This is a genomic window from Micromonospora rhizosphaerae (genome assembly GCF_900091465.1).
Lineage (GTDB): Bacteria > Actinomycetota > Actinomycetes > Mycobacteriales > Micromonosporaceae > Micromonospora > Micromonospora rhizosphaerae.
The window spans coordinates 728,483-954,686 of the sequence record NZ_FMHV01000002.1 but is presented as its reverse complement, the minus strand read 5'-3'; the positions used below and the strand labels follow the sequence as shown (position 1 = coordinate 954,686).

General features: G+C 72.1%; 220 protein-coding genes, 2 tRNA genes and 3 pseudogenes (2 of these 225 cut by a window edge). 105 read left to right on the top strand and 120 right to left on the bottom strand.

Annotation, left to right across the window (positions count from 1 at the left end; genetic code table 11):
- From GA0070624_RS04645 to GA0070624_RS04630, 4 genes are all read right to left on the bottom strand, one after another.
- Positions 1–619, bottom strand: the 5' portion of a protein-coding gene (locus GA0070624_RS04645; RefSeq protein WP_091336945.1) for an ATP-binding protein. Its footprint begins 2,153 nt before the window's first position; 619 of the gene's 2,772 nt are visible here — the first part of the coding sequence; the start codon lies at positions 617–619; its stop codon lies beyond the left edge, outside the window.
- A gap of 130 nt (positions 620–749) precedes the next feature.
- Positions 750–1,898 (bottom strand): acyl-CoA dehydrogenase family protein, encoded by a 1,149-nt coding sequence (locus GA0070624_RS04640; RefSeq protein ID WP_091336943.1) that lies wholly within the window; start codon positions 1,896–1,898, stop codon positions 750–752.
- 97 nt (positions 1,899–1,995) lie between these two features.
- Entirely contained in the window at positions 1,996–3,528 is a 1,533-nt protein-coding gene (locus tag GA0070624_RS04635) for an acyl-CoA carboxylase subunit beta (RefSeq protein WP_091336941.1), read from the bottom strand.
- Between the two features lie 122 nt (positions 3,529–3,650).
- Positions 3,651–4,292, bottom strand: a complete 642-nt coding sequence (locus tag GA0070624_RS04630; RefSeq protein WP_176731593.1) for a TetR/AcrR family transcriptional regulator — start codon at positions 4,290–4,292, stop codon at positions 3,651–3,653.
- Positions 4,293–4,327: 35 nt separating this feature from the next.
- Here GA0070624_RS04630 and GA0070624_RS04625 point away from each other — a divergent pair, with 35 nt between their 5' ends.
- Positions 4,328–4,666 (top strand): rhodanese-like domain-containing protein, encoded by a 339-nt coding sequence (locus GA0070624_RS04625; RefSeq protein ID WP_091336940.1) that lies wholly within the window; start codon positions 4,328–4,330, stop codon positions 4,664–4,666.
- Positions 4,667–4,757: 91 nt separating this feature from the next.
- On the opposite strand, the gene GA0070624_RS04620 is transcribed toward GA0070624_RS04625, so the two are convergent.
- Positions 4,758–5,678, bottom strand: a complete 921-nt coding sequence (locus GA0070624_RS04620) for a hydroxymethylglutaryl-CoA lyase (RefSeq protein ID WP_091336939.1) — start codon at positions 5,676–5,678, stop codon at positions 4,758–4,760.
- 183 nt (positions 5,679–5,861) lie between these two features.
- Here GA0070624_RS04620 and GA0070624_RS04615 point away from each other — a divergent pair, with 183 nt between their 5' ends.
- The 6 genes from GA0070624_RS04615 (at position 5,862) to GA0070624_RS04590 (ending at position 11,331) form a co-directional block, all read left to right on the top strand.
- Positions 5,862–6,401 (top strand): SigE family RNA polymerase sigma factor, encoded by a 540-nt coding sequence (locus GA0070624_RS04615; RefSeq protein ID WP_091336938.1) that lies wholly within the window; start codon positions 5,862–5,864, stop codon positions 6,399–6,401.
- Entirely contained in the window at positions 6,398–7,645 is a 1,248-nt protein-coding gene (locus GA0070624_RS04610) for a beta propeller repeat protein (protein WP_091336937.1), read from the top strand. Before GA0070624_RS04615 ends, GA0070624_RS04610 begins: the two co-directional genes overlap by 4 nt.
- Positions 7,646–7,722: 77 nt before the next feature.
- Positions 7,723–8,325 carry a hypothetical protein gene (locus tag GA0070624_RS04605; RefSeq protein ID WP_091336936.1) on the top strand — a complete coding sequence of 201 codons (603 nt, stop codon included), beginning with the start codon at positions 7,723–7,725 and terminating at the stop codon, positions 8,323–8,325.
- Between the two features lie 8 nt (positions 8,326–8,333).
- Complete coding sequence (locus GA0070624_RS04600) at positions 8,334–9,449, top strand: peptidoglycan-binding protein (protein WP_091336935.1); 1,116 nt, start codon at positions 8,334–8,336, stop codon at positions 9,447–9,449.
- Complete coding sequence (locus GA0070624_RS04595; RefSeq protein WP_091336925.1) at positions 9,446–10,141, top strand: ABC transporter ATP-binding protein; 696 nt, start codon at positions 9,446–9,448, stop codon at positions 10,139–10,141. The genes GA0070624_RS04600 and GA0070624_RS04595 overlap by 4 nt, the downstream gene beginning before the upstream one ends.
- Positions 10,142–10,179: 38 nt before the next feature.
- Positions 10,180–11,331, top strand: a complete 1,152-nt coding sequence (locus tag GA0070624_RS04590; RefSeq protein WP_091336924.1) for an ABC transporter permease — start codon at positions 10,180–10,182, stop codon at positions 11,329–11,331.
- A gap of 83 nt (positions 11,332–11,414) precedes the next feature.
- Here the strand turns inward: GA0070624_RS04590 and GA0070624_RS04585 are convergent, their stop codons facing one another.
- Entirely contained in the window at positions 11,415–12,782 is a 1,368-nt protein-coding gene (locus GA0070624_RS04585; protein ID WP_091336923.1) for an acetyl-CoA carboxylase biotin carboxylase subunit, read from the bottom strand.
- Positions 12,783–12,865: 83 nt separating this feature from the next.
- Complete coding sequence (locus GA0070624_RS04580; RefSeq protein ID WP_091336921.1) at positions 12,866–13,492, bottom strand: TetR/AcrR family transcriptional regulator; 627 nt, start codon at positions 13,490–13,492, stop codon at positions 12,866–12,868.
- Between the two features lie 123 nt (positions 13,493–13,615).
- On the opposite strand from GA0070624_RS04580, the gene GA0070624_RS04575 reads away from it, so the two are divergent.
- Positions 13,616–14,941 (top strand): MFS transporter, encoded by a 1,326-nt coding sequence (locus tag GA0070624_RS04575; RefSeq protein ID WP_091336919.1) that lies wholly within the window; start codon positions 13,616–13,618, stop codon positions 14,939–14,941.
- Here the strand turns inward: GA0070624_RS04575 and GA0070624_RS04570 are convergent.
- Positions 14,832–15,401, bottom strand: a complete 570-nt coding sequence (locus tag GA0070624_RS04570; RefSeq protein ID WP_091336917.1) for a VanZ family protein — start codon at positions 15,399–15,401, stop codon at positions 14,832–14,834. The genes GA0070624_RS04575 and GA0070624_RS04570 overlap by 110 nt on opposite strands.
- Before the next feature lie 9 nt (positions 15,402–15,410).
- The gene (locus GA0070624_RS04565) at positions 15,411–16,565 is read right to left on the bottom strand and encodes an FAD-dependent oxidoreductase (protein WP_091336916.1); all 1,155 of its coding nucleotides are present in this window, start codon (positions 16,563–16,565) and stop codon (positions 15,411–15,413) included.
- Between the two features lie 107 nt (positions 16,566–16,672).
- Between GA0070624_RS04565 and GA0070624_RS04560 the strand changes: the two genes are divergently transcribed.
- Entirely contained in the window at positions 16,673–17,257 is a 585-nt protein-coding gene (locus tag GA0070624_RS04560) for a TetR/AcrR family transcriptional regulator (RefSeq protein ID WP_091336915.1), read from the top strand.
- Between the two features lie 52 nt (positions 17,258–17,309).
- Here the strand turns inward: GA0070624_RS04560 and GA0070624_RS04555 are convergent, their stop codons facing one another.
- The 7 genes from GA0070624_RS04555 to GA0070624_RS04525 all read right to left on the bottom strand — a co-directional run bounded on the left by GA0070624_RS04555 (position 17,310) and on the right by GA0070624_RS04525 (position 22,921).
- Positions 17,310–18,212 carry a sulfurtransferase gene (locus GA0070624_RS04555; RefSeq protein WP_091348145.1) on the bottom strand — a complete coding sequence of 301 codons (903 nt, stop codon included), beginning with the start codon at positions 18,210–18,212 and terminating at the stop codon, positions 17,310–17,312.
- Between the two features lie 24 nt (positions 18,213–18,236).
- Positions 18,237–19,475 (bottom strand): aminotransferase class V-fold PLP-dependent enzyme, encoded by a 1,239-nt coding sequence (locus tag GA0070624_RS04550; RefSeq protein ID WP_245718660.1) that lies wholly within the window; start codon positions 19,473–19,475, stop codon positions 18,237–18,239.
- Positions 19,476–19,613: 138 nt separating this feature from the next.
- Complete coding sequence (locus GA0070624_RS04545) at positions 19,614–20,381, bottom strand: SGNH/GDSL hydrolase family protein (RefSeq protein ID WP_091336911.1); 768 nt, start codon at positions 20,379–20,381, stop codon at positions 19,614–19,616.
- 191 nt (positions 20,382–20,572) lie between these two features.
- Entirely contained in the window at positions 20,573–21,709 is a 1,137-nt protein-coding gene (locus GA0070624_RS04540; RefSeq protein ID WP_091336909.1) for a hypothetical protein, read from the bottom strand.
- Positions 21,706–22,236, bottom strand: a complete 531-nt coding sequence (locus GA0070624_RS04535; protein WP_091336908.1) for a SigE family RNA polymerase sigma factor — start codon at positions 22,234–22,236, stop codon at positions 21,706–21,708. Before GA0070624_RS04535 ends, GA0070624_RS04540 begins: the two co-directional genes overlap by 4 nt.
- Positions 22,237–22,385: 149 nt before the next feature.
- Positions 22,386–22,736 carry a hypothetical protein gene (locus GA0070624_RS04530; RefSeq protein ID WP_425413489.1) on the bottom strand — a complete coding sequence of 117 codons (351 nt, stop codon included), beginning with the start codon at positions 22,734–22,736 and terminating at the stop codon, positions 22,386–22,388.
- Positions 22,730–22,921: a hypothetical protein gene (locus GA0070624_RS04525; protein ID WP_091336906.1), complete on the bottom strand. Its 192-nt coding sequence runs from the start codon at positions 22,919–22,921 to the stop codon at positions 22,730–22,732. The genes GA0070624_RS04530 and GA0070624_RS04525 overlap by 7 nt, the downstream gene beginning before the upstream one ends.
- 217 nt (positions 22,922–23,138) lie before the next feature.
- Here GA0070624_RS04525 and GA0070624_RS04520 point away from each other — a divergent pair, with 217 nt between their 5' ends.
- The 9 genes from GA0070624_RS04520 (at position 23,139) to GA0070624_RS04485 (ending at position 29,038) form a co-directional block, all read left to right on the top strand.
- Positions 23,139–23,936, top strand: coding sequence for a helix-turn-helix domain-containing protein (locus GA0070624_RS04520; RefSeq protein WP_091336904.1), 798 nt, complete (start codon positions 23,139–23,141; stop codon positions 23,934–23,936).
- The gene (locus GA0070624_RS04515) at positions 23,933–24,118 is read left to right on the top strand and encodes a DUF397 domain-containing protein (RefSeq protein ID WP_091336900.1); all 186 of its coding nucleotides are present in this window, start codon (positions 23,933–23,935) and stop codon (positions 24,116–24,118) included. Before GA0070624_RS04520 ends, GA0070624_RS04515 begins: the two co-directional genes overlap by 4 nt.
- A 106-nt stretch (positions 24,119–24,224) precedes the next feature.
- Positions 24,225–24,509 carry a hypothetical protein gene (locus GA0070624_RS04510; RefSeq protein WP_141714930.1) on the top strand — a complete coding sequence of 95 codons (285 nt, stop codon included), beginning with the start codon at positions 24,225–24,227 and terminating at the stop codon, positions 24,507–24,509.
- Between the two features lie 6 nt (positions 24,510–24,515).
- The gene (locus GA0070624_RS34580) at positions 24,516–24,659 is read left to right on the top strand and encodes a hypothetical protein (protein ID WP_176731592.1); all 144 of its coding nucleotides are present in this window, start codon (positions 24,516–24,518) and stop codon (positions 24,657–24,659) included.
- A gap of 38 nt (positions 24,660–24,697) precedes the next feature.
- Entirely contained in the window at positions 24,698–25,441 is a 744-nt protein-coding gene (locus tag GA0070624_RS04505; protein ID WP_091336898.1) for an MBL fold metallo-hydrolase, read from the top strand.
- A gap of 210 nt (positions 25,442–25,651) precedes the next feature.
- Positions 25,652–27,421 (top strand): proline--tRNA ligase, encoded by a 1,770-nt coding sequence (locus tag GA0070624_RS04500; protein ID WP_091336897.1) that lies wholly within the window; start codon positions 25,652–25,654, stop codon positions 27,419–27,421.
- 54 nt (positions 27,422–27,475) lie between these two features.
- Positions 27,476–27,895 (top strand): CBS domain-containing protein, encoded by a 420-nt coding sequence (locus GA0070624_RS04495; protein WP_091336896.1) that lies wholly within the window; start codon positions 27,476–27,478, stop codon positions 27,893–27,895.
- A gap of 64 nt (positions 27,896–27,959) precedes the next feature.
- Positions 27,960–28,385, top strand: coding sequence for a SufE family protein (locus GA0070624_RS04490; protein WP_091336894.1), 426 nt, complete (start codon positions 27,960–27,962; stop codon positions 28,383–28,385).
- 20 nt (positions 28,386–28,405) lie between these two features.
- Complete coding sequence (locus tag GA0070624_RS04485) at positions 28,406–29,038, top strand: DsbA family oxidoreductase (protein ID WP_091336892.1); 633 nt, start codon at positions 28,406–28,408, stop codon at positions 29,036–29,038.
- Between the two features lie 55 nt (positions 29,039–29,093).
- Here GA0070624_RS04485 and GA0070624_RS04480 read toward each other — a convergent pair whose 3' ends face one another.
- The 4 genes from GA0070624_RS04480 to GA0070624_RS04460 form a co-directional block, all read right to left on the bottom strand.
- Positions 29,094–29,642, bottom strand: a complete 549-nt coding sequence (locus GA0070624_RS04480) for a YbaK/EbsC family protein (RefSeq protein ID WP_091336890.1) — start codon at positions 29,640–29,642, stop codon at positions 29,094–29,096.
- A 79-nt stretch (positions 29,643–29,721) separates the two neighbouring features.
- Positions 29,722–29,916, bottom strand: coding sequence for a hypothetical protein (locus GA0070624_RS04475; RefSeq protein WP_091336888.1), 195 nt, complete (start codon positions 29,914–29,916; stop codon positions 29,722–29,724).
- A gap of 249 nt (positions 29,917–30,165) precedes the next feature.
- A complete protein-coding gene (locus tag GA0070624_RS04465; protein ID WP_245718658.1) occupies positions 30,166–31,569 on the bottom strand; it encodes an MFS transporter in 1,404 nt (467 codons plus the stop codon).
- A gap of 156 nt (positions 31,570–31,725) precedes the next feature.
- Positions 31,726–31,986, bottom strand: coding sequence for a hypothetical protein (locus GA0070624_RS04460; protein ID WP_091336885.1), 261 nt, complete (start codon positions 31,984–31,986; stop codon positions 31,726–31,728).
- Between the two features lie 223 nt (positions 31,987–32,209).
- On the opposite strand from GA0070624_RS04460, the gene GA0070624_RS04455 reads away from it, so the two are divergent.
- Entirely contained in the window at positions 32,210–36,787 is a 4,578-nt protein-coding gene (locus tag GA0070624_RS04455) for a cation-translocating P-type ATPase (protein WP_091336884.1), read from the top strand.
- Positions 36,788–36,863: 76 nt separating this feature from the next.
- Here the strand turns inward: GA0070624_RS04455 and GA0070624_RS04450 are convergent, their stop codons facing one another.
- Complete coding sequence (locus GA0070624_RS04450; protein ID WP_091336882.1) at positions 36,864–37,283, bottom strand: CBS domain-containing protein; 420 nt, start codon at positions 37,281–37,283, stop codon at positions 36,864–36,866.
- A gap of 33 nt (positions 37,284–37,316) precedes the next feature.
- Between GA0070624_RS04450 and GA0070624_RS04445 the strand changes: the two genes are divergently transcribed.
- From GA0070624_RS04445 to GA0070624_RS35530, 4 genes are read left to right on the top strand one after another with little or no spacing between them, the layout of a single operon-like run.
- A complete protein-coding gene (locus tag GA0070624_RS04445) occupies positions 37,317–37,694 on the top strand; it encodes a hypothetical protein (protein WP_176731591.1) in 378 nt (125 codons plus the stop codon).
- A 59-nt stretch (positions 37,695–37,753) separates the two neighbouring features.
- Positions 37,754–39,334 (top strand): serine/threonine-protein kinase, encoded by a 1,581-nt coding sequence (locus tag GA0070624_RS34575; RefSeq protein ID WP_176731590.1) that lies wholly within the window; start codon positions 37,754–37,756, stop codon positions 39,332–39,334.
- 58 nt (positions 39,335–39,392) lie between these two features.
- On the top strand, positions 39,393–39,650 hold the full coding sequence (locus GA0070624_RS35535; RefSeq protein WP_245718657.1) for a hypothetical protein: 258 nt from the start codon (positions 39,393–39,395) through the stop codon (positions 39,648–39,650).
- On the top strand, positions 39,599–39,856 hold the full coding sequence (locus tag GA0070624_RS35530; RefSeq protein ID WP_245718656.1) for a GNAT family N-acetyltransferase: 258 nt from the start codon (positions 39,599–39,601) through the stop codon (positions 39,854–39,856). Before GA0070624_RS35535 ends, GA0070624_RS35530 begins: the two co-directional genes overlap by 52 nt.
- A gap of 3 nt (positions 39,857–39,859) precedes the next feature.
- On the opposite strand, the gene GA0070624_RS04425 is transcribed toward GA0070624_RS35530, so the two are convergent.
- Positions 39,860–40,816: an L-threonylcarbamoyladenylate synthase gene (locus GA0070624_RS04425; RefSeq protein WP_091348135.1), complete on the bottom strand. Its 957-nt coding sequence runs from the start codon at positions 40,814–40,816 to the stop codon at positions 39,860–39,862.
- 123 nt (positions 40,817–40,939) lie between these two features.
- Here GA0070624_RS04425 and GA0070624_RS04420 point away from each other — a divergent pair, with 123 nt between their 5' ends.
- The 4 genes from GA0070624_RS04420 (at position 40,940) to GA0070624_RS04405 (ending at position 44,442) form a co-directional block, all read left to right on the top strand.
- On the top strand, positions 40,940–41,983 hold the full coding sequence (locus tag GA0070624_RS04420; RefSeq protein ID WP_218105109.1) for an aminoglycoside phosphotransferase family protein: 1,044 nt from the start codon (positions 40,940–40,942) through the stop codon (positions 41,981–41,983).
- Positions 41,953–42,825 carry a trypsin-like serine protease gene (locus GA0070624_RS04415; RefSeq protein WP_218105108.1) on the top strand — a complete coding sequence of 291 codons (873 nt, stop codon included), beginning with the start codon at positions 41,953–41,955 and terminating at the stop codon, positions 42,823–42,825. Before GA0070624_RS04420 ends, GA0070624_RS04415 begins: the two co-directional genes overlap by 31 nt.
- A gap of 26 nt (positions 42,826–42,851) precedes the next feature.
- Complete coding sequence (locus tag GA0070624_RS04410; protein WP_091336873.1) at positions 42,852–43,088, top strand: hypothetical protein; 237 nt, start codon at positions 42,852–42,854, stop codon at positions 43,086–43,088.
- 178 nt (positions 43,089–43,266) lie between these two features.
- Positions 43,267–44,442 (top strand): low temperature requirement protein A, encoded by a 1,176-nt coding sequence (locus GA0070624_RS04405; RefSeq protein ID WP_091336871.1) that lies wholly within the window; start codon positions 43,267–43,269, stop codon positions 44,440–44,442.
- Between the two features lie 226 nt (positions 44,443–44,668).
- Here GA0070624_RS04405 and GA0070624_RS04400 read toward each other — a convergent pair whose 3' ends face one another.
- The gene (locus GA0070624_RS04400) at positions 44,669–45,868 is read right to left on the bottom strand and encodes a low temperature requirement protein A (protein WP_091336870.1); all 1,200 of its coding nucleotides are present in this window, start codon (positions 45,866–45,868) and stop codon (positions 44,669–44,671) included.
- Between the two features lie 165 nt (positions 45,869–46,033).
- Between GA0070624_RS04400 and GA0070624_RS04395 the strand changes: the two genes are divergently transcribed.
- The 8 genes from GA0070624_RS04395 to GA0070624_RS04360 all read left to right on the top strand — a co-directional run bounded on the left by GA0070624_RS04395 (position 46,034) and on the right by GA0070624_RS04360 (position 51,615).
- On the top strand, positions 46,034–46,246 hold the full coding sequence (locus GA0070624_RS04395) for a hypothetical protein (protein WP_141714928.1): 213 nt from the start codon (positions 46,034–46,036) through the stop codon (positions 46,244–46,246).
- A gap of 273 nt (positions 46,247–46,519) precedes the next feature.
- A complete protein-coding gene (locus tag GA0070624_RS35525) occupies positions 46,520–46,828 on the top strand; it encodes a tyrosine-type recombinase/integrase (RefSeq protein ID WP_245718655.1) in 309 nt (102 codons plus the stop codon).
- A gap of 500 nt (positions 46,829–47,328) precedes the next feature.
- Positions 47,329–47,799, top strand: a complete 471-nt coding sequence (locus GA0070624_RS04385; RefSeq protein ID WP_091336867.1) for a hypothetical protein — start codon at positions 47,329–47,331, stop codon at positions 47,797–47,799.
- 315 nt (positions 47,800–48,114) lie between these two features.
- Entirely contained in the window at positions 48,115–48,672 is a 558-nt protein-coding gene (locus GA0070624_RS04380) for a hypothetical protein (RefSeq protein ID WP_091336864.1), read from the top strand.
- A gap of 96 nt (positions 48,673–48,768) precedes the next feature.
- Positions 48,769–49,449 (top strand): SUKH-4 family immunity protein, encoded by a 681-nt coding sequence (locus GA0070624_RS04375; protein WP_091336861.1) that lies wholly within the window; start codon positions 48,769–48,771, stop codon positions 49,447–49,449.
- A 454-nt stretch (positions 49,450–49,903) separates the two neighbouring features.
- Positions 49,904–50,374, top strand: a complete 471-nt coding sequence (locus tag GA0070624_RS04370) for a hypothetical protein (protein WP_141714927.1) — start codon at positions 49,904–49,906, stop codon at positions 50,372–50,374.
- 371 nt (positions 50,375–50,745) lie between these two features.
- The gene (locus GA0070624_RS04365; protein ID WP_176731589.1) at positions 50,746–51,003 is read left to right on the top strand and encodes a hypothetical protein; all 258 of its coding nucleotides are present in this window, start codon (positions 50,746–50,748) and stop codon (positions 51,001–51,003) included.
- A 69-nt stretch (positions 51,004–51,072) separates the two neighbouring features.
- Entirely contained in the window at positions 51,073–51,615 is a 543-nt protein-coding gene (locus GA0070624_RS04360) for an SMI1/KNR4 family protein (RefSeq protein ID WP_091336856.1), read from the top strand.
- A 63-nt stretch (positions 51,616–51,678) separates the two neighbouring features.
- Here the strand turns inward: GA0070624_RS04360 and GA0070624_RS04355 are convergent, their stop codons facing one another.
- The gene (locus GA0070624_RS04355; protein WP_091336855.1) at positions 51,679–52,218 is read right to left on the bottom strand and encodes a P-loop NTPase family protein; all 540 of its coding nucleotides are present in this window, start codon (positions 52,216–52,218) and stop codon (positions 51,679–51,681) included.
- On the bottom strand, positions 52,218–53,021 hold the full coding sequence (locus GA0070624_RS04350; RefSeq protein WP_245718654.1) for a GntR family transcriptional regulator: 804 nt from the start codon (positions 53,019–53,021) through the stop codon (positions 52,218–52,220). Before GA0070624_RS04350 ends, GA0070624_RS04355 begins: the two co-directional genes overlap by 1 nt.
- A 247-nt stretch (positions 53,022–53,268) precedes the next feature.
- Here GA0070624_RS04350 and GA0070624_RS04345 point away from each other — a divergent pair, with 247 nt between their 5' ends.
- The 7 genes from GA0070624_RS04345 (at position 53,269) to GA0070624_RS04315 (ending at position 59,354) form a co-directional block, all read left to right on the top strand.
- Positions 53,269–53,694, top strand: a complete 426-nt coding sequence (locus tag GA0070624_RS04345; protein ID WP_091336854.1) for a hypothetical protein — start codon at positions 53,269–53,271, stop codon at positions 53,692–53,694.
- A gap of 90 nt (positions 53,695–53,784) precedes the next feature.
- Positions 53,785–54,243 carry a hypothetical protein gene (locus GA0070624_RS04340; protein ID WP_091336853.1) on the top strand — a complete coding sequence of 153 codons (459 nt, stop codon included), beginning with the start codon at positions 53,785–53,787 and terminating at the stop codon, positions 54,241–54,243.
- A gap of 3 nt (positions 54,244–54,246) precedes the next feature.
- Positions 54,247–55,677 carry an FtsK/SpoIIIE domain-containing protein gene (locus GA0070624_RS04335; RefSeq protein WP_091336852.1) on the top strand — a complete coding sequence of 477 codons (1,431 nt, stop codon included), beginning with the start codon at positions 54,247–54,249 and terminating at the stop codon, positions 55,675–55,677.
- Complete coding sequence (locus tag GA0070624_RS04330) at positions 55,674–56,297, top strand: DUF2637 domain-containing protein (RefSeq protein WP_091336851.1); 624 nt, start codon at positions 55,674–55,676, stop codon at positions 56,295–56,297. Before GA0070624_RS04335 ends, GA0070624_RS04330 begins: the two co-directional genes overlap by 4 nt.
- A complete protein-coding gene (locus tag GA0070624_RS04325) occupies positions 56,294–58,027 on the top strand; it encodes a replication initiator (protein WP_091336850.1) in 1,734 nt (577 codons plus the stop codon). Before GA0070624_RS04330 ends, GA0070624_RS04325 begins: the two co-directional genes overlap by 4 nt.
- Positions 58,024–58,206, top strand: a complete 183-nt coding sequence (locus GA0070624_RS04320) for a helix-turn-helix domain-containing protein (RefSeq protein ID WP_091336849.1) — start codon at positions 58,024–58,026, stop codon at positions 58,204–58,206. The genes GA0070624_RS04325 and GA0070624_RS04320 overlap by 4 nt, the downstream gene beginning before the upstream one ends.
- 35 nt (positions 58,207–58,241) lie before the next feature.
- Entirely contained in the window at positions 58,242–59,354 is a 1,113-nt protein-coding gene (locus GA0070624_RS04315) for a tyrosine-type recombinase/integrase (protein ID WP_245718653.1), read from the top strand.
- A 55-nt stretch (positions 59,355–59,409) separates the two neighbouring features.
- Here GA0070624_RS04315 and GA0070624_RS04310 read toward each other — a convergent pair.
- From GA0070624_RS04310 to gyrB, 6 genes are all read right to left on the bottom strand, one after another.
- Positions 59,410–59,485, bottom strand: a tRNA-Ala gene (locus GA0070624_RS04310).
- Between the two features lie 43 nt (positions 59,486–59,528).
- The gene (locus tag GA0070624_RS35185) at positions 59,529–59,657 is read right to left on the bottom strand and encodes a DLW-39 family protein (RefSeq protein ID WP_218105107.1); all 129 of its coding nucleotides are present in this window, start codon (positions 59,655–59,657) and stop codon (positions 59,529–59,531) included.
- 42 nt (positions 59,658–59,699) lie between these two features.
- Positions 59,700–59,773, bottom strand: a tRNA-Ile gene (locus GA0070624_RS04305).
- A 151-nt stretch (positions 59,774–59,924) separates the two neighbouring features.
- On the bottom strand, positions 59,925–60,833 hold the full coding sequence (locus GA0070624_RS04300; RefSeq protein WP_091336846.1) for a DUF3566 domain-containing protein: 909 nt from the start codon (positions 60,831–60,833) through the stop codon (positions 59,925–59,927).
- A 3-nt stretch (positions 60,834–60,836) separates the two neighbouring features.
- Entirely contained in the window at positions 60,837–64,616 is a 3,780-nt protein-coding gene (gene gyrA / locus GA0070624_RS04295) for an intein-containing DNA gyrase subunit A (protein ID WP_091336844.1), read from the bottom strand.
- Between the two features lie 104 nt (positions 64,617–64,720).
- Positions 64,721–66,667, bottom strand: a complete 1,947-nt coding sequence (gene gyrB, locus GA0070624_RS04290) for a DNA topoisomerase (ATP-hydrolyzing) subunit B (RefSeq protein ID WP_091336842.1) — start codon at positions 66,665–66,667, stop codon at positions 64,721–64,723.
- Positions 66,668–67,188: 521 nt separating this feature from the next.
- On the opposite strand from gyrB, the gene GA0070624_RS04285 reads away from it, so the two are divergent.
- Positions 67,189–67,743, top strand: a complete 555-nt coding sequence (locus GA0070624_RS04285) for a hypothetical protein (protein WP_091336840.1) — start codon at positions 67,189–67,191, stop codon at positions 67,741–67,743.
- Between the two features lie 40 nt (positions 67,744–67,783).
- On the opposite strand, the gene GA0070624_RS04280 is transcribed toward GA0070624_RS04285, so the two are convergent.
- Complete coding sequence (locus GA0070624_RS04280) at positions 67,784–68,272, bottom strand: MarR family winged helix-turn-helix transcriptional regulator (RefSeq protein ID WP_091336839.1); 489 nt, start codon at positions 68,270–68,272, stop codon at positions 67,784–67,786.
- A gap of 118 nt (positions 68,273–68,390) precedes the next feature.
- Between GA0070624_RS04280 and GA0070624_RS04275 the strand changes: the two genes are divergently transcribed.
- On the top strand, positions 68,391–68,615 hold the full coding sequence (locus tag GA0070624_RS04275) for a hypothetical protein (RefSeq protein ID WP_091348130.1): 225 nt from the start codon (positions 68,391–68,393) through the stop codon (positions 68,613–68,615).
- Positions 68,616–68,654: 39 nt separating this feature from the next.
- Here the strand turns inward: GA0070624_RS04275 and GA0070624_RS04270 are convergent, their stop codons facing one another.
- The 5 genes from GA0070624_RS04270 to dnaA form a co-directional block, all read right to left on the bottom strand.
- Positions 68,655–69,281, bottom strand: a complete 627-nt coding sequence (locus GA0070624_RS04270) for a DciA family protein (RefSeq protein WP_091336838.1) — start codon at positions 69,279–69,281, stop codon at positions 68,655–68,657.
- Positions 69,271–70,404, bottom strand: a complete 1,134-nt coding sequence (gene recF, locus GA0070624_RS04265) for a DNA replication/repair protein RecF (RefSeq protein WP_091336837.1) — start codon at positions 70,402–70,404, stop codon at positions 69,271–69,273. The genes GA0070624_RS04270 and recF overlap by 11 nt, the downstream gene beginning before the upstream one ends.
- A 16-nt stretch (positions 70,405–70,420) precedes the next feature.
- Entirely contained in the window at positions 70,421–71,293 is an 873-nt protein-coding gene (gnd, locus tag GA0070624_RS04260; RefSeq protein ID WP_091336836.1) for a phosphogluconate dehydrogenase (NAD(+)-dependent, decarboxylating), read from the bottom strand.
- Positions 71,294–71,330: 37 nt separating this feature from the next.
- Positions 71,331–72,464: a DNA polymerase III subunit beta gene (dnaN, locus tag GA0070624_RS04255; protein ID WP_091336834.1), complete on the bottom strand. Its 1,134-nt coding sequence runs from the start codon at positions 72,462–72,464 to the stop codon at positions 71,331–71,333.
- Between the two features lie 783 nt (positions 72,465–73,247).
- Positions 73,248–75,077 carry a chromosomal replication initiator protein DnaA gene (dnaA, locus tag GA0070624_RS04250; protein WP_091336832.1) on the bottom strand — a complete coding sequence of 610 codons (1,830 nt, stop codon included), beginning with the start codon at positions 75,075–75,077 and terminating at the stop codon, positions 73,248–73,250.
- A gap of 636 nt (positions 75,078–75,713) precedes the next feature.
- On the opposite strand from dnaA, the gene rpmH reads away from it, so the two are divergent.
- From rpmH to GA0070624_RS04205, 9 genes and pseudogenes are all read left to right on the top strand, one after another.
- Positions 75,714–75,851, top strand: coding sequence for a 50S ribosomal protein L34 (gene rpmH / locus GA0070624_RS04245; RefSeq protein WP_013736606.1), 138 nt, complete (start codon positions 75,714–75,716; stop codon positions 75,849–75,851).
- 34 nt (positions 75,852–75,885) lie between these two features.
- The gene (rnpA, locus tag GA0070624_RS04240; protein ID WP_091336831.1) at positions 75,886–76,299 is read left to right on the top strand and encodes a ribonuclease P protein component; all 414 of its coding nucleotides are present in this window, start codon (positions 75,886–75,888) and stop codon (positions 76,297–76,299) included.
- A gap of 44 nt (positions 76,300–76,343) precedes the next feature.
- A complete protein-coding gene (gene yidD / locus GA0070624_RS04235) occupies positions 76,344–76,583 on the top strand; it encodes a membrane protein insertion efficiency factor YidD (protein ID WP_218105106.1) in 240 nt (79 codons plus the stop codon).
- Positions 76,584–76,586: 3 nt separating this feature from the next.
- Positions 76,587–77,567, top strand: coding sequence for a membrane protein insertase YidC (gene yidC, locus GA0070624_RS04230; protein WP_091336829.1), 981 nt, complete (start codon positions 76,587–76,589; stop codon positions 77,565–77,567).
- A gap of 211 nt (positions 77,568–77,778) precedes the next feature.
- A complete protein-coding gene (locus GA0070624_RS04225; protein ID WP_091336828.1) occupies positions 77,779–78,360 on the top strand; it encodes a Jag family protein in 582 nt (193 codons plus the stop codon).
- A gap of 4 nt (positions 78,361–78,364) precedes the next feature.
- A complete protein-coding gene (rsmG, locus tag GA0070624_RS04220; RefSeq protein ID WP_091336827.1) occupies positions 78,365–79,258 on the top strand; it encodes a 16S rRNA (guanine(527)-N(7))-methyltransferase RsmG in 894 nt (297 codons plus the stop codon).
- 604 nt (positions 79,259–79,862) lie between these two features.
- On the top strand, positions 79,863–80,876 hold the full coding sequence (locus GA0070624_RS36315; RefSeq protein WP_425413536.1) for a ParA family protein: 1,014 nt from the start codon (positions 79,863–79,865) through the stop codon (positions 80,874–80,876).
- A gap of 27 nt (positions 80,877–80,903) precedes the next feature.
- Positions 80,904–81,917, top strand: a complete 1,014-nt coding sequence (locus GA0070624_RS04210) for a ParB/RepB/Spo0J family partition protein (protein ID WP_091336825.1) — start codon at positions 80,904–80,906, stop codon at positions 81,915–81,917.
- Between the two features lie 2,814 nt (positions 81,918–84,731).
- Positions 84,732–85,341: pseudogene (locus GA0070624_RS04205) on the top strand (hypothetical protein); the annotation flags it as partial.
- A gap of 205 nt (positions 85,342–85,546) precedes the next feature.
- Here GA0070624_RS04205 and GA0070624_RS04200 read toward each other — a convergent pair.
- Entirely contained in the window at positions 85,547–86,545 is a 999-nt protein-coding gene (locus GA0070624_RS04200) for a D-alanine--D-alanine ligase family protein (RefSeq protein WP_091336824.1), read from the bottom strand.
- 7 nt (positions 86,546–86,552) lie between these two features.
- Positions 86,553–87,863 carry an aminotransferase-like domain-containing protein gene (locus tag GA0070624_RS04195; RefSeq protein WP_091336823.1) on the bottom strand — a complete coding sequence of 437 codons (1,311 nt, stop codon included), beginning with the start codon at positions 87,861–87,863 and terminating at the stop codon, positions 86,553–86,555.
- Between the two features lie 299 nt (positions 87,864–88,162).
- On the opposite strand from GA0070624_RS04195, the gene GA0070624_RS04190 reads away from it, so the two are divergent.
- Complete coding sequence (locus tag GA0070624_RS04190) at positions 88,163–88,828, top strand: GNAT family N-acetyltransferase (protein WP_091336822.1); 666 nt, start codon at positions 88,163–88,165, stop codon at positions 88,826–88,828.
- Between the two features lie 5 nt (positions 88,829–88,833).
- On the opposite strand, the gene GA0070624_RS04185 is transcribed toward GA0070624_RS04190, so the two are convergent.
- The 7 genes from GA0070624_RS04185 to murJ all read right to left on the bottom strand — a co-directional run bounded on the left by GA0070624_RS04185 (position 88,834) and on the right by murJ (position 97,481).
- Positions 88,834–89,991, bottom strand: coding sequence for an N-acetylmuramoyl-L-alanine amidase (locus GA0070624_RS04185; protein WP_091336821.1), 1,158 nt, complete (start codon positions 89,989–89,991; stop codon positions 88,834–88,836).
- Between the two features lie 229 nt (positions 89,992–90,220).
- A complete protein-coding gene (gene trxA / locus GA0070624_RS04180) occupies positions 90,221–90,544 on the bottom strand; it encodes a thioredoxin (protein WP_073836974.1) in 324 nt (107 codons plus the stop codon).
- Positions 90,545–90,585: 41 nt separating this feature from the next.
- Positions 90,586–91,539, bottom strand: coding sequence for a thioredoxin-disulfide reductase (trxB, locus tag GA0070624_RS04175; RefSeq protein WP_091336820.1), 954 nt, complete (start codon positions 91,537–91,539; stop codon positions 90,586–90,588).
- Between the two features lie 193 nt (positions 91,540–91,732).
- Entirely contained in the window at positions 91,733–92,845 is a 1,113-nt protein-coding gene (locus tag GA0070624_RS04170; RefSeq protein ID WP_091336819.1) for a serine/threonine-protein kinase, read from the bottom strand.
- A complete protein-coding gene (gene sigM / locus GA0070624_RS04165; protein WP_425413488.1) occupies positions 92,842–93,636 on the bottom strand; it encodes an RNA polymerase sigma factor SigM in 795 nt (264 codons plus the stop codon). The genes GA0070624_RS04170 and sigM overlap by 4 nt, the downstream gene beginning before the upstream one ends.
- Positions 93,637–93,673: 37 nt before the next feature.
- Positions 93,674–95,287, bottom strand: a complete 1,614-nt coding sequence (locus GA0070624_RS04160) for a protein kinase family protein (RefSeq protein ID WP_091336814.1) — start codon at positions 95,285–95,287, stop codon at positions 93,674–93,676.
- 451 nt (positions 95,288–95,738) lie between these two features.
- The gene (gene murJ, locus GA0070624_RS04155; protein ID WP_091336813.1) at positions 95,739–97,481 is read right to left on the bottom strand and encodes a murein biosynthesis integral membrane protein MurJ; all 1,743 of its coding nucleotides are present in this window, start codon (positions 97,479–97,481) and stop codon (positions 95,739–95,741) included.
- A 129-nt stretch (positions 97,482–97,610) separates the two neighbouring features.
- Between murJ and GA0070624_RS04150 the strand changes: the two genes are divergently transcribed.
- Together GA0070624_RS04150 and GA0070624_RS04145 are read left to right on the top strand one after the other, a co-directional pair.
- Positions 97,611–99,068 carry a CCA tRNA nucleotidyltransferase gene (locus GA0070624_RS04150; RefSeq protein WP_091336811.1) on the top strand — a complete coding sequence of 486 codons (1,458 nt, stop codon included), beginning with the start codon at positions 97,611–97,613 and terminating at the stop codon, positions 99,066–99,068.
- 195 nt (positions 99,069–99,263) lie between these two features.
- Positions 99,264–101,303, top strand: coding sequence for a S8 family serine peptidase (locus GA0070624_RS04145; protein WP_091336809.1), 2,040 nt, complete (start codon positions 99,264–99,266; stop codon positions 101,301–101,303).
- Positions 101,304–101,370: 67 nt separating this feature from the next.
- Here GA0070624_RS04145 and GA0070624_RS04140 read toward each other — a convergent pair whose 3' ends face one another.
- The 4 genes from GA0070624_RS04140 to GA0070624_RS04125 form a co-directional block, all read right to left on the bottom strand.
- Positions 101,371–102,876 (bottom strand): flotillin family protein, encoded by a 1,506-nt coding sequence (locus GA0070624_RS04140; protein WP_091336804.1) that lies wholly within the window; start codon positions 102,874–102,876, stop codon positions 101,371–101,373.
- A gap of 26 nt (positions 102,877–102,902) precedes the next feature.
- Positions 102,903–103,415 carry an NfeD family protein gene (locus GA0070624_RS04135; protein ID WP_091348127.1) on the bottom strand — a complete coding sequence of 171 codons (513 nt, stop codon included), beginning with the start codon at positions 103,413–103,415 and terminating at the stop codon, positions 102,903–102,905.
- Between the two features lie 73 nt (positions 103,416–103,488).
- Complete coding sequence (locus tag GA0070624_RS04130; protein ID WP_091336802.1) at positions 103,489–104,631, bottom strand: TolB family protein; 1,143 nt, start codon at positions 104,629–104,631, stop codon at positions 103,489–103,491.
- Positions 104,628–105,149 carry a SigE family RNA polymerase sigma factor gene (locus GA0070624_RS04125; protein ID WP_091336800.1) on the bottom strand — a complete coding sequence of 174 codons (522 nt, stop codon included), beginning with the start codon at positions 105,147–105,149 and terminating at the stop codon, positions 104,628–104,630. Before GA0070624_RS04125 ends, GA0070624_RS04130 begins: the two co-directional genes overlap by 4 nt.
- Before the next feature lie 96 nt (positions 105,150–105,245).
- On the opposite strand from GA0070624_RS04125, the gene GA0070624_RS34565 reads away from it, so the two are divergent.
- Positions 105,246–105,404 carry a hypothetical protein gene (locus GA0070624_RS34565; protein ID WP_176731525.1) on the top strand — a complete coding sequence of 53 codons (159 nt, stop codon included), beginning with the start codon at positions 105,246–105,248 and terminating at the stop codon, positions 105,402–105,404.
- A gap of 30 nt (positions 105,405–105,434) precedes the next feature.
- The gene (locus GA0070624_RS04120) at positions 105,435–105,914 is read left to right on the top strand and encodes a methylated-DNA--[protein]-cysteine S-methyltransferase (protein WP_091336798.1); all 480 of its coding nucleotides are present in this window, start codon (positions 105,435–105,437) and stop codon (positions 105,912–105,914) included.
- Between the two features lie 80 nt (positions 105,915–105,994).
- On the opposite strand, the gene GA0070624_RS04115 is transcribed toward GA0070624_RS04120, so the two are convergent.
- Together GA0070624_RS04115 and GA0070624_RS04110 are read right to left on the bottom strand one after the other, a co-directional pair.
- Positions 105,995–107,074 (bottom strand): inositol-3-phosphate synthase, encoded by a 1,080-nt coding sequence (locus GA0070624_RS04115; protein WP_091336796.1) that lies wholly within the window; start codon positions 107,072–107,074, stop codon positions 105,995–105,997.
- Between the two features lie 23 nt (positions 107,075–107,097).
- On the bottom strand, positions 107,098–107,736 hold the full coding sequence (locus GA0070624_RS04110) for a PadR family transcriptional regulator (protein WP_091336795.1): 639 nt from the start codon (positions 107,734–107,736) through the stop codon (positions 107,098–107,100).
- 175 nt (positions 107,737–107,911) lie between these two features.
- Between GA0070624_RS04110 and GA0070624_RS04105 the strand changes: the two genes are divergently transcribed.
- The gene (locus tag GA0070624_RS04105) at positions 107,912–108,376 is read left to right on the top strand and encodes a DUF5318 domain-containing protein (protein ID WP_091336794.1); all 465 of its coding nucleotides are present in this window, start codon (positions 107,912–107,914) and stop codon (positions 108,374–108,376) included.
- A gap of 202 nt (positions 108,377–108,578) precedes the next feature.
- On the opposite strand, the gene GA0070624_RS35520 is transcribed toward GA0070624_RS04105, so the two are convergent.
- Positions 108,579–109,112, bottom strand: a complete 534-nt coding sequence (locus GA0070624_RS35520; protein ID WP_245718652.1) for a hypothetical protein — start codon at positions 109,110–109,112, stop codon at positions 108,579–108,581.
- Here GA0070624_RS35520 and GA0070624_RS04100 point away from each other — a divergent pair.
- Together GA0070624_RS04100 and GA0070624_RS04095 are read left to right on the top strand one after the other, a co-directional pair.
- Positions 109,078–111,342 (top strand): transglycosylase domain-containing protein, encoded by a 2,265-nt coding sequence (locus GA0070624_RS04100; RefSeq protein WP_245718651.1) that lies wholly within the window; start codon positions 109,078–109,080, stop codon positions 111,340–111,342. The genes GA0070624_RS35520 and GA0070624_RS04100 overlap by 35 nt on opposite strands.
- Positions 111,343–111,460: 118 nt before the next feature.
- A complete protein-coding gene (locus tag GA0070624_RS04095) occupies positions 111,461–112,993 on the top strand; it encodes a glycosyltransferase family 87 protein (protein ID WP_091336792.1) in 1,533 nt (510 codons plus the stop codon).
- A gap of 21 nt (positions 112,994–113,014) precedes the next feature.
- On the opposite strand, the gene GA0070624_RS04090 is transcribed toward GA0070624_RS04095, so the two are convergent.
- Both GA0070624_RS04090 and GA0070624_RS04085 read right to left on the bottom strand, forming a co-directional pair.
- On the bottom strand, positions 113,015–115,159 hold the full coding sequence (locus GA0070624_RS04090) for a hypothetical protein (protein ID WP_091336791.1): 2,145 nt from the start codon (positions 115,157–115,159) through the stop codon (positions 113,015–113,017).
- The gene (locus GA0070624_RS04085; RefSeq protein WP_091336790.1) at positions 115,156–115,947 is read right to left on the bottom strand and encodes a deoxyribonuclease IV; all 792 of its coding nucleotides are present in this window, start codon (positions 115,945–115,947) and stop codon (positions 115,156–115,158) included. The genes GA0070624_RS04090 and GA0070624_RS04085 overlap by 4 nt, the downstream gene beginning before the upstream one ends.
- Positions 115,948–116,624: 677 nt before the next feature.
- Here GA0070624_RS04085 and rpsF point away from each other — a divergent pair.
- The 4 genes from rpsF to rplI all read left to right on the top strand — a co-directional run bounded on the left by rpsF (position 116,625) and on the right by rplI (position 118,264).
- Entirely contained in the window at positions 116,625–116,915 is a 291-nt protein-coding gene (rpsF, locus tag GA0070624_RS04080) for a 30S ribosomal protein S6 (RefSeq protein WP_089011932.1), read from the top strand.
- A gap of 79 nt (positions 116,916–116,994) precedes the next feature.
- Entirely contained in the window at positions 116,995–117,522 is a 528-nt protein-coding gene (locus GA0070624_RS04075) for a single-stranded DNA-binding protein (protein ID WP_176731587.1), read from the top strand.
- A gap of 41 nt (positions 117,523–117,563) precedes the next feature.
- Positions 117,564–117,803 carry a 30S ribosomal protein S18 gene (gene rpsR, locus GA0070624_RS04070; RefSeq protein WP_013289355.1) on the top strand — a complete coding sequence of 80 codons (240 nt, stop codon included), beginning with the start codon at positions 117,564–117,566 and terminating at the stop codon, positions 117,801–117,803.
- 14 nt (positions 117,804–117,817) lie between these two features.
- Positions 117,818–118,264, top strand: coding sequence for a 50S ribosomal protein L9 (rplI, locus tag GA0070624_RS04065; RefSeq protein WP_091336789.1), 447 nt, complete (start codon positions 117,818–117,820; stop codon positions 118,262–118,264).
- 203 nt (positions 118,265–118,467) lie between these two features.
- On the opposite strand, the gene GA0070624_RS04060 is transcribed toward rplI, so the two are convergent.
- Positions 118,468–120,018 (bottom strand): hypothetical protein, encoded by a 1,551-nt coding sequence (locus tag GA0070624_RS04060; RefSeq protein ID WP_091336788.1) that lies wholly within the window; start codon positions 120,016–120,018, stop codon positions 118,468–118,470.
- 414 nt (positions 120,019–120,432) lie between these two features.
- On the opposite strand from GA0070624_RS04060, the gene GA0070624_RS04055 reads away from it, so the two are divergent.
- Complete coding sequence (locus GA0070624_RS04055) at positions 120,433–123,096, top strand: replicative DNA helicase (RefSeq protein ID WP_091348120.1); 2,664 nt, start codon at positions 120,433–120,435, stop codon at positions 123,094–123,096.
- Between the two features lie 34 nt (positions 123,097–123,130).
- Here GA0070624_RS04055 and GA0070624_RS04050 read toward each other — a convergent pair whose 3' ends face one another.
- The 5 genes from GA0070624_RS04050 to GA0070624_RS04030 form a co-directional block, all read right to left on the bottom strand.
- The gene (locus GA0070624_RS04050; protein WP_091336787.1) at positions 123,131–123,808 is read right to left on the bottom strand and encodes a maleylpyruvate isomerase N-terminal domain-containing protein; all 678 of its coding nucleotides are present in this window, start codon (positions 123,806–123,808) and stop codon (positions 123,131–123,133) included.
- Between the two features lie 88 nt (positions 123,809–123,896).
- Positions 123,897–124,274, bottom strand: a complete 378-nt coding sequence (locus GA0070624_RS04045) for a TFIIB-type zinc ribbon-containing protein (RefSeq protein ID WP_091336786.1) — start codon at positions 124,272–124,274, stop codon at positions 123,897–123,899.
- Positions 124,275–124,297: 23 nt separating this feature from the next.
- The gene (locus tag GA0070624_RS04040) at positions 124,298–124,930 is read right to left on the bottom strand and encodes a phosphoribosyltransferase (protein ID WP_091336785.1); all 633 of its coding nucleotides are present in this window, start codon (positions 124,928–124,930) and stop codon (positions 124,298–124,300) included.
- A 57-nt stretch (positions 124,931–124,987) separates the two neighbouring features.
- The gene (locus GA0070624_RS04035) at positions 124,988–126,322 is read right to left on the bottom strand and encodes a glycosyltransferase 87 family protein (RefSeq protein ID WP_091336784.1); all 1,335 of its coding nucleotides are present in this window, start codon (positions 126,320–126,322) and stop codon (positions 124,988–124,990) included.
- 66 nt (positions 126,323–126,388) lie between these two features.
- Positions 126,389–128,851 carry a putative bifunctional diguanylate cyclase/phosphodiesterase gene (locus GA0070624_RS04030; RefSeq protein ID WP_091348117.1) on the bottom strand — a complete coding sequence of 821 codons (2,463 nt, stop codon included), beginning with the start codon at positions 128,849–128,851 and terminating at the stop codon, positions 126,389–126,391.
- Between the two features lie 624 nt (positions 128,852–129,475).
- Here GA0070624_RS04030 and moaC point away from each other — a divergent pair.
- The 4 genes from moaC to GA0070624_RS04010 all read left to right on the top strand — a co-directional run bounded on the left by moaC (position 129,476) and on the right by GA0070624_RS04010 (position 132,234).
- Positions 129,476–129,967 (top strand): cyclic pyranopterin monophosphate synthase MoaC, encoded by a 492-nt coding sequence (gene moaC, locus GA0070624_RS04025; RefSeq protein ID WP_091336780.1) that lies wholly within the window; start codon positions 129,476–129,478, stop codon positions 129,965–129,967.
- Positions 129,964–130,434 carry a MogA/MoaB family molybdenum cofactor biosynthesis protein gene (locus GA0070624_RS04020; RefSeq protein ID WP_091348114.1) on the top strand — a complete coding sequence of 157 codons (471 nt, stop codon included), beginning with the start codon at positions 129,964–129,966 and terminating at the stop codon, positions 130,432–130,434. Before moaC ends, GA0070624_RS04020 begins: the two co-directional genes overlap by 4 nt.
- A 37-nt stretch (positions 130,435–130,471) precedes the next feature.
- Positions 130,472–131,731, top strand: a complete 1,260-nt coding sequence (locus GA0070624_RS04015) for a molybdopterin molybdotransferase MoeA (protein WP_091336778.1) — start codon at positions 130,472–130,474, stop codon at positions 131,729–131,731.
- A 65-nt stretch (positions 131,732–131,796) separates the two neighbouring features.
- On the top strand, positions 131,797–132,234 hold the full coding sequence (locus GA0070624_RS04010; RefSeq protein ID WP_091348111.1) for a molybdenum cofactor biosynthesis protein MoaE: 438 nt from the start codon (positions 131,797–131,799) through the stop codon (positions 132,232–132,234).
- A 40-nt stretch (positions 132,235–132,274) separates the two neighbouring features.
- On the opposite strand, the gene GA0070624_RS04005 is transcribed toward GA0070624_RS04010, so the two are convergent.
- Together GA0070624_RS04005 and GA0070624_RS04000 are read right to left on the bottom strand one after the other, a co-directional pair.
- Positions 132,275–133,723 (bottom strand): glycosyltransferase 87 family protein, encoded by a 1,449-nt coding sequence (locus tag GA0070624_RS04005; RefSeq protein WP_091336777.1) that lies wholly within the window; start codon positions 133,721–133,723, stop codon positions 132,275–132,277.
- Between the two features lie 204 nt (positions 133,724–133,927).
- Positions 133,928–134,473 (bottom strand): DoxX family protein, encoded by a 546-nt coding sequence (locus tag GA0070624_RS04000; protein ID WP_091336776.1) that lies wholly within the window; start codon positions 134,471–134,473, stop codon positions 133,928–133,930.
- Between the two features lie 156 nt (positions 134,474–134,629).
- Between GA0070624_RS04000 and GA0070624_RS03995 the strand changes: the two genes are divergently transcribed.
- Positions 134,630–135,181 carry a GNAT family N-acetyltransferase gene (locus GA0070624_RS03995; protein WP_091336775.1) on the top strand — a complete coding sequence of 184 codons (552 nt, stop codon included), beginning with the start codon at positions 134,630–134,632 and terminating at the stop codon, positions 135,179–135,181.
- Between the two features lie 27 nt (positions 135,182–135,208).
- Here GA0070624_RS03995 and GA0070624_RS03990 read toward each other — a convergent pair whose 3' ends face one another.
- Both GA0070624_RS03990 and GA0070624_RS35515 read right to left on the bottom strand, forming a co-directional pair.
- A complete protein-coding gene (locus tag GA0070624_RS03990) occupies positions 135,209–136,438 on the bottom strand; it encodes an ATP-binding protein (protein ID WP_091348108.1) in 1,230 nt (409 codons plus the stop codon).
- Positions 136,439–136,575: 137 nt separating this feature from the next.
- Positions 136,576–137,073, bottom strand: a pseudogene (locus GA0070624_RS35515) (LppU/SCO3897 family protein); the annotation flags it as partial.
- A gap of 412 nt (positions 137,074–137,485) precedes the next feature.
- Here GA0070624_RS35515 and GA0070624_RS03980 point away from each other — a divergent pair.
- Positions 137,486–138,487: an EamA family transporter gene (locus GA0070624_RS03980; protein WP_176731586.1), complete on the top strand. Its 1,002-nt coding sequence runs from the start codon at positions 137,486–137,488 to the stop codon at positions 138,485–138,487.
- A 42-nt stretch (positions 138,488–138,529) separates the two neighbouring features.
- Here GA0070624_RS03980 and GA0070624_RS03975 read toward each other — a convergent pair whose 3' ends face one another.
- The 5 genes from GA0070624_RS03975 to GA0070624_RS03955 form a co-directional block, all read right to left on the bottom strand.
- On the bottom strand, positions 138,530–141,724 hold the full coding sequence (locus GA0070624_RS03975; protein WP_091336773.1) for a UvrD-helicase domain-containing protein: 3,195 nt from the start codon (positions 141,722–141,724) through the stop codon (positions 138,530–138,532).
- 94 nt (positions 141,725–141,818) lie between these two features.
- Complete coding sequence (locus GA0070624_RS03970) at positions 141,819–143,114, bottom strand: metallophosphoesterase (RefSeq protein WP_091336772.1); 1,296 nt, start codon at positions 143,112–143,114, stop codon at positions 141,819–141,821.
- 12 nt (positions 143,115–143,126) lie between these two features.
- Complete coding sequence (locus GA0070624_RS03965; RefSeq protein WP_091336771.1) at positions 143,127–143,372, bottom strand: MoaD/ThiS family protein; 246 nt, start codon at positions 143,370–143,372, stop codon at positions 143,127–143,129.
- A gap of 3 nt (positions 143,373–143,375) precedes the next feature.
- Complete coding sequence (moaA, locus tag GA0070624_RS03960; protein ID WP_091336769.1) at positions 143,376–144,389, bottom strand: GTP 3',8-cyclase MoaA; 1,014 nt, start codon at positions 144,387–144,389, stop codon at positions 143,376–143,378.
- Entirely contained in the window at positions 144,386–145,300 is a 915-nt protein-coding gene (locus GA0070624_RS03955) for a fructosamine kinase family protein (RefSeq protein ID WP_091336767.1), read from the bottom strand. Before GA0070624_RS03955 ends, moaA begins: the two co-directional genes overlap by 4 nt.
- Positions 145,301–145,453: 153 nt before the next feature.
- Between GA0070624_RS03955 and GA0070624_RS03950 the strand changes: the two genes are divergently transcribed.
- Positions 145,454–146,506, top strand: a complete 1,053-nt coding sequence (locus GA0070624_RS03950) for a DUF4192 domain-containing protein (protein ID WP_091336765.1) — start codon at positions 145,454–145,456, stop codon at positions 146,504–146,506.
- 49 nt (positions 146,507–146,555) lie between these two features.
- Here the strand turns inward: GA0070624_RS03950 and GA0070624_RS03945 are convergent, their stop codons facing one another.
- Positions 146,556–146,804: a flavin reductase gene (locus GA0070624_RS03945; protein ID WP_091336763.1), complete on the bottom strand. Its 249-nt coding sequence runs from the start codon at positions 146,802–146,804 to the stop codon at positions 146,556–146,558.
- Between the two features lie 373 nt (positions 146,805–147,177).
- Between GA0070624_RS03945 and GA0070624_RS36740 the strand changes: the two genes are divergently transcribed.
- From GA0070624_RS36740 to GA0070624_RS03930, 4 genes are read left to right on the top strand one after another with little or no spacing between them, the layout of a single operon-like run.
- Positions 147,178–147,351: a helix-turn-helix domain-containing protein gene (locus GA0070624_RS36740; protein WP_425413487.1), complete on the top strand. Its 174-nt coding sequence runs from the start codon at positions 147,178–147,180 to the stop codon at positions 147,349–147,351.
- A gap of 1 nt (position 147,352) precedes the next feature.
- Positions 147,353–148,243: an XRE family transcriptional regulator gene (locus GA0070624_RS03940; protein ID WP_425413486.1), complete on the top strand. Its 891-nt coding sequence runs from the start codon at positions 147,353–147,355 to the stop codon at positions 148,241–148,243.
- 45 nt (positions 148,244–148,288) lie between these two features.
- Positions 148,289–148,498: an RNA polymerase sigma factor sigma-70 region 4 domain-containing protein gene (locus tag GA0070624_RS03935; protein WP_091348102.1), complete on the top strand. Its 210-nt coding sequence runs from the start codon at positions 148,289–148,291 to the stop codon at positions 148,496–148,498.
- A gap of 33 nt (positions 148,499–148,531) precedes the next feature.
- Positions 148,532–148,714, top strand: a complete 183-nt coding sequence (locus GA0070624_RS03930) for a hypothetical protein (RefSeq protein WP_091348098.1) — start codon at positions 148,532–148,534, stop codon at positions 148,712–148,714.
- 15 nt (positions 148,715–148,729) lie between these two features.
- Here the strand turns inward: GA0070624_RS03930 and fdhD are convergent, their stop codons facing one another.
- On the bottom strand, positions 148,730–149,584 hold the full coding sequence (fdhD, locus tag GA0070624_RS03925; RefSeq protein ID WP_091336761.1) for a formate dehydrogenase accessory sulfurtransferase FdhD: 855 nt from the start codon (positions 149,582–149,584) through the stop codon (positions 148,730–148,732).
- Between the two features lie 385 nt (positions 149,585–149,969).
- On the opposite strand from fdhD, the gene mobA reads away from it, so the two are divergent.
- The 3 genes from mobA to GA0070624_RS03910 all read left to right on the top strand — a co-directional run bounded on the left by mobA (position 149,970) and on the right by GA0070624_RS03910 (position 151,992).
- On the top strand, positions 149,970–150,569 hold the full coding sequence (mobA, locus tag GA0070624_RS03920; RefSeq protein ID WP_091336759.1) for a molybdenum cofactor guanylyltransferase: 600 nt from the start codon (positions 149,970–149,972) through the stop codon (positions 150,567–150,569).
- The gene (locus GA0070624_RS03915; RefSeq protein ID WP_091336757.1) at positions 150,566–150,823 is read left to right on the top strand and encodes a DUF6457 domain-containing protein; all 258 of its coding nucleotides are present in this window, start codon (positions 150,566–150,568) and stop codon (positions 150,821–150,823) included. Before mobA ends, GA0070624_RS03915 begins: the two co-directional genes overlap by 4 nt.
- A 65-nt stretch (positions 150,824–150,888) precedes the next feature.
- On the top strand, positions 150,889–151,992 hold the full coding sequence (locus GA0070624_RS03910; protein WP_091336754.1) for a T3SS (YopN, CesT) and YbjN peptide-binding chaperone 1: 1,104 nt from the start codon (positions 150,889–150,891) through the stop codon (positions 151,990–151,992).
- 4 nt (positions 151,993–151,996) lie between these two features.
- Here the strand turns inward: GA0070624_RS03910 and GA0070624_RS03905 are convergent, their stop codons facing one another.
- On the bottom strand, positions 151,997–152,950 hold the full coding sequence (locus tag GA0070624_RS03905; protein WP_091336752.1) for a zinc-binding dehydrogenase: 954 nt from the start codon (positions 152,948–152,950) through the stop codon (positions 151,997–151,999).
- A gap of 225 nt (positions 152,951–153,175) precedes the next feature.
- Positions 153,176–153,634, bottom strand: coding sequence for an Lrp/AsnC family transcriptional regulator (locus tag GA0070624_RS03900; RefSeq protein ID WP_091336750.1), 459 nt, complete (start codon positions 153,632–153,634; stop codon positions 153,176–153,178).
- A 59-nt stretch (positions 153,635–153,693) separates the two neighbouring features.
- On the opposite strand from GA0070624_RS03900, the gene ddaH reads away from it, so the two are divergent.
- The gene (ddaH, locus tag GA0070624_RS03895) at positions 153,694–154,527 is read left to right on the top strand and encodes a dimethylargininase (protein WP_176731585.1); all 834 of its coding nucleotides are present in this window, start codon (positions 153,694–153,696) and stop codon (positions 154,525–154,527) included.
- A gap of 95 nt (positions 154,528–154,622) precedes the next feature.
- Here ddaH and GA0070624_RS03890 read toward each other — a convergent pair whose 3' ends face one another.
- Positions 154,623–155,828 carry an ABC transporter substrate-binding protein gene (locus GA0070624_RS03890; RefSeq protein ID WP_091336746.1) on the bottom strand — a complete coding sequence of 402 codons (1,206 nt, stop codon included), beginning with the start codon at positions 155,826–155,828 and terminating at the stop codon, positions 154,623–154,625.
- Between the two features lie 47 nt (positions 155,829–155,875).
- On the bottom strand, positions 155,876–156,703 hold the full coding sequence (locus GA0070624_RS03885) for an alpha/beta hydrolase family protein (protein ID WP_091336744.1): 828 nt from the start codon (positions 156,701–156,703) through the stop codon (positions 155,876–155,878).
- Between the two features lie 85 nt (positions 156,704–156,788).
- Here GA0070624_RS03885 and GA0070624_RS03880 point away from each other — a divergent pair, with 85 nt between their 5' ends.
- Positions 156,789–157,379, top strand: a complete 591-nt coding sequence (locus tag GA0070624_RS03880) for a bacterial proteasome activator family protein (RefSeq protein ID WP_091336742.1) — start codon at positions 156,789–156,791, stop codon at positions 157,377–157,379.
- Positions 157,380–157,381: 2 nt separating this feature from the next.
- Here the strand turns inward: GA0070624_RS03880 and GA0070624_RS03875 are convergent, their stop codons facing one another.
- The 3 genes from GA0070624_RS03875 to GA0070624_RS03865 all read right to left on the bottom strand — a co-directional run bounded on the left by GA0070624_RS03875 (position 157,382) and on the right by GA0070624_RS03865 (position 159,969).
- The gene (locus GA0070624_RS03875; RefSeq protein ID WP_091336740.1) at positions 157,382–158,194 is read right to left on the bottom strand and encodes an HAD family hydrolase; all 813 of its coding nucleotides are present in this window, start codon (positions 158,192–158,194) and stop codon (positions 157,382–157,384) included.
- Positions 158,194–159,015, bottom strand: coding sequence for an HAD family hydrolase (locus tag GA0070624_RS03870; RefSeq protein ID WP_091336738.1), 822 nt, complete (start codon positions 159,013–159,015; stop codon positions 158,194–158,196). Before GA0070624_RS03870 ends, GA0070624_RS03875 begins: the two co-directional genes overlap by 1 nt.
- Positions 159,016–159,198: 183 nt before the next feature.
- On the bottom strand, positions 159,199–159,969 hold the full coding sequence (locus GA0070624_RS03865; RefSeq protein WP_091336736.1) for a hypothetical protein: 771 nt from the start codon (positions 159,967–159,969) through the stop codon (positions 159,199–159,201).
- 162 nt (positions 159,970–160,131) lie between these two features.
- Between GA0070624_RS03865 and GA0070624_RS03860 the strand changes: the two genes are divergently transcribed.
- The 3 genes from GA0070624_RS03860 (at position 160,132) to GA0070624_RS03850 (ending at position 161,880) form a co-directional block, all read left to right on the top strand.
- On the top strand, positions 160,132–160,563 hold the full coding sequence (locus GA0070624_RS03860) for an OsmC family protein (protein ID WP_091336734.1): 432 nt from the start codon (positions 160,132–160,134) through the stop codon (positions 160,561–160,563).
- Positions 160,564–160,718: 155 nt separating this feature from the next.
- Complete coding sequence (locus GA0070624_RS03855) at positions 160,719–161,063, top strand: metallopeptidase family protein (protein ID WP_176731976.1); 345 nt, start codon at positions 160,719–160,721, stop codon at positions 161,061–161,063.
- Between the two features lie 94 nt (positions 161,064–161,157).
- Complete coding sequence (locus GA0070624_RS03850) at positions 161,158–161,880, top strand: AIM24 family protein (protein WP_091336732.1); 723 nt, start codon at positions 161,158–161,160, stop codon at positions 161,878–161,880.
- 87 nt (positions 161,881–161,967) lie between these two features.
- On the opposite strand, the gene pheA is transcribed toward GA0070624_RS03850, so the two are convergent.
- The 4 genes from pheA to GA0070624_RS03830 form a co-directional block, all read right to left on the bottom strand.
- Positions 161,968–162,924, bottom strand: a complete 957-nt coding sequence (gene pheA / locus GA0070624_RS03845; protein WP_091336729.1) for a prephenate dehydratase — start codon at positions 162,922–162,924, stop codon at positions 161,968–161,970.
- Between the two features lie 10 nt (positions 162,925–162,934).
- Complete coding sequence (locus tag GA0070624_RS03840; protein ID WP_091348092.1) at positions 162,935–163,489, bottom strand: hypothetical protein; 555 nt, start codon at positions 163,487–163,489, stop codon at positions 162,935–162,937.
- Between the two features lie 173 nt (positions 163,490–163,662).
- Entirely contained in the window at positions 163,663–164,121 is a 459-nt protein-coding gene (locus tag GA0070624_RS03835) for a PAS domain-containing protein (RefSeq protein WP_091336727.1), read from the bottom strand.
- 218 nt (positions 164,122–164,339) lie between these two features.
- A complete protein-coding gene (locus GA0070624_RS03830) occupies positions 164,340–165,077 on the bottom strand; it encodes a hypothetical protein (protein WP_091336723.1) in 738 nt (245 codons plus the stop codon).
- A 163-nt stretch (positions 165,078–165,240) separates the two neighbouring features.
- Here GA0070624_RS03830 and GA0070624_RS03825 point away from each other — a divergent pair, with 163 nt between their 5' ends.
- Entirely contained in the window at positions 165,241–166,461 is a 1,221-nt protein-coding gene (locus GA0070624_RS03825) for an arginine deiminase (protein ID WP_091336721.1), read from the top strand.
- A gap of 23 nt (positions 166,462–166,484) precedes the next feature.
- Here GA0070624_RS03825 and GA0070624_RS03820 read toward each other — a convergent pair whose 3' ends face one another.
- The 14 genes and pseudogenes from GA0070624_RS03820 to GA0070624_RS03755 all read right to left on the bottom strand — a co-directional run bounded on the left by GA0070624_RS03820 (position 166,485) and on the right by GA0070624_RS03755 (position 181,049).
- Positions 166,485–167,369, bottom strand: coding sequence for a DUF5926 family protein (locus GA0070624_RS03820; RefSeq protein ID WP_091336719.1), 885 nt, complete (start codon positions 167,367–167,369; stop codon positions 166,485–166,487).
- Positions 167,370–167,430: 61 nt separating this feature from the next.
- Positions 167,431–167,847 (bottom strand): ATP-binding protein, encoded by a 417-nt coding sequence (locus GA0070624_RS03815; protein WP_245719120.1) that lies wholly within the window; start codon positions 167,845–167,847, stop codon positions 167,431–167,433.
- Positions 167,848–167,921: 74 nt separating this feature from the next.
- The gene (locus GA0070624_RS03810; RefSeq protein WP_091348088.1) at positions 167,922–169,376 is read right to left on the bottom strand and encodes an ATP-binding protein; all 1,455 of its coding nucleotides are present in this window, start codon (positions 169,374–169,376) and stop codon (positions 167,922–167,924) included.
- A 131-nt stretch (positions 169,377–169,507) separates the two neighbouring features.
- The gene (locus tag GA0070624_RS03805) at positions 169,508–170,299 is read right to left on the bottom strand and encodes a glycerophosphodiester phosphodiesterase (protein ID WP_091336714.1); all 792 of its coding nucleotides are present in this window, start codon (positions 170,297–170,299) and stop codon (positions 169,508–169,510) included.
- Positions 170,300–170,311: 12 nt separating this feature from the next.
- Positions 170,312–170,647, bottom strand: a complete 336-nt coding sequence (locus GA0070624_RS03800) for a rhodanese-like domain-containing protein (protein ID WP_091336713.1) — start codon at positions 170,645–170,647, stop codon at positions 170,312–170,314.
- 28 nt (positions 170,648–170,675) lie between these two features.
- The gene (locus GA0070624_RS03795; protein ID WP_091348085.1) at positions 170,676–171,551 is read right to left on the bottom strand and encodes an LCP family protein; all 876 of its coding nucleotides are present in this window, start codon (positions 171,549–171,551) and stop codon (positions 170,676–170,678) included.
- 253 nt (positions 171,552–171,804) lie between these two features.
- Entirely contained in the window at positions 171,805–172,833 is a 1,029-nt protein-coding gene (locus GA0070624_RS03790) for an LCP family protein (RefSeq protein WP_483819065.1), read from the bottom strand.
- 370 nt (positions 172,834–173,203) lie between these two features.
- Entirely contained in the window at positions 173,204–174,445 is a 1,242-nt protein-coding gene (locus GA0070624_RS03785) for an LCP family protein (RefSeq protein WP_091336709.1), read from the bottom strand.
- A gap of 74 nt (positions 174,446–174,519) precedes the next feature.
- Complete coding sequence (locus tag GA0070624_RS03780; protein ID WP_091336707.1) at positions 174,520–175,500, bottom strand: NAD-dependent epimerase/dehydratase family protein; 981 nt, start codon at positions 175,498–175,500, stop codon at positions 174,520–174,522.
- 91 nt (positions 175,501–175,591) lie between these two features.
- Positions 175,592–177,265, bottom strand: coding sequence for a solute symporter family protein (locus tag GA0070624_RS03775; protein ID WP_091336705.1), 1,674 nt, complete (start codon positions 177,263–177,265; stop codon positions 175,592–175,594).
- Positions 177,243–177,611 (bottom strand): DUF485 domain-containing protein, encoded by a 369-nt coding sequence (locus GA0070624_RS03770; RefSeq protein WP_091336703.1) that lies wholly within the window; start codon positions 177,609–177,611, stop codon positions 177,243–177,245. The genes GA0070624_RS03775 and GA0070624_RS03770 overlap by 23 nt, the downstream gene beginning before the upstream one ends.
- A gap of 206 nt (positions 177,612–177,817) precedes the next feature.
- A pseudogene (locus tag GA0070624_RS03765) lies at positions 177,818–178,449 on the bottom strand (flavin reductase family protein); the annotation flags it as partial.
- Positions 178,450–178,605: 156 nt separating this feature from the next.
- A complete protein-coding gene (locus GA0070624_RS03760; RefSeq protein WP_091336701.1) occupies positions 178,606–180,300 on the bottom strand; it encodes an ABC transporter permease in 1,695 nt (564 codons plus the stop codon).
- Positions 180,285–181,049, bottom strand: a complete 765-nt coding sequence (locus tag GA0070624_RS03755; protein ID WP_091336699.1) for an ABC transporter ATP-binding protein — start codon at positions 181,047–181,049, stop codon at positions 180,285–180,287. Before GA0070624_RS03755 ends, GA0070624_RS03760 begins: the two co-directional genes overlap by 16 nt.
- Positions 181,050–181,297: 248 nt before the next feature.
- Here GA0070624_RS03755 and GA0070624_RS03750 point away from each other — a divergent pair, with 248 nt between their 5' ends.
- Positions 181,298–182,251 carry a catalase gene (locus GA0070624_RS03750; RefSeq protein WP_091336697.1) on the top strand — a complete coding sequence of 318 codons (954 nt, stop codon included), beginning with the start codon at positions 181,298–181,300 and terminating at the stop codon, positions 182,249–182,251.
- 6 nt (positions 182,252–182,257) lie between these two features.
- Here GA0070624_RS03750 and GA0070624_RS03745 read toward each other — a convergent pair whose 3' ends face one another.
- Together GA0070624_RS03745 and GA0070624_RS03740 are read right to left on the bottom strand one after the other, a co-directional pair.
- Positions 182,258–183,898 (bottom strand): sodium/solute symporter, encoded by a 1,641-nt coding sequence (locus GA0070624_RS03745; protein ID WP_091336696.1) that lies wholly within the window; start codon positions 183,896–183,898, stop codon positions 182,258–182,260.
- Position 183,899: 1 nt separating this feature from the next.
- Positions 183,900–184,346 carry a DUF485 domain-containing protein gene (locus GA0070624_RS03740; RefSeq protein ID WP_245718650.1) on the bottom strand — a complete coding sequence of 149 codons (447 nt, stop codon included), beginning with the start codon at positions 184,344–184,346 and terminating at the stop codon, positions 183,900–183,902.
- A gap of 170 nt (positions 184,347–184,516) precedes the next feature.
- On the opposite strand from GA0070624_RS03740, the gene GA0070624_RS03735 reads away from it, so the two are divergent.
- Complete coding sequence (locus GA0070624_RS03735) at positions 184,517–185,068, top strand: Uma2 family endonuclease (RefSeq protein WP_176731583.1); 552 nt, start codon at positions 184,517–184,519, stop codon at positions 185,066–185,068.
- 12 nt (positions 185,069–185,080) lie between these two features.
- On the opposite strand, the gene GA0070624_RS03730 is transcribed toward GA0070624_RS03735, so the two are convergent.
- Entirely contained in the window at positions 185,081–185,743 is a 663-nt protein-coding gene (locus GA0070624_RS03730) for a DUF5701 family protein (protein ID WP_091336692.1), read from the bottom strand.
- A gap of 48 nt (positions 185,744–185,791) precedes the next feature.
- Between GA0070624_RS03730 and GA0070624_RS03725 the strand changes: the two genes are divergently transcribed.
- The 9 genes from GA0070624_RS03725 (at position 185,792) to GA0070624_RS03685 (ending at position 194,707) form a co-directional block, all read left to right on the top strand.
- Entirely contained in the window at positions 185,792–186,583 is a 792-nt protein-coding gene (locus tag GA0070624_RS03725; RefSeq protein WP_245719118.1) for a prepilin peptidase, read from the top strand.
- Between the two features lie 194 nt (positions 186,584–186,777).
- The gene (locus GA0070624_RS35180) at positions 186,778–186,996 is read left to right on the top strand and encodes a Flp family type IVb pilin (RefSeq protein ID WP_091336690.1); all 219 of its coding nucleotides are present in this window, start codon (positions 186,778–186,780) and stop codon (positions 186,994–186,996) included.
- A complete protein-coding gene (locus GA0070624_RS03715; protein WP_281180946.1) occupies positions 186,993–187,451 on the top strand; it encodes a TadE/TadG family type IV pilus assembly protein in 459 nt (152 codons plus the stop codon). The genes GA0070624_RS35180 and GA0070624_RS03715 overlap by 4 nt, the downstream gene beginning before the upstream one ends.
- On the top strand, positions 187,451–188,536 hold the full coding sequence (locus GA0070624_RS03710; RefSeq protein WP_176731582.1) for a pilus assembly protein TadG-related protein: 1,086 nt from the start codon (positions 187,451–187,453) through the stop codon (positions 188,534–188,536). Before GA0070624_RS03715 ends, GA0070624_RS03710 begins: the two co-directional genes overlap by 1 nt.
- A 34-nt stretch (positions 188,537–188,570) precedes the next feature.
- Positions 188,571–189,353, top strand: coding sequence for a Flp pilus assembly protein CpaB (cpaB, locus tag GA0070624_RS03705; RefSeq protein WP_091336684.1), 783 nt, complete (start codon positions 188,571–188,573; stop codon positions 189,351–189,353).
- A 6-nt stretch (positions 189,354–189,359) separates the two neighbouring features.
- Positions 189,360–190,532, top strand: coding sequence for a CpaE/TadZ family protein (locus tag GA0070624_RS03700; protein WP_091336682.1), 1,173 nt, complete (start codon positions 189,360–189,362; stop codon positions 190,530–190,532).
- A complete protein-coding gene (locus tag GA0070624_RS03695; RefSeq protein ID WP_091336680.1) occupies positions 190,529–191,896 on the top strand; it encodes a TadA family conjugal transfer-associated ATPase in 1,368 nt (455 codons plus the stop codon). Before GA0070624_RS03700 ends, GA0070624_RS03695 begins: the two co-directional genes overlap by 4 nt.
- On the top strand, positions 191,890–193,791 hold the full coding sequence (locus GA0070624_RS03690; protein WP_091336678.1) for a type II secretion system F family protein: 1,902 nt from the start codon (positions 191,890–191,892) through the stop codon (positions 193,789–193,791). Before GA0070624_RS03695 ends, GA0070624_RS03690 begins: the two co-directional genes overlap by 7 nt.
- A gap of 4 nt (positions 193,792–193,795) precedes the next feature.
- Positions 193,796–194,707, top strand: a complete 912-nt coding sequence (locus GA0070624_RS03685) for a type II secretion system F family protein (protein ID WP_091336676.1) — start codon at positions 193,796–193,798, stop codon at positions 194,705–194,707.
- 8 nt (positions 194,708–194,715) lie between these two features.
- On the opposite strand, the gene GA0070624_RS03680 is transcribed toward GA0070624_RS03685, so the two are convergent.
- Positions 194,716–195,330 carry a LuxR C-terminal-related transcriptional regulator gene (locus GA0070624_RS03680; RefSeq protein ID WP_091336674.1) on the bottom strand — a complete coding sequence of 205 codons (615 nt, stop codon included), beginning with the start codon at positions 195,328–195,330 and terminating at the stop codon, positions 194,716–194,718.
- Positions 195,331–195,518: 188 nt separating this feature from the next.
- Here GA0070624_RS03680 and GA0070624_RS35175 point away from each other — a divergent pair, with 188 nt between their 5' ends.
- The gene (locus GA0070624_RS35175; protein ID WP_245718649.1) at positions 195,519–197,699 is read left to right on the top strand and encodes a protein kinase domain-containing protein; all 2,181 of its coding nucleotides are present in this window, start codon (positions 195,519–195,521) and stop codon (positions 197,697–197,699) included.
- A 22-nt stretch (positions 197,700–197,721) separates the two neighbouring features.
- On the opposite strand, the gene GA0070624_RS03670 is transcribed toward GA0070624_RS35175, so the two are convergent.
- The 4 genes from GA0070624_RS03670 to GA0070624_RS03655 all read right to left on the bottom strand — a co-directional run bounded on the left by GA0070624_RS03670 (position 197,722) and on the right by GA0070624_RS03655 (position 202,482).
- Positions 197,722–198,522, bottom strand: coding sequence for a LytR/AlgR family response regulator transcription factor (locus tag GA0070624_RS03670; protein ID WP_091336672.1), 801 nt, complete (start codon positions 198,520–198,522; stop codon positions 197,722–197,724).
- Positions 198,519–199,742, bottom strand: a complete 1,224-nt coding sequence (locus tag GA0070624_RS03665; protein WP_091336670.1) for a sensor histidine kinase — start codon at positions 199,740–199,742, stop codon at positions 198,519–198,521. Before GA0070624_RS03665 ends, GA0070624_RS03670 begins: the two co-directional genes overlap by 4 nt.
- A gap of 40 nt (positions 199,743–199,782) precedes the next feature.
- The gene (locus tag GA0070624_RS03660; RefSeq protein WP_091336667.1) at positions 199,783–201,294 is read right to left on the bottom strand and encodes a sugar transferase; all 1,512 of its coding nucleotides are present in this window, start codon (positions 201,292–201,294) and stop codon (positions 199,783–199,785) included.
- Between the two features lie 327 nt (positions 201,295–201,621).
- Positions 201,622–202,482: an Fpg/Nei family DNA glycosylase gene (locus GA0070624_RS03655; protein ID WP_091336665.1), complete on the bottom strand. Its 861-nt coding sequence runs from the start codon at positions 202,480–202,482 to the stop codon at positions 201,622–201,624.
- 136 nt (positions 202,483–202,618) lie between these two features.
- On the opposite strand from GA0070624_RS03655, the gene GA0070624_RS03650 reads away from it, so the two are divergent.
- Positions 202,619–203,887 carry a glycosyltransferase family 4 protein gene (locus tag GA0070624_RS03650; protein ID WP_091336663.1) on the top strand — a complete coding sequence of 423 codons (1,269 nt, stop codon included), beginning with the start codon at positions 202,619–202,621 and terminating at the stop codon, positions 203,885–203,887.
- 149 nt (positions 203,888–204,036) lie between these two features.
- Here the strand turns inward: GA0070624_RS03650 and GA0070624_RS03645 are convergent, their stop codons facing one another.
- The 5 genes from GA0070624_RS03645 to GA0070624_RS03625 form a co-directional block, all read right to left on the bottom strand.
- Positions 204,037–204,762, bottom strand: coding sequence for a CDP-alcohol phosphatidyltransferase family protein (locus GA0070624_RS03645; protein WP_091336661.1), 726 nt, complete (start codon positions 204,760–204,762; stop codon positions 204,037–204,039).
- Positions 204,737–205,804, bottom strand: coding sequence for an iron-containing alcohol dehydrogenase family protein (locus GA0070624_RS03640; RefSeq protein ID WP_091336659.1), 1,068 nt, complete (start codon positions 205,802–205,804; stop codon positions 204,737–204,739). Before GA0070624_RS03640 ends, GA0070624_RS03645 begins: the two co-directional genes overlap by 26 nt.
- Complete coding sequence (locus GA0070624_RS03635) at positions 205,792–206,523, bottom strand: phosphocholine cytidylyltransferase family protein (protein WP_091336655.1); 732 nt, start codon at positions 206,521–206,523, stop codon at positions 205,792–205,794. The genes GA0070624_RS03640 and GA0070624_RS03635 overlap by 13 nt, the downstream gene beginning before the upstream one ends.
- 81 nt (positions 206,524–206,604) lie before the next feature.
- On the bottom strand, positions 206,605–207,369 hold the full coding sequence (locus GA0070624_RS03630) for a hypothetical protein (protein WP_091336653.1): 765 nt from the start codon (positions 207,367–207,369) through the stop codon (positions 206,605–206,607).
- Positions 207,366–207,815, bottom strand: a complete 450-nt coding sequence (locus tag GA0070624_RS03625; RefSeq protein ID WP_176731581.1) for an NUDIX hydrolase — start codon at positions 207,813–207,815, stop codon at positions 207,366–207,368. Before GA0070624_RS03625 ends, GA0070624_RS03630 begins: the two co-directional genes overlap by 4 nt.
- Before the next feature lie 112 nt (positions 207,816–207,927).
- Between GA0070624_RS03625 and GA0070624_RS03620 the strand changes: the two genes are divergently transcribed.
- A complete protein-coding gene (locus GA0070624_RS03620; RefSeq protein WP_091336651.1) occupies positions 207,928–208,320 on the top strand; it encodes a CBS domain-containing protein in 393 nt (130 codons plus the stop codon).
- A gap of 134 nt (positions 208,321–208,454) precedes the next feature.
- Here the strand turns inward: GA0070624_RS03620 and GA0070624_RS03615 are convergent, their stop codons facing one another.
- From GA0070624_RS03615 to GA0070624_RS03580, 8 genes are all read right to left on the bottom strand, one after another.
- Positions 208,455–211,526 carry a malectin domain-containing carbohydrate-binding protein gene (locus GA0070624_RS03615; protein ID WP_245718648.1) on the bottom strand — a complete coding sequence of 1,024 codons (3,072 nt, stop codon included), beginning with the start codon at positions 211,524–211,526 and terminating at the stop codon, positions 208,455–208,457.
- A 216-nt stretch (positions 211,527–211,742) separates the two neighbouring features.
- Positions 211,743–212,789, bottom strand: coding sequence for a glycoside hydrolase family 26 protein (locus tag GA0070624_RS03610; RefSeq protein ID WP_091336646.1), 1,047 nt, complete (start codon positions 212,787–212,789; stop codon positions 211,743–211,745).
- A gap of 46 nt (positions 212,790–212,835) precedes the next feature.
- A complete protein-coding gene (locus GA0070624_RS03605) occupies positions 212,836–214,401 on the bottom strand; it encodes a lipopolysaccharide biosynthesis protein (RefSeq protein ID WP_245718647.1) in 1,566 nt (521 codons plus the stop codon).
- On the bottom strand, positions 214,389–215,249 hold the full coding sequence (locus GA0070624_RS03600) for a sulfotransferase family protein (protein ID WP_091336645.1): 861 nt from the start codon (positions 215,247–215,249) through the stop codon (positions 214,389–214,391). The genes GA0070624_RS03605 and GA0070624_RS03600 overlap by 13 nt, the downstream gene beginning before the upstream one ends.
- The gene (locus tag GA0070624_RS03595) at positions 215,246–216,472 is read right to left on the bottom strand and encodes a phosphotransferase (protein WP_091336643.1); all 1,227 of its coding nucleotides are present in this window, start codon (positions 216,470–216,472) and stop codon (positions 215,246–215,248) included. The genes GA0070624_RS03600 and GA0070624_RS03595 overlap by 4 nt, the downstream gene beginning before the upstream one ends.
- Positions 216,472–217,929: an O-antigen ligase family protein gene (locus tag GA0070624_RS03590; protein ID WP_091336641.1), complete on the bottom strand. Its 1,458-nt coding sequence runs from the start codon at positions 217,927–217,929 to the stop codon at positions 216,472–216,474. The genes GA0070624_RS03595 and GA0070624_RS03590 overlap by 1 nt, the downstream gene beginning before the upstream one ends.
- Positions 217,926–218,921 carry a DUF3048 domain-containing protein gene (locus GA0070624_RS03585; RefSeq protein WP_091336639.1) on the bottom strand — a complete coding sequence of 332 codons (996 nt, stop codon included), beginning with the start codon at positions 218,919–218,921 and terminating at the stop codon, positions 217,926–217,928. The genes GA0070624_RS03590 and GA0070624_RS03585 overlap by 4 nt, the downstream gene beginning before the upstream one ends.
- The gene (locus GA0070624_RS03580; RefSeq protein ID WP_091336636.1) at positions 218,918–220,747 is read right to left on the bottom strand and encodes a Wzz/FepE/Etk N-terminal domain-containing protein; all 1,830 of its coding nucleotides are present in this window, start codon (positions 220,745–220,747) and stop codon (positions 218,918–218,920) included. The genes GA0070624_RS03585 and GA0070624_RS03580 overlap by 4 nt, the downstream gene beginning before the upstream one ends.
- A gap of 317 nt (positions 220,748–221,064) precedes the next feature.
- Between GA0070624_RS03580 and GA0070624_RS03575 the strand changes: the two genes are divergently transcribed.
- Positions 221,065–221,853: a core-2/I-branching beta-1,6-N-acetylglucosaminyltransferase family protein gene (locus GA0070624_RS03575; RefSeq protein ID WP_091336634.1), complete on the top strand. Its 789-nt coding sequence runs from the start codon at positions 221,065–221,067 to the stop codon at positions 221,851–221,853.
- Positions 221,854–221,891: 38 nt separating this feature from the next.
- On the opposite strand, the gene GA0070624_RS03570 is transcribed toward GA0070624_RS03575, so the two are convergent.
- Positions 221,892–222,881 carry a sulfotransferase family protein gene (locus GA0070624_RS03570; RefSeq protein WP_091336632.1) on the bottom strand — a complete coding sequence of 330 codons (990 nt, stop codon included), beginning with the start codon at positions 222,879–222,881 and terminating at the stop codon, positions 221,892–221,894.
- 250 nt (positions 222,882–223,131) lie between these two features.
- Between GA0070624_RS03570 and GA0070624_RS03565 the strand changes: the two genes are divergently transcribed.
- Genes GA0070624_RS03565 through GA0070624_RS03550 form a run of 4 tightly spaced genes read left to right on the top strand, consistent with a single transcriptional unit; the run spans position 223,132 to position 226,020 of the window.
- Complete coding sequence (locus GA0070624_RS03565) at positions 223,132–223,572, top strand: glycosyltransferase family 28 protein (RefSeq protein WP_245719117.1); 441 nt, start codon at positions 223,132–223,134, stop codon at positions 223,570–223,572.
- A gap of 59 nt (positions 223,573–223,631) precedes the next feature.
- Positions 223,632–224,150, top strand: coding sequence for a glycosyltransferase (locus tag GA0070624_RS03560; RefSeq protein WP_091348067.1), 519 nt, complete (start codon positions 223,632–223,634; stop codon positions 224,148–224,150).
- Positions 224,138–225,109 (top strand): sulfotransferase family protein, encoded by a 972-nt coding sequence (locus tag GA0070624_RS03555; RefSeq protein WP_091336628.1) that lies wholly within the window; start codon positions 224,138–224,140, stop codon positions 225,107–225,109. The genes GA0070624_RS03560 and GA0070624_RS03555 overlap by 13 nt, the downstream gene beginning before the upstream one ends.
- Complete coding sequence (locus tag GA0070624_RS03550) at positions 225,106–226,020, top strand: glycosyltransferase family 2 protein (protein ID WP_091336625.1); 915 nt, start codon at positions 225,106–225,108, stop codon at positions 226,018–226,020. The genes GA0070624_RS03555 and GA0070624_RS03550 overlap by 4 nt, the downstream gene beginning before the upstream one ends.
- Positions 226,021–226,030: 10 nt before the next feature.
- Here GA0070624_RS03550 and GA0070624_RS03545 read toward each other — a convergent pair whose 3' ends face one another.
- Positions 226,031–226,204, bottom strand: partial view of a glycoside hydrolase family 26 protein gene (locus GA0070624_RS03545; protein ID WP_091336623.1) — the 3' portion only. The gene runs 987 nt beyond the window's last position; the window shows 174 of its 1,161 coding nt (coding positions 988–1,161); its start codon lies beyond the right edge, outside the window; its stop codon occupies positions 226,031–226,033.

Here is a 226,204-nt window from a genome sequence, read left to right as displayed (position 1 = left end):
CCGGCCGTCCGCCGAGCCGACCGGCGAGGTCGGGCAGCCGGTTGACCCCGAAGACCGCCACCGCCGCGGCGAGCACGTCCGCCGCGTCGGACGCCTCGCCGATCAGGACCCCGGCCACCCCGGCGGGGTGGTGGACGGCGACGGCGTGGGCCGCCGCCAGGGCCAGCGCGGTCTTGCCGACCCCGGCCAGCCCGACCAGGCTCACCACGAGGTGGTCGGCGGTCAGCAGGGCGGCGAGCTCGGCGACGTCCCGGTCCCGGCCGATCAGCGGCACCGGTGGGGGGAGGGTGATGGGCGTACCGGAGGGGGCGCCGGGGCCGGTGACCGGCAGCTGCCGCGCGGCCGGCCGCGGGGCGGCGACCGGCGACCGGGCCGTGGCGAGAAATCCCGCCCGGCTCTCGCCGGTCAGCCCCAGCGCATCGGCGAGCAACTCCACCGTGGTGCGCTGCGGTCGCGTGGACCGGCCCCGCTCCAGGTCACGGACCGTCCGCACCCCGACGCCCGCCCGCGACGCCAGCTCGGCCTGGGTGAGGCCGGCGGCGAGCCGGTGCCCCCGCAGCAGCTCGGCCAGGCCGGTACGACCGCCCGACCGCCGCGAACGATCATGCTCCGGAGTCATGGGCACGAAGATTAGAGATCGGCTGCGGCCGTGGGCAGTCGAGCGTCGCGCAGCCGACGTTCCGGTGCGGATATCCGACAGGAGAGGGACCCGTCCGGGGCTCAGCGCACCTGCACGGGTCTGCCCTCCATCACATGCCGAGGCCGCGGGCGATGACCATGCGCTGCACCTCGCTGGTGCCCTCGCCGATCTCCAGGATCTTGGCGTCCCGCCAGAACCGGGCCACCGGGTATTCGTTCATGAAGCCGTAGCCGCCGTGGATCTGGGTGGCCTCGCGGGCGTTGTCGACGGCGATCGTGCTGGCGTGCAGCTTGGCGATCGCGGCCTGCCGCTTGAACGGCTCGCCGGCGAGCATCCGCGCGGCGGCGTCGTAGTAGGCGAGCCGGGCGGTGTGCGCCTTCAGCTCCATGTCCGCGATCTTGAACTGGATCGCCTGGTAGTTGCCGATCGCCTGGCCGAAGGCGTGCCGCTCCTTCGCGTACTTGATCGACTCGTCGACGCAGCCTTGGGCGAGGCCGACCGCCAGGGCGGCGATGGCGATCCGCCCCTCGTCGAGGATGCGCAGGAACTGGGCGAAGCCCCGGCCGCGCTGGCCGAGCAGGTTCGCCGCCGGTACCCGGCAGTCGTCGAAGGTCAGCTCATGGGTGTCCGAGGCGGTCCAGCCGACCTTGGAGTAGCCGGGCGCGACGGTGAAGCCGGGGGTCCCGGACGGCACGATGATGGTGGAGAGCTCCTTGGAGCCATCCGGCTTCGTGCCGGTGACCGCGGTAACGGTGACCAGCGCGGTGATGTCGGTTCCCGAGTTGGTGATGAACGCCTTCGAGCCGTTGATCACCCACTCGTCGCCGTCCAGGACGGCGCGGGTCTGGGTGCCGCCGGCGTCCGAGCCGAAGCCCGGCTCGGTCAGCCCGAAACCGGCCAGCGCCTCGCCGCTGAGCAGCTTCGGCAGCCACTGCGCCTTCTGCTCGTCCGTGCCGAACCGGTAGATCGGCATCGCGCCGAGGGAGACGGCCGCCTCCAGCGTGATCGCCACGCTGGAGTCCACCCGGGCCAACTCCTCGAGGGCCAGGCAGAGGGCGAAGTAGTCGCCGCCCATGCCCCCGTACTCCTCGGAGAAGGGCAGGCCGAAGAGGCCCATCTTGCCCATCTGCCGGATGACCTCGTACGGGAAGGTGTGCTTCTCGTAATGCTCGGCGATGACCGGCGCGACCACCTCGCGGGCGAAGTCCCGCACGCTCTCCCGCAGCGCCTCTTGCTCCTCGGTGAGCCGGAAGTCCATCTGTTCCTCCTGTGTGGACGGGTCGCCGGGCGCTCGTGACGCCGGGACTGGTCGCTCGTGCCGTTCCGGCCGGCGCGGGTCGGGCCGGCCGCCGGGGTCAGACCGGGCTGACGCCGTGCCGGCGCCGGGAGAAGTGCCGTTCCTTGCCGCGGGCGGCGGCGAACCGGCGGACCAGCTCGGCACGCAGCTCGTGCGGCTCGACGATCGCGTCGACCACCAGCTCGCTGGCGAGCCGGACGATGTCGATGTCCCGCTCGTACTCCTCGCGCTTCGCGGCGACGAAGGCGGCGCGCTCGGTCTCGTCGGCGATGGCGGCGATCTTGTTGGCGTACACCGCGTTGACCGCGGCCTCGGCGCCCATCACCGCGATCTTCGCGGTGGGCAGCGCGATGGTGGCGTCCGGCTCGAAGCCAGGCCCGGCCATCGCGTAGAGGCCCGCGCCGTACGCCTTGCGGACCACCACGCAGATCTTCGGTACGGTCGCCTCGGAGATCGCGGTGATCATCTTGGCGCCGTGCCGGATGATGCCCTGCTTCTCCACCGCGCTGCCGACCATGAAGCCGGGCACGTCGCTGAGGAAGAGCAGCGGCACGTTGAACGCGTCGCAGAGCTGCACGAACCGGGTCGCCTTGTCGGCCGAGTCGACGAAGAGCACCCCGCCCTTGAACATCGAGTTGTTGCCGACCACGCCGACGACCTCGCCGTTCAGCCGGCCGAAACCGATGGTCAGCTCCTTCGCCCAGAGCGCCTGGATCTCGAAGAACGAGCCGGCGTCGAGCAGACCCTTGACGTACCGGCGCATGTCGAAGGCCTGCCGCTCGCTGGTCGGGACCAGCGCGGCCAGGTCGGCGTTCTCGGGCGCGGGGACGGCCTCGGCGGCCGGGGGCGCCTGGGTCCAGTTCGCCGGCAGGTAGGACAGGTAGCGCTTCACCACGTCGAGCGCGTCGGCCTCGGTCTTGCAGAGGAAGTGCCCGACGCCGGACTCGGCGCAGTGCACCTTGGCCCCGCCCATCGCCTCGAGGGTGGTCTTCTCGCCGGTGACCATCTCGACCATCCGGTCGGAGCCGAGGTACATGCTGGCGTTGCCGTCCACCATGGCCACCACGTCGCAGAACGCCGGGATGTACGCCCCGCCGGCCGCGCTGGGCCCGAAGAGCGCGCAGACCTGCGGGATCGAGCCGGAGGCGCGGACCTGGTTCCAGAAGATCTTTCCGGCACCGCGCCGGCCCGGAAAGAGCTCAACCTGGTCGGTGATCCGGGCGCCGGCCGAGTCGACCAGGTACACCATCGGCACGCCGGTCGAGTACGCCCGCTCGATGATCCGGATGATCTTCTCGACGGTCCGCGCACCCCAGCTGCCGGCCTTGACCGTGGAGTCGTTGGCCATCAGGCAGACCGGGCGGCCGTCGATGGTGGCGGTGCCGGTGACCACGCCGTCGGCCGGCAGTCCCTCGGCCATCGCGTTGGCGTAGAGGCCGTCCTCGACGAAGGAGCCCTCGTCGACCAGGAGGGCGACCCGCTCGCGGGCGAAGAGCTTGCCCTTCGCGGCGTTCGCCGCGTGGTACTTGTCCGCACCGCCGGCCTTGGCGCGCTTGCGCAGCTGCTCCAGTGCCTCACCGTCGAGCGTCACGCCGACTCCCTCGCCACCCGCGCCTCATGAGCGCGCCGACCGACCTGAACGATCGTTAGGTTAGCGCATCCGTGCCCCCTCCGGCGACCCGACGTACGCCGGGCTGAGCGGTGCCGGCGGGGTCAGCCGGTGAGCGCGTCGGCGAGCGCCAGCACGGCGGCCCGCAGCCGCTCGTCGCCCAGCTCCTCGCGTACCCCGCGCACGTGCTCGGCGGCGACGGGCGCGAGCAGCGTGTGCGCGTCGGCCGCCGGGTCCTCGCGCCCGGCCAGCAGCAGCGTGACGTGCCGGTGCCAGAACCGGTAGGCGCCGATCCGGTAGCGCGCGCCCGGCGATGCGGTCTCCGACATCCGGACCAGGTCGAGGTGGGCGAGCAGGTAGTCGAGGTAGGCGGAGATGAAGGCCCGCAGCCGGTCGCGCGCGGGCGGCTCCGCTCCGGCCGGGCCGGGCCCGAGCGGGGGCGGACCGAAGAGGATCGCCTCCTGGAGCGCTCGCTCCTGCTGGTCGAGGAGCGCCACGGCGAGACCCGCCTTGTCCCCGAACCGGCGGAACAGCGTTCCCTTGCCGACCCCTGCGGCGGCGGCCACGGCGTCCATCGAGACCGCCTCCACTCCCCGCTCCCGGAAAAGGACCGCTGCGGCGTCCAGGACGGCCGCTCGGTTGCGCGCGGCGTCGGCCCGCTCCCGGGGCGGTGAGCTACGCAACTTGAGCAGTTCGGGTGGAGGGGTGGCAGAAGCGGACTGTGGTCCGCTAACGTTCCAGGACATAACCGGACTGTAGTCCAATTCCTCAGGAGGATGCCATGACCACCCTCATCACCCGGGACGAGCTGCGCGCCGCGATCGACGCCGGCACGGTGACCGTCGTCGACGCGCTCGGCGGCGAGTACTACGCCCGGCAGCACCTGCCCGGCGCGATCCCGCTGGTCGAGGCCGAGGTGGCCGAGCGGGCCGGCGAGCTGCTGCCGGACCGGGACGCCGCCATCGTCACGTACTGCTCCAACCTCGCCTGCCCGAACAGCGGGCGGGTCGCCGACCGGCTCACCGCCCTCGGCTACACCGACGTGCGCAAGTACGCCGCCGGCATCGAGGACTGGGTCGCCGCCGGCCTCCCCACCGAGTCCGGCGCCCTCACCCGCTGACCCGCGCCCGTTCCTTCGACCAGGAGGTTCGCATCCTGAACCGGGCGCGAACCTCCTGGTCGACCCGGCTCAGCAGGTCTGGGGCGGGCCGTCAGGCGGGGAGAGGGGTGAGGCGGGTGCGGGGGCCGGCGCGGAGGACGCCGGAGGGAAGCTTCTTGCCGACGAGTTCTTCGGCCAGCTCGGCCGCCTCGATCAGGGCGTCCAGGTCGATGCCCGTGTCGATGCCCATGTCGTGCAGCATGTGCACCGCCTCCTCGGTGGCCAGGTTGCCGCTGGCCCCCGGGGCATACGGGCAGCCGCCGAGGCCGCCGACGCTGGCGTCGAACTCGGTGATCCCCAGCTCCAGCGCGGTCAACAGGTTCGCCAGCGCGGTGCCCCGGGTGTTGTGGAAGTGCAGCAGGACGGGGATGTGGGCGTTGCGGTCGCACACCGCGGTGATCAGCTCGCGGACCCGGCGCGGGGTGGCCATGCCGGTGGTGTCGCCGAAGGCCACCCGGTCCGCGCCGTCCCGGACCACCCGGTCGACGATGCCCGCGACGCGCTGCGGGTCGATGTCCCCCTCGTACGGGCAGCCGAAGCTGGTCGCCACGATCACCTCCGCCTGGGCGCCCGCGCCGTGCAGCAGGTGGATCAGCTCGGCGATGTCGTCGAGGGACTCCTCGGTCGAGCGGTTGACGTTGCGCCGGTTGTGCGTGTCGCTGGCCGAGACCACCACCTCGATCTCGGTGAAGCCGGCGGCCAGCGCCCGCTGCGCGCCCCGGGTGTTCGGCACCAGCGCCGAGTAGCGCACGTCCTCCGCCTTCGTGGCCCGCCGCCACACCTCGTCGGCGTCGGCCATCTGCGGGATCGCCTTCGGGTGCACGAAGGAGACCGCCTCGATCCGCTTGACGCCGGTGCGCGAGAGGGCGTCGAGCAGCCGCACCTTGGCGTCGGTCGGGATCGGGTCCTCGTTCTGCAACCCGTCACGCGGGCCGACCTCGCGGATCGACACAAACTCCGGTAGCTGGCTCATCTGGTCACCTCACTGTGACATCTGTCCTGCATGCTCCGCCCTGTGCTCTCCAGATAAGCAGAGCAGCGGCAGCGGACGCCAATCCGCTCGCCGGCCGCACCGAGCGACATCCGGCACAACGTTCCCGCCCACCCGTGCAACCGATCGGGCTTCGCTCGTGCACCTATCCGTGAAGGGAGCGGGATGCGAAGCGATGACGACGAGGGCCGCCGCCAGTTCAGCGATTACTTCGCTGCCCGGCGCGAGGTGGTCCGGCGTACCGCCTACCTGATGTGCGGGGACTGGCACTGGGCGGACGACCTCACCCAGGCCGCGTTCATCCGGGTCGCCGCAAGCTGGCACCGGATCCGCGACCCGGAGGCGCTGGACGCGTTCGTCCGGACCTGCCTGGTCCGGACCTACCTGTCCGAAACCCGGCGGGTGTGGCGGCGCCGCGAGCGCAGTGTCGCCGAAACACCGGACCGGGCCGGCCCGGACGACGACGCGGAGACGACGACCCGCCGGATGGTGTTCGTCCAGGCGCTGCGCCACGTGCCGCCCCGCCAACGGGTGACCCTGGTCTGTCGGTTCTACCAGGGGCTGGACGTGGCCGAGACAGCCGCCGCGCTGGGCTGCTCAGAGGGCACGGTCAAGAGCCAGACGGCGCGGGGTCTCGCCGCGCTGCGCCAGATTCTGGGCGATGCCGTGCCCGCCCTCGCCGGCGCTACGGAGGGAAGGGCATGACCGGGCTGCGTGAGTTGTTCGAGGAGGCGGCGGAATCGTCGCCGCCGAGCCGCCTGCTGGCGGACGAGGTGTACACGGCAGGTCGCCGTCAATGGCGCCGCCGGCGACTGGCGGTGGCGGGGATCTCGGCGGTCGCGGCGATCGCCGTACTGGCCGCGTCGTTGCTGGCCACGGCCCGGCCTTCGGTCGACGAACTGCCGATCGCGGACGGGAGCACCCCGCCGACGAGCGCCAGCCCGCTTCCCGGACAGCGGTTGCAGTGGGTCGACGCCGCCGACGCGAAGCACCTCTACCTGCTGTTGACCTGCACCACGCCGAGCACGTGCGACAAGTCTGTCGCCCAACTGAAGGGCTCCGACGACGGCGGCCGCACCTGGACCGACCGGGGCACGCTGATGCGGCTCGGCGCGATGGCGGTGCTCGGTCCCGATGTCCTGATCAGGGCCGCGCAGCCGGATCAGCCGGGCGCCGCCACGGCCAGCCTGATGATCAGCACGGACGGCGGTCGCCACTGGAGCAAGGCGCAGGAGGCGCCGGCGGTGGACGCGGTGCCGGACGGTGGCACGGCCATCTGCTGGCCGGAGACGGCGGGGCCGTCCTGCACGATGCAGGCGGTGGACGCGGCGTCGCACCGGGTCGCGCCCCTGTCCCGTCAACCGGCCCTGACGTTGCAGCCGGATGGCCTGCGGATCGACGAGTTGTCCGGCCGGCTCTGGATACCGGGCCGCGAACCGGCAACCGGCCGACCCGCGGTCGCGGTGAGCGCGGATGCCGGTCGCACCTGGGCCACCCATGTCTTCCGGGACGCGCCGTCCTGCCCGAGCGCGGGCTGCGAGCCGCTGTCGCTGGCGGTGGACGGTGGCGGGAAGACGGTGTACGCCGTGGTCAGCGGCGAGCGCGTCCTGGCGGTCTATCGCCTCAACGGCGGTACCACCAAGGACGGCTGGCAGCGGCTCACGGATACCGGTGAGATCCCGCACGGGACGAACGGATACGGGTCATTCGTCGCCGCCGACGGCACCCACGTGCTCTTCCAGCCGGAGGACCGCCAGAACTTCGCCTACCGCTACTGGGCGGCCCGCGACGGCGGCGCGTACCGGATGGTCGAGCTGGCTGGCCTGCCGGCCACGGCCGGCCCGATCCGCCGTACGCGAGACGGTTGGTTCTACGCGATCGGTTACCCCGACAACGTGCTGTACGGCTCCACCGACGGCTGGCACTGGTCGCCGGTCACCAACCGCTGACGATCTCCAACCCCGGGCGTTGACGCGCTGCCATGACGCGTGTCGCCCCCTCGCACCCCGAAATGAGAGGAAAAGGAATGATCTATCCACGCTGGCAGCGGCCACTCGCCGGCGGCCTGGGGACGGCCGCACTGATCCTGGCACTCGCCGGGTGCGGCGGAGAGGACAAAGCGCCGGGCGTGGCCACGGCCGGCAGCCCGGGGACCAGAGCCTTGCAGTCGGCCGGCACCGGCGGGGCCGTCGCCCAGTACGTCGAAGCGCAACGCCGGTGGGTCAAGTGTCTGCGGGAACAGGGCTTCGACCTGCCGGATCCGGACGCCAAGGGCTTCGTCGACCTACGTGCGCCCGGTGCGCCGAAGAAGGCCGACCCGAAATGGACGGCCGCTCAGATGACGTGCATGAAGTACAACATGCCGGTTCCGGAGGAACTGGAGGAGAAGGCGGTGTGGACGGCGGAGGAGATCGTGCACCGCCGCGCCTACGCCCAGTGCATGCGGGACAACGGTCTACCGGACTTCCCCGACCCGGGCCCGGACGGCAACTGGCCGCGGGAGACCGGCAGCGGCCAGATAAGTGAGCAACAGGCGGCAGCCGAGTTCCGGGCCGGCCAGATCTGCAATCCGGTCCTCGACGGCAAGCCACCGACCACCCCCGATCCGAACTCGACCGCAAAAGGATGAGCGGGCGGATGGACTCGACCGAGCGGCCCCGCAGCCGGCCGGCACGACGGCGACTGCGGGCCGTGGCGGGGGCCGGACTGGTGCTCACGACCCTGGCGGTGGCCGGCGCCGCGACCCTCGGCCTCGGCGGTCGCGGCGCGGACCAGGCCGTCCCGCGCCGCACCGGACCTGCCGCGACCGCCACGGTGACTCGGCAGACGCTGGTCAAGACCGTGACGCTGGCCGGCGAACTGGGGTACGGGCCGGCCGCACCGCTGACCTCGACCGCCACCGGTACGGTGACCTGGCTGCCCGATGTCGGGACCACCGTCCGGCGCGGCGAGGCCCTGCTGCGCGCCGACGAGCTGCCGGTGGTGCTGCTGTACGGCTTCCTGCCCATGTACCGGCCGCTGACCACAGGCGTGCAGGGCTCGGACGTGCGGCAGTTCGAACGAAATCTGGCGGCCCTCGGCTATCGCGGATTCACCGTGGACGAGGAGTTCTCCGCCAGCACCTCGGACGCGGTGAAGCGCTGGCAGAAGGACCTGGAGGTTCCGGAGACCGGCACGGTCGACCGGGACCGGGTGATCTACACCCCGGGTCCGGTCCGCATCGCGCAGCGGCTCGCTCGCGTGGGCGCGAGCGCGACCGGCGACGTGCTGTCGTACACCGGCAACACCCGGATGGTGACGGTGTCCGCGGCGGCCGGTGAGGCCGCCTGGGCGGCGAAGGGCGCCAAGGTCACGGTGACCCTGCCCACCGGCACCTCGGTGGCCGGGCAGGTCACCGCCATCGGCCCGCCCACACCCGCTGCGTCGGGCGGCCAGACACCACCCGATCCCGAGCACCCCGGCACCGGCGCGGCAGCCGTTCAGGTCACCATCGCCATCCCCGATCAGAAGGCGCTGGGTGGGCTGGCCGGCGCCTCGGTCGACGTCCGGTACGTCGCGCAGGAGCGCAAGAAGGTGCTCACCGTTCCCGTCACCGCGCTGCTGGCCCTCACCGAAGGCGGCTACGGCCTGGAAGTGACCGATCCGGGCGGCACCCGGATCGTGGCGGTGGAGGTGGGACTCTTCGCCGAAGGGCGGGTCGAGGTGCAGGGCGACGGCCTGACCGAGGGGCTGTCGGTGGGGGTGCCCGGATGAGCGGACACGTCGTCGAGCTGTCCGGTGTGTCACGCACCTATCCGGGCGGGGTGACCGCCCTGCGTGAGGTCGACCTGCGCATCGGCTACGGCGAACTCGTCGCCGTCGTCGGCCCCTCCGGGTCCGGCAAGTCCACGATGCTGCACCTGATCGGCACGCTCGACCGCCCGTCGTCGGGGGCGGTCCGCATCGACGGGCACGACGTCTCGTCCCTCACCGACCGGGAGCTGTCCGCCCTGCGCAGCCGCCGGATCGGCTTCGTGTTCCAGCAGTTCCACCTAGCCGCCGGCCTGCCGGTGCTGGACAACGTCGCCGACGGGTTGCTCTATGCCGGCGTACCCCTCCGGCACCGGCGGCGGCGCGCCGAGTCCGCACTGGTCCGGGTCGGTCTCGGCCACCGGCTCGATCACCGGCCGCACGAGCTGTCCGGGGGCGAGCGGCAGCGGGTGGCGATCGCCCGGGCGGTCGTCGGCGAGCCCGCTCTACTGCTCGCCGACGAGCCCACCGGCAACCTCGACTCCGCCTCCGGCGCGTCGGTGCTGGCGCTGCTGCGCGACCTGCACGCCCTCGGCACCACGGTCGTGGTCATCACCCACGACCGGCAGCTCGCGGCCGACCTGCCGCGGCGGATCATGCTGCGCGACGGCCGCGTGGTGCACGATTCGGGCTCGCTGCCGGCGGTCCGGTCGTGACGGGGAGGCTGAGACCCGGTCGGCTGACCCCCGCCGACATGGCCCGGCTGGGCGCGACCGGGCTGCGAACCCATCCGCTGCGGGTGTTCCTCTCCGCGTTGGGCATCGCCATCGGCATCGCGGCGATGCTGTCGGTGGTGGGCATCTCCACCTCCAGCCGCGCCGAACTGGACCGGACGCTGGACCGGCTCGGCACCAACCTGCTCACCGCGGCTCCGGGCGAGACCCGGACTGGGCAGAAGGCCGTCCTGCCCGAGGAGTCGGTAGTCATGGTCGACCGGATCGGGCCGGTGGATTCGGTCAGCGCGACCGCCGCGATCGAGCGGTCCGTCTACCGGAATGATCACGTGCCGGCCGGCCAGACGAGCAGCATCGCGGTGCTCGCCGCCCGGTCGGACCTGCTCGCCACCGTCGGCGGGACGGTCCACGCCGGTTCCTGGTTCACGGCCGCGACCGCGGCCTTCCCCACGGTAGTGCTGGGCACCACCGCGGCCCAGCGGCTGGACGTGCCGGGGGTGGGATACCGGGTGTGGCTCGGCGGTGAATGGTTCGTCGTGGTCGGGATCCTGGCGCCCGTACCGCTGGCCGAGGAACTGGACTCGGCGGCGTTGGTGGGCTGGCAGGCGGCCCGGCAGTACCTGGACTTCGACGGCCGTCCGACCCGGATCTACGTCCGTGCCGCGGAGAGTCAGGTCGCGGCGGTGCGATCGGTGCTGGGCCGCACCGCCAACCCACCGGCACCGAACGAGGTGGCCGTGTCCCGCCCCTCCGACGCGCTGGCCGCCCGGCAGGCCACCGACACCGCACTCAACGGGTTGCTGCTCGGGCTCGGCGCCGTCGCGCTCCTGGTCGGTGGGGTCGGCATCGCCAACACCATGGTGATCTCCGTTCTGCAGCGTCGCGCCGAGATCGGATTGCGTCGGGCACTCGGCGCCACCCGGCACCAGATCCGGGTCCAGTTCCTCGCCGAGTCGTTGCTGCTCTCCGCGCTCGGCGGGACCGGCGGCACGCTGGTCGGCATCGGGATCACCGGGCTCTACGCGTACAGCCAGGGCTGGCCCACGGTGGTGCCCGCCTGGGGGATGGCCGGCGGCGTCGCGGCAACCCTGCTGATCGGCGCGGTCGCCGGGCTCTACCCGGCGATCCGGGCGAGCCGGCTGGCGCCCACCACGGCTCTCGCCGGGCTGTGACGGACGCACCTGGTCCCAGCTCGGCGAGCAGCCGGCGACCACGCGGCGTCCCCGGGCGGCAACCCCGGGGACGCCGCCTCCGGTCAGCGCATGCGGGAGACGATGCCGGTGTCGTAGTCGCCGGAGAGGAACTCCGCGTTCTCCAGCAGCTCGGCGAAGAAGGGGAGGTTGTTCTTCGGGCCGGCGATCTCGAACTGGGCCACCGCGGCCTTCGCCCGCTCCACCGCCTCCTCGCGGGTCGCCCCGCTAACGATCAGCTTTGCCATCAGGCTGTCGTAGAAGGGGGTGACCATGTTGCCGACGACGTAGCCGGAGTCGACCCGCACCCCCGAACCGGTGGGCTCGTTCCAGGTCGTGATCGCGCCCGGGCCGGGGAGGAAGCGCTTCGGGTCCTCCGCGTTGATCCGCAGCTCGATGGCGTGCCCGCGCGGGGCGAGCGCGGCCGGGTCGAAGGTCGGGGCCAGACCGGCGGCCACCCGCAGCTGCTCCTCGACCAGGTCCACCCCGTAGACCAGCTCGGTCACCGGGTGCTCCACCTGGAGCCGGGTGTTCATCTCCAGGAAGAAAAATTCTTCGGTGCCGGGGCCACCGCCCTCGAAGTCCCGCTGACGCGGGACCAACAGACACTCGACCGTGCCAGCGTTGCGGTAGCCGACCGCCTCACCCGCCCGGACCGCGGCCGCCAGGAACCGCGAGCGCAGCTCCGGGGAGACCGCGGGGGACGGGGACTCCTCGACCAGCTTCTGGTTGCGCCGCTGCACCGAGCACTCCCGCTCGCCGAGGGCCACGACCCGGCCGTCGGCCAGGCCGAGGATCTGCACCTCGACGTGGCGCACCCGGGGGAAGTACCGCTCGATCAGCACCGAGCCGTCGCCGAACATCCGCTCGGCGAACCCGCGGACCTTGTCGTACTCGGTGCGCAGCGCGGCCTCGTCGTTGGCCACGCCCATGCCCATGCCGCCGCCACCGGCCGCGGCCTTGACCATCACCGGGTAGCCGATCTCCGCGGCGGCCGCGACGGCCGCGTCCAGGTCGGCCGCCGGGTCGGTGGTGCCGGGCGCGACCGGGACGCCGGCCGCCGCCATCAGGTTCCGAGCGTTGATCTTGTCGCCCATCGCGGTGATCGCGTCCGCGCCGGGCCCGACCCAGATCAGGCCGCTGGCCTCGACGGTACGGGCGAAGTCCGCGTTCTCGGAGAGGAAGCCGTAGCCCGGGTGGATCGCCTGCGCGCCGGTGGACTTGGCGGCGGCGAGGATCGCCTCGACGTTCCGGTAGCTCTGCGCCGGGTTGGCCGGGCCGACATTTACCGCCTCGTCGGCCTCGGTCACGAACGGCAGGCCGGCGTCGGCCTCCGAGTGCACCGCGATCGCACGGATGCCAAGCCGCTTGGCGGTACGGATGATCCGGCGGGCGATCTCGCCCCGGTTGGCGATCAGCAGCGACTCGATCATGTTCTGCAAGGAAGGGCCCCCTCTTAACGCCTGGTGTATAGCCGGGGCCCCTTCTTAACACGCGTTAAGCCCGACGCGGCGTGTCAGGCCGGATCGGTGGGCGCCAGCAGGGCGGCGAGCGTCGCGCCGCGCAGCAGCTCGGCCCGGCGGCGTCGGTCCACCTCGCCACCGAGAAACGGGGTCGAGTTCATCAGACCGAAGGCGGCGTGGGCGAGCACTCGCGCCTCGCCGTCGGGCAGGCCCGGGTGCAGCGCGGTCAGCACGGTCACCCACTCCTCGACGTAGAGCCGCTGAAGCCGGCGGATCCGCCGGCGCGGCTCGTCGGGGAGACGGTCCAGCTCGTGCAGGTGCAGGGCGATCACCGCTGGGTTGGCCAGCGCGAAGTCGACGTGGAAGTCGATCAGCGACTCGAGCGTCCCGCGCGGGTCGTTCGGGTGGTTGGCGGCCCGCTCCCGGCCGCCGGCGAGCAGCCCCTCGCTGACCGGGATCAGCGCGGCGGCGAGCATGGCCTCCTTGCCGGCGAAGTGGTGGTAGAGGGCCGGACCGGTGACCCCCGCGGCGGCGCCGATGTCGTCCATCGACACGCCGTGGTAGCCGCGGGCGGCGAAGAGGCCGACCGCGATCTCCAGGATCTCGTCCCGCCGGGACCGCCGTCGGCCCGCACCGTTCGTGCCGTTCGCCGCGCCGCGCGCCTGCTGTTCCACCGCCACGCGGGCAAGCCTAGACCGCGGCGGAAGGCGGTGGCGGTTCGGTTACCCGTCGGTCGCCCCCCACCCCGCCCGTCTACGGCCCGCTTGACCCTCGACCCGGTTCAGGCCGCAGGGTCCGTCGGCATGACCGCTCCCGTACTCGGCCGCGACTTCCGGCTGCTGTGGTCCGCCGCCGTTTCCTCCCGGTTCGGCGACTCCCTGCGTACGCCGGCACTGGCCCTGCTGGCCGCCACGCTGACCCGCGACCCCCGGGCGATCGCCGCGGTGACAGTCGCCGGGCAGCTCCCGCCGCTGCTGCTCGGTCTGCTCGGCGGCGCTTACGCCGACCGCTGGGACCGCCGCCGCACGATGGCGGCCGTGGACGGGCTGCGGGCCGGCGTGGTGGCCGCCCTGGCCGTGCTGGTCGCCACCGGCCGGGCCGGCGTGGCGGCGCTGGCGGCGGCCGCCCTCCTGCTCGCCACTCTCGGCACCGTCTTCGACGCGGCCTCCTTCGCCGTGCTCCCGTCCCTGGTCGCCCCGGCCGCCCTGCCCACCGCGAACGGCCGCCTCCAGGCCGGCACCGCGGTGGCCGGCGGCTTCCTCGGCGCCCCCCTCGCCGGCGTGCTCTTCGCCCTCTCGGCAGCCCTCCCCTTCACCCTCGACGCCCTCACCTTCGCCGCCGCCGCCCTCCTCACCCTCTCCCTCCCCCCCGCCCGAGTCCCCCGATCTTGCAGTTGCGGTGGGGACAAACCGGCTGGTGACCGGCAAAAGGTCAACCACAACTGCAAGATCGGCGGGAGAAGCGGGGGCGTGTGGCGGGAGGCGTGGGAGGGGGTGCGGTGGGTGCGCAGGGACCGGGTGTTGTGGGGGATCACGCTGCTCACGGCGGGGTCGAACCTGGCGATCAGCGGGTTGATGGCGGTGCTGGTGCTGTACGCGCTGGAGGTGCTGCGGGTGCCGGCGGCCGGGTACGGGCTCTTCGCGGCCGGGGCGGTGGTCGGCGGCCTGGTCGGCGCGCTCGCCGCGGGACGCCTCGCCGGCCGGTTCGGCACCGTGCCCGCGCTGCGCGGCGTGCTGGCCGTGCAGACCCTGGCGTTGACCGGGTTCGCGCTGGCCCGGCACCCGCTGCCCGGCGGCCTCGCGCTGGCCTGCTTCGCCGCCGGCACCACCATCTGGAACAGCCTCTGGGCCTCGTACGGCCAGCGGCAGGTACCGGCGGAGCTGCTCGGCCGGGTCGGCGCGGCGCAGCGGGTGGTCGGGCGGGCCAGCGCGCCGATCGGGGCGGCGGTCGTCGGGTTCGCCGGGCAGGCGTACGGGGTGGCGCCGGTGGGCTGGGCCGCGGCCGCGATCTTCGCCGTGGTCACGGTCGGGGCGTGGCGGACGCTGCGGGCAGCCGCGCCGGAGCCGACCGCCGCCCCGCCCACCCCGGTCGGGACAGCAGGCCGGCCAGCGCTGCGCCCGCGGCGTTGAGCAGCACGTCGTCGACCGAGGAGACCCGCCCGAGGTCGAGCAGGTACTGCAACGACTCGACCAGCACCGAGCCCGCCGCGCCGAGCAGGAAGAGCCGGCCGACACCGGCCAGGGCGGCGAAGCGTACCGGGGCGAAGAAGCCCAGCGCGGCGAAGACCAGCAGGTTGCCGACCACCTGCACCACGACGGTGGCCGGCGGCCCGACCAGCAGGTCGGCCAGGTCGCGCAGGGGCACGAGGTCGACCTGCCGCGGCGCCGGGCGGGGCGTGAGGATCATCCACACCCAGGGGACGGTCCCCGCCACCGCGCCCACCTCGGCGACGCTGCGCCGCCACCGTTCCCCGATCGGCCGGGCGTCCCGCCGACCGGCGGCCAGTACGCCGGTGAGCAGGGCCGCGACCGGCAGCCCGGCCAGCACCGCGACCAGCACCGGCCCCCAGTCGCGCCACACCTGCGCCATCCGCGCAGCCTAACCGGCGGCCCGCTGCTCCAGCCCGGACAGTCGCATGGCCAGCCGGTGCCGGGCCGCCGGCACGGCGGAGAGCAGCCGGAGCAGCAGGTTGCGGGCCGGCCGTCGGGTCTGCGGGACGGTGGCCAGCCGGGTGAGGCGGCCGGCGAAGCGGACCACCTCCTCGGCGGCTGGACGGCGCTGCGCGGCGTAGGCGTCGAGCAGGGCGTCGGAGCCGCCGGCGACCACGTCGCCGAGGGCGGTGCCGAGGGCGACCGCATCGCGCAGGCCGAGATTCATGCCCTGCCCGCCGGCCGGGCTGTGCACGTGCCCGGCGTCGCCCGCGAGCAGCACCGGCCCGACCCGGAAGGTGTCGGCGACGCGGTGGTGCACCCGGAACCGGGAGCCCCACAGCACCTCGGTGATCCGCCCCGGTCGGCGCGGTCCGCGCCGGTCGAGCAGGGCTTGGACGAACGGCACGTCGGGGTGCTCGGGGGCGTCGTCCACCGCCGCCACCACCCGCACCACGCCGTCCGGCAGCGGCGCCCAGACCAGCATTCCCCGCCGGTCGAAGAAGAGCACCACCTCGTCACGGGGCAGCGGGCTGTCGATCCGGATGTCGGCCAGGGTGAACGACTCGCCGCCGTCCGCCGGGCCCCTGAAGCCGATGCCGGCCAGCCCCCGGACCGTACTGTGCATGCCGTCGGCACCGACCACGTACCGGGCGCGGACGGTGCTGCCGTCGGCGAAGCGGGCCAGCGCGCCGGTGTCGTCCCGGCTCAGCTCGGTCAACCGGTGCGGCCGCAGCACCCGGCCGCCAAGCGCGGTCAGCCGCTCGGTGAGCACCGCCTCGGTGACCGACTGCGGCACCATGAGCGCGTACGGGTAGCGGGTCGGCAGTGTGTCGAACCGGGCGACGAGCAGCGTCCGGTCGCCGTCGCGGACGGTGAACCGCGGCGCCCGTACCCCGCGCTCGACCAGCGATGCGGCGACCCCGATCCGGTCCAGCACCTCCAGGGTGTACGCGTGCACGACGGCGGCGCGGGAGGTCAGCGGGGACTGTTCCGCCTGGTCGACCAGCGTCACCTCGACACCTCGCAGGGCGAGGGTCACCGCGGTCGCAAGGCCGACCGGTCCGGCCCCGACCACCAGGACGTCCGTGCTTTCGGGCAGCATGGCCCACCTCCGGAAGCGAGTGCCAACAGTTGTTTGCCAACGCTTGTTGACAACAGTAGGTCGACCGGCATGGCGATGTCAACGCGTGTTGGCCTACAGTTGTTGGCATGACTTCGGAACCGGCACCGACCCGCGCCCGCCGCTCGGACGCCACCCGCGCCGCGATCCTGCGCGCCGCCCGCGAGCGGTTCGCCGCCGACGGATACGACCGCTCCACCATCCGCGCCATCGCCGCCGAGGCCCGGATCGACCCGTCCATGGTGATGCGCTACTACGGCAGCAAGGAGGGACTCTTCGCCGCGGCGGCCGAGTTCGACCTGCGCCTGCCGGCGCTGGCTGAGCTACCCCGCGAGCAGCTCGGCGAACTGCTGGTGCGGCACTTCCTCGACCGCTGGGAGGGGGACGAGACGCTGGCGGCGCTGGTCCGCACGGCCACCACCAGCCCCGGGGCGGCCGAACGGATGCGCGCGATCTTCGCCGAGCAGTTGACCGCCGCGATGGCCGGGCTCGCCGACCCGACCGAGGCCCCCCGCCGGGCCGGGCTGGTGGCCAGCCAGATCCTCGGGCTCGCGCTGACCCGGTACATCATCCGGCTGCCGCCCGTGGTCGACCTGGACCCGGCCGAGCTGGTCGCCTGGGTCGCCCCGACCGTCCAGCGCTACCTGACCGGCCCGACCCCGGCCTCGGCATGACGAACGGCCGCGGTCAGCGTGACCACGGCCGTTCACTGGACCGGGACGGCGGTCAGCCGGCGATGCCGCCCGGCTGGTCGCCCCTCGCGACGGGGGCCCGGACCAGGTTGCCCCACTCGGTCCACGAGCCGTCGTAGTTGCGCACCTGCGGATAGCCCAGCAGGTGCCGCAGCACGAACCAGGTGTGGCTGGACCGCTCCCCGATCCGGCAGTACGCGATCACGTCGTCGCTCGGGCTCAACCCGAGCTGATCGGCGTAGATGGCGCGTAGCTCGTCCGGGGACTTGAAGGTGCCGTCGTCGTTCGCGGCGGACTTCCACGGCTTGTTGACCGCGCCCGGGATGTGCCCGCCGCGCAACGCGCCCTCCTGCGGATAGTCCGGCATGTGCAGCATCTCGCCGGTGTACTCGCCCGGCGAGCGGACGTCGACCAGCGGTCGACCGGCGGCGATGTGCGCCATCACCTCCTCGCGGAAGGCCCGGAGCGGCGCGTCGTTCCGCTGCGGCACCGGGTACTCGGCGGGCGGGCGGGTCACCTTCTCCTTGGTCAGCTCGCGCCCCTCGGCCATCCACTTCTGCCGGCCACCGTCGAGCAGCCGCACGTCGGGGTGGCCGAAGAGCGAGAAGACCCAGAGGGCGTACGCGGCCCACCAGTTGAAGTTGTCGCCGTAGAAGACCACCGTGTCGTCCCGACCGATGCCCTTGGCGGCGCAGAGCTCGGCGAAGCTCTTCGCGTCCAGGTAGTCCCGGGTCACCTGGTCGTTCAGCTCGGTGTGCCAGTCGACCTTGACGGCGCCCGGGATGTGACCGGTGTCGTAGAGCAGCACGTCCTCGTCGGACTCCACCACGACGAGGCCCTCGTCGCCGAGGTGCTCGGCCAGCCACTCCGTGGTGACCAGGCGCTGCGGGTCGGCGTACGACTTGAGGCGGGGATTCGGATCGCTGGGCACTGGCATGAAGCCCAAGGTACGCGGCAAAGCTCAGACCAGCCCACGAACCGCCCGTATCGCCGCGTCGACATCCTCGGGGCTGTTCGCGATGGTCGCCCCGAACCGCAGGTGGGAGGGGTTGTACGGGGTGCTGCTGGCGGTCACTCCGGCGGCGTGGAGTCGGCCCACCGCCTCACCGATCGGCAGGTCGGTCACGTCGCAGCAGACGATGCCGGCGGAGAGCTCGGCCGAGCGCGGCGTCACCAGTCGCAGCCCGCTGATACCGGAGAGGCCCTCCTTGAGCCGGTCGGCCAGTTCGCGGGTCCGCGAGGCGATCCGCTCCGGCCCGATCCGCCGGTGGAACTCGAACGCCTCGGCCAGAGCCCACCGGTGCTCGAAGGTGTGGTAGCCCCCGGGCGTGTGCGCGGGCCCCGCGGGCGTTGGCGGCGCGCCACCATCCCCGAACAGCCAGTGGCCGATGCTGCGCCGATCGAAGGTGGCGATGACCGGCGTCATCCGGTTCCACGCCCGCTCACTCCCCCACCCGAGTCCGGTGCCGCGCGGTCCGAGCAGCCACTTGTGGCAGCCCGAAATTAGTACGTCACAGCCGAGCTGGGCCGGGGTCACCGCCTCGGCACCGAAGCCGTGCACCCCGTCCACGCAGACCAGTGCCTCCGGACTGCGTGCCCGAACCGCCTCGGCGAGCTGCCGGATCGGCAGCTTCACTCCGGTGCTGGAGTGCACCCAGGTGAGCGCGACGACGCGGGTGCGGGTGGTGACGGCCGCCGCGAGGTTGGCGACGATCTCGTCGACGGTGGTCACCGCCGGGTCGCGGTAGAGGCGTACCCGGCGCACGGTCACCCCGTCCCGCTCGGCCCGCAGCCGCAACGACTCGTGCGTGGCGTAGAAGTCGTGCTCGGTGGTGAGCACCTCGTCGCCGGGCCGCAGCCGCAGCCCCGTATAGAGCAGCCCGAGGCCCATCGTGGTCGAGTCGGTGAGGGCGATCTGGTCCGGGCTGGTGTCGAGGTGGTCGGCAGCCCCCCGGAGGACAGCCTCGTCCAGCCGTTCCTCGTTGGCGGCCAGGTAGCCGACCGCGTCCCGGTCGAGCCCGTCCCGGTGCGCGGTGACGGCCGCGCGGACCGGCGCGGGGTGGGCCGCGAAGACGAAGGTGGCCAGGTGCGCCCGGCCAGGGTCGAGCGCGAACTGCGCCCGTACGCTGTCCCAGCTGGCCGGGTCGAAGGCGGGCGTGCCGCCGGACTCCCGTCGGTCCGGCTCGCAGCTCGTGGTCACGCCGGTTATCCCGGCAGCCGCTGTCGCGCCCAGCAGGCTTCGTCGGCTGAACTGCATGCCCTCGATCGTCCGCCGGCTACGTCACGAACGGGTCACCGGGCGCTCAGGTCCGACGGACTCGCGTGGATCGTCCGCCCGCTAGTCGGTGACCGGGCCGAGCATCGGGCGCTTCGCGGTGATCGTGTCCCCGGAGGAGCGGCCGGTCAGCCGGCGCTTGATCCAGGGTGCCAGGTGCTGGCCGGCCCAGCGCAGGTCGGCGGCGCGCCCGGCGAGCCACGGGGCCGGCGCCGGGTGCGGCGGCACCATCAGCCACTCCTCGTCGCAGCCGACCCCGAGCGCGGTGAGCACCTGCCCGGCGACCCGCCGGTGCCCGGCGGGCGACAGGTGCAGCCGGTCGGTGCTCCAGAGCATCGGGTTGAGGTAGGTGTCGTCGGCGTACAGGTCGACCAGGATGGCGCCGTGCCGCTCCGCGACCTCCCCCACGACCCGGTTGAGCAACGTCACCCGAGGTGCCACGAGCCGCTGGCCGGGCAACCGGGCCATCACGTCGGCGAACCGGAAGAGGATGACGTCCGCGCCGCCGGAACGCAGCTCGCCCACCACGTCGTCGAAGCGGGCGACGAAGGAGGCGGGGTCGAAGGTCCGCCGCAGCACGTCGTTGCCGCCGGCGGCGAAGCTGATCAGATCCGGCTTCATGGCCAGGGCGGCCGGCACCTGCTCGGCGACGATGTTGGGGAAGAGGCGACCGCGGATCGCCAGGTTCGCGTACCCGAAGTCCGGGCCGGCCTCGGCGGCCAGCCGGGTCGCCACCAGGTCGGCCCAGCCGCGGTAGGTGCCGTCCGGGTACGCGTCGTCCATGCCCTCGGTGAAGCTGTCGCCCACCGCCACGAAACTGCGCCAGCGCACCTGTTGTCCCTCCGGTTCCCGGGTTCCCATCGGTGTCGGCCATTCTGGCACCACAGGTGGTCGACGGGCGCCCGCCGCGTCCGGACGTGGCGCGGCCCACGCCGCAGATGGGAGTCGGGGCAGCGCGGCAGGCGCGGCGCGGGGGCCGGACGGGCGACAAGTGCCCGTCCGGCCCCAAGCTTTGCGATCGGTCAGGGCACGTAGGCCAGCAGGGTCAGCTTCTGCACGTCCCGCGGCTCCGCCACCTCGCCGAGCTTGCGGAAGCCGGAGTCCAGCACCACGATCCGGGCCGCCTGCCGCACCAGCACCCGAAAGTCCGCGGTGAACTGGATGCTCTCGACCTTGCCGGAGACCGGGAGATCAATGACCTTGCTGGTGACGGTGTCCACGACCGTGAAGCTGCCGTCCCGGCGGGACGGGTCGGTGCCGACCCAGCCGATGGAGACGTATCGGCCGTCCAGCGAGACGCTGCGGGCGCGCCAGCCGCCCCACTTCGCCGCCTCCTCCGCTGGTGGCGTGTAGCGGAAGGTGCGGGTGGTCTGCCCGTCGGTCACGTACGGCTTGCCGTCGCTCTTCGCCGCGAGCCACCGCCCGTCCACCGACCAGCACCGGTCGGTCTCCTGGCCCGGGTCGCCGCCGACCGGCTTGCCGGCCGCCACGTCGATGAGCACCGGGCGGAGGCGCTGGCGGACCATCAGGTGGTCGTTGCCCTTCCAGACCAGCGCGTTGCTGTCCACGCAGGTCACCCCGCTCAGCAGCGTGCGCGAGGACGGTTGCCCCGGCGCACCGAGCAGGAGCACGCCGGTGATGCCGCCGTCTGTGCTGTCCTGCACCCAGGCCACCCGCTTTCCGTCCGGCGAGATGGTGACGGTGTTGAGCTCGCAGCCCCAGGTGGGGGCCGCGATCCGGTAGACCACCTGGTCCGAGCGGCCCCGGATCGCGTGAATCCGGGCCTCGGGGGACGTCTTCTCCAGGTAGTACCGGGTGCCGGTGAGCACGGACGGCGGCGTGGCCGTCGACGTGCTGGGGCTGCCGCTCGGCTCGGTGGACGCCCGCGAGGGCGCCGGCGTCGGGGTGACCTCGACCGGGGGCCAGGTGCTGGTGACCGACGGGCCGGCCGGCTGGGGCGCGGGGGGCTGCCCGTTCGGCCGGATGGCGAGCGCGGTCCCGGTCGCGGCGGCCAGCACCACCAGGGCGGCGGCGGAGGTGGCGACGGCCCGCTGGATGCCGAGCCGCCTCGAGGTACGCAGGGCCCGGTCCCGCAGGTCGACCGGGGTGACCTCGTCGGCCAGGGCGGCCAGGTCGAGCCGGAGGCGGTCGTGGTTCATCGGGTGGTTCCTTCCAGGACGTACAGCTCGGCAAGTTCCGGGGCGACGGTGCGCAGCTTCGCGAGCGCCCTGGCGGTCTGGCTCTTCACGGTGCCGACGGTGACGCCGAGCAGCTCGGCGGCCTCGGCCTCGGTGCGGTCCTCGAAGAACCGCAGGATCAGCACGGCCCGCTGCTTGGCGGAGAGCTTCTGCAGAGCGGCCCGCAAGGTGAGCCTCAGCGTGGTCTGGTGGGCGTGGTCGGCGGCCGGGTCGCCTCCGCGCGGCTCGGGTAGGTCCCCCGGCATCGACTCGGCCACCCGGCGCCGGCGCCACCAGGAAACCTGCAGGTGGTACATGGTCCTGCGGGTGTACGCCTCGGCGTTCCCGCTGTCGTGCAGCCGGTTCCACGACCGGTGGGTCCTGGCCAGCGCGGACTGGACGAGATCCTCGGCCAGGTGCTGATCGCCGGTGAGCAGGTACGCCGAGCGCAGCAGTGCGGGCGTACGGGTACGCACGAACGAGTCGAACTCACTCAGGAGAGGGTCCATCACGAGCCGATCCTTGAGGTCAGGTGGTGCATCAGCGTGATGCCTCCCCAGACGCCACCCTGCCGCACCGTGGTTGCCGGTATCTCTGCAGAAAATCCGACACCGGCGAATCGGCTCGCGCGGGTCCGCAATCGTCGGGCCCGGTCGGCTCAACGGTCGGCGTTCGGTGGCTCGACCACCGCCCTCCGGTACGGACCCCAGGCGACGAACCGCTCGAACAGCTCGCGTGGGGTCGGGCCATCGTGCGGGTTCAGCCGGAGCAGGTCGTGGGTCGCCTCGTGGTAGAGCCCGGAAAGGTAGACGGCCAGGTCTACGGGGTTGTCGTCGTACTCGACCCTGAGGAGCAGCCGGGCCTCGGCGCACGGCCACGGCAGCCCGCAGGCCCGGCACACCCACAGCGGGCGGATCGGCAGGTGCGGCGGATGACCCGGCGGGTACGCCCGCGGCCGATCGGGGTACGGCCCGAGGCGGGGCACGGGGAGCTCGGGGTAGGTCACCACCGACCCCCGTTGGCGCGCCACTCCTGAGCCGGGGTGAGCCGGCCGACCCGACCCGGCTCCATCGCCGGAAAGGCACGGGTCGGCTCGCGCATCCAGTCCGGCAGGTTGGTGCCACGGCCCGGCCGGGGCAGCGCTGGCGGTGGGACGGCGATCCGACACGAGAGCCAGCGGATCGGGTTGCGCATCTCGACCTCCTCTAAGACGTACGGGCCGGGACCGCCCGTGCACGGGGATTCACGGGCGGCCCGGAGCGGGCCGGACGGGAGGCGGCCCGCTGCGTGACAGTCTGGTTAGGACGGAACTACTCTCGGAAGGCATCGATGCTGCTCGTGGCGAGGCCTGGTCGGCTGATCCGTCCGCCCGGTGGGGCGGTGGAGACTCCGGGAAAACTGTGGAGGAAGAGTGGAAGGTGAGCCGACCGCGGAGCTGATCCGGGCACAACTCCGGCGCCTGCGGCTGAACGCCGACCTGAGCCAGGAGGAGTTCGGGAAACTCGTCCACTTCTCGGGTTCCCAGGTATCCGCCATCGAGCTGGGGCAGCGGCCGCTCGACCGGTTCTTCCTCAAGCGGGCGGACGAGGTGCTGGGGACGGGTGCCCTGTTGACGTCTCTGCTCAAGCTGGCTGAGCGGGACGGGCAGCCGAGCTGGTTCCGGCCATGGCTGGAGGCGGAGCGGCAGGCACAGCAGATGCGGTGCTATCAGCCCACACTCGTCCCCGGGCTGCTACAGACCGAGAACTACGCCCGCGCGGTGATCCGGACGGACGACATGATCTGCGACGACGAGTTGGAGAGGCGGCTATCGGTCCGGATGGACAGGCAGTCCATCCTCTCCAGCCCCGATCGCCCGAAGTACGTTGCAGTGATCGAGGAGACCGTCCTCCGCCGGGCCGACGAGGGCTTCCGAGGGCTCATGACGGATCAGCTCGCGCATCTGATCGAGTGCGCCGAGCGTCCACACATCCACGTCCACATCGTTCCGACTGAGGTCACCATGCACGTCGGACTGGTCGGCCCATTCGCGTTGGCTCGTGGCAGCGACGGCGGATGGGTCGGTCACCTGGAGAACCAGCTCGGCGGCGTAGTGGTCGACAACGATGAGGATGTGGCTATCCTGCTGTCGCGGTGGGAGAGCGTTCGCAGCGAGGCCCTGTCTCGCCGGCAGTCGATCGAGCTGATGAAGGAAGTGATGACGTCATGAAGCTGATCGGGGCTACCTGGCGCAAGTCCACCCGCAGCGGCACCCAGGGCGATTGCGTCGAGGTGGCCGACAACCTGGCCGGCGTCGTCGGCGTCCGCGACAGCAAGGACCCGACCGGCCCGGTGCTCACCTTCGACCCACAGACCTGGCAAGCCTTTCTGAACTTTGCCAAGCAGCACTGACTCGACGGCACCACGATGGCCCCGGCGCTGACCGCCGGGGCCATCGTCGTACCAGGCCAACTGAACCTGCGCGCCAGCCGGATGCAAGCCGCCTACGCTGTCGCCCGTGTCAACCGACATCTACGGCTTCATCGAGGTCGTTCATCCTCCTGCTAGTCATCCTTCGTACGAGGGAGAGCCGTGGTCGCCGTGCATGGAGCTCTGCCCGCTCTACGCCGATAGCGACTACCTGGCATTCGGCTGCCTGTTCGGTGTTCGCAACTGGATCGGTTGGGAGCCGGTCGCTGCTGACCGCGGGCTGCCGGCCGGCGTGTCGACGGCCGTGCGCGCCGACTACGACGACATCGCCCGCGCGGACAGCGCGGTTCACGGAAGTACCTGGGTCTCCTAAGCTGAGTTGCGTGACCTGGACATGTCGGTCCGGCGCGCCGCTCGTGGCCTGCTCAAGGTGCACGAGACGCCGTACTCGAGATGGCTGTACCGAGTGGACGACGCGTGGCCGGAGAAGGTCATGCTCCGCCACCTGTACGTCACGAATTAGCTGGCACGGTTGGCGGACCGGACGCTACGGTCCGTCAGATGCGGCTCACGGTTCTCGGCGGGTGCGGTGCGTGGCCAGCAGCGGGTCAGGCCTGCAGCGGCTACCTGGTGGAGCACGACGGGTTCCGGCTGCTCGTCGACCTCGGTTATGCGACCGTCCCACGGCTGCTGCAACACGTCACGGCGGACCAGGTCGACGCCGTGTTCATCAGCCACGGACATCCCGATCACTGCGCCGACCTGAACCCGCTGCTGCGGGCGCGAGCACTGCGCGATGATCCACCGGCACCCCTACCGGTGTACGCGCTGCCGGGCGCGCTCGATGCGGTGTTGGCGCTGGACCGCCCCGGGATGCTGACTTCCGCCTACGTCCTGCACGAGATCACCGTCGGCGGCCGCCTCGACATCGGCCCGTTCCGCGCCCAGACCCGGCTGCTGCCGCACTGGGTGCCGAATGCCGGCCTACGACTGGCCGCGGGCGACCGGGTTGTCGCGTACACCGGTGACACCGGCCCGAGCCCCGAGGTGGTGGAACTGGCGCGCGGCGCTGACCTGCTGCTGGCCGAGGCTACCTACGTGGATCAGGTGCCGGAAGACTCGCAACGCTACCTGTCGAGCGCGCGCCAGGTAGGTCGGCAGGCTGCGGATGCCGGCGCCGGACACCTCCTACTGACCCACCTGTGGCCCGGCACGGATCCGGCGGCTGCGCGAGCCGCAGCCGGTGACAGTTACGAGGGTGAGATCGGCGTCGCCACTGCTGACCTGTGCCGGGAGCTTCCCTAGTTCCCGGCTTTCCTCGGCTTCGGACGCGTCCAGGCAGGGGACAACACCAAGCAGCGGATGTGCCCTCCGGCGTGCTCGACGACGTGTTCGAGGAACGGTGAGCCTGTCGTCGGGTTGCCAACTGCGATCCGGGTCCGCTCCGAGATCCGCCTGATCGCCGCGCCCCGAATTGGATCGCAGTCCGGGCCTCACCCGCCGTACGCTGCGGCGATGCTGCTGCGTATGTCGACCCTGCTGCTCCGGACCCTGCGCGAGGACCCGGCGGACGCGGAGGTGCCGAGCCACCGGCTCCTGCTCCGTGCCGGCTACGTCCGCCGCGCCGCACCGGGCGGCTACACCTGGCTGCCGCTGGGCAAGCTGGTGCTGGACCGGGTCGCCGAGGTGGTCCGGGCGGAGATGGCGGCGATCGGCGACCAGGAGGTGCACTTCCCGGCGCTGCTGCCGGCGGAGCCCTATCAGACCAGCGGCCGGTGGACCGAGTACGGCGACGACATCTTCACCCTGGCGGACCGGAAGGGCGCCGAGCACCTGCTCGCCCCGACCCACGAGGAGATGGCCGCGCTGCTGGTGAAGGACCTCTTCGCCTCGTACCGGGACTTCCCGCTGACCCTCTTCCAGATCCAGACCAAGTTCCGGGACGAGGCCCGGCCCCGGGCCGGCCTGCTGCGCGGACGCGAGTTCCTGATGAAGGACGCGTACTCGTTCGACCTGGACGAGGCGGGGCTGCAAGCGGCCTACGACCGACACCGCGATGCATACCAGAAGATCTTCGACCGGCTGGGACTGGACTACACGGTGGTGCACGCAATGTCCGGGGCGATGGGCGGCTCGGCATCGGAGGAGTTCCTCGCCGCCACCCCGGTCGGCGAGGACACCTTCGTCGGCTGCACCGCCTGCGAATACGCGGCGAACACCGAGGCGGTGACCACCCGCGCGCCGGCCGCCGGCGACCCGGACGCCCACCCGGCGACGGAGGTGCACGACACCCCGGAGACGCCGAGCATCGCGTCCCTGGTCGAGCTGGCCAACGCCCGCCGCCTCGCCGGCCGGGACGACTGGACCGCCGCGGACACCCTGAAGAACGTGGTGCTGACCGTCCGCCGGCCGAGCGCCGAGGAGGCGGAACTGCTGGTGATCGGGCTGCCGGGCGACCGGGAGGTGGACCTCAAGCGGGTCGAGGCGGCACTGCACCCGGCCTCCGTCGCGGTCTTCGACGACTGGGACGCGCACCCGGAACTGGTCCGCGGCTACATCGGGCCGCAGATCCTGGGCAAGCACGACATCCGCTACCTGGTCGATCCGCGGGTGGTCACCGGCACGGCCTGGCTGACCGGGGCGAACGAGCCGGGCCGGCACGCCACCAATGTGGTCTGCGGGCGGGACTTCACCCCGGACGGCACGATCGAGGCGGCCGAGGTGCGCCCGGGCGACCCCTGCCCCGCCTGCGGCACGGGCGAGCTGACCATGCGCCGGGGCATCGAGATCGGGCACATCTTCCAGCTCGGCCGCCGGTTCACCGACGCCTTCGCGGTCGACGTGCTCGGGCCGGAGGGCAAGCCGGTCCGGCCGACCATGGGCTGCTATGGCATCGGGGTGTCCCGGGCGGTGGCGGCGGTCGCCGAGCAGCACCACGACGAGCGGGGACTGGTCTGGCCGGCGGCGGTCGCGCCGTGCGACGTACACCTGGTGGCGGCGGGGAAGGGGCCGCAGCTCGACGCGGCGCTCAACCTCGGCGGACGGCTGGCCAACGCCGGCCTGCGGGTGCTGGTCGACGACCGCACGCACGTCTCGGCGGGGGTGAAGTTCACCGACGCCGAGCTGATCGGCATCCCGCGCGCCGTCGTGGTCGGCCGCCGTCTCTCGGACGGGTACGTCGAACTGCGCGACCGAGCCACCGGCGAGCGGACCGAGCTGCCGCTCGACGGCTTGGTGGAGCGGCTGACCGACGAGGTACGTGGGGCGCGCAACGACCGGGTGTAGCGGACGAGCCACCGGGTACCGCTCTCGGATCGACCGAGGTGTTCGGAGGCTCTCATGTACCGGGTCAGTGACGTGATGACCAAGCAGGTGGTCTACCTGCCCGCGGAGACCAGCCTGGACGAGGCGGCCAGGGTGATGAAGGAGTCGGACATCGGCGACGTGGTGGTCACCGAGGGGGCCACCCTCGCGGGCATGCTCACCGACCGGGACATCGTGGTGCGGGCGGTGGCCGAACGGGCCGATCCGGCCACCACCACCATCGGCTCGATCATCACCCGAGAGGTGGTGATGATCGAGCAGCACTCGACCGCCAGCGAGGCGGCCACGCTGATGCGCGAGCGCAACATCCGGCGGGTACTGGTCTGCGACAACGAGCGCAAGCTGGTTGGCATCGTCTCCCTCGGCGACCTGGCCATGCAGCTCGACCCGAACTCCGCCCTCAGCGACATCAGCGAGGCCGCCCCGAACATGTGACCGCCGACCCGGCGCCCTTCGCCGAGCCGGGAGGGCGCCGGGTCGACGGCGGTAGCCTCAGGGGATGCCCGAGATGCCGACCAAGCTGGCCGAGATCGTCGACGAATTTGCCGCCGCGCCGCGCGAGGTGGTACTGGAGATGCTGCTCGAGTACGCCGACGTCATCCCGCCCCTGCCCGCTGAGATGGATCGGGAGGGCATGGAGCAGGTGCCGGAGTGCCAGACCCCGTTCTTCCTGCGCGCCCAGGTCAAGCCGGACGGGACGCTGCTGACCTGGTTCGACTGCCCGCCGGAGGCGCCCACCACCCGGGCGTTCGCGGGCATCCTCGCCGAGGGGCTGGCCGGGGCGAGCGCCGAGGAGGTGCTGGCCGTCCCGGACGACCTCTACCAGCGGATGGGGCTGGCCCAGGCGATCAGCCCGCTGCGCGTGCGTGGCGGCACCGCGATCCTGGCCCGGCTCAAGCGCCAGGTCCGGGAACAAGCAGGCTGAGCTGGGAGTTGTTTCTGATCATGGAGATCGAGATCTACGCCGACGTCGTCTGCCCCTGGTGCTGGATCGGCAAGCGCCGGCTGGAGCGGGCCCTCGAGTCGTACGACGGTGACGTCACCATCCGGTACCGGCCGTTCCAGCTCGACCCGACGCCGGTCACCGAGCCGAAGCCGCTGCTTGAGGCGCTGGCCGCGAAGTTCGGTGGCCGGGAGCGGGCCGAGGCGATGTCCGCCCAGGTGTCGCAGGTGGCCGCCGGGGTGGGGCTGGAGATGCGCATCGACCGTGCCGTACACGCCAACACCTTCGAGGCGCACCGGCTGATCCGGTTCGCCACCGAGCGCGGTCGGGCCGGCGAAATGATCGAGGCCCTCTACCGGGCGCACTTCGCCGACGGGGTCGATGTCGGCTCGAAGGACGAGCTGGTCAAGCTCGCCGCCGCGGTGGGCCTGGACGAGGCCGCGGCGCGCGACTACCTGGACTCGCCGGCCGGCCGGCGTGAGGTGGCCGCCGATCTGGCCGCCGCCCACCAGCTCGGGGTGACCAGCGTGCCGACCTTCGTGCTCGCCGGCAAGTACGCGGTCACCGGCGCGCAGGAGCCGGAGACGCTGCTCGCCGCCCTCACCGAAGTCGAACGCCGGGAGTCGGCCGCCTGACGGCCATCGACGCCGGCAATGTTTCACGTGCAACAACATCGACGGCGGTGACGAGCTAGGCGGGCTTGGCCAGCCCTTCCACCACCGTCGCCCGGGGCAGCACGCCGAGCGCCGGGCCGGGCAGCGCGATCTTGCTGTGCCGTACGCCGGATCCGATGATCACGTGCGGGGTGGCGATCACCCGCGAGTCGACCAGGATCGGCCACTGCTCCGGCAGGCCGATCGGGGTGATGCCGCCGTACTCCATGCCGGTCAGCTCCACCGCTTCAGCCATCGGCGCGAAGCTCGCCTTGCGCACGTTCAGCATCCGGCGGACCACGCCGTTGACGTCGGCGCGGGTGGTGGCCAGCACGACGCAGGCGGCGTACCGGATCTCGCCCTCCCGCTTGCCGGCGACCACCACGCAGTTGGCCGACACGTCCAGCCCCACCTCGTACGCGGCGCAGAAGGCGGCCGTGTCGGCCAGCTCCGCATCGATCGGCGCGACCAGCACGTTGTCGACGTCCACCGGCGCGTCGGTCGGCCACCGCTCGATCGCGGCGGCCACCGGCGGCGCCAGCAGGTCCGGCCGGGTGCAAGCGGGTTCTGTCTTCAGCGTCCCCATCACGGCTGCGATCCTCGCACCCGCGCCGGGGGATCCGCTCGGCGACGTGCCGACCAGCCCGCCTGCTGGACGGGGAGCGTCAGCGGCCGGTGAGGAACGCGTTGTCGCGGGCGAACCTGCGGTCCTGCTCCGCCGCGAACTGCTCGGCCTGGAGCACCTCGGCCCGGTGCGCTTCCACGTCCTGCATACCGTGCCGGACGCCGAGCCGGACCACGCCGTAGAGGAAGACGAACCCGAACACGTAGAGGATCATCGTGGTGACGAAAACGAACATGGGGTCACGGTAGGGCGAAGGTGAACGGGAAAAGCCTTCATCTTCGGTCGGTTCCCCCATACGTGTCTGCCCGCTGGTCCCGCCCACGTCCGGGTGCCGGTCGGGGTCGCCGTGGCGGTGAGCCCTCCGGACCGCAGTGCCCTGCCCAGCCGCCCCCGGGATCCGTACCGGCAGCAGCGGTCGGCGGGAGTTGCGGGCGGCGCGCCAGGCGCGTACCGCCTCGTCGAAGCGGAGCGCCTGCGACGCAGGTCAGGCGGTCGCGGCCGGCACCACCACCCGGCCGGCGAGCAGCACGCCGAGCAGCCCGCAGCCGGCGGCCAGCGCCAGCGTCGCCGCGTAGGCGGTCGGCCCGGGGGCGGAACCGGCGGCGAGCACGGCACCGGTCACCGCCAGTACGGTGGCGGCGAACAACGAGTCGCCCAGTTGCAGCGAGGAGCTGTTCCGGCCCTGCTCACCGGGAGCGGACAGGGCCAGGGTGAGCACCGACAGGGACGGGTAGAGCAGCCCCATGCCGAGCCCGGCCGTGGCCCAGCCGAGCACCGCGAGCGGCACCGGCACGGCCGGCAGGACCGTCAGCGCCACCGCGGCCGTACCGGCGGCGACGCAGGTCAGCCCGGCCCGGGGCAGGGTCGCCGACGACCTCGGGGCGGGAATCCGCCCCTGCAACCAGGAGCCCGCCGACCAGGAGACCGCGCCAACGGTGAGCACCAGTCCGGCCGCGGTCGGGGAGAACCCGCGCTCCCGGGAGAGCATCAGCGGGATGACCACCTCCGCTCCGGCGAACGCCGCCGAGGCCAGACCGCGCAGCCCGATGACGGTGGACAGCCCCCGCCGGGCCCGCAGGAAACCGGCCGGCAGCAGGCGCGGTGCGCAGCAGAGCAGCCCGAGCAGCGCCACGGCCACCAGTCCGGCGGCGAGCGCGCCGCGCTGCTGCCCCCCGTAGTGCAGCAGTGCGGCGCTCGCCCCCGCCCCGCAGGCCCAGCCGATCCGGCGCAGCGCGCCGGCCGGCGGGCGGACCGGCGCCGACGCGCCGAGCGCCCGCAGACCGGGCTGGATCAGCAGCACCGCCGGCACCGCGACCGCCGGGACCGCCAGGAAGACCCACCGCCAGCCGACGTGCTCGACGATCAGCCCGGCCAGCGCCGGCCCGACCAGCGACGGTACGACCCAGGCGGCCGCGAAGGCGGCGAACACCCGCCGCCGCAACTCCTCCGGGTACGCCTGACCGACGATCACGTAGAGCGCGACCGAGAGCAGACCGGAACCGAAGCCCTGCACCACCCGGCCGACCACCAGCACCCCCATCGCCGGGGCGCCCCCGGCGACGAGCAGCCCCACCACGAACCAGGCCACCCCGTGCCACATCGCCGCCCGGGGTCCCCGGGCGTCGCACCAGATGCCGGAGACCACCATCGCGACCACGCCCGAGGCGAACGGGCCGCCGAAGGCGAGCGCGTACAGCGCCAACCCGTCCAGACTCCGGGCGACCGTGGGCATGGCGGTGCCGACCGCCAGCGCCTCGAACGCCAGCAGGGAGACCAGGGCGACGCTGCCCACCGTCATCGCCCGCAGGCGCGGGGCGTACAGGTGCTCGGGCGAGGCGGCCGGAGCGGCGGTGGCGGTCACCGCCGGCCCGGCGTGCGGAGCACCCACACCGGTCGGGACGCGGGTGCCGGTCGACGGTGGCCGGACGGGCGCCGGGGCGGATCGAGGTCCCGGCCCACTTCGAATCTGAGCAGTTCGATGAGCATGGGCCCAGCTTCCGACCTCAACCCGGATTGAGGTCAACGGCGCGTGAGCCGGGTCTCGTCACGCCGACTCCAGCGCCTCCCCGAGCCCCTTCACCAGCCCGGACATGTGCTGGTCGGCAAGCACGTGTCCGGTGGTGATGACCAGGGCGATCGGCCACTCGATCACCTGGAGCGCGGCGAGCACCCCGAGCCCGGTGTAATAAGCCAGCTTGTCCGGCGGCGGCACCGCCACCTCGCCGAGCATCGGGATCTCCACCCGCCGCCCATACGTCCGGACCGACTCGTGCGCCCCGCTGAGCTGTCGCGTCAGTGCGCTCATCCCGGCCTCCCCTGGTTCCGGCAGCTACGTCAGCGGCATTCCACCCTCGACCCGGTCCATGCACCCGGCCAGCACGGGAAACTTCCCCCGCTCAGCGGGCATAACGGACTCGCCGGCGGGAAGCCAAGCCGTCGGGACGAGGCGCGGGAGGCGAGATGGCGTACGGGCGGCGCGGCGGCGACGGCACCGGGGAGCGTGGCCGGCGGTTCGGCCGTACCCCTCGATGACCTCGCTGGGTCGGGTCGCCGGCCGCCTCCGGCCGCCGGTCGGCGTGCCGGACACGGTCGCGCACGCGGCCCGGTCCGTCGCCGCGCTGCTGCCGGACGCCGCCCGGACCGCCGGCGCCGCCGTGCCGCGCACCGTCGGGCAGGCGGCCCGGACCGCCGGCGCCGCCGTACCGGCACCGGTCGCGGACACGGCCCGCGGCCTCGGCTCCGCCGCGACCCGGGTGGCCCGGGCCGCCGGGCTGACCAGCCGCCGGGTCTGGTCGCGGGACGGGCGGCACCACATCGAGGTGCACGGCGTCTGCCAGGACGGCGGGGACCGGTTGGCCCGGCAGGTCGAGCAGGCGCTGGAGCGGGTGCCCGGGGTGGCCTGGGCCCGGGTGAACGCCCCCTCCGGCCGGGTCGTGGTCGCGGTCGAGGAGCCGAAGCCCAGGCTGCGGAACCTGATCGCCACGGTGGCCCGGACCGAGCGGGTCTGCCCGTACGAACCGGACCCGGAGATCCCCCCGCCGCACCCGCCCGAGGAGGGGCCGCGCACGCCGCGCACCCTCGGCGCGCTGGCCTCCGACGCCCTCGGCCTGACCATCTCCGCCGCCACCCGGATCCTGCCGTTCACCCCGGTGCCCGCCGAGGTCGCCGGGTTTCTCGCCGCGATCGACCTGCACCCGAAGCTGCACGCCCTGGCCGACCGGGGCGTGCGCGCCGACCCGCGCGCCGACCTGCTCTTCCCGCTCGCCCAGGCGGTCGTGCAGGGCCTGACCGGGGGCTGGACCGGGATCGTGCTCGACGGCACGCAGCGGCTGGTGCAGTGGGGTGAGGCCCGCGCCCAACTCTCCGCCTGGACGAAGGCCGAGCCGAGGCTGACCGGCGACCCGGAGCGCGCCGTCGCCCGGGTGCCCACCGCCGAACGCCCGTGCCCGCCGCCGGACGGCCCGGCCGAGCGGTACGTGCAGCGGGCGCTCCCGGTCGGCGCGGCGGCGGGTGCCGCCGCGGCGCCGGTGGTCGGCCCGAAGCGGGCGGCCGCGCTGGCCCTCTCCTCGCTGCCGAAGGCGCCGGGGGGCGGCCGCGAGGGGTACGCCGCGCAGCTCGGCCGGATGCTGGCCCAGCGCGGGGTGGTCGCGATGGACCGTAGCGTGCTGCGGCGACTCGACTGGATCGACACGGTGGTGCTGGACGGGGCGGTCCTCGGCTCGGACCGGGGCGTGCTCGCGGACCTGGCGCCGCTGCCGGGCGCGGACACCAGCCAGGTCGCCGCCCGGGCGTTCGCGCTCTTCGACCCGGACGCCCCCGACCGGTTCCACCAGGCCGACGGCTGGCGACTCGGGCCGCTGGACCGGATCGACGCCGACGATCCCGGGGACACCCCGGACAGCCGCCGGCTCCGGGACGCCGGCGGCATGCTGCTCGGCTTGGCGCACGGCGACACCCTCGCCGCGGTACTGCGGGTGGAGCCGGAGCCCGCGCCCGGCGTCGACGCCCTACCGACCGCGGCCCGGCAGGCGGGACTGCGGCTGGTCGTGGCCGGCGACGACGACGGCCGGTACGGCTACGCCGACGCCGTCGTCCCCGGCGGCCCGCAGCTCACCGAGTCGGTACGCGGCCTGCAGCGCAACGGCGCGGTGGTGATGCTGGTCTCCGGCGAGCGCTCGGCGCTCAGCATCGCCGACTGCGGCCTGGGCGTGGCCGGTCCGGAGGACCTCCCCCCATGGGGCGCCCACCTGCTGGTCGGCACCGACCTGCGGATCCCGGCGCTGCTGATCGAGGCGACCGGCGTGGCCCGCCGGATGACCCAGCAGAACATCCGCATCGCCATGGCCGGCACCGGTCTCGGCGCGCTGGCCGCCCTCACCGCCGACCCGCGGCAGCTTCCGGGCCGGACCCTGAGCGCGGTGAACGGCGCCGCCGCGCTGGCCTTCGGGCACGGCGTGTGGCGCGCCCGCCGGCTGCCGGACCGGACCCGGTCGCCGGTGCCGACGCTCAGCGCCTGGCACCTGATGCCGGTGGAGACCGTCCTTCGCCAGCTCAACACCGGCCCGGCAGGACTCACCGACAGCGAGGCGGCCCGCCGGCGCGGCGCGGCCACCGGGGCGGCGCCCGGCCCGCACGGGCTGCTCCGCGCCTTCGTCGACGAGCTGTCCAACCCGCTCACCCCGGTGCTCACCGCCGGGGCGGTGCTCTCCGCCGCGTTCGGCTCGCTGGTCGACGCCGCCCTCGTCGGCGGCGTGGTGGGCGGGTCGGCGCTGATCGGCGCGGTGCACCAGCGCAACACCGAGCGCTCGCTGGCGGAGCTGTTGTCCCGCGCGGCGGTGACCGCGCGGGTGCTCCGGGACGGCGCCGAGCGGGCGGTCGCGGCGGAGGAACTGGTGCCGGGGGACGTGGTCGCCCTCGGGCCCGGCGACGCCGTCCCGGCCGACTGCCGGGTGCTGACCTCGGACGGGCTGGAGGCCGACGAGTCGTCGCTGACCGGGGAGTCCCTGCCGGTGGGCAAGACGAACGAGCCGGTGGTGGCCACCGCCGTCGCGGACCGCCACTCCATGCTGTACGACGGGACGACCGTGGCCGCCGGACGCGGCACCGCCGTGGTGGTGGCGACCGGCGAGGAGACCGAGGCCGGCCGGAGCCTCGCCATGGCCCGCCAGGCGCCCCCGCCCAGCGGGGTGGAGGCCCGGCTGAGCCGGCTGACCAACGCGGCCGTACCGCTGGCGGCCGGATCGGCGGTCGCGGTGGCCGGGGCCGGGCTGCTCCGGGGCGTACCCCTGGCGGCGACGGCCGCGACCGCCGCGAACCTGGCCGTCGCGTCGGTGCCGGAGGGGTTGCCGTTCCTGGTCAGCGCGGCGCAACTGGCCGCCGCCCGCCGGCTGGCCGAGCACGGCGCCCTGGTCCGCAACCCACGGACGATCGAGGCGCTCGGTCGGGTGGACGTGCTCTGCTTCGACAAGACCGGCACCCTGACCGTGGGGCAGCTGCGGCTGGCCGGGGTGGGCGACGCCGCCGGCGCCCGGTACGCCGCGCCGGACCGGCTCGACGACAGGTTGCGGCTGACCCTGGCCACCGCACTGCGGGCCACCCCGGCGGCGGCCGACCCGGACGAGCTGCCCCAGCACACCGACCGGGCGGTCCGGCGGGGCGCGGAAGCGGCGGGGGAGGTGGAGCAGACCGGCGCGCCGGGCTGGGAGCCGGTGGGTGGGCTACCGTTCGAGCCCTCCCGCGGCTACCACGCCACCGTCGGGCGGACCCGGGACGGGCTGCTGCTCAGCGTGAAGGGAGCGCCGGAGACGGTGCTGCCCCGGTGCGCGGCCTGGCGCACCGGCGAGGGCGACGAGCCGCTGGACGAGGCGGGTCGGGCCGCGCTGCACGGGATGCTCGCCGAGCGGGCTCGGGCCGGGCACCGGATCCTCGCCGTCGCGGAGTGCACAGTGGGCACGCCGACGGTGACCGACGAGGAGGTCCGGGGGCTGATCTTCGTCGGCTTCCTGGCGCTCGCCGACGGGGTACGGGAGAGCGCCGCGCCGGCCGTCCGGCGGATCCGACAGGCCGGCGTGCACACCATCATGATCACCGGTGACCACCCGGCCACCGCCGAGGCGATCGCGGCGGTCATCAGCCCGGACGACGGTGGCCAACGGGTGGTCACCGCGACCGACCTCGACCGGCTCGACGACGACGCCCTGGGCGAGCGGCTGGCCCGGACCGACGTGGTCGCCCGCTGCACCCCGGCCCACAAGGTGCGCCTCATCCAGGCGTTGCAGAAGCGCGGCCGGACGGTGGCGATGACCGGGGACGGCTCCAACGACGCGCCGGCGATCCGGCTGGCCGACGTGGGCATCGCCCTCGGCCAGCGCGGCACCCCGGCCGCCCGCGCCGCCGCCGACCTGGTGGTCACCGACGACCGGCTGGAGACCATCATCGCCACCCTGGTCGAGGGGCGCGCGATGTGGTCGTCGGTACGCCACGCGCTGAGCATCCTGGTCGGCGGCAACCTGGGCGAGATCGCGTTCAGCGTGCTTACCGCCGGGGCCACCGGCCGCTCCGCGCTGACCGGGCGGCAGTTGCTCCTGGTCAACCTGCTCACCGACCTGGCGCCGGCGCTGGCCATCGCGGTCCGGCCGCCCGCTGCGGACGGGGCCGACCACTTGCTCCGAGAGGGGCCGGACAGGTCACTCGGCGAGACCATGACCCGCGAGATCGGGTTGCGGGCCGCCTCCACCACGCTGGGCGCGACCGCCGGTTGGACGCTGGCCCGGTGGACCGGGCGACGTCAACGGGCCGGCACGGTCGCGCTCGCCTCCCTGGTCGGCACGCAGCTGGGACAGACCGTGCTGGCCGGTGGGACCAGCCCCACCGTGCTCGCCTCCACCGCCGCCTCGATCGGCGTGCTGGTCGCCGTGGTCCAGACGCCGGGCGTCAGCCAGTTCTTCGGCTGCACCCCGCTCGGCCCGGTGGGCTGGAGCATCGCCGCCGGCTCGGCACTCGGCGCCACCTTCGCCAACGGCGCGCTGACCCGCCTGGTCGACCGCCTTCCGCAGCGCGGGGTCCGGCCCATGACCGCCGACGGCGAGGGGCCGTCGGACCGCTGATCGCCGGCACCCTGACGCCCGCGTACGGCGATCGCCGCCTCCCGGCGCGGGGGCCGGCGATCGGTCGAGGCGGGCTTCAGCCCCGCTCGGAGATGGCCTCGATGAGGTCGCCGACCGGGCGCTCGGGCAGCGAGCGGGCCACGTCGGCGACGGCGACGATCCCGACGAGCTGATGCCCGTCGATCACCGGCAGCCGGCGTACCTTGTGCTTACCCATGGTCCGGAGGATCTCGGCCGCGTCGTCGTCCGCGCCGATGGTCACCGCCTCACCCTGGGCCAGCTCACCCGCGGTCACGCTGCCCGGGTCGCGGCCCACGGCGAGCACCTTCACCACGATGTCGCGGTCGGTCAGCATGCCCTTGAGCCGGTTGTCGTCGCCGCAGATCGGCAGCGAGCCGACGCCGAGCTCGGCCATCCGCCGGGCCGCCACCTTGAGGTCATCCTGCTCCCGGACACAGGTCACGTCACTGGTCATGATTTCGCGTGCGGTCGGCATTGGCATGACACCTCACTTTCGGGGGGTTGTTGCGTGTTCTCCTACCCCGCCGGGGACCAGGCATGCCGACACATGACCGGCCACCTGGCGGGAACGCAGCCGGCGGAGGTGATCGACGTGGCCTTCGTCCAGGTCATCGAGTACGAGACGGACCGCCCGGCCGAGGTGCGGGCACTCAGCGAGGAGTGGGGACAGCAGCAGTTCGCCAACGCCCCGGCACGGATGACCGTCGCCGAGGACCGGGAGCGGCCCGGACACTTCGTCATGGTCGCCGAGTTCGACAGCTACGAGCAGGCGATGGCGCACAGCGCCCAGCCCGAGACCGGCTCGTACGCCGATCGGATGCGCCGGTTGGCCAAGGGCGAGCCGCGCTTCGTCAACCTGGAGGTCGCCCTCCGGCAGATGAGGTGACCGCTCGACGCGCCGTGCGCTTCCCGCTACCGTCCGGGAAGTCGCACTAGCTTGGGGGGATGGTCGACAGGGAGCCTGGGGTAGCGGCGACCACGGCTGGAAAAACCGAGGTCGCGCTGAATGGCCGCTACCAGTTCGAGGAACTGCTCGGCAGGGGCGGCATGGGCGATGTGTGGCGCGGCCGCGACCTGCGACTGGACCGGCCGGTGGCGATCAAGGTGCTCTCCGCGGCCGGCCTCGAGGAGCCGATGGCCGCCGAACGGTTCGACCGCGAGGCCCGTGCCGCGGCGCGACTGACCCACCCCCACATCGTCGCGGTGTACGACTTCGGCACCGAGGAGGACAGCTCCTATCTGGTGATGGAACTCGTGGCGGGACGGACCGTGTCGGCGCTGCTCGCCGACGGTCCGCTCCCCGTCGAGCAGGCCATGTCGATCGCCATGCAGGTGTGCGAGGGGATCGCCGCGGCGCACGCGGCCGGGGTGGTCCACCGGGACGTGAAGCCGGGGAATCTGATCGTCACCCCGTCCGGCACGGTGAAGATCTGCGACTTCGGCATCGCCCGCCTGTCGCAGACCGCTGGGCACAACACCCTCACCGGTCCGGCGACCAAGCTGGGCACCAGCTCCTACATGGCGCCGGAGCAGGCGCTCGGCAAGCCGGTCGACTCGCGCACCGACCTGTACGGCCTGGGCTGCACCCTCTACGCCATGCTGGCCGGCGCTCCGCCGTTCACCGGTGATCCGCTGAGCGTCCTGCACCAGCACGTCAACGACCCGCCCACCCCGCTGCGCGACCGCCGGCCGGACGTACCGGGCGCACTGGACGCCCTGGTGTCGGAGCTGCTGGCCAAGGACCCGGCGGCCCGTCCGACCGACGCCCGGGAGGTCCGCGATCGTCTCGCGGCGCTGATGGCCTCCCCCGAGTCGGCGGCCGACACGCCGGTCGGACCCGGCGTGCCGCCAGCCAGCGCGCCGCCTCCAGCCGACCCGGAGCCCGCCGGTGCCGGCTCGGCCGGCGCGCCTCGGAGCGCTCCAGGCGCCATCGTTCCGGTGGGCGGAGATCCCGACGCCGGAGGCCGGCCGGTGCGGCGACGTCGACGCGGCCTCCTGCTGGTGGCGGCCGGCGTCCTCGGCGTCGCGCTGGTCACGCTCGGCACCACCGCGCTCGCCCCGGACAGCCACCCCTCGATCGCGCAGCCCACCGTCGCACCCGCCCCCGCCGGCACGGCCGCACAGCCGAGCCCGGTGACCGTGCCGATCACGGTCGCGGCGGCCACCCCGACACTACCGACGGTCTCGGTCTCGCCCACCACCTCGACCAGCCGGGCGCCGAGCCCGCGAGCCACCTCGCGTACGCCCTCGCCAACCCCGCCGGCCGATCCCATCGTCGCGATGCGCCTGTCGATCCAGTTGCAGGTGGGGACCGGCCAGTTGAACCCGGATGCGGCCAAGGACCTGCACGCCAAGGTGGACGCGATCGCCAAGGAGATCGCCGAGGACGACCCGCAGGCGGCCGAGGAGCAGATCAAGAAGCTGCGCGAGAAGCTGACCGAACTGCTCCGGGACGGCAAGCTCAGCGCCGTCGGCTACCTGGACCTGACCGCCGGCGTCGACCGGATCGCGGCCGAGCTGCCGTGAGGACGGGCTGGTTGTAAAGCGGTCGAGTTCACCGGTCGAGGGTCGCTAGGGTGCCGCCATGTCGTCGCCCCGGCTCGAGAAGATCACTCCGGACAATGTCCGGGCCGCGTGCGGGATCGCGGTCCGACCCGACCAGGAGGGGCTGGTCGCGCCGGTCGCCCGGTCGCTCGCCGAGGCGTACGCCCAGCCCGAGGTCGCCTGGCCGCGGCTGATCGTCGACGGCGACCACCCGGTCGGCTTCCTGATGGGCTTCCTCGACGTGCCGTGTGGCGCGCGGACGACCCCGGCGACGTCCGCTCCGGACTCTGGCGCCTGAACATCGCCGCCGACCAGCAGGGCCACGGCTACGGCCGCTTCGCCGTAGCCTCACTGGCCGAGGAGATCCGGCGCCGCGGCGGGACGCGGCTCACGACCACCTGGGTGCCGGGCGAGCACGGCCCCGAACGCTTCTACCGGCGACTCGGCTTCCGACTGACCGGCGAACGCAGCGGCGACCAGGTCGTCGGCGAACTGGACCTCTGACGGTCAGTGCCAGGTGGCGGCGGCCCGCCGCAACCGATCGTTGATCGCCCGCCCCACCCCGACGTCGGGGACCGGCTCGGCGACGATCTCGGTCACCCCGGCCGCGTCGAGCCGGTGCAGGGCGTCGAAGAGCCGCGCGGCCGCCACGGTCAGGTCACCCTCGGGCGAGAGCACCTCCACCGCCGCCCACTCACCCGCCGTGGGCCGCTCCCGGAACGCCAGCCGCCCCCGCCGGACCCCGTCGCCCGGCGCCGACTCCACATCGGCCGCCACCCGCAACGGGGTACGCGGGGCGTAGTGCGCGGCCAACGTCCCCGGCGCCACCGGCTGCCCGGAGCTGCCCGGCCGTACGATGACCGGCCCGACCGCCTCGACCAGCGCCTCCACCGGCAGCGCGCCCAGCCGGAGCACCACCGGCCGGTCGCCCCGGGCGTCCACGATGGTCGACTCGATGCCGCACCGGGTCGGTCCGCCGTCGAGCACCACGTCGACCGCGTAGCCCAGCCCGGCCACCACGTGCTCGGCGCGGGTGGGGCTGAGCTGCCCGAACCGGTTGGCGCTGGGAGCGGCCACCGGCACCCCGGCGGCGGCGATCAGCGCCCGGGCGGACGGCTCATCCGGCACCCGGACCGCCATGGTGTCCAGCCCCGAGGTGACGATCGGCGGGATCGCCGCGGGCCGGTCCACGATCAGGGTGAGCGGACCGGGCCAGAAGCGCTCGGCCAGCGCGGCCACCGCCGGTGGCACCGGCCCGACCAGTTCCGTCAGGTCGGCCGCGTCGGCCAGGTGGGTGATCAGGGGGTCGAAGGTCGGCCGGGCCTTGGCCTCGAAGATCCGCGCCGCCGCCTCCGCGTCGAGCGCGTTCGCGCCCAATCCGTAGACCGTCTCGGTGGGGAAGGCGACCAGCCCTCCGGCACGCAGGACGGCAGCGGCTTCGGCGATGCCGCTCTCGGCCGGCAGGACGGGCGGGGATCCGTTGGTCACCCAACGACGCTAACCTGCCGCCGTCACGCCGGTGCCACGGGTCGGCGGACAGCAGAACTGGGTTGCCCGCGCCGGCCCGGCCGACTGAGGATGGCCGCAATGGGCGCAATCAAGATGCATGCCGACGAGATCCAGACCGACGTCGACCTCGTGCGTCGTCTCACCGCCGGGCAGTTCCCGCGCTGGGCCGATCTGCCGATCTGCCCGGTCGCGTCGTACGGGACCGATCACGACATCTACCGGCTAGGTGAGCACCTGGCCGTCCGGCTGCCGCGGATCGAATGGGCCACCAAGCAGGCAGCGCGGGAGGCGGAGTGGTTGCCGAGGCTCGCGCCGCACCTCCCGCTCGCGCTCCCGGTCCCCCTGGCGATGGGACGTCCCGCCGAGGGCTACCCCTTCGACTGGTCGGTGTACGAGTGGTTGCCCGGCGAGAACGCCAACGGCACGATCCGCGACCTGGACCACGCCGCCGTCGATCTCGCCCGGTTCGTGTCCGCGCTGCGGCGGATCCCCCCCACCACCGACGCCTTCCCGCGCCTCCCTCGTCAGCGAGGGGGGCCGCTGGCGGAGTTCGACGAGGGCGTCCGCCGGTCGGTGCGGCAGCTCGGCGACCGGATCGACGGGGAGGCCACCCTCCGCTCATGGCGTGAGTCTCTGGAGGCCCCGGCGTGGGACGGGCCGGAGGTCTGGGTGCACGGGGACCTGTTGCCGGGCAACCTGCTGGTGGTCGACGGGCGCCTGTCCGCGGTCATCGACTTCGGTGGCCTCAACGTCGGCGATCCGGCGTGCGACCTGCAGCCGGCGTGGAACGTGTTCACCGGCGACAGCCGGCAGCGGTTCCGTGCCGAACTCGACATCGACGACGCGTCCTGGCTGCGCGGCCGCGGCTGGGCGTTGCTGCAGGCGGTGATCGCCATGCCCTACTACTGGGACCAACCCAGGCATGATCCGCCAGGCCTCGCACGCCCTGGCCCAGGTCCTGGCCGAGCCTTCCCGCTGACCGCTCGATATCCAGGCACGACCAGTGGCATGAGCGAATATCTGACGTCTTCCATTCGCGGAGCCAATGTGGTCGGCTACTGGAACAACCCGACTCACTCACTGGAGGAAACTTGCGTCGTCCAGCTGTACTGGCCTCGCTGACCGGCGCCGCAGCAGCGGCGATGCTCAGCGTCGCCACCCCCGCCTCGGCGATCAATTCATACAATGCGCAGCCCGCGCCTGAGCGCACCGAGGTCGGGGCGCTCGTGGTGCAGTACGACCGCGACAGCAACCCCGCCACACCCGACGTCGTCCGGTGGAGCTGCTCCGGCACGATGATCTCGGCGGACGTCTTCCTCACAGCCGCCCACTGCACTGCCAATCGGCCGGCCGGCGCCAAGTTCTACGTCTCGCTCGCCCAGGACGTACAGGGCGCGATCGACGCGTCGAACGCGGCCGGCGGGACGCCGGAGGACATTGCCGGACGGGTGGGTGTCCAGGGCGTCGCCCACTGGGACCCGGCATACCCGGGCAACTCGGCCGACTCCCACGACATCGCCGTCATAAAGCTGGACGGCGCGGAGCTCGCGAAGCGCTGGACCTTCACGCCGGCCGCCCTGCCGAGCGCCGACCAGCTCGCCGGGCTCGGTTCCCGCGCGCTCGACGCCGCAGCCTGGCAGGTCATGGGGTACGGCACGCAGGAGGCCCTGAACCAGCCCGGTGGGCAGACCCACCCGGGTGGTGGCGTACGGATGAAGGCGTCGGTCGACTTCGACGCGCTCAACAAGACGTGGGTGCGCCTGGCGATGAACGAGAGCCGCGACCTCGGCGGCGCCTGCTACGGCGACTCCGGCGGCCCGAACTTCGTCACCGTCGACGGCAAGCTCGTACTCGCCGGCACCACGATCACCGGGGACAGCCCCTGCTACGCGACCAACGTGGCGTACCGGATGGACAGCGCCAGCGCCCAGGCCTTCCTCGGGCAGTACGTCACCCTCCCGTAAGCAGCGATGACGGCGGCCGGTCGGGGATGTCCCCGACCGGCCGCCGTGCGATCGTCGACGCGGACGGCTGCACCCTCGCGTGGGACGGCTACCTCACGCTTGACGGGCAGCGCCGCGACGCCGTCTTCGTCAGGGCGCATGAAGGCGGCCAACCAAGCGCTGCGCTCTTCGCCCAGCGGTACGCACCTGCGGCGCCTTTCGACGAGTTGGGCAACAGCGTCTTTCTCGGCGCCGACCAGCCGCTGTTCGTCTGCATTCCTTAGGATTCCCGCTCTCCGCGCCAGCCGCCGGGCGTCCGGCGCGATCGGTGTCAGGACCTGGGTGACACGCCGCCACCTGTGGCACCGGTCCGACGCCCGCGGCACATCCACATCCACCGGCGCTGCCGGGTGGTACGACTGTTTCAGAGGCTGACAGAAGCGGCAGGAACGGGGCGAACCGATGGCGGGTGGCGCAGCCCGGCTGGTGCGGGGACGGGAGGGGCGGCGGGCGACGTTCCTGGACCTGTTCCTCGACCTGGTGTTCGTCCTCGCGCTCTTCCGGCTCTCACAGGGGCTGCTGGAGCATCTGGACTGGAGCGGCGCCTTCCAGACGCTGGTGTTGCTGCTCGCCGTGTGGTGGGTGTGGAGCCAGACGGCGGGGACAAGCGACAGATTCGACCCGCGACGACCAGCGATACAGGCGCTGGTCATCGGATGCATGTTCGGCAGCTTCGTGCTGGCGGCCGCGGCGCCTGAGGCGTTCGGCGTACATGGCCTGCTCTTCGCCGGCGCGTACGTCGCCGTCCAGGTCGGCCGCAGCCTGTTTCTCGTGATCGTTACGCGGGGTGGCGAGCGGCAGCGTCCCGAGCTGCGGGTGCTGTTCTGGTACGGCGTGTCGGCGGTGCCGTGGCTCGCGGGCGCCGTCGTGCAGGGGTGGGCACGCGGGGTGCTGTGGGCGCTGGCGGTGGCCGTGGACTATGCGGCGCCCAGACTCGGCTGGCCCACGCCGGGGCTGGGCCGCGCCAGTGCGGCAGACTTTGCGATCTCGGGCGAGTTCCTGGCCGAGCGGCAGCGGCAGTCCTTCATCATCGCTCTCGGGGAGCTGATCCTGGCGTCGGGGCTGGCGTTCACCAGCAACGGCTTCGAGGCGGACCGCAGCGCGGCGGTCGTGGTGGCGTTCGCGACCACGGTGCTGCTGTGGCGGATCTACATCCACCGTGCCGGGGAGGTATTGGGCGCCGCCGTCGCCGCAGCCATTGATCCGCTCCGCATTGCCGTGGCGGCGGTATACGCCCACCTGGTCATGGTCGCCGGCATCGTCGCGATCTCCGTCGGCGACGAGCTCGTCATCCACCACCCGCTTGGACACACCCAACCGGTGTGGATCGTCGTCATCCTCGGCGGACCCGCACTGTTCCTCGCCGGACGGGCCATCTTCGAGTACGCGGTGTTCGCCCGGGTGTCCCGAAACCGCGTGGCCGGGATCCTCGCGCTCGCCGCCATCTCGCCGGCGACGATCTTCCTGCCGCCGCTGCTGGTCGCCGCCGCCGCTGCACTCGTCCTGGCCGGGATCGCCGTAGCCGACGCAGCCCGTGCCCGAGGACGCCCACCCGAGCCGCCCTCACCACCTGGATAGCCGGAAAGTGTCACCCACGTCCCGAGACTGATCTGTCACGCAGGTCCTGAGACCCGACAAGCCGGCAAGCCGCAAGGGGCTTCTTCGCCGGCAGCCGCCGGCAGAGGGCCGTGTCCTGTCCCGGGACATGCTTGACAGCGTCCCACCAGGTGCTTGACAAGATCAATATGCGGCTGATTGATCGCGTGGTGTTTGCAGGCGTCTCGGCTGGGGCCGTTCGGATTGTCTAGCGGGGTGGTGACGGCGGCTCGGGTGGACGTCCCTTGGCGCGGAGCCCGTCGGAGGTGACGATGCCGGCGAGGACGACAGCAGCGGTGATGGCGACGGCCAGTAGCGGCAGGAGGATCATCGCTGGTGAGATGCCGGCGAGCACGAGTGCACCGATCAGCCGGGAGCGGGACACCCGGGCGAATACCGCGTACTCGAAGAGGGCGCGTCCGGCTAGGAACAGGACGGGTCCGCCGAGGATGACCCCGATCCAGGCCGAGTCGGTATGTCCGAACGGATGGTCGATGACCAGCTCATAGCCGACGGCGATGGCGACGATGCCGGCCACCATGAGCACGTGAGCGGCCAGTGCCCGTCGGACGAGTCGGCCTGGCTGGGGAGCCGCCGCGATGGCATCGGGCAGCAGCTCGCCGGCTCGGTGGATGTAGATCCGCCAGAGCAGGGCGGTGGTGACGAACGCCACTCCGAACGCGGCGGCGTGGCCTCCTGCAACGTATTTGCCGCTGTAGGTGATACCGGTGACCAGGATCAACTCGCCGAGGGCGATGATGAAGAACTGCCGGTAGCGCTCGGACAGGTACTCGGCCGCGACGGGCCACTCGGATGTCATGCGGCCAACCCACGGTGCGGGCCAGAGCAGCATGGCGCCCGCGAGGTCGATGGCTATCGCCAGCGTCCACAACACCCCACGTGTTGGACTCTCGGGAAAGGTCGTCCCGATGATCCACGGCACGGCGGATACCGCGAACCATAGGAGAACCGCCGCCGATCGGCGCTGCGCCTTGTGGCCGCGTAGGGCCGGCACGAGGACGAGGTGACGGCCGATATGGATCGCGACGTACGCGCCGGCGAAGCCCAGGTTCCGATTGCCGAACGCCTGGGGCACCGCGACCGCCATCACCAGGGCGCCGAACATGGTCCCGACGACCACCAGCTGGATCTCCGGCCGCGTCGGGTCGTACAGATCCGTTACCCACGCTGTGACGAACCAGACGATCAACAGGGCCAGCAGCACCAGCACCGTCTGGCCGACTTCGGTGAGGATAACTCGCCGCTGGAAAGTTATGTCCGTGAGTAGCCGCTGTGAGACCCGGGTGAGCGCGAAGACGAACACCAGGTCGAAGAAGAGTTCCAGGAAGGTCGGTCGCTGCGGTTGCCCTGGTTTCCGCAGCAGCGCGGCCGCCCTGCTTGTCGTCATCGGCCCGCCCTTTCCGCCAGCTTTGTTTATCTTTGAGGCAGTGGTACCATGTCGGGGCGTTTGTCGGTGCCGATACCGGACCGGAAGGCGAGCGAGTCCCGCAGGCCCTTCTAGGCAGTGCGTCAGGCATTGGTGTGCCGCTGGTGGAACGGGAAGTCGGGTCGGATGGCCCGACGGGACATCTGGCTGCTGTCCGACGGTCGGCTCTGGCGGGTGCGTGGCCGCCTCGGCGGTGACAGAGGGCAGGAAGTCTCCTACGACTTCACCCACGAGCGATCCGCGCAACAAATGGTCGACCGGATGATCAAGACCTCAGCCGGCAGCTGGCGTGATCTCACTGAGACGGTCCGGCAGGAGTCCAGCCGCCGCAGTGAGTAGCTTGACCAGGCGCAGCCGACGCCTGGCGGCCGCAGCTCAACGGCAGGCATTTACCCGGACGCCGATACGGCAGACCTACACGTCGTCCAGCAGCTCCGGTATGCGCCTCAGCAGTACGGCGGGTTTTACCTCAGCGAGCCGAAGGCAGGATCATCCGGCACCATCGACCTGGACCCCGTCGTCACACGGGTCCTCGCCGAGCACATTCGAGCCTTCCCACCCGTCCCGGTCGAGCTAGTCGACATCACCTCGGGCGACCCGGTCCGTCGGTCGGTGCCGCTGCTGTTCACCACCACGCGCGGCAACCCGTTCACTGATCGGACCTGGTCCCGGGAGTGGGCGGACTGGCGGGATGCAGCCGGCTGGCCGAAGGAGCATGGAACCTTTCACGCGCTGCGACACTTCTTCGCAACCACGCTGATCACAAACCATGCCGAACCACAGGAAGTGCAGCGACTGCTCCGGCACAAGACGCTGCGAATCACGCTGGAGACGTACGTGCACTGGTGGCCAAAGCGGGAGCGTCAACGCGGCCTAGTGGGGTCAATCCTGCAAGCTGCCGCGAGCGCGCAGCGACGCTAAGAGCACGCAAGATCAATGCTGGATTGTGCCGGATCTGTGCCGCTTGATCTTGTCTCGGCAAAACGCCTGCGTAGAGGCGGTATGAGTGGAGCCCAGGGGACTTGAACCCCAAAAACGCGATCATGGGACATCGGGGGTGTAGGCGGCCTTTGACCTGCTGTCACCTCGGATCGACTTCCGTTGCCTGACACCAGTTTGCGGCCTCAAGTGGTCCCGATGTGGTCCCGATGATCTTGCCGATCGAGGCGGCCCGAGCCGGCGCCATCCGCCTGGTCCTGGTCCTCGACGGCTCGGTCAAGTCCGCCCCGGTGGCTCCACGCGTGGCTCCCAAACGGTCAGCTTGGGAATTGTCGATCTCCGGCAGGTCAACGAGTTGGCGGCCTGGTCTCGGCAGTCTCTCGTGGCCTCGGCTAACCCCTGCTGTCCTGGCCGAATGGCACGCTAATGGCACGCCGGGGCGCACTAGCGCCAGCACTAGATGACCTTCTAGGGAGTTCACCATGAGTGGCAGTGATCTTGCGGCGCTAGTCCGCTCGTACCTTGATGACGAAGAGGTGGCATTGCTGCCAGACGAGCCCGACCGGGAGCCTCGGCTAAATACGTGGTGCTACGGGGTACCCGAGGGGCCGATCGACGTGACAGCAGTGGTAGCGGCCCTTCACCTCGTCCACCTCGAACTCATGAAGCGGTGGTCCGGGCAACACATCTCCGGCACCTTCTATGCCTGGTACGACGAGCAAGCGGGTCAGCTCCGTTGCTCGCTGACCTCAGCATCTCCGGACCGGCTTCCGTTCGGTGCGCCGTACCGCTCGACGTTCGACGCGGCCGAGGTCGTCGCCCTGGCCGCCGCCGACCCCAATCCCGGTCTCGTTCCATGGAAAGAGCTGGAAACCGTCGAGCCCGTCGCGACTTCTTCCGTTGACCAGGATCTACCGTCGCCCTTCCCTGTCTGGGTCGCGCCCGTCGGTTGAGTGAGCCTCAACCTCTGCCTTGCAAAGATCAAGACTGCTGTCGGCCGGCGTCGACCAGTGCCGCTGACCTGCTCGCCGTGTCGCCCACCGTCGACCCGGGACCGTGTCCGTCGGTTGTCTTGGCTGTACGGATGGCTGTACAGCCACCTTCTGATCCGTAGCCTCGGCGGAGCTATCCAGATCCGTACGAACATCCGCTTGGGGCCTCGTCCTATGCCAGCTGCCGTCCTCTTCGGTGCTGTCGAGTCCGAGCCTGTTGCTGTCACTCGTTGCTGTCACGATGTCCCCGCGGACGGTGGACGAAGGGACTCAGGGGTGGGCGACTGTTTCGAAACGATCGCTGACGTCGAGGCGACACCGGAGGAGGCTGACCGCCTGGGGGCCGAGGTGTTGTGGTGGTTGGTTGAGCAAGGCATCGTCATGGCCGAGCAGACGGACTGCACCCTGGGCGGCAAAGGGCACCGCCCCGGACCGAACTACGCCGCCGCGACGGTCGAACCATGGGCGGGTCTGCACCAACTCGGCACCAACGGGCTTCGCGTGGTCACAGGGCGAACGGTCTTCTACTCGATGGGCAACGTCCAAGTCGTGTGCCCACGCTGCGGAGCAGTTGTGGTGGACGACCAAGACGAAGACTCATGGAGCGAGTTCTCGCAGGTCATCAAGGAGTGGTATGCGGGCGGAGCTGGCGTGCGGGCATGCAAGCACTGCGGGGAACCTCTCGGCCTCAACGATTGGGCATGGAGCCCACCCTTCGGCTTCGGCTACCTAGGGTTCGAGTTCTGGAACTGGCCGAGGCTCGACGCTGACTTCGTCGCGGCGGTGTCCGACCGGCTCGGCCATCGGCTCGTTCGGCCCTACGGCAAGATCTAGCCGCCGCCTAGCGGGGTCGGCGTGTGGGGGGCGGTCTTGGCTGTATGGATTGCTGGACAGCAGAGTGCAGAGCCTGGCGAAATGAAGGAGTGAACCATGTCTTCCCTCAAGGAACGCCTAGAGGCGGTGATGGCGGCACCTCTTGCCACGCTCGTTGCGCCTGATCACCAGGAACGGCCGCCACTGTCGGCGGTTCAGCTCTGGAACTTGCCTGAATCGGATCTTGACGCGCTGACACTATGGGGTTTACCGACCGACATGCTGATGTCGCCAAAGGTCCAACTGGAGGTCGAACCCCTGCTGATGCCGAAGGTGGCCAGCGAGCGGGAGGGTCGTCTGATATCGCCAGAGCAGCGCCTGTATGACCTCGGCCGGTGGGGTAGCGACGATCTGACACCCAAGCTTGGGGCAATCGCAGGCGATGGGCGAGTCATGGCTATCAGCGATGCCCCCACCACCGATGCGAAGCTACGTGGCTTCCTGAAGGAGTACTACCGAGGCATCTATATCCCCTCGGTGCAGTTCATCAGCTCATCGGTCGCCCAGTTCATTGAGGTAGCGTGGCGGTGGCGGGCTGCAAGCGCCATCCTGCGGGAGCTTTCACTTCAGGAGCCGGACTGCACGCGGCGACCGATCGAAGAGTTCGATGCCTACGTCGCTCGACGCACGGCCTGCGAACGGTTGATCATCAGCGGGATTGAGGCCATTGACCCTGCCGTCAACGCAGACGCTCCTGACTCCCTGTGGGGCAAGGTCATCCACCTCCGCGGCTACTAGCGTCGCGAGCGCCTAAGCAGAAGCAACGGCCTGGCGACCTGAAAGCGGATCTCCTCGTCGGGCAGTCTCCGACCGTCCAGCCTCCCGGGACGGGGACCAGGTGGAGCGCCCTACCGGACGAACGACCTGGGCCCCGTCCCGGGAGGCTGGTAGCCCTTGTGGTGCCCGGCGAGGTGATCCGCGGCGGCATCTCTGAGGAGGGTCGGGGTTCGGGGCGGAGCCCCGAGGTCTTCAGAGTCTTGTCCTCCGTCAGCGTGGCCGGCCGGCCCGGCCGATGCCGGCCGGAGGTCGCCAGCAGGCCGGGGCCGGGCCGGCGCGGCCCGCTCTGCGGGCCGCCTTGATCCCTGAAGAGGTCAATTCGGCAATGCAACTCGCGTGAGGCTGTCCGGTCTCAAGACGTCCGCGATAGATCGGTATCAGAACCTCAGCGAGACCTCGGGCTAGGGTGTGCGCCGTGACTGCTGACGAAGGCCCCCGGGAGTATCTCGATGACGCCAGCCCTGCGACCGTGGCTCGCTGGCGGTCTTTGCGAGATGCTGTCGTCAGCGAGCTTCGCGCTGTTGGCCTACCTGTCGGAACGGCGTGGAACGGTCTGGCGGAGGGCGAAGAGTTGTGCGTCGGGGTCCTCGTGGATGTCACGACCGCAGCAGACGGGGGTGGTGTCCAGATCAGCTGGCATCAACCGACCAAAAGGTTGACGCCGATCGCTGAGGCCCTCGAAGCACATGAGGCACGCGAGCTGATTGAGCCGATGATGCAGCGGTATGGCCAAGTCGACCAGGTGTTGACTATGGCGGCGGTGCTGGTGCTGGGCATAGCTGGATTCGCCCTGGAGCCATCGCGACGGCCCTACGGCGAGGGGGAATACGAAGTGCTGCACGGACCTGACGCGTCGAGCCGGGCGACTGCTACCCCTAGCCTTTGAGCGGCACCCATTAGCAGCTAGCACCTGAGCCATGGCTCGCACGGCTCAACCGCGGCGGCGACCGGTGGGCCAACTGCGCGCTCACACCATCGCCATATCCCGTCTGCGCTGGCACCAATCGACCCGCGCCTACGCCGCCCGACGAACCTCACCGGGCCGTGGTCAGCCAGGATGTGAAAGATGTACCGTCGCCCGCCTAATGGAAGGACTCAAAGAGCGTTGGTGGCCTACCTATGACTGACCGAACCCCGCCGGTGAGTGGCCGGGCCCCTATGACTGGTGAGCGATACCAGTCGGAGCGGCATTTCAAGGTCTGGGCCTACTCCGCCAGCCATAACCGGCTTCTCCTGCGGAGCGCGATGGAAGGCAGAGTGCCCTCCCGGATCGACATCTACTTCCCTGGCGTTGAGCGGATGTTGCTCAGTCCCTCCTATCCCGGCCTCAACGCGGCAGTGGCAAGCTCCGAGGAGGCGGCGCTGTACCGGGAAAGGTACGGCGAGATCGGCCCGCACCATACGCTGTTCACGCTCGAGCCCGACCTGGGCAGCTTCGTCATCGCCGGTGTGATGCAGTGGTACCAGGACCAGGGCGGATACGATGACGTGTCCGTCTTCGGCCGGTTTGACTGACGTCTAGCGGTAGACCAGAGATTGTTGGCGGCGTGGCCGCTTGGTCCATGAAAGGACGTCCGGCGAGGCGTGAGGGCTGACACTGGCTGGCTGGAGACCTGGCGCGAGGATCTGCGGGAGGCGGTCGCCTCCGCCGTGCTCGACTTCGAAGACCGCTATGGGTACCCGCCAGGCGGGAACGCCGTCAGCAGGCCAGACATGACGGCTGCCGCGCGGCTCGCGGCTGTTCATCCCGCGATCCCCGCTGACCTCGTAGACCTGTACGCGAAAGTCGGTGCTGTCGACCTACCAGACATCGGTAACGGGTTCTTCCTGCATACGGCCTCCGACGTGGCTGACGCTCACGAGTCACGGGACCTCTGGCACATACGTGGCCGCCACGACGCCGACGTTGTCGTGTTCGCCAGCGACGGCGGTGGCACCCAGTACGGGCTAGCTACTCCGGAAGGATCACCGGTCTACCGCCTCCCACCGGATCTCGTCCTCGGCGGCATCTACACCTCAGAAAACCCGCGCTTCGACGTGGCCGCCCCAGACCTGTCCACCTTCCTCGACCGCATACTCCAAGCCGTGAAGACGTTCGCTGCATCGAGCACACCGCCCAGCTTGTGATCGATCATCTAGACCAATCGGCAAGCAGGTGTTAAGACGGATCTTGTCAAGCATGTGGCGGGACTAGGCACATCCGGCGAACTGCGTCAGGCGTTCGTGCACCTGGCGGGCAGCTTCGTCGGGAGCGACGGTCGCTGTATCGATCGCAAGGTCCGCGCCGGAAAGTGGTTGGGTCTGGTCCCAAGCCTGCAGCCGGTCCGCCGTGTCCCCTGTTGCCCGAGCAAGGATGCGATCCTCAGCCACCTCGCGTGGGCACCACAGGTAGACGACCAGCCAACGTGCCTCGGGTACGGCGGACTTGACCGCCTGGACGGCCTCGACCTGGCCGAGATGCAGCACGGGTACGTGGTCGAGGAGGCCCGCCTGGAGCGTGGGCCTGTCGACGGCGTACACAGCCCCGTATCGGTGGTTCTCCCACACGACATCGCCCGCGGCGCGCAGCTGGTCGACGTGCTCAGGCGTGGTCATGCGGTAGCCGACGGCCCGCCCCGGTCCCGCCTTCAATCGCCGGAACAGCCGGTAGGCCGGATCAAGGTCACTGAGTGCCTGGGTGATGGTGTCTTTGCCAGCGGCGGGAGGGCCGTAGAGGATCACGCCGCGCATCAGGCGGAACTGCGCTTCAACACCGAGTCGAGCAGTTCCTTGGCCTGGGTCTGCAAGGGAGCACTCGTCGCGCAGTTGTCTACGACGATGTGCGGCACCGACGGGCGGAAGTCGATGTCGATGCTCGCGAGGTAGCCAGGCCAGTCCCAAAGCTTGAACGCGTCCCGCGCTGCCCCCCGGCGCCTGATGTAGGTGTGCATCGTGTCGGGATCGCAGTACAGCCAAACGAAGGTCGCGGCCGCTTCGAGGTTGGCAAACATGGCTTCTGTTCGGCTGACCCACGCCGGGTCAGCAAACTCGCGGATGAACGGCGCGGTCACGATGACGCTGTTCCCGCACCCCGCGTTCTCCAACGCGGCCGCGCTGAGCGCTTCGTACTCGCGTGGCCGGATCACGCTCAAGTACTGCTCGGACTCGCGGTCGTGCGGAGACAGGCCGAGAACCTCCAAGGCGGCCTCAACAACGGGGCGCGTCAGCGTGTCCTTGTCCAGCATCGGCCAGCCGGTCTGGCGAGCGAGCACCCTGCCAAGCTCGGTCTTCCCACTGCCGGCGTAGCCGCCGATCAAGATGACGTGAGGCTTCGAAAGGCGGACCTCGCCGCCCCTGCCCTGGTTGGGATTCCGAACCACCCGCTTTGACCGGGACTTGCTCTCAACAAAGCCTTCATCAGCCAGCAGCCTCATCGCTTCGCTGATCGTGAAGACGCTGGTGCCCCACTCTGCGGCCAGTTCGCGCGTTGAGGGCAGGACCTGGCCGTCACGCAGCACGCCGGCCTCAATGTCGTTTCGGATGTGGCGCGCCACCTGTTGGTGCTTGCTCTCGGACCTAGAGAGACGCGGGCGGGGGGATGTCATGGCTGCCCCTGTCAACATGAGTTTTACAGCGAGCCTATCAGCGACCTATCAGTTGTTCGTGCGTAGCCGCAGCTCAACCTGGGTGTCAGGAAGATCTTGGAACCGGACAGTTGATAGGTTTCCCTATCAGTTGTTATGGTGACGCTCATCAAAGCCCAGCCGGCAATGGCCGACGGCGACGAGAGGAAGTGCCGAGATGGCTGTCCCGAACATGATCAAGGTTCCGGTTCCGTTCGACTTCGTCTTCCCGCACGGTGCGCTGTGCTTGGGTGTGGAGCCGGTGACGGACTTCGACAAGCGGGGTCAGGGTGATGACCAGGCCCGCGACAAGGACACGGGCGAGCGCCTCTGGGTGGTCAAGGTCCTGGACCTGGACCCGGAGGCCGGCAAGTTCGGCGGGTCGAAGGAGATGAAGGTGAAGATCGCCGCGCCGGTGCAGCCGGTGCCGCCGGCGTCGAAGATCCCGGGTTACCCGGCGGCTGTGGAGTTCACCGACGTGACCCTCACCCCGTACGTGGACTCGCAGCGGTGCAAGGGCTCGGGGAAGTGCCGGGCTCGTCAGGCGTGGTCGATCCGCGCCGGAGCGATGACCGAAGCCGCCGTCGTGAAGCAGGCGGCCTGACCAGATCTGGACGCGCGGGGCGGGCCTTCACCCCGCCAAGGACGACGCCCGCCCCGCGCCTCACCCGTTCTCCCTGGAAGGAGTTGGGCTGTGCCCACGCTAGCTGACGCTGCCCGCATCGCCGGGAACCCGCGCCCCGCCCCGCACCGTCGCACCCACCGCCGCACCGTGATGCGCCTCGCCGGCCCCGGTATCCGGGCCGCCCGCGAGGTCTACACCACCGTTCCCTCTGACGCCGTGCGGGTGGCCGCCCTGGTGGAGATCTCCGCCGCTGCTGCGGCGCTCGCCCGGACGGTCGTGAAGCTGCGCCACCTGGACCCGGACCTGATCGCCCCGCACGTCTCCGACCGGGTCGACCTGCGCGCCGTGCTGGGTCGGGGTCGGTGGCTGCCGACCATGGCCCGCCACGTCCCCGCCCCACTGTCCGGGCCGGTCGACCTGGCCGGGCTCGTCCCGGCGCGGCCGGTGGTCCGTCGCCGGATGGTGCGCCGTCGTCCCGGCTCGCCGGGGCAGGGCTCGCTGTTCGCCGCCGCTGTCGGGGAGGGCTGAGCCGTGCCGCTAGTCAACGTGATCCGGGGTGACCGGATCGATGCTGCCCCGATCAACGTCCGCACCCCGTTCATCCGCATCCCGCTGTGGCTGGCCCTGACCTGGTGGGCGGTCAAGGCACTCGGCCGCCTGACCGTGGTCCTCCTGCAATTCTGGTACGTCACCGGCCCGGCGGTGTTCTTCGGCTGGCTCTACCTTCGCTGGGGCTGGGCAGGCCCGGCCGGCTTCCTCGCCGCCGTCGGCGCCCTCTCTGCGGGCTGGGGCTTCGGGCACCGACCGTCGTGGCTGCGGTTCGCCTGGTGGCCGGCACTGGCTCGCTACCGCCGCTGGCTGTACCGGCGCAACTGGCAAGCCGCGATGGTCACCGCCCGCCTCGCTGTCTCCTTCGACCACCACACCGTCCTGCCCGTGCTTCGCAAGGTCCGCTGCGCTTCGGGCGTCGACGTCGTGGCGGTGCGGATGGTCACCGGCCAGATCCCCGACGACTTCGCCAAGGTCGCCGAGAGGTTGGCGCACACCTTCGGTGTCCGCCAGGTCAAGGCGGTGCCGGGTCCGCGGCCGGATGTGGTGCTGCTGCACCTGTTCCGCGGTGACCCCCTCGCCAAGCTCGTCCACCCCCTGCCGGTGCCAGCAGTGCCCGAGTTCACCGCCCTGCCCGTAGGCCGGCAGGAAGACGGCGACGGCTACGGGCTGCGGCTGTTCGGGACCCAGGTCCTCGTCGTGGGCGCCACCGGGTCAGGCAAGGGCTCCGTCATCTGGTCCGTGGTCCGCTCCCTCGCCGCCGGGACCACCACCGGCCTCGTGCAACTCTGGGGCCTCGACCCGAAGGGCGGCATGGAACTCGGGATCGGAGCGCCGATGTTCGCCCGGTTCGCCTGCCGCGACTACGGCGCCATGTGCGAGCTCATCGAGGACGCCGCCGCCCTGGCAAAGAACCGCGCCCGGAACCTGCACGGCCGGACCCGTCAGCACACGCCGACCCCGGACGAACCGCTGATCGTCCTCGTCATTGACGAGCTGGCGAACCTGACCGCCTACCTCACCGACCGGCAGTTGAAAGACCGGATCAAGGCCGCCCTGTCCATCCTGCTCAGCCAAGGGCGGGCGGTCGGCGTGCACGTCGTCGCCGCCATCCAGGACCCACGCAAAGAGGTCCTGCCGTTCCGCGACCTGTTCCCCACCCGGATCGGGCTGCGGCTGGCCGAGGCCGCCCAGGTGGATCTGGTGCTCGGGGAGGGGATGCGGGACCGGGGCGCGCTGTGCGACCGCATCCCGCAGTCTCTGCCGGGTGTCGGGTTCGTGGTCATCGACGGTGACCCGACCCCGATGCGGGTCCGCTTCTCGTACCTGAGCGATGACGAGATTCGCGAATTGGCCCAGACGTACGGGCGGTTGCGCGTGATCGACGGCGAGGTTTTGGACGGTGTCGCATGAACCCCAACCCGAACCGTGGCGAGCGTGTGGAGGGCCTGGTCCTGGTCGTGATCCTGCTTCTGGTTGCCGGCTTCGCCGGGGCTGCCTCGTTCACCCACGTCAAGGAGTGGACCCTCGACAACTCACCGGCGGGCACCGGGGCGTGGTTCGGCTGGGCCAACGCCGTCATCTCCGAACTCGTCCCCGTCGCCGCCCTGCTGACCATCCGCCGCCGACGCCGCACGGGCGGCCCGATCGGCTACCCGATGTTCCTGCTCGTCGCCGCCGTCGTTCTCTCCCTCGCGGCGCAGCTCGCCGTCGCCAAGCCCAGCCTGTCCGGCTGGCTCCTCTCGGCCGTACCCGCACTGGCGTTCATGGGCCTGTCCAAGCTCATCCTCGGCACCACCCCGGCCCCCGCCGACGAACCCGGTACCGGCCCGGCTACGCCGGTCGTCACCCCGACGGCCCCACCGTCTGAGCCGCCCGCGCCTTCGGTCGAACCGACGCCAGCCGCTGGCGCGCCGGAACCGGTCGCCCTCGTCCCGGTCGAGCCCACCCGCCCGGCCCCGGTCGCCCCGGTGCCGACGACCGCGTTCATTCGCCGTAACGGCACCCCGCTCACCCGGGAGGTGAGCCGATGACTGTTACTCCCGCGCTGCCCGGCCTTGCCCCCGCTCTGGTGGAGCCGAGGCCGGGCTCCCGGGCCGCCCGCATGTTGATGCCCCGCTCCGTCGACGTGGTCAAAGATCTGGCCGCCGACTACGGCGTCTGCACCCGCCCCGCGTCCCTGCGCCGCACCGACCTCGACTCCGGGCAGACGGAGATGATCGACCTGCCGTGCGGGGCCACCCAGGAGGCCAAGTGTCCGGCCTGCGCCAAGCGGGCGCGGCGGCTGCGGCAGCAGCAGATCCGCGAGGGCTGGCACCGCGACGACGAACCCGACCCCGGCCCGCAACCGGCTACCGAGGCGCAGCGGGCGCTGATCGTGGCTCGGGCGCATCTCGAGTTCGCCCGCGACGAGGCCGCCCGGGCCTCGCAGTGGGATCAGGTCGCGGACCTGGACGAGGCGATCGGAGAGCTGGAAGCCGAGATCACCACCGAAGGGCTCCGGGGCCGACCCGCCCCACCGCACGCCACCGACGACCAGGAGGACGGCGACGGCAAGCGGCGGGTCCGCTCGACCAAGCGCCGGCAGGACGCCCCGGACCTGCCCCGCCTTTCCGTCGAGAACCGCACCATCGGGCGGACCTACGAAGGGCACGCCGGGCAGGTGTTCCGGCCGTCGATGTTCCTCACCCTCACCCTCGACTCCTACGGCCGCGTCCACTCCGACGGCACCCCCATCGACCCGGACGCCTACGACTACCGGCGGGCCGCCTGGGATGCGGTGCACTTCCCCCGACTGCTCGATCGGTTCTGGCAAAACCTCAGGCGGGCGGTCGGCTGGAACGTCCAGTACGCCGGGGCGGTCGAGCCGCAGCGCCGGCTGGCCCCGCACGCGCACTTCGCCATCCGGGGCACCATCCCCCGGGCGCTGGTCCGGCAGGTCGCGGCCGCGACCTATCACCAGGTGTGGTGGCCGCCCGTCGACGAGCTGGTCTACGAACCGGGAAGGGCGCCGCAATGGAACCCTGCCGCCGGCGGCTACGCCGACCCCGAGACTGACCGGCTCCTCCCGACCTGGGATGACGCCCTGGACCTGGTCGACGCCGACCCCGACGCCGAGCCGGTGCACGTGGTCCGCTTCGGCAGCCAGGTCGACGCCAAGGGTGTGCTCGCCGGCACCAAGGACGCTGATCGCTGCGTCGGCTACATCACGAAGTATCTGACCAAGCAGGCCGCCGACTGCCACCAGGTGACCACCGGCCGGCAGCGGGCGCACCTCGAACGGCTCTGGCAAGAGCTGCGGCACACGCCGTGTTCGGAGCGGTGCGCCAACTGGTTGCTCTACGGCGTGCAGCCCAAGAAGGCCCGCCCGGGGTTGAAGCCGGGCAGATGCAAGAACAAGGTCCACAAGCGGGAAACCCTCGGCATCGGCGGCCGACGCGTCCTCATCTCCCGCCAGTGGTCCGGCAAGACCCTCGCCGACCACCGCGCCGACCGCCGCGAGTGGGTCAAGGCCCTGCTTGGCGTCACCACCGACAACGCCACCGCCCCCACCGGCCCCGACACCGTCCGGCACGCCTGGGAACTCGCCAAACCCACCGACCCCGACGTCCCACCCATCGGCCACCGCGTCCTCCGCGCCATCTCCGAACGCATCCAATGGCGTACCCAGCTCGACGTCGCGAGACGGGCTGCCGACCCCCCGCCCGATGTTTCGGCAACTACGGCCAGTCCGTCCGACAGCGAGGAGGGAGCAGGTACGTGAGGGAGAGGAAGAGCGTCCGACCGGCTGAGGCTGCGGCGCTTCTCGGCGTCTGCCGGGACACCATCTACGTCCTGATGCGCTCGGGGCGACTTCGTTCGATCAAGGCTGGTCGAGCTCGCCTGATCCCGCTGACGGCGATTGATGAGTTCCTGTCGGCTGATGAAGAGTTCGCGGCATGACCGGCCGGCGGCGTCGTGCTCATGGTGAGGGCTCGGTGTACGAGCAACGCCCGGGCGTGTGGGCGGCGGCGGTCGACCTGGGCTGGATCGACGGGAAGCGGAAGCGTAAATACGTCTACGCCAAGAGCGAGGCCGAGGCGGTCCGGAAGCGGGACGAGCTGCGGAAACAGCTTCAGCTCGGCGTCGACCTCGCGGCGCAACCTCGAACGGTGGAAGCCTGGTTGACCGAGTGGCTGCGGGACGTCAAGGCGCACGACGGGACACGGCCGTCCACGCTGGTGCGCTACCGCCTGGCGGTGACCAAGCACCTGGTGCCGGGCCTAGGCCGAGTGAAGCTCGACCGGCTGACACCTCGGGATGTGCAGCGGTTTCTTACCGGGCTTCGGGGCAGGCTCGCGCCGGCCAGCATCATCAAGGTGCACGCCGTGCTGCGCGTCGCCCTGGCCGACGCTGAGCGGATGGACCTGGTCCCGCGCAACGTCGCCAAGGCGGCCAAGCCGCCGGCCCTCGGTCGGTCTGAGCGGCGTGCGCTGAGTCCCGAGGAAGCCAAGGCGCTGCTGTCCGCGCTGACGGGTGACCGGCTGGAATCGCTGTTCGTAATGGCACTGGCGACCGGGCTCCGGCGGGCCGAACTGCTGGGCCTTCGCTGGTCGGATGTCGACCTGCCGGGAAGGGCTCTGTTCGTTCGGCAAACGCTCCAGCGAACGGATCGGGGCCTGGAGTTCGTGCCACCGAAGACGCACCGGTCTAGTCGTCCGCTGCCGTTGTCGACCCTCGCCGTGCGGGCGTTGGAGTCGCAGCGGGTGCGGCAGGCCAGGGAACGGCTTGCGGCTGGTGAGGTGTGGTCGGATCTCGGCCTGGTCTTCGCCAGCACGATCGGTACGCCGATGGAGCCGCGGAACGTCAACCGGCGCTTTGAGCAGCTCCGGGTAACGGCCGGCTTGGACTGGCTGCACCTGCACGATCTGCGGCACGCCTTCGCCACATTCCTGCTCGATCAGGGCGAGGAGCTGCGCACGGTGATGGAGCTGCTCGGGCACTCCACGATCCGGATGACGGCCGACACCTACGGACACGTTCTGCCGGCGCGCGCGCGCCAGGCTGCCTCGGCGATCGATCGCGTGTTGGGCGAGGAGGGGACAGCGTGACCGCTTGGCTGTACGAATGGCTGTACTCGGGACCGAGATCAACCAAGAAAAGCGCTGGTGGAGCCCAGGGGACTTGAACCCCTAACCCCTGCCTTGCAAAGGCAGTGCTCTGCCAGTTGAGCTAGGGCCCCGAGGGCGGGCGGAGCCGCCTGGTGCTGGCAGTCGAGCGGAAGGTCAACGCAGGTCGGGCGCGGTGGTCGCCTCGTGCCAGAGGGCGCGCTCGTCGTTGGACGCCTTGACCTTCTTGGCTACTACCGCAGCCACGCCGACGACGCCGACCAGGAACAGAAGCTTCTTGAACATGGGGCGACCCCTCGCGCTCGACTGCCGTCGGAGGACGTGCGGTGGGGCTAGCTGGAATCGAACCAGCGACCTCAGAGTTATCAGCTCTGCGCTCTAACCGACTGAGCTATAGCCCCGCGTAGCGACGAGCAAGGTTAACTCATTGTCGCGCCCGTCCCCAAATCGGGGTGCCCGTGGCGCGGCTCTCACCCGTACCGCATCGAACCTACCCGGATGCGCGCCGCCGGGGCCACCGCTTTACCGCGGCGCCCCGGCGTCGTCGGTGGTTCAGTCCCGCTCGGCCAGCGTCAACTCGATCCCGCCGACCAGGTCGGCGCAGACGTTGTAGACGAACGCGCCGAGCGTGGCGAGCGCGGTGAAGAGCACGACGTTGACCAGGCCCATCAGCGCGGAGCTGAGGATCACGCCCTTGGCGGTGATCCGGAAGCCGTCGGCGCTCTGCCCGCCGCCGGCGCTGACCAGGTCGGTCAGGCTGTCGTTGACGCTCTTGAACACGCCCATCGCGTCGAGGGCCAGGTAGAGCACCGAGGTGGCGACGACCACCACGATGAAGAGGACCACCGAGACCGCGAAGGCGAACTTCATCACGGACCACGGGTCGATCCGCTTGAGGTTCAGCCGGGCCCGGCGGGGCCCGCGGGACGCGGCCGAGCTGACCGAGGTACGCGCCGCGCGTACCGCCTCACCCACGCGCGCGGCGCCGACTGCGGCGGCGCTGCTGATGCCCGGCGGCAGGCCGCCACCGTTCGGCGGGCGGCGAGCCGTGGTGCCGGGACGGGCACCGTCCGGCGCGGGCTTGGGGGCGGTGCCGAGGCCGGCCCCGATCCGCGACTGGGTCCCGGTGGTGCCGGTCGACGGCCGGGCCGCAGCGGCCTTGACCGGCTGCGGCGTGGCGGGCTTCGCAGCCCCCGGGGCGGCCGGGCTGTCGGCGGAGGTCGAGGGGCCGGCCTTGGCCTGCTCGGTCTTCTCGCTCGCCCCCGAGTCCTCGGCCGGCTTGTCCGGCGGGGGCGCCATGCCAGGGGCCCGGGTGAACTTCGGGGCAGGCGCGTCGGCGGGGACCGTGGCCCGGCCCACGGCCGCGCGGCCGGTCGCTGGTGTGCCGCCCTTTGCGGCCTCCTCGTCGACCGGGTTGGCCGAGGTCCCCGTGTTCCCCGACTTCGCCTGTGTCTCCGTCATCAACTAGTCCTGTTCGTCAGGCTCGTCGGCATTGCGAGCAATCGCCACGATAGTCACGCCGTCCGGGAGGTCCATCAGCTTGACCCCCATTGTGTTCCGGTCACGGGTACGGCGTACAGGCTTCACCGGAGTCCGAATGACGCCGCCGTTGCTGGTGATAGCGAACAGCTCGTCATCCGGGTTGATCACCACCGCGCCGACCAGACCACCCCGGCGCTCGGTGATCTTCGCAGTCAGCACACCCTTACCTCCCCGACCCTGGACGGGGTATTCCTCGATCGGCGTACGTTTCGCGTAGCCGCCGTTCGTCGCCACCAGCACGTCCATACCCTCGCGGACCACCTCCATGGCCAGCAGGACGTCGTCCTCGCTGAACCGCATGCCGATCACGCCCGAGGTGGCCCGGCCCATCGGCCGCAACGCCTCGTCCGTGGCGCTGAACCGGATGGCCTGTGCGTTCTTCGAGACCAGGAGCAGGTCGTCCTCCGGCGCCACCAGGGCGGCACCGACCAGCTCGTCCTCATCGCGGAGGTTGATCGCGATGATGCCGCCGGACCGGGGGGAGTCGAACTCCTCGAGCCGCGTCTTCTTCACCAGGCCATTCTTCGTGGCGAGTACCAGGTAGGGGGCCACCTGGTAGTTGGGGATTTCGATGATCTGCGCGATCTGCTCGTCCGCTTGGAAGGCGAGCAGATTGGCCACGTGCTGACCCTTGGCTACCCTACTGGCCTCCGGAAGTTCGTACGCCTTGGCCCGATAGACCCGGCCCTTGTTCGTGAAAAACAAGATCCAGTCGTGGGTAGAGCATACGAAGAAATGGCTGACGATGTCGTCCTGCCGGAGGGTGGCACCGCTGACGCCCTTGCCGCCGCGCCGCTGCGAGCGGTACAGGTCGACCTTGGTGCGCTTGGCGTACCCGGTCCGGGTGATGGTGACGACCACGTCCTCGCGGGCGATCAGGTCCTCCATCGAGACCTCACCCTCGAATGGGATGATCTTCGTCCGCCGGTCGTCGCCCCACTTCGCGACGATCTCGCCCAGCTCCTCCGAGACGATCCTCCGCTGCCGCTCCGGCTTGGCCAGGATGTCCTTGAGGTCGGCGATCTCGAGTTCGAGCTTGGCCAGGTCGTCCAGGATCCGCTGCCGCTCCAGGGCGGCCAGCCGGCGCAGCTGCATGTCCAGGATCGCGGTCGCCTGGACCTCGTCGATCTCCAGCAGCCGGATCAGGCCCTGGCGGGCGTCCTCGACCGTGGGCGAGCGCCGGATCAGGGCGATCACCTCGTCGAGCGCGTCCAGCGCCTTGGCCAGGCCGCGCAGGATGTGCGCACGCTCCTCGGCCTTGCGCAGCCGGAACGCGGTCCGCCGGCGGATGACCTCGATCTGGTGCTCGACGTAGTAGCGGATGAACTGGGCCAGGTTGAGCGTGCGCGGCACGCCGTCGACCAGCGCCAGCATGTTGGCCCCGAAGGTCTCCTGGAGCTGGGTGTGCTTGTAGAGGTTGTTCAGCACCACCTTGGCGACCGCGTCGCGCTTGAGCACGAGCACGATCCGCATGCCGGTACGCCCGGAGGACTCGTCGCGGATGTCCGCGATCCCGCCGAGCTTGCCCTCCTTGATCAGCTCGGCGATCCGCTCGGCCAGGTTGTCCGGGTTGACCTGGTAGGGCAGCTCGCTGACCACCAGCGCGGGACGGCCGCGCTTGTCCTCCTCGACCTCGACCACGGCGCGCATCCGGATCGAGCCGCGCCCGGTCCGGTACGCGTCCTGGATGCCGGCCTGGCCGACGATCAGGCCGTGGGTCGGAAAGTCGGGGCCCTTGACGATCTCCAGCAGCGCCTCGAGCGTGGTGGCCTCGTCGGCCTCCGGGTGCTCCAGGCACCACTGGACGGCGGCGCCGATCTCGCGCAGGTTGTGCGGCGGGATCTTGGTGGCCATGCCGACCGCGATGCCCTCCGACCCGTTGATCAGCAGGTTGGGGATCCGGGACGGCAGGATGGTGGGCTCCTTGGCCCGGCCGTCGTAGTTGTCCTGCAGGTCGACGGTGTCCTCGTCGATGTCCCGCAGCATCTCCATCGCCAGCGGGTCGAGCTTGCACTCCGTGTTGTGGCTGACGAAGCCGTCGGAAATGAAGGAGTGGTCGTCGGTGTCCACCCGGATGCTGTAGACCGGCTGGACGCCGGTGTCGGCAACGCTGGCGACCTCGGCGTAGTAGAAGCGGCCGTCGACCAGCGGCTCGACCACGTCGAGCACATCGCGGTTGGTGATCCGGGCCGCGATCTCCTCGCGGTCCCGCTCCCAACGCTCGATCCGGTCGACATTGTGCCGGCGCAGCCAGTCCCGCTCGGTCCAGCGCTGAGCGCCGTGCTCCCGGATGAAGTTGCCGACCAGCGGCACGTGGTCGTTGGAGAGTGCCGTGCTGGTTGCGGGCACGGCGGCAAGCTCCGACTCCAGCTTGGCCTGCTTGCGGCCGAGGAAGCCGACGTGCGCAGCGAAGATCCGGGCATCACGGCGGTTGGTCACCACCACCTTGATCTCGCCGTTGTCATACCGGCACTGCTTGCTGATCACGCCGAACTCGAGCAGCAGCTGCTGCACCTCGCGCGCGAGCCGGTCGCTGCGGGTCGAGTACGTGATCTGGATGGTGTTGCGCGGCAGCAGCGACGACGACCCGTCGCCCTCGAAGAGCGCTTGGAGGAAGGCCCGCTTCACCGCGGCCGGCCCCTGCCAGACGAACTCCGGCACAAACTTCGCAGCGCTCCGCACCCCGACCATCTCGCCGAGAAGGCTCTTCCGCAGCGCGGAAAGGTCCTGGACGTCGAGCTCGTGCAGGATGCTGCCCGAGGCGATGGTGCGCTGGTTGACGTAGCGCGGGCCACCGACAGCGAGGTCGTAGGCGGCAAGAACGCGGACGAAGAAGTCCCGGTCCACGTTGTTGAAGCCGGCCCGTCCCTCGGATACCCAACCCTCGCTGACGAAGGCGCCGGCGAGGACGGCGGCCTCGACGTGCTCCAGCATCGGGTAGCCGATCTCGTCCGGCGCGGTGCGCTGGAGGACCACCCGGTCGCCGGGGGAGATCTCGGCGAGCAGCTTCCACAGCAGGGTGGGCACGCCGGCCACGTCCACCAGACAGAGCACCGGGTGGTTGTGGGTACCGGTGAGCTCGTACCCCTCTCGGGTGCGCAGCCGCAACGTGGGGTGCTCGCCGGAGTGGAAGAACTTGGAGGCGTGGACCAGATCGCCGTTGCGGTCGCGGACCTTGAGCTCGACGTCGGTCTCGCTGCTCGGCGCCGCGCCCGGCACGATCTGATCGATCCGGAACGACCCGTCAGCAGTACGAATCCGGACATCTCCGGTGATGCAGTACCGCATGGCGGCAGCCGGGTCGTTACCCGGCGAGCCGAAGTTGCCGTTGCCGTCGACCAGCGGGTAGCGCAGCGACCAGGGCTGCGCCATCCGGACCAGCGCGTCGTAGATCGCCGAGTCGCCGTGCGGGTGGAACTGACCCATCACGTCGCCGACGACGCGGGAGCACTTCACGTAGCCGCGGTCCGGCCGGTAGCCGGAGTCGAACATGGCGTAGAGGATCTTGCGGTGGACCGGCTTGAGCCCGTCCCGGACGTCCGGCAGCGCCCGCCCTACGATGACGCTCATCGCGTAGTCGAGGTAGGAGCGCTGCATCTCGACCTCGAGCCCCACCGGCTCGATCCGGTCGTGCGCCACGACCGCGGCGAGGTTTTCCGGGGTCTCGGGCTCGTTCGGGGTGGACTCGGGAGTATCGGTCACTGTTAACCCTTATCAGACTCAGAGTCGTGTTCGTGCTGTGGATAACGGCTGTGGAAACCGGCCAAGCTGTGGATAAACCTGTGGACCACCCGGCCGGTCACCCGTCAGATGTCGAGGAACCGCACGTCCTTGGCGTTGCGCTGGATGAACGAACGGCGCGCCTCGACGTCCTCACCCATCAGCACGCTGAACAGCTCGTCGGCGGTTGCGGCGTCGTCGAGCGTCACCTGGCGCAGCGTACGGGTGGCCGGGTTCATCGTGGTCTCCCACAGCTCGGGGTAGTTCATCTCGCCGAGACCCTTGAACCGCTGGATGTCGTCCGGCTTGGCGTTGGGCTTCTTCTGCTGGCGCAGCGCGATCAGCCCGTCCCGCTCCCGGTCCGAGTACGCGTACTGGGCGTCGTCGCCCTTCTTGTTCCACTTGATCTTGTACAGCGGCGGTGCGGCGAGGTAGACGTGGCCCAGCTCCACCAGCGGCCGCATGAAGCGGAACAGCAGGGTGAGCAGCAGCGTCTGGATGTGCTGACCGTCGACGTCGGCGTCGGCCATCAGCACGATCTTGTGGTACCGCAGCTTCTCGATGTCGAAGTCGTCGTGGATGCCGGTGCCGAGCGCCGTGATCAGCGCCTGGACCTCGTTGTTCTTCAGCACCCGGTCGATCCGGGCCTTCTCCACGTTGAGGATCTTGCCGCGGATCGGCAGGATCGCCTGGGTACGCGGGTCGCGCCCCTGCTTGGCCGAGCCGCCGGCCGAGTCACCCTCGACGATGAAGACCTCGGACTCGCGCGGGTCGGTGGACTGGCAGTCGGCCAGCTTGCCCGGCATCGAGCCGGACTCCAGCAGCGACTTGCGCCGGGCCAGCTTCCGCGCCTGCTGTGCGGCGATCCGGGCCCGGGCGGCCTGGGACGCCTTCTGGATGATGGTCTTGGCCTCGCCCGGGTTCCGGTCGAACCAGTCGACCAGCCACTCGTTGCAGACCCGCTGCACGAAGCTCTTCACCGGGGTGTTGCCCAGCTTCGTCTTGGTCTGGCCCTCGAACTGCGGGTTGGCCAGCTTGACCGAGATGATCGCGGCCAGGCCCTCGCGGATGTCCTCGCCGGAGAGCTTCTCGTCGGACTTGAGCAGCTTCCGGTCGGTGCCGTACCGGTTGACCACGCTGGTCAGCGCGGCCCGGAAGCCCTCCTCGTGGGTACCGCCCTCGTGGGTGTTGATCGTGTTGGCGAAGGTGTAGACCGACTCGCCGTACGACTCGTTCCACTGCATGGCGATCTCGACCGACATGCCCTCCTCCTCGGCGCCGAACTCGACCACCGTCTTGTGGATCGGGTTCTTCGAGGCGTTGAGGTGTCGCACGAAGTCGGCGATGCCGCCCTTGTAGAGGAAGGTCACCTCGCGGGGCTTGCCCTCCTCGCCCTCCGGGACCCGCTCGTCGAGCAGGTGAATGGTGAGGCCACGGTTGAGGAAGGCCATCTCCTGCAGGCGCCGGTAGATGGTCTGGAAGTCGAAGTCGACGGTCTCGAAGACGTTCGGATCCGGCCAGAAGGCGACCGCGGATCCGGTGCGGTTGGTGGTCTCGCCCTTCTCCAGCGGCGTCGGCTTGGAGTTGGTGTACTGCTGCCGCCACACGAAACCGGACTTGTGGATCTCCACCTCCATCCGGGTGGAGAGGGCGTTCACGACCGAGACGCCGACGCCGTGCAGACCGCCGGAGACGGCGTACGCCTTGCCGTCGAACTTGCCACCCGCGTGCAGCACGGTCAGCGCCACCTCGACACCCGGCTTCTTCAGCTTCGGGTGCAGGTCGACCGGGAAGCCCCGGCCGTTGTCGGTGACCCGGACCCCGCCGTCGGCCAGCAGCACCACGTCGATGGTGTCGCAGTAACCGGCCAGCGCCTCGTCGACCGCGTTGTCGACGACCTCCCACACGAGGTGGTGCAGACCCCGTTCACCGGTGGACCCGATGTACATACCGGGCCGCTTCCGGACCGCCTCCAGCCCCTCGAGAACGGTGATCGACTCGGCGCCGTACTCCTGTTTGTCCTGCGCTGCCACCCTCGGCCACTTTCTCGCACCGACGCGCCAGGGCGCGGGCGCGGGTTCGGCGGACAGGACGCGACGTCGGCGCGCACGGACCGGCCCGGGAACTCCGGGCCACGGGTCGCGCACGCCGGTCGCCGCGGTTGCCCGCGGATCGCGATCGGCTCGACCCGATGCGGGACAATGATCAAGGGCCCTGCGGGCCCGTGTCCGTCGCTCCGTATCGGGTCTTCGTCTCGCCTCCAATCTTACTCTGCGCACACGGCTAAACCGCCACTCGGCACCCCTGCGCGACGGCTGAGAACTCCGTAGCGGGCCGAACCGTGCCGTCCGCGACTCCCCCCACGCACCAGGCCTCCATCGAGGGCGCGACCGGCCATCGGATAGGTACCCGGGCGTAACCGTCCGGGGGTCGCGGCGGGGGTGGCCGTGCCGTACCTTTGCGTCGCCCACCGCCGCCGGTCTTGATCTTTCCCGGACGGAACCGGGACGATCGACCTGATCGGTCCACAACGTGTTGTAAGAGGTGACGCCAGATGGGGCTGGACAACGTCGCGGTGCACTGGCCGCGGACCGGCCGCTTCTACGACCCGGTCGCGCCGGCCGAGTTCGTCGACTTCGGCGAAATCGTCGACATGCCACGGATCTCCGCCCCCACCGCCGCGCTCGCCGAGCTGATCGCCAAGACCGGAACGGTGCGGGCGACCGCGTACACCGAGCTGGTCGACCTGATCCTCGGGCTGGAAAATGTGCTCTACGCCACTGACGCCGCCGCCGAGGACGAGGATCCGGTGATCGACCCCGACGGGTGCTCCTGGATCGCCGGCGGCGTGGAGAAGTTCGTCGCTCAGCACCGGCCGTTCGGCGAGGCGGTGACCTTCGAATCGGTCAGCGAGGTGCTGCGCTCGCTGCTGGCCGACGGCCGGCTGGCCGAGCAGCAGCTGCGCTGGCTGGACAGCCGGCTCGACGGGCTGCGCGACGAGAACGGCGACCCGCCGCAGTGGAACTTCACCTGCGCCGAGCTGAGCGTGCTCGCCGCCTTCTACCGGCGCTGCGCCGACCGGGGCTTCGCTGTTTACGCCGACGCCTGATCTCCGAGGCCGGCCGGCGGCCGGACGGACCGCGTGCGGATCAGGAGGCAACCGTCGTCGGGGTGCCGGGGCCGGTCGTGCCGGCGCGGTTGGCCGCGGCGATCACCCGGGTGAGTGCGGTGTGCAGGTGCCGCAGCTCCTCGACCGGTAGTCCGAGCCGCTCCACGATCGCGGGCGGGATCTCTGCGGCGCGGGCGCGGAGCGCGGCGCCGCTCGCGGTGAGCGTGACGGCCAGGCTGCGTTCGTCCGCGGCGTCGCGCTCCCGACGGACGTAGCCGTTGGCTTCCAGCCGCTTGAGCAGTGGCGACAGCGTGCCGGGGTCGAGCTGCAGCAGGCGGCTCAGGTCCCGCACGGACAGCGGGGCGTGCTGCCACAGGGCGAGCATGACCAGGTACTGCGGGTGGGTCAGCCCCATGGGCTCCAGCAGCGGGCGGTAGACGGCGACGACGCCCCGCGCGGCGACGGAGAGCGCGAAGCACACCTGCTGTTCCAGCGCCAGGGGGTCCGCGTCGTCGAGCTGGTCACGCACCGATCGGCCTCCTCATGATCGATGCTATGGTACCCGCGATTGGTGCCCCAATGATTGGTGCCCCAACCATCAGAGCGGGGGGCGCGTGCGGCGCTCGGAGAGCGGAGAGGTCAGCGGCATGAGTGAGGACGAGAAGCCGACCCGGGACCCGGGAGAAGGTGGGCGGTTCTGGCGATGGGCCTACAAGTACCTGGCCGGCCCCGCCGAGGTGCAGGGCGCGGTGTACGGGGGCTCGACTGAGGCTCGCGAGCTGTGGAAACGTGACCTGGAGAACCGCAAGCGCTACAGCCGTGAACAGCGGGAACGGAAGCGGGCCGCCCGGGAGGCGGAGCGGGGACGCTGACCCCGCCCCGGTCCGGCCGATCCGAACGCGCCGGCCCGGTCAGCCGTAGGTGTCCCGCGGGCCGCGGCCCCGGACCCGGCGCGGGCCCTTGGACCAGGACGGCGCCGCCGGGCCGTGGATGTGCAGCTTGCGCACCACGTTGTGGCCGACCTCGCGGGCGATCTGCTGCAACAGCGAACCGGCGAGCAGCCGCAGCTGGGTCGCCCAGGCGGTCGACCGTGCCTCCACGGTCAACTCGCCGTCCTCCAGCTTGACCGGGCGGCTGTGCTGGGCCACCTCCGGGCCGACCACCCGCTCCCAGGCGCCGAAGACCGTCGCCTCCGCGGCCGGCTGCTGCCAACCGCGCGCCTTGACCAGCCGCTCCAGCACCGCGCCGAGCGGCTGCGGGTCGCGCGGATCCGGCCCGGGCCCCGAGTAGCCGCGCAGCCGCCGCTCACCACCGCCCTCTCCGCCGATCGCGCTCCGCCGCCGCGTGGTGGCCGCCGCCTTCCGACGGGCCTTGGCCGCGTCCAGCACGGCCCGGGCCAGCTCCGGCCCGGACGCCCCCGCGGGCAGTTCGCCGGTCGCATCGGTCGCGCCGGCCCCGCCGGCCGTTCCGGCTTCGGGGGTACGGCCACCGTCCGCCGGCCCCAGGCGGGCCGGCGGAAGCTCCACCTCATCCGACACGGCGTACCGTCCCTTCGCCCACCTCGTACCGGGCGCCGCGCAGGGCCGCCGGCACGTCGTCCTCGACCGCGCAGGTCACCAGCAGCTGGCTCGCCCCGCCGACCAGCTCCGCCAGCCGTTCCCGGCGGCCCGCGTCCAGCTCCGCGAACACATCGTCGAGCACCAGCACCGGCTCGATGCCGTCCGCCCGCAGCAGGTCGTACCCGGCCAGCCGGAGGGCCAGAGCATACGACCAGGATTCGCCGTGGCTGGCGTACCCCTTGGCGGGCAGCGGGCCGAGCGTGAGGGCGAGATCGTCGCGGTGCGGCCCGACCAGGGTGGTGCCGCGCTCGATCTCGGCGGACCGGGACTCGGCGAGCGCGGCGGTCAGCGCCTCGACCAGCGCGGCCCGGTCCCCGGTCGGATCGGGCAGCTCCACCGAGGGGCGGTACGCGGTCGCGGCCGCGCCCCGCCCGGCCGCGACCGCGTCGTACGCCTTGGTCACGTGCGGCGCCAGGGCGGCGACCAGCTCCAGCCGACCGGCCAGCAGCTCGGCGCCGTGGTGCGCCAGGTGGGTGTCCCAGACGGCGAGGGTGGAGAGGTCGCCGCTCCGCGAACCGCCGGCCTTGCGGGCCAGGTACGCCGTGCGCAGCAGGGCGTTGCGCTGCTTGAGCACCCGGTCGTAGTCGGCGCGCACTCCGGCGTACCGGGGCTGCCGGGTGACCAGCAGGTCGTCGAGGTAGCGACGGCGCTCGGCCGGATCGCCGCGGACGAGTTCCAGATCCTCCGGGGCGAAGAGCACCAGCCGCAGCGCGCCGAGCACGTCCCGGGCGCGGCGGGCCGGGGAGCGGCCCAGCCGGGCCCGATTGGCCTTGCCGGGGACGATCTCCAGCTCGACCAGCAGCTCGCGCCCCTCGTGCACCACCGCACAGCGGATGACCGCCGAGGTGGCGCCCATCCGGACGAGGGGGGCGTCCGTGGCGACCCGGTGCGAATCCAGGGTCGCCACATAGCCCAGCGCCTCGACCAGATTGGTCTTGCCGACCCCGTTGGGGCCGATCAGCACGTTCGGGCCCGGCTCCAGGTCGACGCCGACCCGCTCGTACGAGCGGAAGTCGACCAGTTCGAGCCGGCGGACGTACACAGGTTGTGGATGCCGGTCAGCGCTTGCGGACGGCGTGGCCGCCGAACTGCTGGCGCAGCGCGGCCACGGCCTTCATCGCGGGCGAGTCCTCCTGCCGCGAGGCGAACCGGGCGAAGAGCGAGGCGGTGATGACGTTCAGCGGCACGGCCAGCCGGACCGCCTCGTCGACCGTCCAGCGGCCCTCGCCGGTGTCCTCGGTGTAGCCGCTCAGCTCGGCCAGCTCCGGGTCCTCGTCCAGCGCGCGATCGAGCAGGTCGAGCAGCCAGGACCGGACGACGGTGCCCTCGCGCCACGACTTGAAGACGCCGGGGACGTTGGTCACCAGCTCGGACTTGGCGAGCAGCTCGTAGCCCTCGGCGTAGGCGTGCATCAGGCCGTACTCGATTCCGTTGTGCACCATCTTTGCGTAGTGCCCGGCGCCCACCGGCCCGGCGTGCACGAAGCCGTACTCGCCCGCCGGCTTGAGCGCCTCGAAGATCGGCATCAGCCGCTGGACGTGCTCCTGGGCGCCGCCGACCATCAGGGCGTACCCGTTCTGCCGGCCCCAGACACCGCCCGAGACGCCGACGTCCACGTAGCCGATGCCGCGCTCGTTCAGCCGCTCGGCCCGCGGAGCGTCGTCGCTGAATCGCGAGTTGCCGCCGTCGATGATGATGTCGCCCTCGCCGAGCACCCCGGCGAGCTCGTCGATCGTGGCGTCGGTGACGCCGGCCGGGACCATCACCCAGACCGCGCGGGGCGCCTCCAGCTTCCCGGCCAGGTCCGCCAGGCTCGCGACGTCGCTCAGCTCCGCGTTGCGGTCGTAGCCGACCACCTCGTGACCGGCGGAGCGCAACCGCTCGCGCATGTTGCCGCCCATCCGGCCGAGTCCTACCAGACCGAGCTGCATCTGCTCCTACCTCCGTGCGTCTCGTCTTCAGGTGCGATCAGCGGGACACGCGGATCGGCATGATGAGGTACCGGTACCCCGGGATGACCTCGCCATCCTCGCCGGCGGGGGAAATCACCGCGGGCTTGAAGGCGTCGACGAACGAGAGCAGGGCGTACTGGGCGCCCAGGTTGGCCAGGCCGTCGATCAGGTACTGCGGGTTGAAGCCGATGGTCAGCGGATCGCCGGTGAAGGTTGCCTCCATCGCCTCGCTGGCCCGGGCCTCCTCGGTGCCGCCGGCCTCAACGACCAACCCGTCCGAGCTGAAGCTCAGCAGCACCGGCGTGGTGCGCTCGGCGACCAGCGCCACCCGCTTGACCACCTCGATCAGGGTGCTGACCGGGACCCGGGCCTCCGCGTTGTGGGTGGACGGGAAGAGCGACCGCACCGGTGGGTAGTTGGCCCCGTCGAGCAGCCGGCTCGTGGTCCGGCGGGTGCCGCCGGAGAACCCGATCATGCCCTCCCCGGCGCCGCCCTGGGAGAGCGCCAGGGTCACCTGGCCGCCGAGCGGGCCGAGGGCCTTGGCGGTGTCGTGCAGGGTGCGGGCCGGCACCAGGGCGTTGATGCTCACCTCGGCGTCGTCCGGGTTCCACTCCATCTCGCGCAGCGCGAGGCGGTAGCGGTCGGTGGCGAGCATGGCGAGGGTGCGGCCGGAGAGCTCGATGCGTACGCCGGTCATCATCGGCAGCGTCTCGTCGCGGCCGGCGGCGACGGCGACCTGGGCCACCGCGGCGGCGAAGGCGGCGGCGTCCACGGTGCCGGCGCTCTCCGGCATCTCCGGCAGGGCCGGGTAGTCCTCGACCGGCATGGTTGGCAGGGTGAACCGGGCGCTGCCGCAGACCAGCTCGAGGTGGGCGCCGACCGCGGCGATGTCAACCGGCTTGGCGGGGAGCGCCTTGGTGATCTCGGCAAGCAGGCGGCCGGAGACGAGGGCAGCGCCGTCGGCGTCACCCTGCACCTCGACGGTGACCTGGCTGGAGACCTCGTAGTCAAAGCCGGAGACCTGGAGGTTGCCGTCGGTGACCCGGAGCATCACCCCGGCCAGCACCGGTACGGAAGGTCGGTTGGGCAGGCTCTTGGCGGTCCACGCGACCGCCTCGGCGAGCGCGTCGCGCTCCACTCGGAACTTCATCAATGCCTCCGCGTCGACGTCAGCGACAACTCTCTCATGCCGACCGCTGCCCACCGTCCCGCCCGACCGTGCGGGTACCCATCGCACCTTAGGGCGCGCGGGCATCGGCTGTGCGCCCGACCCCGTGGATCTGCCGGTACTGACGGACTGCCCCGGCGGTTGCCGGCCCGATCCACAGGAAGTCCAACGGTGATGATTGGTTTTTGTTGTTTAGAAGAGATAACTCATCGTCTTCATCGCACCTGTGCAAACTGTGGAGAACCGGCGTCCGCGCAGGTCATCCAGGTTATCCACCGGTGGTCTCGCTGTGGAGAACCAGGGGTACAACCCGTGTCGGTTTCCACAGCCGCCGTCCATCCCCAGGTTGTCCACGGTTGTCCACCGGTTGTCCACCGGTAATCCACGGGGTTTCTCCCCAGTGTTGTGGACGGCCCGAACGAGCCTGATCGACGTTGTCCCCAGAACCTTCAACAGCCCGCCCACAGGCCGACTGTCGTCGGTGGACAAATCCGCGGTCGTCCCCAGGCGTCCACAGCGCCGTCCCCAGGGGTTGTCCACAGTCTGTGGGTAACCGGCTCCGGACGGAGCGTGGTTGTCCACCGGTTGTGGAACAGGGGCTGTGGACAACCGGGCGGTCCTGTGGAGGAACATGACACCGATCCTGTGCCCTCGACCCGGTGGAGGGTCAACCGCCGGGCTTCCACAGGTACGAAGAACGCCCGGCCGAGTTCGGCCGGGCGCTCCCTGGTCCCACGTCCGGCGGCGGCCGGCGTGGCGCACGCCTCAGGTGTTCTGCTTGATCCGGTTGGTCAGCTCGGCGATCTGGTTGTAGAGCGAGCGCCGCTCCGCCATCTGCTGGCGGATCTTCCGGTCTGCGTGCATCACGGTGGTGTGGTCCCGGCCGCCGAAGGCCTGACCGATCCGGGGCAGCGAGAGGTCGGTCAGCTCCCGGCAGAGGTACATGGCCACCTGGCGGGCATTGACCAGCACCCGGGAGCGGGAGTGCCCGCGCAGGTCCTCCAGGCTCACCCCGAAGTAGTCCGCCGTCGACACCATGATCTGGTCGGCGGTGATCTCCGGCCCGGCGCCGTCCGGGATGAAGTCCCGCAGGACCTCCTCGGCCAGCGACAGCTCCACCGACGAGCGGGTGAGGCTGGCGAACGCGGTGACCCGGATCAGCGCCCCCTCGAGTTCCCGGATCGAGTTCGACACCCGGGAGGCGATGAACTCCAGCACGTCCGGCGGGGCGAAGAGCCGCTCCTGCGCGGCCTTCTTCTGCAGGATCGCGATCCGGGTCTCCAGGTCCGGCGGCTGGATGTCGGCCAGCAGGCCCCACTCGAACCTGGTCCGCAGCCGGTCCTCCAGCGTCGCCAACTGCTTCGGCGAGCGGTCGGAGGTGATGACGATCTGCTTGTTGGCGTTGTGCAGGGTGTTGAAGGTGTGGAAGAACTCCTCCTGGGTCCGCTCCCGGTTCTCCAGGAACTGGATGTCGTCGATCAGCAGGATGTCGACGTCCCGGTAGCGGCGCTGGAACGCGCTGGTCTTGTCGTCCCGCAGCGAGTTGATGAAGTCGTTGGTGAACTCCTCGGTCGAGACGTACCGGACCGAGCGGGCGTTGCCCAGCGTTGTGGCGTAGTGCCCGATGGCGTGCAGCAGGTGGGTCTTGCCCAGCCCGGAGCTGCCGTAGATGAAGAGCGGGTTGTACGCCTTCGCCGGTGACTCGGCCACGGCCACCGCGGCCGCGTGCGCAAAGCGGTTCGAGGAGCCGATGACGAACGTCTCGAACATGTACTTGGGGTTGAGCCGGTTACCGCCGGTCTCCGCGCCGCCGGGCAACCGGCGGTCGTCCCGTCCGCCCGGACGGTGGTCCACGCGGCCCGGTCCGCTGTCCGTGCCGCCGTCGCCGGGCAGGCCGCGCAGCGGCTGCGGATCCCGGAGACCCGGGTCCTCCCGGTAGCGGGGCTCGTAGCCCCGGGCGTCGGTGACCGGCGGTTCGACCCGGCGCCGTTCGTCGAAGCCCCGGCGCTCAGGCGCCGGGTGGGCGGTCCGCAGCTGCTCGGCGAAGGCGGTGCTGAAGAGGGTGTCCTGACCGTCCCGGCTGGCCGGGATGAGCTGCGGGCGGCCGCCGTCGGCGGCCGGGCGGGGGCCGGGGGCCCGCTCCTCGGCCGCTGCCTCGGGGCGTTCCTCCGGATAGCCCGGCTCGGCGCCCGGGTAACCGAGCTCGGGGAAGGTGGGCGCGTTCGCCGGCGGACCGGGCGCGTCCAAGCCGGCGAGCAGGTCCTGGGGGCCGTCGGTCGGGTCGGCGTCGGACCCGCCGTGGTAGACCGTTCCGGCCGGCCGGCGGCCGGGGTCCTCGGCGACCCGGACGGTGACCGCCACCTGGATCGGTCGGCCCAGCCGGCGGCTGAGCGCCTCGGTGATGGCCGGGCGGAGCCGCGACTCGATCACGTCCCGGGTGAAGGCGTCCGGGACGGAGAGCAGCGCGGTGTCCTCCACGATCGCGCGCAGCCGGGTGAGGCGGAGGTACGCCCGCTGCTGCGCGGAGATGATCTCGTCGGCGAGCTCGTCGGTCGTCGCCGTCCACACCGCGGCAAGGTCGGTCGCTCCGGTCACCGTCGTGCCACCCCCTCGCCTCTGCTCCCGGCTGCCGCTGACATCCAGTGGGCCGTCCAGGCCCGCCCCCGCGTTCGGGTTACAGCACCCACCCGGACGGCTGACCGGTCGTCATCCACAAGTTATCCACAGCCTGTGTGTACCGACCGATTGTGGCCGCCCGCCGGACGCGGGTCGGACCTGCCCCCCTGGATTACGAGAGGCGTTGAAGCGGGTTCACCGTGCCGAACGATTCACTACCTTGTCCGGTCTTGCCTGTCGGCGACAACCCCGGACCCCCCCGACGCTGACCGCAATCGGGCACGCTAACAGCGCGGGCCGGGCGCCATCAACCGTCGAGGCGGTGGCAGCCTTGTCAACATCAGTGAAAACCGCCCCTTCGGTCGCGCTCCCGGCGCCGCCGATGCCCTAGGTGTGATGTTTGACGGTCATTGCTCCCCTGCGTAGGCTGGAGCGGCTGCTCTCTCGCCCTCTGCTAGGGTGATGGGTGCTTGCTGTCCGCGGTCGCTTCCCCGCATCGCCGAGGTCCCGCGTCGCCGGGCAGCACCGATCGGGGGCCACCGCCGAGGTGGCCTGGACCACCACACGACCCCGGGCGATGCCGCGCGCGGGGCGTACGAAAACGGAGAGCCTGACGTGAGCAAGCGCACCTACCAGCCGAACAACCGCCGGCGCGCGAAGACCCACGGCTTCCGGCTGCGCATGCGCACCCGGGCCGGCCGCGCCATCATCTCGACCCGTCGCGCCAAGGGTCGCGCCCGCCTGTCGGCCTGAGGCCGACCGGTCCGGTTCGGGGACGTGGGGAGTCGTGCTGGCGGCCGCACAGCGACTGCGGCGCAGTAGCGACTTCGCCGCAGCGGTCCGGGGTGGCCGCCGCGTCGGCCGGGGCGCCGTCGTGGTGCACCTGACCCTCCCCTCGACGGCCGGACCCACCGCGACAATCTCGCCGGAGCCGGCGCGGGGTGCCGGTGCGGAGACATCCGCACCGACCCGCGCCGGCTTCGTCGTGTCCAAGGCCGTCGGGAAGGCCGTGGTCCGCAACAAGGTCCGCCGCCGGCTGCGCCACCTGGTCCGGGAGCGCCTCGCCGAGCTCCCCGCCGGCAGCACCCTGGTGGTCCGGGCGCTGCCGGGCGCCGCCGAGGCGTCGTACGCCCGGCTCGGAGCCGACCTGGACGCCGCCCTCGCCGCAGCCCGGGCGCCCCGGGGCCGGCGGTCGCGGTGAGCAGCGAAAACGCCGCCCCGCGGCCCACGACAACCGGTGCCCGAGTGCTGATTGCGCCCATCGTCGCGTACCGTCGTTGGATAAGCCCGGCGCTGCCGGCCCGCTGTCGGTTCTACCCGTCATGCAGTGCGTACGCCGTCGAGGCGGTGGCTCGACACGGCGCACTCCGGGGAACCGCGCTGACGGTCCGACGGCTGTCGCGCTGCCACCCCTTTCATCCAGGTGGACACGACCCGGTGCCGGAGCCGGGCGGTAACCGCCGCGCCGATGTGACTGGAGCCTGAGAATTGAGTCTCGACTGGATCTACTACGCGATCTCGTGGATCCTGCTGACCTGGCACTCGGCCTGGGACGCCATCGTGCCGACCGGCGCGGTGATCGGGACGAACTGGTCCTGGATCCTCGCCATCATCTTCCTGGTGGTGACGATCCGGGTCATCCTGTTCCCGATCTTCGTCAAGCAGATCAAGTCGCAGCGGGCGATGCAGGCGCTCCAGCCGAAGGTGAAGGAGCTCCAGGAGAAGCACAAGGGTGACCGGGAGACGCTCCAGAAGGAGATGATGGAGCTCTACCGGAAGGAGAAGGCCAACCCGCTGATGGGCTGCCTTCCGATCTTCCTTCAGGCTCCGGTCTTCCTCGGCCTCTTCCACGTGCTGCGCCGGCTGGACCCGGCCAAGGAGAACAAGACCCTCTACGGCTGGACCGTCGAGCAGTTCAACAGCGCCTCGCACGCCAATCTCTTCACCGCGCCGATCGCCGGCAAGTTCGGCTCGACCGCCGACGAGCTGGCCCGCCTCGGCGCCAACGGCGGTACGGTCAAGCTGATCGCCGGGATCCTGGTCCTGATCATGATCACCACCACCTTCCTGACCAGCCGTCAGATGATTCTCAAGACCGGCTGGGCGGACGACCCGCAGCAGCGGATGGTCCAGCGGCTGATGCTCTACGGCATCCCCCTGTCGCTGCTGGTCTCCGGCGCGATCTTCCCGATCGGCGTGATCATCTACTGGGTCACCAACAACCTCTTCACCCTCGGTCAGCAGCAGTGGGTGCTCCGCAAGTTCCCGCCGCTGGTGCCCACCGGCGCCAAGCCGGGCGCCGGTGCCCGCGGCCCGGCTCAGCCGACGAAGGCCGGTGGGCTGCTCGGTCGGGGCAAGCCCGCCCAGGCGCCCGCAAAGCCGCAGGTGACCACCCCCAAGGTGGCCGGCCCCAAGCCGGGCGCCAAGCCGGTCAACCCGAAGAAGGGCCGCCCGGCCAAGCGGCGTTGAGCCACGGGGGCCGCCACCGCCTTGGTGGCGGCCCCGATCCGGCACCGCGCAGCCACCGTACGGTCGGCGCCGGTCCGGAACCGCCGCGCGAAGCGCGGTCACGGGCGAAACTGGCCCTTACAGACGTGCCCGCGGGCACCGGCGACCTCCCGCCGGCCCCGGGAGACCAGCGGACCCGACGGTCCGGCCGAGCGAGTACGGAGATGACACCGTGACCGACACCAGCATCCCCAGCGCCGATCAGTCCCTGGACGAGGAGACCGCGCCGGCTGCCGTTGCCGAGGAGGTCGACGAGACCGAAGCCGAGGCTCGGGAGAAGAAGGCGCCGGCCGAGAGCGACCTGTTCCGGCAGAGCGAGATCGCCGCCGACTACGTCGAGGGGCTGCTCGACATCCTCGACTACGACGGCGACATCGACGAGCTGGTCTCCGGTGGCCGGCCGGTCGTCGAGGTGGTCGGCGCCCACCTGCAGAACCTGGTCGGCCAGCGCGGCGCCACCCTGGAGGCGCTCCAGGAGCTGACCCGGCTGGCGGTCTTCCGGCAGACCGGCTCGCCGAGCCGGCTGCTGCTCGACGTCGGGGGTTACCGGGCCAACCGCCGCAAGGAGCTCGCCGCCGTCGCCAAGAACGCCGTGGAGAAGGTCAAGGAGTACGGCGAGCCGGTGCGGCTGGAGCCGATGTCCGCGTTCGAGCGCAAGTGCGTCCACGACGTGGTGAACGCGATGAGCGGCGTGGTGAGCGAGTCCGAGGGCGTCGAGCCGAACCGGCGCATCGTCGTCCGGGCGGCGGACTGACCTGGTGACTCGCGACGACGCCACGGCGGATGCCGTGTCCGGCCCGGGTGGTACGCCGCCCGGGCCGTCGCCTGTCCGGCCCGGCTTCTCGGCGGGCTCGGCCGAAGCGGGTGCGCCCGCGGCGGATCCGCGCGACGGTGCGGTCGATCGCCTGTCGCCGGGCGACGTGACGCTCCCGCCCGAGTTGGCGAAGGCGGCCCGCACCCTCTTCGGCGACCGGCTCGACCTGGCCGCCGCGTACGCGGAACTCCTGGCGACGGACGGCGTGGTCCGCGGCCTGATCGGCCCCCGGGAGGCGCCCCGGATCTGGGAGCGGCACGTGCTGAACTGCGCGGCGATGGCGGAGCGGATCCCCGAGGGCGCGAGCGTGCTGGACGTCGGCTCCGGCGCCGGGCTGCCCGGTCTGGTGCTGGCGATCGCGCGGCCCGATCTCACGGTCACGCTGATCGAGCCGCTCGCCCGGCGTACCGCCTTCCTCATCGAAGCGGTGCAGCACCTTGGGCTCACCAAGATGGTGCGGGTGTTCCGGGGACGCGCGGAGGAGGCCGCGACGGGTTCGGCCGACCGGCCGCCGCTCAGCGGCGAGATCGTCACCTCCCGCGCTGTGGCACCACTGGACCGGCTCGCCGGCTGGTGTCTCCCGCTGGTCGTGGCGGGGGGCCGACTGGTCGCGCTGAAGGGTGCGTCCGCGGCCGAGGAGATCGCCGAGCACGGGGAGGCGGTGGCCCGGCTCGGCGGTGGCGAACCGGAACTGCACCGGTGTGGCGTCGGCGTGATCGAGCCGCCCGCGACGGTGATCGAGGTCGTGCGGGAACGGGTGGTCGGTCCGGCCCGCAAGAAGGCGCCGGCGAAGCGCTCGCGGGGCGGCCGTCGCGGCGGTCGTGGCCGGGATCGCTGACCCCGCAACCGCTTGCGGGTCGACTGTTCAGTCCTGGAAATGGCCCGACGGAGCTGACCGATCAGAACCCGACGTGGACCCGCTGCGCCCGTCCACCGTAGGCTGACCGCGCGTCGATAGTGTGGAACGGCGGTGCCGGGTGGCACCGGACCTCGACCGTTCCCGCGGGTCGTACGTTGCGCGGTGCCAGCGCGCGTGCGGCCGATTGACGGGGTGCGGACCGACCATCCGGAGCGGGCAGGGATGACAGGTGCATGACGACGGCAGGTATGACGATCAACGGGTGACCGGGCCAGGAGGACGAATCTCTGCCGGCGGCCCCGTTTCACGTGAAACCGACTACCAGGGCTGGCCGGTGGGTGGAGAGTCTCGGGGCCCGTCCACGCGGCCGACGGACTGCGATCCGCTGGTTGGCCGGGACAATCCGTCGATGGGCGGGGCCCACCCGACGTCCGCGGCCCCGGTGAACCTGCCGCCGGTTCGGGACGCGCAGGAGCAGAGCGACCGGCCGTCGAATGCCGCCGTCTCGCGCCCGGTCCCGGTCCCCCGGAACGCCGCTGCCTCCGCCCGCTTCGAACCGCCGACGGGCGCTCCCGGCACCGCGGTGCCGCAGCAGCCGACGCCGTACGCGGTGCCGGACGCGGATCCGGGAGCGGGCATCCCCTCGGACACGCCACCCGCCGGCTACGGCGCGGAATCCGCCAGCACGTACGTTTCACGTGAAACACCGACGCGTGAAGAGGATGACCCACCGTTGGCTATGGAGGCTATGCGCGCCGTGCAGATTCTGAATCCCAGTGGCGAGGTGAGCATGCCTCGGCCCGACCGGACCCGGGTGATGTGCGTCGCCAACCAGAAGGGCGGCGTGGGGAAGACCACGACCACGGTGAACCTCGCGGTGGCACTGGCCCTGCACGGCAACCGGGTCCTCGTGGTCGACCTGGACCCGCAGGGCAACGCCTCCACCGGGCTCAACGTCCCGCACCACACCGGCGTCCCGGACGTGTACGACTGCCTCATCGACAGCGTGCCGCTGGAGGAGGTGGCGCAGACCGTCGAGGGGATCCCCAACCTCTGGTGCGTACCGGCCACGATCGACCTGGCCGGCGCCGAGATCGAGCTGGTGTCGGTGGTCGCTCGTGAGTCCCGGCTGGCCCGGGCGATCGCCGGCTTCCCCGGCCATTTCGACTACATCTTCATCGACTGCCCGCCCTCGCTCGGCCTGCTGACGGTCAACGCGCTGGTGGCCGCGCAGGAGGTGCTGATCCCGATTCAGTGCGAGTACTACGCGCTGGAGGGCCTCAACCAGCTGATCAACAACATCAACCTGGTACGCCAGCACCTCAACCCCAAGCTCGAGGTCTCGACCATCCTGCTCACCATGTACGACCGGCGGACCCGGCTGGCCGACGCGGTGGAGCAGGACGTCCGTAACCACTTCGGCGACAAGGTGCTCCAGGCGGTGATCCCGCGCAACGTCCGGGTGTCCGAGGCACCCAGCTACGGGCAGTCGGTGATGACCTACGATCCCGGTTCGCGGGGGGCGACGAGCTACTTCGAGGCCGCCCAGGAGATCGCCGAGCGGGGCGTCAGGGAGTCGGTGAGCCGGAATGCGTAGTGCGGAGAAGTCGCTGGGAGGCGTCGCATGAAAAACCGTCCTCGCGGCGGTCTGGGCCGAGGGCTCGGTGCCCTCATTCCCACCGCGCCGGTGGAGGGCACCGGTCCGGCGACCGTTCAGCAGCCCGGCGGCGTGGCCGCGACTGCGGCGGCCGCCCCGGCCACCCAGGCGGCTGCGGTTTCCCCCACGCCAGGGCCGGAGTCGCAGCTGAGCCCGGTGCCCGGAGCCCGGTTCGCTGAGATCCCGGTCGACGCCATCGTGCCGAACCCCAAGCAGCCCCGTCAGGTCTTCGACGAAGATGCGCTGGAGGAGCTGAAGACCTCCATCCAGGAGGTGGGCTTCCTTCAGCCCATCGTCGTGCGCCAGATCGACGGCGAGAAGTACGAGCTCGTCATGGGCGAGCGGCGCTGGCGAGCGGCCCAGGCGGTCGGGCGGGACAGCATCCCGGCCATCGTCCGGGACACCAAGGACGACGCGATGCTCCGGGACGCGCTCCTGGAGAACATCCACCGGGCGAACCTGAACCCGCTGGAAGAGGCCGCGGCGTACCAGCAGCTGCTGGAGGAGTTCGGTGCAACCCACGAGGAGCTTGCCCGACGAATCGGTCGGAGCCGACCGCAGATCTCGAACACCATCCGGCTGCTGAACCTCCCGGCGCAGGTGCAGCGCCGGGTGGCCGCCGGGGTGCTCTCCGCCGGCCACGCCCGGGCGCTGCTCAGCCTCGACGACGCGGAGGCGCAGGAACAGCTCGCCCTGCGGATCGTGGCCGAGGGCATCTCGGTACGCGCCACCGAGGAGCTCGTGGCGCTGGCACTGGCCGACGGGCCGGCGAAGACGCCGACCCCCAAGCGCCGTACCAAGCCGCACGCCCCGGCACTCAGCGACCTCGCCGATCGGCTCTCCGACCGGTTCGACACCCGGGTGAAGGTCGACATCGGCCGGAGCAAGGGCAAGATCACGATCGAGTTCGCCACGGTCGACGACCTGGAACGGATCGTCGGGATCATCGGCGTCGGCCAGGAGGAACAGCCCGAAGGCTGAGCACCGCTCCGCGCACTTCTCCGGCTCCGGCCGCGTGGCCCTCACGGGACCACGCGGCCGGTCCGTTTTCAGGGCCGCCTCGGCTGCCTCCCGCCCCGCTCTCCCTTCTTTCAGGGCTTCGGTCGCGGGTCTCGGGCAGAGCGGTCCAGGCGGTTGCTGTTTGTCGGCCTGGCGGGCATCTCAGGGCTCTCCCCGGGCGTGGCAGCTCTGCGGTCTCGACCCTGGTGGCTCCGACTTCTGTCCCCCGTCCCTTGGTCCCTACGTCCTCCGCGGTGGGTGGCTCGTCTCCGGTCGGTGAGTCCTCCCGGTCGTTGGCTCCTCCCGGGTTTCCGTCCCTGCCCACTCCGGGTTCGGCCCGTGCCTCCGCTGCCCGCTTCAGGGTCGGCCCATGCGGGGTTTGCCACTCTTGGTTCGCTGGCCCGGCTGACGTCGGTCCGGCTTGGACCGGCCCGGCCGGCGTCGGCCCGGCTTAGACCGGCTTGGACCGGCCCGGCTTGACCGGCCCGGCTCGGACCGGCCGCCCTTCGACCGGCCCCCTTCGACCGGCTCCCCTTCGGCCGGCCCGGCTGGTCGCGGTGGGCTGGGTTGCCGGGTACCTGGCTGGCCTGGCGCCGGTCCGCCTCGCGTCAGCTCCGTCGGGGAGTTGCGGTCGGCGTCGGCCGTTCACGTGAAAAGAGGGGCTGCCGAAGAGGCGCGTTGAACGGGCGGGCTGGGTGGCAATGCCCGCGACGGCTGAGAACGGAAAGGGGTGGCTGGCGGACGGCGTTTCGAGGGTCGCAGAACGAGAGGGGGAGCGACCTCAGGTTGGTGGTCTACGGCGCGGCGCGGCTCTCGCATCCGATGGCGGGCGGCGGGTCTTGCGGTGGGGGCAGGGGATCATGCCCTCCTGGCGATGGTGGATGCCGGCTCGATCGAGGTGCGGAAGGTTTCACGTGAAACAACGCCGCCAGGAGTGCGCTCGTCATCGAGCGCCGCCTCAACCCCGGGCCCGTCGACGGGCGACCGCAGGGCGCTGGAGCCTGGCGCCCGCCAGCAGAACAGAAGGATTGCCGAGGACGGCAAGAGGTGTCTCCAATTCGGGCGCGCCGAACAGATCATCGTTGCCCGACCCTTCGGCGCTAGCCCGTTGCATCCCGGGCAGGACGCCAAGGGGCGCCCCACTACCCACCTCCGGCGGATCGAGTGGCGCCCGAAGCCACGTGTCCCCCCACCGACATGGAACTGACCCGGCCCGTCGTTCACGGCCGGCAATCTAGCCGCGCCCGCGGTGATGGGCCGCCAGGCCCGCTTGGAGTTTGCCCGGCCGATGACGCTGTGGCCCGGACCCAAGGCGTGGGTGGCGGATGGGTGGCGCCGCGCGAGTTGGACAGGCGCCGCTCATCCCGTGCTATCCGCCGCCCTTCCTTCGGCCGAGGCGGCGCCAGCTCTCGACCTAGGGCAACTCCGACCCTGACTAGGTTGGCGAGGTGGACGTCCCGGACCACTCGGCGCTTGGCGCAGGCGATGCCGACCCGAGGCTCCTTTGCGTTGCTATCCGAGATGGCGCCGAGCCCCGTCGCTACCCGAGACGGCGTCGGGCCCGTCGCCCCCTTGCGTTCCTATCCGAGATGGCGCCGAGCCCCGTCGCTACCGGGATGGCCGATCGCTCGTGCTTGGCGGCGGTTGACAAGCTTCTGTTCAGGCGGCCCGAGTGAAGAGGATCAGAGCGCGAGCGGTGTCCAGGCGAGCGCCTGCGACGCGGCACCGTTTCACGTGAAACAGGGGCGTTGGCAGGCTCCGGGCCCGTCATCGACCGAGACACCTCACTGGGCCAATTGGCGGAGCCGAGTCGGAGGGCCCCGCCGCGGGTCGGACCCGGAAGGTGCCCGGAGTCCACGAGGCGAACCGGCCTGCAGCCGACCAAGGGGGACGACGGCCGCCCGGTCCGACGGGCGCACCGACGGGAGAGCGGTCGGACGCGAGTGGCGGTCCGAGGCCAGCGAGGTCCTCCCGACCGAGCGGCCGTCGGAGGCGAATCGCGGGCGGAGGCAAGCGGTCGAAGTCACCGACGTTCAACTCCCCGGCGCCGGAGATGGCCAGGGATGGTTCACGGCACGGACGGTCCTTCCGTAGCGAGTGGCGGTTCGAGGCGATTCGCGGTCGGAGGTGAGTGGGGCTCCTCGTACGCGCAAAGGCGAGTGGCGGTCGGAGGCGAGTGGCGGTCCGAATCCGAAACGCGGAGGGGGAGGGCGGCGGCCCGGCGGATCGCCTGAGCCTGCGTCAGGTCAAGGTCAGGCCGAGGTTCGGCACGGCGGTGGTTGGGGGCCGGCCAGTGGTTGGCTGGCGGTGGTTCGAGGCCGGGGGTGGTTACAACCGGCGCGGCGGTTAGGACGAGCGGAGAGAAAGAGGGGGCGACGAGGCCAGGCGATCCGCGTCCCCACGCGCCCAGTGGCTCATCCTCGACGGCTCGGAAATGTATCGGCCCGGGCGGTGCCGATCGCCCGCCCGCTCGTTAGGAAGAGAGGGCTCAGCCGGCAGGCTTGGCAGGACCGAGAGAGCCCCTGTCTCAGCACCCCTGGTTATCCACAGCGGTTTTCCACAGGCCGCCCCGTTTCACGTGAAACAACGCGGAGAAATGCGCGCTGACCTGTGGATGACGCGGCATGGTGGTGATCGGAGCTGCCTGTGGACAACCCGGTGGACAACCGTTGAGGGCGAAGATCTCGGCCCCGGTATCGATGGCAGCGGGATTGACGACGGGCGTTGAAAGTTCCTCGTGACGACTGATGAATCAGGTAGGGACAGGCGGTCCTCGTCTCGGTTAGGGTCAGCGTCGTGCACGACACCCCTCCCTCAGTTCCGGACTTCACCCAGTGGCCGTCCTTCCCCTTCGAGGGCGACCTCCGCGTCAAGCAGCTCGACGACCCGGTCCCGATCGAACCTCCCCGCCGGGGCGAGGGAAGTCGGGAATGCACCGCCTGCAACGCTCCCGACGAGGCCTACATCTGGGTGGGTGAGCGGTGGCGGGTCCGAGCCATGGACCGACCCACCGGCCTGCCTATGGTGCTCATCCTGGAGTCGCGGTCGCACCTGGACCTCGGCGACCTGCCCAACCTGCTCGCCGCCGAACTGGGCGTGATGACGGTACGCCTGGAACGGGCCATCCGGTCGCTCGACGGGGTCGCCCGCGTGCACGTCAACCGCTGGGGTGACGGTTCCGCGCACCTGCACATGTGGTTCCTCGCCCGGCCGTACGGGCGGCTCCAGCTGCGCGGCACGTTCCTCTCCCTCTGGGACTCGATCCTGCCGCCCATCTCCGAGGCGCAGTGGCGGGAAAACCTCGCCCTGGTCGCGGCGTGGCTGGCCGAGTTTGGCGGTCGTCCGCTGGCCGAACCGCCGCGCATCCAGTGGCAGGCGCCGTCCAGCTTCTCCCCGTCACCGTCCCAGAGCGCCGGTGCCGATGAGGAGGAGGCCGCCTCCGTGATCGAGGCCGCCGAGGAGATCCCGGAGCCCGCGGGCCCGGCGACGAACGACCCGGACGCCGCCTCCCGGACGAGTTAGCACCGGCCGTACCGACATCCGAGCCGATAGGCGGCCGGGCAGCGGACGACGGTGGGGACGGGCGGGTCGGCAGGAAGCCCGAGGGTCGGCTACGGGCGGCGGGTGGCGGCTCGGGTCACCAGCGTGCCGAGCACCCGTCCGAAGTCCAGACCGGCCGCCTGGACGGCCAGCGGCAGCAGGGACGTCTCGGTCATCCCCGGGGACACGTTGACCTCCAGCACGTGCGGCTGCCCGGACGCGTCGACGATCAGGTCCACCCGGGAGATGTCGCGCAGGCCGAGCGCGGTGTGCGCGGCCAGCGCCACCTCGGCCACCCGCTCGGTCACCTCCGGGTCGAGCCGGGCCGGGGCGTGCCAGGTGGTCCGCCCGGCGGTGTAGCGGGCGGCGTAGTCGTAGACGCCGTTGCGGGGCACGATCTCCACCGGGGGGAGCGCCTGCGGGCCTTCGCCCAGGTCGATCACCGAGACGGCCACGTCCATGCCGGGCACGTAGCGCTCGACCAGCGCCGTCTGGTCGTACGCGAAACAGCCGACCATCGCGGCCGGGAGCGACCCGGCGTCCCGGACCACCGCGGCGCCGAGTCCGGAGCCGCCCTGCGCCGGCTTCACCATCAACGGCAGGCCGATCCGGTCGACGATCCGGTCCAGCACCGCCACCGCGCCCAGCTCGGAGAAGCGGTCGTGTGGCAGGGCCACCCAGTCCGGGGTCGGGATGCCGGCCTCGCGGAGCACCGCCTTGGCGGACGGCTTGTCCCATGCGAGCCGGGACGCCCGGGCGTCGCAGCCGACGTAGGGGACGTCGCAGAGGTCCAGCACGCCGCGCAGCGAGCCGTCCTCACCGGTGGCGCCGTGCAGGGCGATCATCACGGCGTCCGGCGGGTCGGCCGCCAGGGCCGGCAGCAGCGCGACGTCGGCGTCCCGCAGCTCCGCCTCGACGCCGACGGCGCGCAGCGCGTCGAGCACCCGGCGGCCGGACCGGAGCGAGACGTCGCGCTCGTAGGAGAGCCCACCGGCGAGCACCAGCACGTGCAGTTCGGCGGCGACGGCGGGGTCGGTCACGAGATTCCGAGGGGCGGAGCTGACGGCCATGCGGAAATCATGCCAAGTCGGGACCGGGCGCGTCGGAGCCGGCCCGTCGGCGCGGTCCGGACCCACCCACCGCTCCGAAGATCCGGCGCATCGCGATGTCCTGCTCCATCACCCCGGCCAGCCGGCGGACGCCCTCCCGGATCCGCTCCGGCGGCGGGAAGGAGAAGTTGAGCCGCATGTTGCCGCTGCCGGCGCCGTCCGCGTAGAAGCCGGTGCCCGGCACGTACGCCACCCGGGCGGCAATCGCCCGCGGCATCATGGCCTTGGCATCGAGGCCGTCCGGCAGGGTCGCCCAGACGAAGAGGCCGCCGCCCGGAGTGGTCCAGGTGGTGCCCTCCGGCATCAGGTCCTCGAGCGCCTCCAGCATCGCGTCCCGGCGCTCCCGGTAGACCTCCCGGTAGACCTTCAGCTGCTCCCGCCACGGCATGGTGCCGAGGTACGTCGACACGGCGGCCTGCGCGTACCCGCTGGGGCAGAGGATCTGCGCCTCGCTGGCGATGACCAGCTTGTCGCGGACCGCGTGCGGGGCCAGGATCCAGCCCACCCGCAGGCCAGGGGCAAAGGTCTTGGAGAAGGTGCTGAGGTAGAAGACTCCGTCCCGGCGGCGGGCCCGCAGCGGCGCCGGCGCCTCCTCCTCGAAACCGAGCTGCCCGTACGGGTCGTCCTCCACCACCAGCAGGCCGGCGCGCTCGCAGATGTCGAGCACCCGCTCGCGGCGCTCCTCGCTCAGCGTCACGCCGGTCGGGTTCTGGTACGTCGGGATGGTGTAGAGGAACTTCACCCGGCGGCCGGCGCGGGCCAGGTCGGCGATGGCCGCCTCCAGCTCCTCCGGGATGAGCCCCTCGTCGTCCATCGGCACGTGCACGACCTGGGCCTGGGCGGCCTGGAACACGCCGAGCGCGCCGACGTAGGTCGGGCCCTCGGCGAGCACCACGTCACCCGGATCCAGGAAGAGTCGGGCCACCAGGTCCAGCGCCTGCTGGCCGCCGACGGTGACCACCACGTCCTCGGGCGAGGCGCCGCAGGCGGCGTCGATCCCGGAGAGCGCCATCACCTCGCAGATCCGCTCGCGCAGCTCAAGGGTCCCCTGGCCGATGCCGTACTGCAGGGTGGTGGCCCCGTGCTCGGCGCCGAGCCGGCCGAGCATCTCGCCGACGGCGTCCAGCGGCAGCGCCGCGATGTAGGGTGCGCCACCGGCGAGCGAGACGACCTCCGGCCGGTTGGCCACCGCGAAGAGGGCCCGGATCTCGGAGGCGGTCATCCCCCGGACCCGACGGGCGTACCGGTCGGTGTAGTCGTCAAGCGTCGTGCCGGTCATGACATCACCTCGATCGGGTGTCGGCTGGACTCCTGCGTGGGTGGTACCCGCGATGCCGGCAACCATGGCGGCGGCGGGACGCCGGTTGGCCGATCGTAGTCCCCGAGGGCCGGGACCGGAGTGGTGGCGTGGGGAAAATCCACATCCCGGAACCGGTGGTCACCGGCTCGGGTGGGCGTTCGCGCGTCTCCTCCCGTACGGTCGGGTGGGGGCGTACGATCGCTCGTCGGGGGGGCAGAAAGGCGGCGGCGTCACACCGCGGTGGTTTCACCTCCGAGCCTAATTGTGGGGATGCGCTGATGTCGCGACGTCTGGTCAGTCTGACCCTCGACACCCTGGAAGACCTGCCCCGTTCCTGCCGGCAGTGCGTCTACTGGGAGCTGGACCCGGTCTCGGCGGACCGGGCCTGCGCCGCCGGGGACCCGGGGCTGGAGAAGGAGGCGTGGGTCTCCCAGACCCTGCTGGAGTGGGGTTCCTGCGGCAAGCTGGCGTACGTCGACGGCATGCCGGCCGGCTTCGTCACGTACGCCCCACCGGCCTACGTCCCCCGCTCGATGGCCTTCCCCACCTCGCCGGTCTCCGCCGACGCGGCGCTGCTGATGACCGCCAACGTGGTACCCGCCTTCGCCGGGGGCGGGCTGGGCCGGATGCTGGTCCAGGGGGTGGCCCGGGACCTCACCAAGCGCGGCATCAAGGCGATCGAGGCGTTCGGCGACGCCAAGTTCGGCGACGCGGACGACCCGACCCGGGCGTGCGTCGCCCCGGCCGACTTCTTCCTCTCGGTGGGCTTCAAGACGGTCCGCCCGCACCCCCGCTACCCCCGCCTCCGCCTGGAACTGCGCACGGCGTTGAGCTGGAAGTCCGACGTCGAGTACGCGCTCGAGAAGCTGCTCGGCTCGATGAGCCCGGAGACTCTGCTCCGCCCGGTACGCCCGGCCCCGGCCACCCGCTCGGCGGCCGGCTGAGCGGCTCAGTCCATCACTGTGCCGGCGGCGACCACCGCGCGCAGTTCGCTCACGTCGATCGAGCCGGTGGGCACGTCCCGCTCGATCGGGAAGTACATCCGCTGCACTGCGGCGACGATCGCCTCGACCACCCGGTCCCGGAACCGGGGGTCCACCAGGCGGCTGCGGTCCTCCGGCGAGGTCAGGTAACCGACCTCGACCCGTACCGCCGGCATCTTGGTCAGCCGGAGCAGGTCCCACGCCTTGGCGTGGGTGCAGCAGTCCCGCAGCCCGGTGCGGGCCACGATCTCCCGCTGCACCAGCCCGGCCAGCCGTTCCCCGGTGGCCGAGGTGACGCCGTTGTCGGTGCCGTAGTGGTAGGTGGCCACCCCGTTCGCCGCCGGGTTGGCGTGGCCGTCCGTGTGCAGCGAGATGAAGACGTCGGCGCCGAGGGAGTTGGCCAGCTGGGCCCGGTCCACGTCCGGCAGGCAGGTCGCGGGCGCCGGGCCGCGGGTGAGCTGCACCCGCACCCCGGAGGCGGCGAGCCGCCCCTCCAGCCGGCGGGCCAGGTCGTGCACCAGATCCGCCTCGGTCCAGCGCAGCGGACCGTCCGGCACCACCACCCCCGGGTCGGTGCCGCCGTGTCCCGGGTCGATGACCACGGTCCGGCCGACCAGGGTCGGTCCGGCCTGCCGGATGGCGTCGGACTCGCGCAGCCACTGCGGGCGTCCGCCGACCACCTTCCGGCCGAGGCGGCGCAGCGCGCTCATGGTGTGCGGGCCGCAGGCGCCGTCCGGCTTCAGCCCCATCTCCCGCTGGAACTGGGCGACCGCGCGGGAGGTGCGGATGCCGTAGATGGCGTCGGCGCGGCCCACGTCGTACCCCATTTCCAGGAGGCGCTCCTGGAGCGACCGGACGTCCTCGCCGATCAGCGGTTCCGGTACGGCGTGGTAGAGCGTGCGGGCGCCGAGCCGCCAGCGGGCGGCGTCCAGCGCCCGCCAGGTCTCCGCGCCGACCCGCCCGTCCACGCTGAGTCCGCGGGACTGCTGGAATGCCCGGACGGCGCGTTCGGTCTCGACGTCGAACTCCTCTTGGCCGCCGGACGGGAGCAGGTCGAGGCCGGCGAGGATGTTGCGGATCTCCGTCACCGCGGGTCCCCGGTCACCGGGTCGGATCGGACGCACTCACGACCCCCTCTGCACGGATGCTGGCTGGGCGTGGCCCCGCGGTCGCGCGGGGCGAGACTCCGCTGAAGGTCGCCCCCTCGCTGCGCATGCTTACGGAGCGTACCGTGGCCGATTACCGGTCGGCTCCGGGTTCCGGCAGGTCACCGTCGTCCACGGCGGAGCGGCGAGCGGAAAAGACGAACCCCCGTGCCCGATCGGGCACGGGGGTTCGGGGTCGCGCGTCGGCTCAGAGCGCCGACTCGATGAGCTTGACCAGTTCGCCCTTCGGCTTGGCGCCCGCGATGGACTGCACCGGCTCGCCGTTCTTGAAGATGGTGAGGGTCGGCACGGACATCACCCGGTAGGTGCGGGCGGTCTCAGGGTTCTCGTCGATGTTGAGCTTGACGATGGTGACCTGGTCACCCATCTCGCCCGCGATCTCTTCCAGCAGCGGCGAGACCTTGCGGCACGGCCCGCACCACTCCGCCCAGAAGTCCACCAGAACCGGCTTGTCGGACTTCAGCACATCGCTCGCGAAGCTTGCGTCGGTGACCGCTTTGGTTGCTCCCACTATGAACCCCTCCTCCGGGAACTTGTTTCTGTGAAGATGTTTCAGCCTTGCAGGGTGGCGATGAAGCGCTCGGCGTCCAGGGCGGCCGCACAGCCCGTCCCGGCCGCGGTGATCGCCTGCCGGTAGGTGTGGTCGACCAGGTCACCGGCGGCGAAGACACCGGGCACGCTGGTCCGGGTGCTCGGCGCCTGCACCTTCACGTAGCCCTCGTTGTCGAGTTCCACCTGTCCCCGGAAGAGCTCGCTGCGCGGGTCGTGGCCGATCGCCACGAAGACGCCGGTCACGTCGAGCACCTTGGCCGCGCCGGTGTGCACGTTGCGGACCCGGACCCCGCTGACCTTGCCGTCCTCGCCCAGGATCTCCTCGACCACGGTGTTCCACTCGACCTTGATCTTGTCGTTGCCGGTGGCCCGCTCAGCCATGATCTTGCTGGCGCGGAACGAGTCGCGGCGGTGGATGATGGTGACCGACTCGGCGAACCGGGTGAGGAAGCTCGCCTCCTCCATCGCCGAGTCGCCGCCGCCGACGACGACGATGTGCTGGTTGCGGAAGAAGAAGCCGTCACAGGTGGCGCAGGACGACACGCCGTGGCCCAGGTACTCCTGCTCCCCGGGCACGCCGAGCGGGCGCCAGGCGGAGCCGGTGGCGAGGATGACGGCCTTCGCCCGGTACGCGGTCTCGCCCACCCAGACGGTGCTGGCGGCGCCGGAGCCGGTATCGCCGGTCTCCACCAGTTCGACGCGGGTGACGTCGTCGGTCAGGAACTCGGCACCGAACCGTTCGGCCTGCTTGCGCATGTTGTCCATCAGCTCGGGACCGAGGATGCCGTCCGCGAAGCCGGGGAAGTTTTCCACCTCGGTGGTCGTCATCAGCGCGCCGCCGGACTGCACGCCCTCGATGACGAGCGGCTTGAGGTTGGCGCGCGCGGCATAGACCGCCGCCGTGTAACCGGCCGGCCCGGAGCCGATGATGATCAGGTTGCGGACCTCGTCCACTGCCGTCTCCCGATGTGTGTGTTCGTCATCTGCTCCGGCTGACCTGCCACCGGGACGATGCCGATCCGAGTGCCGACAGCTCAGTGGCGGTCGGCGCTGACCTCCAGAACGTCATCGTACGAAGCGGGAATTCCCGAGCCGGTCATCCGGTGGGTCACGTCACGTGGCAGGAGAGCCGCGGATGACCGCGACCTCACCCTACCCGCGTACGGAAGCGGGTGTCCGCTCCGGATCCGGGTACGCCGCACTCCGGTCCGCTCACCCAGGCCCAGCGGGCACCGCCGGCATCGACGAAGGTGACGACCAGCGCCGGCTGGCCCCGGAAGGACGCGTAGTCGACCAGGTCGACGGTGACCGGACCGCCGGCGTGCTCCGCGGTGATCGCGGCGAGGCAGGCGTTCAGCGCGTCCGGGCCGGCGAGCCGGTCGAGCCCGCCGGCGGCGGAGAGCCGCGGGTCCCCCGGCGCCGCGTCCGCCGACTGCTTCTTGTCCCTGCCGTTGGGCGAGGGCAGCGCGGACCGGTTCCCAGCGGACAACCGCTCCGGGGTGTATTCGGTGCCGCTACGTCGGGCCGGGCCGGTCGTCCGGAACGGCTCGGCGGCCAGTGGGGCGGGAGCACCGGCGCTCGCCGCGTTCTCGGCCCGGCCGCTGTCCGCCGTCAACCCCGCCCCACCGCCGCCCTCGGCGGTGATCAAGTGGCCGACGCCCAGTCCCACGGCGGTCATCGAGGCGGCCGCGAGGACGACCGGGCCGGCCATCCGGGCCCAGCGTCGGGGCTGCCGACCCGGTCCGGTGCTCCGGCCGGGGCCCTCGGTCGGTCGGCCCGCTCCGCCGGTGCGCCGGTGCCCACCGGCGGTCTGCGCAGGCACGGTCACCGACCCGGGCACCCGGCCGACCGGGGCGGGCAGGTCCGAGCCGGCAGGGTGGTCGCTCGCGGCCAGCTCCGTGCGGTCGGCGCCGCCGTGGAGCGGCCCACCGGCATCGTGCGGATCGGCGGCGTCGCGCAGGACCAGCCCGTCCGCGTCGGGCCGGCCGGCCGGTGTCGGCACCGGTCCGGCGCCGGCCAGCGCGGCGGCGATCCGGTCGGCGACGGCCAGCGGCATCTCCGGTGCCGGGGCGGCCCAGTCGGCCAGGTCGGCCCGGACCAGCTCCATCGCCGGGGCCAGGGCGGCGTACGCCCGGCCCCAGGCCGGGTCCTCGTCGATCAGGCGGGCGACCGTGGCCTGCTCCGGGGTGCCGCCCAGCGCCCCGCCGACGTAGTCGGCGAGCAGGTCGTGGTCGACCTCGCTGAACTCCGCGGGCGTCACGTCTCCTCCTGGCTGGCGTCCCGGCCGGACCATCCCGACGTCGATCCGACGCCCTCGGGAGGCCCAGGGTTCCCCGCGGTGACGTGCGGCACGTCGGCGGTGCCGCGGGCCGCCGACGGTGACACCTCGGTCACCTCGTCGGACCCGGTACGCAGGTGACCGAGGAGCGTGGCCAGCCGGGCCCGTCCGCGGGCACAGCGGCTCTTGACCGTGCCTTCGGCCACGCCGAGGATCCGGGCCACCTCGGCGACCGGATAGCCCTGTACGTCGACCAGGATCAGGGCGGCCCGCTGCTCGACCGGCAGTTCGGCCAGTGCCTGCCGGACCACCAGCGCGGTGTCGTGGTCCCGGACGGGAGCGGCCAGCTCCGCCCCGCCGGTGTGCCGGCCGGGCTCCCCGCCGCCGTGGACGCCGTCCGGCAGCGGGACCGTCGCCTGCGCCTGCCGCCGGCGCACCCGGTCCAGGCAGGCGTTCACCACGATCCGGTGCAGCCAGGTGGTCACCGCCGAATCACCGCGGAAGCGGGCCGCCGCGCGGTGGGCCGAGAGCAGTGCGTCCTGGAGGGCGTCCGCCGCCTCCTCGCGGTCGCCAAGCGTCCGGAGCGCCACCGCCCAGAGCCGGTCCCGGTGGCGGTGGAACAGCTCGGTGAAGGCGTCCCGGTCGCCGGCCACGTGGGCGCGGAGCAGGTCGATGTCGGCCGCCTCCGGGCCGACGCGCGTCGGCCCGGCCGGTGGTGTACCGGTCACGCCACCCGCCGGTGCACGCTGCTCGGCGCACTCGTCCATCACCACATCCGGTCGGTGTGGTGCCCGGGCAGCGGCGGCCGGTTCACGACCCCTGGACGGTGATCTCCTGGACACCGACCTTGTAGCCCCGGTCGTTCGCGGGCAGCTCGGTGATCCAGAACAGCAGGTAGCGGTACTTCTTGTCCGGGTCGAAGCCGTTGCTGAAGGTCATCGTGGTGCCGTCGTACTGGGCGAAGCCGTCGCCGATCGGCGTCTTGAGGTACTCGGTCACCAGCTTCTTGTCCCCGGCGGAGCTGGAGCCCGGGTCGCTGGTGCCGGTGTAGAGCCGGGCGGTGGCGCCGCTGGCGGAGAGGACCGCCTGCACCGACTTGACCGTGTGCGGGGCGCCGAGGTCGATCCAGACGCCCATGCCACGCTTGAAGTTGCCGAAGTTCGCCCTGGTGTAGGTGTCGGTCTCCCAGCCCTCGTCCTCGCTGTCGTCGATCACCTTGTCGGCGTCGCTCAGCTCGTTGCGGGTCCGGCTGTCCGGGTCGATGATCCGAACGTCCTCGACGGCCAGCTTGCGTACCGTCTCCGTTGGCTTGGTGGGCTCGTCGACGGGTGCGGCGGTGTTGGACGGGCGGGCCACCGGCTCCGTCTTCGGGCTCTTGTCGTCGCCGCCCAGCACGCTGATCCCGATGAGCAGGCCGACCAGGGCGACCGCCAGCGTCGCGGCGATGCCCAGGGCGACCTTGCGCCCACCGGCAGCGGCCAGCGGCGACGGCAGGTCGTCGGTGTCGGCCGCGAAGCGCAGCGGGCCCGCCTGCTCGAGGAAGTGATCGTCGGCCGGGATGTCGAGCCGACCGAGCTCGGCGGCCAGCACGTCCGAGCTCGGCGGGGCGATCTCGGGGTCGAGCAGGTCCATGGTCAGGTCGTCGAGGTAGGCGGGCACGCCGGCCCGGACCTGGCGGGGGGCGGCGATCGCGCCACTGGCGTCGCGTACGGCGTCCGGGATGGCGGCGCGGCCCTGCCCGGCGGTCGCGCCGCGCATCGGGGCCTCGCCGTGCGGCCAGTGCCCGGTCAGGGCGAAGTAGAGCACGCCCCCGACGGCCCGGATGTCGCTCTCCTGGGTGTCCGCGCCGTCGGTCCGCGCGTCGGCCAGCACGACCCGACCGTCATCGCTGATCATGACCGTGCCGGGGTGGACGTTGCCGTGCACCATCCCGGTCGGATGCACCGCGGCGAGGGCGCTGGCGACGGCGTTGCCGATAGTGGTCGCCCGGGCCGGATCCAGCGGTCCGTCGGCGGCGACCAGCTCCCGCAGAGACTGACCGTCCACCCACTCGCGGACCACGTACGCCCGGTCGGCCTCGTCGATCGCGTCGTAGACGCCCACCAGGTTGGGGTGGATCACCCGGCTGGCCGCGACCGCGGCCTGGAGCATCTCGGTGGCGGAGTCACCGCCGGGGTAGCGCAGCACCACCGCGACGGGACGGCGCAGTACGACGTCGACCCCGCGCCAGACCAGCCGACCGGCGCTGTCGTTGTTGATGTGCTCGACCAGCTTGTACCGCTCGGCAAGGATCTCACCGGCCGTGGGAGCACCGAAGGTCATGACCGGCGGAGCATTCTCCTCCGCCTCCTGACCCTCGCCGACCTGGGTCACCCGTCCTCCCTCGGTGATCGCGTCGATCGATGGACCCGTGCTGCTGGGCATGTGGCTTCCCGCTCTGCCTTCGAAGGAACCGGCAGACCGATGTCGACACCCGCCGTACCCGTCGAGTGCGACCTTACCCGGGATGCCCGGTTCCCCGACATGTCATCTTCCCGCCGTTACCGGTGGGGCGCCAGCAACGGGGCGGTCCGTCCGGTTACGACCGTGGTCAGCCACGTTGCTGGCACATGCACCAGCCAATCTAGAGGTTGACCGCAAGTAGTCGGCGGAGGGGCACACCCGGTGCGGCCGCCTCGGCGACGTCTCGCCGAATTCCCCCCGTTCGGCTGCCCATCATCGTCCGTACGGCTGGTTGTCCACAGGTAAATGAGTCCTGCTGAGCGGCGAATCGCGGAGTTATCCACAGGCCCATCCCCAACCTGATGATCCTTGGTCACGGTCCGTGGCCGGCGCGCCGGGTCGGTCCGGGGCCCTTCGAACCGCGCGGGCGCCGTCAACGGCCGAGGCGGCGGCGGACCATCCCGACCACCTCGGTGATCTCGCTGATCCGCAGCACCATGGCCAGCCCGAGGTACGTCCCGGCGATCACCGCGCCGCCGATCACCAGTTGGACCGCGGCGGCGAACCAGCTCAGGTCGGCCGGGTCGCCGGGGAGCAGCTTCACCACGAGCAGGCCGACCAGGGCCGCGCCGAGCGCGGCGACGATCACCCGGCCCATGGTCCGCATGATGCCGCCCAGCCCGATCCGTCCCACCCGCGGCCGCAGCAGCATCGCGGAGATCACCGCCGCCGCCACGTACGAGAGGGCGTTGCCCAGCATCATCCCCGCCGCCGCGAAGGTGGCCGAGAAGGCGAGGAAGAGCCCGATCTGGAGCAGCACCCGCAGCGCCACCACCGGGATGTTGATCAGCGCCGGGGTCCGGGTGTCCGGCAGCGCGTAGAAGGCGAAGGTGAAGAGCTGGCTGATCGCGAACGGCACCAGCCCCAGCGCCGCGACCAGCAGCACGGTCGACGTGGCGACCGCGTTGGCACCGGTGAAGGCGCCGTACCGGAAGACCACGACGGAGATCGGGGCGGCCAGCACCGCGTAGCAGACCGCGATCGGGGCGAGCACCGCGGTGACCATCCGGGTGCCCCGGGAGAGGTCGGCGGTCAGGTCGCGGTGCCGGCCGTCGGCGGCCGCCGCGCTCATCCGCGGCATCAGCGCGGTGATGATCGAGACGGCGATGATGCCGTGCGCCATCATCAGCAGCAGGAAGACGTTGTTGTAGATCAGCAGGCCGGCGTTCTTCCCGCCGCCGACCCGGGTGAGCAGGTTGACCACCACGAAGAGGCCGAGCTGGTTGACCCCGACGTAGCAGAACATCCAGCCGCCGAGCCGGGCCAACTCGCGCAGGCCCAGTTCCCGGAAGTCGAAGCGCCACTTCCACCGGAAGCCGACCTTGCGCAGCGCCGGCAGCAGCCCGGCGGTCTGCACCGCGACGCCGAGCAGGGTGCCCCCGCCCACCAGCAGGATCCGGCCCGCGTCCATCTGGTCCGGCCGCAGTGCCCTCGCCCCGTAGATGACGATGTACAGGCCGAAGGTGCCGACGACCACCAGGTTGTTGAGGATCGGCGCCCACATCGGGGCGGCGAAGTGCCCCCGGGTGTTCAGCACCGCCGCGATCAGCGCGCTCACGCCGGTGAAGAAGAGCATCGGCAGCATCAGGTAGGACAGGTCGTTGACCAGTCCCTGGTACGCCTCGTCCTTGCCGCTGGCGTAGATCGCGGTGATCACCGGGGCGAGAACCACCGCGATCAGCGCGGCGGCGGCCAGGGCGAGCACGGCCAGGCTGAGCAGCCGCTGGGCGTACGCCTCGCCCCGGTCCGAATCGACCTTGCGGCGGCGGACCAGCACCGGGATCAGCACGCTGGTGAGCACGCCGCCGAGCAGGAACTCGTAGACCTGGTTCGGCAGGAACTGGGCGGTGGTGTACACGTCGCCGACCGCGTTGCCGAGGGCGGCGCCGATCATCAGGTTGCGGATGAAGCCCGTGCCCCGGCTGACCAGGCTGCCGATCGCCATCACCGCGCTGTTCGCCGCGGCGCTGGTCTCGGCGACCACCTCCTGCGGGGGTGCGGTCGCCTCGACGCCCGGCTGGTTCAGCGGCTCCGCCGAGATGAAGGTGGCGTCGTCACCCGGCGGTGCGCCGCCGCCCTGCGCGGCGTTCGCGCTGCGGTAGAGCCCGCCGCTCATCTCCAGCCTCCAAGGGGGTACGGCCGAGCCGGACGACCGGCCGGCACGCCCAAGACCTTAGTCAACGCCGGCCTCTTACCCGCGCCCGGCGGATCAGATCCCGCCCCGGCCCGATAGGCTGGCGATCCCATGTCCGAAGTCTCCGCATCCCAGGCCGACCGCAGCGAGCTCACCGCCGCGCAGCGCAACGCCGTCGCCGAACTGCTCCGGGTCTCGCCGGTCGCCGACGAGCTCGGTCGCCGCTTCGCGCGGGCGGGCCATGAACTGCACCTGGTGGGCGGTTCGGTACGGGACGCCCTGCTCGGCCGGCTCGGTCAGGACCTCGACTTCTGCACCGACGCGCACCCGGACGAGACGCTGCGGATCATCAAGGGCTGGGCCGAGTCGATCTGGGAGACCGGCCGGGAGTTCGGCACCATCGGCGCCCAGCGCGACGGCCTGCAGCTGGAGATCACCACCTTCCGGGCCGAGGCGTACGACCAGGTCACCCGCCACCCGGTGGTCGAGTACGGGACCAGCCTGGTCGACGACCTGAAGCGGCGGGACTTCACCATCAACGCGATGGCGGTGAGCCTGCCCGACCACCGGTTCACCGATCCGTTCGGCGGTCTGGCCGACCTCGCCGCACGGGTGATCCGCACCCCCGGGACGCCGTGGGAGTCGTTCGGTGACGACCCGTTGCGGATGCTGCGCGCGGCGCGGTTCGCCGCCCAGCTGTGCTTCACGGTGCACCCCGACGTGCGCGAGGCGATGACCCGGATGGCCGCGGACCTGGACCGGATCAGCGCCGAGCGGATCCGCGACGAGTTCACCAAGCTGCTCTGCGGCGAGGACCCGATCACCGGGCTGCGGCTGCTGGTCGACACCGGCCTGGCCGACCGGTTCATCCCCGAGCTGACCGGGCTCAAGCTGGAGATCGACGAGCACGCCCAGCACAAGGACGTCTACGAGCACACGCTCACCGTGGTCCGCAACGCGATGTCGATGGAGGAGGGCGGCTGCGACTTCATCCTGCGGATGGCCGCGCTGATGCACGACGTCGGCAAGCCGGCGACCAAGGCGGTCGGCCCGGACGGCCGGGTCAGCTTCCACCACCACGAGGTGGTCGGCGCCCGGCTGACCAAGGCCCGGATGAAGGCCCTGCGCTACCCGAAGGACGTCATTGCGCAGACGGTCAAGCTGGTCGCGCTGCACCTGCGCTTCTACGGCTACGGCCGGGGCGAGTGGACCGACTCGGCGGTGCGCCGGTACGTCACCGACGCCGGTGACCTGCTGCCCCGGCTGCACAAGCTGACCCGCTCGGACGTGACCACCCGCAACCGGCGCAAGGCGGCCGCGCTGGCCGCCGACTACGACGCGCTGGAGGAGCGGATCGCCCGGCTCGCGGCCGCGGAGGACCTGGCCCGGGTCCGTCCCGACCTGGACGGCAACGCGATCATGGAGCTGCTCGGCGTACCGCCCGGGCCGGTGGTGGGGAAGGCCTGGCAGCACCTGAAGGACCTGCGCCTGGAGCGTGGCCCCCTGGACCGCGAGGAGGCCGAGGCGGAGCTGCTGCGCTGGGCCCGGGAACAGGGCGTCCTCGACTGAGATCGGTGGCCGGCGTGCCGGGCGTACGACGACACGGCGGCGTATCGACCAAACGGCTGACGCGATCGGCCGTGATCTTCCCGCATGATGGTTCGACATCCGTCAGCCTCCCGGTCATCCGTGTGGTGAGGCTGCTCCGATCGCATCGTCCGCCCGTCCGAGCTGGACGGTCGCTGGAAACGGGGAGACTTCTCGGTGACACGTCTCGGCGCGCTGCGCCGCTCAGCGATGGTGGGGATCGCCCTCGCCTTCACGACCGCCATCGTCGGTGCCGCCACCGGCGGCGCCGCGATGGCCGACCCGTCCGATCCACCAAGGGCGCAAATCCGGGGCGCCGGCACCGCCGAGGCCGTTCCCGACCGGTACATCGTCGTCCTCAAGGACGGCAAGGCCAGCCCCAGTGAGGTGCGGGCCACCGCGTCCGCGCTCGCCGACACAAACGGCGGCTCGGTCCGCCGGGTGTTCACCAAGGCACTCAAGGGCTACTCGGCCACGATGAACAGGCGGCAGGCGGAGCGGCTGGCGGCCGACCCCGACGTGGCCTACGTCGAGCAGGTCCAGCGCTACTCGGCCACCGACACCCAGAGCAGCCCGCCGTGGGGCCTGGACCGGATCGACCAGACGACGGCCAAGACCAACAGCTCCTACACCTACGCGACGACCGGGGCCGGCGTCACCGCGTACATTCTGGACACCGGCATCGACCTCAACCACGAGGACTTCGGCGGGCGGGCCAGCTACGGCTACGACGCCGTGGAGCAGGACGCCGTCGCCCAGGACTGCGACGGCCACGGCACGCACGTCGCCGGCACCGTGGGCGGCACGAAGTACGGCGTGGCCAAGGGCGTCAAGCTCGTCGCGGTGCGGGTGCTCGACTGCAGCGGCAGCGGCACCAGCGAGCAGATCCTCAGCGGCATCGACTGGGTCACCGCGAACGCCGTCAAGCCGGCGGTGGCCAACATGAGCCTGGGCTTCAACGGCACCAACCAGGCGGTCAACGACGCGGTCACCCGCTCGATCGCCGCCGGCATCACGTACGCCGTCGCGGCCGGCAACAGCATGCAGGACGCGTGCGGTGTGTCGCCGGCCAACGTGCCGAACGCCATCACGGTCGGCGCGACCGACAAGGTGGACTTCCGGGCCTGGTTCTCCAACTACGGCCGCTGCCTGGACACCTTCGCCCCCGGGGTCAGCATCGTCTCCGCGGCGATGGGGACCACCAGCGGTGCCGTGGCGATGAACGGCACGTCCATGGCCTCCCCGCACGTGGCGGGTGCCGCGGCGCTGCTGCTCCAGGCGCACCCGACCTGGACCCCGCAGCAGGTGCGCGACAGCATCGTCACCACCGGGATCGGCGGTGCGGTGCACGACACCATGGGGTCGATCGACCGTCTCCTGTACGTCGGGGCGGTCCAGCCCGCCCGCAGCTCGTACGGCCTGAAGGCGCGGGTCAACGGCAAGTTCGTGACGGCGGAGAGCGCGGGCACCAAGCCCCTGATCGCCCGGGGTGCCGCCCTCGGGCCGTGGGAGAAGTACGACGTCGTCGACGCCGGCGGCGGCCTCGTCGGGCTGCGGGCGAAGATCAACGGCAAGTTCGTCACCGCGGAGAGCGGGGGCGCCAGGCCGCTGATCGCCCGGGCGGCGTCGATCGGCGCCTGGGAGAAGTTCCAGATCATCAACAACACCGACGGCACGGTGAGCCTGAAGGCGACCATCAACGGCCGGTATGTCACGGCGCCGAGCACCACCGTGCCGCTGATCGCCAGCAAGACGACCATCGGTACCGCCGAGAAGTTCGATTTCGAGGCACCGGCGCCGGTGGTCAGCATCAAGTCGCAGGCCAACGGCAAGTACGTGATGGCGGAGAACTACGGCAAGCTGCCGTTGATCGCCAAGGCCGGGGCGGTCGGCTCGTGGGAGAAGTTCGAGATCGTCAACGTCGGGAACGGCTTCTTCGGCCTGCGGGCGCTGGTCAACGGCAAGTTCGTGACCGCGGAGAGCGCGGGCGCCAACCCGCTGATCGCCCGGGGAACGGCGATCGGTACCTGGGAGAAGTTCGACGTCCTGGACTACAACCCGGACGGGTCGATCTACCTGAGGGCGTACATCAACGGGAAGGCGGTCACCGCCGGCAGCGCCGGCACCAGCCAGCTGATCGCCAGCCGGACCATCGACTGGAACAGCGAGACCCTGGGTCTCGGCGTCGGCGAGAAGTTCGTCGTCGCCGTCATCTAGGCCCGATTACGACGGCGCCCGCCGGAGCCACCCAGCAGGGGTGGCCCGGCGGGCGCCGTCGTGTGGGTTAGTGCTCGACGGTGCTGCCGTCCACCGTCGACTTGCCGTTGGTGCGCGCGCTGCCCAGCCGGGCCAGCAGCCCGGCAAGGTCGAGCCCGGTGAGGTCGCTGCCGAGCTGGAGGCCCTGGGCCACGTTGCCGGCCACCGACTTCGTCAGCGACGAGGCGCCGTCGGTGGAGATGACGGTCATCTTGTCGATCGCGCCGATCGGGGCGCTGGCCGCCTCGACCACCTGCGGCAGCACCTTGACCAGCAGGTCGAGCACCGCCGCCTCGCCGTACGCCGCGAACGCATCCGCCTTGCGGGCCATCGCGTCGGCCTCGGCCTGCCCCTTGGCCAGGATGGCCGCGGCCTCGGCCTGACCCTCCCGCTCGATCGCCTCGGCGATCGCGGAGCGCCGGCGCTGCTCGGCCTCACCCTCCTTGGCGCCCTCGATCGCGTTGGCGTCGGCCAGCGCGGCCCGGCGGGCCCGCTCGCCCTCACCGGTGAGCCGGGCCTGCTCGGCGGCGGCCTGGGCGGCGGCGATGGTGGCCTGCCGCTCGGCGTCCGCCCGGAGCACCGCCGCGTTGCGGGCCGCCTCGGCCTCCTGTTCCACCTTGTAGCGCGCCGCGTCGGCCGGCTTGCGCACCTCGGTGTCGAGCTGGCGCTGCTTCAGCTCGGCGTTCCGCTCGGCCACCTTCTGCTGCTCGGAGAGGATCGCCTGGTCCCGCTCGGCCTGGGCGAGCGGGCCGGCCGCGGCCGACCTCGCCTTCGCCGCGTCGATCTCGGCCTGGATGGCGGCCTGCTTGAGCGCCAGGTTCCGGTTGGCCTCGGCGATCGCCTCCTCGGCGAGCAGTCGCTCCTGCTCGGCCTGCTGGCGGGCCCGCGCCTCGGCGATCGCCGCATCCTTGAGCACCCGGGCTGCCTCCGGCCGACCGAGGTCCTGCAGGTAGGAGCCCTCGGCCAGGATGTCCTGCAGCTGGAAGGTGTCCAGCACCAGGCCCTGGTTGGTCATCGAGTGCTCGGCCTCCTCGGCCACCGCGCTGGCGAAGGCGGCCCGGTCGCGGATGATCTCCTCGACGGTGAGTCGGCCGACGATCGAGCGCAGCGCGCCGGCCAGCACCTCGCGGGTGAAGTTGTCGATCTCGTCCTGCTGGTGCAGGAAGCGCTGGGCGGCGGCGCGGATGGCGTCCTCGGTGCCGCCGACCTTGACGATCGCGACGCCGTGCAGGTCGGTGCGGATGCCCTGCTTGCTCACCGCGCCCTTGATGCCGACGTCGATCCGGCGGCTCGACAGGTCGAGCGACTGGAGCTTCTGCACCACCGGCAGGACGAAGACCGACGCGCCGAGGACGACCTTCTGCCCGGACATGTCGGTCAGGCGGCCGCCGTCGGCGGTGTGCGTCGTCCGGCCCTTGCGGCCGGTGACGATGAACGCCTCGTTCGGGCCGGCCACCTTGATCCGGGAAAGCACGAAGAGGATGAGGATGACGGCGAGGAGGACCGCGCCGCCGATGGCGACGAGCAGGGGCATGAGAGTGTCCGTCTCTGCGAAAGGGTTCAGTAGTTCTCGACGTGCACGCTGGTCTCGCTGAGCGCTTCGACCACGAAGATCCGGGCGCCGACCGGGATCGGTTGGTCGGCGCGGGCGTTGAGCTTGACCGGCTGGCCGGCGACGCGTACCCGGACCTCGCCGTAGCCGGTGGTGGGGATCGGGGTGACGACCAGGCCGATCGCGCCGACCAGGTCACTGCGGGTGGGCGTCGGATCGGTGCGCATGTCCCGCGCCGCCCGGCTGAGCCGGGACGCCAGCCAGGCGGTGGGCACCGCGGCGAGCGCGCCGCCGGCCACCGCCGCCGCGATCATTCCGGCGGTACGCCCGCCGAGCAGCTCGTTGACGATCGCGGCGCCGAAGCCGAACGCCCCGGTGAAGCCGGCGGCCGCCTCCAGCGACACCGGACCGTCGACGTCCGGATGGCCGAAGGTGAGCAGCTCGGTGCCGAGCAGGGCGAGCGCCAGCACGCCGACACCCACCCCGCCGATGATGAGAAAGATGAGCGTCCCCGTGGCCATGACCTGCACGGTATCGACGTCGCGCAACGTCTGGGGGGCCGCGCATCGACCGCGTTGGGGAGGCGAGAGGGGCTCAGCGGGGCGCCACGGTGATCTCGCGGTCGACCAGCTCGTGCGGGAGCGGCTGGCGGACCAGTTCCCGGCCGGTGAGGTCGGCGAGGACGAAGTCCCGGCTCCCCGACGGCCGGCGGTAGAGCAACCGGTCTTCGGACACCCAGACGACGTCGGCGGTGGACAGGGTGCGCACGACCCGGCCGCTGCCCGTCTCGACCAGCAGCGGTTCCCGCTGCCCCTGGACCACCACCAGCTTCCCGTCCGGCGACCAGGCCCACGGGCCGGCCGGGTCACCGGGCACCGGCACGAACCGGGTCGGCCGCCCGTTGTCCGCGGAGAAGAGCTGCACGCCCCGGCGGGGGTGGCGGATCGACTCGGACCGCGGGGCGTTCCGGTCGGTCTGCTGGAACACGACCTCCCGACCGTCCCGGCTCCAGGTGAAGAAGCAGTAGTCGGTGCAGTAGTACTGGGTGGGGTCCACCGGAAACGTCCGGTAGCCGCCGGTGGCGGCGGTCAGCACCCCGAGGGAGAACCCGCCGGTGTCCTTGTCGAGCACCGTCAGTGCCACTCGACGACCGTCCGGCGACCAGTGCGGGGTCATGATGTAGGAGCCGACGCGGACCCAGCGGACCGCGCCCGTGCCCAGGTCTAGCAGCCCCACCTCGCCGCGGCGCTCGTAGTCGACGACGACGGCGACGCCGCCGCGCGGGGCCGCCCACACCTCCTCGTACCTACGGGCGGTGGCGACGTACCGGCCGCGTTCGCGGTCCAGGGCGTAGCCCTGAGCGGCCGGGCCACCGGTGGAGGTTGCGCCGGTGATGACCCAGCCGCCCGGCAGCTCCAGAATCGCCCGGGTCCAGTCCCCACGCGGTGCCGTAGCAACGGACGGAGTGGAAGCGGCGGCCGGCGTCGACGCCGTCGGGGCGGCGGGTGGCGGTGCCCAGGTGGTCGTCTGCAATGGCGGGTCGTGGCGCAGCCAGACGTACGGCCCGGCCAGGAGGCCGAGCGCGGCGAGCGCGCTGCCCGTTGCGACCGCCCGACGCCAGCGACGCAGTCGCCGGCCTCGCCGCAGGGCCCGACCGGCGAGCTCCGGCGCGGTCCGGGCTCCGTTCGCGAGGTCGCGTACGGCCGCCCGCAGCGCGTCCTCGGCTTGCCTGCTCATCGCGTCACCTCCTGACGGGTCGTCAGTTCGTCGAAGGCGGGCACCAGATCCCGGAGCTTCGCCAGGGCCCGAGACGCCTGGCTGGCCACCGTGCCCGCCCGGCACCCGAGGATCGCGGCAGTCTCGTCGACGGTCAGGTCCTCGAGGTAGCGCAGGGTCAGCACGGCGCGTTGCCGGGGCGGCAGCAGCAGCAGCGCGTCGCGCAGCAGTAGCCGGAGGTCGCTGTCGTGGCCGAGGTCCCGCTCCGCCGGCCGCTCGGGCAGCGCGGCCACGGACACCTCTGCCCGGTGGGACCGGCGCCGCCAGCCGGAGACCTGGTCGTGGTAGAGGATCCGCTTCACGTACGGCTCGGCGTCGCCCCTGATCCGGGGCCACCGCGCGTACGCCTTGGCCAGCGCGTTCTGCAGCAGATCCTCCGCGGCGTGCTGGTTCCCGGCGAGCGCGTACGCGACGCGCAGCAACGCGTCGCCCCGCTCGTTGACGAACGCGGTGAACTCCCCGTCGATGACCTTTGCCACCGTCCACCTCCGGTACCACAGACGCACTTCGGCGGCAGAAGTTTGCCTCGCTCGTTCGGCGATCTGGAACGCTGACAGAGAAAGACGGACCCAGGGATGTCATCGGACACGCTCACCACGGCCGGGATCCTGCTGATCACCGTCGTCGCCGTCGCCTGCGGCGGTCTGACCCTGCTCACCCACCTGGCCCGGCGGAAGCTCGGCTACCTGGACAACCCGGTTCGACGTGGGCTGTGGACCGGCCCGCGGTGGTGACCCGCGTCCGGGAGAGGGAACAATCGGTCCATGCGTTGGACGGTGCTCGACTCGCCGATCGGCGATTTCTCCGTGGCCACCGACGGCGACGCCGTGTGCGGGGCCCACTTCGGGCGGGTGGCGGCCGCCGCCGACGAGCCCTTCGACGAGGTGTCGGATCGGGCCCTGGCGGAGCTACGGGCGTACTTCGCCGGTGAGCTGACCGCGTTCACCGTGCCGGTGTCGGTACGTCGGGGGTCGGAGTTCGAGCGGGCGGTCTGGCGGGAGATGACCCGCATCCCGTACGGGGAGATGCTCACCTACGGCGAGGTGGCGAAGGCGGTCGGTGAGCCGGGGGCGGCTCGGGCGGTCGGCCTCGCCTGCAACCGCAACCCGATCCCGGTGATCGTGCCCTGCCACCGGATCGTGGGGGCGGGAGGCAAGCTGGTCGGCTTCGGCGGGGGCCTGCCGCGCAAGGTCAAGCTGCTGGAGCTGGAGGCCCGGGTCGCCCTGCAGCGCGCCTGGTCCTGACGTACGCGATGAGGTGAACCAAACGCGCGAGGGCCGGGTCCGTGCGGACCCGGCCCTCGGTGGTGCTGGCGGTCAACGCGTCAGCGGTCGACCTCGCCCTCGATGAACGCCTCGACGGCCGCGTGCGCGTCGTGGTCGGCGTACTGCACGGGCGGGGACTTCATGAAGTACGACGAGGCCGACAGGATCGGCCCACCGATCTTGCGGTCCAGCGCGATCTTCGCGGCCCGGACGGCGTCGATGATGACACCGGCCGAGTTCGGCGAGTCCCACACCTCGAGCTTGAGCTCGGCGTTGAGCGGGGTGTCACCGAAGGAGCGGCCCTCCAGGCGGATGTACGCCCACTTCCGGTCGTCGAGCCACGGCACGTGGTCCGACGGGCCGATGTGCACGTCGCTCTTGACCATCTCGTGCGGGATCTGAGAGGTGACCGACTGGGTCTTCGAGATCTTCTTCGAGACCAGGCGGTTGCGCTCCAGCATGTTCATGAAGTCCATGTTGCCGCCGAAGTTGAGCTGGTACGTGCGCAGCAGCTCGACACCGCGGTCCTCGAAGAGCTTCGCCAGCGCGCGGTGCACGATGGTCGCGCCGACCTGGCTCTTGATGTCGTCGCCGACGATCGGCAGGCCCGCGTCGGTGAACTTCTGCGCCCACTCGGGGTCGGAGGCGATAAAGACCGGCAGGGCGTTGACGAACGCGCAGCCGGCGTCGATCGCGGCCTGGGCGTAGAACTTGTCGGCCTGCTCGGAGCCGACCGGCAGGTAGGAGACCACCACGTCGACCTGGGCGTCACGCAGCGCCTTGGCCACGTCGACCGGCTCGACGTCCGACTCCTCGATGATCTCGCGGTAGTACTGGCCGAGACCGTCGAAGGTCGGGCCGCGCTGCACGGTGACGCCGGTCGGCGGCACGTCGCAGAGCTTGATGGTGTTGTTCTCGCTGGCCACGATGGCCTCGGCGAGGTCCATGCCCACCTTCTTGGCGTCCACGTCGAACGCCGCGACGAACTTCACGTCCGAAACGTGATAGTCGCCGAAGGTGACGTGCATGAGACCCGGAACGCGGTCGTTCGGGTCGGCGTTCCGGTAGTACTCCACGCCCTGTACGAGGGACGAGGCGCAGTTCCCCACACCGACGATGGCGACGCGGACGGAGCCCATAGCGTCTGCCTCCTTCTTCTTCATCACGGCCGCTCTTTCCTGGACTCTCCAGGCGGGGGCGGGCTGTTGTCTTCTCGTCGGCCGCCGGCCGTCCCGGGTTGCGGGACCGTCGGGGCACGGCCGGAGCGCTCGTTGGCGATGAGCTCCTCCAGCCAGCGGACCTCACGCTCACAGGCGTCGAGGCCGTGGCGCTGCAGTTCCAGGGTGTACGCGTCGAGCCGCTCGGCTGCCCGGCCGAGCACGTCACGAAGGCCCTCGCGACGCTCCTCGATCTTTCGACGACGACCTTCCAGGATCCGGAGCCGGGTGGCCTGGTCGGTCCGGGCGAAGAACGCGAAGTGCACACCGAAGCCCGTGTCGTCGTACGTCTCGGGTCCAACCTGCGCTATCAGTTGGGCGAAGCGTTCCTTGCCCTCCGCGGTGATGGTGTAGACCACCCGACCTCGTCGGCTGGTCAGCGCGGGAACCTCCTCGGCGGTCGCGGGTGTCTCGGCGGCTTCGCTGATCCATCCCGCCGCCTGCAGCCGGCGCAGGGTCGGGTAGAGCGAGCCGTAGCTGATCGCTGCCCGGATGGCGCCGAGCTTCGCGGTCAGCTCCTTGCGCAGCTCGTAGCCGTGCATCGGAGCCTCCTGCAGGAGGCCGAGGATGGCGAGCTCGAGCACGGGCCACCCCCTTCTTACCCCCGGCGCGGAGCGATAACCGCCGCGATGTATCGGACCGATACATCGCACGTTAGCGGAGACCCATGATCAGGGCAAACCCCCGTTTCCGACGCGCCGTGTTCACTGATCGTGACGATGGTCGCCTCGGTCCGCCGGACCGCGTACCCTTTGCCGCATGCGTACGCAGCGCCAGGTCGTCGACTACTCGCTCCAGAAGCGAGCGGTGCTGCGTGAGCTCCTCGCCGGCCGGGTCGGCACGTACGACGTCTGCGACGCCTCGCCGTACCTGAAGAACGCCGCCCGGTTCCATGGAGAACCGACCGAGGAGCGTTGCCCGATCTGCCGGAGCGAGAACCTCATCCACGTCCACTACATTTACGGGGACGAACTCAAGCAGTCCGCCGGCCAGGCGCGTACCCGGGCCGAGTTGCCCGTCCTGGCGATGACGCTGCGTGAGTTCCAGGTCTACGTGGTGGAGGTGTGCCTCGGCTGTGACTGGAACCATCTCGTCGAGCAGTTCCTGCTCGGCCGGGACGGGCTGGCCGGCGGCACGGAGGATGGGTCGGAGCACGGTGGGGTGAGCAGCTCGGCCGCCCCGAACGGTTCGACCCCTCGTCGAAGGCGAGAGGCGCAACGGTGATCCCAGCTGTATCGGCCGACCCCGGCCCCGTGGGCAACAGGCGGGTCGATCGACAGCTGACACGTCTGATTGGTCCGATTGATTGGGAATCGACGCCTGCGCGCCGGCCCGGCCGGGGTGTAGCGTCGCGTGTTCCAGCTCACGGCAACCCGGTGGCGGCGCGTCCGCGCCCCACCGCGACCGGCAGGGTGTGAGGAATGAACTACGGCGATCCCAGTTCTTCGCGTGGGCGGGCCCAGATCTCGGGCCCGAACGGCGACCCCGGTGGGAGCCTGCGCGGGAACGGTTGGTCATCCGGGCAGGACGGCGCGGCCTCGGCCCGCGCGTCCGCGTCGCCCCGGGGCGCGGCGTCCAGCGGACGGGCCTCGGTCGGCGGCTCGGCCTCGGTGCCGCGCGGCGGCGCGTCCGGCTCGGCCTCGGTGGGCCGGGCGGGTGCGGGACGCGCATCGGTGCCGGTGTCGCCGGCCGCGGGTGGCCCGTCGGGCCGGGCCTCGGTCGGCGTGGGCTCCGCCGGGCGGGCGAGCGTCGGGTCGGCTGCGGCGGGCGGCTTCGCCGGCCGGGCCGCGGCCCGCGCGGGCGTCCCGGGCATGGCGGGCGGCGGCCCGGGCGGTCCCGGCGGTCCGAACGGGCCCGGCCGGGGCGGTCGCGGCGGCCGCGGTGACGATCCGAACGCGGCGGCCCGGGCCAGGAAGCGTCGGCGGATGAACATCCTGATCGCCAGCTTCGCGGTCTTCATCATGCTCGCCGGCATCGGCGTCGTCGGCTTCACCTACTACTCGACCAACGTGGTCCTCCCCCAGGACACCACCCCGCCGCTGGCCAGCACCATCTACGCCAGCGACACCAAGACGGTCATCGCCAAGGTCGGCGCGCAGAACCGCGAGTTCGTCACCATCAAGGACATCCCGCAGTGGGTCCAGGACGCGGTCGCGGCGGCGGAGGACCGGAACTTCTACCGGCACTCGGGGGTGGACTACAAGGGCATCGCCCGCGCCGCGTGGAACAACCTCACCGGCGGTGACAAGCAGGGCGCCTCGACCATCACCCAGCAGTACGCCCGCAACGCCTACGACAACCTCAACCAGGACACGTACGCGCGGAAGGTGAAGGAGGCGATCCTCGCCTCCAAGCTGAACGACCGGTACGACAAGCCGACGATCATGCAGCACTACCTGAACATCGTCTACTTCGGGCGGGGCGCGTACGGCATCCAGGCGGCGGCCCAGACGTACTTCGGCAAGCCGGCGAAGAACCTGACCGTGGCCGAGGCCGCGGTGCTCGCGGCGCTGATCAAGCAGCCCGAGCCGACCGCCACGCACAAGGGCTACGACCCGGCGATCAACCCGGGGGCCGCGCTGGACCGCTGGAACTACGTGATCGGCGGGATGATCGCCGAGGGCTGGCTGGACGCGAACGGGAAGCCACCGCACCCGACGGAGTACCCGAAGACGATCAAGAAGCCCAACGCGAGGGGCGTCGGGGTCGACTTCGGCATCAACACGCCGTACGGCAACGTGATCAACTATGTCGCGCAGGAGATGCGGGACATGAAGCTCTGCACCGACAACGAGGCCGAGGTCACCGACGCGAAGCCGCTCTGCTCGCAGGCACTCAGCAAGGGTGGCTACCGGATCACCACCACCCTGAACGACAAGATGCAGCAGGCCGCGCTCGAGGCGGCCCAGCGGGCGACCAAGGGCTCCGAGCTCTACGGCCAGCCGAAGAACCTGATGGCCGCCCTGGTGGCGATCGACCCGAAGACCGGTCGGGTGCTCGCGTACTACGGCGGCGACAACGGCACCGGCACCGACTACGCCGGCAAGAACTACGACAACGGCGTCGTCACCGGGGGACACTCGCCGGGATCGAGCTTCAAGATCTACACCCTCGCCGCAGCGCTCGATGCCGGCAAGTCCATCGATTCCCGGTGGAAGGGCAAGGCGTTCACCCCCGAGGGCGTCAAGTTCAGAGTCAGCAACGCCGGCACCGACAACCCGTCCTGCGGCGACTCCTGCACCTTGGAGAAGTCGACGCTGCTGTCGCTGAACGTGCCGTTCTACTACGTCACGCAGGACATCGGCCCGGACAAGGTCGTCGCCATGGCCAGGCAGGCCGGCATCACCACGATGTGGCAGACGGACACCAACCCGCAGAAGGCGCACGACCTCACCAAGGAGGACCCGAAGGACCTCGCGCCGTCGCCCTTCTACCACGTCGTCGGCTACGGCCAGTACCCGATCACCGTGCTGGACCACGCCAACGGCGTCGCCACCTTCGCCAACCAGGGGAAGTACAACAAGGCCCACTTCGTCAAGCTGGTGGAGAAGCAGGACCAGGACACCGGCAAATGGCGCAAGCTGGGCGGCGAGAAGCTCGACCCGCGGGGCGGCCAGCAGCGGATCAAGAAGGACGTCGTCGCCGACGTGACCTCCGTGCTGGAGAAGTACCCGGCCCAGGTGAACCGCCGGCTCGACGACGGCCGGAAGGCCGCCGAGAAGACCGGTACCTGGGAGCTGAACGAGAAGAGCCCCGAGGACAACGGTGACGCCTGGATGATCGGCTACACGCCCCAGGTCGCCACGGCCGTCTGGGTCGGCAACGTCAAGGACCGCAAGAAGATCGAGGACAAGAACGGCAACAAGATCAGTGGTGCCAGGATGCCGGGTGCCATCTTCCAGCGGTTCATGAACGACGCGCTCAAGGGCAAGGAGGAGTTGGACTTCCCGCCCGCCGCGCACGTCGGTGACCCGAACTCCGGCAACGGCGAAGCGCCGCCGCCGCAGGTCCCGCCGGGCTGCCCGAACCCGCTGAACCCGTTCTGCCCGCCGGAGAACGGCAACGGCAATGGCAATGGCAACGGTGGGGACACCACCATCCCGGGCTTCCCGACCAACCCCGGACCGGGCGGCGGCGGAGGCGGCGGTGGCGGGCTCCTGCCGACCACACCCCCACGTCAGACGTACTGACGGCACGATCGCCGACGGCGGCCGGACCACGCGTCCGGCCGCCGTCGGCGTATCCGCGTACCGAAATTGTGTGGCCGATGCGGGCGCCGACCCCCGGCGTACGGCAGGATGCGTCTCCATGAGCACCCAGTCGACGGCAGGCATCGACGACGCCGGGACCAGCGACCACCCGTCCCGCTCAGACGGCTTCGTCCGCGGGGTCTCGGAGATGATCGGTGGACCGCTGGGCGACCACGCGGTCGCGCTGGACCGACCCGCCGGCCGTGAGGGGCGGTTCTGGACCGCCGCCCGGATCGTACTGGCCCTGGTCTGCCTGACGCTCGCCCTGCACTGGGTGCAGAAGTCGCCCTGCCAGGACGGCGCCTGGCAGAACAACATCCAGTACACCCGGATGTGCTACACCGACGTGCTCGCGCTCTACTACGCGGAGGGGCTCAACGAGGGCAAGGTGCCCTACCGGGACCACCCGGTGGAGTACCCGGTGCTGACCGGGTACTTCATGGGCGCGCTCGGGCTGCCGGTGCACGCCCTCGGCGCGGACGACCCGGGGATCAACCAGGGGCAGTGGTTCTACAACGTCAACGCGCTGGTGCTCAGCGCGCTCGGGGTCGCCACCGTGGCGGTGATCCTCGCGCTGCGCCGACGACGACCCTGGGACGCGGCGCTCTTCGCGCTCGCCCCCGCGCTGTTGCTCACCGCCACGGTCAACTGGGATCTGCTCGCCGTCGGGCTGGCCGCGTTCGGCCTGCTGGCCTGGGCGCGCTCCGGACCCGGCCGGTACGGTGCCGTGCTGGCCGCCCTGGCCGGGGTGCTGCTCGGGCTCGGCGGCGCGGCGAAGATGTGGCCGTTGTTCATCCTCGGGCCGATCCTGGTGCTCGCGGTCCGCGCCGGCCGGGTCTGGGCCGCCCTCCTGTCGATCATCACGGCCGCGGTGACGGTGGTGTTGGTGAACCTGCCGGTGGCCCTGCCGTACCGGGAGAACTGGGACCGCTTCTTCGAGCTGAACAGCACCCGACCGATCGACTGGGGCACGCTCTGGTACATCGGCCGCTACCTGGACGGCAAGGTGAGCCCGGCGAGCCCGGGCGACCTCGGTCCGTTCGAGTGGTTGAACGCCAACATCCCCACCCTCAACTGGGTCTCGTACGCCCTCTTCGGGCTGGCCTGCCTCGGCATCGCCGCGCTGGCGCTGCTGGCCCCGCGCCGGCCCCGGCTGGCCCAGCTCGCCTTCCTGGTCGTCGCCGCCTTCCTGATCTTCAGCAAGGTCTGGTCCCAGCAGTTCGTGCTCTGGCTGCTCCCGCTCGCGGTGCTCGCCCGGCCCCGGTGGGGCGCCTTCCTCGCCTGGCAGGTCGCGGAGGTCTGCTACTTCACCGCCTTCTACGGCGAGCTGCTCGGCGCGGCGACCAGCCGCCCGGTCTTCCCCGAGGGGATCTTCGTGCTGGCTGCCAGCCTCCGGCTGATCACCGTTGCGCTGCTCTGCGGGCTGGTGATCCGGGACATCCTCCGGCCCGAGCGCGACGTGGTGCGCTCCACCTACCCGGACGACCCCGACGGCGGCGTCCTCGACGGGGCTCCGGACGCCCCCTGGTACCTCCGCTGGCGCCACCCCTCCGCGACCAGCGAGCCGTCACCGGAGCCCGCCACCGCCTGAGACGCGTAAGTCCAGGACGGCTCAGAGACGGTAGACCACGGCGGAGCCGACCTCCTCGCGGGTGATGCCGAGCCCGTCGACCGGGTTGTCGACGACCCGCTCCCACGGGGAGCCGGCGAGCTGGTCGCGCAGCACCACCACGTTGCGGACGCCCAGGCCGCGCAGGTATTCGACGCTCGCCGTGTCCGGGAAGGCCAGCGTCACCTCGCGGACCCGGGCGAGCGTGTCCGGGGTGAAGCCGCTGCCGCCGTTGACCATGTCCTGGAACCGGCTGGTCGACCAGAGCATGACCGGCTGGTCCAGGTTCTGGCTGCTCGGCAGGACCAGCATCGGGCCGTCCACGGTCCGCATCGCCGCCGGTTGCTGCGGCACCACCGGGTGCGGCGTGCTGTTGAGCCCCTCCACGATCACCAGCAGCAGCGGCAGCAGGGTGGCCAGCCGCAGCCACGGGCCGGGCCACGGCGGGACCCGCTCGGCGGCCAGCTCGCGGACCCGGGCGGCGAACGCGGTGACCGCGCCCGCGGCGAGCAGGCCGAGCAGCAGGGTGGTCCAGAGCATCATCCGGCCCGGTGTCCGCAGCCCGTTCCAGCCGGGAAGGTGCTCGAAGAGCGGGACGTAGGTGAGGGCGCCGCCGAAGAATCGCGTGCCCATGGCCAGGGCCATCGTCGCCAGCACTCCGGCCAGCAGCAGCAGCCGGTGCCGCAGCCGCCAGACGGAGAAGAAGAGCCCACCGACGGCCAGCGCGTAGAGCACGAAGCCGGGCAGCAGCGTCATCTCGGGGTGCCAGGGCAGCGTCGCCCGCGCTCCCTCGTGCAGGCCGCCCCAGATCCGCGACTCCGCCGGGGCGGTGAAGAAGCCGCTCGCCGGCGGCGAGTAGATGGCGATGTCGCCGATCGTCCGCGCCGCGTTCGGGTGCAGCTCGGCGACCTTGAAGTACGGCACGGCGAGCAGCCCGCCGACCGTGGCGAAGAGTGCGCCGCCGACCAGGTCGGCGACGAGCAGCCGGACGCCGAACGGGCGCTTCACCGGCCGGACCAGCCAGCGCCGGGCGAACCAGATGACCGCCGAGACCAGCACGATGCCGGCCAGCAGGTACGCGAACGGCAGCCCGATCCCGAAGCCCAGGCTGAGCTGCCACGCCGCCACCAGCCAACCGGCGTACGCCCATCCGGCGTGCCGGCGGTGCGGCCGGTAGCCGTACCGCAGGGACCAGCCGTGGCCCCGGGCGAGCATGGCGAGCGCCAGCGGGATGCCGCCGTTGGAGACGATGTGCAGGTGCCCGGCCTGGGCCAGCAGCCACGGGGCGTAGGTGTAGCCGACCCCGGCCACGGCCCCGCCGATCCGGCCCGCGCCGAGCTGCCGCGCCAGCGCGTACGCCCCGAGCGTCGCGAGCGCGTGGGCAAGTACGAACACGATGTTGTATCGCAGCACGGCGGCCTCGGGGCCGTGACCGAGCATGCCGGCCGGGGCGTACCCGAGCAGGGTGTCGGAGAAGGCGAAGCTCCACTTCTCCGGGAAGAAGGTGTTGGACTGCCAGAGGTGTGCCGGGTCGGTCAGCAGGATGTGCCCGGACCAGGCCATCTGCCAGGACTGGAGGCTCGGGTCCCAGTAGTCCTGCGGCAGCGTGTAGAGCGGGTAGCGCAGCGTCGGCCAGGTGAGCAGGACGGCCAGGGCCAGCGACGCGAGGGTGGCCAGGGTCCACTGGTGGACCAGGAACCGGCCCACCGCGCGGACCGCCCGGCGCGGTCGGGTCACCACCGGGTCCGGGGCGGGGCCGAAGGCGGCCCAGGGGTCAGCCTTCTCCGTACCTCCCGCGGTGGCGTCCTTCCCGCCGGCCTCGCCCTTCCCGCTCTTGCCGGCGGTGGCTGCGGTCTCGCCCGTCTTCCGGGCAGCCGTTCCGCCGCTCTCGCTGTGGTCGGCGGCGACCTCGCCCCCGCCGATCTTTCCGGCGGCGGTACCGCCGGTCGCGGCGGCCGGGCTCCCACCGGCGGCGGAGAACTCCCCCGCGTCGCCCGCCGGTTCGTCCTTTCCTGACGCTGACGCGATGATGCCGTCAGTCGCTGTGGCGCGCTCGCTCGGGTCACCGGCGGCCGTGCGGGTGCCGCCGTCGGTGGCCGGATCCGGGCGGCGGCCGCCGTCCGTCGCGTCGGACTGCTCGGTGGTCATGCCGCCGACTTCCCCCCGCCGAGCTGCTGGCGAAGAAAGGCGATGTCGGCCCCCTGGCCGTCGACCCCGCCCGGGGTCTCCACGATGACCGGGGCGCCGGCCGCGCGGATAACGGCCACCACCAGCTCCGGGTCGATGGTGCCGCCGTCGAGGTTGTCGTGCCGGTCCTGGCCCGAGCCGAAGGCGCCCTTGGAGTTGTTCGCGTGCACCAGGTCGATCCGTCCGGTGATTGCCTTGACCCGGTCGACCAGCCCCAACAGCTCCTCACCGCCCGCGTGGGCGTGGCAGGTGTCCAGACAGAAGCCGACCTGGTAATCCCCGAGCGCGTCCCAGAGCCGGGCCAGCGCGTCGAGGCGCCGGGCGCAGGCATTGTCGCCGCCGGCGGTGTTCTCGATCAGGACCGGGAGTGGGAAGCCACCCGAGTCCGCCGCGTAGGCGAAGGTCTTCCGCCAGTTGTCGAAGCCCACCGCCAGGTCGTCGCCGGCGTTGACGTGGCCGCCGTGCACGATCAGCCCCTTCGCGCCGATCGCCGCCGCGGCGGTCGCGTGGCCGAGCAGCAGCTTGCGACTCGGGATCCGGATGCGGTTGTTGAGCGTGGCCACGTTGATGACGTACGGCGCGTGGACGTAGATGTCGACGTCCGCCCCACGCAGGCGCTCAGCGTCCTCCCGGGGCTTCGGGGCCTTCCATCCCTGGGGGTCGGAGAGGAAGAACTGCACGGCGTCGGCGTCGCGTGCGGTCGCCTCGGCCAGCGGGTCGGTCGGATCGACGTGGGCTCCGATTCGCATGCAGGCGAGCCTACGTCCCGACTACGACGTCGCGGGTGTCGGCGGCGCGTGCCGCTCGGTACCCGTTCCGGCTTCGCCGCCCCCCGCTTCCCGGCGATCGCGCGTCACCCGGCGGGCGGGCGGTCGTTGTCAGAGGTGGGATCGATGGTCGACGCTTCGGCCGGGCGTGGTCCACAACGCGTCCGGGCTGGCGGGAGACCCCCGGAAACGGGTCGCCCCGTCGTGCGGCCCGGCACGACGGGGCGGCGTCCCCTTCGTGACACCCAGCGGCTCACCAGCACCACGGCTCGGGTAATTCCTCCATTTCCCCCATCAGGTGACGAGAGCCGTTGTATGGTCGGATCAGGTAACAACACGATAAAGCTCCGCGGGGCGTCCTCGATCCAACCTCATCGGTGTGGTCGTTCCTCCCCAGGTCCCACCCAAGGAATGCGGACGGGACGCCCCGCGGTCTGAGTGGACAGGGGTCCACTTCCGGTCATCGACACCGGGGGTGGATCCCTGTCGCCGCGTACGACCGGCTCGTCCGACCGGCCCCGGCATGATCGTCGGGACCGGGTATCCTGGTCCGGTTGTCCGCGTCCGGCCGGGTCCCCCCGGTCCCGGAGCGGGCCACGACGCAGACCTCCTGCCACGGAAGGACCGTGGCCGCTTAGCCCACAGGAGGTGAGCACGTCTTGCGTCATTACGAGATCATGGTGATCCTCGACCCCAGCCTCGAGGAGCGCACCGTCGCCCCGTCGCTCGACACGTACCTGAACGTGATCCGGACCGCGGGTGGCTCGGTGGAGAAGACCGACGTGTGGGGCCGCCGGCGCCTCGCGTACGAGATCAGCAAGAAGGCCGAGGGCATCTACGCCGTCATCGACCTGCAGGCGACGCCTGCGGCGGTGGCCGAGCTGGACCGTCAGCTGCGGCTCAACGAGTCCGTGCTGCGCACCAAGGTCATCCGGCCGGAGATGCGCTGAGCATCCACACCCGGTTCGCCCGGATCAGCCTCATCGGCTCTGTCGGAGGGCTCTGAGAGCCTGTACACAGACCTGATGAGTGCGCGAGGAGATGGTCATGGCAGGAGACACCACCATCACGGTCATCGGCAACCTGACCGATGACCCCGAGTTGCGGTTCACCCCCTCCGGGGCCGCGGTCGCCAAGTTCCGGGTCGCCTCGACGCCCCGATTCATGGACAAGGCGTCCGGCGAGTGGAAGGACGGCGAGCCGTTGTTCCTCTCGTGCACCGTCTGGCGGCAGGCCGCCGAGCACGTCGCCGAGTCGCTGCAGCGCGGTGCCCGGGTGATCGTGTCGGGCCGGCTACGTCAGCGGTCCTACGAGACCCGCGAGGGTGAGAAGCGCACCGTCATCGAGCTGGAGGTCGACGAGATCGGCCCGTCGCTGCGCTACGCCACGGCGAAGGTGCAGAAGATGTCCCGCTCCGGCGGCGGCGGTGGCGGCTTCGGTGGCGGTGGTGGCCAGGGCGGCGGAGGCAACTTCGACGACCCCTGGGCCTCGGCTGCACCGGCTCCCTCGCGCGGTGGTTCGGGCGGCGGAAACTTCGACGAGGAGCCCCCGTTCTAATGGCGCCGAGCGCCCGCGATCGCAAACCAGGAGCAAGAGCAATGGCCAAGGCTGCGGCACTTCGCAAGCCGAAGAAGAAGGTGAACCCGCTCGACAAGGACGGGATCACCTACATCGACTACAAGGACACCGCGCTGCTGCGCAAGTTCATCTCCGACCGCGGCAAGATCCGCGCTCGGCGGGTGACCGGCGTGACCTCGCAGCAGCAGCGGCAGATCGCCCGTGCGGTCAAGAACGCCCGTGAGATGGCGCTCCTGCCGTACACGGCCACGACCCGCTGAGAGGAGGCACGGACATGAAGATCATCCTGACTCAGGAGGTGTCCGGCCTCGGCACCCCGGGCGACATCGTCGAGGTCAAGAGCGGCTACGGCCGTAACTACCTGCTGCCGCAGGGCTTCGCGATCGCCTGGACCAAGGGCGCGGAGAAGCAGGTCACGCTCATCAAGCGGGCCCGCTCGGCCCGGGAGATCCGCGACCTCGACCACGCCAACGAGGTCAAGGCCCAGCTCGAGGGTCTCAAGGTCAGCCTGAAGGCCCGCGCCGGCGAGGGCGGTCGGCTCTTCGGCTCGGTCACCCCGGCCGAGATCGTCGACGCCGTCAAGGCCGCCGGCGGCCCGACCCTGGACCGTCGTCGGGTGGAGCTGCCCGGTCACATCAAGTCGACCGGCACCTACCCGGTGCGCGTCAAGCTGCACCCCGAGGTGACCGCCAGGTTCGACCTGAACGTCGTCCAGGGCTGACACCCAAACAGCACCACGGAAGGGCCCGCACCCGAGCAAGGTGCGGGCCCTTCCGCCTGTGGTGGACCGCGGCTCCGCCTGTGGTGGACCGCGGCGCCGGCGACCGGGCAGACGAGCCGCTGCCGAGCCCGTCGACGCTCGGCACCCTGCTACGCCCGGTGCCGGAGCCCCCATTCGAGCGAACAATGGCCGTCGTGGCCTGGTCAGCCGATCGGCTGACCGGTCACCGCGCTGATCAGCACCGTGGAGAGACCGCCACCGACCACCGCGGCGGCCAGCGCCACCGTCGCCGACCGCCAGGTCGTCCCGACCCGGCGCAGCAGCACCGCGACGACCAGGCTGCTCACCAGCGCCAGGCCGAACCGCGGGGTCCCCGCGATCAGCGAGCCGAACGCGTGCGTACGCGGCGAGTCGCAGCCGCCGCCGGTGATGTCGGTGACGCAGCCCGGGGGCGCCTGCCCGTCGAGCGTCAACAGCCAGACGAAGACCAGCAGCGCCGGTACCAGGTAACAGGCGGCCGTGTAGACGAGCGGACGGATCGGCCCGCCCGGATCCGGGTCGAGCAGGTCGTCCTCGAGGCGACGACTCCACGATCCACCGCCGAACGTCTCCATCCGACGCCGGATCGACGCCGCACCAGCGCGACGGCCGGCACTCACCGCCTCGACCCGCCGTTGGCGGGGCACCGTACGCGGGCGAGGGGCGGTGTAGCCGATCACAGGAGAGCGCGGGGCGGACGTCGGCGTGTCCATCCAGCGCGGGTCGTCGCTGGCCAGCCGGGTCCCGGACCAGAACCCCTCCGCCTGCTCCGTTGCCGCCCAGCCCTCGGCCACCCGCTGGCGGACCGGCGCCGGCGTCGACCGATCCCACCGATCGACCTCGGCGTACCGATCCCGCCGGCCCGCGTCGGCGTACCGGCTCCACTCGCCGGTGTCGGTGTACCGGTCCCACTGGCCGGTGTCGGTGTACCCGTCCCACTCACCGGTCTTGTCGGGCTGGTCCCAACGGCCGGTGCCGTCCGTCTGGTCCCACCGGCCGCCGGTGGCGGAGCGGTCCCACGCGTGTACCCCGGAGGCGTCCCACGGATCGACCGCCGGCCGCTCGGCGGGATCCTGCTCCGCAGAGCGGGCCCAGGAGTCGACCCCCGGCCGGGACCACGAATCCGCCGTCGCCCGCCGGCTCGACCGTCTGGTGTCCCACCGGTCGGCCTCCCCCTCGGGGGGCGCGGGGGTCTCCGCCAGGCCCGACCAGATCACCTGCGGTCGGCGCGAGCGCGAACGACGCGGCCGGCTGCGCGGGGGCCCGGAGACCGGCTCGTCCTTCGACGACTCGGCCCGCCGGCTCCCGACGTACCCCTGCTCGGTGTCGACGGTCCACTCGCCGGTGTGGTCGGCGCCGGCATCGATCGTCGTCCGTAGCGCGCGGCCGGCCTCCCGGCGCCAGCCGGTGTCGGCGCGCCACCCGCCGTCGGGGCGTGGCGGGTCGAACTCGTCATCGTCGTCGTCGGGGGCGGCGTGCCGGCCCCCGCCGTCCGCCCGGCGCACGCCCGACTCCAGGGCCCAGCGGGGAAGGTAGTTGTCGACCGGCTCCTGCTGACCGCGCTCGATGGCACGACGGCGACTGGGTGTGCGGTAGCGCTCGGTGCCCGAGGCGTACGGGTCGGCCGGAACTGGCTCTCCGGGATCGTCCCAGGAGGCGGTCGGCTGGCGCTCGCGCGGGCTGCCCTCCCCGCTTCCCCAGTCCCGGTAACTCACGGCCGGAGCGTGACCCTTCTCAACCGAAAGTGCAATCCGCTGTCCAGGTGTAGCCGTTCGCTCCAGATAGTACGGGACGAACGGCGCCAGGGCTCGACCCGAAATCTCTCCTCCACAGGGTGGGGATTGCGTAGTACCAGGTCAGGGCGCATCCGGCCGGAATTCCCCACCACTTATCCACATCCTGTGCACACGCTGCGCACATGTCCGTCCCCCGGCATCCACAGGTTGTCCCGAGACTCGTCCACCGCCGTTGTTGAGTGGCTGAGCTCGGGTTCCGTATGGTTACCCCCCGACCGTCCGGGCGGTGGCCCCCGATCGACCGGATCGGTCGTCGGAAGTTGTCAGACCCTGGCGGTAGAGCTGGACTCGATCCGACGCAGTGAGGGGGACCCCGTGTCGGTCACCGACGACATGCGGACGGAGCGGGCCGGTGGGCAGCCGCCCGCGCCGGCGCAGCGGGACGGGCAGTTCGACAAGACCCCTCCCCAGGACGTGGCCGCCGAGCAGTGCGTCCTCGGCGGCATGCTGCTCTCCAAGGACGCCATCGCCGACGTCGTGGAGATCCTCAAGTCCAACGACTTCTACCGCCCGGCGCACGCCACCATCTTCGACGCGATCCTCGACATCTACGGCCGGGGCGAGCCGGCCGACCCGATCACCGTCGCGGCCGCCCTCGCCGACTCCGGTGACCTGGCCCGAATCGGCGGCGCCCCCTACCTGCACACGCTGATCGCCAGCGTGCCCACGGCCGCCAACGCCGCCTACTACGCCCGCATCGTCGGCGAGCGTGCGGTGCTTCGCCGGCTGGTCGAGGCCGGCACCCGGATCGTCCAACTCGGCTACGGCACCGGTCAGGGCGGCAGCCGGGACGTGGACGACATCGTCGACCTGGCCCAGCAGGCCGTCTACGACGTCACCGAGCGCCGGGTCAGCGAGGACTTCGCCGTCCTCGCCGACATGCTCCAGCCGACCCTCGACGAGATCGAGGCGGTGGGCGCCCAGGGCGGGGTGATGACCGGCGTGCCGACCGGCTTCACCGACCTGGACCGGCTCCTCAACGGCCTGCACCCCGGCCAGCTGATCATCGTGGCGGGAAGGCCCGGTTTGGGCAAGTCAACGGCAAGTATGGACTTTGCCCGAAATGCCGCGATTCGCGCCAATCAGGCCGCGGCCATCTTCTCGCTGGAAATGAGCAAGGTCGAGATTGTCATGCGGCTGCTCTCGGCCGAGGCCCGGGTGCCGCTGCACGTGCTGCGCAGCGGGCAGCTGTCCGACGACGACTGGACCAAGCTGGCCCGCTGCATGGGCGAGATCAGCGAGGCGCCGCTCTTCGTCGATGACACGCCGAGCATGAACCTGATGGAGATCCGGGCCAAGGCGCGGCGGCTCAAGCAGAAGCACAACCTGAAGCTGATTGTCGTCGACTACCTCCAGCTGATGACCTCGCCGAAGCGCACCGAGAGCCGGCAGCAGGAGGTCGCGGACCTCTCCCGTGGCCTCAAGCTGCTGGCCAAGGAGGTCGAGTGCCCGGTCATCGCAGTGAGCCAGCTGAACCGTGGCCCGGAACAGCGCACCGACAAGCGACCCCAGCTCTCAGACCTGCGTGAGTCCGGGTGTCTGACGGCAGAGACGCGACTTATCCGAGCCGACAACAACTCCGAGGTGACTCTGGGTCAGCTACTCGCCGAGGACGCGCGGGACATCCCGGTCTGGGCCCTGGACGAGAGCCTTCGATACACCCCCCGCACCATGACTCACGTCTTTCCCAGCGGAACCCGCGAGGTCTACCGCTTGACTCTCGCCTCGGGCAAGTACATCGACGCCACGGCAAACCACCCATTCCTTACCTTTGCCGGGTGGATGCCGCTGGGTGAGTTGACGGTTGGGGCGCGGATCGCTGCCCCCAGGCATGTTCCACCCCCGTTGGCCATCAGCCCGTGGGGTGAGTCAGAAGTAGTTCTGCTGGCGCATCTGCTCGGTGACGGCTCCTTCGTGCGACGTCAGCCGATCCGCTACGCCAGCTGCGACGAGATGAACCTGCACGCGGTGGCAGAGGCGGCGAAGCATTTTGGTATCACTGCCGTCCGCGACGACTACGCCGCTGCTCGTGTGACGACGCTCCGCCTGCCGGCTCCGTACCGACTGGCACGCGGGCGACGCAATCCGGTGGCTGAGTGGCTCGACCGGCTCGGACTGTTCGGTCTCAGGTCCCACGAGAAGTTCGTGCCGCAACCCGTCTTCGGTCTGCCCAAGGAACAGATCACCCTGTTCCTCCGTCACCTCTGGGCGACGGACGGATCCGTCACGGTCAACAAGTCCGGCCGTGGCGGGCGGGTGTACTTCTCCTCCACGAGCCGCCGGATGCTCGAGGACATCTCGCGCTTGCTGCTCAGGTACGGCATCAGCGCCCGACTGAGGCAGGTGCCGGTTGTCCGTCACAGGCCGCAGTACACCCTCGACATCTCAGGGCGGGACGACCAACTTCGGTTCCTTCGCGAGATCGGCGTCCACGGTGAACGGTCGGTCAAGTGTTCTTCGCTTCTTGCCTCCCTGGACTCGTTGGAGAGCAACACGAACGTCGACACGGTCCCAGCCGAGGTGTGGACCCGAGTACGGGAGATCCTGGCCGAGCAGGGCATGAGCCACAGGCAGTTCGCTGCTGCGATCGGCACCCAGTTCTGCGGCAGCACGCTGTGGAAGCACGCCCCTCGCCGGTCGAGGCTCGCGAAGATCGCTGCCGTCCTGGATGCAGCGGACTTGGACCTGCACGCGACCAACGACATCTTCTGGGACGAGATCACGTCGATCGAGTCTCTGGGAGAGCGGGACGTCTACGACGCGACGGTGCTCGGTACGCACAACTTCATCGCGAACGGCATCGCCACACACAACTCGATCGAGCAGGATGCCGACGTCGTAATCCTTTTGCACCGCGACGACTACTACGACAAGGAGTCGCCGCGGGCGGGAGAAGCGGATTTCATTGTTGCCAAACACAGGAACGGCCCGACCGACACGGTGACCGTTGCTGCGCAGCTCCACCTGTCCCGCTTCGTCGACATGGCAATCGTCTGATCCCGCCGGGTCATCCACGGTCGGCGCCGGCGGGTCAGCCGATCAGCGGGAACCAGCCGGCGGCCTCGCCCAGCTCCAACCGGTCCCGCTCGCTGAGCGGCGCCCGGCCAGCGGCCTTGAGCAGGTACTCCACGTCGTCCCAGCCCGCCGGCCGGACTGCGTCGTCGCTGAGCAGGCCGTCCATGGTGGCCACCGCGACCCGGGTGGGCAGTTCGGCGGGGGGCGGCGCGTCGGGCAGCTCCACCACCAGGTCGAGGTGGTGGATGACCGCCTCGGTGGTCAGGGTGGCGAGCAGGTCGGGTACGCGGAGCACGTGCCCCTGGGTGGTGACGAACCCGTTCGGGTCCGCGGCGGCGGCCGCCCGGACGGCGGCAGGGGCGGTTTCCGACCAGCTCCGGACGACGCCGCTGGGTCGGTCGAAGGCGGCGGCGGACCGGCGAGCCCACCAGGCATGCCGGACGCTGCCCTCGCCACCCGACGCGAAGGAGCGCCAGTAGCTGACGTCGTCCACGTCGGCCGGACCGTCGGCGGGGCTGGCCAGCGCGACCAGCGCCCGCTGGGCGTCGCAGAGGACGTGGAAGAGCAGGTCGGCGACGAGCCAGCCGCGGCAGCGGGTGGGGTGTTGCAGGCCGTCGTCGTCCAGCCCGGTGACCACCGCGGTGATGCCGTCGTACGCCTGCGCCAGCGCCTCGTGCTGCGAGATGGCCCTCATGCCGTGCAGCGTGCCACGGCCGCGCGTCGTCGGCACCTGGGAAACCGGGCCGGCCGGGCCGGCAGCACGCCGGCCCGCCCGCCGGGGATCAATCGAAGAGTTCGCCGAGGAACCCGCCGTGGTGCTTCTTGCGCCGGTAGTGGCCGTGGTACCCGTAGTGCTGCCCGCCCCCGTACGCAGGCTGCGCCGGGTAGCCGTGGCCGGGCGGCGGAGGCGGGGGCACGGCGCCGTACCCGGGCTGTTGCGGGGCGGGCGGCGGGGGCGGTGGGGGGTACCCGCCCGAGGGCTGGCCGGCCTGCGCCGCGGGCGCGTGCTGGCGGTTCCAGTTCGCCTCGGCCTCGAACAGCTTCTCGAGTTCACCGCGGTCGAGGAAGATCCCCCGGCACTCGGTGCACTGGTCGATGACGACTCCGCTGCGCTCGTACTGGCGCATTTCTCCGTGACATTTGGGGCAGGTGAGCTGCATGACACCGAAGGTACCTGGTGGGATCACGCAGTGGCGTGAAGCGTTTCCGTCACCTCGTCGTCGGAGATCTCGCGGAAGTCGTCGTAGTACGCGCCGACCGCCCCGAAGTCCGGCGGGATCTGCGGGCAGACCACCTGGTCGGCCTCGGCGGCCAGCATCTCGTACGCCTCCTGCGAGGCGACCGGGACGGCGACGATCACCCGGGCGGCGCGCAGGTGCCGGGCGACCTGCACGGCGGCGCGCGCGGTGGCCCCGGTGGCCAGCCCGTCGTCGACGATCACCGCGGTCCGCCCGGTCAGGTCCAGCGGGGGTCGTCCGGCGCGGTAGCGGCTCTCCCGCCGCTCCAACTCGGCCTGCTCCCGCTGCCTGACCTCGGCCCGGTCCTCCTCGCTCAGCCGACCCGCGATCATCTCGTTGTGCACCTCCACGCCGGCGGGACCGAGCGCGCCGAAGGCCAACTCGGGGGCCCACGGCATGCCGAGCTTGCGGACCACCAGCACGTCCAGCGGTGCACGGAGTCGGTCCGCCACCACCCGGGCAACCGGCACGCCGCCGCGTACCAGGCCGAGGACGATGACGTCGGGCTGCCCGGCGAGCCCCTGGAGTTGGTCGGCGAGCACGTGGCCGGCCTCGGTCCGGTCGCGGTAGGTGGTCATGTCCTCAGGTGTACGCCCTGTCGGCGTGCCGCGCCCGGCAACTCGGCGAAAAGCCGGTCAGCCGGCGGCCGCCGGCTCGGCCGCCAGCTCGTCGCCGGATCGGGCCGCCCGCGCCGCCGTGGTCGCTGCCAGCGCGGGTGCCCAGACCAGCAGGGCGAGCGGGTAGAGCAGGTAGCCGAAGCGGGTCGAGGGCATCAGCAGGATCGCGGCGAGCAGCCCGTACCCGCAGATCACCGCGGTGGCGACGGCGGTGCGTGGCGGACGGCGGACGAGCCGGACGGCGATCGCGGCACCGACCGCGAGCAGCAGCGCGGCGGCGACCAGTCGGCCGGCGGGCAGCAGCGTCGCGATCAGGTGGCCGGGGAACGGCGACTGCGCCGGGCTGGTCACCAGCCCGTGGCCGAGCGGGAAGCGCAGCACGTTCTCCACCAGGGCGTCCCGGTCGACCAGCAGGGCCGGGACCAGGGCGGCGACCGGTAGCCCGAGCGCGCCGGCCGCCACCCGACCGGCGGCCCGGCGGGTGCCCGCCCAGAAGAGCAGGACGAGCCCCACCGGCCAGGCGAAGAGCTTCAGCGCGCCGGCGAGCCCGACCACGACGCCGGCCCGACCGGGCCGGTCGGCGGCGGCGAGCGCCAGGGCCAGCAGGCAGAGCGCGAGTACGGGCAGGTCGTCGCCACCGGTGGCGAGCGTCAGCGCGCAGACCGGCAGTACGGTGGCCGCCTGTACGCCCCGCAGCACGGCGGCGCCTCGGTGACCGGTGACCGCCGTGCCGAGGTGGGACCGCAGCGTGCCCACGGCGAGGGCGAGCACGACGGCGGTGACCAGGGCGAACCAGATCCGGGAGTCGGTCCACCAGGCGTCGACACCGGCCCGGGGCAGCCCGAACAGCGCCATCCCCGGCTGGTAGGGGGTGTAGCCGAGCAGCCGCTCCCCGGCGGGCAGCGCGGCGATCGCGTCGTGTCCGAGATAGGGGGTGCCGTGCTCGGCCAGCCGCGCGCCGGCGTGCTCGACCACGACCACCTCCTCCTGCGCCCGGTCGGTACGCCCTCCCGCCCGCTGCACCGCCTGCGCGGCCAGCGGCACCAGCGCGGTGGCGGCCCAGGCGAGGCCGGTCACCGCCCAGCGCCCGGTGAGCCCGGCGAACGCGGCGTCGGCGCGGTGCCGCCGGACGAGGAACTGGCCGGTCACGGCGAGCGCGGCGACCAGGTAACCGACGGCGGCGATCGTCCCCCAGGCGCGGTGCGGTGGGAGGGTGGAGGTGACGGCGGTGATCGCGGCGAAGACCCCCGACAGGGCATAGAGCGCGAGGTCGAGGGCGAGGCCGCCGGCGGCGGAGTCCAGTGCCTGCCAGCGCCGGCGGCGGCGGGAGATCCGGTCGGGGACGGCGGTCACGCCGGTCAGTCTGGCAGATGATCAGCTCGCCGCTCCACATTCGGACCCGGCGGCCCGGGCCGGCAGTCACCGACCCTTGGGTTCCTCCGCGGCCAGGCCGGCGCCCTGCGCGGAGCCGGCCGCCCGCCCGCGACCGCCCTGCCGGCGGCCGGGAAGGCGGATCACCGCGCCCGCGTCGTGCAGCGGCGGAGCCAGGACGCCCGGGCGTCCGCCCGCTCCACGCTGGAGGGCGGCGAGCAGCGCGCCGGCCGGCAACGGCCGGGCGAAGAGGTGTCCCTGCCCCGCAACGCAGCCCAGTTCCCAGAGGGCCCGCCGCTGCGGCTCGCTCTCCACTCCCTCGGCCACCACGGCCAGGTCGAGGCTGCGGCCGAGGTCCAGGGTGGAGCGGATCACCGCAGCCGCCTCGGCCGAACTCTCCATTGCGGTCACGAAGCTGCGGTCGATCTTCAGCTCGTGCACCGGGATGCGGGAGAGGAGGGAGAGCGAGGAGTAGCCGGTCCCGAAGTCGTCGAGGGCGAGCCGAACGCCGGAGTCGCGCAGCCGGCTGAGCACCCGGTCGACCACGTCGAGCTGGCTGAGCGTCAGCGTCTCGGTCAGCTCCAGCACGAGCCGGTCCGGCGGGAGGTCGTGTGCCCGCAGCCGGGCCAGCACGGCACCGGGGAAGCGCGCATCGAGCAGACTGCGGGGCGATACGTTCACCGACACCGGCAGGTCGAAGCCGGCGTCGCGCCAGGTGCCGGCCGCGATCAGCGCCTGGTCGAGGATCGCCTCCGCGAACGCCGGCAGCAGGCCGGAGCGTTCCACCGCCTCCAGGAAGCGCAGCGGGTCGATCAGGCCGTGCGTCGGATGGCGCCAGCGGGCCAGCGCCTCCGCGCCGGTGACCTCGCCGGTGCCGAGGTCGACGATCGGTTGAAAGTTGACGGTGAACTCGTGGTCGGCCACCGCCCGGGGCAGCTCGCCGTTGAGGGTGAGCCGGCCGAGGTCGGCCGTGTCCCGCGTCGGCGCGTACGTCGAGATCCGCTGGCCGGCCCGCTTGGCCTGGTACATCGCCACGTCGGCGCGGCGCAGCAGCTCGGCCATGCCGCCCGTGGCCGGCGCGACGGCGATGCCGCCGCTGGCCTCCACGCTGATCCGCATGCCGTCCACGTCGAGCGGCTCGTGCAGCGGGGCGAGCAGCGCCTCCGCCCGGTGCGCGGCGATCGCCGGGGCCGGCAGCCGCCGCAGGAGCACCGCGAACTCGTCGCCGCCGAGCCGGGCCACCAGGTCGCCGGGGCTGGCCGCGCCGCGCAGCCGGTCGGCGACCTGCATCAGCACGCGGTCCCCGGCGCCGTGCCCGAGCGTGTCGTTGACCTCCTTGAAGTGGTTGAGGTCGATCAGCACCAGCGCGGTCACCCCGTCGGCGTGCCGGCCGGTGAGCTGCTTGGTGCCCTCGTCGAGCAGCTGGCGCCGATTGGCCAGCCCGGTCAGCGAGTCGTGCGCGGCGTCGTGCGCGTGCTCCGCCGCGACCCGGGCCAGCTCGGCGTACGCCTGAGCGTTGCGGGCCGCGGTGCACAGGGCCGAGGCGAAGGTACGCAGGGTGTACTGCTCGCGCTCGGAGAGCTCGACCGGTCCGGCGAAGCGCAGCCGCAGCACGCCGAGGTCGACCGAGCGGTCGTGGCCCTCCAGTGGGACCGGGACGACCGTCCCGCCCACCGTGCTGGCCTCGGGCGCGTCGCCGTCGTACGCGATGCCGCGGGTGCCGCCCCGCACGACGCGTCCGCCCTCGCGCAGCTCGATCTCGACCTCGTCGGCGGAGAAGAGTTCGGCGGCCTGGGTGACAGCGGTGGTCAGGACCTGGTCGAGGTCCACGACGTTGAGCGCGTCGGTGGTCCGGGCGAGCCGCTGCCAGGCCTGCTGCTCGGTGCGGGTGCGGATCCGGGTCGAGTAGGCCAGGTGCAGGCTGAGCACCAGCGGGGGCACGGCGAGCAGCAGCCGGGGGTCTTCCTTCAGGATGAGCAGCGTGCAGGCGGCCACCACGAATCGCACGGCGAAGCCGGCCAACCGCAGGTCGAGGTTGCTGAGGAAGTGGCGGGAGACCGGTGTGCCGGAGGCGAGGGCGATGACGGGAATCGCGAGGAGGTCATCCAGGAGGGCGGCGACCAGGTAGGCGACACCCAGCATCCCGATGAGATGCGGCACCTCCGCCGAGGATCCCCAGTGCAGGGCCGCCAGCGTGGTGCCGGCGCCGAAGGCGACGATGATGTTCTTGCTGATGGCGAAGAGCAGCTTGATCCGGGGCAACCGCCACGAGGCGAGGGCGACCCCGACGCCGGTGCAGAGCACCACCCAGGACATCGGCGCGACCGCCGCGCCGAGGACGATGGCGGTCTCATTCCAGCTGATCAGGTGTGTCGTGGACCGGATGCGGATTCGCGCCTTGACGAGCATGCCCAGCGCGATCACGAGGGCGAGCGCCAGTAAGGTCGCCACGTCGGCCAGCGATCGGGCCGGCGCCGACACCGAGGCGATCCCGAGCGCGGCCAAGGTCATGCAGCCGGCGAGAACGACGACGAGACCGACAAGCAGCCGGAGCCGCCGATCGGTCTCATTGTCGCGTTGCCTGGTAAGAGTCACACCACTCCCGGCTGACTACTTCACCGCCGACCGCAGCCTAACGCGCAAAGGGCCGCAGGTCCCACGTCGGATTTCAGCCCCAGTCACTACCGCGCATGTCCCTGCCTCCTTCGACCCCCGGCGCTCGGCAATTGTCGGCCGCGCGCCACTTCGTTGATGAATGGCAGCCTAAGTCAGGATAGGGATCTTTAGGAGGTAAATATGCGACTATATTCAAGATTAGCCAACACTGAGGCTATTCATGACTTTCTGTGACTCGGGGTTGTGCGGAGAGCGCGGAGGGCTTTCCTTTCCGTGTTCGATCGGCTGCACAACGCTGTCGTACATATGCCCGCGAGACGTCGTGTTCCAAACAGCTATCAGTCTCCCGGCTTTTCGGGGACACCTCATCCGCACTTCGGTCTGAGTGTCGAACGAATCAGCGGAAGCCGACGCGGGAGGAATCCCACACCGGTTTCTCCGGGTCGCGTTTGCATGTCGGCTCGGCCACGCCGAGTGCCTCGCGGGCATTCGTCGTACCGGAAAGCTAGGCTCGCGGCCGTGACCGATCCCGCGCAGCTCACCCACGTCGACCCGGCCGGCGCCGCCCGCATGGTGGACGTCTCCGCCAAGCCGGTCTCCGGCCGGCTCGCCGTCGCCGCCGGCCGGCTGCGCACCACCGCCGAGGTGGTTGACCTGCTGCGCCGCGACGGCCTGCCCAAGGGCGACGCGCTCGCGGTCGGGCGGCTCGCCGGCATCATGGGTGCCAAGCGCACCCCCGAGCTGATCCCGCTCTGCCACCCGATCGCCCTGCACGGGGTGACCGTCGACCTGCGGCTCACCACCGACACCGTCGAGATCACCGCCACCGCGCGGACCGCCGACCGCACGGGGGTCGAGATGGAGGCGCTGACCGCGGTGGCCGTCGCGGGGCTCGCCCTGGTCGACATGGTCAAGGCGGTCGACCCGGCGGCCTCGGTGGACGCGGTCCGCGTGCTCCGCAAGGAGGGCGGCAAGACCGGCGAGTGGGTCCGGCCGGAGGACCGGCCGTGATCCGGGCCAGGGTGATCGTCGCCTCCAACCGGGCGGCCGCCGGGGTGTACGCCGACACCAGCGGCCCGCTGCTGGTCGCCGGCCTGCGCGAGCTGGGCTGTCAGGTCGACGAGCCGGTCGTGGTGCCCGACGGCGAGCCGGTGGGCGAGGCGCTGCGCGCGGCCCTCGCCGACGGGATCGACGTGGTGCTGACCAGCGGGGGGACCGGCATCACGCCGACCGATCGGACCCCCGACGTGACCCGGGCCCTGCTCGACTATGAGATCCCCGGCATCGCCGAGGCGATCCGCGCGCACAGCCGGGACCGGATCCCCGCCTCCGCCCTCTCCCGGGGACTCGCCGGCGTGGCCGGCCGGATGCTGGTGGTCAACCTGCCCGGCTCGACCGGCGGCGCGAAGGACGGCCTCGCCGTGCTCGGGCCGATCCTGACCCACGCCGTCGATCAGCTGCGTGGCGGGGACCACTGACGGCGCGAGACCGTCGTCCCGGCGTTAGGCTCGCCGGATGAGCACGGAAACCGCAGCCGCCGCGGCCGAGGTCGCCGCGCCGCCGCCGGCCGAGTGGGCGGAGGCCCGCTCCCGGGTGTATGCGGTCGGCCTCGCCGCCGCGCTCCCCGCGGTCGACCGGCCGCTCGCCGACACCGACGGCCACACCCTGGCCGAGCCGCTGACCACCCGGACGGACCTGCCCGCGTTCCCCACCTCCAGCGTGGACGGTTGGGCGGTGCGCGGAGACGGCCCGTGGCAGGTGGTCGGGCGCGTGCTCGCCGGGACCAGCCCGCCCCCGCTGACCAGCGACGGCACCACCGTCGAGATCGCCACCGGCGCGATGGTCCCCGAGGGGGCCAGTGCCATCCTGCGGATCGAGGAGTCCACCCGGACCGCCGACGGCCGGGTCGCCGGCACGCCGCGGCCCGCGTCGGAGTGGCGCGAGCCGGGCGAGGAGGCGTACGCCGGGGAGGAGCTGCTCCCGGCCGGCACCCCGGTCGACCCGGCGCTGATCGGGCTGGCCGCCTCCTGCGGCCACGACACCCTCCGGGTCCGCCGGCAGCCCCGCGCCGCCCTGCTGGTCTTCGGCGACGAGCTGCTGACCTCCGGCCCGCCCGGCGCCGGCCGGGTCCGCGACGCCCTCGGGCCGGCGGTGCCGGCCTGGCTGCGCCGGTACGGCTGCCAGGTGCGCCCGGCCGACGTGATCGGACCGGTGGCCGACACCCTCGAGGCCCACGTGGCCGCCCTGCGCGCGGCGCTCGCCGACGCGGACCTGGTCTGCACCACCGGCGGCACGATGCACGGCCCGGTCGACCACCTGCACCCGGCCCTGGCGGACCTGGGCGCGGACTACGTGGTCAACACCGTCGCGGTCCGCCCCGGCTTCCCGATGCTGCTGGCCCGGCTGGCCGGCGAGGACGGTCGGGTGCGCTTCGTCGCCGGCCTGCCGGGCAACCCGCAGTCCGCCATCGTCGCGCTGGTCTCGCTGGTCGCGCCCCTGCTCGCCGGCCTGCAGGGCCGGCCGATGCCGGTGCTGCCGCAGGCGACCTTGGCCGAGCCGGTGCCGGGCCGCGGCGACTACACCCACCTCGCCCTGGTCCGGCTGGACCGGGCCGCCGGCACCGCCCACCCGGTGCGCCACGTCGGCTCGGCGATGCTGCGGGGGCTGGCCGGAGCGGACGGCTTCGCGGTCATCCGCCCGGGCACCAGCGGGGAGCCCGGCGCCCGGGTGCCGGTCGTGCCGCTGCCGCTCCTGCCCGGGGAGCGGGCGTGGTGAGCAGCGCGCCGGGCAGCACCGCGTCGGTCGACGCGGTGGACACCGCGGGGAAGGAGGAACGGGCCATGCCCGCGCGGACGGTCACCCCGACCAGCTACGGCACCGTCACCGACCAGCCGCTCGACCTCGCCGCGCACGAGGCGGCGGTCGCCGGCCCCCGGGCCGGCGCGGTGGTCTCCTTCCAGGGCGTGGTCCGCGACCACGACCACGGGCGCCAGGTGACCAGCCTGGAGTACGAGGGTCACCCCACCGCCGAGGCGGTGCTGCGGGCGGTGGCCGCGGAGGTGGCCGCCGACCCGGACGTCTACGCGGTGGCCGTCTCGCACCGGATCGGCCCACTGGAGATCGGGGACGTGGCCCTGGTCGCGGCGGTCAGCACCGCGCACCGGGCCGCCGCGTTCGCGGCCTGTGCCCGGCTGGTCGACGAGGTGAAGGCGCGACTGCCGATCTGGAAGCGGCAGGTCTTCGCCGACGGCACCGAGGAGTGGGTGAACTGCCCCTGACCCGTCGGTCCCTGGGCGGGTCGACCGCCCGCGCCGGCGGTCAGCGGCGGGCGGCGGCGAGCTGGGCGGCCCGGACCAACCGGTCGTTGTAGAACGCCGGCTCCGCGCCGGGGCGCCAGGGCAGCGCCGCGACCAGCATGATCAGGGCGATGGCCAGCGAGTTCTCCATCAGCGCGCCGAACAGGCCGTCCTGGTAGTGCGACACCTCGGGGAGTTGGTGCTCGTACGGCCAGATGGGCGAGATCAGGAAGAGCAGGTAGAGCCCGACCGCGGCCGCCCCGTGGCGGAACCCGGTGAGCGCCGGGTACCAGATCGGCGGGCGCAGCGCGTTGACCCCGGGCACGCCGCCGGCCACCGAGGGCGTCGCGGCGCGCGGCGGCAGACCGCGGCTCGCCTCCCGCCGGCGTACCCCGGCGTCGGCCAGCACGATGATCGCCGGGATGACCCAGACCAGGTGGTGCGACCAGGAGATCGGGCTGATCACGTTGGCGGTGAGCCCGACCAGGGTGAAGGCGGTCAGCTCGTCGCCGTCGGCCCGCGCGGTGGCGGCCCGGGACAGCCCCAGCGCCAGGACCAGCACCGAGAAAGCGAGCCAGAGCAGGCCGGGCGTCTCGATCGAGTCGTAGAGCCGGGCCAGCAGCCCGGCGAGGGACTGGTTGGCGGTCATGTCCGCCGCCCCGACCCGCTCGGTCTGCCAGAGCACGCTGCCGAAATATGCCCGGGATTCCGGCCCGACCAGCGCGAACGCCCCGAGCGTCACGCCGATCGTGGTGCCGATCGCGGTCAGCGCGGCCCGCCACTGCCGGGTGGTCATCAGGTACACGATGAAGAGCGCCGGGGTCAGCTTGACCGCGGTGGCCAGGCCGATGCCCGCCCCGGCCCAGACCCCGCTGTAGGCGAACCGGGCCAGCGCGGAGTCGGCGGTGTCGTGGTGGGTGCCCCGCCTCGCCCGCCAGCGCAGCCCGATCAGGTCCGCCATGATCAGTGCGAAGAGCAGCAGGTTGACCTGGCCGTAGCCGAGCGTCTCCCGGGACGGCTCGATGGCGACGGCCATCGGCACGGCGATGCCCACGGTGAACCAGAGCGGCCAGCCGAGCCGGTCGACGATCGGGCGCAGCAGCGCGGCCAGGACGACCGCGAGCGCGGCGATGCTGGCGAGCGCGTTGAGCCAGCCGGCGGCCCCCACCGGCAGCCACGACATCGGCAGCATGAGCAGGGCGGCGAAGGGTGGGTAGGTGAAACCGAGCGTCGTGGCGGGCGCGATGAACTCGTAGAGCTCGTTGCCGCTCGCCCACCACACCACGGCACCGTGGTAGATCTTCATGTCGAAGAAGTTGTACGGCCGCCCGAAGGCGCCGATGGCGAGCCATGCGGCGTAGGCGACGGCGGCCACGATGCCGGTCCGTACGACTGTCCTGCGATCGATCCCACGCGTTGCGCGGTGGACTGGGGCGAGGCGGCCCACCCGTCTACCGACGGTCGCCGGCATGGCGTGGCCACCCCCGTACCAAGGTCGTACTAACCGTCCAGGTCCGGTAGGGAGCCTAGAACGGCGCCTCACTTTGCTGCCTCCCGCGTTATGCGACCGTGTCCGATCCCACACATCTTTTTGACATTTCCACCGCGTTAACGGCTGTCGGGTGGTTCAGGTGATTAATGGCCTTGCGGGGGGTGGTGGTGGTATTGATGCAGGTCAGCCCGGGAGTCGTCGGGCGGTGGCCGCCGAGCGTACGGCGATCTTCGCCTCCCGCCGGGCGGTCCGGACGGCGCGCTGCACCGAGCTTCGCGAGTGGCCGATCCGGTGGCCGGCCCGCCAGCGCAGCCCGGGCTTCCCCTCGGTGTCCGCGGCGGCGAGCAGCAGCCCGCCGAGGAGGCCGAGGTTCTTCAGGAAGTGGATCTGGTTGTTGTTCCGGGCCACCGGGTCGTCGTTCTCCCAGAAGCGATGGCCGGCGATGGTGGTCGGCACCAGCGTGCCGGCCAGGACCAGCGCGGCGGGTCGGGTGAACCTGCCGGTGGCCAGCATCAGCCCAGCGACGAGCTGGGTGGCCGAGTTGGCGCGGATCATCGTCGCGGTGTCGGTCGGGACCCGGGGCGAGAGGTTCTGGAGCAGCGGAGTGACCCGGTCGATGACCGGCTTGGCCGTCGGGACGAGGCGACCCGGGTTCTGCAGATTGCGGGCGCCGCTGACCACGAAGATGCCGCTCAACATGACGCGGGCGAGGGAGCGCACGGGTTTCATGGCTCAGTCATACCCCTTCGCGGGGGTCGCCACCCCTGCAACGCCCGAAAGGGATCGGCCGACGTGGACGTCCGACGGGGACGTCCGGCCCCGTCCGTCACACCGATTCAAGCGACCGTCGCGGATGGACCCGCTCCACTTGGTAACGTCGCGCGGGTGACGATCCTGCGGCTCCGACCCGAGGATCCGGCGGACGAGGCGCCGGTCGCCCGGGTGCTGGCCGCCGCCTTCGCCCGACCGGACGTGGCCACCCCGCCCGAGGTGGAGCTGGTCGAGGAGCTGCGGCACAGCGATGCCTGGATCCCGGAGCTGGCCATCGTCGCCGAGTACGGCGGTGAGGTGGTCGGCTACGCCCTGCTGACCCGGGTCCGGGTGTGTTCGGACGGCGACGGCGGATCGGCCCCGGCGCTGGCGCTCGGACCGGTTGCGGTCGCGCCGCACCGGCAGCGGATCGGGCTCGGCACGGCCGCGGTGCAGGCCGCCCTGGACGCCGCGGCCGAGCTGGGCGAGCGGCTGGTGGTGGTGCTCGGCGACCCGGCGTTCTACCGGCGCTTCGGCTTCAGCCGGGCCGACCGGATGGGGCTGACCAGCCCCTGGTCGGGGCTGGGCGAGCCGTGGCAGGCACTGGTGCTGCCGCCGTCGACCAGCGACGACGGCCCGCCGCCGCGGGGTGAGGTGGTCTTCCCGCCGCCCTGGTCCAAGGTCTGATCGAGCGCGGATGCCGGCGGCGCGGGGTCAGGCCGGCTGGGTGCGCAGGTACCGGCCGAAGTGCGGGACGGTGAAGGCGACCGTGCCCCGCTCGCCGGAGTAGATCAGCCCCTTCTTGATCAAGGCGTCCCGGGCCGGCGACAGGCTGGCCGGCTTGCGTCCGAGCGACCGGGCGATCTCCGCGGTGGGCACCGCCGCGTCCATGTCGTCGCTTCCGCTCTCCTCCCCCTCCACCAGCGAGAGCGTCGCCATGGCCCGCATGTACTCGCGTTCCGCCGGGGTGGCCCGCTCGAACCGGGAGCCGAAGAAGCCGACGGCCAGCTCGGCCTCGGCCTCGGGCGCGGCGACCCGGACGTCGGCGGCGGTGATCGGCGAGCGGGGGGCGTGGTCCCAGGTGGCCTTCCCGTACGCCTGGACGAAGTAGGGGTACCCGCCTGACTTTTCGTAGAGCAGGTCGAGCGCCTTCTGCTCGTACTCGACCTCCTCCCGCTCGGCCGGCGCGCAGAGCGCCTGGTCGGCGGCGATCCGGTCCAGCCGGTCGATCCGCTGATAGCGGAAGAGCCGTTCGGAGTACGACTTGGCGGCGCTGAGCACGGCCGGCAGGTGCGGCAGCCCGGCGCCGACCACGATCAGCGGCGCGCCGAGCTGGGACAGCTCGTGGCAGGCGGCGCAGAGGGCGGAGACGTCCTCCGCGCCGAGGTCCTGCATCTCGTCGATGAAGATCGCGATGCCGGTGCCCACGTCGGTGGCCACCGCCGCGGCGTCGGTGAGCAGTTCCACCAGGTCGATCTCGATGTCCCCGGAGTCGGCGCGACCGCTGCTCGCCGGTACGTCGATGCCCGGCTGCCAGCGGTCGCGCAGCTTCGGGGCGCCGCGTCCGGTCGGCGCGGAGCGCTGGGCGAACGCCTTGAGCACGCCGAGGAAGCCGTCGATCCGGTCCGGTGCGCGGTGTCGGGGGGCGAGCTCGCGGACCGCCATGTGCAGCGCGGCGGCCACCGGGCGGCGCAGCGACTGGTCGGGGCGGGCCTCGATCTTGCCGGTGCCCCACAGGCGGTTGATCGCCTGCGAGCGGAGGGTGTTGAGCAGGACGGTCTTGCCGACGCCGCGCAGGCCGGTGAGCATCAGGCTGCGCTCCGGGCGACCCCGGGCGATGCGCTCCAGCACGACGTCGAAGACGTCCAGCTCCCGCCCCCGCCCGGCGAGTTCGGGCGGGCGCTGACCGGCGCCCGGGGCGTACGGGTTGCGGACCGGATCCACGAATCGCACAGTATCGGGCCGTCTAGCTGCGGGGCTAGACATCAATAGACGGGGCTACCGGCGTGTCGGGGCCGTCGAGACAAAACTAGGGGTGTCTAGCGTGATTGCTAGACACCCCTAGTTTCTCCTACCGCCGGCTACCGGCGCTGCTTCAGGCAGAGGACGAAGTCGAGGGTGTCCAGCTCGCTGTCGAAGAAGTACCAGTTGGTGTAGCCCTCGACCTTGGCGCACTTCGCCTCGGCGTCCTTCTCACCGCTCGTCGCGCCGTCGAACCGGCGCAGCACCTGGTACGTCTTCGCGGTGCACTCGCTGATCACCAGCCGCGGCTTGCCGCCGGCCGGTCCGTCGTTCCGGACGCACTGGCCAACCTTGACGAACCGGGCGTCGGCCGAGGACGCCGGCGCCGGGGTGACGGAGGCCGACGCGGCCGGCCCGCTCGCCACGGCCGACGGCCCGGTGGCCCCGGGCACCGGGGCCGGCTCGTTCCGGCCGACGAGGTAGAGCGTGGCCGCGCCCGCGAGGACGAGCACCGCCAGCACGGCGAGCACCGCGATCAGCGGGCCCTTGCCGCGCTTCGGCGGGGGCGTCGGATCGGCGTACGGCTGGGCGGGTGGGTAGCCGTCCCCCGGGTACGGGTCGGTCGGCGGGTAGCCGTTATCGGCGTAGGGGTCGGCGGGCGGGTAGCCGGGCTGCCCGGCGGGCGGGTACCCGTGGGACGCCGGCTGGTAGGGCCGGTATCCCGAGGCGACCGGCTGGCGCGGCGGCTGCCCGGCGCCCCGGTCGTCCCAGCCGTTCCCCACCATCGGCTCGTACCGCTGTTCCGCCGGCTCGCCCCAGCCGCCGGGCTGCGCCTCGTACTGCGGCTCGAAGCGGTGATCGGCCGGCGGGCCGTACGCCTGCTCGGGCTGTCGTCCACTCCACGGCTCCGGGGGGCCGCCGCCCGGTGGTCCGAAGTTCGTCATGAACGCCCTCCTGCGTACGCCAGTGGTGAGAGGCCGACCACCCTCCCGGGACGCCGACGTCGTGTCACCGTAGCGTGGTCCACCGATGAGCTCACACACCGCAAGTGCGTCGCCGCCCCGCCCCGGGTCCAGGTGGTCCCCGGGCACCCGTCCGGCCCTGATCTGGACCGCGCTGATCCTGGTCTACGTCCTCTGGGGCTCCACCTACCTGGGCATCCGGATCGCGGTCGAGTCGCTGCCCCCGCTCACCTCCGCGGCCGGACGGTTCGCCGCCGCCGGTCTGGTGCTGGCGGCCGTGCTGCGGATCCGCCGCGGGCCGGGCGCGCTCCGGGTCGACCGGCGTCAGCTCGCTTCCGCCGTCGGGGTCGGGGTGCTCCTGCTCGCCGGCGGCAACGGCCTGGTGGTGTTCGCCGAGTCCGGGCCGGTCGGGGTGGCGGTCCCCTCCGGGATCGCAGCGCTGCTGGTGGCCACCGTCCCGCTGCTGGTCGTGCTGCTGCGTACGGTCGCCGGCGACCGGCCTCGGCTCTGGACCTTCGCCGGGGTGACGCTGGGCTTCGTCGGCCTGATTCTGCTCGTGCTCCCCACCGGCGGCTCGGGGGCGGTGCCGCTGGCCGGAGCCCTGACCGTGGTCGCCGCGGCCACCTCCTGGTCCGTCGGGTCGTTCCTCTCCGGACGCCTCCAGATGCCCGCCGACCCCTTCGTGGCCACCGTCTACGAGATGCTCGCCGGAGCCGTGGCGCTCGCCGTGGTCGCCGTCGCTCGCGGAGAGCTGCGCGGCTTCTCGCCGGCTGAGGTGACCGGCCGCTCCTGGGCGGCGCTGGCGTACCTGATGGTGGCCGGCTCGCTGGTCGCCTTCACCGCGTACGTCTGGCTGCTGCACCACGCCCCGATCTCCCTGGTCGCCACGTACGCGTACGTCAACCCGGCGGTCGCGGTGGCGCTCGGCGCGCTGCTCGCCGCCGAGCCGGTGACCGCGCGGGTGCTGCTCGGCGGCGCGGTGATCGTCGCCGGCGTGGCGCTGGTGGTGAGCACCGAGCGCCCGCGCCGGCTGGTCGACGAGGCGGTACCGGAGCCGGCCCGCCGGTAGCATCGCGGTCGCCAACCGCGGGGCCCACAGGCCGTCGGTGCCTCAGATCAGGCGGAGCTGGCGGTCCTTCGGGCGGCGGGGCTCGGCCTCGCCGAAGCGCTCGAACAGGCCCGGATCGATCACGTCGAGGAACGGCGACGGGCGGCACTCGCGTTCCGACCCGTGCCGCATCCGGCGCGCGGCGTGGCTGACGTACAGCCGGTCCTGGGCCCGGGTCAGGCCGACGAAGAAGAGCCGCCGCTCCTCGGCGACCGCGTCGGCATCCGGATCCGAGCCCGGCCAGCGCAGCGGCAGCAGGCCGTCTTCGGCGCCGACCAGGAAGACCACCGGGAACTCCAGCCCCTTCGCCGCGTGCAGGGTGAGCAGGGTGACCGCCTCGGCCCGTGGGTCGAGGGCGTCCACCTCGGCGCCGGTGGCCAGCTGGGACAGGAACAGTCCCAGGTCGTCGCCGCAGCGTCGGGCCAGCGGGGTGAGCAGGTCCACCGCCGACCAGATCTCCTCGGGGCGGACCGCGCCGGAGCCGTCGAGGGTGGGCGCGGCGAAGCGCTCGGCGAGCACCTGACCGGCGAGGCGTACCCGGGCGGGCAGGCCGCCGCCGAGGCCCCCGGCGTGCCGCAGCTCGCGGGCGATGGCGGCCACCCCGGGCCGGTCCCGCAGCCGGTCGTGCGAGCGCTTCTGTACCGGGATGTTCGCCCGGGCGAGGGCGTCGACGATGGGCGCGGCCTGGGAGTCGGTGCGGTAGAGCACGGCGATGTCGGAGAACGACAACGAGGTCGACCGGCCGTCGATCCGGCCCGAGTCCAGGGACCGGTGGGAGAGCCCGCCGACCAGCTCGTCGATGCTGCGTACCACGAAATCGGCCTCGTCGGAGACGGAGGCCGCGGGGTAGCGGCCGACCAGCGGGGCCTCCGGGTCGAGCCGGGCCGGGTCGAGCCGGCGGCCGCGGACCAGCGATGACGGCGCGATGGCCTGCACCGCGGCGGCCAGGATCGGCGCCGACGAGCGGTAGTTGCGGTTCAGCCGGACCAGCCGGGCATCGGTGAAGTCCTGGGAGAAGCGCAGGAAGTAGCCGACGTCGGCGCCCCGGAACGAGTAGATCGCCTGGTCCGGGTCGCCGATCGCGCACAGGTTGCCGTCGGCGGGGCTGAGCAGGCGTAGCAGCTCGTACTGGACCGCATCGACGTCCTGGTACTCGTCGACGAAGATCCACCGCCAGCGCTCCCGGTACCGCTGGACCAGCTTCCGGTCCGCCTTGAGCAGCGCGACCGGCAGGGTGAGCAGCTCGTCCAGGTCGACCAGGTCGCGCTTGCGCAGCAGCGTGGGGTACGAGTCCGGGTCCTCGCCGGCCTCGGCCCGGGCCGCCGCCCGGTCCGCGTCGTCGGCGATCCGGAAGTCGGCCGGCAGGCCGGCCGCCTCGGCGTTCTCGCGCAGGATGGTCAGCCCGAGCGAGTGGAAGGTGCCGACGGTGACGTCCTCGGCGACCGGGCCGAGCAGGCCGTCGAGGCGGTGCCGCAGCTCCTCGGCGGCCCGCCGGGTGAAGGTGATCGCCAGGCACTGCTCGGGGAAGACGTTCAGCTCCGCGCAGAGGTACGCGATCCGGTGGGTCAGGGTCCGGGTCTTGCCGGTGCCCGGGCCGGCCACGATGAGCAGCGGTCCGCCCGGCGCGGAGGCGGCCACCCGCTGCATCGCGTCGAGCCGGTCCAACAGGCCGGTGCCGACCTCCTCCATGCCGGCGAGCATCGGCTCGAACGGCTCGTGCGGGGAGGGCGCCGGCGCGATCGGCGGGGGCGGCGGTGGGGCCGGCTTCCGCTTCGGCTCGGGCCTGGCCGCCGCCGGGCGCCGAGGCTTGGCCTTCGCCGCCGGCTCCGCGGGCCGGCGCGGTGCCGGCACGGGTACGTCGAAGAGCGCCTCCGCCTGCGCCCGCGTCGCCTTCCCGCCGAGCTCGGCCGGGTCGAAGAGGGTGATCACCCCGTACTCGCCGTCGTAGCCGGGGACCCGGCGCACCTCGCCCCGGCGCAGCCGGCCGATGCCCTCGGCGAGCAGCTCGCCGCCGACCCGCCCGATCTCGTCCAGCGGCGTGCTGGTGAGGATCTCCAGCTCGGGGCCGAGCGCGGCGATCAGCTCGTTGAGCTTGCCCTCGACCTTCTTGGACCGGGCACCCACCTTGTTGATCTCGCCGAGGACCTCGGCGAGCGGCACCAGGTGGGTGACCTCGCGGGCGTGCGCCGGGCGGTGTCCCGCCGGCCGGTCGGCCAGCTCCTCGACCCGGCTCAGCACGCCCACGGTCAGCGGCTTGCCGCACTCGGGGCAGCGACCGCCGTTCTCCCGGGTACGCTCCGGCGACCAGTTGACGCCGCAGAGCCGGTGCCCGTCGGCGTGGTACTTGCCCTCCTCGGGGAAGAACTCGATCGTCCCGGCCAGCCCGTCCCCGGTGCGCAGCGCCTCGCGGATGGCGAAGTAGTCCCGGCCGGACGTGAGGACGGTGGCCTCCCGGGCGAGCGCGGGCGGCGAGTGCGCGTCGGAGTTGGAGACGAGCTGGTAGCGGTCCAGGCTGCCGACCCGCCAGTTCATCTCCGGATCGGAGGAGAGGCCGGTCTCCACCGCGAAGACGTGCTCGGCCAGGTCGGCGTAGCAGTCGGCGATCGTGTCGAAGCCGGACTTCGAGCCGAGCGCGGAGAACCAGGGCGTCCAGATGTGCGCCGGGACCAGGTAGCCGTCCGGGCTCGCCTCGAGGGTGATCTCCAGCAGGTCGCGGGAGTCTAGGCCGAGGATCGGCCGGCCGTCCGAGCCGAGGTTGCCGATCCGGCCCAGCGCGGTGTTGAACCGGGCCACCGCGTCCAGGTCGGGCAGGTAGATCAGGTGGTGCACCTTGCGGGTCCGGTCGTCCCGCTTGTAGATCGTGGAAATCTCCACGCTGAGCATGAACCGGACGCTGTCCGCCTCCGCCTCGCTCGCCAGCCGGGGCGGCAGCCGCCGGGCGATGTCCCGTTCCGCCTCCGGGCTGAGCCGGTACAGGCCGGGCTCGGCCGGGTGCAGCGTCTCGCGCAGGTGGTCGTACCAGGCGGGGTGGGTGAAGTCGCCGGTGCCGAGCACGCCGATGCCCTTGCGCCGGGCCCACCAGCCGAGGTTCGGCAGGGTCAGGTCCCGGCTGCACGCGCGCGAGTACTTCGAGTGGATGTGCAGATCCGCGACGAATGGCGGGAGGCCACCGGAGGGTGCGGCGCTGAACGGAGGCACGCCGCATCCTGTCACGGCCGGCCCGTCGCGCGCCCGCCGCCACGCGTACGCGTGACCTGAGCAATCCGGCGCTGGACTGTGCGACGTGGCCGCGCTATTGGGCGCGGAGCTCGACCAGGGTGATCTGCGGCGGGGCGCCGACCCGGACCGGCGGCCCCCAGAAGCCGGCGCCGTTGGTGACGTAGACCTTGGTGCCGTCGACCTCGCCGAGGCCGGAGACCACCGGCTGCTGGAGCTTGACCAGGTAGTTGAAGGGCGCCATCTGGCCGCCGTGGGTGTGCCCGGAGAGCTGCAGGTCCACGCCGTACTTCGCCGCCTCCACCGCGGCCACCGGCTGGTGTGCCAGCAGCACCACCGGCCGGCTCGAGTCGCGGTCGCCGAGCGCCGCCGCGTAGTCCGGCCCGGCGGCGAAGCCCATATCCGCCCCGGACGGGTCGTTCACCCCCGCCAGGTCGAGCACGCCGCCCCGAGCGGCGATCTCCAGTCGCTGGTTCTGCAGCACCCGAAGGCCGAGCCGGTCCACCTCCTGCACCCACTCCTCGACCCCTGAGTAGTACTCGTGGTTACCGGTGACGAAGTAGCTGCCGTACCGGGAGCGCAGGTAACGCAGCGGTGCCGCCGCCTCGCCCAGTTCGGCGACCGAGCCGTCGACCAGGTCGCCGACCACCGCGACGATGTCGGCGTCCAGGCGGTTGATGGCGGCCACGATCCGCTCGGTGTGCCCCCGGCCGCGCAGCGGGCCGAGGTGGATGTCCGAGACGGTGGCGATGCGCAGGCCGTCCATGCTCCGGGGGAGCTTGGACAGCGGGATCCGCACCCGGTCCAGCTGCGGCGGCCCCATCGCGGTGCGGACGCCGTACCCGGTGACGCCGGCGGCGGTCAGGCCGGCGAAGATCGCGGCGCCCCTGGCCAGCAGCAACCGGCGGGACGGGTCGTGGTCCGGCTGCTGCACTGCCGCGGCAGCCGGCGGGTCGGCGGTGCCGGCCGCGGCCGGCGGCTCGGCGGCGTCCCCGGCGCCCTGCGGGCCGGCGCCCGCGGCGACCACCAGGGCCGGTTCCGGCGCGGCGGCGGTCGGCTCGGCGACGGTGGCCCGGCGGCGCAGCACCAGCTTCGCGACCGCCATCGGCACTTCCAGCGCCAGCAGCAGGACCAGCAGGTAGAACATCACCGCGAGCCAGAGGTAGCCCGGCCAGGCCAGCCAGCGCACCCCGGCCCGGGTGGCGACCATGGTCGCCGGGACCAGTAGCGCGAGCACCAGCGCGGCCATCCCGCCGATCCGCCGCCCGCGCCCCGGCGTGGTGGTGTCCCGGACCAGCCGCTTCCACAGGTAGAGGTGGATCAGGCCGGTGATCAGGGCCAGGGTGCCCAGGAACCCGAGTGCCGCCAACAACGTGTGCCTCCCTCAGCCGCCCGCGAAGGGGGGCAGGACGTCGATGGTGGCCCCGGCCGGCAGCGGCGCCTGACGATCATGGCAGGTCACGCCGTCGACCAGAAAGCTCGCCACCGTCAGCACCTTGGCCAGCCGCTCTCCGTGCCGCGTGGCCAGGTGATCGGTGAGTTCGTCCAACGATCGGCCGGCGGGGACGGTCTCCTCGGCCCGGCCGGCCGCGGCCCGGGCACCGGCGAAGTACCGGACGGTGAGTTCCACTCCTCAGCCTCCGATCGCCGACATCGGCCGGGCGGGTTGCAGGAAGGTCGGGTCGTCGATGCCGTGGCCGGCGCGCTTGCCCCACATCGCCGCCCGCCAGCGCCGGGCCAGCTCGTCGTCGTCCGCCCCGGCGCGCAGCGCGCCGCGCAGGTCGGACTCCTCAGTGGCGAAGAGGCAGGCGCGGACCTGGCCGTCGGCGGTGAGCCGGGTGCGGTCGCAGTCGCCGCAGAACGGGCGGGTCACGCTGGCGATCACGCCGACCCGGGACGGGCCGCCGTCCACCAGCCAGGTCTCGGCCGGTGCCGCCCCCCGCTCGGCGGGGTCGGGCGTCAGGGTGAACTCGCGGCCCAGCGAGGCCAGGATCTGCTCGGCGGTGACCATCGTCGTACGGTCCCAGCCGTGCTGGGCGTCCAGCGGCATCTGCTCGATGAACCGCAGCTCGTAGCCCTGCGCTAGGGCGAAGCGCAGCAGCGCCGGCGCCTCGTCGTCGTTGACGCCGCGCATCAGCACCGAGTTGATTTTCACCGGGGTCAGTCCGGCGGCGGCCGCCCCGGCCAGCCCGGCGAGCACGTCGGTCAGCCGGTCCCGCCGGGTCAGCTCGGCGAACCGGGCCCGGTCCAGGGTGTCCAGCGAGACGTTGACCCGGTCCAGGCCGGCGGCGCGCAGCGTCGGCGCGAGCCGCGCCAGCCCGATGCCGTTGGTGGTCAGCGAGATCCGGGGGCGCGGCTCCAGCGCGGCCACCGCGGCCACGATGCCGACCAGCCCTGGCCGGATCAGCGGCTCCCCGCCGGTGAAGCGGACCTCGGTGACGCCGAGCCGGTGCACCGCGACCCGGACCAGCCGGACGATCTCGTCGTCGTCGAGCAGCTGCGGCCCGGCCAGCCAGGGCAGTCCCTCGGCCGGCATGCAGTAGGTGCAGCGCAGGTTGCACTTGTCGGTCAGCGAGACGCGCAGGTCCCGGGCGACGCGACGGTACCGGTCGACAAGGGGGCCGTCGGTCGGCGGGGCGGCGGTCACCTGTCGACGGTAGCGCGTCCGGCGCCCCGCAGCGCGGCTCGGGCGGCCGTGCCCACCGCGTCCCGGTACGCCGCGCCGAACAGAGCGGTGTGCACCAGCAGCAGGTGGAGCTGGTGCAGCGGCACCCGTTCCCGCCATCCGTCGGCCAGCGGCCACGTCTCGTCGTAGGTGGCCAGGATCCGGTCCAGGTGCGGCGCGCCGCCGAAGAGCGCGAGCTGGGCGAGGTCCGTCTCCCGGTGCCCGCCGTGCGCGGCCGGGTCGACCAGCCGGACCCGGTCATCGGCGCCCCAGAGCAGGTTGCCCGGCCAGAGGTCGCCGTGGATGCGGGCCGGCGGCTCGTCGCCGCCCAGCTCTCCGATCCGGTCGATCAGCTCCTCGACCAGGCCGGCCTCCGCCTTCGTGAGGGCGCCGTTGTCGACGGACGTCCGCAGGTATGGCGCGAGCCGGCGGCGGGCGAACCAGTCCGACCACGGCCCGGGGTCCGGGGTGTTGTCCTGGGGCAGAGCGCCGATGAAGCCGGTCCACTCCGCGCCGAACGCCGGCGCCCCGGCGCGGTGCAGCCCGGCCAGCTCCCGGCCGAACCGTTCGGCCGCCTCCGGCGTCGGCTCGCCGGGCTCCACCCAGTCGAGCGCCAGCAGTTGCGGCAGCGCCACGATCACCTCCGGTACGGCGACCGTGCCCGCCGCGCGCAGCCAGCGCAGCCCGGCCGCCTCCGTGGCGAAGAAGTCCTCCGGCGCCGGCCGCCCCGCCGTCTCCGGCCAGGTCTTGGCGAAGACCGAGTGGCCGTCGTCCAGGGTGAGCCGGGACGCGGCGCAGATGTCACCGCCGGAGACGGGCGTCTCCCGGATCCGCTGATGGGTCAGGAAGGTCGGCAGGTGCTCCGGGTGCGCCCGCAGGTACGCCAGGTCCATGAGCGCAAGGTAGCGGCTCCCGGCCCGTCCCGGCGTCCGGACTCGTCCGGCATTCTGCACCGACCTGGGTCAATACTCTCCGTGTCTGTGGACAACCCGCGTGTCGTCCACAGGGCCTGTCGGGCGGGTGCCCGGTCGCCGCACGCTCCCGGCATGACACCGACCGACCGCCCCCGGCTCGCCGTCCGTTCGCCCGCCGACCTCATCGCCGCCGTGCCGTACCTGCTCGGCTTCCATCCCGCCGACAGCGTGGTCGTGGTGGCGCTGCGCGGTCGGCGGGTCATCTTCGCCGCCCGGGGTGACCTGCCCGAGCCGGGCGCCGATCCGCGCCCGGCCGCGCGACATCTGGCCGGCGTCATCGGTCGGCAGGGCGCCGAGTCGGCCACGGTGATCGGCTACGGGCCGGCCGCCCGGGTGACCGGGGCCGTGGACGCGGTGGGCGAGGCGCTCACCGTGGCGGGGCTGCTCGTGCTGGACGCGCTGCGGGTGACCGAGGGCCGCTGGTGGTCCTACCTCTGCGCCGAGCCCGACTGCTGCCCGCCCGACGGCACCGCGTACGACCCGGCGGCCAGCGAGGTCAGCGCGGCGGCGGTCTTCGCCGGTCAGGTCGCCCTCCCCGACCGGGCCGCGCTGACCGCGCAGGTGGCCCCGCTCGACGGACCGGCCCGGGTGGCCATGCGCCGGGCCACCGCCCGGGCCCGCCGGCGGCTGGTCGCCCTGACCGAGGAGGCGGCGGAGACCGCCCTGGCCGGCGGCCGGTCGGTGCGCTCGGCCGGGGTGGCGGCGGTCCGCACCGCGCTGCGCCGCCACCGGCGGGGCGAGCGGCTGACCGACGACGAGGTGGCCTGGCTGACGGTAATCCTCACCGAGTTGCCCGTACGCGACCACGCGTGGGAGCGGACCGACGGGCGGGACCCGGACATCAGCCTCTGGACCGACGTGCTGCGCCGCGCCGAGCCGGAGCTGATCGCCGCCCCGGGCAGCCTGCTCGCCTTCGCCGCCTGGCGCGCCGGGCAGGGCGCCCTCGCGGCGGTGGCGTTGGAACGGGTCCTGGAGGTCCACCCCGACTATTCGCTGGCGATGCTCCTCGACGACCTGCTTCGGCGCGGCCTACCCCCGTCCGAACTGGACGGCTGGCCGGCCGTTGACGGGCCCAACGTGGTGCGTCGGCGGTCCCGCCGCCGCATATCCCGCCGAAGCATCTGACGCCGGCCGCTGACCAGGTTGACCTCCCAGGCGTTCCTTCCGGCCGTGCCTATCGGGCGCGGGCCCAGGCTAGGAAGCGCTCGGTCAGGTTCTCGGGCAGAGCGTGTCCGTTGAGCTGCGAGAGCTGCGTCCCGGCCTCGGCCATCAGCGTGCTCAGGTACACCAACAGGCCCGCCCGGTCATCGCGGTAATCGACCAGCAGGGCAAGCCGGGCGGCCTGGCAGGGCCACTCAGCCCCACAGGCGCGGCAGCGCCAGAGCGGACGCATCGGGAGGTGAGGGCGTGGGGGTCGGCTCATCTCGGACGGCCATTCTTCCGCCACTCCCCGGCCCGCCACCGCTGCGCCAGGGTGAGGTTGCCGGCGCGGCCCGGGTCGGTCGTTGGGAAGACCTCGGTCGGCTGGGTCGACCAGCTCAGCCGCTCGTTAGGAGGCGTGCGGCGTGGGAGCGGAATTGACGTCTGGGGCTTGTTACGCCAGAACCGGAAACGCACAGCGAGGCCTCCTCAGGGACTTTGGAGGGGGCCGCCCCGCCTCTCCGCCGAGGCGGCCCTGTGCCGGTCCCGCCGACGGTTCGGGCCACGTCAGCGGTTCCGCTGTCCACAGTGTCGTGATGGCGGGACTACTCTCGGAAGCGCATTGAGCTTTCACGAGCTTTCAACAGGGGGCCCCGGTGGACGACCTCGGCGCGCAGTTGCGGCAGGCTCGTACCGAGGCGGGCGTCACGCTCGCCTCGGTGGCGGCCCGGTCGTGCTACTCGGCCTCGCACCTGAGCAACGTTGAGGCCGGGCGGAGGGCCGCGACGCCTGACATCGTGCTCGCCTACGCGGGCGCTCGGGGAGGGTGACGTGAACCGTCGGCAGGTGCTCGGCCTGACGGCCGGAATAGTCGGCCCGGTCGTGGCCGGCGAACTCATCCGGGCCGGTTTCACCGCGGCGCTCGACGGCCGAGGGGCGGAAGAGAACTGGCGCGATCGGGTCGACCAGTACGGCCGGGACTACATGGCGGTGGGGGCGGCCGTGCTTCAGGCCCGCCTCGCGGGTGACCTCGTGATCCTTCAGCAGCACCTCGACACGCCCCGGATGTGGGGGCACGCTGCGCGAGCGTTGGTGACCTATGGCAAGACCACGCCCAACCCCGCCGAGGCGATCCGGTGGTACGACCTGGCCGCGGCGGCGGCGGATCGCTCCGACGACCTGGGCGTCCGGGTGTGGGTCCGGGGCCGGGCAGCGATCGCGCTCGCCTACGAAGGCGCGGCGCTGCCCACGGCGCGGCGGTACGCGGACCAGGCGATCGGGCTGTCTGATCGGCCGTCGCTCGGCCGCGTCCAGGCACTGATGGCGCGGGCGCACGTCGCGGCCGGACGCGGGGACCAGGCCGGCGCGATCGCGCTGGACACGGAAGCCCGGCAGGTCTTCGATCGCGTCGCCTCGCCGGACGCGGAGGTCTCGGACACGGCGGTCCCGCCGTGGCGGATGGCGACCTTCCGCAGCATGCTCTACGCCCGCCTGGGGCTCCCGGGCCCCGGCGTCGAGGCCCAGGAAGAGGCCGACCGGACGCGGCCTCCGGGGCTGCCGCGCTTCGCGACACACATCGAGCTACACCGGGGCCTGACCATGGCGAAGGCCGGCGACAAGGCTGGCGGCGTCGCGTATGCCCGGCGGGCATGGGAGGCGCTACCCGCCGAGCGGCGGTCGCAGAGCCTCGCGCTGATGCTCCGCGAGGTCGAGCGGGCCTGAGCAAGCGAGGCCCCGTAACAGCGTGGCCGCCGGAGGGTGTACGCGATGGAACTGTGGGCCGCGCAGGAAATTGGCGATCACCTGAACGTGTCGCGTCAGCGTGTATCGCAGCTCTCCACCCGGCACGACTTTCCAGCGCCGGTCGCGACACTGGCCGTCGGCCGAATCTGGCTCGCTGATGACATTCGTGCCTGGGCCGCCCGACACGGGCGGCCCATCCCGGTCAGTGAGCCGGACGAGGGCGCTCTCGGCTAGTCGGTCTGGTGGATCACGCTGTCGTTGAAGCTGATGGGCGCGCACGAGATCCGGATGCGGCTTGGCGGGATCAGCCGGCAGCGCGTCTATGCGATCACGTCGCACCGCTCGTTTCCGGCCCCCGTGGCGGAGCTGCAGCAGGGCAACGTGTGGCTCGCGGAGGACGTCGAGCGGTGGATCCGCGAGCACCGGCCGGAGCTGGCCGACGAGGAGTAGCGAGTCCGGCCAGCGTTACTCGGCGATCCGCTCGGCGCCGGCGTAGACGTTCATTGACCGGCCGCGGAGGAAGCCGACCAGCGTCATCCCGGCCTCCTCGGCCAGTTCAACGGCGAGGGTGCTGGGCGCGGAGACCGCCGCGAGCATGGGGACGCCCGCCATCCACGCCTTCTGGGTCAGCTCGAAACTGGCCCGGCCGGAGACCATCAGCACGTGCCCGACCAGCGGCAGGCGCCGCTCGCGGACCGCCCAGCCGACCACCTTGTCCACCGCGTTGTGCCGGCCCACGTCCTCGCGCAGCACCACGAGCTCGCCGTCCGGGGTGAACAGGCCCGCCGCGTGCAGGCCGCCGGTGCGTTCGAAGGCCCGCTGCGCCGCCCGCAGCCGGTCCGGCAGGGCGACCAGTACCTCTGCCGGCACGGCCATCGGGTCCTCCGCCACGGCGAAGAGCGAACGGGTCCGCACCGAGTCGATGCTGGCCTTGCCGCAGACCCCGCAGGAGCTGGTCGTGTAGAAGTTGCGGGCCGGGTCGGTGCTGGGCTCCGGCACGCCCGGGGTCAGCACCACGTCGACCACGTTGTACGTGTTCGGCGTCTCCGCCCCGGCGCAGAGCTGGGCGGTGTGCACGTCGTCGGTGGACCTGATCAGGCCCTCGGTGAGCAGGAAGCCGATCGCCAGGTCCAGGTCGTCGCCGGGGGTGCGCATGGTGACCGCGAGCGGCCGCCGTCGGCCGGGCCCTGCCGGGCCGACCCGGATCTCCAGCGGCTCCTCGACGGCCAGGGTGTCCTGGCGCTTCACCCGAGCGCGCCCGTTCGCCGCCGCGTCGAGGTCGATCCGGAGCACACTCCGCCGATCAGTCGCCCGTCCCATCCCGCCATCCTGCCCCGTCTGCCCGGCTCTCTGCAGGGCGACTCCGGCCAGCGGTGATCGACTCGGGATGCGGCAACCGAGGGTGACGCCGGGCTCGGACACGTCCAGATGCCGCAGAACGAGTGGATCAGACGCGGGGTTGCGTAGAGCCAGCCGGGGCGCTGCGGACGCCGGCCTCCGGGCACGGCGACGGTGACCGGGGGTGGCGGGTGCGCTGGGGCGACTCGTGCCGCCCTGATCCACTCCGGCTGCGGCAACCGGCGGTGACCGCGGCCTCGGACACGCCCAGCTGCCGCAAACCGAGTGGATCAAGACGCCGGCCGCGCGAAGCCGGCCGGGCCGCCGCGCGCGGGCGGTCGACAGTCCGTCCGGTTACGGTGGCCGGGTGACGGCGTACGCGGCGGTGGTGCTCGCGGGCGGCGCGGCGCGGCGGATGGGCGGGGTGGACAAGCCCGCGCTTCCGGTCGGCGGCCGGCCGATGCGGGACCGGGTGCTCGCGGCGGTCGCCGACGCCGAGCCGCGGATCCTGGTCGGTCCGGCCGGCCCGGTCCCGGAGGGCGTCCGGGTGACCCGCGAGGAGCCGCCGGGCGGTGGCCCGGTGGCGGCCACGGCGGCCGGCCTCGCTCTGCTGGACCGCGCTACGACCACGGTGGCCCTGCTCGCCGCCGACCTGCCGCTGCTCACTTCCGAGGCGGTCGGCGACCTGCGGCGCCGGCTCGGCGGGTCGGCGGTCGACGGTGCCTGCTACGTCGACGGCGACGGTCGGCGGCAACAGCTCTGCGGCGTGTGGCGGGTCGCCGCGTTGCGGGCCGCTCTCGACCGGCTCGCCGGGCAGCGGAGCGGCAGCCTCGACGGGGCCCCGGTGCGCGCGCTGCTGGCCGGGATGACGGTGCTGGAGGTGCCCTGGTCCGGCTCCGGCCCGCCACCCTGGTTTGACTGCGACACTGACGAGGACGTACGCCGGGCCGAGGAGTGGACACGATGACGGTGATGGACGACTGGGTCACGGCGGCCTGCGCGGAGCTGGGCCTCGACCCGGCTCGGGTGTCGGTGCCGATCGTGCTCGACCTGGCCAAGGACGTGGCCCACCAGGTGCTGCGCCCGGGAGCGCCGGTCACCGCGTACCTGCTGGGACTCGCCGTGGGACGCGGGGCCGACCTCGCCGACACCGCGGCCCGGCTCAGCGGGCTGGCCGGGACCTGGCCGGTTGAGCTGGACGGCACCGCGCCGACCGAGTAGCGCCACGGCTTGATTTGACCCCCACCGTCCGTGGGTAGGGTGACCCCTGACGGACGGAGGCGATCATGACGGCAGACCACCCCTCGGCGCCGCTGGATGAGCCCGCCGGGGGCACGCCGGAGCAGTACGAGTCGATCCTGCTGGACGAGCCGACCACGGCCGACCTGCGGGCCAAGGTGACTGAGGCCTGGCGGGAGTTCGCCCGCGCACTGGCCGAGCGGCTGCGGGCCCTGCCCACCGGCGCGCACCTGGAGGTGACCCTCGACCCGACGGCCTCCGGGACGGGAGACGCCGTCTACTCGATCAGCGTGGATGTCGGCGAGGAGGGGAAGCGCTTCGCGCGGGCGGTCGGCAACGCCACCCTGCCGCCGGGCTACCGGCTCGACCGGGCGGCGGTGGCCGACATGATCGCGCTCGGCTGGTCTCCGCCCGGGGTGGTGGAGGGCTCCGGCGAGCAGTTCGGCCTGGACTGTTCGGCCGACGAGTCCACCCGGCTCGCGGCCGTGCTCTCCCGCACCCTCCGCGACGTCTACGGCGCCCCGCACCCCGCCTTCCTCGTCTATCTGGTGAACGACGCGGAGGGGGAGCCGCTGCCGGTGGAGCCGCTGGGTACGGCGCGCAGCGAGTTCGGCGCGGCCCGGGACGTGGAGGCCGACCTCGACGAGGCGTTGGCTGCCGCGGCGACCGCGCAGGCGGTCGAGAACGACGTGCTGGCGCTCGAGGAGCGCGTCCGCACGGTCGTCTCCACCATGCTCAAGTCGAAGTCCGACCAGTTGCAGATCGACTCGGACGGCGACATCAACATCCGGGCCGGATCGGCCATGGTCTTCGTCCGGGTACGGGACAACCCACCCCTGGTCGACGTATTCTCCCCGGTGCTCACCGAGGTCGAGCCGACCGAACGCCTCTACGTCAAGCTGTCCGAGCTGACCAACCGGATGCCGATCGGCCGGCTCTACTGCGCCGACGACACGGTCTGGGCCTCCATCCCGGTCTTCGGCCGGAACTTCCAGCCCACCCACCTGATGCTCGCCGTCCAGGTGATGACCGGCCTGGCCGACGAGCTGGACGATCGGCTGCACGGGGAGTTCGGCGGCAAACGCTTCTTCGGCGAGGGGGACAAGCCGGCCCGGTCCCAGGGCGAGCACCGCACCGGCATGTACCTCTGACGGGTCAGACGTCGAGCAGGGTCTTGCCGACCGTGGCCCGGGATTCGATGGCGGCGTGCGCCTCGGCGGCCCGCTCCAGCGGGAAACGCTGCCCGATCAGTGGCCGCAGCGGCCCGGCCGCCGCCTCGGCCAGCGCCCGCTCGGTGTACGCGCGCAGCTCCGCGGGTGTGGCGCTCGGGCGGAGCAGGGTCACCCCGCGGGCCGCCGCGACGTCGGCCGGCAAGTCTGCCCAGGCGCCGCTGGCCAGCCCGAAGCTGAGCATCCGCCCGCCCCGGCCCAGCAGGTCGAACGCGGCCCGGGCGAGCTGGCCACCCACCCCGTCGAAGACCACGTCCACGCCGCCGGTGGCCGCTCGTACCTGGTCGGTCCAGTCCGGCTGCCGGTAGTCCACCACCACCTCGACGCCGCGCTCGCGCAGCAGCGCCACCTTCCGGGTACCCCCGGCGGCCGCGACGACCCGCGCGCCGGCCGCCGTCGCGAGCTGCACCAGCAGGCTGCCGACCCCGCCGGCCGCCGCCTCGACCAGGACCCGGTCTCCGGCCCGCAACTGAGCCGCCTGCACCAGCATCACGGCGGTACGACCGTCGGCGAGCAACGCGACCGCCTCGTCCAGCCGCAGCCCGGCGGGCACCTCGAAAGGGGCGTCCCGGTCGACCGCCACGCGCTCGGCGTAGCCGCCGGAGCCGCCGGTCCCGCTGACCACCCGCCGCCCCACCAGCCGAGGGTCGACGCCGGGGCCCACGGCGGCGATCAGGCCACCGACCCCGTTGCCGGGGATCAGCGGCGGCGCGCCGGTGAACGGCCCGAACCCGGTCGCCCGGAACAGCGTCTCCACGAAGGTGATGTTGGCGTGGGCCACCTCGATCAGCACCTGCCCCGGCCCGGGCACCGGGTCCGGCGCCGGTCCCGGCACCAGCACCTCCGGACCACCGAACTCCCGCAGCCACACCGCGCGCACGTGTCCCCCTCCCGTCGGGCCCCTGTACCCAGCCAACAACCTGAAGCAGGGGTGAGGTCAAGCGATGACGGCGGGTGGGGCCCGGAAACCCAGGGATCCGAGCCCCACCCGCCGGGGGAGGGAGGTGTCAGGTTCGCTGGCTCGGTGTGGTCGCCGGTTTCATGTCCGGTTCGACGCCGGACCGCGGGTGCCGGTTCCCGCTTGCCGGCTCATATGGGGGCGGGGTCAGCCGGCGGAGGGGCCGACGCCGGGCGACTCGACCAGCCGGGAGAGGACGATGGTGCTCCGGGACGAGGTCACGAAGGGCTCCGCCCGCAGCCGTTCCAGCGCCTCCTCGAGGTGGGCGATGTCGGCGGCCCGCAGGTGCACCAAGGCGTCGGCCTCGCCGGAGACGGTGTACGCGCCGACCACCTCGGGGTGCCGGCGGGCGGCCGCCCCGATCTGCGCGGGGGTGGTCCGACCGGCGCAGAACAGCTCGACGAAGGCCTCGGTGGTCCAGCCGACGGCGGCCGGGTCGACCACCGCGGTGAACCCTCGGATCACCCCGGCGGCCCGGAGCCGGTCGACCCGCCGCTTGACCGCGGGGGCGGAGAGTGACACCCGGGTGCCGATGTCGGCGTACGACGCTCGGGCATCCGCCACGAGCAACGCAATGATTCGCTGATCAACCGCGTCTATCTGCAACGTTCCGCCCCCGGGAAGCAATGGTTGTGGCTGTTACCAAAGTTGTACGCTACCTACCCTTGGTGACCGTGAACCAGCAGCGAGTCCCGCGAAAGCGGACATATCTCATGTGCTCGCCCGAGCACTTCACGGTCGAGTACGCGATCAACCCGTGGATGGACGTGACCACGCCGGTCGACGCGGAGCTGGCGGTCAAGCAGTGGGACCGGCTGCGGGACACCCTCGTCGGCCTCGGCCACGAGGTGCACCTGCTCACCCCGCAGCGGGGGCTGCCCGACATGGTCTACGCGGCCAACGGCGCCTTCGTGGTGGACGGCACGGTGTACGGGGCCCAGTTCAAGCACGAGCAGCGGGCCGCCGAGGCCGCCGCGCACCGGGCGTTCTACGAGTCGCAGGGCTGGCGGTTCATCGCGCCGAGCGAGACCAACGAGGGTGAGGGCGACTTCGCCTACCTGCCGGACGCGCACGGCGGGCTGATCCTCGCCGGACACGGCTTCCGCACCGAGCTGCCGGCGCACGCCGAGGCGCAGGAGGCGCTCGGCCGGCCGGTGGTCTCACTGCGCCTGGTCGACCCGCGCTTCTACCACCTCGACGTGGCGCTCGCCTCGATCGACGACGAGAACATCGTCTACTTCCCGGGCGCCTTCTCGGCGGCCAGCCAGAAGGTGCTCGCCCAGCTCTTCCCCGACGCCGTGATCGCGGACGACGAGGACGCCATGGCGTTCGGCCTGAACCTGGTCAGCGACGGGGCGAACGTGGTGCTGAACAGCGAGGCGACCCGGCTCGCCGGCAAGCTCAAGGCGGCCGGCTACACCCCGGTCCCGGTCGAGCTGGGCGAGCTGAAGAAGGGCGGCGGCAGCGTGAAGTGCTGCATCGCCGAGCTGCGCCACTGACCTGGCGGTCCCGCGCCACGCGGTGACGCCGATCCGCGGCCGAGCACGAAACGGGCCGGCCTCCCACCGGGAGGCCGGCCCGTGGCGTACGGGGATCAGCCGAGCGTGGCCAGCTCGTTGATCACGACGTTGGACAGCAGCCGACCGTCCGGCTGGACCCGGCGCAGGTACCACTTCTGCTGCGGGGTACGCGGCTGGTTGAACTGCCAGGCGCCACGCGGGCTGTCGATCTGGCCGATCTTGCCCAGCGCCAGGTTGACCTGCTGCGGGGTCGGGTTCGGCCCGGCCAGCCGGAGGGCCTTGTCGAGCACCTGCGCGGCGTCGTACGAGGCCATCGCGTAGGTGGTCGGGGAGACGTTGTACGTCTTGCGGTACGCCGAGGCGAACACCCGGTTGGCCGTGTTGTTGAGGTCGGCCGAGTAGTTGAGCGCGGTCTCGATGCCGAACCTCTTGATCGTCTCGGCCTCGCTCTCCAGATCGTCGAGGACGGTGCCCTCGGTGAGGAAGCCGGGGGCGTAGATCGGGCCCTGGTAGCCCTCGTCGTAGAGATCCTTGATGAACTGCACCGCGGCCGGGCCGGCGAAGTGGCAGAAGACGGCATTGGGCTTGCCGCTGAGGGCCTGACGGATCTGGTCCGCGAAAAACCCCTTCTGAGGCTTCTTGAATTCCCCGGTGAAGATCGGGTCGGGGAGGCGGCGGCCGACCTCGTATTTCAGCCTGAAGCCCTTGATCACGTCCTTGCTCCCCGTGCTGTCCGGGGCGAGGATGGCGATCCGGCTGTTGGCGGCCAGGGTCTGCCGGAGGTACTCGCCGAGCGCCTGACCGGGCTCGTCGAGGACGTACGAGGTGCGCCAGATGTAGACGACGCTCTGCAGGCTGGTCGGCGAGGCGTTCGAGCCGATCAGCGGCACCCGGGCCTGCTCGACGGTGTCCCGGACGCCGGACATGACGGCCGAGCTGACCACGCCGGTGAGCGCGATCACCCCCTCCTTGAGGAGGCGGTCGACGGCGGCCTGGCCGGTCTTGGCAGTGTCGCCCTCGTCGGCGGTCACCACGGTCACCGGGTGCCCGCCGAGGCGCTGGTCGTTGAGGGCGAGGAAGAGTTGGAACCCGTTGGCGATGTCGACGCCGATCGCCTTGTTAGCGCCGGCCTCGGGGACAATGAGTCCAATCTTGATCGGGCTGGCGGAGTCGTTCGTGGTGCTCTCGGAGTCGGGGTTGGAGCCGCAGGCGGCCGCCAGTCCGGTGGTACCGAGCGCGGCCAGCAGTTGAAGTGCCCGCCTGCGATTCATCTGCGACACACATTTCCTTCCGAAGTGTTGCAGGGGCTCGTCGCCCCCTCGGCGTTCTACCTGGTCGGCGACTCTGCGTCAATGGCCGGAAGATCATCGTGAAGGGACCGCAACGCGGCGACCACCCGGGGCCAGGCCGCAGAGTCCGGAGCGATCAGTCCGAAATGCTCGCATTCCGGCAGCTCAACGAGCGCCGTCGGGGATCCGGCCGCCCGGGCCGCGGCGACCCACGAGCGGCTCATCGTGACCGGGACCTGACGGTCCAGCGCGCCATGGATGACTACGCTGCGTACTCGGATCGGCACCAATGCCGAAGGATCGGCCGCCGCGTACCGGTCGGGCACGTCCGCCGGGCCGCCGCCGAGCAGCGCGGCCACCGCCCCCGAGTCCAGGTCCAGCCGGTACGCCTCGGCGAGGTCGGCGACCGGAGCCAGCGCCAGCACGCCGCCGACCGTCGCGGGTGCCTGCGCCGCGACGTACAGCGCCAGCTGCCCGCCCGCCGAGTGGCCGACCAGGATCGGCGGCCCGACGGACACCCGACCCGGCATCGCGGCGGCGGCCAGCGCGGGCAGCGCCGCCACCCCGGCCAGCACGTCGGTCAGCGTATGCGGCCAGCCGCCGTCGGGCTGACCGGTGCGGCGGTACTCGAGCTGGGCGACCGGGTGGCCGAGCTCGGCCAGCGCCGCCGCCATCGGCCCGGTGTGGCTCCGGTCGTACTCCGTACGCCAGAAGCCGCCGTGCACCACGACGACCAGCCGACGGGCGGGGCCGGCGCCGACGGGCCGGCGCAGGTCGGCGATCTGCTCGGGGTGGTCGCCGTAGGCGACCGTGGCGGCCGGCGCCGGGGCGGGCCGGGTCAGCACGGCGCGCGGGTCTGCGGGCATGACGGCGACGGTAGCGCGACCCGGCTGGGTGGTTCCGGGCCGGGAGCCCGTCCCGGCGCGCGTGGGTGATGGGCCCTGGGTAAAGATGGGTCCCATGACCGAAGCGCGCTCCGCTGGACAGAACGACGAGCAGGGCCAGGACGGGATCCCCGGCACCGTGGTGGTGATCGGCCCGGACGGCCGACCGGTCGGCACCGTGCAGACCGAGGAGGGGCAGGGTGAGGACCCGACCCGCCTGGTCGAGCAGCCGGCCAAGGTGATGCGGATCGGCAGCATGATCAAGCAGCTGCTGGAGGAGGTCAAGGCGGCGCCGCTCGACGACGCCAGCCGGCACCGGATGCGCGAGATCCACGAGCGGTCGATCGTCGAGCTGAAGGAGGGGCTCGCCCCCGAGCTGCGCGAGGAGCTGGAACGGATCTCGCTGCCCTTCACGGAGGACCAGGTGCCGAGCGAGGCTGAGCTGCGGATCGCCCACGCTCAGCTGGTCGGCTGGCTGGAGGGCCTGTTCCACGGCATCCAGGCCGCGCTGGTCGCCCAGCAGATGGCCGCCCGGGTGCAGCTGGAGCAGATGCGGTCCGGCCGGCAGGCCCTGCCCAGCGGCCCTGGCGGAGTGGTGCCGGGGATGCCCGGCATGCCGCCGCCGAGCGAGGGCCACGCCCCCGGCCAGTACCTCTGACCTCAGCCCACCCCGAAGACCTTCTCCAGGTACGCCGCCACGCCGTCCTCGGAGTTCGCCGCAGTCACCTCGTCGGCGATCTCCAGGACGGCGGGGTGCGCGTTGGCGACCGCCACCGCCCGGCCGGCCCAGGTCAGCATCGGCAGGTCGTTGGGCATGTCGCCGAAGGCCAGCACGTCCCGCTCGTCGATGCCGAGCCGGGCGCAGTACCAGGCCAGGCCGGCCGCCTTGGTCACCCCGGCGGCGGAGATCTCCACCAGCCCGGTGTACGACGAGTGGGTCGCCTCGGCCAGCCCCTGCAGCGCCCCGGCCACCACCCGCACGAACACGTCCGGGTCCTGCTCGCCGGCCCGGGCCAGCAGCTTGACCGCCGGCGCGGAGAGCAGCTCCTCGGGCGACTCGACCGCCCGGATGGCGTCGGTGTCGGCGTCCCAGCGCAGCGGGTAGTCCGCCTCGTGCCGCATCTGCCGGCTGTCCACGATCTCCACCGCGAAGCTCACCCCGGGCACCGCGGCCCGCAGCCGCCGGGCCACCTCCGCCAGCAGCTCCGGGGCCAGCGGGTCGGCCCGCAGCACCTCGTCGGCCACCGGGTCGTACACCACCGCGCCGTTGGCGCAGATCGCCGGGAGCGGCTCGGCGAGCTGGTCGTACACGAGCTGGAGCCAGCGGATGGGACGGCCGGTGACCAGCACGACCGGCGTGCCCGCCGCGGCGATCCGGGCCAGCACCGCCGCGGTGTGCGGGCTCAGCGTCCGGTCGTCCCGGAGCAGGGTGCCGTCGATGTCGCTCGCGACCAGCCGAGGTGTCTCTCCCATCACCGGGAGAGTAGCCGGTCCAGGTAGACGGCGACGCCGTCGTCGTCGTTGCGCAGGGTCACCTCGTCGGCCGCGGCGCGCACCTCCGGGTGGGCGTTGGAGACCGCCACCCGCGCCCAGCCGGCCCAGTCGAACATCGGCAGGTCGTTGGGCATGTCGCCGAAGACCAGCACCTCCGCGGGATCGACCCCGAGGGTCTGCGCTACCACGCTGAGCCCGGTGGCCTTGTCCACCCCGGGCGGGCAGATCTCGATGAAGCCGAGCCCGGCCTGGGTGAGCGTGGCCACCTCCGGCGGGACGATCCGGCGGGCGGTGGCCAGCAGCTCGTCCACGTGGTGGTCGGCGGTCCGGGCGAAGGCCTTGATCACGTCGCCGGAGAGGCACTCGGCCCGGGTGCGGGCCTCGAACCGGTCCGGGTAGGGCCAGCTCGGGTGGTAGTCGCCCCAGAGCGGGGCGTCGTGCTCGTCGGACGCCTCGACCATCACGGTCAGCGGGCCCACCGCGGCCTCCAGGTCGGCGAGGAGCCGGGCGAGCACCTCGCCCGGGAGGCGCTCGTCGCGCAGCACCACCGGGCCGGCCGGGTCGCTCTGGTCGACCACCCGGCCGCCCCCGGCCATCACGAGGAAGTCGGCGGCGCGGATGTCGTTGCGGGTCAGCTCGGTGAGGCGGGGGCCGCGACCGGTCGCCCCGACCACCGGGATCCCGGCGGCCCGCACCCGGTCCAGCACCTCATGGGTGTACGCGGAGACGGTGTCGTCGCTGCGGACGAGCGTCCCGTCGAGATCGGTGGCGATCAGCTTGGGCAGCCCCGGGCGGGTCATCGTTCCTCCTTCGCCCGCCGCCGTCGCGCCGGCCGTCCTGGTCGTCGATGCCTCGGCCACGAACGGCGGGCAGCAACCGTACCTCGCGGATCAGCCCGCAACCATGGCTTCCCGGCGAATCGGGCACCAACCCACGGCGACCGTCCGGTGACTGGTTGACTCGCGGGCGGCGCGGCCGGCCGTTCAGACCGGTGGCTCGGGGTGGGCGAACGGCGCGGCGGGCTGGACCGTGAGGTCGGCCGGCGCGGCGGGTAGGTCGTCGGTCCGGGACCGCTCCCGACGGCGGCGCCAGCCCGGCGGCTCCGTGCCGTCCTCCGGCTCCGTGCCGTCCTCCGGCTCGGTGCCGTCCGCCGGCTCGGCCGCGGTCCGGCCCGACCGCACCGCCGAGACCCGGCCGGACAGGTGCAGCGCCGCCGCGAGCAGGACGGTGGCGAGGAAGGCGGCTACCAGACCGCGCCCGTGGTCGACCTGGAACCCGTCCTCGGAGGGGTAGAAGAGCCCCCGCTGACCCGAGTCGTCCAGGGAGAACGCGGCCGCGGCCAGCACGGCCAGCATCGCCGCCACGAGGCCCAGACCGGCCACCCGGGCGTTGGGCCGGACGGCGGCGGTACCGCGCAGCGCGAGCGCCACCGCGCCGGCCAGGCCGAGCAGGCCCACCAGGTAGACCACCCCGAAGCCGCCCACGTCGGCCACCCCGCCCGGAACCCGAATCGTCGTGTTCCCGGCCGGGCCGCCGTTCGGCACCGTCATCACCAGCCACTCGCCGAGCAGCGAGGCCACCGCGGCCACCGCGCCCAGCCCGGCGAGCACCAGCGGCAGCCGGTGGTCCCGGCCCAGGCCGGCCAGGGAACGCCCGACGCGGCCGGGGGACGGCGGTTCGGCGTCGCCCCACTCGACGACGGTCGTGCCGTCGGACCGGTCGTCCTGCCGGGGGATGGGGAGATCCTGGGACATCGGCCACCCTTCCGCGTGCGCGGGCCTGAGCCGAATCATGACACAGGCGGCAGGCGGCGACAGCTACCGCAAGTCCGGCGCGGCCCGGCCGACCGGCCCCGACACCCGCCCGTTCCGCGCCGCTCGGTGCGGCCCCGCCCGGTTTCGACTAGCGTCGGGAGCATGCCTATCCGTACCGCTTCCGCACGTTGGCAGGGCAACCTCACCGAGGGTTCCGGGACCATGCGCACCGGCAAGGGCGGCCTGCAGGGGAACTACTCCTACAAGTCGCGCTTCGAGGAGGGCGAGGGGACGAACCCGGAGGAGCTCGTCGGCGCCGCGCACGCCGGTTGCTTCTCGATGGCCCTCTCCAAGCAGCTCGCCGACGCCGGTGCGACCGACGCCTCGGTGGAGACCACCGCGAAGGTGCACTTCGACAAGACCGACGCGGGACCGACCGTGACCCGAATCGACCTGGAGACCGTCGGCCAGGTGCCGGGCCTGGACGAGGCCCAGTTCACCAAGCTGGCCGAGATCGCCAAGGAGAACTGCCCGATCTCGCGGCTGCTCTCCCCGGGCGCGCAGATCACCCTGAGCGCCCGCCTCGCCTCCTGACCCCACCCGGCCCCCGGCCCCGAGCCAAGGCCCCCGGGCCGCGCCGACGCTTTCCCGGAAAGAGGCCCCATCGGACGGCGGATGGGCCCTCTTTCCGGGAATCTGCGCGGATCTTGGGGGGTGGGCGGGCGTCGGGGAGAATGGGCGGCGTGCCGGTGGAGATGAGCCGTGAGCGCTTCGAGGAGCTGGTCGGCGAGGCCCTCGACGAGGTGCCCGAGGAGCTGCTCGGGCTGATGAACAACGTGGTGATCCTGGTCGAGGACGACCCACCCCCGGGCGAGGACCTGCTCGGCATCTACGAGGGGCATGCGCTCACCGAGCGGGGCTGGGACTACTCCGGCGTCCTCCCGGACCGCATCCTCATCTACCGGAACCCGATCCTGCGCATCTGCGACACGGACGAGGACGTCATCGACGAGGTGGCGGTGACCGTGGTGCACGAGATCGCCCACCACTTCGGCATCGACGACGAGCGGCTGCACGCCCTCGGCTGGGGCTGACCGGGCCCACCGCTCAGCCCCGCTCGACCGGTGCCGGCGCTTGCGCCGGTCACCTAGCCTCCGGGACAGGCACACCCCGAGCAGGAGGAAACCCATGCGCAGCGCGCTGTTCTCCGCGGAGAACCTGGAGAAGGAGTCCGCCCAGCCCGGCATGCGGCTGCAGAACTCCAAGATGCTGAAGATCGAGCTCAACGGCGAGGCGATGGCCCGGGTCGGGTCCATGGTCGCGTACCAGGGGCAGGTGCAGTTCCAGGCGCTCGGCTCCGGCGGGATCGGCAAGTTCATCAAGCAGCGCCTCACCGGCGAGGGCGTACCGCTGATGAAGCTGACGGGTCGCGGCGACGTGTTCCTGGCCGAGCTGGCCAAGGACGTGCACATCATCGACCTGGAGCCGGGCGACGCCCTCTCCATCAACGGCTCCAGCGTGCTCGCCTTCGACTCCACCCTCCAGTACGACATCAAGATGGTCAGCGGCATGGGGATGGCTTCCTCGTCCGGCCTGTTCAACTGCGTCTTCACCGGCCAGGGTCGGATCGCGATCACCACCAAGGGCACCCCGGTGGTGCTCAACGTCGACCAGCCCACCTACGTCGACCCGCAGGCCGCGGTCTGCTGGTCGGCCAGCCTGCAGACCGGCTACCACCGCGCGGAGCAGCTCGGCCTGGGCACGCTGCTCGGCCGCAGCACCGGTGAGGCCTTCACGATGAGCTTCGCCGGTCAGGGCTTCGTGGTGGTGCAGCCCTCCGAGGAGCCCCCGGTGCAGGGCAGCGGTGTCCAGCAGCAGCAGGGCGGTCTGCTCGGCGGGCTGCTGAGCTGATCATCCGGTCCGCGGGACGCCCGCCGAGGGCGTCCCGCGGACCGTCAGCTCAGCTCGCCGGCGGGCGGCGGCCGGGCCGGCCAGGCGTCAGCTCAGCTCGCCGGCGCGCAGGCGGGCCAGCCAGGCGGCGGCGTCGGCGTAGTCGACGTCGGAGAGGCCCGCCGGAGCGGGGACCGGCCGTTCGGCCGCCGCCGGGCTCCAGCGGTGCCGAGGGTACGACCCGAGGAAGCGCACGTCGGCACAGACCCGGCGCAGCCCCTGCAACGCCTCGCCGAGCCGGACGTCGGCGACGTGGCCGGTGCAGTCGAGGAAGAAGACGTACCGGCCGAGCGCCTCACCGGTCGGCCGGGACTCGATCCGGGTCAGGTTGACCCCCCGGACGGCCAGCTCCATCAGCACGGAGAGCAGGGCGCCCACCCGATCGTGGGCGATGTAGACCGCCAGCGAGGTGACATCGTCCCCGGTCGGGGGCGGCGGCGGGCCCGGGCGGGACACCAGCACGAACCGGGTCACCGCGTCCGGATGGTCAGCGATCTTGTCGGCGAGCACCGTCAGCCGGTGCCGGGCCGCCCCGATCGGGGCGCAGATCGCCGCGTCGTACTCGCCGGCGGCCGCGCCCGCCGCGGCGGCGCCGTTGGAGAGCACGTCGATCACGGTGGCGTCGGGCAGGTGGTCGCGGAGCCAGCCCCGGCACTGGGTGGACGCCTGCGGATGGGCCGCCACGCTGCGGACGGAGGCGAGCGCCGTCCCCGGCCGGGCGGCCAGCACGAAGTCCACCGGCAGGATCACCTCGCGGGTGATCACCAGCGGCTGGCCCTCGGCCAGTTCGTCGAGGGTCACCCCGACCGCGCCGCCGATGGAGTTCTCCAGCGGCACCAGCGCCGCATCCGCGTCCCCGGCCCGTACGCTGTCCAGCGCCTCACCGACGCTGCGGGCCGGCGTACGGCTGCCCCGCTCGGCGGCGGGGATGGTGCGCAGCGCCTGCTCGGCGAAGGTGCCCTCGGGCCCGAGGTAGACGAAGCGGGTCGGCGGTGTTCCCGGCATGGCGACCAGCCTACGCACCTGGGGCGCCGTCGCAGGCCAAGGTCCGGATGCCGGGCGGCGCGAGGGCCCGCACCTCCACCCCGCACACGTCGGTGCCGGCGGTGACCAGCTCCAGGGCGGTCGGCCGGCCCCGGGTGACCGCCTGGAGCTCCTCGTGCCCGGTCACCGCGAGGACGGTGTACTGCCAGTCGCCGGCGCAGAGCGGCCCGATCCGGACCCGGACCCGTACGTCCCGGGGGAGCACCCGGGCGGAGCCGCGCAGCAGCGACACCACCCGGTCGCCGGACGGGCCGGACCGGCACGGGACGGCGACCAGGTCGGAGGCGGTGGGGGTGACCGTGCGGGCGGCCGGGGTGGTGGGCGCGGCGGTCGGCGCCGACGGCGTGGGTGCACCGGTGGCGGTCGGCGCGGCGGCGCCCTGGGCCGGTTGCCGCAGCTCGGGCGGGGTGCCGCAGCCGGCCAGGGGCAGCACGGCGAGCAGCGCGACCGGAACGGTCAGCCGCCGGAGGGCGGCGGGGCGCGGTGCGGTGGGCGGCACGGGTCCGATCCTTGCATCGGCGAACATCGTTGCGGCCGGGGTGGCCGAACCCATCGTAGGAGGATCGCCGGGCGGGGTGAAGGTGCCCCGTGGGCGCGGTGGCCCGCTCGCGTCAGCGCGGTCGTCGCCGGTCGGTCGCCGCACCGCCTCGGCGAGGGTCTCCCGCGGATCGGCCTGCGGCGAACGCCACCCGCCGCAGGTCAGACCGCGGAGAAGAACGTGAGCGAGCCGGCGACCGAGCCGTCGGTGAGCACCGGCGTGGAGATCGCGTCAACCGTCGTGCCCAGCCCCTCGCTGCCGGGCCCCTGGACCCGGAGCAGCCCGCGGGCGAGCCGCTCGGAGTGCAGGGCGAGCAGCGGCGGGATCTTGTCGGTCTCCTGCTCGGTCAACTCGCTCTGGTTGGCCGTGAAGTCGACCAGGCGCAGCCCGCCCTCCATCAGCGGCCGCCCGACCACGTCCTCAGGCGCGCCGAGGCAGAGCAACTCGCACCCGGACGACGAGATGGCCACCACGTTGGTCTCGGCGTCGATCAGCAGGCAGGGCTCGGCGGCGTGCGAGACGGCGGTCGACCACTGCCCGAAGTTGTCGGACTCCTGCTCCGCCGGTGGTTGCGGCCCGGGCACGAACACTTCCGAGAGGGAAAGCTCGACGTGGGCCACCGCGCCTCCTATGTACACCGACGGTCTGTCCACGCTAGCCGGTCATCGGAGCGACCGCTCGACCGCGTTGGATCCACCGGCCGCCGACGCCGGTTCGAGAGCCCGGCGCACCGGTCGTGCCGTGGGACAGGTGCCGGTGCGGCGGGCGGCCGGCGACGGCGCGAACCGACGGGCCTGCCGAGGCGGGATCCCCGGACCGCGTGGCGTCGCCGGTGACGTTACCGGCGGGCGGTCCGCTTGTCAGCGGCCGTTCGGCCCTCGTCGTACCACCGGTAGTCGGCCGCTGGACGGTACGTGCCGTTGAGCCAGGTGCTCGGGTGCTGCGCGACCCGGGACAGCTTCTCGGCGGTGGCCGGGCTGATCCGGTTGCCCCCCGCCACGAGCAGGCGGTCGAGCTCCCGGTGGGTGGCCATGAGGCAGTCCTTCGGCAGGCCGTAGACGCTGATGTCCCCGGAGCCGACGAAGGTCAGCACCGGGGCCACCGGGATCGGGAGCCCGACCGCGTCGGAAAGCGCCTTGCCCGCCCGCTTCGCGTCCCGGCGGGCGTCGGCCACATAGGGCGGACGCTTGCCGTTGATCTGCACGACGTCGCCGGCGACGAGCACCCGGGCCCGGCCGTGGTCGGCGATGGTGACCGCGAAGAGGCCGCTCGGTCCGATGGCGAGGAAGCCGGCGCGTTCGTCCTGGCCGTGGTCCAGCAGGACGTCCGAGACGTCAGTCCGGGGCCACTCGATGACGTGCCAGGCCGGACCGAGGTGGTCGAGCTGGCCGAGGGCGCGGGCCCCGGCCGCCTCGAGCCGGCGGGCGCCCCGCTCGGCCCGACGGCGACGGGCCCACTCCAGCGGAGTAGGTCGGGCCGGCTCGAGCACCGGGGTCGACTCGACCCGGGGGTGCGGCACCGCGACGTGCGGCAGTGCCCGGGTGGGTGCGGCTCCACGAGCGGGGTAGACAGTCATCGCGACCTCCGGCAAAAGGTCTCTCGAAGTTATGTCTGCACTACCCTACGTTGCGGACCCGGGGGTTGGGCAAGTCGGAGCGTCGGAATGAGTCCGGATGAATGCCATATTCATCCACTCTTCTTTTCCCGGATCGTACGGAAGGCTGCCCTACGCTGCGAAGGTGACCCACTACGTGGACAGCGAGGTCGCTCGGCTCCGCACCGTGCTGCTGCACCGCCCCGGGCCGGAACTCGCCCGGCTCACCCCACGCAACAACGACTCCTTGCTCTTCGACGCCATCCCGTGGGTGGGGCGGGCGCAGGAGGAGCACGACGCCTTCGCCGCCGCCCTGCGGGCCCGCGGCGTCGAGGTGGTCTACCTGGCCACCCTGCTGGCCGAGACGCTCGCCGTCGCCGACGCCCGGGCCGAGCTCACCGAGCTGGTGCTGCGGTCACCGCGGCTCGGCGACACCCTCCGCCGCCGGATCGCCGACCACCTCGCCTACCTCGACCCGGCCGCCCTCGCCGACGTGTTCATCGCCGGGCTGGCCCACGAGGAGCTGCGGATCGGCCCGGACCGGCCGGGCGGTCTGGTCTGGACACTGATGGACCGGCACGACTTCGTCATCGACCCGCTGCCCAACCTGCTCTTCACCCGCGACTCCTCGGTCTGGATCGGGGACCGGGTCGGGGTGACCAGCCTGGCCATGCCGGCCCGGCGCCGGGAGACGTCGCTGACCGACGCGATCTACCGGTACCACCCGCGCTTCGTCGGCACCGACTTCCTCTACCACTCGGAGATGGAGCATCTGGAGGGCGGCGACGTGCTGCTGCTCGCCCCGGGCGTGCTCGCCGTCGGGGTGGGCGAGCGGACCACCCCGGCCGGGGCGGAACGGCTCGCCCGGCAGGTCTTCGCCGCCGGTCTGGCGCACACCATCCTGGTGGTGCCGATCGCTCAGGAGCGGGCCACCATGCACCTGGACACCGTCTGCACGATGGTCGACGTCGACGCCGTGCTGATGTATCCGAACGTCGCCAGCACGCTGTCCGCGTACACCGTCATCGCCGGGGCGGACGGGGACGAACTGCGGGTGGACGGGCCGGCGCCGTTCCTGCGGGCCGCCGCCGACGCGATGGACCTGGACCGGCTACGGGTGATCGACACCGGCCTCGACCCGGTGACCGCCGAGCGGGAGCAGTGGGACGACGGCAACAACACCCTGGCCGTCGCCCCGCGGCTCTGCGTCGGCTACGAGCGCAACGTGGAGACCAACGCCCAGCTGGAACGGGCCGGGATCGAGGTGATCCCGATCGCCGGTTCCGAGCTGGGCTCCGGCCGGGGCGGACCGCGCTGCATGTCCTGCCCGCTGGTCCGCGAGCCGCTGCGACCCGTACAGCTCTGACGCCGGGACCGGAGCGGGCCCGGTCAGCGGAGGGTGAGCTGGCGGCCTACCAGGCCGTGCCGGGCCCGCCGGCCCGCAGCGTCCAGCGGCTCCTTCTCCTCCAGCGCCTCGGCGTAGCGCCCGGCGAACGCCGCGACCGGCGCCTCCCACTCGGTCGCCGGGGTCTCCTCCGGCAGGTCCCAGACCGGCACCAGCCGGCCGTGCGCGCGGAACATGCCGGCGAAGCGGGTGTTCTCCCCGAGAGTCAGCGTGCCGGCCACGCTGAGCCGGGACAGCGCGTCGAGCGCCGCATCCTCGTCGTCCGGCAGCACCCAGCGCACGTGTGCCTTCTCCGGCACCTGGCACCAGTACGCTGCCCTGGCGGCAGCCAGCCGCACGGTCGGGTAGACCGCCGCGTTGGCCCGCTCCAGGGAGGCCTGCACGGTCGGGTCGTCGGCGGCGCCCGGGTCGAGCCAGAACTCGAAACCGTCGTGCATGGTGATCTCCAGCGGGCCGTCGACCAGGATGTCCTGGAGACGGGGGCCCGGGCCCGGCAGCGGCGGGACCGTCACCTGGCCGCCCGGCTCGGTACGCAGCGCGCAGAGCAGCGCCTCGGCCAGGTCCCGGGAGACGTCGCCGGACTGCTGGTGCCGCTGGAGGCCGATGAAGATCCGCCCGTCCGGCTTGGTCATCGCCGGGGCGGCCGTCGGCAGCACGGTGGCCAGGGTGACCGGCCGGTCGCCGTACTCCTCGACCAGTTCGCGAGCCAGTCGCAGTGGCGCGGAGGCGGCGGGGACCAGCTCGCGCAGGGCGATCCACTCCGGCTCGTCGGTCAGCCCCTCGAACGGGCGGGGCACGAAGACGTCGCGCACCTTCTCCCGCTTGGGGGTGGCTTCGGCGGCCCGCTGGCTCTTTCGACGCTTGCTCACGGCGAGACAGCCTAGAGGCCGCGCCGGAGCGGGGTGGTGAGGACCCGCCCCCGGGCCCCGCTCAGCCCGCCGCGACCAGGTCCGGCCGGGTCGCGGCGACCGGGTCGAACTCGGCCCAGACGCTCTGCCCGAGGCCGTCCCGCTCGACCCCCCAGCGGCTGGCCAGGCCCGAGACGATGTGCAACCCCCGCCCGTCGATCGCGTCCGGGCTGGCCGCCCGCATCAGCGGGCCCGAGGCGGAACCGCCGTCGGTGACCCGGATCTGGACGCGCTGACCCTCGGGCATCGGTCGCAGCCGCCAGGCCACCCGGACCACCCCGCCGGGCAGCGGGTCGGCGTGCCGGACGGCGTTGCCGACCAGCTCGGCGAGGACGGCGACCAGATCCGCCAGCAGGGTCGGGGGTACGAGGCCGGCCAGCTCGTGGGCGAGCCGGTGCCGGGCCAGGCGCGCACCGGTGCCGTGGTGGGGCACCACCACGCACCACGAACGCTCCGCCGAACCCGTCGACACCGTCGTCCCTTCTCGCCCCCGCAGCCCCGTCGGCACCCGGGTCACCCCCGCGGCAGCCGCACCTCTGCGACGGTACCGCCACCGACCCTCGGTCGGAGGGATACCCATCCATTCTGCTGTTCAACGATCTGGCGGACGAGATAGAGCCCGAGCCCGGCCCCCGGGTAGCGCCGCCGGTCGCCGGACTCACCCTGCCAGAACCGGTCGAACGCCCGTTCCACGTGCTCCGGCCGGATGCCGATGCCCCGGTCGGCGACCCGGAAGGAGACCATCCCCTCCTTCGCGGTCGCGCTCACCTCGATCGGAGTGCCGGGCAGCGAGTACTTCCCGGCGTTGGTGCTCAGCTCGGTCAGCACTGTGGCCAGGCTGTGCCGGTCCCCGAGCGCCTTGGGCAGGTCGGCCGGCAGGTCGAGGACGATCCGGTGCCGTACGTCCGCCGGCAGGTCGCCCACCGCGACCCGGAGCGCTTCGGCGAGGTCGAACGGGGCGGCCGGCTCGCCGCCGGGCCGGTCCTCGGTGGCCGCGGTGAGCAGCCGGTCGACGAGCCGGGCCAGCTCGTTGGCGCGCTGGCCGATGATCCGGGCGGCCTGGCGCCGGTCGTCGTCGCTCAGCGACTCCCAGTGATCGGTGAGGGTGTCCGCGTACCCCTTGATCACGGTGACCGGGGTACGCAGCTCGTGGCTGGTCACCGCGACGAAGAGATCCCGCTCGTGGTCGCGCCGCTGCTGGTCGGTGATGTCCCGGAAGGTGACCACCCGCAGCGCGCCAGGGCCGGGCAGTTCCCCGGAGGTGAGCCGCAGCCAGCGGCCGTCGGGCAGCCGGTGGTCGAGCACCTGCCCGGGGGGAGGCAGCGGGAACGGGAGCGGGCGGTTGAGCGCCTCCCCGGCGGGGCGGCCGGTCACCTGGGCGGCGGCCGGGTTCCAGAGCCGGACGTGGTGCTCCCGGTCCACCACGGCCAGCCCATCGGCGAGCGCCGCCACCACCGGGCCGTCACCGTGCACCGGCAGTCCGGTCTGGTCGCCGTACATGTGGGCGATGCAGGAGGCGACGTAGCCGAGGACGGCGTGCTGGGAGGTGTCGTCCGGGTCGCCGTCCGGATAGAGCGCGTGCAGGCTGCCCACGGTCAGGCCGCCGATCTCGGCGCGGGCCACGATCATGCGCCGCAGGCCCCGGCGGGCCAGCTCGTCGGCGAGGGTGCCGGGGATCCGGTCCACCCGCACCCCGCGCAGCGGTGGGCCGGAGAGGAGGCAGACGGTGGCCGGGTCGGCGGCCGGCAGCGGGCGGCCGACCGTCCCCTCTGCGGCGCCGGTCGCCGCGATCACCCGGCCCCCGGTGGGGGCGAATTCCACCCACGCCAGGCTGGCCGCCCCGATCGCCGGCTGGACCAGCCGGAGCAGCTGGGTGAGGACGGGCAGGCCGGACTCGCCCGCGTTGATCATTTTGATCACGCGGTCATGGCCGGCGATGAGGGCGGCGTAGTCGGTACCTTCCGGCATGTCCCGAGTGTGCCGCGGCAACCGGTGCGCGGGCACCCCCGGCCGGTCGGCGCGGACCGGCCGCCGGGAGGACCGGACCGGGCCGTTGGCTCGCGGGGGCCGTCCGACGGGCCGGGGCTCCTCGCCCACGTTCAGCGGCCCAGCCGGGCCAGCGTCCGGGCCGGCCGGTCGGTGATCACGCCGTCCACCCCGGCGTCGAGGACCAGTTCCAGGTCGTCCGGCTCGTTGACCGTCCAGACGTAGACCTGGTTGCCGGCGGCGTGCAGCGCGGGGATGAGCTGCGGCCGGGCCCGGACCAGCGCGATCCCCGGCCCGGCGATCCGGGTGCCGAAGGGCAGCCGGCCGAGCCGCAGCCAGCGCGGCAGCACCTCCAGCAGCAGCACCGTGGGCAGGCCGGGGGCGAGGTCGCGGATCCGGCGTACGGCGAGCGGGGAGAAGGACATCACGGTGACCTGTACCGGGTCGTCCGGTCTGGGGTCGGCCAGCCCGTACCGGCGCAGCAGGGCGACCAGGCGGCGTTCCACGTCCCGGCCGTACCGGGAGGGGTGCTTCGTCTCCACCAGCAGCCGGACCGGCCGACCGGCGGCCAGCACGGCGTCGAGCAGTCGCTCCAGGGTGAGCAGCTGGGTGTGCGACGAGTCGAGCAGCTCGTCCCCCTCGGCCGGCACCGCGCCCGGGTGCCAGGAGCCGAAGTCGAGCGTCTCCAGCTCGGCAAGGGTGCGCGCGCTGACCAGTCCGTGGCCGTTGCTCGTCCGGTCCAGCCGGCGGTCGTGCACGCAGACCAGGTGCCCGTCCCGGGTCAGCCGGACGTCGCACTCCAGCCCGTCGGCGCCCTCGTCGAGGGCGCGCAGATAGGCGGCGAGAGTGTGCTCGGGCAGGTCGTACGAGGAGCCGCGGTGCGCGAAGACCAGGGGGTGGCCCATGCCGGTCGTTTCCTAGAGGACCCGGCCCGGCTGCCCGTCGGCGGTGACCACCGGCCGGCCGGCGGCGGCCCAGTCGCCCATCCCGCCCTCGACGTTGCGCACCTGGTCCCAGCCGTTGCGCATCAGATAGGCGACCACCTGCGCGGAGCGACCACCGGAGCGGCAGATCACCGCCACCTCCCGGTCGTTCGGCACCTCGGCCAGCCGGCCGGGCAGCTCCATCATCGGCAGGTGGTGGGCGGCCGGCGCGTGGCCGGCCTGCCACTCGTCGTCCTCCCGGACGTCGAGCAGGTAGGTGTCGTCGGCGACGGCCGACGCGGGCACGCTGGGAACCTGGGGTCCGAACACGGCTACCAAGCCTAGCCGCACCCGTCGACTACAGCCGGGTGACCCAGCGGGGATTGGCACCGGCCCACGCCGGCAGCCGGGTGCCGCGGATCGCGTCGAAGAGGCCGTTGCCGTCGTTGTCGAGCACCACGTAGGAGACCTCGTCGATGGTCTGCGGGTACGACGGAACCTGCACCCCGCGCAGCGCGTCCGCGGGCAGCGACCGGAACGCGAAGAGCAGGTCCTCCAGGGGTACGCCGTTGGTGTCCACGGTCAGCGAGCCGCCCACCGCCCGGAGCACCTGGTCCAGCCTCACCGGATCACTGCGCAGGCGCGTCTCGCCGGCCTTGTTCAGCACGGCTTGGAGCATCTGCTGCTGGTGCCGTTGCCGGTCGTAGTCGCCGCCGGGCAGGTCGTAGCGCTGGCGGACGTAGTCCAGCGCCCGCGCGCCGTCCATCTGGTGGCAGCCGGGGGTGAAGAGGGTCTTGGTGTGGATCGAGCGGACCTGGGTGTCAACGCACATCCGAATCCCACCGAGCAGGTCGATGACCCGCTTGAAGCCGGAGAAGTCGACCAGGGCGGAGCCGTCGAAGCGGATGCCGGTGAGCCGGGTCAGGGCGGCGGAGAGCAGACGGGCGCCGGCCTGGCCGCCCCCGCCGTGCTCGTACGCCGCATTGATCTTGTCCGAGCCGCCGCCGTACCCGGGCGCGGGCGGGATGGCGACCAGGAGATCGCGCGGGATCGAAATCAGGTACGCCTGCCGCATGCCGGCCGGCACGTGCACGATCAGGATGGTGTCCGAGCGCTGGTCCTCGCCCGTGGCCCCCGGGCGGCGGTCGGAGCCGACCAGCAGGTAGTTGAGCGCGCCGGAGAGGTCGGTCCGCTTCTGCCGGGCGGCCGGGTCGAGCAGTTGCTCCTTGGCCACCGTGCGGTCGTAGCGATCGGTCAGCCAGTGCAACCCGCCTACGGCGAGCGTGGCGAGCAGGACCAGGGTCAGACCGCCGCCGAGCAGGAGCCGGGGCCAGCGGGCGGCTCGTCCCGCCCGCCCGCGCCCGGTCCGTGCTGGCCTGGACGTGACACCCCTCCCGCAGCCGTGACGTGAGACCCGCTCACGTCAGGCTACGGGTCGGTGACCCGGCGGCGGCCCGCTTCACCGCAGCTACCGCCGGGTCACCGGATCATTTCCGGGTGGAGAGGACGCTCGGGTTCGCGAAGACGAACTCGGCGAGCTTGTCGTCCTTGACCGCCGTGAACATCTCCATGGTCAGCGGGTTGAGGGCTTCCTTGCCGCTGCCGTTCGAGTTGAAGGTGCCGCCGTTGGTGCGCAGCATGGTCAGGTCGTTGCCGGTGACGCCCTTCATCGTGAAGATGAAGTCCTCGATCGGCACGCCGCCGGTGTCCAGGATGAAGGCCTTGCCGGCCGCCTTGATCAGCCGGTTGAGCTTGATCGGGTTGGTCAGCGTGCCGTCCTGGGTCGCCTTCCTGGCCATCGCCTTGATCAGCTGCTGCTGGTTCTGCTGGCGGTCGTAGTCGCCCTTCGGCAGGCCGTACCGCTGGCGGGAGTAGTCGAGGGCCTCCCAGCCCTCCATCTCCCGGCAGCCCTTCTTGTGCACCACCGGGGTGTACGGCTTGCCGGTCTTCTTGGCCTCCGCGTTCCACATCGGCTTGCCGTCGACCATGGACATGTGGTGCGACTTGACCTCGTGGCTGACGCAGATCCGGACGGTGCCGAGGGCGTCGATGACGTTCTTGAAACCGCCGAAGTTGATGATCGCCGCGCCGTCGAAGCTGATCCCGGTCATGTTCTTGATGGTCTTGGCCATCAGCTGGGCGCCGCCCTCCCAGCCGCCGCCGTTGCGGGCGCCCGCCTGGAACGCTGCGTTGATCTTGTCGGTGCCGCCCCGGTAGCCGCTCTTCTTGAAGGGCGGGATCTGCGCCTCGGTGTCCCGGGGGATCGAGATCAGGTACGCCTGATCGTGAGTCGCCGGGATGTGCAGGATGATGATGCTGTCCGAGCGGACGTCGTCGGCGGCCCAGCGCTCCCGGGCGTCGACGCCGAGCAGCAGCATGTCGATCGGGCCGTCCAGGCTGTTGCCGCCCTCGGCGTCGGTCTTGCCCGCCTCGCCGAGCAGGTTGCCCTGGTCGATGCTGCCGGTGGCCTGGCCGATCACCGCCTTGCTGCCGACGATGGCGAGGCCACTGGTCATCATCAGCACCGCGCCGAAGATCAACGTGAGTCGGGCCCAGAGCGGGTCCTTGCGACGGCTCCGCTTCTTCGCGGCACCGCGCGTGCCGCCGCCGCTACCCGGCTGCGACGGAATGGCCGGCGAGGACCGGCTTGGTGCGTGATCCTGTGACTGAGGGCGACCGCTGGTCTGAACCGGCATGCGTGCTCCAGCTCCGTGATCGGGGGCGGGACCACTCTACGTATCCGTTCTGGTTCTGGCGACCTCGTCACCCGCTATTCGGGCTTCTCCCGGCAAGCGTGGGCATGGCATTTGCCCGAACGGCTATTTCATTGCATCCGGTCGGCGGGTTGGCCGGCCCAGGAGAGGGAGTCAACCGCCGGCCGGGGGGTCAGCCGCCGCTCTGCGCCCCGTCGGTCTGCTGGTTGGCCTTCACCCAGTCGGCCATCGTGTCCGCCGACATCGCCTGGTACATCGCCAGCGCCTTCTCCCGGTCGGAGACCACCACCGACTCGCCGTTGATCATGTCGCTGCCGAGGTTGGGGCTGGTGAGGAAGGTCAGGTCCGCACCGCGCAGGCTGCGGAACTGCATCGCCATGTCGACCAGCGAGAATCCCTGGTCGACGGTGACCGCGTCGGTCGTGGCCCGGAGGAAGTCGTTCAGCTTCTTCGGGTTGGTCAGCGTGCCGGTGCTGGCGGCCTTGTCCAGCAGCGCCCGGAGGAACTCCTGCTGGTGCCGCATCCGGGCGAAGTCGCCCTCGGGGAACTGCTTGCGCTGCCGGATCCAGTCCAGCGCCTCCGCGCCGTCCATGTGGTTCACGCCCTCGGTGAACGTCCGGTAGGGCTTGTGGATCGAGGTGATGGTCCGCTCGACCTTCAGGTCCACCCCGCCCAGGGCGTCGGTGACCTGCTTGAACCCGGCGAAGTCGATCGCCATGACGTGGTCGATCCGGACGTCGGTGAAGCACTCCACGGTCCGCACCGCGAGCGGCAGGCCGCCGAACGCGAAGGCTGCATTGATCTTCGCGCGCTGGCCGGAGTCGCAGGCCGCGCCGGCGCTCTCCGGGATCGGCACGTAGAGGTCGCGCGGGATGGAGACCAGGTAGGCGTGCTTGTGGTCGGCCGGGACGTGCATCACGATCACCGTGTCCGCCCGCCACTTGCCGGCGGTCTCCACCGGCGCGTCCGGGTCCCGGGAGTCGCTGCCGACCAGCAGGATGTTCAGCGCACCGTCGACCGTCTTGGTCGGCCGGCCCGCAGTGATCTCCGAGAACGGGTCGGTCCGGGCCAGGTCGTCGTTGAGGTTGCGGGCGTAGAACCAGGCACCGCCCGCGCCGAGCAGCGCGAGCACCAGCACCGCCACGCCGGCCACCAGGCCGATCCGGCCCCAGCGCGGTCGCGGGCCGCGCCGGCCCGGCCCGCCGCCACCGCCGCCCGGTCCGCCCGGGCCGGAGGGCCCACCGGGGCCGCCGGGCCCGCCGGAACGCGGCTGCTCCTCGTACGACGGGTACCACTGGGCCTCGGTGGCGCGGCCGCGCCCGGCGGAACCCCGGTCGGGACGGGGGACCTGGGCGCGACCCGCGCTCCGATGCAGGTACGGGAGGGGAAGGTCGGCAGACGTGGTCGCTGACATGTAACCGAGGTTAGGTGGCTCGGGCCAGTTAAGTCCTCAGGCTGGCGCGGGTACCGGCCTCCGCCCAGCCGGAGTCAGTACCCTAGCCGCTCGCGGAAGTACTCGATCGTGCGTCGCAGGCCGTCTTCGGGCGCCACGGTCGGCTCGTATCCCAGCAGTCCGCGGGCGAGGGTGAGGTCAGGGCGACGCATCTCGGGGTCGTCCGCGCCACGGGTGACGTAGCTCACCTCGGACTTGCTTCCGGAGAGTGACACGATCAGCTCGGCGAGTTGCCGCATGGACATCTCGTGCTCGGTGCCGCAGTTGATCGGGCCCGTCTCGGTGGAGTCGAGCAGCAGCAGGATGCCGCGCACCAGGTCGTCCACGTAGCAGATCGAGCGGGTCTGGTTGCCGGTGCCGTGCACGGTGATCGGCTCGCCGCGCAGCGCCTGCGAGATGAAGGTGGGGATGGCCCGGCCGTCGTCCGGCCGCATCCGGGGGCCGTACGTGTTGAAGATCCGGACGATGGCGGTGTCCGTGCCGCGGCTGCGGTGGTACGCCATGGTGGCCGCCTCGGAGAAGCGCTTCGCCTCGTCGTAGACGCTGCGCACGCCGATCGGGTTGACGTTGCCCCAGTACGTCTCGCGCTGCGGGTGCTCCTTCGGGTCCCCGTACGCCTCGGAGGTGGAGGCCATCAGGAACCGGGCGCCGTCGGCGGTCGCGCGCTCGAGCAGGTGCAGGGTGGCCACCGAGCCGACCCGCAGGATCTCCACCGGCAGCTTCTCGAAGTCGGTGGGGCTGGCCGGGGAGGCCATGTGCAGGATGGCGTCGAACCGCTCGGCCATGGCCGGGTGGTGGGTCGGCAGCCCCTCGGAGATGTCCGCCTCGACCAGCGTGAAGGTCGGCTTCTCCAGCAGGTGGGCGATGTTGTCCTTCGAACCCGTGACGAAGTTGTCCAGCACCACGACCGTGCAGCCACGGTCGATGAGCCGGTCGACCAGGTGCGAGGGCACGAAGCCGGCGCCGCCGGTGACGAGGATTCGGTGTCCGGGTCCGAAGCGAGGAGTTACCTTCATGCCGGTCAGCCTACTCAGCGTGCCTTTTGCCCGCGGTGCGGCATAGCGGAGGGGCCCCGCCAGGTGGCGGGGCCCCTCGTCGCGTCGAGTCTCAGTGTGCGCCCGCGCCGGTGAGCGCCCGCACCTCCAGCTCGGCGTACTTCTCCTCGTCGTGCTCCTTCGAGATCAGCGTGCCGATCCAGCCGCAGAGGAAGCCGAACGGGATGGAGATGATGCCTGGGTTGGACAGCGGGAACCAGTGCCAGTCGTGCTTCGGGAACATGGCCGTCGGTGCCCCGGAGACCACCGGGGAGAAGAAGACCAGCACCACGGCGGCCAGCAGGCCTCCGTAGATCGCCCAGACCGCGCCCGAGGTGTTGAACCGCTTCCAGAACAGGCTGTAGAGGATCGCCGGCAGGTTGCCCGAGGCGGCCACCGCGAAGGCCAGGGCCACCAGGAAGGCCACGTTAAGGCTCTGCGCGTAGATCGACAGCACGATCGAGATCGCGCCGATCACCAGGGCCGAGATCCGGGCGACGTTCACCTCCTGCCGCTCGGACGCCTGCCCGCCCTTGATCACGTTGGCGTAGAAGTCGTGCGCCAGGCTGGACGAGGACGCCAGGGTCAGCCCGGCGACCACCGCCAGGATGGTGGCGAAGGCCACCGCCGCGATGATCGCCAGCAGGGCAGCCCCGCCCAGATCGCCGCCGAGGAACTTGATGCCCAGCGCCTCGGCCAGTTGCGGCGCCGCGGTGTTCCCTGCCTTGTCCTGAGCGGTGATCGCCGTGCCGCCCACCATTGCCGCCGCGCCGAAGCCGAGCGCCAGGGTGAGCAGGTAGAACGTACCGATGATGCCGATCGCCCAGAGCACGCTCTTGCGGGCCGCCTTCGCCGTCGGGACGGTGTAGAAGCGGATCAGGATGTGCGGCAGACCGGCCGTGCCGAGCACCAGGGCGATGCCGAGCGAGAGCAGGTCCATCTTGCTGTAGAAGGTCTTCAGCGCGTCGCCCGGCGCTTCCACGCCGTACCGAAGCCCGGGCTTGAGGAAGTTGTCTCCCTTGCCCGATGCCGCCGCCGCGTCGCCGAGCAGCGTGGAGAGGTTGAACTTGTAGTGCGCCAGCACCAGCAGGGTCATCACGATCGCGCCGCTCATCAGCAGGAAGGCCTTGACGATCTGGACGTACGTGGTGCCCTTCATGCCGCCCACGGTGACGTAGATGATCATCAGGGCGCCGACCAGGATGATCGTGGCGACCTTGGCGGTGTCGGCGTTCATGCCGAGGAAGGTGGTGCCCGGCTTGATGCCGAGCAGCAGCGCGACCAGCGCGCCCGCGCCGACCATCTGGGCCAGCAGGTAGAAGATCGACACGGTGATGGTGGAGACCGCGGCCGCCGTCCGCACCGGGCGCTGGCGCATCCGGAACGCCAGCACGTCGGCCATCGTGTAGCGGCCGGAGTTGCGCAGCAGTTCCGCGACCAGCAGCAACGCCACCAGCCAGGCGACCAGGAAGCCGATCGAGTAGAGGAAGCCGTCGTAGCCGTAGAGGGCGATGATGCCCGCGATGCCGAGGAAGGACGCGGCCGACATGTAGTCGCCGCCGATCGCCATGCCGTTCTGGAAGCCGGAGAAGGAGCGCCCGCCGGCGTAGAAGTCGGTGGCGGTCTTGGTCTGCCGGCTGGCCCACACGGTGATGGCCAGGGTGATCGCAACGAAGATCAGGAACAGCGTGATGGTGAGGTTCCGGGCGGTGGTGTCGCCCGCCTCAGCCGCGAGGACCGTGTTCATGGGTCACCTCCCCGATCTCGGCGCGGATCCGGTCGGCGACCGGGTCGATCTTCCGGTCGGCGAACCGGGAGTAGAACCAGGCGATCAGGAACGTCGAGACGAACTGGAGCAGGCCGAAGACGAGCGCGACGTTGATGTTGCCGAAGAGCTTCGTGCCCATGAAGCCCCGAGCGTACGCGGAGAGGATGACGTAGAGCGCGTACCACAGGAAGAACGCGACGGTCATCGGGAACACGAAGCCGCGCAGCGCGCGCCGCAACCCGGCAAACTCGTCCGACCGTTGTACGGCGAGGTACCGCTCGGACGCCGGGGTGGCCGACGCGGACGCGGGTGTGTCCGTGGACATCTGTGGATCACCACCTTCACAGGCGTGGGGAGTTTCGCGCACGGTAGAAAGCGCGCTCCCCGCCCGGGAAGGTCCGGATCGGGGACGGTCGACACCTGCGCCGAACGGCTCGTCCCCTGCGCCGAGTGACCCGCGTCACTCCGCTGAACGGTCGGTCCGCCAGCCGCCCGGCCGTCGGACGAGCTGGGCTACTGACCCCTCCGTCAGGTCAGTTCGCGGTAGCGGCCCCGGTAGTGCAGCAGCGGGGCCGTCTCCTCGGCCAGGTCGATCGCCTCAATGGTGGCCTCGACCAGCAGGCCCCAGCCGTACTCCCGGGCGGCGTCGAGCCGGCAGCCGGCCCACCCGCCGCCGTCGGTCGGCACCGGGCCGTACGGGGTGTCGGTCCACGAGCCGGTGGCGAACAGCCCGCCGGGCGATGGGAAGAGCCCGGCGAACCGGTCGGCCAGTTGCCGGTGGGGCGGGCCCAGCGGCGCCACCGCGAACCGCCCGGCCTCCTCGATCGCCGCCCACAGGTCCGACTCGGGGTCGATCAGCCCGAGCAGCCGGTCCGGCTCACCCTCGGCGATCAGGGTGGACGAGACGGTCAGCCCCTCGGGCCCCGGCGCGGTCCAGAGCGTGACGTGCGCCGCGAGCCGCCCCCGCAGCCGACGCGCCGGCGAGCGCTGCCCGGCCGGCACCGCGAACGGGTCGGTGTGGTGGATCTCGGCGCCCGGCTCATGATTCACGTGAAACATTGTGCCGTCCCGGGCCGGGCCCAGCCGAGGAAGCGGTCGGCGTGGGCGGGCACGTGTGACGGAGAGCGATATGCCTCTGAGTCATAAAAATGCCTGACAGGCATATCGATCTCAGAGGCGCCTGTGGCTCGGGTGGGACACGCGGCGGGGCGGCCGCTCGCCCGAGTCGGGACCGGCGCGGCGTTCGGTGGGGTCGGGACCGGCGGTCCTTCCGCACGCTCGCCAAGGCCGGTGGGGCGAGCTGACGGTGCCGTCGGCGGTCAGCGGCGGGGCGTGACCGCCGCGAGCAGCTCGGGCTGGCGGCGGTCCAGCACGTCGCCGGCCAGGTACGAGCCGAGCAGCGCCGCGCCGAGCCCGTACGCCAGGCCGATCGGGAGGGCCAGCCAGAGCCAGAGGTCGCCGAGCAGCGCCGCGGCCACCACCATCGGCACCGCCGCGGCCGCCGAGGCGACCATGGACAGCAGGGCGAGGAAACTCTTGGCCACCCCGGTGCCGGTGTTCATCGCGAACGGGTTGCTCGTCTCCGGCAGCGCGTACGCGCCGAGCACCGAGCCGAAGGCGTTGATCGCCAGCCCGCTGCCGTACGCGGCGAACAGCGCGCCGGCCATCACGCCCAGCCAGCCGGGGTGCCCCAGCAGCGTGGCAAGGATGACCGCGACCGCGCCCAGCAGCGGCACCACGTAGATCGAGAACGCGGTCATCCGGGCCCGCAGCTCCACCCGCCCGGGCACGCCGGCGACCAGGTTGGCCGCGTACGCGCTGCCGTCGAAGCCGAACTGGTTGGCCAGGGTCATCGAGGCGAGCACCCCGACGAAGAGCATCGAGAGGCTGACCAGCACCGGCGAGGAGTTCGCCCCGGCGTCGCCGAACGCCTGCCCGCCGTCGACGGCGAGCCGGGAGCCGCCCAGGTTGACCATCACCGGCACGAAGATGCCGACCACCGCGATGGTGATCAGGTTGGCCCGGCGCCGGGCGTCCCGCCACCAGTAGCGGCACTCGCGCGCCACCAGCGCGCCGAACCGGTCCCGAGGGATCCAGCCGACCATGCGGGGGAAGAGTTGGACGACCGCCCCGCCCACCGTGCCCCGCCCACCCCGGGCCGGCCCGGCGCTGACCGCCCCGACCATCGCAGACTCCAGCGACCTCGACCACCAGAGCAGCAGCACGCCGATCGTCAGCGCGGTGATCAGCAGCTTGACGGGGGCTGCCGAGGCCCGCCCCTCGGCCACGTCGATGCCGACGGTCCACGGCGCGCCGAACGGGGTCCAGCCCACCACCCGGGCCACCCCGGTCAGCCGGTCCCAGTCGGCCTGCCGCGCCGCCGCCATCACCATGATCTGCAGCGGCCCGAGCAGGGCGGCGACCGCCGCCAACAGCACGGCGGCGAGGTCGCGTACCCGCCGGGAGCGCAGGATGGTGGCGAAGGCGCTGGTGACGGCCCGGCTTGTCGCCACGCAGAGCAGCAGCCCGGCGACCACCCCGACGACCGCGACCAGGGCGGCCGGCCAGCCGCCCAGCGCGCCGGCGGTCACCACCAGCCCGGACACGGCCACCAGCGTGGCCAGCACGGGCACGCTGACCAGTGCGGCCGCGTACAGACCGGTGACCAGGGTGCGGCGCGGCAGCGGGAGCAGCGCGAACCGGGCCGGGTCGAGGGTCTCGTCCACCCCGAAGAAGACCAGCGGCAGCAGCAGCCAGCCCAGCACCAGCAGGCCACCGCCGAAGGCGGCGGTCAGCAGGGCGTACCGGGGCTCGCCGGCGAAGCCGGGCGCGGCCAGCACCAGGAAGCCGCCGGAGGCGAACCAGAGCCCGACCACCACGCCGACCACGAAGAGCGCGATCCGCCAGCCCTGGCCGCGGAAGTTGTTGCCCAGCACCCGCAGCTTCAGGCGGACAAAATGCCGGGCGGAGACCCGCCGGGTCGACCCGGCGGGAGCGCTCACCGCGACAGCCACGACAGCTCCTCGCCCGTCGCGGTCCGCCCGCCGACCACCTCGACGAAGACCTCCTCCAGGGAACGGGCGCCGCGCACCTGGTCGAGCGTGCCGACCCGCTTGATCATCCCGTCGGCCAGGATCGCCACGTGCGAGCAGAGCCGCTCGACCACCTCCATCACGTGGCTGGAGAAGACCACCGTGCCGCCGCCCACGACGTACCGGTGCAGGATGTCGCGGATCAGCGCCGCCGAGACCGGGTCGACCGCCTCGAACGGCTCGTCCAGCACCAGCAGCCGCGGGCCGTGCAGCAGCGCGCAGGCCAGCCCGATCTTCTTCTTCATGCCGGCCGAGTAGTCCACCACCAGGGTCCGGCCGGCGTCGGTGAGCGCCAGCACGTCGAGCAGTTCCGCCGCCCGCTGGTCGACCACCGCCGGGTCCATGCCGCGCAGCAGACCGTGGTACGCCAGCAGTTCCGCCCCGCTGAGCCGGTCGAAGAGGCGTACGCCGTCCGGCATCACGCCGAGCAAACCCTTGGCCCAGACCGGGTCGGTCCAGACGTCGTACCCGAGCACCCGGGCCTGGCCGGCGTCGGGCCGAAGCAGGCCGACGGCCATCGACAGGGTGGTGGTCTTGCCGGCCCCGTTCGGGCCGAGCAGCCCGTAGAACGAGCCGGCCGGCACGTCCAGGTCGACCCCGGCGACGGCCACCTTGGTGTCGAACCGCTTGACCAGGCCGCGCAACGCGAGCGCCGGCTGCTCTCCAGTCATGGCCCGACGTTAGCCCGCCGCCGCCAGTGATCTCTCCGGCCGGGGAACGACCTCGCCCGCGGGCACGGACGCCTGCTGAGATCACGCCGGCCTCAGCCAGCCGGCCTGAGGTGGAGGTGAACGATGGCCCCTTCGAGCAGTCGGGCGATTTGTCTGATAAGCGGGCACGTGCCCGATACGGTGGTCTCCGTCGGTCTGAATGAGGGGGCGTCCGGAGGACCTCGCCCGCCTGACGAAGGGACCTTTCCATGGTTGCCACCAGAAACCGGGCCGCCGTCGCGGAGGAAGAACTCTCCGAGCCGCTCCCGGCCCGGCTGGTCCAGGACATGCACGCCGTGTTCGGTGAGCACCACGCCCGCGCGGTGAACACGAAGGGGATGATCGTGCGGGGTGGCTTCGCGCCGAGCGCCGAGGCCCGCGAGCTGTGCCGGGCGCAGCTCTTCCGCGAGTCCATGGTGCCGGTGGTCGCCCGCTTCTCGAACTTCGCCGGTTTTCCGAACATCGCGGACAATGCCTCGCTGGCGAATCCGCGGGGGTTCGCCGTCAAGTTCCTGATCTCCGACGGATCCAACCTGGACATCGTCAACCACAGCGTCAACGACTTCCCCGTCTCGAGCATCACCGAGCTGAGCGAACTCATGCAGGCGGCCGCGCGTAGTGGTGGCCAGCCGACTCCCGGCTCCGAGCTGGACGTGTTCTTCGAGAACAATCCGAGGGTGAAGAATTTTCTGACCAAGCCGACCCGGGCGCCGCGGAGCTGGGCGACCATCTCCTACTACTCGATCAACGCGGTGCAGTTCACCAACCAGCGGGGTGAGAACTGCTTCGTCCGCTACCAGTTCGTCCCAGCGGCGGGCGAGCAGATCGTGCCCATTGAGGAAGAGGGGCGCCTGTCACCGGACTACCTGTTCGAGGAGATCAGCGAGCGCCTGGCGGCGGGCCCCGTCCGGTTCACCTGGTACGCACAGGTCGCCGAGGACTCCGACGCGATCGACGACCCCGCCACCGCCTGGCCGGACGACCGACGGCGGGTCCCGCTCGGCACCATCACCATCGACCAGCTCGGGCCGAACAGCCCCGAGGCGGACCGGGCGCTGGTCTTCCTGCCGGGCTCGCTGCCGCCGGGCATCGAGGTCGCCGACCCGATGCTCACCTTCCGCAACGCGGCCTACCCGTATTCCTTCGCCGAACGCAACCGGTGACGCTGGTCAGAGCCGCAGCGTTTCCGGGGCGTGCAGCCGGAGCATGGTGGCACCGACGTCGGCGGGGAGTCGGCGGCGGGTGGCCATCGACACCGCGACCATCACCGTGAAGGCCAGCGGCACGGTCCACGCGGCCGGCTGCGCGGTCAGCGTGGACGGCCAGCCGGACAGCGGCGGGCCGATCACGGTCACCAGCACGGCAGCGATCGCCGCGCCGCCGCCGACCAGCACCCCGGCCGCCGCGCCCAGGTCGGTCAGCCCGCGCCACCAGATGCCGAGCACCAGCAGCGGGCAGAAGCTCGACGCGGCCACCGCGAAGGCCAGCCCGACCACCTGGGAGACGTCCAGTCCGGAGACGTTCAGCGCGAGCACCGCGGGAACCGCGCCGGCGATCACCGTGGCCAGCCGGAAGCCGCGTACCGAGCCGCGGCCGAGCACGTCGGTGGAGATCACCCCGGCGACGCTGGTGAGCAGCCCGGACGAGGTGGAGAGGAACGCCGCGAACGCCCCGGCGGCGACGAGCGCGGCGAGCAACCGGCCAACCAGCCCGTCGCCGAGCGCCGCGCTGGGCAGCAGCACCACCACCGCGTCGGTGTGGCCGGTGACCAGAAGTTGCGGCGTGTAGATCCGGCCCAGCACCCCGTAGATCGTGGGGAGCAGGTAGAAGAGGCCGACCAGGGCGAGCACCACCAGGGTGGTGCGGCGGGCGGCGGCGCCGTCCGGGTTCGTGTAGAAGCGCACCAGCACGTGCGGCAACCCCATGGTGCCGAGGAAGGTGGCCAGGATCAGGGAGTACGTCGCGAAGAGCCCCCGGTCGTCGTCCCCGGCGGTGTCCGGCAGCAGCCAGTCGGCCGCGCCCGTGGCCACCCCGGAGACCTGCGGCACCGGGTCACCGGCGGCGAACTCCAGCCGGTCGCCGGTGCGTACCTCCCGGGTGTCGCCGTCGGCGAAGGTGAGGGTCGCGGGGTGCTCGACCACGACGGTGGTGGCGGTCCGGAACGCCGGCCCGTCGGGCGGGGTCACCGCCGGGCGGGCGTCGGCCTGCCAGTGCAGCGCCAGGAAGATCGCGGGTACGGCCAGCGCGGTGAGCTTGAGCCAGTACTGGAACGCCTGGACGAAGGTGATCGCCCGCATCCCGCCCAGCGCCACGTTGGCGGTGACCACCACCGCGACCAGCAGCGCCCCCACCGGGTACGGCGAGCCGGCCACCGTGGCCAGGGTCAGCCCGGCGCCCTGGAGCTGCGGCACCAGGTAGAGCCAGCCGATGAAGATCACGAAGACCGTGGCCAGGGTGCGCAGCCGGCGGGAGCCGAGCCGCACCTCGCAGAAGTCGGGCAGGGTGAACGCGCCCGACCGGCGCAGCGGCGCGGCCACGAAGAGCAGCAGCGCCAGGTAGCCGGCGGCGAAGCCGACCGGGTACCAGAGCACGTCCACGCCGTACTTGAGGATCAGGCCGGCCACGCCCAGGAAGCTGGCCGCGGACAGGTACTCCCCGCCGATCGCGGCGGCGTTCCAGGTCGGGCTGATCGCCCGGGAGGCGACCAGGAAGTCGGAGGTGGTCCGGGCCAGCCGCAGCCCGTAGAAGCCGATCCCGACGGTGACCAGGGTGACCGCCACGATCGCCGGGACCACCAATCCGTTGCCCATCTCAGCGCTCCGGCCGCTGGACCAGGTCGGTGAAGTCCTGCTCGTTCCGTTCCGCGAGCCGCACGTACGCCCAGCCGACCGTGATCAGGAAGGGGAAGGAGGCCACCCCGAGCAGCAGCCACGGCAGCTTCACCCCGAGCACGGTGACCCGCCCGACCGAGGGCGCGATCGCGAAGAGCCAGGGCAGGCCGCCCAGCCCGATCAGCACCACCAGGCTCAACCGCAGCGCGAGCGCGAGCTGGGCCCGGACCAGGCCGCGGACCAGCGCCTCGCCGACCCGGGTCTGCTGGGTCAGCTCGGAGCGGGTCCGCTCCGCCCGGCTGTGTGGGCGGGACACCTCGGCGAGCACGACCCGGGTCCGCCGGGGTGGCTCGGGGGCGCGCGGGGCCGGCACCGGGACGGCCCCGGCGGCCCGTCCCGGACCGCCCTGCTCCTCCGGTCCGGTCATCCCCGGCAGTCTCGCCTGATCAGCGGGAATGTCAAGGGCGCCGCGGGGCGGGCTGTGGACAACCTGTGGAGAACGCTTCACTCCTGTGGACAACCCTGGGGACAGGCGGGGCGTCGTTGTGGACGACCAGGAAGAGTGTCAGGGTGAGCCGGTAGAGAGGAGGTGTGACGGTGACCAGCCCTGCTCGGCCCGGCCGGGGCGATGCCTGGACGGTGGATGACCTCCAGGACCTGCCCGAGGACGGCCAGGACTACGAGATCTTCGACGGGAGTCTGCTCGTGTCCCCCCATGCGGACGTCTTCCACGGCGCGGTCGCCAACCGCCTCCGCCGGATGCTGGACCGCCAGGCCCCGGCCGGCCTCCTGGTCGGGCAGGACATCGGGGTCAGCGCGAAGCGCTCGTCCTACTTCGTGCCAGACCTCTTCGTGGCTCGAGAGGACGCCCTCGACCGGGGCGGTCCCGCGCTTGACCCTGGGGACGTGTTACTCGTGGTCGAGGTGATCTCACCGAGCAACGCGGGCCGCGATCTGGTGCTCAAGCGGCACGAGTACGGGGTGGCCGGCATCCCGCGCTACTGGCTGGTGGAGCCGCGCAAGCGGACCCTGACGGTGCTGGAGAACGTGGGCGGGTTCTTCCGGGAGGCGGCCAGCGTCGGCGTCGAGGGCTCTTGGCGTACTGACCAGCCGTTCCCGCTCGTGCTGACGCTGGCCGACCTCATCTGATCCGGCGTCAGGTCACTCCAGCCCGACGCGGACCGGGTGGGCCGAGGCGGAGCCGAGCCAGGTGTGCGGGTTGCCGTACCAGCACCACCCCAGCTTCGGCGCCCGCTGGCTGATCCAGAGCGCCGGCACCCGCTTGTCGCCGCAGCGGGACCCGACCAGCGAGAAGCACTTGTTCTTCTCCAGCGCCACTGGGTGCTGGGTGATGAAGGCGATGCCCTCGTCGATGGTGAGCGGCAGCCGGTCCTGGCCGGTGATCACCTCTATCGCGGCGGCGGGTGCCAGGTTGACTGTCTCCTCGCCCCGGTCCACGTCGAAAAGCAGGTACGCCGGCCCGGCCGGCACCTCGAGCTCCTTGATCGGGTCGAAGCGCGCCAGGTCGCCCTCGGCGAAGTGCTGGTCGACGAAGCCGGGCTTGCGCTTGCCGGCCAGCGCGGTAAGCCCGAGTCGTTGCTCGACGGGGATCAGCTCCCGGGTGACGACCAGCAGGAACGGCACCCGTGCCTCGGTCGGTGGCGCCAGTTCCGCGGCGCGGGCCACGGCCGCTTCGCGCAGTGGGGTGACCAGCTCGGTGAACTGCTCGACGGAGATTCCGGCGAGCGCGGGGTAGCCCTTCTCCATCAGGGTGCCGACCTGGCGGTCGAACTCGGCGGCGACATCGAACGGGGATCCGGTCACGGGCGGCCTCCACTCACTCGTCCTGCTTACCGTACAGTGTACGGCAGGCTGCCGGTATTCCTGTTCGGCGATTTTCGATGGCCGGTTGGCTACCATGCGCCGGTGCTCCCCCTCGTGGCCGCTGCCACCCTCGCCGGTGCCGCCTGGGGGTCGGTGCTGCCCGGGCTCGTCAACCGGTACGCCGTGGCGTGGCCGGACGGCACCGAAAGGCCGCCGTGGCGGCGCGGCTGCGGGCACTGTGGTGCCGCCGGACCCGGCTGGTGGCGCTCGTCCGGAGCCTGCCCGACCTGCGGCCGCCGACCCACTCCCGGGCGGTGGGTCACCGTCCCGCTCGTGGCAGCGCTCTGCGGTAGCGTCGCCACCGCCGTCGGTGCGGCTCCAGCGCTCCCCGCGTTCCTGCTGCTCGCCGCGATCGCCGTGCCGCTGGCCCTGGTCGACCTCAAGGTGCTTCGGCTGCCCGACCCGCTCGTCGGGGCCGCCCTTGTCGGTGGGGTGGTGCTCCTGGTCCTCGCTTCGGTCGTCGAGCGGGATGCGGGGGCGCTGCTCCGCGCCGGCCTCGCCGCGCTGGTCTGCGGTGTCGGGTATTCGACACTGGCGCTTCTGCCCGGATCGCAGCTGGGATTCGGCGACGTGAAGCTGGGGGCGGTGCTCGGTCTCTACCTCGGCTGGCTGGGGTGGTTCGCCGTCGTGGCCGGCGTGCTGCTCGCCCCGGTGCTGAACCTTCCACTGGTGATTGGGCTGGTCATCGCGGGTCGGGCCGGCCGGAAGACCGCGGTGCCGTACGGCCCCGCGATGCTCGTCGCGGCGATCGCCGCGACGGTCCTGGCCACGCTGCGATAGCCGACCGGACACAGTCACCCTCCACCGTCCGGTGGCCGCGCTTGTGGACGCTCTCGGCGAACGGTCGGCGACACCCACCTGTGACGTCATTGACACGGTTAGTTGCGGACGGGAAAACTCGGCTCGTTCCTTGCCCGGCGTCAACCAACGTCGCGGCGATCCGCCGCGGCCACCCTCCCCTGGAGCGTTGTTCAATGAACGATTTCCTTCTTCGGATCAAGTCCTCGCTCAAGCGCGGTGACCGTGGCGCGAGCGCCGTCGAGTACGCCCTGATCGTCGGCCTCATCGCCGCGATCCTTGGCGGCGTCATCTTCGCGCTCGGTCAACGGGTCGACTGGATGTTCGACCGGGCCTGCGACAACGTGGTGGCCAGCAAGGACGTCACTCAGTGTGACGACACCCGCCCCCAGTGAGGGCGGGGACGCTGCCGTGTTTCCGGTCGGCTCGATGGGCCGACCGGAGTCCGCTCACCCGAACCGGTCAACGCCGGCGGAAGGGTGACCAGGGAGCAGCGGCGGTCGAGATGGCGCTCGTGCTGCCTCTGCTGCTGGTTTTGATCTTCGGGATCATCGACTTTGGACGGATGCTCAACAAGCAGATCGCGCTGACCGAGGCGGCCCGGGACGCAGCCCGGGTCGCCTCCTTCGGTCGCAATGCCGAGGATTCGAAGGCTGCAGCGACCGCACGCGCCACCCGCATCGCGGGCGACGACGCCGTGGTCAACACCGCGCCGTGCTCGACAGCTGGGCAGGACGCGCAGGTCATCGTTACCCAGGACTTCAGCTTCATCACGCCGGTCGGTCTCATCGGCGGCGGCTTCGACGGAAAGGTCACGCTTACTGGTCGGGGAGTCGTGCCATGCCAGTGATGAGTGGGCTTCGGGCCCGCCTCGGCGCGCGCGAGGACCGCGGGGCGGTGGCGCTGACCGTCGGGTTGCTTCTCGGCTCCGGGGTGCTGCTCGGCATGGCGGCCCTCGTGGTCGACGTTGGCAACCTCTATGCCGAACGAGGTCAACTGCAGAACGGCGCGGATGCCGGCGCCCTCAAGATCGGCCAGATCTGCGCGACCGACTTGGCCGCCTGCTCGCCCGCCGCCACCGATCTGCAGAACGTGGCCGAGTCGTACGCCACCCGGAACGCGAATGACGGCGCCGCCGCCGCGACGGTCCCCGTCTGCGGCCGGGGAGGTGCGCTCCCACAGTGTCCGCAATGGAAGGACCGGCTCAGCGACTGCGTGGGACCGCCACCGGAGTCCGTCAGCTATGTGGAGGTGCACACCAGCACGCGCAGCGACGACGGTTCCACCGTGCTCCCGCCGATCTTCGCTCAGGCGTTGGTGGGCGGCTACGAGGGCGCGGAGGTGGGAGCCTGCTCCCGGGTCGCCTGGGGACCGCCGACCAGGGCGACCACCCTCGCGATGACCATCTCGGCCTGCGACTGGAACCGGTACACCGGCAACGGAGGCGGGCTCCCGTCGGTCGAGCAGTCCTTTCCGGTGTACGACGAGACGGCCTCCACGACCTGCGCCCCGTTTAGCGGTTCGGGTGGCGGCCCGGGTGGATTTCGCTTCTTCAAGGACGCGGACGACGACTGCCGAACCAGCCTGGCCCTGGGCGACGGTCGCCGGGTGAGCACCGGGGACAGCCGGCCGACGGACTGCCGGAGCCAACCACTGTCCGACCTGGTCGCGGCGAAGCGCCCGATCCTCGTGCCCGTGTTCGGCGCGATCTCGGGTGGCGGCGGCAACGCCGAGTACACCGTCTCCGGCTTCGCGGCGTTTGTCGTCACCGGCTGGCACCTGCCGGGCCTGGAAGTCCCGTCCGCGAAGCGGTCGGCCTGCGACGACGGCGCCAGCTCGTGCGTCTTTGGCTACTTCATTAAGACGGTCGTGCCGGGCGGCGGCGCGATCGGCGGACCGGACCTGGGCGCGCGCGTCGTCGCCCCCATCGGCTGACATCGGAACACTGGAGAAGGTAGGACCCGCACTCATGGCCCGACGCATCATCCCGGTGCTGATCTCCCTCGTCCTGGCGGCGCTGGGCACCGGCGCCATCATGCTCTACCTGCGTTCGGCCGACGACCGTGCCATCGAGGGCAAACGGGCCCGCACGGTGCTGGTTGCCGACAAGCAGATCCCGGCGGGCACGTCGGGGAAGTTGCTGCGGACCAAGGGATACCTCCGCCAGGTGCGGATGCCGGTGGAGACGCTGCCCGAGGACGCGTTGGAGCAGGTGACCGGCAACCTCGATGCGCTGGTCACCACCGCCCCGGTGCAGCGTGGCCAGCTCCTGCTGCGCGCCATGCTCGGTAACGCGGTCACGAACGGCAGCGGGCTGGCGATCCCCGCCGGCCAGATGGCGATCACGGCCCGGGTGAAGTCCACGGTGTTCGGCCCGGCCTCGCTGCGCCCCGGCGCCCGGGTGGCGATCTTCTACACGTACACCCCGATGGACGAGCGGAAGCGGGACGTGGTGTCGGGGGCGGGCCTGGAGAAGGGCCGCGAGATCAACAGCGTGACCCGCCTGCTGATGACCGACGTCGAGGTGATCTCGGTGGGACCGGCGCCGGTAGCGGGCAGCGTCGGCGCGGAGGCTAGCCCCGGCGGCGGTGTGCAGGACGAACTGTCGGTCACCTTCGGGCTCAATCAGGTCGACGCGGAGCGGCTGGCCCACGCGGTCGCGCTCGGCGGCGAGCTCAACGTCGGCGTGCTGGGCGACTCCTCGAACGTCAGGCCCGACTCGGGCGTGGACAACCGATCGCTCTTCGGGTGAGGCGAGATGACGATCCTCTTTGAACCCCACCGGCAGTGGAACGCCCACCTGGCGTCGCTGCTCGGCACCGGGGTGCTCACCACCAGCCGGCTCGAGGACGTGGAGCGGCTCCTCGCCGACCGGCACCCCGATCCGCTGGTGCTCTTCGGCCCGAGCACCGACGCCGCGCTGGCGCTCAACTTCGCGGCCCGGCAGCGGCTCGCCCGCCCCGCTCTGGGCGTCCTCTTGCTGCGCGAGAAGCTGGACGTCGAGACCATGGGCCAGGCGCTGCGGGCCGGGGTGCGAGACGTCGTGGACGCGCACGACATCGCCGCCGTGCGGGCCGCCTGCGATCGTTCGCTGGAGGTGTCCCGGCACCTGCTCGGGGCCGGTACGGGGGCCCGGGCGGCCAGCGAGGCGCGGGTGGTGACGGTCTTCTCGGCCAAGGGCGGCTGCGGCAAGTCGACGCTGGCCACCAACCTGGCGGTGGCCCTGGCCGACGGCGGCCAGCGGCGGGTCTGCCTGGTCGACCTGGACCTCGCCTTCGGTGACGTCGGCATCATGCTGCAACTGGTGCCCGAGCGGAGCATCGCCGACGCGGCCAACGCCCGCGAGCGGATCGACCCCACGCTGATCCGCGCCCTGCTGACGCCGTACGCGCCGGGGATCGACGTGCTGCTCGCGCCGGTCGGCCCGACGGACGCCGAGCGGATCGGGCGGGAGCTGGTGGCCCAGGTGCTCGCCGTCGTCCGCGCGATCGCCGACTACGTCGTGGTGGACACGCCGCCGGCATTCACCGAGGCGGTGCTCGCCGCGCTCGACGTCTCCGACCTCCACGTGCTGGTGGCGACCCCGGACGTCCCCGCGCTGAAGAACCTCCGGGTCGCCATGGACATGCTCGATCTGCTCGAGCTGCGCAAGGAGGCCCGACTCGTGGTGCTCAACCGCAGCGACGCCCGGGTCGGGCTGACCGGGGCCGACGTCGAACGCGTGCTCCAGAGTCCGATCGCGGTGCACATCCCGTCCAGCCGGGACGTACCGGTGTCGATCAACCGCGGGGTACCCATCATGGTGGAAAAGCCGGGTCATCCGGTCAGCCGGGCCATCCGTGAGCTGGCGCTGGAACGGGTCACCGACAAGGCCGCCCAGCGGGCCGGGCGTAGGCTGCGGGAGCGGCTCGGTCGGGCAGGCAGCCGATGAGCCTCACCGACCGGCTGGCGCAGCGCTACCCGGGCGGCGACAGCGGCCGGATCGCCCGCACCTCCGGCGCGATCACCGGGTCCACCAGCGGTGGGTTGAGTGCCTCCCTGCGCCTGCGCATCCACCGGGAACTGCTGGAGATCCTGGGCCCGCAGCTGTACGACAACCGCACGCCGGACGCCGTACTGGAGAAGAAGGTCCGCGACACGATCAGCGACGTGCTGGCGCGCAGCGATTCGCCGCTGGCCGTCGCCGACCCGGCGCGGATCTCGGCCGAGCTGCTCGACGAGATCCTCGGCCACGGCCCGGTGGAGCCGCTGCTGCGCGACCCGGACGTCACCGAGATCATGGTGAACGGCCCGGACCAGATCTTCGTGGAGCGTTTCGGGCGCATCCACCAGGTCGACGCGTCGTTCGTGGACGAGCACCACCTGCGACGGGTCATCGATCGCATCGTCTCCCGGGTCGGCCGGCGGGTCGACGAGTCGAGCCCCATGGTGGACGCCCGACTGCCCGACGGGAGCCGGGTGAACGTCGTCCTGCCGCCGGTGGCGCTCGACGGTTCGATGCTGACCATCCGCAAGTTCGCCCGCGAGGCGCTCACCACGGACGACCTGATCGGCTTCGGCACCTTCACTCCGGAGGTGGCGCAGTTCCTGTACGCCTGCGTCCGCGCCCGCGTCGACGTCGTGATCAGCGGCGGCACCGGCTCCGGCAAGACCACGACCCTCAACGTGCTCTCCAGCTTCCTGCCGCCCGAGGAGCGGATCGTCACCATCGAGGACGCGGCGGAGCTCCAGTTGCGCCAGAACCACGTCCTGCGTCTGGAGTCGAGACCGCCAAACATCGAGGGCCGCGGCGAGATCACCGTCCGGGACCTGGTCCGTAACGCGCTGCGTATGCGGCCGGACCGGATCGTCATCGGCGAGGTCCGCGACGGCGCCGCGCTCGACCTGCTCCAAGCGATGAACACCGGGCACAACGGGTCGCTGACCACGGTGCACGCAAACAGCCCCCGCGACTCGATCTCCCGGCTCGAGACCATGTCCCTGATGGCCGGGCTGGAGCTGCCGGTACGCGCGATCCGGGAGCAGATCGCCTCCGCGGTGGACCTCGTGGTGCACCAGAGCCGGTTGCGGGACGGCAGCCGACGGGTCACCCAGGTGACGGAGGTGCTCGGCATGGAGGGCGAGGTGGTGACCATGCAGGACCTGTTCGTCTTCGACCATCGGGCCGGGCACGACGACAACGGCCGGCACCTCGGCGCGTTGCGCTCGACCGGGTTGCGCCCGCGCCTGCTCGAGACCCTCGCCGACGCCGGGATCCCGGTGCCCGTCGGCCTGTTCGAAGGCCGGCCGTGGTGATCCCACGCGCCGGGCTCGCCGTGCTGGCCGCCCTGGGCCTCCTGCTCGGCACCGCCGCCCCGGCCCTGGCGGACCGGAATCTGGCCGTTACGGTCGCCGACGTGACGCCGGGCCAGGTGCAGCTCGTCGCCGACGTGTCCGGCGTGTCCGCCGCCCCGCCGGTGACCGTCGCTCAGGATGGCCGGCCGCTCTCGTCGAGCGTGCAGGGAGCCGAGGCGTCGGCAGTGCCGCCGCGTACCGTCGTCGTGGTGCTCGACACGGGCGGGGCCATGGCCGGTGCTCGCCTGCCGGCGGCGCGGGAGGGTGTGCTCGCCTTCGCCGAGCGGCTCCCCGCGGACGTGGCGGTCGGTCTGGTGACGGCGGCCGCGAAGCCTGCGGTGCTGGTCCGCCCGACCCAGGACCGGGGCGCGTTGCGAGCGGCCCTGTCCGGCCTGCGCGCCACGGGCGAGACTGCCGTCTACGCCGGGCTGCGGGTGGCGGCCGAGGCGGCGAAGCAGGCTCCGGACCGGCGGCTACTGGTGGTGACGGCCGGTAGGAACACCACCGGTGACCCGGCGGATCCGGTGGTCCGGAACCTCGCCGCGGCCGGGGATCGGGTGGATCTGGTGCCCGTCCAGGTCCCTGCCGGCGGGCTGACCGAGCTGCGTCAGCTCGTCACCGCCACCGGCGGCGCCGTCCGGCCGGCGGCGCGGGCCGACGCGGTGGGCGGAGCCCTGCGCGCCGTGGCCGAAACCTTTCCGCTCCGCGTCATCATCACCGTGACCGTGCCACCGGAGCTGGCGGGCACGGCGGGAGACCTGACGGTGACCGTCGGCACGGGCGCGGAGGCGGCCCGCACCTCGGTGCCGGTCCAGTTCGCGTCCACCGCGCCGTCGCCGGCCACAGCCGACCCGGTGCTCCGCGCCCTGCCGTTGCTCCGGCCGCCGCTGATCGCGGTACTGGTGTTCGGGGTACTCCTGATCTCGACGCTGCTCGCCATCTCCGGCCTGATGGGGTCGACTCGGCAGCGCCGGCTCCGGCAGGTGGAGCAGTTCCGCTTGCCCACCTCCGGTGCGCCCACCCACGGCCGCCCGCAGGTGCGGCCACAGCCGGGGGGCGGCCTCACCAGCACCGTGCTGGCCCTCTCCGACGGGATCGCGCGAGCCCGCGGTGGCGAGGAGCGGATCGCCCAGGATCTGGAGCGCGCCGGGATGACCATACGTCCACGGGAGTGGACCGCGGCGCGCGCGGGGGCGACGGTCGGCGGCGCCATCCTTCTCGGGCTGCTCGGCGGAGCACTTGCAGCGCTGCTCGGGGCGGCGCTGGGCTGGCTCGCCGCCGGACTCTACCGCCGGGTGCGCGGGGTCCGGCGCCGCCAGGCCTTCGCCGATCAGCTCCCGGACACGCTTCAGCTGGTGGTCGGCTCGTTGCGCTCGGGCTTCTCGTTGGCGCAGGCGATCGACGCGGTGGTCCAGGATTCGCCCCCGGGCCCGCTGACCGTGGAACTCGGTCGGGCCATGGCCGAGGTCCGCCTCGGGTCCGACCTGGACGACGCGTTGGAGCGGGTGGCGCAGCGGGTGGAGAACGAGGACCTCGCCTGGACGGTGATGGCGATCCGCATCCAGCGCGACACCGGCGGCAACTTGGCGGAGGTCCTGGAGACCACGGTGGAGACGCTGCGCGAGCGCGACCGGCTGCGCCGCCACGTGCGGGCGCTCTCCGCCGAGGGGCGACTGTCGGCGTATGTGCTCATCGCGCTGCCCATCGTGATGGCGGTCTGGATGCTGCTGACCCGCCGCGACTACCTGAGCCCGCTGTGGACCACGGCGGTCGGGCTGGTCATGCTGGTCGGCGCCCTGGTCCTGATGGTGGTCGGCATCTTCTGGATGGCGCGCTGGATCAAGGTCGAGGTGTGAGGGGATGGACTCGCTGCTGTTGGTGACCGGCCTGGGCGCGCTGTTCCTGGCGCTCGTGGCTGCCATGTTCGCGGTGACCGGCGGGAGTGACCGGCGTGCGGTCGCCCGCACCCTGCAGGCGGCCGACCAGGGCTACCGCCTCCTCCCGTCAGCCCCGCGGGTCGGCGGCCAGCCCCACGGAGCGCTGGTCGACCAGGCGCGGTCGGTCGGTCGCCGGTTGACGCCCGCCGGCGCGTTCGAGGGCCTGGGCCGCCGGTTGGACCAGGCGGGCAATCCGTCCTGGCTCGGCATCGACGCGGTGCTCGCGTACAAGGGTGTGCTGCTCTTCGTCGGCGCCGCCGTCGGGCTGCTCCTGGCGGTGGTCCTCGCCGGCCCGGTCGGCGCGGCGGTGTGGGTGGTGGCCGGCGCCGCCGCCGGATTCTTCGCGCCGGACCTGCTCGTGCTGCACCTCGCGCAGGAGCGGCAGCAGGAGATCCGCCGCACCCTGCCCGACATCATGGACACCCTGGTGGTGACGGTCGAGGCGGGTCTGGGGTTCGAGGCCGCCCTGGCGCAGGTGGTCCGGAACGGCCGGGGGCCGATGGTCGGCGAGTTCGCCCGGCTGCTGCACGAGATGCAGATCGGCCGTCCGCGGGTGGACGCGTTGCGCCAGATGGCCGCCCGGACCAGCGTCAACGAGCTGAAGGCGTTCGCGTCGGCGGCGGTGCAGGCGACGACGCTGGGTGTCCCGATGGCCAAGGTGCTGCGGCAGCAGGCCGCCGAGATGCGCCTGCGCCGGCGCCAGCGGGCTGAGGAACTCGCGCAGAAGGTGCCGGTGAAGATCCTCTTCCCGATGATCTTCTGCCTCTTCCCCGCACTGTTCGTCGTCGTGATCGGGCCGGGCGTGATCAGGCTGCTGGACGCCTTCGGCAACTGACGACCCCGCTATCCGGAGGGCGGGGAGCCGCGCCACCCGCCCTCGGCGTCCGGCCTGGCCGCCATGTCGATCTTGGCTCGGGCCCGGGCGGCGTACGTCCTGACGGTCGACTCGCTGACCTGCAGCCGGCGGGCTATCTCGATCGGGCTCAGCCCGTCGAGGATCAGCTGGTTGACCTCGCGCTCCCGCCGGCTCAACCCGGCCGGCGGGCCGCTGCGCAGAGCGCCGGCGAGGGAGCGGGACGGGAAGCTGGCCCGTCCCGCCAGGCTGTCCCGGATGGCGTCCGCGGTCTGCGCGACCCCCGCCGTGCGGGGCAGGTACGCCGAGACTCCCGCGGTCACCGCGCGCCGGAGCAACTGGTCGGTGGCCGAGCCGAACAGCACCACCCGCAGGTCGGGTCGACGGGCGCGCACCCGCGACGCCAGATCGATCCCGTCGCCGTCGGGCAGGCGGACGTCCACGGTCAGCGCGTCCGGCGCCAGGATGTCGAGGACCCGCAGGGCCTCGCCGGCCCGGCTGCTGACGCCGACCAGTTCCGTGTCCGCCAGGGCGGCGACGGCACGACTGACCAGCAGGTGGGTGGCGGGCCGGGCGTGGAGAGCGAAGACCGTCGACACCGACATGCGGCCCCCTCGCGGCGATCGATGGCGAGCTCACCAGGCGGCGAGACCCGACGATATTGATGATTACCACGTCCAGGGCGGAACAACTCCCGGCTCGTGCCGGGAACGTCCAGTTCCTGCCGCCCTGATCTGCGGGAGAGCGGATTTCCGACAGATTGCCGCCGGAGCGGAGAGGGCAAACTGGACTCGTGGGGGGCGAGGAGATCCTGGGGTACCGCTACCGGCTGGTCGACCAGATCGGCCAGGGTGGCATGGGTGTCGTCTGGCGCGCCTTCGACGAGGTGCTGGACCGGCAGGTGGCGGTGAAGGTGCTCGCCTCCCGGTTCGCCGAGGACGCGGAATCGCGCCAGCGGGTGCTGGCCGAGGCTCGGGCCGCTGCCAGGCTGACCCACCCGCACATCGCCGCCGTGTACGACTACGGCGAGTCGGTGACGGACGCCGGCAACCGGGTGCCGTTCGTGGTCATGGAGCTTCTCCAGGGCCGCTCGCTGCACAACCGGCTCAAGCGCGGTCCGCTCCCCGTCGAGTCGGCGCTGCGCTGCTGCGCCGAGATCGCGTCCGCGCTCGCCTCCGCGCACGCCCACGGGGTGGTGCATCGCGACGTGAAGCCGGGCAACGTGATGCTCACCCCGGCCGGTGCCAAGGTGGTCGACTTCGGCCTGGCGGCGGTGGCCGGCAAGCACGACCAGGAGGAGGACGGGGGCGAACTGCGCGGCACCCCGGAGTACGTGGCGCCGGAGCGGCTCTTCGGGGAGGCCGTCCTCCCGGCGGCCGACGTCTACGCGCTCGGGGTGATCCTCTACCGGTTGTTGGCCGGCCGGTTGCCATGGGCGGCGAATTCCAACGTGGAGATGCTGGAGGCGCACGCCTTCCTCGAACCCGCCCCGCTGCCCATGGTGCCCGGCCTCCCGCCGATCGTCCGTGGCCTCGTGCACCGTTGCCTGCTCAAGAAGCCGAACCAGCGTCCGGACAGCCACGAGGTCGCGGTCACCCTGGCGTACGCGGCCGGCGTCCAGGTACCGCTGGACCGCCCGGCCGAGGACGATCTGGACGAGCCGGCCGGGTCGGAACCCTCGGCGGGGGAGGCGGAGAGCGGCAGCCTGGGCGGATCGTCCAGGGGCCGGATCGCGCTGCGGCCCGATCCGCTTTCCCTGCCGCCCGCCACCGGCCCCGCCGGTGAACCGTACGTGGCGCGGCTCGCCCGGCACCTCGACGGCTCGCTCGATCACGTCGCGCTCCGGCGGCAGGCCAGCGTGCTGCTGCGCGGCGCGGTCGATTTCGACCTGGCGATCTGGGCCGTGCTGGATCCGACCACGTTGATGTGGGCGTCCTGCGTGGTGGACGGCGGCCCGCACGACGACCAGTTCGAGCGCGAACTGTTCGCCAACGAGTACGGCCAGGAGGACGTCCTGCGGATCGTCGACCTGGCGGAGGGCGCCCGGGTGGGTACCCTCGGCGCCAGCACCCAGGGAGACCCGTCGTCCAGTTGGCGCTTCCGGCATCTGCTCAAGCCGCGCGGTCTCGTCGACGAACTGCGCCTGTCCTGCTACGACCACGAGGGGACCTGGGGGACGCTGCTGCTCTACCGGGCCGGCGGCCGCTTCACCGACGCGGACATCGCGCAGCTCGCGCCCGCGAGCCGGCCGCTCGGTGTGGCACTGCACCGCAGCCTCGTCCGCGGCGACCCGCCCGCGGAGGCACCGCCGGGGGCGGGGGAGGCTGCGCCGCCGGAAGAGACCCTTCCCGACCCGCCGGAGGAGCCGCCCGCCCCCCGGTGGCTCGGCCTACCGATACCGCGCCGGGCACGACGCGGCCGGCCCTCCGCCCAGCCGGCGCCCGCGCCCGAGCCCGAGCCGCCGGCCCGGCACCAGCCGCCGCTGGCGGGTTCGTTGACCCTCTCGCCCGACGGCCGGCTCTTCGACATGACCGAGGACGCCCGGCACCTGCTGGACACCACGGAGCTGGCCAGGATGGGCGCCGCCGTCACCCGGGGCCGGGTGTCGGGCCTGCTGGACCCGTCGGGCGCCCACCACGACGGCCGGTGGCTCGCCTTCCACGCGGTGCCACGGGAGACCGCGCTGGCGGTCACCGTGCAGCGCATCCGGCCGCACCAGGTGAGCGACTTCGTCATCCGGGCGCTCGGGCTGGAACCCTGGCAGGGGCGGCTGCTCGGGGCCGTCGCCCGGGGGCGCAACACCCGCCAGATCGCGCAGGACCTGGGCATGTCCGCGTACGCCGTGCAGGACGGCATGATGTCGCTGTTCACGGCGTTCGGGGTGTCCGGCCGGGTCGAGCTGGTCAAGGCGCTCTTCTTCGACCACTACGTGCCGCTGCACGCGGCGGACGTCCGGGTCCCGCCGGCGGCCTGAGCGGCCCGCCGACCCGTCGGGCTCAGCGGTTCCAGTCCTGCTTCGCGGCCCGGACCAGCTTGTCCTTCAGCTCCCGGGTGTGGCGGCGGCTCACGGGCAGCTCCGTCCCGTCGATCACCACCACGTAGCCGGAGTTGACCAGCCGGAGCTCGGCGATCAGCTTCAACTGCACCAGATACGACCGGTGGATCCGGACGAACCCGGCATCGGCCCAGCGTTCGGCGAGGGTGGCCAGCGAGACCCGGACCAGGTGCGAACCGTCGGCCGTGTGCAGCCGGGCGTAGTCGCCCTGCGCCTCCACCCAACGCACCGCCGAGCGGGGCAGCATCCGGGTGGTGCCGGCCAGCTCGATCGGGATGGTCGGGTCCTCCTCGGCCCGGGCCAGGGCGGCCGGATGCGACGGCACCACCCGGGAGCCGATCACCCGGCGCAGCGACTCGGCGAGCCGCTCGGCGCGTACCGGCTTGCGGACGTAGTCGGTGGCGCCCAGGTCGAACGCGTCCACCGCGCCGTCGTCGTACGCGGTGACGAAGACGATCGCCGGGGGCCGGGCGAACCGGCGCAATACCCGGGCCAGCTCCATCCCGTCCAGCCCGGGCATCCGGATGTCCAGGAAGACCACGTCCACGTCGCCGTCCCGGAGCACCCGCAGCGCCTCGGTGGCGTCGCCGGCGGTGTGCAGCCGGGCCACCCGGGGGTCGGTCCGCAGGTGGTAGGCCAGCTCGTCCAGCGCCGGCGGCTCGTCGTCCACCGCCAGCACCCGGAGGAATCCGGATGCGTTCGTTGCGCTGGCCCGGTCGGTTCGCTCGCTGCGCTCGCTCACGAGCCCGCCCGTACGCCGGGGTGGAACTTGGGCACCCGCATGTTCACCTTCGTACCCGAGCCGAGGCCGGTCTCGACGACCAGGCCGAACCGGTCGCCGAAGACCGACCGGAGCCGCTCGTCGACGTTCGAGAGGCCGACGTGCTGGCCCGGGTCGTCGGTCGGGTCGCTGCCGGCGCCGGCCAGCTCGGCGATGCCGGCGGTCAGCGTGGTCGGATCCATCCCCACTCCGTCGTCCTCCACCGTTATGTGGCATTCCGCGCCCGCGTCGCGGGCCTCGATGCTCACCATGCCGGTGCCCGGCTTGCGGGACAACCCGTGCCGGACGGCGTTCTCCACCAGCGGCTGGAGGCAGAGGAACGGCAGGGTCACCGGCAGCACCTCCGGGGCGATCTGCAACCGCACCTGGAGCCGGTCGCCGAACCGGGCCCGCTCGATGGTCAGGTAGCGGTCGATCGAGCGCAGCTCCTCGGCCAGCGTGGTGAACTCGCCGTGTGCCCGGAACGAGTAGCGGGTGAACTCGGCGAACTCCAGGATCAGCTCCCGCGCCCGCTCCGGGTCGGTGCGGACGAAGGAGCCGATCGCGGTCAGCGCGTTGTAGATGAAGTGCGGGCTGATCTGGGCGCGCAGGGCCCTTACCTCCGCCCGGGCCAGGCGTTCCCGGGAGGAGTCCAGCTCGGCCAGGGCGAGCTGGTCGCTGGTCCAGTGCGCGGTCTCCAGGGTGGCCTGCACCAGCCCGGGCGCCGGCTGGTCGTCGGCGATCGCGACCAGCGCCCCGACCACCCGGCCGTCCGCGCTCAGCGGCGCTACCACCGCGCCCCGGACCGGGCAGTCCACCAGGTCGCAGTGCAGCTCCGACTCCCGCAGCACGGTCGACCGGCCGGCGGCCGCCGCCCGCCGGGCCGCCGCGAGGAGTTGGTGGCCGTGGTGCGCGCCACGCCCGTCGAGGGCGAGCAGCGCCTCCCGGTCGGTCAGCGCGAGCCCGGCCGCGCCCACCAGGGTCCGCAGATGGCGTACGGCCTTCGCCGCGCCCGCCGCGCTCAGCCCCGCCCGCAGCGGCTCGGCGGCCAGCCCAGCGGTGTGCAACACCTCGTAGGTGGCCCGCTGGGTGGCCGTGGCGATGCCCCGCCGGGCGCGCAGCCGGCCGACCGCGTACAGGGCCGCGGCCAGCGCGCTGACCAGCGAGACGACGCCGAAGACGGCGGAGAGGTTGCCACCCACGCAGCGATCCTGACGCCTGGGGGCCGCTACGCCAAGAGCGTCAGTACGCGCCCTTGCGGGCGAACACCACGCCGACGGTGCGCCACAGGATGCTCAGGTCGTACGCGAGCGACCAGTTGTCGACGTAGTAGAGGTCCAGCCGGACCGCCTCGTCCCAGGAGAGGTCGGAGCGGCCGGAGACCTGCCACAGCCCAGTGATGCCCGGCCGGACCAGCAGCCGGCGGCGTACGTCGCCGAGGAAGTCACCGTCGTCGGCGGGCAGCGGGCGCGGCCCGACCAGGGACATCTCGCCCCACAGCACGTTGATCAACTGCGGCAGCTCGTCCAGCGAGGAGGCGCGCAGGAAGCGGCCCACCGGGAAGACCCGCGGGTCCTGCTTCATCTTGAACAGCAGGCCGTCGGTCTCGTTCTGGTCGACCAGGCCGGCCAGCCGCTCCTCGGCGTCGACGTACATGGTGCGGAACTTCCAGACCTGGAAGGTCCGCCCCTCGTGGCCGACCCGCGGCTGGCGGAAGAAGACCGGCCCGGGGTCGGAGATCCGGATGGCGATGGCGATCGCGACGAAGAGCGGCACCAGCAGCAGCAGACCCAGTCCCGCGGCGACCCGGTCCATGAGGTTCTTGGCCAGCAGCGCCGGGCCCGACAGGGTCGGCTCCTCGACGTGCAGCAGCGGCAGGCCCTCGATCGGGCGGATGTGGACCCGGGGGCCGGCGATGTCGGTGAGCTGGGGGGCGACCACCAGGTCGACCCCGGAGCCCTCCAACTGCCAGGCCAGCCGGCGCAGCTCGCCCGGCTCGGCGCTGGCCGAGCCGCAGACCGCGATGGTGTCCCCGCCGACCTCCCGCACCAGGGCCAGCACGTCCCGGCCGGCGTACACCGGCACCGGGGTCTCCAAGCCCCGGGCGGCGGCGTACCCGTCGGTGATGTGGATGGCCACCGGCACCAGTCCGGCGGTCGGGTTGCGGGTGACCGCGGCGTAGACCTCCAGGCACTCCGGGAGGGTGCCGACCAGCACCATCCGGTGCCCGGCCTGACCGGCCTTGCGGCGGATCACGTGCAGCAGGAACCGGGCCAGGAAGCGGCCCAGCAGGAGCAGCACCAACGCCCCGAGCAGGGCGAAGCCGACCGACCACCGGGACAGGTCGGTCTTGGTGGCGAAGGCGATGAAGGAGACGGTCGCGGCGACGGCGACCCCGCCCCGGATCACCCGCTTGAACTCGTCCGGACCGAGCCCGAGATAGCGCCGGTCGTAGGCCCGGTTGGCCCAGAGGATGACCACCCAGCCGAGGGGCAGCAGCAGGAACGCGACCGTGTAGAACCAGGTGGGGTCTTCCTTGGCGTTGTAGAAGCCGGCCCGGGCCTGGCCGAAGATCTCCTGGGCGAGGAAGCTCGCCAGCGCCGCGGCGCAGAAGTCGAGCAGCAGCAGCGCGGCGGTGTAGGGACGGTGCCAGCGGGAGACGCGGCGCCGGGCGCGGGCCCACGCCGACCGGGGTACGCCGTTGTGCGGCGACGGAGTCGGCGGCTGGATCTCGAAGCTGTCGACGTGCCGCACGCTGTTGCTCCGGCCTTCGTTGGTTACCGGGCGCTGGAGGCTTGTCGTCACCTCAACCCATGTCCTCCCGCATGACACGCGCCGCTCACTCGCCGTGAGGACGCGCGTCGCCCACCGTTCCAGTCTCCCACGCGGGCCCCGAGTCGGCCGCTCACCCGAAGGAAGCGCGGCCCGGTTGGTGCCAGCTGGGATCCGGCCGGCTCCAGGTCAGTTTCGAAGCCGGGGACCGAGTCACTATACCGATGGATGGCAAGCCCGGTAGAGCCGTGGACCGGGCGGTTCGGCACTCCCGGGTCGATTCCTCTCCGTAACCGGGGGTGTTGTAACTCACCGTACGAGGCGGGACAACCGACGGTCAGCGAGCGGCTTGCCGCCGGTCTGGCAGGTGGGGCAGTACTGGAGGCTGGAGTCGGCGAAGGAGACCTCCCGGACGGTGTCCCCGCAGACCGGGCAGGGCAGGCCGGTCCGGGCGTGCACCTTCAGCCCGGAGCGCTTCTCCCCCTTCAGCTCGGCGGCCCGCTGGCCCACCGAGCGGCGGACCGCGTCGCCGAGCACCTCCCGGGTCGCCACGTGCAGGGCGGCCAACTGCTCGTCGGTCAGCCGGTCAGTGAGCGCGAACGGGGAGAGCTTCGCCGCGTGCAGGATCTCGTCCGAGTACGCGTTGCCGACCCCGGCCAGCACCGCCTGGTCGGTCAGCACCCCTTTCACCTGGCCCCGGCGGCTGCGCATCCGCTCGGCGAAGGTGGCCAGGTCGGCGCCGAGCGCGTCCGGGCCCAGCTTGGCCACCCCGGGCACCTGCGCCGGGTCGGTCACCAGGTACGCGGCGAGCTTCTTCTGGGTGCCGGCCTCGGTCAGGTCGAAGCCGGAGCCGTCGTCGAGGCGTACCCGCAGGGCGATCGGGCCCTTGCCCGGGCGGAGCGGGGCGGCCGACGGGAACGCCTCCCGGTATTGCAGCCAGCCCGCCCGGGCCAGGTGGACCACGAGGTGCAGGCCGCCGTCGAAGGCCACGTCGAGGAACTTGCCGTGCCGGCGGGCGTTCAGCACGGCCCGACCGGCCACGACGCTCGGCGCCGGGTCGTACGTCTTCAGGGCGCTGATCGCCGCGACCTCGATCCGGTCCACGCAGCGCCCCACCGCGCGCTCGCGCAGGTAACCCGCGAGCGCTTCCACCTCCGGTAGTTCAGGCACCAGCCAACGGTAGCCTTCTTTCCCGTGAGCGCGAGGAATGAGCTTGCGAGTCCCTGCCGCGAGTGCGAGGAGTGAGCTTGCGAGCCCCGCAGTCGCGAGCAGGAGCCGGCAGAGTCGCGAACGAAAGGCGAGCTCAGTGAGAATCGTGGTGGCGCACAACCGGTATCGGGAAGCCCAGCCCTCCGGCGAGAACACCATCGTCGACGCGGAGATGGCGCAGCTCACCGCCGCCGGGGTGGAGGTGCTGCCGTTCATCCGCAGCTCGGACGAGATCCCGACGATGCCGACGACGGCCAAGGCGCTGCTGCCGATCTCGCCGATCTACGCCCCCCGCGCCCAGCAGGAGCTGAGCCGCCTGCTCACCGAGCACCGGCCGGACGTGCTGCACCTGCACAACCCGTACCCCCTGCTCTCGCCCTGGGTGGTGCGGACCGCGCACCGGCACGGCGTGCCAGTGGTGCAGACGGTGCACAACTACCGGCAGGTCTGCTCCTCCGGGCTCTACTTCCGCGACGGCATGATCTGTCAGGACTGCCGGGGCCGGGCTTTGGGCGTGCCGGCGATCGTGCACCGGTGCTACCGCGGGTCCAGGGCGCAGAGCGCCCTGATGGCCACCACGCTGGCGGTGCACCGGGGCACCTGGAAGTCGGTCGACCGGTTCATCGCGCTCACCACGGCGGTCGCCGACCACCTGCGCGACTACGGCATCCCGGACGAGCGGATCGTGGTGAAGCCGAACGCGGTGCCGGACCCGGGACCGCCGGCTCCGCTGGGCGACGGTTTCCTCTTCATGGGCCGGCTCACCCCCGAGAAGGGGCTGGACCTGCTGCTGGAGGCGTGGCGCCGGCACCCGGTCGGCGCGCTGGGCCCGCTGCGCGTCGCCGGTGACGGCGAGCTGCGCCCGATGGTCGAGGCGGCCGCCGCCGAGCGGCCGGACGTGAGCTACCTGGGCCAGCTCGACCGGGCCGGGGTACGCGCCGCGATCGAGGCCAGCGCGGTGGTGCTCGCCACGTCCACCTGGCACGACGTGCTCCCGACCGTGATCATCGAGGCGCTGGCCAGCGGGCGGCCGGTGCTCGGCACCGCGCTCGGCGGCATCCCGTACCTGGTTGGCGCGGGCACCCCCCGCGAACCGGCCGGCACCGGCCCGGCCAGCGTCGCCTCGGCCGTCCGGGGAGACGGTGCCGCGACCCTGCCGGTGGGTGTGGTGGCGGGCGAGGCGGGTTGGGTGGTCTCCCCGGACCCGGCGGCGCTGGCCGCGGCGCTCCCGGTCGCGCGGACCGGCGCCGCCGCACTGGCCCCCGCCGCCCGCGCCCGCTACGAGCGCACCTTCCACCCTGACGTGGTCACCAAGCAGCTCATCGACATCTACGCCGACGCCGCCCGCACCGCCCCGCGTCACTGACCCGCCACCCGCCGGGGCGCATACCGCCGTGGCAGCGCACTTTGCGGAAATTGGGGGCTTCCCGGCGTCCGCTGGCCGCGACTTGCCGCAAGTGCGGATCGCCGCGGCGACGGGCGGGCGGGGGCGCGGTGCGGGCGAGGCGTGGAGCGTCAGCGGAGGGAGGCGCGGGCGGAGAAGGCGATGCTCGCGAGGAGGAAGCCGCCGTTGACGACCGTGAAGGCGACAACCACCCAGACCGTCAGCGCGGGGGCGAAGGTCAGCACCAGGCCGGCCAGGAAGATCACCGCGCCGTAGTCGCGGACCAGCTTCACCAGGCGTACCGGCAGCGAGGTCGAGGTGACCATGCTGGCCGCGTTCGGGCCGGACTGCATCACCGAGGTGACCAGGTTGACCATCCAGGTGCCGGCGAAGACCGCGATCAGCCAGGTCGGCGTCGCGGGGCGCTGCGCCACGGCGGTCGCGCCGAGGGCGGTGACCAGCGCGATCTGGGCGGCCACGTCGCAGAGCACGTCCACCCGGGCGCCGGCCGCGCTGCCCTGCCCGGTGACCCGGGCCAGCTGCCCGTCCGCGCAGTCCAGGGCGTACGCGACCTGCCAGCCGACCAGCGCGACCAGCCCGACCGCCCAGGCCGGTACGTCCCCGGCGGCGACCCGGCCGGCGAGCGCCACCACGGTCACCGAGGCGGCCAGGCCGAGTAGCAGATTGGTGATGGTCAGCGCGGTAGGGCGCAACCCGAGCCGCTGCGCGACCAGCGCGAAGACCGCGCCCAGCCACTGGCTGACCGACTCGCTGAACAGGCCGCCGCCCCGGTTGACCCGGTGGAAGTCGGCGACGGTGGGGCGGGACGGCTCAGCCAAGGTGGTCGCGGAGTGCACCGGCGTAGTCTGCCAGCCGCTCCCGCGTCTCGGTAGGCGACATCGCGAGGTGTTCGAGGATGGTGTACCGGTCCGGCCGGGTGGCCGGGGCGAACTGCACCGCCTCCACGAACTGGTCGTCGGTGAGCCCCACGTCGGCGGGGAGCCGGGGCAGGCCGTGCCGGGCCAGGCACGCCGACATCTCGATGAGCCGGCGCTCGTCGCCGCGAAGGAAGGTGCAGAACAGCGCGCCGAGGCCGGCCAGTTCGCCGTGCGAGGCGGTGCCGGGGAAGAGTGAGTCGATGGCGTGCATGATCTCGTGGCAGCCGCCGCTGCACGGGCGGCTGGTGCCCTCGATCGCCATCGCCAGGCCGCTGGAGATCAACGCCTCGGCCAGCACCGTGACGAAGGCGTCGTCGCTCATGTCACCCGGGTGGTTGATCACCGCCTCGGCGCCCGCGCGGGAGAGCGAGGCGGCCAGCCCATCGAATGGCTCGCCGCGTACCTCGCGGGCCAGTTCCCAGTCGGCCAGCGCGCTGATGTTGCTCACCACGTCGCCGACGCCGGCGCGGTTGTGCCGCTCCGGGCCGGACTCCACGAAGTCGAGGTCCACGATCACCGCGATCGGGATGTGCACCCCGTAGGAGCCCTTGATCTCGTCGGTGATCAGGCTGGCCACCGGCGAGGCGATCCCGTCGTTGGCGAGGCTCGTGGCCACCGACACCATCGGCAGGCCCCGACGGGTCGCCGCGTACTTCGCCACGTCGATGGTCTTCCCGCCGCCGATGCCGACCACCGCGTCGTACGACCGGGCGCGGAGCTTGCCGCCGAGGTCGTCGGCGGCGTCCAGAGTTCCCCCGGCGACGGTGAACACGTCAGCCGACCGCAGCGACGGGCGGACCAGGTCGGCGACCTTCTCCCCCTGCCCCGGCCCGACCACGACCGCGACGTCACCGCCGGCGGAGATGCGGCCGTCGGCGAGGATCGTTCCGAGGTCCGCTACCGCGCCCCGCCGCACGTCGATGTGCAGCGGCGTCAGCACGCTCCGGGCTAGTAGCGGCACGCGATCTCCCACGCCCGGGCCAGGTCGGCGTGGTTGTCCACCTCGACCCAGGAGACGTCGCCGATCGGCGCCGCCCGCACCTCGCCGCCCCGGTCGGCGAACTCCTGATAGCCGTCCTCGTAGTAGAGGTTCGGGTCCCGTCGCCAGGTGGCCTCCAGCGCGTCGGCGAGCGCGTCGGCCACGTGCGGCTCGATCAGGGTCGCGCCGATGTACTCCCCGTACGCCTCGCCCGGGTCCATCACCTTGGTGATCCGGGTGAGCTGGCCAGCGGCGTCGAAGATCGTCTTCATCTCCTCCTCGGCCAGCACCTTGAGGGTGTCGATGGCGAGCAGGATGCCGGGCCCCCGCTCGGCGAGCAGGGTCTTCTCCACGCTGACCGGGTGCACGGTGTCGCCGTTGACCAGCAGCACGCCCCGGGCGAAGTGCTCCCGGGCCAGCCAGAGCGAGTAGGCGTTGTTCCACTCCTCGGCCTTGTCGTTGTGCACCAGCGTGATCGTGACGCCGTACTTTTCCTCCAGCGCCGCCTGGCGTTCCCGGACCGCCTCGGCGGCGTAGCCGACCACGATCACGATCTCGGTCAGCCCGACCTCGGCGAGGTTGCGCAGCGCGATGTCCAGGATCGTGGTCTCACCGTCCACGGGCACCAGCGCCTTGGGCAGGGTGTCGGTGTACGGGCGCAGTCGGCGCCCGGCACCGGCTGCGAGCACCATCCCGATCATGCCGGCGTCCTCCCTCGTACGATTCCGCGTCACCGCTGGAGGATAGCGCCGGGTGAGATCGCGGCTGCCGCCAACCATGGCTCAGCCCGGCAGGGCCGCCAGGTCGGCGAGCATGGTCAGCCGCTCCTCGGCGGTCAGCACCGCGTACGGGCCGGCGGCCCGACGGTCGGTCTCCAGCTCGATGGCCAGCCGCTCCGGCCCGGCTCGCAGCTCGGCGATGCTCGCCGCGGTGTGTCCCGCCGCGGTCCACGCGGCGGCGTGCGCGTCCGCCCGGTGGTAGCGCAGCGTGCCCAGCCGGTTGAGCAGCAGCACCCCCGGCGGGGTGCCCGCCGGCTCGTACGGCGGCGCCATCGCGCCGAAGGCCGCGCCCACCCCCGCGGACTCGGCGAGCACCAGCGCGTACGCGAGCAGCCGGCCGAGCGCCTCGACCAGCCGAACCACCCGGTCGTCGTGGCCCGCCCAGAGTTCCTCGGTGACCTCGGCGTGCACCTGGTAGAGCTCGGCCAGGAAGGCGAGCCCGCGTTCCGTGGCGCAGAAGCCGCCGTCCGGGACGCGCTGGAGCATCCCGTGGGCGACCTGCTTGTCCAGGGCTCGCTGACAGGAGACCGGGTCCCGGTACCGGGTCACGGCGGCGAAGCCCGGCCCGTCCACCGTCCCGCCCGGCGTGGCCAGCCGGGTGCGGAACTCCACCAGGAAACCGCTCGCGGCCGGTCCGCCGTACCGTGAACTCAGCTCGGCGCCGCCGCCGTCCCGGCCGGCGAGCATGCCGGCGACGAAGGTCCGGTCCACCGCCGGGGCGACCAGCCCGGCGAACCGGTGCGGCGCCAGCTCGATGCCGTCGCTCACAGACCGATCGACCGCAGCGCGGCGAAGGCGTCCTCGGCGATCCGCCGGATCAGCCCGTCGATGACGTCCCGGTGCTCGTCCAGCAGCGCGACGTCGCCCTCCGCGAGCCAGCGGAACTCGGTGTGCTTCCCCTCCTCCAGCCGGGGCCGGGCCAGGTCGCCGTCGACCCGGACCAGGAAGTCCGACTCCACCCGCTCCAGGCCGTCGTCGCCGGTCCAGCGGTACTCCCCGACCAGCCCGAGCACGTGCGACACGGCCCAGCCGGTCTCCTCGGTGACCTCGCGGCGCAGCGCGTCCGCGACCTCCTCGCCCGGTTCGAGGTGGCCGCCGACGATGTCCCAGCAGTCGGGAAAGATGCGCCGCTCCGGGGAGCGGCGCTGGACGAAGATGCGGCCGTCGTCGTCGACGATCAGCGCGCCGGCGCAGCGGAGAGGCTCGGTGGGCACAGCACGACAGTAGCGAGCCCGCACGGCTCCCGGCGATGCCCGGTCTTGTCCCGGTACGGATCGATGGCCCACCATGGCCGTACCGGTGCCGCCGTCCCACAGGGGTGATGTGATGCAGGTTCGGGAAGCGATGTCCAGTGAGGTTCTCGTGGTCGGCCCGGAGCACACGCTCCGCCAGGCGGCCCGGATGATGTCGGCCCGCGGCGTCGGGTCGGCGGTCGTGATCGACCCGGACTCCGAGGGGATCGGGATCATGACCGAACGCGACGTGCTCAACGCGATCGGCGCAGGATTGGACTGCGACGTCGAGCGCACCGCGGCCCACCTGACCTGGGACGTGGTCTACGCCGGCCCGGACTGGACGGTGGAGGAGGCGGCCGCTGCGATGGCCCGCGGCGGTTTCCGGCACCTGGTGGTCCTCGACGGTCGCGAGGTGGCGGGCGTCATCTCGGTCCGGGACCTGATGCGGGTCTGGGCCCGCGAACACGCCCCGGCCCGGGTCTGACGCCGGATCGCCCGACCCGGCCCGGCGACCCACGCGCCGCCGGCCGGGCCGTGCGCGGGCGCCGACCCGACCGGCCCCGAAAAGGGCGATGGCCCGGCCGTCACCGGCCGGGCCATCGCTGGGTGCTGGGGTCGTCAGGGCCCGACGAAGACGGCGGTGGCCCGCCAGTCCACGCCGTCCACGGTCGGCCCGCTGACCAGGGTGGCACTGTCGCCCGGGGAGCCTGCGGCCCAGTCCCGGGAGTAGAGGTGGCCGTGGTTCCGGCTCACCGTGTAGAGCTTGCCGTCGCTGACGAACATGCCACCGACGCCGCCGTAGCCGGTGGTGCCGGCGACGCTGAACCGCTCCGCCCCGACCGTGCCGGTGTCCGGGGTGAACCAGCGCCAGAACAGGGTGCTCTGGCCGGCCAGCGTGTAGTACAGCCGGCCGCCGCTGTAGAACATGGCGGTCATGTTCGGGATCTCGGAGTAGAAGTTCACCGTGGACCCCGCGTAGGTCTGCCCCGCGGGGGGTGAGCCGGTCAGCACGCTGTCCCACTTGGCGTCGTGGTACGGGTCCACCTTCTTCGGCGTACCGAAGGTGCTGCCGTCGAACGAGCGGCGGTAGAGCGAGCCGTTCATGCCGTAGAACAGGTCGCCGCCGACCCAGAACGCGCCCTTGACCGTCGACCACGCGGTGTTGTCGCTGTTGGGCACGCTGACCGGCGCGCCCACCGTGGTCGACCCGTCGTACGACCGCTTGGTGACGCTGTTGAGGGCGGTCGACGACGGCACCGGCGCGAGCTTGACGATCTCGATCGCCTGGATGAGCGGGTTCTCCAGGACCCGGCCGAAGTCGATGTCGACGTTGCCGTCACTGGTGACGACGAAGGCGCGCATCGTGCCCCGGTTGGTGCCGCCGGCGGCGGCGACCGGGTCGAAGTCGTTCAGCTTGAGCCCGCCGTCGATGAAGACGTCGAACTTCCGCTTCCCGACCGTGGCCGTGCCGGCGTACCGGTTTGCCAGGTAGAGCCGGACCTGGACCTGCTGGCCCGCCGGGACCGGGAAGTCCCACTGCATGTCCGGGGTGGTCGACTGGTCCCACCGCTCGCTGTTGAACACCTCGACCGGGGTGCCGGCCGGGACCGTCGCATCCATGCTCGCGTTGGTGGTGTACGTCGAGACGCTGCTGCCGGTGTTGTGGTAGGCGCTCGGCGTCGCCAGGCTGTCGGTGGCCCAGCTCGGGCCGCTGCTGGCGGTGAGTGCCGGACCGCCCGCGTTGATCCGGTAAAGCACGTCGGAGGCCGTCGGCGCCGGCGCGGTCTTGACGATCTCGACGGCCTGGACGAGCGGGTTCTCCAGGACGCGGCCGAAGTCGATGTCGACAACCCCGTCACTGACGATCGGGAAGGCCCGCATCGTGCCCTTGTCGGTGCCGCCGGTGGCGGCGACCGGGTCGAAGTCGTTCAGCTTGAGCCCGCCGTCGACGTAGACGTCGAACTTCCGCTTCCCCACGGCGGCGGTGCCGGCGTACCGGTTGGCCAGGTAGAGCCGGACGTCGACCCGGGTACCGGCCGGGACCGGGAAGTCCCACTGCATGTCCGGGGCGGTCGACTGGTCCCACCGCTCGCTGCTGAACACCCCCACCGGGGTGCTCGTCGGCACGGTGGAGTCGACGGTCGCGGGCGTGGAGTACGTCGAGACGCTGCTGCCGGTGTTGTGGTACGGGCTCGGCGCGGTGGCGCTGTCGCCGGCCCAGTCCGGGCCGCCGTCGATGGCGGTCAACGTCGGTCCACCGGCGTTGACCCGGTAGAGCACCTCGGTCTGCGCCGCCTGGCCGGCCTGGTAGACGTCGCCCGGCAGGCCCTTCGTGCTGGTGGAGTGCGGGGCGTCACCACCGCTCAGCGGGAAGAACGCGATCCGACCCCGCTTGTACTGGTAGTCGCCGATCCACTCCTGGTCGCTGCCGAGCCAGAGGCCCTCCGGCGTGACCATCATCTCGGTGACGCCGTAGCCGCGCGGGTTCCGCCCCGGGTTCCAGGACAGCGGCAGGCCGCTGGCCGGGTCGAGGGCCGCGATGCTGGCCCGGCCGACCGCGCCCGGCCCCGCCATGTCCCGGGAGATCGGGTTGTTCACCCAGCGGATGTGACCGCCGACGTAGACGGCCTGCTCGCTGATGCCGGTCGACAGGAAGGTGTCGCCGCCGCTGTAGGTCGCCCAGGTGGGCTGCTGCCCGGACCCGGTGGCGGAGGTCTCCCAGCGGGCCGCCGTGTCGCAGAGCGTCCCGGCGTACGACGCGCCGGTGGTCACCACGACGAAGTACTTGCCGCTCGGCGCGAAGGCGACGTCCCGCACGTACGAGTCGAAGGCCGAGGACTTGCAGGCCGGCGTGTAGCGGTCGGTGTTCCAGTCCGCGACGGCGGCTGCGGTGTCGCCCAGGTCGATCCGCACGATCTGGTCGTGCACGACCCCGTCGGCCTTCTTGAAGTTACCGATGACGACCAGTTGCTTCTCGTCCGGCGAGACGGCGAGCTTCTCGCCGCCCACACCCGCCTTGGCGATGCCGGTGCTGCCGTCGGTCCAGTTGTGGTGCTCGGTCAGGGCGATGGTCAGGTAGCTGTCCACCACGCCGGTGCTGGCATCGATCGAGGCCAGGCCGTTCCGGGTGACCCCGGTGCCGGCGGTGGTGAAGATGCCAGCCACCAGCAGCCGGTTACCCACCTTGGTGATGTCGTTGACCAGGCCGTTGAAGGCCGGACCCTTGAAGGTGGTGACCAGCGAGCCGTCCGCGACGTTGATCAGCGCGAGCTTGCGGCGGTTGACCCCGTTGACCGTGTTGAAGTCACCGGCGATGTAGACGGTGCCGGCGGTGGGGCCGGCGACGATGGCCGAGACCTCGCCGTCGACGACGGGGGCGAACGACGTATCGACGTCGCCGGTGGCCTTGTCGAAGGCCAGGACGAAGTTGCGGGACAGGTCGGTGGACGAATCCCGGTTCCGCACCTGGGTGAAGGACCCGCCCGCGATGACCTTGCTGCCGGCGTCGTGGATGGCGAAGACGGTGCCGTCCTGGATGTTCGGCGTGTTGCTGGACGGGACGCTGCTGACCACGGTGCTGTGGTCCGGTGCGGCCAGCGCGGGGCTGGCCGACAGCATGCCACCGACGCCGAGGAAGGCGGCGGTGACCAGCGCGAACGATCGGCGCCTGAACGCAGGGAGATGAACCACGGGCAGCTCCGAGGGAGTGACGGAGAAGGAAGGCCGGCCCCTTCGACCAGGGGGAGTTGCTGAAAGCGCTGATCGGGGTCCTACGGCCAGGAACACAATTACGGGCACACACTTCCGCATTTCTGCGGCGGCGTCCACCCTGGATGACCTTTATACCCGTCCACACGACGTTGCGGGTGCCCGCAAGAGGCGGACGGGCCACACGAACGGTTGAGGTCAGTTGCTCCGCGGACCCCCCGGAGTGGCGGTGGGCGCCGGCACGGCGAAGTACGGGTCGGCGGTGAGTTCGCGGTACGCGGCCAGACCCTCCGGGTCGTTGTCGAAGGTGCTGTCGTACTCCGGCCCCTTGGTCTGCTTGGCCGCGAAGTACACCACCGCCTTGATCTGCGGGTGCCGCTTCACGTAGGCGCGCGCCTCCCGCAGCCAGGCCGCGCGTTGTCCCGGCTTCCCCCCGTGGGTCACCCCGAACTCGCCGATCAGTACCGGCCGCGGCCGTTCCCGGGCGAAGGCCATGAAGGCGTCCATCTGCTCCCCGAAGCCGGTGTACTCCTTGCCCGGGTAGACGTCGGTGCAGAGCCAGTCGACCTGGTCGTCGCCCGGGTAGTACGCGGCCGCGTTCCGGTCGGACTCGACGAAGCCCTGGACGTGCGGGCACCAGACCCAACCGGCGTTGGTCGCTCCCACCTCGGTGAAGATGGCCCGGATGTGCTTCCAGGCGGCCACGTAGTCCTCCGGCGACCGGACGCTCTGGCGCAGATTGGGCCGATCCATCTCCCATCGCCAGCGCAGCAGCACCGGCACTCCGAAGTCCTTGATCGCCTGGGCCCGCTGCCGGATCAGCTGGTCGTACACGCCGTCCGCGATGGACCTGGTGTCGGTACCGGACCAGGAGATCATCTGGAGCATCCCGGCTGCCTGCATGGCGTGCTCCGTGGGGCCGGGGAAATCCTCTTCCCACTCGTGGAACATGTGGCCCAGGGCGATCCGGCCACCGGTCTGCTCGCCGAAGGTGGCCAGGGCGTCGACGCGCCCGCTGGGCGTCTGCCAGCTGGGCTTCACCCAGGCGCCCAGCCAGGCTCCCTGTGCCGGCATCTGCGGGCCCCGTCCGGTGGTCGCCAGGCCGTCCATCGAGCGGGGCGTGACCGGTGCGGCCGTGCTGGCCGGTGGGGCGGGCGTGATCGGCGCCGGTGTCTCCCCCTGACAGGCCGCAAGAGCCAGCACCGATCCCACCAGGACCGCCACCGTGCCGTGGCCGCGTTTCATCGTTACCGCACCTCCCCGTGCTGCTGACCCCGGTTCGTCCCGGTGATCAGATCTCCTGTCGCGCCGGTCCTCGCCGCCGGCCGCGCCGCAGCGTCCGAAGGCTGTCGAGCTGGAGCACCCGACGCAGTCGCCAGGCAGCCGCCGCGTACCCGCCGGCACCCAGGACCGCGACCACCAGCAGGGCGACCACGCCCGGCTCGGTGACGGCGTGCAGCACCAGCGACGGTACCCCGAAGCAGGCCAGCGCCAGCCCGGCGGCCGTGAGCGTGCCCGGCCCGAACGGGTGCAGCCGGAACGACCGGTACAGCTGGGCCAACGGCACCAGATTGGTGATCAGAATGGAGGCGGACCAGGCGATCGCCGCCCCCATGATGCCGTGGCGCGGAATGAGCAGCACGTTCGCCACCACGTTCACCACGGTCCCGGTCAGTGCGTTGTAGAACGTCCAGGTCGTCTTCCCGGCCATGTTCAACACCGTGTCGACCATGCCGCAGCCCGTGGCGACCAGCATCATCAGGGCCAGGGACACCGTGACGTTCCGGCCGGCGTCGTAGCCGGAGCCGAACAGGGCGAGCATCGGACCGGCGAAGGAGGCGAAGAGCAGATAGGCCGGCCAGGCCAGCAGCACCAGCCAGCCGGTCGCGGCCTGGTAGAGCCGGCCGGCCGCGGCCCGGTCCTCGCGGGCAAGTTGCTCGGCCAGCCGGTGCTGGACGGCGGTCGACAGCGCCTGGCCGGAGAGTTGCCCGAGGGCCAGGAACCGGGTGGCGGCGGTGTAGAGCGCCGCCTCGGAGAGCCCGCGCAGCGCGCCCAGCAGGACGATGTCCAGCCGCTGCACCACCATCTGGGCGAGCCCGCTCAGCGCCCGCGGGCCGCTGTACCGCCAGAACGGCCCGAACTCCTCCCGCCAACCCACCGGCGACCGGCGGTCCGGTCCGGCAGAGCGTTCCGCGCGGCGGACCAGCAGGGCCAGCCAGATCATCGCGACGATCGCGGCCGGCAGGTACGGCAGCGCCCAGGCCAGCGGCAACGCGGTGGTCGCGGAGAGGCCAAGCAGGGCGGCCAGCGCCACGCCGAGCAGTTGCAGCCCGGTCCGTCCCAGCCGCTCGATGAGCAGCAAGGGGCGCATCTTGCCGAAGCCTCGGCAGGCGGTCAGCGCGAAGTCGCAGAGCGCGGCGACCGGTACGAAGAGCAGCAGGGCGCGGAGCGCGGGTACGGCGCCGGGGACCGGCTCGGCGAAGGTCAGTTGGACGATCTGCGGGGTCAGCAGCCATCCGGCGATCGACAGCAGGGCCCCGACCAGCAGCACCGGCAGCAGTCCGACCAGCACGGACGCGCGGATCCGTTCCGGCTGACCAAGGGCCCGGTAGCGGCTGATGAAGTAGACGGAGCCGATGCCGGTGCCGAGCCGGGCCGCCGCGTACGCGATCATGAAGGCGCTGGTGGCGGCGAAAAAGAGGCCGGCGTCCGCCATCGACCAGCCGCGGGTGACCACGATGTTCAGCCCGAAGCTGGCGATGGCCGCCACCGCCACGCCGAGCAGGTTCAGCACCCCGTGCCGGGCGGCGCCGCCCAGCCCAGCGTCCGGCGCCCGGGCGGGAGTTACCGTCGCCACGACGGTACGCGTTCCCACCAGGCGGCCAGCCGCTCGTCGTACGGGGCGAAGTGCGCCTCCAGCCGCTCGCGCAACGCCGGGTCCATGGGCGAGCGGGACCGCGAGTTGTGCTTGCCGAAAGAGATGTCCGCCCAGTGCGGCAGGCCGAGGAAGTCGCAGACCGCGTCGAAGGCCGGCCGCGGTTCGGCGAAGAAGTCGTCGGCGTCGATCACGTGCAGCCGGTCCCGGCCGAAGATCGACTCCAGCCGCTCCAGCTGCTCGACGTACTGCCCACGGGTGAGGTACGCGTTGTGCTGGTAGTGGTGGCTGTGCGCGGTCGGGTCGGCGAGCAGCCGCTCCCGCTCGCCGGCGATCCGGCTCTGCTCCAGCTCCAGCGCCCGCTCGAACGGCTCGGTCTCGAAACCGCGGGCCAGCTCGTGCGCGTGCGCCGAGTACGCCCGCTCCACCGGGTCGCGCAGCAGCACCAGCAGCCGCACCTCGGGCAGGTCCTCGGCGATCCGTTGCGCGGCCAGCGGGTGGAACATGTAGTACGGGCTCGACTCGCCGGTCACCCCGCGTACCCCGAGCTGTTCCCGCACCGCCTCGGCCCGGCGGACCGTCGGGAAGTGCCCGAGGTACCAGTCCATGCCCTTGTCGTAGCCGGTGTCGAAGTAGTGCACGCCCTTGTGGTGAACCGCCGGCAGTACGGCGGGGTGCTGGGAGAGCGTCTTGAACAGCGACGTCGTGCCGCATCGCTGGGCGCCCACGATGAGGAAGTCCGGGGCCAGCCGCGAGCCGGCGGTCCACCGACCGACCGTCCGCGTCACCGAGCGCACCGCCCGTCGCGCCTGTGCCTTGACCACCGTCACTTCGCCACTCCTCCCACACCCGACCGGACGGCCAGATGATCCTCCACCGCCGGCAACAGCCAGGCGGCCACGTGTCCGAGCCGGGCACCCGCCTCGGCCTGCCGGTCGCGCAGGTAGCGCGCGGCCAGCTCGACCAGGTAGAGCACCGCCACCAGGTCCTCGACGCCGGACGGCGGCGCGAACGGCGCCAGCGTCTCCGTTGCCTCGGCCAGCAGCTCGCGGGCCGCCGTCGTCGGCTCCACCCCGGCCCTGGTGATCGCGGTCTGGAGCCGGCGGTGCAGCGGGTCGTAGCCGACGGGCACGCCGACCGCGAACCGCTCCCAGTCCCAGATAAGCACCCGGCCGTCGGTCAGGACCGCACTGTTGCCACCGTTCCAGTCGCCGTGCCAGGCGCCGAAGTCGAGGGTCGGGGCGAGCGCCCGCACAGTTGCCAGCACCGCCCGCAGCCGGGCGGCCTCCGGCCGGTCACCGAGCGCCTCGACCTCGGCGGCGACCCGCTCGGCGTAACCGCTGCCGGCGTACGGCCGGCGCTCGACGCCCAGGCAGCGGCTGACCGTGACCATCGCGCCCCGCTCCCGCTCGGCGGCCACCGCCGGCGTGGCGCGGGGCAGTTCGACCGGGAGCGCGCTCTGCACGAGCAGGGCGTGCCCGCCCCACCGGCCGTGGTGGAGCACCTCGGCCACCACGATCCCGGGCAGCTCGACGCCGGCCAGCCGGCGTAGCACCTCGGCCTCCGCGTCGACGAGACCGCGGGTGAGTGGGTCCACGCCCAGCTTGGCATAGCCCAACGGCTGACCCGCCTCCCCGAGCAGCTGGATCACCGGCTTGCGGTTGGCCCGGGCCGGACCGATGTGGATGCTCAGCAACGCCCGTTGGCCCAGCACCCGGGCCAGGTGCTCCTCCAGGGTTCCCGCGGTCGCCGAGACCAGCAGACGATCCCGGAAGGCGAGTCGGCCGAGGCCGGTGCGGAACGCGGTGGCCAGCAGCGACCGGCGCAGGCGGGCCTTCGTACCCACCGCCTCCGTCGAGTGCCGGACGGCGCTGGCCGCGGCCCGGCGGGAGCCCGCCGGGACGAGCAGCCGGGGTCGGGCGGCGGACGGCACCACGGCGTAGCCGGCGCCGCCGCGGCGCAGGGTCGGGTCGGCCGGGTCCGGCCAGACCACGGCGGCCAGTTCGGGCAGGTACGCGGCGCGCGCGTCGGCGACCCGCGGGGATGCGGTCATCAGCGGCTCCGCTGTTCCGGTCGGTCGGTAGATTCGGCCGGCACCGCGGCCAGCGCCTCCCGGCGCAGCGACCGGAGATGACGGTCGTTGCGGGCGAGCACCGCCACGCTGATCAGGCCGTACGCCAGCGTGGTGTTGAGCGCACCGTAGAGGAACTGGAAGAACAGCATCAGGATCAGCACGACGCTACCCGCGATGCCGATGGCCGTATGGTCGTGCCGGAAGCGCCACAGGCAGCAGAGGAAGAACGCGCTGTAGCAGATGGGGCCGACCCAGCCCTGCCCGACGAGCAGGTTCCAGACCTGACCGTTGCTGCCCAGCTCCCGGTTGCCGCACTGCTTGCAGTCGGCGGACTTGCCGATGGCGATCGACCGGTTGCTGCCGATGAGCGCGCGGTTGGCACCGTAACCCAGCACCGGGGAGTGCCGGGCCGCCTCGACGGCCCCACTGGAGAGGGTGGCTCGGATCTCGTCGCTGTGCCCGTTCTTCATCCGCTCGTCCAGCAGGCCCCCGAGCGGGGAAGCGAGCACCAGGACGCCCGCCAACGCGGTCGCCAGCGCCATCCCGGCGAGGACGGCGATCCGGCCGCGGAGCGCCAGCCGCAGGGCGACGTAGACGGCGGCGATCACCAGCCCGATCCAGAGACCACGGTTGAGCGAGAAGACGATCGGGAAGATCGCGGCGGCCATCAGCAGGTACCCGGTGAGTCGGCGCCACCCTCGGCCCTGCACCATCCAGCCGACGATGAACCAGACGAGCAGGATGCCCATGTTCTCGCCCCAGGTGTTCGTGTACTCGAAGGGCGCGGCCGGACGCGGCGAGCTGGGCTCACCCTGCAGCACCTCCTGCACCTGGGCGACCTCGACGTGCATCAGCCGGTTGACGAACGGCTCCTGGGCGATGACGTCGGGCAGGAGGTAGTTGAGCGGGGCGGTGAACTTGAGGTCCGGCATCAGCGCGCCGACGTACCCGCCGATCACGGTGATGACGGCCAGAAACGCGAAGAGCCGCACCATGCGGAGCCGGGGCAGCTCCTTCTCGCTCAGGTTGAGTACATAGAGCATGGTCACGGTCAGGGCGGTGTAGTTCATCACCCGGACGCCCCAGCCGATGTACCGACCGAAGCCGGTCGGGACCAGAGTGTTCGGCGCGGTGATGTCCAACATCAGCCCGGAGAGCACCACCCAGGCGAGCAGGATCAGCCAGAACCCGAAACCGGGCGGCACCCGGATGGTGTCCCGCCTGCGCAGCTGGAGCGCCATCGGCACGGCGAGGATGGCGAAGATGAACGAGGGCAGGCCGAGGGCCCACCACACGGGGTAGAGGACGAAGAGCGCGGTCAGCGGCCACGCTACGGGGAGCCGCCGGCGCCGGGCGACGAACGCGCCCGTCGGGAGCTGATCCCTCGGCACCGGCTCCGGCCGGGGGGTTGACCGGAGCGGGGCGAGCGTCTTCATGTCACCGCTACCCGAGCCGTCGTCGGCGCATAGATCACCCACGCGGTGCCTGGCTGTGGCCGGATCTGGTACCCCGCCGGGTCGGTCACGTTGCAGACGAGCTTCTGCCCGGGCTTGCTCCACGCCGCCCTGGCGCTTGACGGCCCGGAGACCACCACCGCCTTCCCCTTGCCGTACACCATGGCGCTCGGCAGCGAGCGGGGACTCGGCTTGCGTACGGTCAGCGTCCGGTACTCCATGGTGAGCACGATGACCGACGCGGCCTTCACCTTTGCCTTGCCGACCTGCCCCACCCACTGCCCACTCGCCTGGTCGTAGCTCCAGGTCTGGGTGGCGTGGCCGGCGGCGGTGATGGTCAACTTGCCGGCGGGCGTGACGCCCTCGGTGCCGAGCGGTGTGCCGGGAGTCGCGTAGTCGAACAACGGTGCCGGAGCGGTGCCGCCCTTCGGGGCGGCCGCGCGCAGCGCCGTGGTCGAGGTGTAGCCGCTCGGGAACGCCGCGCCGCGCTCCGCCGGCGTCACGCCGGTGAGGTCGGCGGCGGCGAGCTGGTTGACGAAGCCGGTGGGTCCGCCCGCGTAGCCGAGCCACGGGTGCAGCACCCCGACGCTGCGGATGTCGACCGGACGGACCTCGGTGACCGGGCCGATCTTCGCCGCGTCCCGGGACTGGTAGACCGCGCTGAGGTGCAGGCTGCCCGACTCGGCGAACTCCTGGTAGACCACGTCCGCCACGTCGAGTCCGACCGGGGTGCCGGTCGCGGTCGCCCGGATCGGCACGGCGATCGCCTGCCGCCCGGCCACGGCCGGCTGGGCGAGCGGCTGCCCGGAGAGCGGCCCGGCCGGCAGGCTGGGCGTCGGGCTGGGCTTCGGCGCAGGCGTACCCGGGTCGACCAGGTCGCTCGCGCCTGGTGGCGGCGGCTCGGAGCAGGCGGCGCCCAGCCCGGCGACGAGCACCGCCGCGGCCGAGGCCACGACGGCCTGGCGCAGCCTCACTCCTGCTCCTCCACCGGGTCGAAAGCCATCGAGCGCCGGTTCGTGCCGTCGATGCGGTCGGAGTCGCGGTTGGACCGGTAGACGGTGGACTGGCGGGCCGACCCGGCGGCGTTGAGCGGCGCGGCCGGCACGGGCTTGGCCGCCGTGGCCGTCGGGGCCGGCTTGGGCGGGGTGACCGCCCCGACCGGCCGGTTGGTCGGCCGGGGCAGGATGATCGTGTTGTCGCTGGACTCCGTGGCGGCTGGGAAGACCGGCTCCGGGCGCGGCCGCGGTGACGGCGACTTCCCGTCCGGCTTGGCGCCCGCAGCGCCGGTGCCCTTGGACGACCCGGGCAGCCGGGGGGCCAGCACGCTGCCGAGCACCGGCGCGTCCACCTGCTCGAACTGGTGCAGCGCGGCGGTGATCTCGCTGCTCCGGGACTGCCCGCTCTCGATCACCAGGATCACACCGTCGACGTGTCGGGCCAGCGCTTGCGCCTCGACGGCCTGGGTCGGCCGGGCGGTCTCGATCAACACGTGGTCGAAGCGGGCGGCGAGCTCCCTGAGGATCTCGCGCATCCTCGCGACCGGCAGCTCCACCTCGGTGTCGAGGTTGCCGGGGAACAGAACGCGCAACGTGCTGAGGCCCGGCGCGGGGGTCAGCGCGGCGAGCGCGCCGACGTCGTGCCGGAGCACCTCGGCGAGGGTGTGCCCGGGCTTGGCGCCGCCGAACATGGCGGTCAGTGGCGAATCAGCCCGGGTGGTGACCACCGCGACCTGGGCGCCGGTGCGGGCGTACGCGGCGGCGAGGTTGGCGGCGACGAAGCCGGCCGCCGGCCCGGGCGAGGTGTCCGTGAGCAGGAGCTGCCGGCCACGCCCCGGCCCGGGCTCGGGCATGATCGAGAGCAGCACGTTGCGCAGCCGGCCCAGCTCGCGGGAGACCCGGTGGGTGGGCGCCAGGACGGCCAGCGACGGTACCCGGACCGGCAGTTCCAGCAGCGTCGGCAGCCCGGTACGGGCGGTCACGTCCCGGCCCCGTCGGACCCGGGTGTCCAGCCGGTCGAGGAGCAGTGCGAGCACGATGCCGAAGAGCAGCCCGGCACCCATCCCGCTGGCCAGGTTCAGGGTGCGGTTCGGCGAGCTGGGCTTCCGCGGCAGGGCGGCGTCGGAGATGATCTGGCCCGGGTCGGGCGTGGTGGCCTGCAGCGGGCTGAGTCGCTCGTTGAGCTTGGCGAGCTGATTGGTCAGGACGTCCTGGTCGGCCTGGGCCTGCGCCCGGGCGGCGGAGTTCGCCGGGGCCGCGGCGATCTTGCCCGCCGCGGCGGCCAACTGCTTCTTGACCTCGGCGATCTGCTGGTTGATCGCGGTGGTCTCGTTCTCCACGGCCTTGGTCGCGGTGGCGAGGCGCAGGTCGAGGTACGCCTGCGCGAACGAGTGCGAGGCGTTCTGCGCGGACTCGGGGGTGATGCTCTCGTACGCGATCTGGAGCACCTGGCTGTTCGGTGGGACGGTGACGGTCAGCGACTGGACCAGGTCCTCGGCGGAGGTGCCGGTCTTGAGCAGGGTGCGGGCCCGCTCGGCCACGACCAGGGAGCGAACCACCTGCGCCTCGGTGTCGAGGTTGACCTTGGTGCCGGGCTGCGCGTCCGGGCCCACCTGGCGCACCAGCACCGACGTGGTGGACGTGTAGGTGGGCGTCTGCAGCCGGGTGACCAGCAGTCCGGATCCGATGCCGAGCACGGCCGCGAGCGCGAGGATCCACCACCGGCGGCGAAGCCACTCGAGGTAGGAGATCAGCGTGGGCCCGTCCGCATCGTGCTGCAGATCGGGATGGTGAGGCGAGGGCATCGAAGTGTGTCGCTCCCTTTCGAGCCGGACCGGCCAGCCAGCCGTGAGACGTACGTGCGCACGGGTGAACCCTGAGTCTCCCTGATGAGAGCGGAGAGTGGAAGCAGCCGAAGGGCTGGCGCTCTCTGTGCCGGAGCCCCGGGGGCAATAATGCACGGGTGCGCTTCTGCTACCACATCCAGAGTCACCGTTCGCCGGACCAGCTGACCAGGTTGGTTCATGCGGTGAAGCGGTACAGTCCAGACAGTATCGTGCACATCAGCCATGACGTGAACGGGACCCCGCTTGATCTGTCTGAGCTGCGCACACTACCCGGCGTGACGGTCCAGTACCACAAGGGTGGTTACGGTGACTTCAGTCATGTCGATCGCTATCTGGCGGCGGTGGACTGGCTGAACGGTGAGGGTGTCCAGGTCGACTGGCTGGTGAACATCACCGGTCAGGACTATCCGCTCCGCCCACTCGACCAGGCTGAGGCCGAGCTGATCGAATCCGGCGCCGACGGTTTCATGGAGTACTGGGACGCGCTCGGCCCGGACAGCCACTGGCCGCGCAGCCGGGTCCGCTCCCGCTACCACTTCCAGCACCGTCGGCTGGTCGGCCTCAGCCCGCGGGCGAAGAAGCTGCTCCGGCCGGTCCAGGCGGTCAACCGGGTCCAGCCGTTGATGCGGGTGCACGTCTCGTACGGCCTGGTGGTGGGTCGACGGGCGCGGACCCCGTTCGGGCCCGACCTGCGGCTGCACGGCGGGTCGGCGTTCTCGTCGCTGACCTGGCCCGTGGTGGCCTATCTGCGGGAGTACTTCGACCGGCGGCCGGACGTGGTCAACTACTTCCGGCACTGCCTCTCGCCGGTGGAGGCCGTCTTCCAGACCATCGTGTGCAGCGCGGACCGGTTCAACCTGGTGCCCGACTGCAAGCGGTACTTCGACTTCCGGAACAGCACCTTCAACCACCCGAAGTCGCTGACCGCGGAGGACCTGCCCCGAGCCCTGGCCAGCGGTGCCCACTTCGCCCGCAAGTTCGACTACGAACGCAACCCCGAGCTGCTCGACGTCCTCGACGCCCAGCTGGCCGCCGCGGCGGCTTCCGGGGCGGGCCGGGCCTGACCCGGGGTCCGCCCCCGGTGGCCCGGCACACCGCTCCGTCAGTGGTAGTCGTATCTCCGCCGCAGCGGCCAGGTCATCGCGGCGACCATCCGGCGGCGGGCCGGCGCGTACTCGCGGCGCCACTTCTCGTCGAGGCTGAGCGCGATCGGTCCGCTGCGCATCCGGATCCGGCCGCCGGCCACCGCGTGCGAGCCGGCCTGCTCGAACTCGGTGCCGTGCAGGAACGAGAGCGGGTCGACCTGCCCGGTCACGTCGGCCGTCAGGGCGGCGATCCGGCCCAGCTCACCGCGCGGATCGCGGACCAGGTCCTCGTACCGGACGACCACCCGGGGCACGCCGGACCGGGCGAGCGACGAGATCATCGCGTTGACGGTGACCCACCGGCGGGCGGTCAGCCGGGCCGAGCGCTGGTTCATCCGGCCCTTGGTGGAAGTCCCCTCGGGCAGTTCGACGACCTGGCTCCAGGAGTAGGCCACGCCGCGCGGGTCGCGCAGGATGTGCACCAGGCGCAGGTCGATCTCCGGAGCCCGGGCCAGGATGTACGCGAGTGAGGGGCGCTTGGTCGAGTCGACCACCACCTTGGCGCCGGACACCTCCGCGATCGCCCGGTAGAGCTTGGTGATCAGCGCGGTGTAGCGCTCCAGGTCCTGCCGGAAGCCCGGCGCCACCCGGGCGCCCAGGATCAGTGGCACCTTGCCGGTCGTGTCGACCCGCCGCTGGAGCGTTCGTACCTGCTGCACGTCGATGTTCGACCAGCCGCCGTAGGCCCGCTGACCGACCTCGCCCCAGAACGGGCAGCGGTCGAAGTGCTCCCCGCAGGCGCAGCGGAAGTTCCGCTCCACTCCCGACTGCCAGAGGTAGAACAGCTCACCGACGTCGCAGTGGCCGACGAACTGCCCGAGCATCAGGTCCAGCAGGGTGGAACCGCTGCGCGGCATGCCGCAGACGTAGAGCACCGTCACGCGGCCGGCGCCGGACGGAGCACCAGCCCCTGGGCCGTCCGCCGTCAGCGGCTGCTGGGCCGTCATCGATGAAGCCTCCTCGTCCCCGATGGGTGTCGAGCGCAGTGTAGGCGCGATTGCGGGACTGAGGGATTGGTGGAAAGCGCAGCAAGGTCGGTCCGTCACGTCCGCCCGCTGTGGCTCCACTTCTGTTTCCCTGGTAGATGCCGTTAGATTATTGCGACGCTACGTAGCTCGGATGATCGTCCCACGTGGGTGTCACGGATGCGCCGATGGACGGATACGGGGGAGTGGAGACGTGGAGCCGGGTGAGGTCATGCTCGTGGGTTCCAGCGGTGGGCACCTGGCCCAACTGCTGGCGCTCGAGCCGTGGTACCGCGACCGGGCCCGGTCCTGGGTGACCTTCGACACCCCGGACGCGCGCTCGCTGCTGCCGGGGGAGCAGGTGGTGTGGGCCTACCACCCGACCACGCGCAACCTGAAGAACCTCGCCCGCAACTTCCGGCTCGCGGCCCGGACGTTCAAGCGGCGGAACGTCGCCGCGGTGGTCACCACCGGCGCCGGCGTCGCGCTGCCGTTCGTCGTGGTCGCCCGGCTGCGCGGCCTGCCGACCGTCTACATCGAGGTGTACGACCGGATCGACAGCCCGACGCTCACCGCCCGGCTCTGCCGCCCGTTCCTGTCGGCGATGCTGGTGCAGTGGGAGGAGCAGCGCCGCTTCTATCCGGAGGCGACTGTGGTGGGGAACCTTCTGTGACCTTCTCGGCTATTCCCCGACAGCCTGCGCCCGGGCCGGCGCGGGCCACCGTGCTGGCCATGGTGGGCACCGACGTGCACCGGTTCGACCGGCTGATCGGCTGGCTGGAGCGCTGGTGGACCGCGCGGTCCGAGGTCCGGCTCGTCCTCCAGTACGGCAGCAGCAACCCGCCGAACCTGCCGGACGCGGTGCCGTTCCTCGCCCACGACGAGTTGCAGCGGGCGATCGTCGAGGCCACCGTCGTGGTCTGCCACGGCGGTCCCGCCACCATCACGGAGGCCCGGCGGAGCGGTCACCTGCCGGTCGTGGTCCCGCGCGACCCGACCCGTCACGAGCACGTGGACAACCACCAGCAGCTCTTCGCCCGGCGCCTCGGCGCGGCCGGCATGGTACGGCTGGTCGAGTCGGAGGCCGACCTGGTCGAGTCGCTCGACAAGGCGCTCGCCGATCCGGGAGCCTTCCGGTTGTCCGTCGACCCGGACCTGCCCGACCCCCGCGTCGCCGCCGCCGTGCGGGTCGGCCGGATCGTGGAGGACCTGGTTCGCCGGCGCGCCGCAGGGCGCCGGTGGTGGCGGTGACCGGGCCGGTCCGGGTGCTCTTCGTGGGTGGCCTGGGACGCAGCGGCTCGACATTGCTCGAGCTGATCCTCGCCCAGCACCCCGACGTCTGTGCCGTCGGTGAGGTCGTACACCTCTGGGAGCGGGCTCTCGGGGGTGACGAGCGGTGCGGCTGCGGCGAGCGCTTCACCGCCTGCGACTTCTGGCAGCGAGTCGGCGAGCACGCGTTCGGCGGCTGGGCGGCGGTGGACCGGGACGAGGTGCTCGCCCTGAAGGCGGAAGTCGACCGGACCCGGCACATTCCTCGATTGGCCCGGGGTGAGCTGTCGGCCGACCAGCTGGCCCCGGTGCGCCGCTACGCCGACCTCTACACCCGGATCTACCGGGCGGCGACGGAGGTCACCGGCGCCGAGGTGGTGGTGGACTCCAGCAAGCACGCCTCGTTGGCGTTCGCCCTGCGCTGGGCGCCGGACCTCGACCTGCGGGTGGTCCACCTCGTCCGGGACAGCCGGGCGGTCGCCTACTCCTGGGCGAAGCAGGTCCGCCGGCCCGAGGTGGTGGACTCCGAGGCGTACATGCCGACCTTCTCCCCGTTCACGGTGAGTGGGCTGTGGACGGCCCAGAACGCAGCGTTCCACCTGCTCGCCGCCCGGGTGCCGCTCGTCCGGCTGCGCTACGAGGACTTCACCGCCGACCCGCGCGGCACCGTCGCCCGGGTACGCCGGTTCGCCGGCCTCGTCGACACCCCGGATGCGCTGCGGGTGCTCGACGAGCCGGCCGTGCCGCTGGTCCGGGCCCACAGCATCGCCGGCAACCCGCTACGGTTCAGCGCGGGTCCGCTCAAGGTGCGACAGGACAACGTCTGGCGGGAGAACCTGCCGCCGCGCAGCCGGGCGGTGGTCAGCGCGGCGACGCTGCCGCTGCGCCTGCGCTACGGATATCTCGGCAACCGCCGCACTGACCGCACGGAGGCGTCGTGACGGGGACCAACGCACCTCAGGTGACCGCCGTGGTCCCGACCCGGGACCGGCCGGTGCTGCTGCGCGCCGCCCTCGACGCGATCCTGGGTCAGGACTACGCCGGCGCGATCGACGTGGTGGTCGTCTACGACCAGTCCGAGCCGGACCTCACCCTCGCCGAGGACCCTCGGATCCGGGTGATCACCAACAGCCGCACACCCGGCCTGGCGGGCGCCCGCAACACGGGCATCCTGGCCGCCACCGGCGAGCTGGTGGCGTTCTGCGACGACGACGACGAGTGGCTGCCGGGGAAGCTGGCGGCCCAGGTGGCCGCGCTGCGGGCGGCGCCCGACGGCGCCTTCGTCAGCTGCGGCATTCGGGTCGACTACGACGGTCGCAGCGTCGACCGCTCGTTGCCCATGGACCGGGTGCCGCTGGCGGCGCTGCTGCGGGACCGGCACACCGAACTGCACCCGTCCACCTTCCTGATCCGGCGGGGCGCGCTGGTCGACGGCATCGGGCTGGTGGACGAGGAGATCCCCGGCAGCTACGCGGAGGACTACGAGTTCCTGCTCCGGGCCGCTCGGCACGCGCCGCTGGTCAACCTGGCCGAGCCGTACGTCACGGTGCGCTGGCACAAGCGGTCGTACTTCGCCCAGCGCTGGGAGACCATCTCCACGGCGTTGCAGTGGTTGCTGAGCCGGTATCCCGAGTTCGCCAGCGTGCCGGCGGGGGAGGCCCGGGTCGCGGGGCAGATCGCGTTCGCCCAGGCGGCGATGGGCAACCGCCGGGAGGCCGTTCGTTGGGCCCGCCGGACGCTGGTCGGCAACCCGAGAGAACCCCGCGCCTACCTGGCGCTCGCCGTGGCCAGCAAGGCCGTGCACCCCGATCGCGTCCTGCGTACGCTGCACAAACGCGGCCGGGGCATCTGACCCGGACCGGTCAGCGGGGCGCCGCGCACCAGGCGCGCCAGGCGTCCTGGCTCGGCTTGTCGGTGAGCCGGAAGTCTCCCCCGGACACCTGGTAGTCGTAGTACGCCACCCAGAGCGGTCGCTGGCTGTTCAGGTAGCTGCTCATCGAGCGGAGCCAGGCGGCCCGCCCGGTGCCGCTGCTGTC

Excerpts from the sequence above, each read along its gene's own strand:
- fdhD (WP_091336761.1), bottom strand. The coding sequence starts at position 149,584 with ATGGGACGGGCGACTGATCGGCGGAGTGTGCTCCGGATCGACCTCGAC.
- GA0070624_RS04090 (WP_091336791.1), bottom strand. The coding sequence starts at position 115,159 with ATGACCACCGAGCAGTCCGACGCGACGGACGGCGGCCGCCGCCCGGAT.
- GA0070624_RS03560 (WP_091348067.1), top strand. The coding sequence starts at position 223,632 with ATGGTGGGCACCGACGTGCACCGGTTCGACCGGCTGATCGGCTGGCTG.
- GA0070624_RS04050 (WP_091336787.1), bottom strand. The coding sequence starts at position 123,808 with ATGAGGGCCATCTCGCAGCACGAGGCGCTGGCGCAGGCGTACGACGGC.
- GA0070624_RS35185 (WP_218105107.1), bottom strand. The coding sequence starts at position 59,657 with ATGTTCAAGAAGCTTCTGTTCCTGGTCGGCGTCGTCGGCGTGGCTGCG.
- GA0070624_RS04555 (WP_091348145.1), bottom strand. The coding sequence starts at position 18,212 with ATGCCAGTGCCCAGCGATCCGAATCCCCGCCTCAAGTCGTACGCCGAC.
- GA0070624_RS04575 (WP_091336919.1), top strand. The coding sequence starts at position 13,616 with ATGACCGCTCCCGTACTCGGCCGCGACTTCCGGCTGCTGTGGTCCGCC.
- GA0070624_RS04630 (WP_176731593.1), bottom strand. The coding sequence starts at position 4,292 with ATGTCCTGGAACGTTAGCGGACCACAGTCCGCTTCTGCCACCCCTCCA.
- GA0070624_RS04495 (WP_091336896.1), top strand. The coding sequence starts at position 27,476 with ATGTACCGGGTCAGTGACGTGATGACCAAGCAGGTGGTCTACCTGCCC.
- GA0070624_RS04100 (WP_245718651.1), top strand. The coding sequence starts at position 109,078 with ATGAACATCCTGATCGCCAGCTTCGCGGTCTTCATCATGCTCGCCGGC.
- GA0070624_RS04410 (WP_091336873.1), top strand. The coding sequence starts at position 42,852 with ATGTCCCCGACCGGCCGCCGTGCGATCGTCGACGCGGACGGCTGCACC.
- rpsR (WP_013289355.1), top strand. The coding sequence starts at position 117,564 with ATGGCCAAGGCTGCGGCACTTCGCAAGCCGAAGAAGAAGGTGAACCCG.
- GA0070624_RS04570 (WP_091336917.1), bottom strand. The coding sequence starts at position 15,401 with ATGGCGCAGGTGTGGCGCGACTGGGGGCCGGTGCTGGTCGCGGTGCTG.
- GA0070624_RS03980 (WP_176731586.1), top strand. The coding sequence starts at position 137,486 with ATGAGCTCACACACCGCAAGTGCGTCGCCGCCCCGCCCCGGGTCCAGG.
- GA0070624_RS04135 (WP_091348127.1), bottom strand. The coding sequence starts at position 103,415 with ATGGCCACGGGGACGCTCATCTTTCTCATCATCGGCGGGGTGGGTGTC.
- GA0070624_RS03570 (WP_091336632.1), bottom strand. The coding sequence starts at position 222,881 with ATGACGGCCCAGCAGCCGCTGACGGCGGACGGCCCAGGGGCTGGTGCT.
- GA0070624_RS03770 (WP_091336703.1), bottom strand. The coding sequence starts at position 177,611 with ATGTCCACGGACACACCCGCGTCCGCGTCGGCCACCCCGGCGTCCGAG.
- GA0070624_RS03955 (WP_091336767.1), bottom strand. The coding sequence starts at position 145,300 with ATGGACCTGGCGTACCTGCGGGCGCACCCGGAGCACCTGCCGACCTTC.
- GA0070624_RS03875 (WP_091336740.1), bottom strand. The coding sequence starts at position 158,194 with ATGGGAGAGACACCTCGGCTGGTCGCGAGCGACATCGACGGCACCCTG.
- GA0070624_RS04460 (WP_091336885.1), bottom strand. The coding sequence starts at position 31,986 with ATGAGCGCACTGACGCGACAGCTCAGCGGGGCGCACGAGTCGGTCCGG.
- GA0070624_RS03910 (WP_091336754.1), top strand. The coding sequence starts at position 150,889 with ATGACGGCAGACCACCCCTCGGCGCCGCTGGATGAGCCCGCCGGGGGC.
- GA0070624_RS35520 (WP_245718652.1), bottom strand. The coding sequence starts at position 109,112 with ATGAAGACCGCGAAGCTGGCGATCAGGATGTTCATCCGCCGACGCTTC.
- GA0070624_RS04140 (WP_091336804.1), bottom strand. The coding sequence starts at position 102,876 with ATGCCCCTGCTCGTCGCCATCGGCGGCGCGGTCCTCCTCGCCGTCATC.
- GA0070624_RS03620 (WP_091336651.1), top strand. The coding sequence starts at position 207,928 with ATGCAGGTTCGGGAAGCGATGTCCAGTGAGGTTCTCGTGGTCGGCCCG.
- GA0070624_RS04015 (WP_091336778.1), top strand. The coding sequence starts at position 130,472 with ATGAGCACGGAAACCGCAGCCGCCGCGGCCGAGGTCGCCGCGCCGCCG.
- GA0070624_RS03695 (WP_091336680.1), top strand. The coding sequence starts at position 190,529 with ATGAGCCTCACCGACCGGCTGGCGCAGCGCTACCCGGGCGGCGACAGC.
- GA0070624_RS04010 (WP_091348111.1), top strand. The coding sequence starts at position 131,797 with ATGCCCGCGCGGACGGTCACCCCGACCAGCTACGGCACCGTCACCGAC.
- GA0070624_RS03755 (WP_091336699.1), bottom strand. The coding sequence starts at position 181,049 with ATGACTGGAGAGCAGCCGGCGCTCGCGTTGCGCGGCCTGGTCAAGCGG.
- GA0070624_RS03880 (WP_091336742.1), top strand. The coding sequence starts at position 156,789 with ATGGGTCCCATGACCGAAGCGCGCTCCGCTGGACAGAACGACGAGCAG.
- GA0070624_RS03740 (WP_245718650.1), bottom strand. The coding sequence starts at position 184,346 with ATGACCGGACCGGAGGAGCAGGGCGGTCCGGGACGGGCCGCCGGGGCC.
- GA0070624_RS04625 (WP_091336940.1), top strand. The coding sequence starts at position 4,328 with ATGACCACCCTCATCACCCGGGACGAGCTGCGCGCCGCGATCGACGCC.
- dnaN (WP_091336834.1), bottom strand. The coding sequence starts at position 72,464 with ATGAAGTTCCGAGTGGAGCGCGACGCGCTCGCCGAGGCGGTCGCGTGG.
- GA0070624_RS04505 (WP_091336898.1), top strand. The coding sequence starts at position 24,698 with ATGCGGCTCACGGTTCTCGGCGGGTGCGGTGCGTGGCCAGCAGCGGGT.
- GA0070624_RS04540 (WP_091336909.1), bottom strand. The coding sequence starts at position 21,709 with ATGAACCACGACCGCCTCCGGCTCGACCTGGCCGCCCTGGCCGACGAG.
- GA0070624_RS04105 (WP_091336794.1), top strand. The coding sequence starts at position 107,912 with ATGCGTACGCAGCGCCAGGTCGTCGACTACTCGCTCCAGAAGCGAGCG.
- GA0070624_RS03775 (WP_091336705.1), bottom strand. The coding sequence starts at position 177,265 with ATGAACACGGTCCTCGCGGCTGAGGCGGGCGACACCACCGCCCGGAAC.
- GA0070624_RS04200 (WP_091336824.1), bottom strand. The coding sequence starts at position 86,545 with ATGGCCGTCAGCTCCGCCCCTCGGAATCTCGTGACCGACCCCGCCGTC.
- GA0070624_RS04515 (WP_091336900.1), top strand. The coding sequence starts at position 23,933 with ATGAAGCTGATCGGGGCTACCTGGCGCAAGTCCACCCGCAGCGGCACC.
- GA0070624_RS04285 (WP_091336840.1), top strand. The coding sequence starts at position 67,189 with ATGGGGCTGGACAACGTCGCGGTGCACTGGCCGCGGACCGGCCGCTTC.
- GA0070624_RS04040 (WP_091336785.1), bottom strand. The coding sequence starts at position 124,930 with ATGACCACCTACCGCGACCGGACCGAGGCCGGCCACGTGCTCGCCGAC.
- GA0070624_RS04490 (WP_091336894.1), top strand. The coding sequence starts at position 27,960 with ATGCCCGAGATGCCGACCAAGCTGGCCGAGATCGTCGACGAATTTGCC.
- GA0070624_RS03590 (WP_091336641.1), bottom strand. The coding sequence starts at position 217,929 with ATGAAGACGCTCGCCCCGCTCCGGTCAACCCCCCGGCCGGAGCCGGTG.
- GA0070624_RS04620 (WP_091336939.1), bottom strand. The coding sequence starts at position 5,678 with ATGAGCCAGCTACCGGAGTTTGTGTCGATCCGCGAGGTCGGCCCGCGT.
- GA0070624_RS03785 (WP_091336709.1), bottom strand. The coding sequence starts at position 174,445 with ATGTCAGCGACCACGTCTGCCGACCTTCCCCTCCCGTACCTGCATCGG.
- GA0070624_RS04005 (WP_091336777.1), bottom strand. The coding sequence starts at position 133,723 with ATGCCGGCGACCGTCGGTAGACGGGTGGGCCGCCTCGCCCCAGTCCAC.
- GA0070624_RS04375 (WP_091336861.1), top strand. The coding sequence starts at position 48,769 with ATGTCTTCCCTCAAGGAACGCCTAGAGGCGGTGATGGCGGCACCTCTT.
- GA0070624_RS04000 (WP_091336776.1), bottom strand. The coding sequence starts at position 134,473 with ATGAAACCCGTGCGCTCCCTCGCCCGCGTCATGTTGAGCGGCATCTTC.
- GA0070624_RS04115 (WP_091336796.1), bottom strand. The coding sequence starts at position 107,074 with ATGGGCTCCGTCCGCGTCGCCATCGTCGGTGTGGGGAACTGCGCCTCG.
- GA0070624_RS03710 (WP_176731582.1), top strand. The coding sequence starts at position 187,451 with ATGAGTGGGCTTCGGGCCCGCCTCGGCGCGCGCGAGGACCGCGGGGCG.
- GA0070624_RS04150 (WP_091336811.1), top strand. The coding sequence starts at position 97,611 with ATGTCCGAAGTCTCCGCATCCCAGGCCGACCGCAGCGAGCTCACCGCC.
- GA0070624_RS03595 (WP_091336643.1), bottom strand. The coding sequence starts at position 216,472 with ATGACCGCATCCCCGCGGGTCGCCGACGCGCGCGCCGCGTACCTGCCC.
- GA0070624_RS04525 (WP_091336906.1), bottom strand. The coding sequence starts at position 22,921 with ATGCGCAACCCGATCCGCTGGCTCTCGTGTCGGATCGCCGTCCCACCG.
- GA0070624_RS04345 (WP_091336854.1), top strand. The coding sequence starts at position 53,269 with ATGGCTGTCCCGAACATGATCAAGGTTCCGGTTCCGTTCGACTTCGTC.
- GA0070624_RS04405 (WP_091336871.1), top strand. The coding sequence starts at position 43,267 with ATGGCGGGTGGCGCAGCCCGGCTGGTGCGGGGACGGGAGGGGCGGCGG.
- GA0070624_RS04590 (WP_091336924.1), top strand. The coding sequence starts at position 10,180 with ATGGCCCGGCTGGGCGCGACCGGGCTGCGAACCCATCCGCTGCGGGTG.
- GA0070624_RS04085 (WP_091336790.1), bottom strand. The coding sequence starts at position 115,947 with ATGCGAATCGGAGCCCACGTCGATCCGACCGACCCGCTGGCCGAGGCG.
- GA0070624_RS04195 (WP_091336823.1), bottom strand. The coding sequence starts at position 87,863 with ATGACCGGCACGACGCTTGACGACTACACCGACCGGTACGCCCGTCGG.
- GA0070624_RS34565 (WP_176731525.1), top strand. The coding sequence starts at position 105,246 with ATGTCATCGGACACGCTCACCACGGCCGGGATCCTGCTGATCACCGTC.
- GA0070624_RS03935 (WP_091348102.1), top strand. The coding sequence starts at position 148,289 with ATGGAACTGTGGGCCGCGCAGGAAATTGGCGATCACCTGAACGTGTCG.
- GA0070624_RS04455 (WP_091336884.1), top strand. The coding sequence starts at position 32,210 with ATGACCTCGCTGGGTCGGGTCGCCGGCCGCCTCCGGCCGCCGGTCGGC.
- GA0070624_RS04275 (WP_091348130.1), top strand. The coding sequence starts at position 68,391 with ATGAGTGAGGACGAGAAGCCGACCCGGGACCCGGGAGAAGGTGGGCGG.
- GA0070624_RS03745 (WP_091336696.1), bottom strand. The coding sequence starts at position 183,898 with ATGGGCAACGGATTGGTGGTCCCGGCGATCGTGGCGGTCACCCTGGTC.
- GA0070624_RS04120 (WP_091336798.1), top strand. The coding sequence starts at position 105,435 with ATGCGTTGGACGGTGCTCGACTCGCCGATCGGCGATTTCTCCGTGGCC.
- gnd (WP_091336836.1), bottom strand. The coding sequence starts at position 71,293 with ATGCAGCTCGGTCTGGTAGGACTCGGCCGGATGGGCGGCAACATGCGC.
- GA0070624_RS04560 (WP_091336915.1), top strand. The coding sequence starts at position 16,673 with ATGACTTCGGAACCGGCACCGACCCGCGCCCGCCGCTCGGACGCCACC.
- GA0070624_RS04605 (WP_091336936.1), top strand. The coding sequence starts at position 7,723 with ATGATCTATCCACGCTGGCAGCGGCCACTCGCCGGCGGCCTGGGGACG.
- GA0070624_RS03790 (WP_483819065.1), bottom strand. The coding sequence starts at position 172,833 with ATGACCAGTGGCCTCGCCATCGTCGGCAGCAAGGCGGTGATCGGCCAG.
- GA0070624_RS03780 (WP_091336707.1), bottom strand. The coding sequence starts at position 175,500 with ATGAAGGTAACTCCTCGCTTCGGACCCGGACACCGAATCCTCGTCACC.
- GA0070624_RS04420 (WP_218105109.1), top strand. The coding sequence starts at position 40,940 with ATGGGCGCAATCAAGATGCATGCCGACGAGATCCAGACCGACGTCGAC.
- GA0070624_RS35180 (WP_091336690.1), top strand. The coding sequence starts at position 186,778 with ATGAACGATTTCCTTCTTCGGATCAAGTCCTCGCTCAAGCGCGGTGAC.
- GA0070624_RS04095 (WP_091336792.1), top strand. The coding sequence starts at position 111,461 with ATGAGCACCCAGTCGACGGCAGGCATCGACGACGCCGGGACCAGCGAC.
- GA0070624_RS04640 (WP_091336943.1), bottom strand. The coding sequence starts at position 1,898 with ATGGACTTCCGGCTCACCGAGGAGCAAGAGGCGCTGCGGGAGAGCGTG.
- GA0070624_RS04485 (WP_091336892.1), top strand. The coding sequence starts at position 28,406 with ATGGAGATCGAGATCTACGCCGACGTCGTCTGCCCCTGGTGCTGGATC.
- GA0070624_RS04210 (WP_091336825.1), top strand. The coding sequence starts at position 80,904 with ATGAAAAACCGTCCTCGCGGCGGTCTGGGCCGAGGGCTCGGTGCCCTC.
- GA0070624_RS04030 (WP_091348117.1), bottom strand. The coding sequence starts at position 128,851 with ATGACCTTGGCCGCGCTCGGGATCGCCTCGGTGTCGGCGCCGGCCCGA.
- GA0070624_RS03915 (WP_091336757.1), top strand. The coding sequence starts at position 150,566 with ATGACGGTGATGGACGACTGGGTCACGGCGGCCTGCGCGGAGCTGGGC.
- GA0070624_RS03685 (WP_091336676.1), top strand. The coding sequence starts at position 193,796 with ATGGACTCGCTGCTGTTGGTGACCGGCCTGGGCGCGCTGTTCCTGGCG.
- GA0070624_RS04535 (WP_091336908.1), bottom strand. The coding sequence starts at position 22,236 with ATGGACCCTCTCCTGAGTGAGTTCGACTCGTTCGTGCGTACCCGTACG.
- GA0070624_RS04615 (WP_091336938.1), top strand. The coding sequence starts at position 5,862 with ATGCGAAGCGATGACGACGAGGGCCGCCGCCAGTTCAGCGATTACTTC.
- GA0070624_RS04565 (WP_091336916.1), bottom strand. The coding sequence starts at position 16,565 with ATGCTGCCCGAAAGCACGGACGTCCTGGTGGTCGGGGCCGGACCGGTC.
- GA0070624_RS04325 (WP_091336850.1), top strand. The coding sequence starts at position 56,294 with ATGACTGTTACTCCCGCGCTGCCCGGCCTTGCCCCCGCTCTGGTGGAG.
- GA0070624_RS04450 (WP_091336882.1), bottom strand. The coding sequence starts at position 37,283 with ATGCCGACCGCACGCGAAATCATGACCAGTGACGTGACCTGTGTCCGG.
- GA0070624_RS04160 (WP_091336814.1), bottom strand. The coding sequence starts at position 95,287 with ATGCCCAGCAGCACGGGTCCATCGATCGACGCGATCACCGAGGGAGGA.
- GA0070624_RS04595 (WP_091336925.1), top strand. The coding sequence starts at position 9,446 with ATGAGCGGACACGTCGTCGAGCTGTCCGGTGTGTCACGCACCTATCCG.
- GA0070624_RS03870 (WP_091336738.1), bottom strand. The coding sequence starts at position 159,015 with ATGACCCGCCCGGGGCTGCCCAAGCTGATCGCCACCGATCTCGACGGG.
- GA0070624_RS03865 (WP_091336736.1), bottom strand. The coding sequence starts at position 159,969 with ATGTCCCAGGATCTCCCCATCCCCCGGCAGGACGACCGGTCCGACGGC.
- GA0070624_RS04475 (WP_091336888.1), bottom strand. The coding sequence starts at position 29,916 with ATGTTCGTTTTCGTCACCACGATGATCCTCTACGTGTTCGGGTTCGTC.
- GA0070624_RS03850 (WP_091336732.1), top strand. The coding sequence starts at position 161,158 with ATGCGCAGCGCGCTGTTCTCCGCGGAGAACCTGGAGAAGGAGTCCGCC.
- GA0070624_RS04600 (WP_091336935.1), top strand. The coding sequence starts at position 8,334 with ATGGACTCGACCGAGCGGCCCCGCAGCCGGCCGGCACGACGGCGACTG.
- GA0070624_RS04045 (WP_091336786.1), bottom strand. The coding sequence starts at position 124,274 with ATGCAGCTCACCTGCCCCAAATGTCACGGAGAAATGCGCCAGTACGAG.
- GA0070624_RS34575 (WP_176731590.1), top strand. The coding sequence starts at position 37,754 with ATGGTCGACAGGGAGCCTGGGGTAGCGGCGACCACGGCTGGAAAAACC.
- GA0070624_RS04500 (WP_091336897.1), top strand. The coding sequence starts at position 25,652 with ATGCTGCTGCGTATGTCGACCCTGCTGCTCCGGACCCTGCGCGAGGAC.
- GA0070624_RS35535 (WP_245718657.1), top strand. The coding sequence starts at position 39,393 with ATGTCGTCGCCCCGGCTCGAGAAGATCACTCCGGACAATGTCCGGGCC.
- GA0070624_RS03635 (WP_091336655.1), bottom strand. The coding sequence starts at position 206,523 with ATGATCGGGATGGTGCTCGCAGCCGGTGCCGGGCGCCGACTGCGCCCG.
- GA0070624_RS04355 (WP_091336855.1), bottom strand. The coding sequence starts at position 52,218 with ATGCGCGGCGTGATCCTCTACGGCCCTCCCGCCGCTGGCAAAGACACC.
- GA0070624_RS03885 (WP_091336744.1), bottom strand. The coding sequence starts at position 156,703 with ATGCCCGCAGACCCGCGCGCCGTGCTGACCCGGCCCGCCCCGGCGCCG.
- GA0070624_RS03580 (WP_091336636.1), bottom strand. The coding sequence starts at position 220,747 with ATGCCCTCGCCTCACCATCCCGATCTGCAGCACGATGCGGACGGGCCC.
- GA0070624_RS03565 (WP_245719117.1), top strand. The coding sequence starts at position 223,132 with ATGCTCGTGGGTTCCAGCGGTGGGCACCTGGCCCAACTGCTGGCGCTC.
- GA0070624_RS04300 (WP_091336846.1), bottom strand. The coding sequence starts at position 60,833 with ATGACGGAGACACAGGCGAAGTCGGGGAACACGGGGACCTCGGCCAAC.
- GA0070624_RS03950 (WP_091336765.1), top strand. The coding sequence starts at position 145,454 with ATGACACCGACCGACCGCCCCCGGCTCGCCGTCCGTTCGCCCGCCGAC.
- GA0070624_RS04385 (WP_091336867.1), top strand. The coding sequence starts at position 47,329 with ATGAGTGGCAGTGATCTTGCGGCGCTAGTCCGCTCGTACCTTGATGAC.
- GA0070624_RS03840 (WP_091348092.1), bottom strand. The coding sequence starts at position 163,489 with ATGTTCGCCGATGCAAGGATCGGACCCGTGCCGCCCACCGCACCGCGC.
- GA0070624_RS04480 (WP_091336890.1), bottom strand. The coding sequence starts at position 29,642 with ATGGGGACGCTGAAGACAGAACCCGCTTGCACCCGGCCGGACCTGCTG.
- GA0070624_RS03930 (WP_091348098.1), top strand. The coding sequence starts at position 148,532 with ATGGGCGCGCACGAGATCCGGATGCGGCTTGGCGGGATCAGCCGGCAG.
- GA0070624_RS03680 (WP_091336674.1), bottom strand. The coding sequence starts at position 195,330 with ATGTCGGTGTCGACGGTCTTCGCTCTCCACGCCCGGCCCGCCACCCAC.
- GA0070624_RS03610 (WP_091336646.1), bottom strand. The coding sequence starts at position 212,789 with ATGAAACGCGGCCACGGCACGGTGGCGGTCCTGGTGGGATCGGTGCTG.
- GA0070624_RS04585 (WP_091336923.1), bottom strand. The coding sequence starts at position 12,782 with ATGATCGAGTCGCTGCTGATCGCCAACCGGGGCGAGATCGCCCGCCGG.
- GA0070624_RS03810 (WP_091348088.1), bottom strand. The coding sequence starts at position 169,376 with ATGCCGGAAGGTACCGACTACGCCGCCCTCATCGCCGGCCATGACCGC.
- GA0070624_RS03750 (WP_091336697.1), top strand. The coding sequence starts at position 181,298 with ATGGTTGCCACCAGAAACCGGGCCGCCGTCGCGGAGGAAGAACTCTCC.
- GA0070624_RS03700 (WP_091336682.1), top strand. The coding sequence starts at position 189,360 with ATGACGATCCTCTTTGAACCCCACCGGCAGTGGAACGCCCACCTGGCG.
- GA0070624_RS04395 (WP_141714928.1), top strand. The coding sequence starts at position 46,034 with ATGGCCCGACGGGACATCTGGCTGCTGTCCGACGGTCGGCTCTGGCGG.
- GA0070624_RS04130 (WP_091336802.1), bottom strand. The coding sequence starts at position 104,631 with ATGAGCAGGCAAGCCGAGGACGCGCTGCGGGCGGCCGTACGCGACCTC.
- GA0070624_RS04055 (WP_091348120.1), top strand. The coding sequence starts at position 120,433 with ATGCGGACGGAGCGGGCCGGTGGGCAGCCGCCCGCGCCGGCGCAGCGG.
- GA0070624_RS03860 (WP_091336734.1), top strand. The coding sequence starts at position 160,132 with ATGCCTATCCGTACCGCTTCCGCACGTTGGCAGGGCAACCTCACCGAG.
- GA0070624_RS04190 (WP_091336822.1), top strand. The coding sequence starts at position 88,163 with ATGTCGCGACGTCTGGTCAGTCTGACCCTCGACACCCTGGAAGACCTG.
- GA0070624_RS04400 (WP_091336870.1), bottom strand. The coding sequence starts at position 45,868 with ATGACGACAAGCAGGGCGGCCGCGCTGCTGCGGAAACCAGGGCAACCG.
- GA0070624_RS03805 (WP_091336714.1), bottom strand. The coding sequence starts at position 170,299 with ATGGGCCACCCCCTGGTCTTCGCGCACCGCGGCTCCTCGTACGACCTG.
- rplI (WP_091336789.1), top strand. The coding sequence starts at position 117,818 with ATGAAGATCATCCTGACTCAGGAGGTGTCCGGCCTCGGCACCCCGGGC.
- GA0070624_RS04610 (WP_091336937.1), top strand. The coding sequence starts at position 6,398 with ATGACCGGGCTGCGTGAGTTGTTCGAGGAGGCGGCGGAATCGTCGCCG.
- GA0070624_RS03830 (WP_091336723.1), bottom strand. The coding sequence starts at position 165,077 with ATGACTGTCTACCCCGCTCGTGGAGCCGCACCCACCCGGGCACTGCCG.
- pheA (WP_091336729.1), bottom strand. The coding sequence starts at position 162,924 with ATGCCGGGAACACCGCCGACCCGCTTCGTCTACCTCGGGCCCGAGGGC.
- GA0070624_RS03945 (WP_091336763.1), bottom strand. The coding sequence starts at position 146,804 with ATGAGCCGACCCCCACGCCCTCACCTCCCGATGCGTCCGCTCTGGCGC.
- murJ (WP_091336813.1), bottom strand. The coding sequence starts at position 97,481 with ATGAGCGGCGGGCTCTACCGCAGCGCGAACGCCGCGCAGGGCGGCGGC.
- GA0070624_RS04330 (WP_091336851.1), top strand. The coding sequence starts at position 55,674 with ATGAACCCCAACCCGAACCGTGGCGAGCGTGTGGAGGGCCTGGTCCTG.
- cpaB (WP_091336684.1), top strand. The coding sequence starts at position 188,571 with ATGGCCCGACGCATCATCCCGGTGCTGATCTCCCTCGTCCTGGCGGCG.